General features: G+C 73.8%; 216 protein-coding genes, 5 tRNA genes and 1 pseudogene (1 of these 222 cut by a window edge). 73 read left to right on the top strand and 149 right to left on the bottom strand.

Annotation, left to right across the window (positions count from 1 at the left end; all coding sequences use genetic code 11):
- Positions 1-1092 carry the 3' portion of an EAL domain-containing protein gene (locus BLS70_RS15585; protein ID WP_255362502.1) on the top strand. 759 nt of this gene lie to the left of the window's left edge, so only the last 1092 of its 1851 coding nucleotides appear in the window; its start codon lies beyond the left edge, outside the window; it ends in the stop codon at positions 1090-1092.
- A gap of 6 nt (positions 1093-1098) precedes the next feature.
- On the opposite strand, the gene BLS70_RS15580 is transcribed toward BLS70_RS15585, so the two are convergent.
- On the bottom strand, positions 1099-1401 hold the full coding sequence (locus BLS70_RS15580) for a DUF4873 domain-containing protein (RefSeq protein WP_091769830.1): 303 nt from the start codon (positions 1399-1401) through the stop codon (positions 1099-1101).
- 35 nt (positions 1402-1436) lie between these two features.
- Positions 1437-2108, bottom strand: a complete 672-nt coding sequence (locus BLS70_RS15575; protein ID WP_091769828.1) for a TetR/AcrR family transcriptional regulator — start codon at positions 2106-2108, stop codon at positions 1437-1439.
- A gap of 63 nt (positions 2109-2171) precedes the next feature.
- Here BLS70_RS15575 and BLS70_RS15570 point away from each other — a divergent pair, with 63 nt between their 5' ends.
- Positions 2172-3107, top strand: coding sequence for an AurF N-oxygenase family protein (locus BLS70_RS15570; RefSeq protein WP_091769826.1), 936 nt, complete (start codon positions 2172-2174; stop codon positions 3105-3107).
- 59 nt (positions 3108-3166) lie between these two features.
- Here the strand turns inward: BLS70_RS15570 and BLS70_RS15565 are convergent, their stop codons facing one another.
- The 5 genes from BLS70_RS15565 to BLS70_RS15545 all read right to left on the bottom strand — a co-directional run bounded on the left by BLS70_RS15565 (position 3167) and on the right by BLS70_RS15545 (position 6196).
- Positions 3167-3958 (bottom strand): TrmH family RNA methyltransferase, encoded by a 792-nt coding sequence (locus BLS70_RS15565; protein WP_091769928.1) that lies wholly within the window; start codon positions 3956-3958, stop codon positions 3167-3169.
- Positions 3959-4052: 94 nt separating this feature from the next.
- On the bottom strand, positions 4053-4442 hold the full coding sequence (gene rplT / locus BLS70_RS15560; protein WP_091769824.1) for a 50S ribosomal protein L20: 390 nt from the start codon (positions 4440-4442) through the stop codon (positions 4053-4055).
- Between the two features lie 43 nt (positions 4443-4485).
- Positions 4486-4680, bottom strand: a complete 195-nt coding sequence (rpmI, locus tag BLS70_RS15555; RefSeq protein ID WP_091769822.1) for a 50S ribosomal protein L35 — start codon at positions 4678-4680, stop codon at positions 4486-4488.
- A 91-nt stretch (positions 4681-4771) separates the two neighbouring features.
- Positions 4772-5353, bottom strand: a complete 582-nt coding sequence (infC, locus tag BLS70_RS15550; RefSeq protein ID WP_255362506.1) for a translation initiation factor IF-3 — start codon at positions 5351-5353, stop codon at positions 4772-4774.
- A 333-nt stretch (positions 5354-5686) separates the two neighbouring features.
- The gene (locus BLS70_RS15545; RefSeq protein WP_091769819.1) at positions 5687-6196 is read right to left on the bottom strand and encodes a PH domain-containing protein; all 510 of its coding nucleotides are present in this window, start codon (positions 6194-6196) and stop codon (positions 5687-5689) included.
- A gap of 52 nt (positions 6197-6248) precedes the next feature.
- On the opposite strand from BLS70_RS15545, the gene BLS70_RS15540 reads away from it, so the two are divergent.
- The 4 genes from BLS70_RS15540 to BLS70_RS15525 all read left to right on the top strand — a co-directional run bounded on the left by BLS70_RS15540 (position 6249) and on the right by BLS70_RS15525 (position 10863).
- A complete protein-coding gene (locus BLS70_RS15540) occupies positions 6249-7295 on the top strand; it encodes an MBL fold metallo-hydrolase (RefSeq protein ID WP_091769817.1) in 1047 nt (348 codons plus the stop codon).
- A 168-nt stretch (positions 7296-7463) separates the two neighbouring features.
- A complete protein-coding gene (locus BLS70_RS15535) occupies positions 7464-8204 on the top strand; it encodes a GAF and ANTAR domain-containing protein (RefSeq protein WP_218122447.1) in 741 nt (246 codons plus the stop codon).
- Entirely contained in the window at positions 8201-9643 is a 1443-nt protein-coding gene (locus tag BLS70_RS15530) for a PP2C family protein-serine/threonine phosphatase (protein ID WP_218122446.1), read from the top strand. Before BLS70_RS15535 ends, BLS70_RS15530 begins: the two co-directional genes overlap by 4 nt.
- 95 nt (positions 9644-9738) lie before the next feature.
- Positions 9739-10863: a uroporphyrinogen-III synthase gene (locus tag BLS70_RS15525; RefSeq protein ID WP_091769815.1), complete on the top strand. Its 1125-nt coding sequence runs from the start codon at positions 9739-9741 to the stop codon at positions 10861-10863.
- 9 nt (positions 10864-10872) lie between these two features.
- Here the strand turns inward: BLS70_RS15525 and BLS70_RS15520 are convergent, their stop codons facing one another.
- Positions 10873-11448, bottom strand: coding sequence for a GNAT family N-acetyltransferase (locus BLS70_RS15520; RefSeq protein WP_091769813.1), 576 nt, complete (start codon positions 11446-11448; stop codon positions 10873-10875).
- Positions 11449-11484: 36 nt separating this feature from the next.
- Positions 11485-12864: a nitrate/nitrite transporter gene (locus BLS70_RS15515; RefSeq protein ID WP_091769811.1), complete on the bottom strand. Its 1380-nt coding sequence runs from the start codon at positions 12862-12864 to the stop codon at positions 11485-11487.
- 145 nt (positions 12865-13009) lie between these two features.
- Here BLS70_RS15515 and BLS70_RS15510 point away from each other — a divergent pair, with 145 nt between their 5' ends.
- Both BLS70_RS15510 and BLS70_RS15505 read left to right on the top strand, forming a co-directional pair.
- Positions 13010-13804 (top strand): type 1 periplasmic-binding domain-containing protein, encoded by a 795-nt coding sequence (locus BLS70_RS15510; RefSeq protein ID WP_091769809.1) that lies wholly within the window; start codon positions 13010-13012, stop codon positions 13802-13804.
- Positions 13805-13806: 2 nt separating this feature from the next.
- A complete protein-coding gene (locus tag BLS70_RS15505; protein ID WP_091769807.1) occupies positions 13807-14166 on the top strand; it encodes a hypothetical protein in 360 nt (119 codons plus the stop codon).
- 11 nt (positions 14167-14177) lie between these two features.
- Here the strand turns inward: BLS70_RS15505 and BLS70_RS15500 are convergent, their stop codons facing one another.
- Both BLS70_RS15500 and BLS70_RS15495 read right to left on the bottom strand, forming a co-directional pair.
- Positions 14178-14843, bottom strand: a complete 666-nt coding sequence (locus tag BLS70_RS15500; RefSeq protein ID WP_091769805.1) for a class I SAM-dependent methyltransferase — start codon at positions 14841-14843, stop codon at positions 14178-14180.
- A complete protein-coding gene (locus BLS70_RS15495; RefSeq protein ID WP_091769922.1) occupies positions 14840-15787 on the bottom strand; it encodes an NAD(P)/FAD-dependent oxidoreductase in 948 nt (315 codons plus the stop codon). The genes BLS70_RS15500 and BLS70_RS15495 overlap by 4 nt, the downstream gene beginning before the upstream one ends.
- A gap of 66 nt (positions 15788-15853) precedes the next feature.
- Between BLS70_RS15495 and BLS70_RS15490 the strand changes: the two genes are divergently transcribed.
- Positions 15854-16432, top strand: a complete 579-nt coding sequence (locus tag BLS70_RS15490; protein WP_091769803.1) for a helix-turn-helix domain-containing protein — start codon at positions 15854-15856, stop codon at positions 16430-16432.
- A 72-nt stretch (positions 16433-16504) separates the two neighbouring features.
- On the opposite strand, the gene BLS70_RS15485 is transcribed toward BLS70_RS15490, so the two are convergent.
- Positions 16505-17299 carry an AraC family transcriptional regulator gene (locus BLS70_RS15485; protein WP_218122445.1) on the bottom strand — a complete coding sequence of 265 codons (795 nt, stop codon included), beginning with the start codon at positions 17297-17299 and terminating at the stop codon, positions 16505-16507.
- Positions 17300-17349: 50 nt separating this feature from the next.
- On the opposite strand from BLS70_RS15485, the gene BLS70_RS15480 reads away from it, so the two are divergent.
- Positions 17350-17808 (top strand): DUF2000 domain-containing protein, encoded by a 459-nt coding sequence (locus tag BLS70_RS15480; RefSeq protein WP_255362501.1) that lies wholly within the window; start codon positions 17350-17352, stop codon positions 17806-17808.
- Positions 17809-17868: 60 nt separating this feature from the next.
- Here the strand turns inward: BLS70_RS15480 and BLS70_RS15475 are convergent, their stop codons facing one another.
- Genes BLS70_RS15475 through BLS70_RS15465 form a run of 3 tightly spaced genes read right to left on the bottom strand, consistent with a single transcriptional unit; the run spans position 17869 to position 23383 of the window.
- Positions 17869-18273 carry a Rieske (2Fe-2S) protein gene (locus BLS70_RS15475; RefSeq protein WP_091769799.1) on the bottom strand — a complete coding sequence of 135 codons (405 nt, stop codon included), beginning with the start codon at positions 18271-18273 and terminating at the stop codon, positions 17869-17871.
- A complete protein-coding gene (nirB, locus tag BLS70_RS15470) occupies positions 18270-20795 on the bottom strand; it encodes a nitrite reductase large subunit NirB (RefSeq protein ID WP_091769797.1) in 2526 nt (841 codons plus the stop codon). The genes BLS70_RS15475 and nirB overlap by 4 nt, the downstream gene beginning before the upstream one ends.
- Positions 20795-23383 carry a molybdopterin oxidoreductase family protein gene (locus BLS70_RS15465; protein ID WP_255362500.1) on the bottom strand — a complete coding sequence of 863 codons (2589 nt, stop codon included), beginning with the start codon at positions 23381-23383 and terminating at the stop codon, positions 20795-20797. The genes nirB and BLS70_RS15465 overlap by 1 nt, the downstream gene beginning before the upstream one ends.
- Before the next feature lie 146 nt (positions 23384-23529).
- Between BLS70_RS15465 and BLS70_RS15460 the strand changes: the two genes are divergently transcribed.
- The 5 genes from BLS70_RS15460 to BLS70_RS15440 all read left to right on the top strand — a co-directional run bounded on the left by BLS70_RS15460 (position 23530) and on the right by BLS70_RS15440 (position 27312).
- A complete protein-coding gene (locus tag BLS70_RS15460) occupies positions 23530-24324 on the top strand; it encodes a TetR/AcrR family transcriptional regulator C-terminal domain-containing protein (protein WP_255362499.1) in 795 nt (264 codons plus the stop codon).
- A gap of 135 nt (positions 24325-24459) precedes the next feature.
- Entirely contained in the window at positions 24460-25260 is an 801-nt protein-coding gene (locus tag BLS70_RS15455; RefSeq protein WP_091769794.1) for a DUF2382 domain-containing protein, read from the top strand.
- Positions 25261-25363: 103 nt separating this feature from the next.
- Positions 25364-25984 (top strand): hypothetical protein, encoded by a 621-nt coding sequence (locus BLS70_RS15450; RefSeq protein ID WP_091769792.1) that lies wholly within the window; start codon positions 25364-25366, stop codon positions 25982-25984.
- An 80-nt stretch (positions 25985-26064) separates the two neighbouring features.
- On the top strand, positions 26065-26712 hold the full coding sequence (locus tag BLS70_RS15445) for a GNAT family N-acetyltransferase (RefSeq protein ID WP_091769790.1): 648 nt from the start codon (positions 26065-26067) through the stop codon (positions 26710-26712).
- A gap of 24 nt (positions 26713-26736) precedes the next feature.
- On the top strand, positions 26737-27312 hold the full coding sequence (locus tag BLS70_RS15440; RefSeq protein ID WP_091769788.1) for a peroxidase-related enzyme: 576 nt from the start codon (positions 26737-26739) through the stop codon (positions 27310-27312).
- Positions 27313-27384: 72 nt separating this feature from the next.
- Here BLS70_RS15440 and BLS70_RS15435 read toward each other — a convergent pair whose 3' ends face one another.
- Positions 27385-28320 (bottom strand): DMT family transporter, encoded by a 936-nt coding sequence (locus BLS70_RS15435; RefSeq protein ID WP_091769786.1) that lies wholly within the window; start codon positions 28318-28320, stop codon positions 27385-27387.
- On the opposite strand from BLS70_RS15435, the gene BLS70_RS15430 reads away from it, so the two are divergent.
- From BLS70_RS15430 to BLS70_RS15415, 4 genes are all read left to right on the top strand, one after another.
- On the top strand, positions 28319-29725 hold the full coding sequence (locus BLS70_RS15430) for an aminotransferase-like domain-containing protein (protein ID WP_091769784.1): 1407 nt from the start codon (positions 28319-28321) through the stop codon (positions 29723-29725). The genes BLS70_RS15435 and BLS70_RS15430 overlap by 2 nt on opposite strands.
- A 90-nt stretch (positions 29726-29815) precedes the next feature.
- Complete coding sequence (locus tag BLS70_RS15425) at positions 29816-30154, top strand: YciI family protein (protein ID WP_091769782.1); 339 nt, start codon at positions 29816-29818, stop codon at positions 30152-30154.
- A 3-nt stretch (positions 30155-30157) separates the two neighbouring features.
- The gene (locus BLS70_RS21520; protein WP_091769780.1) at positions 30158-31402 is read left to right on the top strand and encodes an RNA polymerase sigma factor; all 1245 of its coding nucleotides are present in this window, start codon (positions 30158-30160) and stop codon (positions 31400-31402) included.
- Positions 31399-31680, top strand: a complete 282-nt coding sequence (locus BLS70_RS15415; RefSeq protein ID WP_091769778.1) for a DUF1905 domain-containing protein — start codon at positions 31399-31401, stop codon at positions 31678-31680. Before BLS70_RS21520 ends, BLS70_RS15415 begins: the two co-directional genes overlap by 4 nt.
- A 392-nt stretch (positions 31681-32072) precedes the next feature.
- Here the strand turns inward: BLS70_RS15415 and BLS70_RS15410 are convergent, their stop codons facing one another.
- The 4 genes from BLS70_RS15410 to BLS70_RS15395 form a co-directional block, all read right to left on the bottom strand.
- Positions 32073-32705 (bottom strand): GrpB family protein, encoded by a 633-nt coding sequence (locus tag BLS70_RS15410; RefSeq protein WP_218122444.1) that lies wholly within the window; start codon positions 32703-32705, stop codon positions 32073-32075.
- A 161-nt stretch (positions 32706-32866) separates the two neighbouring features.
- Positions 32867-33307: an alternative ribosome rescue aminoacyl-tRNA hydrolase ArfB gene (arfB, locus tag BLS70_RS15405; RefSeq protein ID WP_091769776.1), complete on the bottom strand. Its 441-nt coding sequence runs from the start codon at positions 33305-33307 to the stop codon at positions 32867-32869.
- Positions 33308-33328: 21 nt separating this feature from the next.
- On the bottom strand, positions 33329-33826 hold the full coding sequence (gene yidD / locus BLS70_RS15400) for a membrane protein insertion efficiency factor YidD (RefSeq protein WP_091769774.1): 498 nt from the start codon (positions 33824-33826) through the stop codon (positions 33329-33331).
- A 6-nt stretch (positions 33827-33832) separates the two neighbouring features.
- Positions 33833-34690: an SDR family oxidoreductase gene (locus BLS70_RS15395; RefSeq protein WP_176946442.1), complete on the bottom strand. Its 858-nt coding sequence runs from the start codon at positions 34688-34690 to the stop codon at positions 33833-33835.
- Positions 34691-35090: 400 nt separating this feature from the next.
- Here BLS70_RS15395 and BLS70_RS15390 point away from each other — a divergent pair, with 400 nt between their 5' ends.
- The gene (locus BLS70_RS15390) at positions 35091-37652 is read left to right on the top strand and encodes a DEAD/DEAH box helicase (RefSeq protein WP_091769771.1); all 2562 of its coding nucleotides are present in this window, start codon (positions 35091-35093) and stop codon (positions 37650-37652) included.
- Here BLS70_RS15390 and BLS70_RS15385 read toward each other — a convergent pair.
- Both BLS70_RS15385 and BLS70_RS15380 read right to left on the bottom strand, forming a co-directional pair.
- Positions 37649-38212, bottom strand: a complete 564-nt coding sequence (locus BLS70_RS15385) for a hypothetical protein (protein ID WP_091769769.1) — start codon at positions 38210-38212, stop codon at positions 37649-37651. The two genes, BLS70_RS15390 and BLS70_RS15385, sit on opposite strands and share 4 nt — an antisense overlap.
- A 49-nt stretch (positions 38213-38261) precedes the next feature.
- Positions 38262-38480, bottom strand: a complete 219-nt coding sequence (locus BLS70_RS15380; RefSeq protein ID WP_091769767.1) for a hypothetical protein — start codon at positions 38478-38480, stop codon at positions 38262-38264.
- Positions 38481-38659: 179 nt separating this feature from the next.
- Here BLS70_RS15380 and BLS70_RS15375 point away from each other — a divergent pair, with 179 nt between their 5' ends.
- Positions 38660-39520, top strand: a complete 861-nt coding sequence (locus BLS70_RS15375; RefSeq protein ID WP_091769765.1) for a DUF4349 domain-containing protein — start codon at positions 38660-38662, stop codon at positions 39518-39520.
- Positions 39517-40374 carry a hypothetical protein gene (locus BLS70_RS15370; protein WP_091769763.1) on the top strand — a complete coding sequence of 286 codons (858 nt, stop codon included), beginning with the start codon at positions 39517-39519 and terminating at the stop codon, positions 40372-40374. The genes BLS70_RS15375 and BLS70_RS15370 overlap by 4 nt, the downstream gene beginning before the upstream one ends.
- A gap of 15 nt (positions 40375-40389) precedes the next feature.
- Here BLS70_RS15370 and BLS70_RS15365 read toward each other — a convergent pair whose 3' ends face one another.
- The 9 genes from BLS70_RS15365 to BLS70_RS15325 form a co-directional block, all read right to left on the bottom strand.
- The gene (locus BLS70_RS15365) at positions 40390-41808 is read right to left on the bottom strand and encodes an FAD-binding oxidoreductase (protein WP_091769761.1); all 1419 of its coding nucleotides are present in this window, start codon (positions 41806-41808) and stop codon (positions 40390-40392) included.
- Positions 41805-43307 (bottom strand): malate dehydrogenase (quinone), encoded by a 1503-nt coding sequence (gene mqo / locus BLS70_RS15360; RefSeq protein ID WP_091769759.1) that lies wholly within the window; start codon positions 43305-43307, stop codon positions 41805-41807. The genes BLS70_RS15365 and mqo overlap by 4 nt, the downstream gene beginning before the upstream one ends.
- A gap of 11 nt (positions 43308-43318) precedes the next feature.
- A complete protein-coding gene (locus BLS70_RS15355) occupies positions 43319-44239 on the bottom strand; it encodes an AEC family transporter (RefSeq protein ID WP_091769757.1) in 921 nt (306 codons plus the stop codon).
- Positions 44236-45099, bottom strand: coding sequence for an ATP-grasp domain-containing protein (locus BLS70_RS15350; protein WP_091769755.1), 864 nt, complete (start codon positions 45097-45099; stop codon positions 44236-44238). The genes BLS70_RS15355 and BLS70_RS15350 overlap by 4 nt, the downstream gene beginning before the upstream one ends.
- A complete protein-coding gene (locus tag BLS70_RS15345) occupies positions 45092-46606 on the bottom strand; it encodes an aldehyde dehydrogenase (NADP(+)) (RefSeq protein WP_091769753.1) in 1515 nt (504 codons plus the stop codon). Before BLS70_RS15345 ends, BLS70_RS15350 begins: the two co-directional genes overlap by 8 nt.
- Positions 46607-46629: 23 nt before the next feature.
- Positions 46630-47796, bottom strand: a complete 1167-nt coding sequence (locus BLS70_RS15340; RefSeq protein WP_091769751.1) for an L-talarate/galactarate dehydratase — start codon at positions 47794-47796, stop codon at positions 46630-46632.
- 22 nt (positions 47797-47818) lie between these two features.
- The gene (locus tag BLS70_RS15335; protein ID WP_091769910.1) at positions 47819-49150 is read right to left on the bottom strand and encodes an enolase C-terminal domain-like protein; all 1332 of its coding nucleotides are present in this window, start codon (positions 49148-49150) and stop codon (positions 47819-47821) included.
- A gap of 26 nt (positions 49151-49176) precedes the next feature.
- Complete coding sequence (gene kdgD / locus BLS70_RS15330) at positions 49177-50082, bottom strand: 5-dehydro-4-deoxyglucarate dehydratase (protein WP_176946444.1); 906 nt, start codon at positions 50080-50082, stop codon at positions 49177-49179.
- Positions 50083-50245: 163 nt separating this feature from the next.
- Complete coding sequence (locus BLS70_RS15325; RefSeq protein ID WP_091769747.1) at positions 50246-51139, bottom strand: LysR family transcriptional regulator; 894 nt, start codon at positions 51137-51139, stop codon at positions 50246-50248.
- A gap of 77 nt (positions 51140-51216) precedes the next feature.
- Between BLS70_RS15325 and BLS70_RS15320 the strand changes: the two genes are divergently transcribed.
- The 6 genes from BLS70_RS15320 (at position 51217) to BLS70_RS15295 (ending at position 56463) form a co-directional block, all read left to right on the top strand.
- On the top strand, positions 51217-52272 hold the full coding sequence (locus BLS70_RS15320) for a tripartite tricarboxylate transporter substrate binding protein (protein WP_255362498.1): 1056 nt from the start codon (positions 51217-51219) through the stop codon (positions 52270-52272).
- Positions 52273-52274: 2 nt separating this feature from the next.
- Entirely contained in the window at positions 52275-52898 is a 624-nt protein-coding gene (locus BLS70_RS15315; RefSeq protein ID WP_091769745.1) for a tripartite tricarboxylate transporter TctB family protein, read from the top strand.
- Between the two features lie 10 nt (positions 52899-52908).
- Entirely contained in the window at positions 52909-54444 is a 1536-nt protein-coding gene (locus BLS70_RS15310; RefSeq protein ID WP_091769743.1) for a tripartite tricarboxylate transporter permease, read from the top strand.
- Positions 54441-54830, top strand: a complete 390-nt coding sequence (locus tag BLS70_RS15305; RefSeq protein ID WP_091769741.1) for a universal stress protein — start codon at positions 54441-54443, stop codon at positions 54828-54830. The genes BLS70_RS15310 and BLS70_RS15305 overlap by 4 nt, the downstream gene beginning before the upstream one ends.
- Before the next feature lie 95 nt (positions 54831-54925).
- Complete coding sequence (locus BLS70_RS15300) at positions 54926-55699, top strand: sulfite exporter TauE/SafE family protein (RefSeq protein WP_091769738.1); 774 nt, start codon at positions 54926-54928, stop codon at positions 55697-55699.
- The gene (locus tag BLS70_RS15295; RefSeq protein WP_091769737.1) at positions 55696-56463 is read left to right on the top strand and encodes a sulfite exporter TauE/SafE family protein; all 768 of its coding nucleotides are present in this window, start codon (positions 55696-55698) and stop codon (positions 56461-56463) included. The genes BLS70_RS15300 and BLS70_RS15295 overlap by 4 nt, the downstream gene beginning before the upstream one ends.
- Before the next feature lie 60 nt (positions 56464-56523).
- Here BLS70_RS15295 and BLS70_RS15290 read toward each other — a convergent pair whose 3' ends face one another.
- Positions 56524-57147 (bottom strand): hypothetical protein, encoded by a 624-nt coding sequence (locus tag BLS70_RS15290; protein ID WP_091769735.1) that lies wholly within the window; start codon positions 57145-57147, stop codon positions 56524-56526.
- 117 nt (positions 57148-57264) lie between these two features.
- Between BLS70_RS15290 and BLS70_RS15285 the strand changes: the two genes are divergently transcribed.
- Positions 57265-57744, top strand: a complete 480-nt coding sequence (locus BLS70_RS15285) for a GNAT family N-acetyltransferase (protein WP_091769733.1) — start codon at positions 57265-57267, stop codon at positions 57742-57744.
- Positions 57745-57754: 10 nt separating this feature from the next.
- Here the strand turns inward: BLS70_RS15285 and BLS70_RS15280 are convergent, their stop codons facing one another.
- Positions 57755-59425 carry an alpha-amylase family protein gene (locus BLS70_RS15280; protein WP_091769731.1) on the bottom strand — a complete coding sequence of 557 codons (1671 nt, stop codon included), beginning with the start codon at positions 59423-59425 and terminating at the stop codon, positions 57755-57757.
- Positions 59422-60414: a TIGR03885 family FMN-dependent LLM class oxidoreductase gene (locus tag BLS70_RS15275; RefSeq protein WP_091769729.1), complete on the bottom strand. Its 993-nt coding sequence runs from the start codon at positions 60412-60414 to the stop codon at positions 59422-59424. Before BLS70_RS15275 ends, BLS70_RS15280 begins: the two co-directional genes overlap by 4 nt.
- Positions 60415-60483: 69 nt before the next feature.
- Between BLS70_RS15275 and BLS70_RS21385 the strand changes: the two genes are divergently transcribed.
- On the top strand, positions 60484-61113 hold the full coding sequence (locus BLS70_RS21385; RefSeq protein ID WP_255362497.1) for a DUF2238 domain-containing protein: 630 nt from the start codon (positions 60484-60486) through the stop codon (positions 61111-61113).
- Here BLS70_RS21385 and BLS70_RS15265 read toward each other — a convergent pair.
- Positions 61100-61598 (bottom strand): annotated as a pseudogene (locus BLS70_RS15265) (LysE family translocator). The gene BLS70_RS21385 and the pseudogene BLS70_RS15265 sit on opposite strands and share 14 nt — an antisense overlap.
- Positions 61595-62281: a hypothetical protein gene (locus BLS70_RS15260; RefSeq protein ID WP_091769727.1), complete on the bottom strand. Its 687-nt coding sequence runs from the start codon at positions 62279-62281 to the stop codon at positions 61595-61597. Before BLS70_RS15260 ends, BLS70_RS15265 begins: the two are co-directional and overlap by 4 nt.
- Positions 62282-62318: 37 nt before the next feature.
- On the opposite strand from BLS70_RS15260, the gene hrpB reads away from it, so the two are divergent.
- Both hrpB and malQ read left to right on the top strand, forming a co-directional pair.
- Entirely contained in the window at positions 62319-64799 is a 2481-nt protein-coding gene (gene hrpB, locus BLS70_RS15255; RefSeq protein ID WP_218122442.1) for an ATP-dependent helicase HrpB, read from the top strand.
- A gap of 37 nt (positions 64800-64836) precedes the next feature.
- Positions 64837-66675, top strand: coding sequence for a 4-alpha-glucanotransferase (gene malQ / locus BLS70_RS15250; protein ID WP_091769722.1), 1839 nt, complete (start codon positions 64837-64839; stop codon positions 66673-66675).
- Between the two features lie 76 nt (positions 66676-66751).
- Here the strand turns inward: malQ and BLS70_RS20865 are convergent, their stop codons facing one another.
- Positions 66752-71176 (bottom strand): ExeM/NucH family extracellular endonuclease, encoded by a 4425-nt coding sequence (locus BLS70_RS20865; protein ID WP_176946441.1) that lies wholly within the window; start codon positions 71174-71176, stop codon positions 66752-66754.
- A gap of 524 nt (positions 71177-71700) precedes the next feature.
- Here BLS70_RS20865 and BLS70_RS21380 point away from each other — a divergent pair.
- The 4 genes from BLS70_RS21380 (at position 71701) to BLS70_RS15220 (ending at position 73400) form a co-directional block, all read left to right on the top strand.
- Positions 71701-71865, top strand: coding sequence for a hypothetical protein (locus BLS70_RS21380; protein WP_233488778.1), 165 nt, complete (start codon positions 71701-71703; stop codon positions 71863-71865).
- 76 nt (positions 71866-71941) lie between these two features.
- Complete coding sequence (locus BLS70_RS15230; RefSeq protein WP_091769714.1) at positions 71942-72139, top strand: hypothetical protein; 198 nt, start codon at positions 71942-71944, stop codon at positions 72137-72139.
- Between the two features lie 38 nt (positions 72140-72177).
- Positions 72178-72630: a hypothetical protein gene (locus BLS70_RS15225; protein ID WP_091769712.1), complete on the top strand. Its 453-nt coding sequence runs from the start codon at positions 72178-72180 to the stop codon at positions 72628-72630.
- Positions 72618-73400 carry a DUF998 domain-containing protein gene (locus BLS70_RS15220; RefSeq protein WP_255362496.1) on the top strand — a complete coding sequence of 261 codons (783 nt, stop codon included), beginning with the start codon at positions 72618-72620 and terminating at the stop codon, positions 73398-73400. The genes BLS70_RS15225 and BLS70_RS15220 overlap by 13 nt, the downstream gene beginning before the upstream one ends.
- 16 nt (positions 73401-73416) lie before the next feature.
- Here BLS70_RS15220 and BLS70_RS15215 read toward each other — a convergent pair whose 3' ends face one another.
- From BLS70_RS15215 to BLS70_RS15205, 3 genes are all read right to left on the bottom strand, one after another.
- Positions 73417-74427 (bottom strand): Acg family FMN-binding oxidoreductase, encoded by a 1011-nt coding sequence (locus BLS70_RS15215; protein WP_176946440.1) that lies wholly within the window; start codon positions 74425-74427, stop codon positions 73417-73419.
- Positions 74428-74513: 86 nt separating this feature from the next.
- On the bottom strand, positions 74514-75437 hold the full coding sequence (locus BLS70_RS15210; RefSeq protein WP_091769708.1) for a DMT family transporter: 924 nt from the start codon (positions 75435-75437) through the stop codon (positions 74514-74516).
- A 101-nt stretch (positions 75438-75538) separates the two neighbouring features.
- A complete protein-coding gene (locus tag BLS70_RS15205) occupies positions 75539-76285 on the bottom strand; it encodes an SDR family oxidoreductase (RefSeq protein ID WP_091769706.1) in 747 nt (248 codons plus the stop codon).
- A gap of 84 nt (positions 76286-76369) precedes the next feature.
- Here BLS70_RS15205 and BLS70_RS15200 point away from each other — a divergent pair, with 84 nt between their 5' ends.
- Complete coding sequence (locus BLS70_RS15200) at positions 76370-77914, top strand: helix-turn-helix domain-containing protein (RefSeq protein WP_255362495.1); 1545 nt, start codon at positions 76370-76372, stop codon at positions 77912-77914.
- Between the two features lie 78 nt (positions 77915-77992).
- Here BLS70_RS15200 and BLS70_RS15195 read toward each other — a convergent pair whose 3' ends face one another.
- Complete coding sequence (locus BLS70_RS15195; RefSeq protein WP_091769704.1) at positions 77993-78751, bottom strand: SDR family NAD(P)-dependent oxidoreductase; 759 nt, start codon at positions 78749-78751, stop codon at positions 77993-77995.
- Between the two features lie 95 nt (positions 78752-78846).
- Here BLS70_RS15195 and add point away from each other — a divergent pair, with 95 nt between their 5' ends.
- Entirely contained in the window at positions 78847-79830 is a 984-nt protein-coding gene (add, locus tag BLS70_RS15190) for an adenosine deaminase (protein ID WP_091769702.1), read from the top strand.
- Here the strand turns inward: add and BLS70_RS15185 are convergent.
- Positions 79827-81641: a PucR family transcriptional regulator gene (locus tag BLS70_RS15185; protein ID WP_091769900.1), complete on the bottom strand. Its 1815-nt coding sequence runs from the start codon at positions 81639-81641 to the stop codon at positions 79827-79829. The genes add and BLS70_RS15185 overlap by 4 nt on opposite strands.
- 472 nt (positions 81642-82113) lie before the next feature.
- Between BLS70_RS15185 and BLS70_RS15180 the strand changes: the two genes are divergently transcribed.
- Positions 82114-83019 (top strand): oxamate carbamoyltransferase subunit AllH family protein, encoded by a 906-nt coding sequence (locus tag BLS70_RS15180; RefSeq protein ID WP_255362494.1) that lies wholly within the window; start codon positions 82114-82116, stop codon positions 83017-83019.
- A 7-nt stretch (positions 83020-83026) separates the two neighbouring features.
- Here BLS70_RS15180 and BLS70_RS15175 read toward each other — a convergent pair whose 3' ends face one another.
- A complete protein-coding gene (locus BLS70_RS15175) occupies positions 83027-83488 on the bottom strand; it encodes an SSI family serine proteinase inhibitor (RefSeq protein WP_091769697.1) in 462 nt (153 codons plus the stop codon).
- 94 nt (positions 83489-83582) lie between these two features.
- Between BLS70_RS15175 and BLS70_RS15170 the strand changes: the two genes are divergently transcribed.
- Positions 83583-84113, top strand: coding sequence for a phosphoribosyltransferase (locus BLS70_RS15170; RefSeq protein ID WP_091769695.1), 531 nt, complete (start codon positions 83583-83585; stop codon positions 84111-84113).
- 12 nt (positions 84114-84125) lie between these two features.
- Here the strand turns inward: BLS70_RS15170 and hisG are convergent, their stop codons facing one another.
- The 7 genes from hisG to rpe form a co-directional block, all read right to left on the bottom strand.
- A complete protein-coding gene (gene hisG / locus BLS70_RS15165; protein ID WP_091769693.1) occupies positions 84126-84992 on the bottom strand; it encodes an ATP phosphoribosyltransferase in 867 nt (288 codons plus the stop codon).
- 90 nt (positions 84993-85082) lie between these two features.
- The gene (locus tag BLS70_RS15160; RefSeq protein WP_091769691.1) at positions 85083-85346 is read right to left on the bottom strand and encodes a phosphoribosyl-ATP diphosphatase; all 264 of its coding nucleotides are present in this window, start codon (positions 85344-85346) and stop codon (positions 85083-85085) included.
- Positions 85343-85864: a 6,7-dimethyl-8-ribityllumazine synthase gene (gene ribH / locus BLS70_RS15155; protein ID WP_091769689.1), complete on the bottom strand. Its 522-nt coding sequence runs from the start codon at positions 85862-85864 to the stop codon at positions 85343-85345. Before ribH ends, BLS70_RS15160 begins: the two co-directional genes overlap by 4 nt.
- On the bottom strand, positions 85861-87174 hold the full coding sequence (locus BLS70_RS15150; protein ID WP_176946439.1) for a bifunctional 3,4-dihydroxy-2-butanone-4-phosphate synthase/GTP cyclohydrolase II: 1314 nt from the start codon (positions 87172-87174) through the stop codon (positions 85861-85863). The genes ribH and BLS70_RS15150 overlap by 4 nt, the downstream gene beginning before the upstream one ends.
- Positions 87171-87779 carry a riboflavin synthase gene (locus BLS70_RS15145; protein ID WP_091769687.1) on the bottom strand — a complete coding sequence of 203 codons (609 nt, stop codon included), beginning with the start codon at positions 87777-87779 and terminating at the stop codon, positions 87171-87173. The genes BLS70_RS15150 and BLS70_RS15145 overlap by 4 nt, the downstream gene beginning before the upstream one ends.
- Position 87780: 1 nt before the next feature.
- Entirely contained in the window at positions 87781-88836 is a 1056-nt protein-coding gene (ribD, locus tag BLS70_RS15140; RefSeq protein ID WP_091769685.1) for a bifunctional diaminohydroxyphosphoribosylaminopyrimidine deaminase/5-amino-6-(5-phosphoribosylamino)uracil reductase RibD, read from the bottom strand.
- On the bottom strand, positions 88833-89504 hold the full coding sequence (gene rpe, locus BLS70_RS15135) for a ribulose-phosphate 3-epimerase (RefSeq protein WP_255362493.1): 672 nt from the start codon (positions 89502-89504) through the stop codon (positions 88833-88835). The genes ribD and rpe overlap by 4 nt, the downstream gene beginning before the upstream one ends.
- Before the next feature lie 63 nt (positions 89505-89567).
- On the opposite strand from rpe, the gene BLS70_RS15130 reads away from it, so the two are divergent.
- The 5 genes from BLS70_RS15130 (at position 89568) to BLS70_RS15110 (ending at position 93333) form a co-directional block, all read left to right on the top strand.
- Positions 89568-90116 carry a hypothetical protein gene (locus BLS70_RS15130; protein ID WP_091769683.1) on the top strand — a complete coding sequence of 183 codons (549 nt, stop codon included), beginning with the start codon at positions 89568-89570 and terminating at the stop codon, positions 90114-90116.
- Positions 90117-90168: 52 nt separating this feature from the next.
- A complete protein-coding gene (locus BLS70_RS15125; RefSeq protein ID WP_091769681.1) occupies positions 90169-90720 on the top strand; it encodes a hypothetical protein in 552 nt (183 codons plus the stop codon).
- A gap of 222 nt (positions 90721-90942) precedes the next feature.
- On the top strand, positions 90943-91242 hold the full coding sequence (locus BLS70_RS15120) for a hypothetical protein (RefSeq protein ID WP_143030428.1): 300 nt from the start codon (positions 90943-90945) through the stop codon (positions 91240-91242).
- Between the two features lie 102 nt (positions 91243-91344).
- Entirely contained in the window at positions 91345-91665 is a 321-nt protein-coding gene (locus BLS70_RS15115; protein WP_091769677.1) for a cold shock domain-containing protein, read from the top strand.
- A gap of 90 nt (positions 91666-91755) precedes the next feature.
- A complete protein-coding gene (locus tag BLS70_RS15110; RefSeq protein ID WP_091769675.1) occupies positions 91756-93333 on the top strand; it encodes an HNH endonuclease signature motif containing protein in 1578 nt (525 codons plus the stop codon).
- A gap of 10 nt (positions 93334-93343) precedes the next feature.
- Here BLS70_RS15110 and BLS70_RS15105 read toward each other — a convergent pair whose 3' ends face one another.
- The 17 genes from BLS70_RS15105 to pyrR all read right to left on the bottom strand — a co-directional run bounded on the left by BLS70_RS15105 (position 93344) and on the right by pyrR (position 112874).
- The gene (locus BLS70_RS15105) at positions 93344-94732 is read right to left on the bottom strand and encodes an RsmB/NOP family class I SAM-dependent RNA methyltransferase (protein WP_439645389.1); all 1389 of its coding nucleotides are present in this window, start codon (positions 94730-94732) and stop codon (positions 93344-93346) included.
- 5 nt (positions 94733-94737) lie between these two features.
- Entirely contained in the window at positions 94738-95730 is a 993-nt protein-coding gene (gene fmt, locus BLS70_RS15100; RefSeq protein WP_255362492.1) for a methionyl-tRNA formyltransferase, read from the bottom strand.
- Positions 95667-96212: a peptide deformylase gene (gene def / locus BLS70_RS15095; protein ID WP_091769671.1), complete on the bottom strand. Its 546-nt coding sequence runs from the start codon at positions 96210-96212 to the stop codon at positions 95667-95669. The genes fmt and def overlap by 64 nt, the downstream gene beginning before the upstream one ends.
- Positions 96209-96934 carry an aspartate/glutamate racemase family protein gene (locus tag BLS70_RS15090; RefSeq protein ID WP_091769669.1) on the bottom strand — a complete coding sequence of 242 codons (726 nt, stop codon included), beginning with the start codon at positions 96932-96934 and terminating at the stop codon, positions 96209-96211. Before BLS70_RS15090 ends, def begins: the two co-directional genes overlap by 4 nt.
- Positions 96935-96962: 28 nt before the next feature.
- Positions 96963-98918 (bottom strand): primosomal protein N', encoded by a 1956-nt coding sequence (locus BLS70_RS15085; protein WP_091769667.1) that lies wholly within the window; start codon positions 98916-98918, stop codon positions 96963-96965.
- Between the two features lie 56 nt (positions 98919-98974).
- Positions 98975-100168, bottom strand: a complete 1194-nt coding sequence (gene metK / locus BLS70_RS15080) for a methionine adenosyltransferase (protein ID WP_091769665.1) — start codon at positions 100166-100168, stop codon at positions 98975-98977.
- A gap of 116 nt (positions 100169-100284) precedes the next feature.
- The gene (gene coaBC / locus BLS70_RS15075; protein ID WP_500784404.1) at positions 100285-101526 is read right to left on the bottom strand and encodes a bifunctional phosphopantothenoylcysteine decarboxylase/phosphopantothenate--cysteine ligase CoaBC; all 1242 of its coding nucleotides are present in this window, start codon (positions 101524-101526) and stop codon (positions 100285-100287) included.
- A gap of 117 nt (positions 101527-101643) precedes the next feature.
- Entirely contained in the window at positions 101644-101907 is a 264-nt protein-coding gene (gene rpoZ / locus BLS70_RS15070; protein ID WP_012949163.1) for a DNA-directed RNA polymerase subunit omega, read from the bottom strand.
- A 76-nt stretch (positions 101908-101983) separates the two neighbouring features.
- Positions 101984-102571 carry a guanylate kinase gene (gene gmk / locus BLS70_RS15065; RefSeq protein ID WP_091769661.1) on the bottom strand — a complete coding sequence of 196 codons (588 nt, stop codon included), beginning with the start codon at positions 102569-102571 and terminating at the stop codon, positions 101984-101986.
- A 44-nt stretch (positions 102572-102615) separates the two neighbouring features.
- Positions 102616-102942, bottom strand: coding sequence for an integration host factor, actinobacterial type (gene mihF, locus BLS70_RS15060; protein ID WP_091769659.1), 327 nt, complete (start codon positions 102940-102942; stop codon positions 102616-102618).
- A gap of 315 nt (positions 102943-103257) precedes the next feature.
- Positions 103258-104064 carry an orotidine-5'-phosphate decarboxylase gene (pyrF, locus tag BLS70_RS15055; protein WP_091769657.1) on the bottom strand — a complete coding sequence of 269 codons (807 nt, stop codon included), beginning with the start codon at positions 104062-104064 and terminating at the stop codon, positions 103258-103260.
- The gene (locus BLS70_RS15050; protein ID WP_255362491.1) at positions 104061-105446 is read right to left on the bottom strand and encodes a beta/alpha barrel domain-containing protein; all 1386 of its coding nucleotides are present in this window, start codon (positions 105444-105446) and stop codon (positions 104061-104063) included. Before BLS70_RS15050 ends, pyrF begins: the two co-directional genes overlap by 4 nt.
- Entirely contained in the window at positions 105443-108772 is a 3330-nt protein-coding gene (carB, locus tag BLS70_RS15045; RefSeq protein WP_091769655.1) for a carbamoyl-phosphate synthase large subunit, read from the bottom strand. The genes BLS70_RS15050 and carB overlap by 4 nt, the downstream gene beginning before the upstream one ends.
- A complete protein-coding gene (gene carA, locus BLS70_RS15040; RefSeq protein ID WP_091769653.1) occupies positions 108772-109938 on the bottom strand; it encodes a glutamine-hydrolyzing carbamoyl-phosphate synthase small subunit in 1167 nt (388 codons plus the stop codon). The genes carB and carA overlap by 1 nt, the downstream gene beginning before the upstream one ends.
- A gap of 76 nt (positions 109939-110014) precedes the next feature.
- Positions 110015-111319: a dihydroorotase gene (locus BLS70_RS15035; RefSeq protein WP_091769651.1), complete on the bottom strand. Its 1305-nt coding sequence runs from the start codon at positions 111317-111319 to the stop codon at positions 110015-110017.
- A complete protein-coding gene (locus BLS70_RS15030) occupies positions 111316-112236 on the bottom strand; it encodes an aspartate carbamoyltransferase catalytic subunit (protein ID WP_091769649.1) in 921 nt (306 codons plus the stop codon). Before BLS70_RS15030 ends, BLS70_RS15035 begins: the two co-directional genes overlap by 4 nt.
- Positions 112233-112874, bottom strand: coding sequence for a bifunctional pyr operon transcriptional regulator/uracil phosphoribosyltransferase PyrR (pyrR, locus tag BLS70_RS15025; protein ID WP_091769647.1), 642 nt, complete (start codon positions 112872-112874; stop codon positions 112233-112235). The genes BLS70_RS15030 and pyrR overlap by 4 nt, the downstream gene beginning before the upstream one ends.
- 238 nt (positions 112875-113112) lie before the next feature.
- Here pyrR and bldD point away from each other — a divergent pair, with 238 nt between their 5' ends.
- From bldD to BLS70_RS15010, 3 genes are all read left to right on the top strand, one after another.
- Positions 113113-113667 (top strand): transcriptional regulator BldD, encoded by a 555-nt coding sequence (gene bldD, locus BLS70_RS15020; protein WP_091769645.1) that lies wholly within the window; start codon positions 113113-113115, stop codon positions 113665-113667.
- Positions 113668-113862: 195 nt separating this feature from the next.
- Positions 113863-114816, top strand: a complete 954-nt coding sequence (locus BLS70_RS15015) for an ABC transporter ATP-binding protein (RefSeq protein ID WP_091769642.1) — start codon at positions 113863-113865, stop codon at positions 114814-114816.
- A complete protein-coding gene (locus tag BLS70_RS15010) occupies positions 114813-115877 on the top strand; it encodes an ABC transporter permease subunit (protein WP_091769640.1) in 1065 nt (354 codons plus the stop codon). Before BLS70_RS15015 ends, BLS70_RS15010 begins: the two co-directional genes overlap by 4 nt.
- A gap of 68 nt (positions 115878-115945) precedes the next feature.
- On the opposite strand, the gene nusB is transcribed toward BLS70_RS15010, so the two are convergent.
- From nusB to BLS70_RS14935, 15 genes are all read right to left on the bottom strand, one after another.
- On the bottom strand, positions 115946-116353 hold the full coding sequence (gene nusB / locus BLS70_RS15005; RefSeq protein ID WP_091769638.1) for a transcription antitermination factor NusB: 408 nt from the start codon (positions 116351-116353) through the stop codon (positions 115946-115948).
- Between the two features lie 34 nt (positions 116354-116387).
- The gene (gene efp / locus BLS70_RS15000) at positions 116388-116948 is read right to left on the bottom strand and encodes an elongation factor P (RefSeq protein ID WP_091769636.1); all 561 of its coding nucleotides are present in this window, start codon (positions 116946-116948) and stop codon (positions 116388-116390) included.
- Positions 116948-118069: a M24 family metallopeptidase gene (locus BLS70_RS14995; RefSeq protein ID WP_091769634.1), complete on the bottom strand. Its 1122-nt coding sequence runs from the start codon at positions 118067-118069 to the stop codon at positions 116948-116950. The genes efp and BLS70_RS14995 overlap by 1 nt, the downstream gene beginning before the upstream one ends.
- The gene (gene aroQ / locus BLS70_RS14990; protein ID WP_091769632.1) at positions 118066-118500 is read right to left on the bottom strand and encodes a type II 3-dehydroquinate dehydratase; all 435 of its coding nucleotides are present in this window, start codon (positions 118498-118500) and stop codon (positions 118066-118068) included. The genes BLS70_RS14995 and aroQ overlap by 4 nt, the downstream gene beginning before the upstream one ends.
- On the bottom strand, positions 118497-119555 hold the full coding sequence (gene aroB, locus BLS70_RS14985) for a 3-dehydroquinate synthase (protein WP_091769630.1): 1059 nt from the start codon (positions 119553-119555) through the stop codon (positions 118497-118499). Before aroB ends, aroQ begins: the two co-directional genes overlap by 4 nt.
- On the bottom strand, positions 119552-120085 hold the full coding sequence (locus BLS70_RS14980) for a shikimate kinase (protein WP_091769628.1): 534 nt from the start codon (positions 120083-120085) through the stop codon (positions 119552-119554). Before BLS70_RS14980 ends, aroB begins: the two co-directional genes overlap by 4 nt.
- The gene (aroC, locus tag BLS70_RS14975) at positions 120082-121275 is read right to left on the bottom strand and encodes a chorismate synthase (RefSeq protein WP_091769626.1); all 1194 of its coding nucleotides are present in this window, start codon (positions 121273-121275) and stop codon (positions 120082-120084) included. Before aroC ends, BLS70_RS14980 begins: the two co-directional genes overlap by 4 nt.
- Positions 121276-121315: 40 nt before the next feature.
- Positions 121316-121978, bottom strand: coding sequence for a prepilin peptidase (locus BLS70_RS14970; protein ID WP_091769624.1), 663 nt, complete (start codon positions 121976-121978; stop codon positions 121316-121318).
- A 9-nt stretch (positions 121979-121987) separates the two neighbouring features.
- Entirely contained in the window at positions 121988-122809 is an 822-nt protein-coding gene (locus BLS70_RS14965) for a shikimate dehydrogenase (RefSeq protein ID WP_091769622.1), read from the bottom strand.
- A gap of 7 nt (positions 122810-122816) precedes the next feature.
- Positions 122817-124676 (bottom strand): endolytic transglycosylase MltG, encoded by a 1860-nt coding sequence (mltG, locus tag BLS70_RS14960; RefSeq protein ID WP_091769620.1) that lies wholly within the window; start codon positions 124674-124676, stop codon positions 122817-122819.
- Positions 124673-125236 carry a Holliday junction resolvase RuvX gene (gene ruvX, locus BLS70_RS14955; RefSeq protein ID WP_255362490.1) on the bottom strand — a complete coding sequence of 188 codons (564 nt, stop codon included), beginning with the start codon at positions 125234-125236 and terminating at the stop codon, positions 124673-124675. The genes mltG and ruvX overlap by 4 nt, the downstream gene beginning before the upstream one ends.
- 131 nt (positions 125237-125367) lie before the next feature.
- Positions 125368-128052, bottom strand: a complete 2685-nt coding sequence (gene alaS / locus BLS70_RS14950; RefSeq protein ID WP_091769618.1) for an alanine--tRNA ligase — start codon at positions 128050-128052, stop codon at positions 125368-125370.
- Between the two features lie 57 nt (positions 128053-128109).
- Entirely contained in the window at positions 128110-128397 is a 288-nt protein-coding gene (locus tag BLS70_RS14945) for a hypothetical protein (RefSeq protein ID WP_091769616.1), read from the bottom strand.
- Positions 128397-128822 carry a DUF948 domain-containing protein gene (locus BLS70_RS14940; RefSeq protein WP_091769614.1) on the bottom strand — a complete coding sequence of 142 codons (426 nt, stop codon included), beginning with the start codon at positions 128820-128822 and terminating at the stop codon, positions 128397-128399. The genes BLS70_RS14945 and BLS70_RS14940 overlap by 1 nt, the downstream gene beginning before the upstream one ends.
- 139 nt (positions 128823-128961) lie before the next feature.
- The gene (locus tag BLS70_RS14935) at positions 128962-130299 is read right to left on the bottom strand and encodes a replication-associated recombination protein A (protein WP_091769612.1); all 1338 of its coding nucleotides are present in this window, start codon (positions 130297-130299) and stop codon (positions 128962-128964) included.
- A 35-nt stretch (positions 130300-130334) separates the two neighbouring features.
- On the opposite strand from BLS70_RS14935, the gene BLS70_RS14930 reads away from it, so the two are divergent.
- Together BLS70_RS14930 and BLS70_RS14925 are read left to right on the top strand one after the other, a co-directional pair.
- On the top strand, positions 130335-131195 hold the full coding sequence (locus BLS70_RS14930; RefSeq protein ID WP_091769610.1) for an aldo/keto reductase: 861 nt from the start codon (positions 130335-130337) through the stop codon (positions 131193-131195).
- A 172-nt stretch (positions 131196-131367) separates the two neighbouring features.
- Positions 131368-132240 carry an endonuclease domain-containing protein gene (locus BLS70_RS14925; protein WP_091769889.1) on the top strand — a complete coding sequence of 291 codons (873 nt, stop codon included), beginning with the start codon at positions 131368-131370 and terminating at the stop codon, positions 132238-132240.
- Between the two features lie 76 nt (positions 132241-132316).
- Here BLS70_RS14925 and BLS70_RS14920 read toward each other — a convergent pair whose 3' ends face one another.
- The 5 genes from BLS70_RS14920 to BLS70_RS14900 all read right to left on the bottom strand — a co-directional run bounded on the left by BLS70_RS14920 (position 132317) and on the right by BLS70_RS14900 (position 138199).
- Entirely contained in the window at positions 132317-133405 is a 1089-nt protein-coding gene (locus tag BLS70_RS14920) for a pyridoxal-phosphate-dependent aminotransferase family protein (protein ID WP_091769608.1), read from the bottom strand.
- 12 nt (positions 133406-133417) lie between these two features.
- Positions 133418-135196 carry an aspartate--tRNA ligase gene (aspS, locus tag BLS70_RS14915; protein WP_091769605.1) on the bottom strand — a complete coding sequence of 593 codons (1779 nt, stop codon included), beginning with the start codon at positions 135194-135196 and terminating at the stop codon, positions 133418-133420.
- A 68-nt stretch (positions 135197-135264) separates the two neighbouring features.
- A complete protein-coding gene (locus BLS70_RS14910; protein WP_091769887.1) occupies positions 135265-136245 on the bottom strand; it encodes an aldo/keto reductase in 981 nt (326 codons plus the stop codon).
- 5 nt (positions 136246-136250) lie between these two features.
- Positions 136251-137516 carry a histidine--tRNA ligase gene (gene hisS / locus BLS70_RS14905; RefSeq protein WP_091769603.1) on the bottom strand — a complete coding sequence of 422 codons (1266 nt, stop codon included), beginning with the start codon at positions 137514-137516 and terminating at the stop codon, positions 136251-136253.
- Positions 137516-138199, bottom strand: coding sequence for an MBL fold metallo-hydrolase (locus BLS70_RS14900; protein WP_091769601.1), 684 nt, complete (start codon positions 138197-138199; stop codon positions 137516-137518). Before BLS70_RS14900 ends, hisS begins: the two co-directional genes overlap by 1 nt.
- Positions 138200-138363: 164 nt before the next feature.
- Here BLS70_RS14900 and BLS70_RS14895 point away from each other — a divergent pair, with 164 nt between their 5' ends.
- Positions 138364-139170, top strand: coding sequence for a peptidylprolyl isomerase (locus BLS70_RS14895; RefSeq protein ID WP_091769599.1), 807 nt, complete (start codon positions 138364-138366; stop codon positions 139168-139170).
- Between the two features lie 40 nt (positions 139171-139210).
- Positions 139211-139855, top strand: coding sequence for a class I SAM-dependent methyltransferase (locus BLS70_RS14890; RefSeq protein WP_091769597.1), 645 nt, complete (start codon positions 139211-139213; stop codon positions 139853-139855).
- A 76-nt stretch (positions 139856-139931) separates the two neighbouring features.
- Here BLS70_RS14890 and BLS70_RS14885 read toward each other — a convergent pair whose 3' ends face one another.
- From BLS70_RS14885 to BLS70_RS14790, 20 genes are all read right to left on the bottom strand, one after another.
- On the bottom strand, positions 139932-142415 hold the full coding sequence (locus tag BLS70_RS14885; RefSeq protein ID WP_091769594.1) for a RelA/SpoT family protein: 2484 nt from the start codon (positions 142413-142415) through the stop codon (positions 139932-139934).
- Positions 142416-142508: 93 nt separating this feature from the next.
- On the bottom strand, positions 142509-143105 hold the full coding sequence (locus BLS70_RS14880) for an adenine phosphoribosyltransferase (protein ID WP_091769591.1): 597 nt from the start codon (positions 143103-143105) through the stop codon (positions 142509-142511).
- Positions 143102-144496 (bottom strand): protein translocase subunit SecF, encoded by a 1395-nt coding sequence (gene secF, locus BLS70_RS14875; protein WP_218122440.1) that lies wholly within the window; start codon positions 144494-144496, stop codon positions 143102-143104. Before secF ends, BLS70_RS14880 begins: the two co-directional genes overlap by 4 nt.
- Positions 144493-146148 carry a protein translocase subunit SecD gene (secD, locus tag BLS70_RS14870; protein WP_091769589.1) on the bottom strand — a complete coding sequence of 552 codons (1656 nt, stop codon included), beginning with the start codon at positions 146146-146148 and terminating at the stop codon, positions 144493-144495. Before secD ends, secF begins: the two co-directional genes overlap by 4 nt.
- Positions 146149-146162: 14 nt before the next feature.
- Positions 146163-146486: a preprotein translocase subunit YajC gene (yajC, locus tag BLS70_RS14865; protein WP_091769586.1), complete on the bottom strand. Its 324-nt coding sequence runs from the start codon at positions 146484-146486 to the stop codon at positions 146163-146165.
- 163 nt (positions 146487-146649) lie between these two features.
- Positions 146650-147774: a Holliday junction branch migration DNA helicase RuvB gene (ruvB, locus tag BLS70_RS14860; protein ID WP_091769584.1), complete on the bottom strand. Its 1125-nt coding sequence runs from the start codon at positions 147772-147774 to the stop codon at positions 146650-146652.
- Entirely contained in the window at positions 147771-148409 is a 639-nt protein-coding gene (gene ruvA, locus BLS70_RS14855; protein WP_091769581.1) for a Holliday junction branch migration protein RuvA, read from the bottom strand. The genes ruvB and ruvA overlap by 4 nt, the downstream gene beginning before the upstream one ends.
- Positions 148406-148975, bottom strand: a complete 570-nt coding sequence (ruvC, locus tag BLS70_RS14850; protein ID WP_091769578.1) for a crossover junction endodeoxyribonuclease RuvC — start codon at positions 148973-148975, stop codon at positions 148406-148408. The genes ruvA and ruvC overlap by 4 nt, the downstream gene beginning before the upstream one ends.
- A 137-nt stretch (positions 148976-149112) precedes the next feature.
- Entirely contained in the window at positions 149113-149868 is a 756-nt protein-coding gene (locus tag BLS70_RS14845) for a YebC/PmpR family DNA-binding transcriptional regulator (protein ID WP_091769575.1), read from the bottom strand.
- Positions 149865-150530, bottom strand: a complete 666-nt coding sequence (pdxT, locus tag BLS70_RS14840; protein WP_091769572.1) for a pyridoxal 5'-phosphate synthase glutaminase subunit PdxT — start codon at positions 150528-150530, stop codon at positions 149865-149867. The genes BLS70_RS14845 and pdxT overlap by 4 nt, the downstream gene beginning before the upstream one ends.
- Positions 150527-151423 carry a pyridoxal 5'-phosphate synthase lyase subunit PdxS gene (gene pdxS, locus BLS70_RS14835; RefSeq protein WP_091769568.1) on the bottom strand — a complete coding sequence of 299 codons (897 nt, stop codon included), beginning with the start codon at positions 151421-151423 and terminating at the stop codon, positions 150527-150529. The genes pdxT and pdxS overlap by 4 nt, the downstream gene beginning before the upstream one ends.
- A gap of 39 nt (positions 151424-151462) precedes the next feature.
- Positions 151463-152017 carry a LemA family protein gene (locus BLS70_RS14830; protein ID WP_255362489.1) on the bottom strand — a complete coding sequence of 185 codons (555 nt, stop codon included), beginning with the start codon at positions 152015-152017 and terminating at the stop codon, positions 151463-151465.
- A gap of 11 nt (positions 152018-152028) precedes the next feature.
- Positions 152029-153234: a glycosyltransferase family 4 protein gene (locus BLS70_RS14825; protein WP_091769565.1), complete on the bottom strand. Its 1206-nt coding sequence runs from the start codon at positions 153232-153234 to the stop codon at positions 152029-152031.
- A complete protein-coding gene (locus tag BLS70_RS14820; RefSeq protein ID WP_218122439.1) occupies positions 153234-154193 on the bottom strand; it encodes a phosphatidylinositol mannoside acyltransferase in 960 nt (319 codons plus the stop codon). Before BLS70_RS14820 ends, BLS70_RS14825 begins: the two co-directional genes overlap by 1 nt.
- Complete coding sequence (gene pgsA, locus BLS70_RS14815; RefSeq protein WP_091769561.1) at positions 154190-154822, bottom strand: phosphatidylinositol phosphate synthase; 633 nt, start codon at positions 154820-154822, stop codon at positions 154190-154192. The genes BLS70_RS14820 and pgsA overlap by 4 nt, the downstream gene beginning before the upstream one ends.
- Positions 154822-155418 carry an HIT family protein gene (locus BLS70_RS14810; protein ID WP_091769558.1) on the bottom strand — a complete coding sequence of 199 codons (597 nt, stop codon included), beginning with the start codon at positions 155416-155418 and terminating at the stop codon, positions 154822-154824. Before BLS70_RS14810 ends, pgsA begins: the two co-directional genes overlap by 1 nt.
- On the bottom strand, positions 155415-157484 hold the full coding sequence (thrS, locus tag BLS70_RS14805; protein ID WP_091769556.1) for a threonine--tRNA ligase: 2070 nt from the start codon (positions 157482-157484) through the stop codon (positions 155415-155417). The genes BLS70_RS14810 and thrS overlap by 4 nt, the downstream gene beginning before the upstream one ends.
- Positions 157485-157562: 78 nt before the next feature.
- Positions 157563-158693 (bottom strand): CapA family protein, encoded by a 1131-nt coding sequence (locus BLS70_RS21515; protein ID WP_091769554.1) that lies wholly within the window; start codon positions 158691-158693, stop codon positions 157563-157565.
- A 9-nt stretch (positions 158694-158702) separates the two neighbouring features.
- The gene (locus tag BLS70_RS14795; protein WP_091769551.1) at positions 158703-159254 is read right to left on the bottom strand and encodes an MOSC N-terminal beta barrel domain-containing protein; all 552 of its coding nucleotides are present in this window, start codon (positions 159252-159254) and stop codon (positions 158703-158705) included.
- A 9-nt stretch (positions 159255-159263) separates the two neighbouring features.
- Entirely contained in the window at positions 159264-159668 is a 405-nt protein-coding gene (locus BLS70_RS14790; protein ID WP_091769548.1) for an HNH endonuclease, read from the bottom strand.
- Positions 159669-159878: 210 nt separating this feature from the next.
- Between BLS70_RS14790 and BLS70_RS14785 the strand changes: the two genes are divergently transcribed.
- Positions 159879-160706 carry a hypothetical protein gene (locus tag BLS70_RS14785; protein ID WP_091769546.1) on the top strand — a complete coding sequence of 276 codons (828 nt, stop codon included), beginning with the start codon at positions 159879-159881 and terminating at the stop codon, positions 160704-160706.
- Between the two features lie 13 nt (positions 160707-160719).
- A complete protein-coding gene (locus BLS70_RS14780) occupies positions 160720-162099 on the top strand; it encodes a multicopper oxidase family protein (RefSeq protein ID WP_091769543.1) in 1380 nt (459 codons plus the stop codon).
- Between the two features lie 4 nt (positions 162100-162103).
- On the opposite strand, the gene BLS70_RS14775 is transcribed toward BLS70_RS14780, so the two are convergent.
- From BLS70_RS14775 to BLS70_RS14765, 3 genes are all read right to left on the bottom strand, one after another.
- Positions 162104-162766: a class I SAM-dependent methyltransferase gene (locus BLS70_RS14775; protein ID WP_091769540.1), complete on the bottom strand. Its 663-nt coding sequence runs from the start codon at positions 162764-162766 to the stop codon at positions 162104-162106.
- 76 nt (positions 162767-162842) lie between these two features.
- Positions 162843-162914 (bottom strand) — tRNA-Val (locus BLS70_RS14770).
- A gap of 41 nt (positions 162915-162955) precedes the next feature.
- On the bottom strand, positions 162956-163426 hold the full coding sequence (locus tag BLS70_RS14765; protein WP_255362488.1) for a TIGR02611 family protein: 471 nt from the start codon (positions 163424-163426) through the stop codon (positions 162956-162958).
- Between the two features lie 255 nt (positions 163427-163681).
- Between BLS70_RS14765 and BLS70_RS14760 the strand changes: the two genes are divergently transcribed.
- The 4 genes from BLS70_RS14760 to BLS70_RS14745 all read left to right on the top strand — a co-directional run bounded on the left by BLS70_RS14760 (position 163682) and on the right by BLS70_RS14745 (position 164554).
- The gene (locus BLS70_RS14760) at positions 163682-164146 is read left to right on the top strand and encodes an SsgA family sporulation/cell division regulator (protein WP_091769537.1); all 465 of its coding nucleotides are present in this window, start codon (positions 163682-163684) and stop codon (positions 164144-164146) included.
- Positions 164147-164243: 97 nt separating this feature from the next.
- Positions 164244-164315 (top strand) — tRNA-Gly (locus BLS70_RS14755).
- 41 nt (positions 164316-164356) lie between these two features.
- A tRNA-Cys gene (locus BLS70_RS14750) sits at positions 164357-164427 on the top strand.
- A gap of 55 nt (positions 164428-164482) precedes the next feature.
- A tRNA-Val gene (locus BLS70_RS14745) sits at positions 164483-164554 on the top strand.
- Positions 164555-164624: 70 nt separating this feature from the next.
- On the opposite strand, the gene coaE is transcribed toward BLS70_RS14745, so the two are convergent.
- Complete coding sequence (gene coaE, locus BLS70_RS14740) at positions 164625-165221, bottom strand: dephospho-CoA kinase (RefSeq protein WP_091769534.1); 597 nt, start codon at positions 165219-165221, stop codon at positions 164625-164627.
- 146 nt (positions 165222-165367) lie between these two features.
- On the opposite strand from coaE, the gene BLS70_RS14735 reads away from it, so the two are divergent.
- Positions 165368-165643, top strand: a complete 276-nt coding sequence (locus tag BLS70_RS14735; RefSeq protein ID WP_091769531.1) for a hypothetical protein — start codon at positions 165368-165370, stop codon at positions 165641-165643.
- A gap of 275 nt (positions 165644-165918) precedes the next feature.
- Here the strand turns inward: BLS70_RS14735 and rpsA are convergent, their stop codons facing one another.
- The gene (rpsA, locus tag BLS70_RS14730) at positions 165919-167388 is read right to left on the bottom strand and encodes a 30S ribosomal protein S1 (RefSeq protein ID WP_091769528.1); all 1470 of its coding nucleotides are present in this window, start codon (positions 167386-167388) and stop codon (positions 165919-165921) included.
- Between the two features lie 218 nt (positions 167389-167606).
- Here rpsA and BLS70_RS14725 point away from each other — a divergent pair, with 218 nt between their 5' ends.
- Both BLS70_RS14725 and BLS70_RS14720 read left to right on the top strand, forming a co-directional pair.
- Complete coding sequence (locus tag BLS70_RS14725) at positions 167607-168458, top strand: class I SAM-dependent methyltransferase (RefSeq protein ID WP_091769525.1); 852 nt, start codon at positions 167607-167609, stop codon at positions 168456-168458.
- A 55-nt stretch (positions 168459-168513) separates the two neighbouring features.
- On the top strand, positions 168514-168759 hold the full coding sequence (locus BLS70_RS14720; protein ID WP_091769522.1) for a hypothetical protein: 246 nt from the start codon (positions 168514-168516) through the stop codon (positions 168757-168759).
- A gap of 47 nt (positions 168760-168806) precedes the next feature.
- On the opposite strand, the gene BLS70_RS14715 is transcribed toward BLS70_RS14720, so the two are convergent.
- Positions 168807-170660: an O-antigen ligase family protein gene (locus BLS70_RS14715; RefSeq protein WP_176946438.1), complete on the bottom strand. Its 1854-nt coding sequence runs from the start codon at positions 170658-170660 to the stop codon at positions 168807-168809.
- A gap of 132 nt (positions 170661-170792) precedes the next feature.
- Between BLS70_RS14715 and BLS70_RS14710 the strand changes: the two genes are divergently transcribed.
- Positions 170793-174002 carry an Ig-like domain-containing protein gene (locus tag BLS70_RS14710; protein WP_091769519.1) on the top strand — a complete coding sequence of 1070 codons (3210 nt, stop codon included), beginning with the start codon at positions 170793-170795 and terminating at the stop codon, positions 174000-174002.
- 54 nt (positions 174003-174056) lie between these two features.
- On the opposite strand, the gene BLS70_RS14705 is transcribed toward BLS70_RS14710, so the two are convergent.
- From BLS70_RS14705 to polA, 4 genes are read right to left on the bottom strand one after another with little or no spacing between them, the layout of a single operon-like run.
- Positions 174057-174608: an AAA family ATPase gene (locus BLS70_RS14705; RefSeq protein WP_091769516.1), complete on the bottom strand. Its 552-nt coding sequence runs from the start codon at positions 174606-174608 to the stop codon at positions 174057-174059.
- Positions 174605-175138, bottom strand: coding sequence for a GNAT family N-acetyltransferase (locus BLS70_RS14700; protein WP_091769513.1), 534 nt, complete (start codon positions 175136-175138; stop codon positions 174605-174607). Before BLS70_RS14700 ends, BLS70_RS14705 begins: the two co-directional genes overlap by 4 nt.
- A 4-nt stretch (positions 175139-175142) precedes the next feature.
- Positions 175143-175682, bottom strand: a complete 540-nt coding sequence (locus tag BLS70_RS14695) for a DUF1990 domain-containing protein (protein ID WP_091769510.1) — start codon at positions 175680-175682, stop codon at positions 175143-175145.
- 2 nt (positions 175683-175684) lie between these two features.
- The gene (polA, locus tag BLS70_RS14690) at positions 175685-178432 is read right to left on the bottom strand and encodes a DNA polymerase I (protein WP_091769507.1); all 2748 of its coding nucleotides are present in this window, start codon (positions 178430-178432) and stop codon (positions 175685-175687) included.
- Between the two features lie 65 nt (positions 178433-178497).
- Here polA and BLS70_RS14685 point away from each other — a divergent pair, with 65 nt between their 5' ends.
- Positions 178498-178908 carry a PaaI family thioesterase gene (locus BLS70_RS14685; RefSeq protein ID WP_091769504.1) on the top strand — a complete coding sequence of 137 codons (411 nt, stop codon included), beginning with the start codon at positions 178498-178500 and terminating at the stop codon, positions 178906-178908.
- On the opposite strand, the gene BLS70_RS14680 is transcribed toward BLS70_RS14685, so the two are convergent.
- The 7 genes from BLS70_RS14680 to BLS70_RS14650 form a co-directional block, all read right to left on the bottom strand.
- Entirely contained in the window at positions 178892-179470 is a 579-nt protein-coding gene (locus BLS70_RS14680; protein WP_176946437.1) for a GNAT family N-acetyltransferase, read from the bottom strand. The genes BLS70_RS14685 and BLS70_RS14680 overlap by 17 nt on opposite strands.
- Positions 179471-179717: 247 nt before the next feature.
- Positions 179718-180434 (bottom strand): ABC transporter ATP-binding protein, encoded by a 717-nt coding sequence (locus BLS70_RS14675; RefSeq protein ID WP_176946436.1) that lies wholly within the window; start codon positions 180432-180434, stop codon positions 179718-179720.
- Positions 180434-181279, bottom strand: coding sequence for an ABC transporter ATP-binding protein (locus tag BLS70_RS14670; RefSeq protein ID WP_091769498.1), 846 nt, complete (start codon positions 181277-181279; stop codon positions 180434-180436). Before BLS70_RS14670 ends, BLS70_RS14675 begins: the two co-directional genes overlap by 1 nt.
- Complete coding sequence (locus tag BLS70_RS14665; RefSeq protein WP_218122438.1) at positions 181272-182459, bottom strand: branched-chain amino acid ABC transporter permease; 1188 nt, start codon at positions 182457-182459, stop codon at positions 181272-181274. Before BLS70_RS14665 ends, BLS70_RS14670 begins: the two co-directional genes overlap by 8 nt.
- Positions 182456-183445: a branched-chain amino acid ABC transporter permease gene (locus BLS70_RS14660; protein ID WP_091769495.1), complete on the bottom strand. Its 990-nt coding sequence runs from the start codon at positions 183443-183445 to the stop codon at positions 182456-182458. The genes BLS70_RS14665 and BLS70_RS14660 overlap by 4 nt, the downstream gene beginning before the upstream one ends.
- Positions 183446-183528: 83 nt before the next feature.
- A complete protein-coding gene (locus BLS70_RS14655) occupies positions 183529-184683 on the bottom strand; it encodes a branched-chain amino acid ABC transporter substrate-binding protein (RefSeq protein WP_218122437.1) in 1155 nt (384 codons plus the stop codon).
- A 296-nt stretch (positions 184684-184979) separates the two neighbouring features.
- Positions 184980-185579 carry an ANTAR domain-containing response regulator gene (locus tag BLS70_RS14650; RefSeq protein WP_091769492.1) on the bottom strand — a complete coding sequence of 200 codons (600 nt, stop codon included), beginning with the start codon at positions 185577-185579 and terminating at the stop codon, positions 184980-184982.
- A 73-nt stretch (positions 185580-185652) separates the two neighbouring features.
- On the opposite strand from BLS70_RS14650, the gene BLS70_RS14645 reads away from it, so the two are divergent.
- Positions 185653-185726, top strand: a tRNA-Leu gene (locus BLS70_RS14645).
- Between the two features lie 243 nt (positions 185727-185969).
- Entirely contained in the window at positions 185970-187670 is a 1701-nt protein-coding gene (locus BLS70_RS14640; protein WP_255362487.1) for a pyridoxal phosphate-dependent decarboxylase family protein, read from the top strand.
- A 43-nt stretch (positions 187671-187713) separates the two neighbouring features.
- Here the strand turns inward: BLS70_RS14640 and BLS70_RS14635 are convergent, their stop codons facing one another.
- The 13 genes from BLS70_RS14635 to BLS70_RS14570 all read right to left on the bottom strand — a co-directional run bounded on the left by BLS70_RS14635 (position 187714) and on the right by BLS70_RS14570 (position 206167).
- Complete coding sequence (locus BLS70_RS14635) at positions 187714-188586, bottom strand: acyl-CoA thioesterase (protein ID WP_091769489.1); 873 nt, start codon at positions 188584-188586, stop codon at positions 187714-187716.
- A 73-nt stretch (positions 188587-188659) separates the two neighbouring features.
- Positions 188660-190075, bottom strand: a complete 1416-nt coding sequence (pyk, locus tag BLS70_RS14630; RefSeq protein WP_091769486.1) for a pyruvate kinase — start codon at positions 190073-190075, stop codon at positions 188660-188662.
- 97 nt (positions 190076-190172) lie between these two features.
- Positions 190173-191663: a glutamate synthase subunit beta gene (locus BLS70_RS14625; RefSeq protein ID WP_091769483.1), complete on the bottom strand. Its 1491-nt coding sequence runs from the start codon at positions 191661-191663 to the stop codon at positions 190173-190175.
- Entirely contained in the window at positions 191656-196257 is a 4602-nt protein-coding gene (gene gltB, locus BLS70_RS14620; protein WP_255362486.1) for a glutamate synthase large subunit, read from the bottom strand. The genes BLS70_RS14625 and gltB overlap by 8 nt, the downstream gene beginning before the upstream one ends.
- An 809-nt stretch (positions 196258-197066) precedes the next feature.
- Entirely contained in the window at positions 197067-197996 is a 930-nt protein-coding gene (gene lgt, locus BLS70_RS14610; protein WP_091769474.1) for a prolipoprotein diacylglyceryl transferase, read from the bottom strand.
- Complete coding sequence (trpA, locus tag BLS70_RS14605) at positions 197993-198793, bottom strand: tryptophan synthase subunit alpha (protein WP_091769471.1); 801 nt, start codon at positions 198791-198793, stop codon at positions 197993-197995. Before trpA ends, lgt begins: the two co-directional genes overlap by 4 nt.
- Positions 198790-200181 (bottom strand): tryptophan synthase subunit beta, encoded by a 1392-nt coding sequence (trpB, locus tag BLS70_RS14600; RefSeq protein ID WP_091769468.1) that lies wholly within the window; start codon positions 200179-200181, stop codon positions 198790-198792. Before trpB ends, trpA begins: the two co-directional genes overlap by 4 nt.
- Before the next feature lie 43 nt (positions 200182-200224).
- Entirely contained in the window at positions 200225-201034 is an 810-nt protein-coding gene (gene trpC, locus BLS70_RS14595) for an indole-3-glycerol phosphate synthase TrpC (RefSeq protein ID WP_091769465.1), read from the bottom strand.
- Positions 201035-201189: 155 nt separating this feature from the next.
- Positions 201190-201831, bottom strand: coding sequence for a Trp biosynthesis-associated membrane protein (locus tag BLS70_RS14590; RefSeq protein ID WP_091769462.1), 642 nt, complete (start codon positions 201829-201831; stop codon positions 201190-201192).
- Complete coding sequence (locus BLS70_RS14585) at positions 201828-203351, bottom strand: anthranilate synthase component I (protein WP_091769459.1); 1524 nt, start codon at positions 203349-203351, stop codon at positions 201828-201830. The genes BLS70_RS14590 and BLS70_RS14585 overlap by 4 nt, the downstream gene beginning before the upstream one ends.
- On the bottom strand, positions 203348-203731 hold the full coding sequence (gene hisI, locus BLS70_RS14580; RefSeq protein WP_091769456.1) for a phosphoribosyl-AMP cyclohydrolase: 384 nt from the start codon (positions 203729-203731) through the stop codon (positions 203348-203350). Before hisI ends, BLS70_RS14585 begins: the two co-directional genes overlap by 4 nt.
- A 25-nt stretch (positions 203732-203756) precedes the next feature.
- Positions 203757-204509 (bottom strand): DUF3824 domain-containing protein, encoded by a 753-nt coding sequence (locus BLS70_RS14575; protein WP_091769453.1) that lies wholly within the window; start codon positions 204507-204509, stop codon positions 203757-203759.
- Positions 204506-206167 carry an FAD-binding dehydrogenase gene (locus BLS70_RS14570; protein ID WP_255362485.1) on the bottom strand — a complete coding sequence of 554 codons (1662 nt, stop codon included), beginning with the start codon at positions 206165-206167 and terminating at the stop codon, positions 204506-204508. Before BLS70_RS14570 ends, BLS70_RS14575 begins: the two co-directional genes overlap by 4 nt.
- Positions 206168-206288: 121 nt before the next feature.
- On the opposite strand from BLS70_RS14570, the gene BLS70_RS14565 reads away from it, so the two are divergent.
- A complete protein-coding gene (locus BLS70_RS14565) occupies positions 206289-206711 on the top strand; it encodes a hypothetical protein (protein WP_091769866.1) in 423 nt (140 codons plus the stop codon).
- A gap of 133 nt (positions 206712-206844) precedes the next feature.
- A complete protein-coding gene (locus BLS70_RS14560) occupies positions 206845-208323 on the top strand; it encodes a glutamine synthetase beta-grasp domain-containing protein (RefSeq protein ID WP_091769450.1) in 1479 nt (492 codons plus the stop codon).
- Positions 208324-208333: 10 nt separating this feature from the next.
- Here BLS70_RS14560 and BLS70_RS14555 read toward each other — a convergent pair whose 3' ends face one another.
- The 5 genes from BLS70_RS14555 to BLS70_RS14535 form a co-directional block, all read right to left on the bottom strand.
- The gene (locus BLS70_RS14555) at positions 208334-208837 is read right to left on the bottom strand and encodes a GNAT family N-acetyltransferase (protein ID WP_091769447.1); all 504 of its coding nucleotides are present in this window, start codon (positions 208835-208837) and stop codon (positions 208334-208336) included.
- Positions 208838-208868: 31 nt separating this feature from the next.
- Positions 208869-209960: a YncE family protein gene (locus tag BLS70_RS14550; protein ID WP_176946435.1), complete on the bottom strand. Its 1092-nt coding sequence runs from the start codon at positions 209958-209960 to the stop codon at positions 208869-208871.
- Positions 209961-210349: 389 nt separating this feature from the next.
- Positions 210350-210769 (bottom strand): hypothetical protein, encoded by a 420-nt coding sequence (locus tag BLS70_RS14545; RefSeq protein WP_143030426.1) that lies wholly within the window; start codon positions 210767-210769, stop codon positions 210350-210352.
- Between the two features lie 26 nt (positions 210770-210795).
- Positions 210796-212628 (bottom strand): ABC transporter ATP-binding protein, encoded by a 1833-nt coding sequence (locus BLS70_RS14540; protein WP_091769438.1) that lies wholly within the window; start codon positions 212626-212628, stop codon positions 210796-210798.
- Positions 212625-214379, bottom strand: coding sequence for an ABC transporter ATP-binding protein (locus BLS70_RS14535; RefSeq protein WP_255362484.1), 1755 nt, complete (start codon positions 214377-214379; stop codon positions 212625-212627). Before BLS70_RS14535 ends, BLS70_RS14540 begins: the two co-directional genes overlap by 4 nt.
- Before the next feature lie 139 nt (positions 214380-214518).
- On the opposite strand from BLS70_RS14535, the gene BLS70_RS14530 reads away from it, so the two are divergent.
- Both BLS70_RS14530 and BLS70_RS14525 read left to right on the top strand, forming a co-directional pair.
- The gene (locus BLS70_RS14530; protein WP_255362483.1) at positions 214519-215130 is read left to right on the top strand and encodes a TIGR03085 family metal-binding protein; all 612 of its coding nucleotides are present in this window, start codon (positions 214519-214521) and stop codon (positions 215128-215130) included.
- A gap of 64 nt (positions 215131-215194) precedes the next feature.
- A complete protein-coding gene (locus BLS70_RS14525; protein WP_091769432.1) occupies positions 215195-217543 on the top strand; it encodes an alpha/beta hydrolase-fold protein in 2349 nt (782 codons plus the stop codon).
- A 19-nt stretch (positions 217544-217562) separates the two neighbouring features.
- Here the strand turns inward: BLS70_RS14525 and BLS70_RS14520 are convergent, their stop codons facing one another.
- The 6 genes from BLS70_RS14520 to priA all read right to left on the bottom strand — a co-directional run bounded on the left by BLS70_RS14520 (position 217563) and on the right by priA (position 225386).
- Positions 217563-219158 (bottom strand): DUF3604 domain-containing protein, encoded by a 1596-nt coding sequence (locus BLS70_RS14520; RefSeq protein ID WP_143030425.1) that lies wholly within the window; start codon positions 219156-219158, stop codon positions 217563-217565.
- A gap of 152 nt (positions 219159-219310) precedes the next feature.
- Positions 219311-221920, bottom strand: coding sequence for a polynucleotide kinase-phosphatase (locus tag BLS70_RS14510; protein WP_091769424.1), 2610 nt, complete (start codon positions 221918-221920; stop codon positions 219311-219313).
- Positions 221917-223356, bottom strand: coding sequence for a 3' terminal RNA ribose 2'-O-methyltransferase Hen1 (locus BLS70_RS14505; protein ID WP_091769422.1), 1440 nt, complete (start codon positions 223354-223356; stop codon positions 221917-221919). Before BLS70_RS14505 ends, BLS70_RS14510 begins: the two co-directional genes overlap by 4 nt.
- Positions 223357-223498: 142 nt before the next feature.
- Complete coding sequence (hisF, locus tag BLS70_RS14500; RefSeq protein WP_091769419.1) at positions 223499-224269, bottom strand: imidazole glycerol phosphate synthase subunit HisF; 771 nt, start codon at positions 224267-224269, stop codon at positions 223499-223501.
- Positions 224266-224658 carry a RidA family protein gene (locus BLS70_RS14495; RefSeq protein WP_091769416.1) on the bottom strand — a complete coding sequence of 131 codons (393 nt, stop codon included), beginning with the start codon at positions 224656-224658 and terminating at the stop codon, positions 224266-224268. The genes hisF and BLS70_RS14495 overlap by 4 nt, the downstream gene beginning before the upstream one ends.
- On the bottom strand, positions 224655-225386 hold the full coding sequence (gene priA, locus BLS70_RS14490) for a bifunctional 1-(5-phosphoribosyl)-5-((5-phosphoribosylamino)methylideneamino)imidazole-4-carboxamide isomerase/phosphoribosylanthranilate isomerase PriA (protein ID WP_091769413.1): 732 nt from the start codon (positions 225384-225386) through the stop codon (positions 224655-224657). Before priA ends, BLS70_RS14495 begins: the two co-directional genes overlap by 4 nt.
- 51 nt (positions 225387-225437) lie before the next feature.
- Here priA and BLS70_RS14485 point away from each other — a divergent pair, with 51 nt between their 5' ends.
- The 3 genes from BLS70_RS14485 to BLS70_RS14475 are packed head-to-tail and all read left to right on the top strand — an operon-like array spanning position 225438 to position 227563.
- Positions 225438-226037 (top strand): nitroreductase family protein, encoded by a 600-nt coding sequence (locus tag BLS70_RS14485; RefSeq protein ID WP_091769410.1) that lies wholly within the window; start codon positions 225438-225440, stop codon positions 226035-226037.
- A complete protein-coding gene (locus BLS70_RS14480; protein ID WP_176946433.1) occupies positions 226034-226822 on the top strand; it encodes an N-formylglutamate amidohydrolase in 789 nt (262 codons plus the stop codon). Before BLS70_RS14485 ends, BLS70_RS14480 begins: the two co-directional genes overlap by 4 nt.
- A gap of 36 nt (positions 226823-226858) precedes the next feature.
- Entirely contained in the window at positions 226859-227563 is a 705-nt protein-coding gene (locus tag BLS70_RS14475) for a class I SAM-dependent methyltransferase (protein WP_218122436.1), read from the top strand.
- On the opposite strand, the gene hisH is transcribed toward BLS70_RS14475, so the two are convergent.
- Positions 227564-228202 (bottom strand): imidazole glycerol phosphate synthase subunit HisH, encoded by a 639-nt coding sequence (hisH, locus tag BLS70_RS14470; protein ID WP_218122435.1) that lies wholly within the window; start codon positions 228200-228202, stop codon positions 227564-227566. It abuts the gene before it with no gap.
- Between the two features lie 294 nt (positions 228203-228496).
- Here hisH and BLS70_RS14465 point away from each other — a divergent pair.
- The coding region (locus BLS70_RS14465; protein WP_143030424.1) for a DUF222 domain-containing protein at positions 228497-229012 on the top strand (516 nt) is incomplete at its 3' end.

The raw sequence follows: 229012 nt of genomic DNA, 5'->3' as shown, positions 1-229012 counted from the left end.
CCCTCCCCCGAGCCGGTCGACGTCGACGAGGCCGGCAACGGGTCACCCTTCGGCTGCCTCCCCGAGGGCACCCGGCTGCGGTTCTCCCCGAAGTCGCTGCTGGTCGAGCTGAGCAAGCAGCTCGAGCGGGAGGCGGTGCGCGTCGGCGAGACCTGCGTCGTCGCCGCAACCTTCCAGGAGGCCCGGAACGTCACCCCCGCCACCGAGCGGCGCTACGCCGAGCTCGCCGAGGCCACGGGCTTCGTCTGCGCCGTCGGCGAGGGCCTGGACGCCGAGCCGCTGCCCGGCATCCGGGGCGCCACCCTGTCCCCGACCGACCCGGTGCGCGACGAGTGGGACGTCGTCGTCCTCGGACCGCACTTCTCCGCGGCGCTGCTGGCGCGCGACCTCGGCTCGACCGGCCCCGACATGGACCGGCAGTTCGAGTACGCGCTCACCTACGAGCGCACGACGGTCGTGCAGGCGGCGCGGGCGCTGCTCTCCCGCGTCGCGCCGCGTCCGGCCGCGGTGCTGCCGGCCCCGGTGCTCGCGCCGGTCCTCGCGCACGACCCGGCACCTGCCCCCTTCATCCCGTCGCCGCGCAGGCCGGAGAGCGACCACCGCGTCCACCTGGAGGACCTGCGGGCCACCGACGCGGTCACCGGCCTGCCGGGCCGGCTGCGGACCGAGAGCCTCCTGGAGGTCGCGGCGTGGAACGCGCGGTCGGGCGGCGACGTCCTGGGCGTCCTGACCGTCGACCTGGACGGCGTCGACGCCGTCGCCGACCGCCTCGGGGACGCCGCGGCCGACCACCTCCTGCGCGCCGCCGCCCAGCGGCTCCGCGGGCGGCTGCGCCACGGGGACCTCGTGGGCCGGCTGGGCAGGGCGCGGTTCGCCGCCGCCGTGCCGTGGCTGGCGCCGGCCACCGCGGGCCGGGAGACCGCACGGATCGCCGGTGCCCTGGCCGACGCGATGAGCGGCCCGTTCGTCGTCGCCGGTGAGGAGGTCGTGCTGGGCGTGCGCGTCGGCAGCGCCCTGTGCCCCGCGGACGCCGACGACGTCACGGACCTGCTCGACGTCGCCGCTACCGGGACGGCCGCCGTGCTGCGCTGAGCCGGATCAGGCCTCGGCGGCGCCGTCGAGCAGCTCGACCGGGAAGGGCGGCCGGTCGACGCCGGTGACGCGGGTGTTGCCCCACGGGTCGGACTCCCTGGCCTCGGCCAGCCCACTGCCGTGCGGCGTCGTCACCTGCAGCCGGGTCCGGGCGGGGACGGCCAGGGCGATCCGCCCGGTCCACACCACCGAGCCCGCCAGGGGGTCGAACCGGGCCCCGAGCACCGCGCGGGTGCGGCGGGCCGGCTCGCCCTCGACGAGGACGGTGACCTCGCCGTCGTAGCCCTCGGGTTCCTCGTGCTCGCTCATCGGCTCCTCCGGAGACTGGTCGGGTGCGCGGTTGGTCAGCGGGACGGCGGGAGCAGCGTGGCCAGCCCGCCGTGGGCGAGCTCGGTCAGCTGGTCCACCAGCCGGGTGGCCGGCAGCGTGCGACTCGCCGACCACCAGTGCGCCGCGAGCTGGACCATGCCGACGACGCCGTAGGCCCAGGTCATGGCGGCGTCGGCCGGCCGACCGGCGGCGGTGAGCCGATCGGCCATGAGCACGCCGAGCGCCTCGGCGATCTCCCGCTCGGTCGCGGCCACCAGGTCGGCCCGGCCGGAGCGCCCGGCATGGGCGTAGGCGAACCGGTAGAGGGCCGGCTCGTCCTCGATCAGGGAGACGAAGGCGGCGATGACCGCGTGCAGCTGCTCGCGGTCGTCCCGCCGATCCGCGGCCAGCTCGCCCAGCAGCCGGGGCAGCAGGATCACCTCGGAGATGCGGCCGAGGACGGCGTCGACCAGCTCGTCCTTGTCGCTGAAGTAGCGGTAGATGACCGTCTTGGAGACCCCGGCGCTGCGGGCGACGTCCTCGACCGCGAACTCGGGGCCGGCCAGCCGCACGGCCTCGACCGCCGCGGTGACCAGGTCCTCGCGGCGGGCCCGACGGTGCTCGGTCCAGCGCGCACGCCGGCCGTCGGGCGGTGCGGCGTCCTGCCGCGCGGGCGCCGACGGCTCGGAGAGCGTGGCGGGTTGCATGTGTTTCACCGTAACAGCTACCTTTCGTGGCAAGCCCCACTCGACGTTCGAGGGAGACCGCTCATGACTGCCACACTGCCTTCCGGCACCGCTGCGCACGAATCCGCCACGCGCAAGGCACCGGTCGACCGGCAGGCGCTGTCCGCGCGGCTGCTCGGCTCCGCGGCCAAGAAGTCGTACGACCCGGTGGTCGACATCGACTGGGACGCACCGATCCCCGACCATCTCTACGGCCTGTCGCCGGAGTGGTCCAGCCTCTACGGCACCGAGCTGTGGGAGGGCCTCAGCGAGGAGCAGCGGGTCACGCTCACGGTGCACGAGTACTGCTCGATCTCCGGCGTCGGCATCTGGTTCGAGTGCCTGCTGATGCAGCTCATCCTGCGCGACATCTACGGGGACGACCCGGCGCAGCCGCACGTGCAGTGGGCGCTCACCGAGATCGCCGACGAGTGCCGGCACTCGGTCATGTTCGCCCGCACGGCGCAGACCTTCGGTGCGCCGTCGTACCAGCCGCCGAAGCGGATCCTGCGTCTGGGCAAGGCGTTCGCGGCCAAGGGCGACGGGCCGGCCGCCTACGCCGCGATCCTCGTGGCCGAGGAGATCCTCGACATCTTCCAGCGCGACCTGATGAAGGACGAGCGGGTCCAGCCGCTGACCCGGGCGACCAGCCAGATCCACGTCGTCGAGGAGGCCCGGCACATGCGCTTCGCCCGCGAGGAGGTCGCCCGGCGCACCCCGGAGCTCTCGGCCTGGCAGCTGCGCAAGCACCGCACCGTCGTCGCCGCGGTGGCCGCGATCGTGGCGGAGAACCTCGTGCAGCCCGAGGTCTACGCCTCCGTCGGCCTGGACCCGGAGAAGGCGAAGGCCGCGGCCCGCGCCAACGAGCACTACGCGGCGAAGCTCCGTGACGCCTCGGCCGGGCTGGTGTCGTTCCTGCGCGGCGAAGGCCTCATCGGCGGCCCGTCGGAGCGGCTCTGGAAGCGCGCCCAGCTCATCTGAGGCCCCGCTGCAGGGCCCTGGCTCGAGCTTGCGAGTGCTGTGGGGGCAGCTGGGTCCTTCTACTGGGCCAGCTGGGTCGCGTAGAGGCAGATGGCGGCCGCGGCGGCGAGGTTGAGGCTCTCGGCCCGGCCGCGCATCGGGATCCGCACCCGGTTGTCGGCCAGGGCGGCCAGCTCATTCGGGACGCCGCGGGCCTCGTTGCCGAACAGCCACAGGACCGGCCCGCTCAGCCCGCCATCAGCAGCGAGGCGGTCCAGGGCCACCTCTCCCCCGCCGTCGGCGGCCAGCACCGTGCCTCCTGCGGCCTGCCAGGCCGGGAGGAACGACTCGAGCGGCGCACCACGGACGACGTCCAGGTGGAAGATGCTGCCGGCGCTGGAGCGCACGGCCTTGCCGCCGTAGGGATCGGCCGAGCCGGCGCCGAACACCACCGCACCCGCGCCGCACGCGTCGGCGGTGCGGAGCACCGTTCCGGCGTTGCCCGGGTCGGCCAGCTCGGCGAACGCCACGGCGAGGCCCGGCGGGGCGGCCAGGACGTCGGCGGTGGGGACGTCGCGGAGGGCGCAGACGGCGACGAGCCCCTGGGGGGTGACCGTCTCCGACAGCCCCGCCGCTGCCTTCTCCGTCACCAGCCGGACGGGGACGCCGCTGGTGGCCAGCAGTTCGCGGTGCGCTGCGGCGGCGCTCTCGGTGGCGAAGACCTCGCGGACGCCGGCGGGGTCGGCGAGCGCCTCCACGACCGCCTGCCGCCCCTCGGCCAGGAACAGGCCCGCGGCGTCACGGCCGGTGCGGCGGACCAGCTTGCGCGCCGCGACGATCCGGGCGGAGCGCTCGGTCAGCAGCTCGCTCATGCGCATACTCCAACTCCCGCAGGGACGACGACGCCGCCGGCGCCGACCCCGGAGGGCCGGTCACCGACGGCGTCGGACGTTGCTGCTACGTGCTTCAGGCGGCCTGGGCGCCGGTCGCCTGCGGGTTCGCGGCGAGCGCGGCCCGGGCGGACTCGACCAGCGTCGCGAAGGCGGCCGGCTCGTTGACGGCCAGCTCGGCGAGGACGCGACGGTCCAGCTCGATGCCGGCGAGCTTCAGACCCTGCATGAACCGGTTGTAGGTCATGTCGTTCTGACGCGCGGCGGCGTTGATCCGGGTGATCCACAGCTTGCGGAAGTCGCCCTTGCGGACCTTCCGGTCGCGGTAGTTGTAGGTGGCCGAGTGGAGGATCTGCTCCTTGGCCTTGCGGTACAGCCGCGAGCGCTGCCCGCGGTAGCCGCTGGCCTGCTCGAGGACTGTGCGGCGCTTCTTCTGGGCGTTGACCGCCCGCTTCACGCGTGCCACGTGAGTGCTCCTGTCTTTCTAAAGGTCAGTGGGACTGGGGCGCTCAGAGGCCCAGCAGCTTCTTCATCCGCGGCGCGTCGGCCGGGGACAGCACGCCGATCCCGCTCACGCGGCGCTTGCGGCCCGAGGACTTGACCTCGAACTTGTGCTGGTTGTTCGTGTGCTCGCGCACCAGCTTCCCGGAGCCGGTCACGCGCACGCGCTTGGCCGTGCCCTTGTGGGTCTTCTGCTTCGGCATGTCCCTCGTCCTATTCGTCTGGATGTCGGCGTCGGCGGCAGCACGGAGCTGCCGCACGGCACCGGCCGTCTTCGGTCGTGCGGTCGATCGATCAGGCCTGCGCGGTCTGCTCGTTCGCCGACTCTGACGCCGAGGCCTTCTCCTGCTTCGCGGTGCGTCGCGCGGCGTCGGTGGCGGCCTGGTTCTTGTGCGGGGCGATCACCATGACCATGTTCCGGCCGTCCTGCTTGGGGTTGGACTCGACGACGCCCAGCTCGCTGACGTCGGCGGCCAGCCGCTGGAGCAGCCGGTAGCCCATCTCCGGCCGCGACTGCTCACGCCCGCGGAACATCACGGTGATCTTGACCTTGTCGCCGCCCTTGAGGAAGCGGACGACATGGCCCTTCTTGGTCTCGTAGTCGTGCGGGTCGATCTTGAGGCGCAGACGCATCTCCTTGATGACGGTGAGCGTCTGGTTCCGGCGGGCATCGCGTGCCTTCTGCGCGGCCTCGTACTTGAACTTGCCGTAGTCCATGAGCTTGCAGACCGGCGGCCGGGCCATGGGAGCGACCTCGACGAGATCGAGCTCCGAGTCCTGGGCCAGACGCAGCGCTTCGCCGATCGACACGACGCCGACCTGCTCGCCCTCGGGTCCGACCAGGCGGACCTCGGGGACGCGGATACGGTCGTTGATGCGGGGCTCGGTGATGGCCTCTCCTCTGCTCTTGCCTGTGAGGAGCCGCCCGTCCCGTGCCGGAGAGCAGGAAGGCCCCGCGAGCGTCTGCTCACGGGGCCCACTCTCCGGTGCCGCACGCGTCGCAGGACGCGTGCGGGACGCGACGACCGGCCAGGGCCGGTCCTCGCGATCCGGGGACCTGAGCGCCTGGACGGCGTCAGGTGGGAGCGGGCTCCTCTTGGATCAGCGGCCCGGGGCGGGGCCGCTGGATGGTTCGCGCGCCTCATGTAGCGGGGGGAGGCACGCCCACTCTACAGCGTCCACTCCCCCGTGGTCATTCCCGGGCCTGCCTCAGTTGTCGTAGAGCAGCGGGGGTCGGACCGGGTCGTTCGCGCGGGCCGCGGCGTGCAGGGCGCGGAGCCCCTCGACCGCGCGCGCCGCGTACTCCCCGTCGACCGCCTGCAGGCCCAGCAGCGAGACCTCGTCGCCGTTCTCCAGCGCGAGCGAGCCCCAGGCCGACTTCCGCTCGAAGCGGACCGCGCGCACCGACTGCCACGGCAGCTCGTGGTGGACGAGCAGGTTGCGCACCCGGATGCCGGAGGCGTCCGCGTCCACGCGGGACCGGCCCAGGAGCAGCACGCCCACCGCGAGGAGGATCCCGAGGCCGGCCAGCGCGACCTGGTCGACGACGCCGTAGTCCACGACCGTGTTGGTGGTCGAGGGCAGCGTCAGCACGACGACCGCGGTCACGGCGAGCACGACCGCGGCGAGGAGCGCCAGCAGCAGTTGCAGCCGGCGCGCTACGGCCGTGACGGTGACGGGGACGACGGCGGTGGGAGGAACGGCGCCAGGACCGGACATGCCCCCATGGTGACAGGCGACCGGCCGCACCCGGCTGGCAGAGTGCCGGGGCGTGGAGATCTCCGGCACCGCCCAGCACGAGGCCTGGCAGGCCCGCGCACTGCCCCCGGTCGAGCAGCTGCGGGGCGACCTGTGGTCCATCCCCGTCCCGATCCCGCACAACCCGCTGCGCTACAACAGCATCTACGCCTTCGCCCTCGACGGCGGCGGCCTGGGCCTGATCGACACCGGCTGGGGCAGCGACGACGCCTGGGCCGCGCTCACCGCCGGCCTGACCGCGATCGGCGGGGACGTCACCGACATCCGCGGGGCGCTGGTCACCCACCTGCACTTCGACCACCTGGGTCTGGCCGGCCGGGTCCGCGAGGCCAGCGGCGCCTGGATCGCGATGCACCCCGCCGACGCCACCGCCGTCCGCAGCCTGACCACCTCCGGGGCGCAGCACGCGGTGGACACCGAGGTGGAGTTCCTCGTCGGCCTGGGCGCCGACCGCGACGAGGCGGTGTCCGACGTCGGCGCCGCCGAGAACTTCGGGGCCTGGACCAGCATGGCCGTCCCCGACCGGATGCTCGAGGACGGCGAGCACGCCGACTTCCCCGGCTGGCGGCTGCGCGCGGTCCACACGCCCGGTCACACACCCGGTCACCTGTGCTTCGCGGAGGAGGCCACCGGCCTGTTCTTCTCCGGCGACCACGTGCTCCCCCGCATCAGCCCCAACATCTCGACCAACGCCCGCGGCGGGGATCCGCTGCGCGACTACCTCGACTCGCTGGCCGCCGTCCGTGACCTGGACCCCACCGAGGTGCTCCCCGCGCACGAGTGGCGCTTCCGGGGGCTGGCCGACCGGGTGGACTCGCTCACCGCCCACCACGAGCACCGGCTGGCCGAGCTGCTGGCCGCGATCGCCGCGCACCCCGGCTCCACGCCGTGGCAGCTGGCGGCCCACCTCACCTGGTCGCGGCCGTGGGAGCAGTACGAGCGCCGGATGCGCATCTTCGCGGTGACCGAGACCGACGCGCACCTGCGCCTGCTGGCCAGCCGGGGTCTCGTCGTCGGCAGCGGCGGGCCGGTGCCGACGTGGACGCCGGCCGCCCGCTGACCTTCGGCGGGCTCGCCGGAGAGATGCTGGCCGCCGTCCCCCTGCTGAGGACGACCCGGCTGGACTGAACCGCGGGCACGTTTGCGGCGGGGCCGTTCTGCGCACCGTCAGGGAGTGCACGTCGGTCGAGAAACCGGCCGCGCGCGCTCCGCCGGCGGAAGGCGCCTCGTGAACACGACTCGAGCCCCGGGTCCCTCCATCCCGCTGACCGACGAGCTGGCCGGCGTCTTCGCGCGCATGTCGGGCCTCCTGCTGTCGACCGAGACGGTCGAGACGTCGCTGGCGTTGTTGAGCTCGCTGGCCCACGAGACGATGCCGGGTTCCAGCGGAGCCGGCGTCTCTGTCATCGAGGGCGGCCGGCGGACGTCCGCCGGCTCGACGGACGATCGGGTCCGCAAGGCCGACAGCCTGCAGTACGAGCTCGACGAGGGCCCCTGCCTGGCCGCGACGGCGACCCGCGAGCAGATCCTCATCGACGACCTCGAGGACGAACCACGGTGGCCCCGCTGGGCCGCCGCAGCACGGCCGCTGGGCCTGCGGGCCGCCATGAGCGCCCCGCTGGTCGCCGGCGACGCCACGGTGGGGGCGATCAAGGTGTACGCCGACCACCCGGCCGCCTTCGACGCCCGCAGCATGCATCTGCTCGCGCTCTTCTCCGCCCAGGCCGCGTTGATGGTCGCGAACGTGCAGGTCCACGACCGGGCGAAGCGGCTCAGCGACGGCATGCGCCAGGCGGTGCGCGACCGGGATCTGGTCGGCATGGCCAAGGGCGTGCTGATGGGCCGCCACGGGGTGGACGAGGACGGCGCCTTCCGGATGCTCGTGGGGCGGAGCCAGGAGCAGGGTGCCGGTCTGGCGGACACCGCACGGAAGGTGATCGACTCCGCCGTCGGCCGACGACGGTCGTGACCGAGGAGCTGCAGCAATCGGCGCTCTGGGCCGGCTACGCGCACGCCGATCTCGGCCTCGAGCAGCTGTGGCTGCGCTACTTCGCGCTCGGGGGCACCGCCGACCTCACCGAGGTCGACGCCTACCTCCACGGCCTGGCGCCCATGCCCGACCACCAGCCCGACCTCCTGGCGCACGCGGTGAACGAGCGACTGCAGGAGCTCTTCACCCGCCACCGCGTGCCGTACAGCCGCACCATCCGGCAGCACGTGCCCCCGACGGGCGTGCTGGCCGCGCTCGTCACCGTCTTGGAGCCCGCCGGGTCCGTCCCTCCCGAGCGGCTCCCGGCGCTGGTGTCGGAGGCCGGCCGCTTGCTGGACGTCGACGTGACCGTGCACCGGATCGACCACGAGCAGCGCTGCCTGGTTCGGCTGGGCGCCCCCGGCGGGCCGACCGTTCCCGGCCGACGTCGCCTCGGAGTCGACAGCACGATGGCCGGCCGCGCCTTCCGCACCGTGCAGGTCGTCGCCTCCGACCGGGACGGCCGGCCGTGCCTGTGGGTGCCCTTGCTGGACGGCGCCGACCGGCTGGGCGTCCTGGAGGTCCGCGTCGCGTCCCCGGCCGCCCTGCACGACCCGGCGCTGCGCGAGCAGTGCTGGCTGCTCGCCTCCCTGCTGGGCCACCTCATCGTCTCCATGGAGCCCTACGGGGACGACCTGGAACGACCGCGCCGCACCCGTCCCATGTCGGCCTCGGCCGAGCTCATCTGGCAGCAGCTCCCGCCGCTCACCGCGGCGACGGACACCTTCGAACTCGCCGGCCGGCTCGAGCCCAGCTACGACGTCGGGGGCGACGCCTTCGACTACGCGCTGTCCGAGCGGACGGTCTCCCTCGGCATCTTCGACGCGGTGGGGCACGGCATCCACGCCGCGCTGATGGCCGCAGCGGCGCTCGCCGCCTACCGGAGCGCCAGGAGGGACGGCCGGAGCGTCTTCGACCAGGCCCGCGCGCTCGACGACGTCGTGTCGGAGACCTTCCCCGGCAGCGATTTCGTGACCGGCGTGATCGCCGAGGTCGACCTCGCCTCCGGCCGACTCCGCTACGTCAACGCGGGGCATCCCGCGCCGTTGCTGCTCCGCGACGGCCGGTTGGTCAAGGAGCTGGACGGTGGTCGGCGGGTGCCCTTCGGGCTGGAGACCCGCGGACTCACCGTGGGCGAGGAGGTGCTGCAGCCCGGCGACTGGCTCGCCCTCTACACCGATGGCATCACGGAGGCGCGGGACACGGCCGGCGCCTGGTTCGGCGAGCCGCGACTGGCCGAGTTCCTCGGCCGGGCGATCGCCGGCGGCCAGCCCCCCGCTGAGACGGTCCGCCGGCTCACCTCTGACGTCCTGGACCACCAGGGCGGCCTCCTGCAGGACGACGCGTCGGTGCTGCTCGCCCGGTGGAAGAAGTCGTGAGACGCCTCACTCCGGGCTGCCCGGGGTCGGTGGCGGACACATCCTCGTAACGCCGGGGCCCCACCATGGGCCCGCACCGGCCCTGAGGAGGGAACGTGACCGAGCTCGACCAGGATCCGGCAGCGCCGGGCGAGCTCCCGCTGGCCGGCTACACCGTGGCCGTGACCGCCGCCCGCCGCAAGGAGGAGCTCGGCGCGCTGCTGGACCGGCGCGGCGCCCGGGTCGTCCACGCACCCGCCATCCGCATCGTCCCGCTCTCCGACGACGCGGAGCTCGTCGCCGCGACGCGGCGGGTGCTGGAGTTCCCGGTCGACCTCGTGGTCGCGACCACCGGAGTCGGCTTCCGCGGCTGGCTGGAGGCCGCCGACGCGTGGGACCTGCCGCTTGTCGAGCACCTGCGCGGCGCGCGCGTGCTGGCCCGCGGACCCAAGGCGCGCGGCGCCATCCGCGGTGGCGGGCTGGTCGACGCGTGGTCGCCGGAGTCCGAATCCTCGGCCGAGGTGCTCTCCCACCTGCTGTCCGGTGCCGAGGGGCCGCTCCAGGGGCGCCGGATCGCCGTCCAGCTGCACGGCGACCCGCTGCCCGACCTCGTCGCCGGGCTGCGCGAGAGCGGCGCCGAGGTGCTCACCGTGCCGGTCTACCGGTGGGTGCTGCCCGAGGACGTCGGCCCGGTGCGCCGGCTGGTCGCCGCCGTCGCCGCGGGCGCGGTGGACGCCGTGACCTTCACCAGCGCCCCGGCCGCGGCCAGCCTGCTCGCCGTCGCCGAGGACATGGGCCGGAGGGAGGAACTCGTGGCCGCGCTGCGCGACCGGGTGCTCGCGGTCGCCGTCGGGGCGGTCACGGCGGGGCCGCTGGAGGCCGCGGGCATCCCGACCCGGCAGCCGGAGCGGGCGCGGCTGGGTGCGCTGGCCCGCGAGGTGGTGGCCCGGCTGCCCGAGCGCGATCCGGTGCTGGAGCTGGGCGCGCACACGCTCCAGGTTCGCGGTCACGCCGCCGTCGTCGACGGCCGGCTGGTGGAGCTGGCGCCCGGTCCGATGGGCGTGCTGCGCGCCCTGGCCCGGCGTCCGGGCACGGTCGTCTCCCGGGCCGAGCTGGTCGATTGCCTGCCCGGCGGCGGGGACGAGCACGCGGTGGAGATGGCGGTGGCCCGGCTGCGGGCGGCGCTCGGGGCGCCCCTCGTCGGCACCGTGGTCAAGCGCGGGTACCGGCTCGCCGCCTGACCGGGCCGGCTACCGCAGGTCCAGCCGCATGAGCACGCGCGGGAAACCGTTGAGCACGGACTGCGTGTCGGCCGCCCAGGTGAAGCCGGCCCGCTCGAACAGGCTCCGGGTGCCGACGTAGGCCATCGTCAGGTCGACCTTCGCGCCGTCGTTGTCCACCGGGTACGCCTCCACGGCCGGGGCGCCGTGGTCCCGGGCGAACTCGACGGCGCCGGCGACCAGCCAGTGGGCGATGCTCTGTCCCCGGTGGCCAGGGCGCACCCGTACGCACCACAGCGCCCACACGTCCAGGTCGTCGACGTGCGGGATCCGGCGGTTCTTCGCGAAGCTCGTGTCCGCTCGCGGGTGGACCGCCGCCCAGCCGACCACCTCGTCACCGTCGTAGGCCAGCACCCCGGGCCGGGGTTCCTCCCGCACGAGCTCCCGCACCCGCTCGCCCCGCGCCGGCCCGACCAGCGCCTGGTTCTCCCTGGAGGACATGAGCCGGTAGCTCAGGCACCAGCACGCCTGGGCGTCGGGCCGCCTGGGCCCGACCATCGTCGCGACGTCCTCGAACACGTCCGCCGGCCGGACCTCGATCGCCATGCCCGCATCGTGGCACCGGCCACCGACAATCCGGGATCACACCCGGTGCGCCGCCTGCGGGCGCAGGTAGACGACCCAGGTGACGACGACGCAGACGACGTAGAACGCGATGAACGCGAGGTAGGCGGAGTCGCCGGTGCCCGTGGTCATGAACGACTGCCGGAACGCCAGGTTGACCAGGACACCGCCGAACGCCCCGACGGCGCCGGCGATGCCGATCAGCGCGCCGGACATGCGGAGCGCGTGCCGGTCGGCCGCCTCGGGATCGCCGCCGTCGGCCACGCGCTGCAGCGCCTGCGACCGGAAGATCGCCGGGATCATCTTGTAGGTCGAGCCGTTGCCCAGGCCGCTGAGCACGAAGAGCAGCACGAAGCCGACGACGAACAGCGGCAGCGACTCCGCCTGGCTCGCCGTCCAGACGACGCCGGCCCCCAGCGCCATCGCCACGAAGTTCGCGCACGTGATGCGGGCCCCGCCGTAGCGGTCGGCCAGCGCGCCGCCGACCGGCCGGATGAGCGAGCCGAGCAGCGGGCCCAGCCAGGTGAGCGAGGCCGCGGCCAGCGGGGTGGCGAAGGACTCGGTGAACTGGTTCTGCAGCACCTGCCCGAAGGCGAACCCGAACCCGATGAACGAGCCGAAGGTGCCGATGTAGAGGAAGGACATGATCCAGGTGTGCGGCTCGCGGGTCGCCTCGCGCATGGCCCGGGGCTGGTTGCGCGCCGTCGTCAGGTTGTCCATGACCAGGGCCGCGCCCACGGCCGCGGCGACGATCAGCGGGACGTAGACGAGCAGCACGATCCGCGGGTGGTCGGCGCCGGCCGTGGCCAGCACGAGCAGGCCGATGAGCTGGACGACGGGGACGCCGAGGTTGCCGCCGCCGGCGTTGAGGCCCAGCGCCCAGCCCTTGAGCCGATCGGGGTAGAAGGCGTTGATGTTGGCCATGGAGCTGGCGAAGTTGCCCCCGCCGACGCCGGCCAGGCAGGAGACCAGCAGCAGCGTGCCGAAGGAGACCCCCGGCTCCAGCACGATCGCCGTGGCGATGGTCGGCACCAGCAGCAGGGCCGCGCTCACGATCGTCCAGTTGCGCCCGCCGAACCGGGCGACGGCGAAGGTGTAGGGCAGCCGCACGAACGCGCCCAGCGCCGTGGGCAGGGTGGTGAGCAGGAACTTGCCGGCCGGATCGATGCCGAACACCGGCTCCGGGAGGAACAGCACGAGCACCGACCAGAGGCTCCAGATGGAGAAGCCGATGTGCTCGCTGAAGACGGAGAAGAAGAGGTTGCGACGGGCGACGTCCTTGCCGGTCGACTCCCAGAACTCCGGGTCCTCCGGGCGCCAGTCGTCGATCCACCTCCCGGAGCGCGCGGGGACGTCGGACTGCGGGGGCGTCGCGCGGGACTGGGTGGGAGCGGCCATGCCGGAACGGTGGTCGCTGCCGGTTTCCCCGGCGTCGCCCCGCTGCTGTTCTCGTGTTCCGTTTCGCTCACCGGCGGTGCCCCGCTGTGGTGAGGTCGCGGCCACCGGCGTGCACGACCGCCCTCCGGCCGTAGATGATCACCTGGTGACCGCCCCCGAGGAGACCGCCGAGCTGCCCGGCCGCACGCTGATCGAGCTGGGCGCCCCGGTCGCCGGATCCATGAGCCGGGCGGCGGCCACCGTCGTCTTCGAGCCGTCGGCCGCGAAGGTGACGATCAGCGCCTCCTTCGCCGCGAGCCTGCGCACCGTCGCCACCGAGGCGGCCGCCCTGCAGGTCCCCCGCGAGCAGGTGCGCGCGGGTGCGGCGCTGGCCTTCGCCGTGGAGTACGCCGCCACCCAGCACCGCGCGGGCCGGCCGGCCCGCTCCGACGGCTGGTTCGACGCCCGCCCGGGCGGGCGGCCGGCGGCCGAGGACCTCGCCGAGGCGGTGGTCGCCGCGGCCCGCCGGTCGACCGACGAGCGACGGGTGCGTCACCTCGGCTACCTACTCGCCGAGGCCTCCTGTTCCTCGGACCTGGACGCCGGCCTGGCCGACCGCGCGCTCCGGTCCAGCGAGGAGCTGAGCTGGCGCCAGCTCGCCCTCCTGGCCGGCGCCGGCCGCCGCGAGCGGGTGCCGCTGTCCATGGCGCCGCTGCCCGACGAGCCGCGTCCGTGGTCCGAGTGGGGTGCCCGCGAGGACGTCGCCGACCTGCAGCGCGCCGGCCTGCTCGACCCGCCGCTCACCGCCGCCCGTCCCGGGGCGATCCTGCCCCGGCTGCGCGCGGCCGACCTGCGGCTGACCCGGCGCGGCGTGCTGCTGCACCGGCTCCTGGCGCTGGACCTGCTGCACGAGGACGCCGTCACCGAGGCCCTCGCCGCCCTGGGCCTCCCCCGGTCCTGATCATGCGCGGGCCGTGCGTCACCGTCGGGGCGGCGCTCGTCCTGGCCGTCCTCACCGGCTGCGGGCCGGAGCGGGTGTGCCCGCCGGTCGGCTGGTCGAACACCGTCGTCGTCCAGCTCGGGCCGGAGTGGACGGGCCTCGAGGACGCGTCGGTGCGGGTCGCGGACCGGCCCGCCGTTCCCGTGTCGGACGGGTCCGCGGACGTCTGGCTGGACATGTCGTCGCCCGGCACCGTGGAGGTGACGGTCCTCGACGCACAGGGCGAGGTGCTGGCCGAGCGCGAGGCCGACCTCGACTGGCGTCGCGTGGGCGGCACCGAGGAGTGCGGTGGCCCGGCCGAGGCGACCGTCGTCGTCCCCTGACGGACCGAGCCCTACCGCCGCCGGGCGACCAGGACGGTGTCCGGTACCGGGTTGCCCGTCCGGTGCGCGGCGCCCGGGTCGCGGTCCCGCGTCTCCGTCACCACGTCGGTCCACTGCGCCGGGTCGAGCACCGCCGCGACGTCGTCGGCCGCGTAGAGCGCGCCCGCCTCGTGGGCGTGCGCGTGCCCGTGGCCCCACTCCTCGCCGTGCCGGTGCCCCACCACGAGCAGCGTCCCGCCGGGCGCCACCGCGGCGGCCAGCCGCCGGAACATCGCGTCGCGATCGGTCCACGCCGAGTGCAGGTAGTGGGCCGTGACCAGGTCGAAGGCGGCCTCGGGTGGGGCCCAGGTCTCCAGGTCCTCGTGCCGCCACTCGATGCGCTCGGTCAGGAGCAGCTCGGCCGCCTTGGCCGCACCACGCCCCAGGGCGACCGGGGAGAAGTCGACGGCGGTGACCCGCCAGCCCCGCGAGGCGAGCCAGAGCGCGTCGCCCCCTTCGCCTGCTCCGGCGTCCAACGCCCTGCCCGGCAGCAGGTGGGAGGCCTCGCGCACCAGCTGGCCGTTGGGCCTCCCGGTCCACACCGCCGGTGCGGACCGGTAGAGCTCGTCGTAGGAGTCCCGGGTGATCGCGGGCTGCCGCGGCGATCCGTGCCGGTGCCCGTGCTCGTGCCCGGTCATGCCGCCACGCTCCGCCGCCCGGCCACCGCACGAGCGGTGTCCTCCTCGATCAGGTCCGCGTTGATCATCGCGCCGGCCTTGAGCCCCTGAGCGGCCGCCACGATCACCTGCGCACTGAGGTCACCGGCGTTGCCGGCCACCCAGACGCCGGGGACGTCGGTGCGCCCGGTCGGGTCGGCGGGCAGGTAGGTGCCCATGACCGTGCCGTGCAGCTCCATGGGTACGGGCACGGTTCCGAGGTCGGCGAGCAGCTCGGCATTGGCGACGAAGCGCGGCGTCACGACCACCGCGTCCCGGGTCATCAGCTCGCCGTCGGCCAGCCGGACGTCCGCGCCGCCCTCCAGCCCGGCCACCTCGCCGCGCACGATCCGCACGCCGCGAGCGGTCAGCTTCGCCAGGTCCTCCTCGCCCGGCTCGGCGCCGGTGTGCACGAAGAGGACGACGTCGTCGGTCCACTGCCGCCACAGCAGTGCGGCGTAGGCGCCCAGCGGCCCGGTGCTCACGATGCCGACGGCGCTGTCGCGGGCCTCCCAGCCGTGGCAGTACGGGCAGTGCAGCACCGTGCTCCCCCAGCGCTCGGCCACGCCCGGCAGCTCGGGGAGGTCGTCGGTGAGGCCTGCCGCCAGCAGCACCCGCCGCGCCCGCACGTTCTCTCCGCCGTCCAGGGCCAGGAGGAAGCCGTCGTCCTCCCGGCGCACCGAGACGACCCGGCCGCTCCGGATCGTGCCGCCGTAGGCCTCCACCTCACCTCGGCCGATCGCGTACAGCTCGGCCGGCGGCGTGCCCTCCCGGCCGAGGTAGTTGTGCACGTGCCCGGCCGGTGCGTTGCGGGGAACGCCTGCATCCACCACCAGCACGCTGCGCCGGGCGCGGGACAGGGTGAGCGCTCCGCTCAGGCCTGCCGCACCGCCTCCGATGACCACCACGTCGTATCGCTCGTCCATGCCGCCCACTGTCTTCCGGGTGAGCTGGTATGGCAAGGAAGGTTGCCAGTCTGGCAAAGTGGCGTCATGACCGACGACGGCGTCCTGCAGAACGTGGGCCCACGGCTCCGGGCCCTGCGCACCGAGCACGGGTCGACCCTGGGCGAGATCGCGACGGCCACCGGCATCTCGGTGAGCACCCTGTCCCGGCTGGAGTCCGGTGGGCGCCGTCCGACCCTGGAGCTGCTGCTCCCGCTGGCCCGGGTCTACGGCGTCGCACTCGACGACCTCGTCGACACCCCGGCGCCCGCCGACCCGCGCGTGCAGGGGCGTCCCATCAAGAACGACGGCACGACCCTGATTCCGCTGTCCCGTCAGGCCGGAGGGCCGCAGGCCTACAAGATGGAGTTCCCGCCCCGCTGGCGGGTGGACGACACCGAGCAGAAGACGCACGAGGGCTACGAGTGGCTCTACGTGCTGTCCGGCCGGATCCGGCTGCTGCTCGGCGCGCGTGACTTCGTGCTCGGCCCCGGCGAGGTGGTGGAGTTCGACACCCGGGTGCCGCACGCCTTCTCCAACCCCTTCGCGGAGCCCGCCGAGGGGCTGGTGCTGTTCGGCCCGCAGGGCGAGCGGATGCACGTCCGCGCCCGCCCCGCCGACCGCTGACCCCTGCTTTTCCGCGGAGAAGCGGCCTGCTTTACCGCGGAAAGGCAGGCTGCTTCTCCGCGGAGAAGCGGGTCAGGTGGAGCGGGCGTAGGCGGCGGGCGTCGTCGCGAGCATCCGGCGGAAGTGCCGGGTCAGGTGCGCCTGGTCGTAGAAGCCGGCCGCCGTCGCCACCTCCGCCGCGGGCAGTCCGTCCAGCAGCAGCCGGCGGGCACGGTCGATCCGCCGGCCGGTCAGGTACCGGTGCGGCGGCAGCCCGTGCCGTCGCGTGAAGGCCCGCACCAGGTGCGTCGGGCTGACCCCGAACCGCGCGGCGGCGCCGGCCAGGTCGACGCCCTCGACGACGCCGGCGTCCAGCAGCTCCCGCAGCCCGTCGGCGATCCGGTGGTCGCGCACGGCGGCCACCGGCACGACCACCCGGTCCAGGTGCTGGCCCAGCCGCTCCACCACGAAGGCCAGCCGGCTCTCCGCCTCCAGCACCTCGGGGTGCGGACGGAGGGCGGCGTGCAGTCGGGAGACGCGGTCGCGCAGCACGTCGTCGACGAGCGCGGGGTGGTCCACCGCCGAACCGACCCGATCCGCGCCGAGCAGGTCCGGCTCCAGGTACAGCACCCGCTTGCGGAACCCACCGGGGAACTGCGACCGGCCGTCGTGCGGCACTCCCGGCGGCGACAGCGTCACCGCGGACGGGGAGGCGCCGTGCGCGTGGCGGTCCAGGTCGTACCGGACGGCGCCGTCGTCGACGAGCAGGAGCGTCCAGGCGTCGTGGGTGTGCGCGGGGTAGGCGTGGTCGGTGAACCGGGCGTGCAGCACCTCGGTCAGCCCCGGCACCTGGGGGCGCCAGGCCACCACCTCGGCCGGGCCGGTCACGTCAGGAACGTACAAGACCCGGGGGCGCCGACGGCCGCACGCTGACCGCCGTGACGACCGCGCAGATCATCGCCGAACCCGAGACCACCGAGCCCGGCCCTCCGTGGCCCACGAAGATCGTCGTGCTCCTGCGCGAGGGATTGCTGCCCTGGCAGGAGCTCAACGTCACCGCCTTCCTGTCGAGTGCGGTGGCCGCGGCGATCCCCGAGCTCATCGGCCGCCCGTACGAGGACGCAGACGGCACGCGGTACCTCCCCATGATCCGGCAGCCCGTGCTCGTGATGACCGGATCCGCCGACGTCCTCCGCAGCAGTCGTGACCGGGTCCTGGGCCGGAACCTGCCCATCGCCGTCTTCACCGCCGACCTGTTCGCCACCGGGGGCGACGCCGAGAACCGGGCCGCGGTCCGCGCGGTCGCCGGCGCCGACCTCGACCTGGTCGGCATCGCGGTGCACGGACCGAAGAACGCCGTCGACAAGGTGGTCAAGGGCGCCCGCATGCACCCCTGACCCCGCCCCCATCTGCTTTTCCGCGGAAAAGCGGGCTGCTTCTCCGCGGAAAAGCAGGGGTCAGACGGTGACGAGGAGGGTGCCGTCCTGGTCGCGCACGGGGAAGACACGGATCGGGGCGGCGCCGCTGGTCGCAGCACCGTCGGACCACCGGTAGGCGTAGAGGTGCAGCGGGCAGACCAGCACGTCGACGTCGGTCTGCCCGTCGGCCAACGGCCCGCCGGCGTGCGGGCAGGCCGCCTGGGTGGCGTGCAGGGAGCCGTCGCGCAGCCGGAACACCGCGACCTGCACCCCGCCGGCCACGAAGGCCCGCCCCTCCCCCATCGGGATCTCGTCCAGCCGGCCGACGGCGTGCTGGACACCGGGCCCCGCAGCGACGGTGTCGGCCGGGACCTCGGTCGCCGGCGTGCCTACCGCGGTCCCGGGCGTCGTGGGCCGCGCGGCCTCCAGGTGCGGGGCGCTCATCGGACCGGCACCTTCGGCAGGTCGACCATCGGGAGCGCTGTGCGGAACTGGCCGGGCGTGGCCGGCTCGGCGGCGTCCTGGCCCCACGGGTCGCTGTAGGCGTCGATCGAGCGCTGGATGCCCTCGTCGAGGTCGGCGCAGATGCCCTCGCTGTCCTCGAGCAGCACCGCCTTGACCGTCTCCAGGCCGACACGGGGCACGAAGTCGTAGGTGCGCTCGAGCCAGTTGGCGTTCTCCCGGTAGTACTGCACGAAGCGGCCCGTGAGGGTGAGCACCTCCTCGGGAGACTCCACCGTGGTGAGCAGGTCGCCCTTGCGCACCGAGGCCCCGGCCGCGCCCCCGACGTAGACCTCCCACTTCCCGTTGCCGACGGCGACGACGCCGACGTCCTTCACGTAGGCCTCGGCGCAGTTCCGCGGGCAGCCGACGACGGCCATCTTGATCTTCGCCGGGCTCTCGATGCCCTGGAAGCGGGTCTCCAGGTCGATGCCGAGCTGCGTGGAGTCTCCCAGCCCGAACCGGCAGAAGTCCGAGCCGACGCAGGTCTTCACCGTGCGCATGCTCTTGCCGTAGGCGTAGCCGCTGGGCATGCCGAGGTCCGACCACATGGCCGGCAGGTCCTCCTTGCGGACGCCGAGCAGGTCGATCCGCTGGCCACCGGTCACCTTGACCATCGGCACCTCGTACTTCTCGGCGACGTCGGCGATCTTCCGCAGCTGCGCCGGGGTGGTCACCCCGCCCTTCATCTGCGGGACGACGGAGAACGTCCCGTCGCGCTGGATGTTGGCGTGCACGCGGTCGTTGATGAACTCGCCGTCCTTCTGCGGGACGAAGTCCGCGCCCCACAGCATCTTGAGCAGCGAGGTGAGCCCCATCTTCGACTTGGCGTCCTCCTTGCCGCCGGGGGCGAGGGCGGCGAAGACCGCCGAGACGCTGCGCAGGTCCCGGCCACGGATGGCGGCGACCAGCTCGGGCTTGGCCAGCGCGATGCCCGGCACGTACCAGGACGCCGCCGGGTCCTCGGCGAGGTCGCCATCGGCCGCCCACTCCACGATCTGCTTCACCAGCGACTTGCACGAGCCGCAGCCCTTGCCGGCGCGGGTCCGGTCCATGACCGCGCCGACGCTGCCGCAGCCGTCGGCGACCGCACCGCAGATGTCGCCCTTGGAGACGCCGTTGCAGTTGCAGACCTGCGAGTGGGCGGGCATCTCGGCGACGCCGACCTCCTCGACGCCGTCGGAGAGGTCGACCAGCAGCCGGATCCGCTCCTCGGGCAGCGGGGCGCCGCGGTCGAACGCCTGGGTCAGGAACGCGACCTTGCGCGTGTCGCCGAGCAGAGTCGCGCCGACCAGCCTGTCGTCGCGGATGACCACCGACAGGTGCACGCCGCGCTTGGGCTCGGAGATGACCAGGAACTCGTCGTCGTCCCGCTCCGGCGTGCTCACCCCCATGACGGCGACGTCGACGCCGGCCACCTTGAGCTTGGTGGCGGTGCGGCTGCCGGTGTACTCGGCGTCGGGGTCGGTGCCCGTGAGGACGTCGGCCAGCACCTTCGCGTGCTCCCAGGCCGGCGCCACCAGGCCGTACACCTCGCCGCGGTGCTGGGCGCACTCCCCGATCGCGTAGACGTCCGGGTCCTCGGTGCGGAGCTGGTCGTCGACGACGATCGCCCGCTGCACCTCCAGCCCCGAGCGGACGGCGACGTCGGTGTGCGGGCGCACGCCGGCCGCGACCACCAGCAGGTCGCAGTCCAGCCGCCGGCCGTCCTTGAGCAGCACGCCCTCGACGTGCTCGCTGCCCAGCACCTCGGTCGCGAGGACGTCGAGGTGGACGGAGATGCCGAGGGACCGGACGCTCTTCTCGAGGATGGCTCCCGCCTCGCGGGAGAGCTGCGCGTTCATCAGCCACGGCATCGCGTGGACCAGCTCCACCTGCAGGCCGTGCCCTTGCAGCGCGCGGGCCGCCTCCAGCCCGAGCAGCCCACCGCCCATGACCACGGCCTTCGTGCAGCGGCCGGTGGCCTCGAGCATCGCCCGCGTCTCGTCGATGGTGCGGAAGCCGTAGACCCCGGGCAGCAGCGAGCCGTCCTCGCGGCGCACCCCGGCCATCGGCGGCACGAACGAGTAGCTGCCGGTGGCGAGCACCAGGTGGTCGTAGGGGGTGGCGGTGCCGTCGTCGGCGTGCACCTGCTTGGCGGCGGTGTCGATCCGCTCGACCCGGACGCCGGCGCGCAGCACGATGCCGTTGTCGGCGTACCAGTCGTGGCTGTTGAGGACGATCTCGTCCTCGTGCGACTCCCCCGCCAGCACCGGCGAGAGCATGATCCGGTTGTAGTTGCCGTGCGGCTCGTCGCCGAAGACGGTGACGGCGAACTGCTCGTCCCCGCCGCGCTCCAGCACCTCCTCCACGAAGCGGGCGCCGGCCATGCCGTTGCCGACCACCACCAGGCGGTCGCGCTCCTCCGTCCCGTCGTCCAGGTGCAGCGACGTCACGCCGCCCGGCCGCCCACCGAGGACCCGCATCACACCTCCACCAGCCCGAGGTCGACCACGAGCTCGCCGGTGATCCCCTCGGGCGCCGCCGCGTGCAGCTCGATCACCGAGCCGCCCGGCAGGTCCTCGACCACCCGCAGCGGCACGTGGGTGTCGGCCTTCGCGCCGATCGGGAACCAGCGCATCGGCTCGCCGTCGCGCAGCAGCAGCACGTAGACCAGCTCGGCGGTGGAGTTGCCGGCGCGCAGGTACAGCGCCTGGGCCGAGCACCCCGCGGGCACCGTGTAGCGCAGCGCGGGATCGACCGGGCCGGGCTTGGTGAGCCCCTCCCCGGTGACCGGGTAGACGCCTTGCAGGAAACGGGGTGTGCTCTTCACGGACGTGCTCCTTCTGCTCCGGGCCGGTGGCCGGGGTCGAACGGACGCGGGCGGCTGGTGCGGGCGGGGCTGGGGCTGGTCGGCCTGCTCCGGAGGGCTGATCCGCTCCTCGGGCCCGCCGACGCGGGCGACGGCGACGGCGCAGACCTTGAAGGCGGGCATCTTCGACGTCGGGTCGAGCGCGGGGTCGGTGAGCGCGTTGGCGCTGGAGCCGCCGCCCCAGTGGAACGGCGCGAAGACGACGTCGGGGCGGATCGAGTCGGTGACCTGCGCGTGGAACCGGGCCCGGCCGCGGCGGGTGGCCAGCTCGACGACGTCGTCCTGCGCGATGCCCAGCCGCCGGGCGAGGTCGGGGTGCAGCTCCGCGCGCGGGGTGGGGGCGATCAGCTGCAGGCTGCGCGAGCGCCGGGTCTGCGTGCCGGACTGGTACTGCGCCAGCACGCGGCCGGTCGTGAGCACGAGGGGGTACTCGTCGTCGGTGGGCTCGTGGGCCTCGACGTGCTCCACGCGGACGAAGCGGGCCCGGCCGTCCGGGGTGGCGAACCGCTCGGTGAACAGCCACGGCGTCCCGGGGTGGTCCGGCGCCGGGCACGGCCAGAAGACGCCGTCCTCCGCGTCGATGCGCTCGTAGCTGATGCCCGAGTAGTCCGCCGCTCCCCCGGCGCTGGCCCGGCGGAGCTCCTGGAACACGGTCTCCGGATCGCCGCTGAACCGGTCGCCCGCACCCAGCCGACCGGCCAGCGTGGCCAGCAGTTGCAGGTCGTCGGGCACCCCGGCCGGCGGGTCCAGCGCCCGCCGGCGGCGGATCACGCGGCCCTCGAGGTTGGTCATGGTGCCCGCCTCCTCCGCCCACATGGCACTGGGCAGGACGACGTCGGCCAGCTCTGCGGTCTGGGAGAGGAAGAAGTCGCTGACGACGAGGAAGTCGAGGTCCCGGAGCCGGCTGATGACCCGGCGGGCGTCCGGGGCGCTCACCGCGACGTTCGAGGCGAGCACCAGCAGGGTGCGCACGCCGCCGTCGGTGCCGAGCGCGTCGAGCAGCTCGAAGGCGGACTTCCCGGGCATCGGCAGGTCGGCCGGGTCGACGCCCCAGACCGCGGCCACGTGGGCGCGGGCGGCCGGATCGGCCAGCGAGCGGTAGCCCGGCAGCTGGTCGGCCTTCTGCCCGTGCTCGCGCCCGCCCTGCCCGTTCCCCTGGCCGGTGACCGTGCCCCAGCCGCTCCCGGGCCGGCCGGGCAGCCCGAGCGCCAGCGCCAGGTTGATCCAGGCCGAGGCGGTGTCGGTGCCGCTGCGGTGCTGCTCGGCGCCGCGCGCGGTGAGGACGATCGCCTTCGCCGCCCGCGCCAGGGCGAACACGGTGCGCCGCTGCTGCTCGACGGGCACGCCGGTGATCCGCTCGACGCGGTCGGGCCAGTACGCGGCGACGCCGTCCCGGACCTCGGCGAAGCCGGTCGTGCGTGCCGCGACGTAGTCCTCGTCGACCAGGCCCTCGGCGATCGCGAGGTGCAGCAGCCCGTTGGCCAGCGCCAGGTCGGTTCCGGGCAGCGGCTGCAGATGGAGGGCGGCCGAGCGCGCGGTGGCGGTACGCCGGGGGTCGACCACGATGTGCTGGGCGCCCCGCTCGCGCCCGGCGTCGAACCACCGCATGGCCGGCGGCATGGTGTCGGCGGGGTTGGAGCCGACCAGCACGACGACGTCGGCCCCGGCGATGTCGGAGAGCGGGAACGGCATCCCGCGGTCGAGTCCGAAGGCCCGGTTGGCCGCGCCGGCGGCCGAGCTCATGCAGAACCGGCCGTTGTAGTCGATGGCACTGGTGCGCAGCGCCACCCGGGCGAACTTGCCGAACTGGTAGGCCTGCTCGTTGGTCAGCGATCCCCCGCCGAAGCAGCCGACGGCGTCGCGGCCGTGCGTCCGCTGGGTGCGCTCGATCGCCTCGACCACCCGGTCGAGTGCGTCGTCCCAGGAGGCCTCGACCAGCGGGCTGGTCCGGTCGCCGGGCACGGCCCGCACCAGGGGGCGGGTGAGCCGCTCGGGGTGGTCGAGCAGCTCGGTGGATGACCAGCCCTTCGAGCACAGCCCGCCGCGGTTGGTCGGGAAGTCCAGCGGCACGAGCGTCGCCGGGCGGTCCCCTGCCGTCACCGCCATCCCGCACTGCAGCGAGCAGTAGGGGCAGTGCGTCGCCGTCGTCCGCAGCGCGCCGGCACCGCGTCCGGCGGACTCGGGGACGACGGCGGCGGGCACGGAACGAGACTGGGCGCCGGTCGTTACCCCGTGTGCACGTGGGCGTCAACGCTGGGTGCACAGGAACTCACACCGCCCCGACCGGCGCGGTGAGCGGCTGGTGCATGATCGTTCCGGGGGACCCGGATCGACAGGAGAGGACGGCCGTGGACGAGCCCCGAGCGGACGCCGACCCCGACAGCCCGGAGGGGCGGGGAGGCGCGGCCGCCGTGATGCCTGCCGCGCCGCCGGGATCGGGGCGCGCTGCGCTGGACCGGCGCCGCATCATCGGCGCGGCCGTGGAGTTCATCGACGCCCAGGGGCTCGCCGCCCTCACCATGCGACGGCTGGGCGCCCACCTCGGCGTCGAGGCCATGGCCCTGTACCGCTACGTCCCCAGCCGCGAGAACCTGCTCGACGGCGTGGTCGAGGCCGTCATAGACGAGCTGTACGGCGATCCCGACGTCCACCTGGAGCCCGGGCACGGCTGGCAGGACTACCTGCAGCGCCTGGCGCACGGCGTCCGCCGCATCGCCCTGGCCCACCCCGAGGTGTTCCCGCTGGTCGCCACCCGCCCGCCGGCCGCCCCGTGGGTGCGGCCGCCGCTGCGGAGCCTGCGCTGGGTGGAGTCCTTCCTGGTCGCGCTGATCGACAGCGGGTTCAACCAGGAGGCCGCGGTGTCGGCCTACCGCGCGTACTCGAGTTTCCTGCTCGGACACCTGCTGCTGGAGGTCTCGCAGAAGGGCGTGGCGGTCAACGCCGAGGACCAACCCGAGGGCGTCGAGGAGGCGCAGGAGGCCGCCGACCTCAGCCAGTACCCCACGGTCGTGCGGCTGGAGTCGCTGCTCTCGCTGGACGAGTCGGCCGCGGAGTTCGAGGAGGCGCTGGAGAACCTGCTCGAGCGCCTGGAGGTCGTGCTGCGGGAGGGCCGGGCTCCCCGGCGGGGGGATCACCGGGACTGACCGGCTAAACGTGCGGCGGCCCGTTTACAACGTAAACGGTCGGGCATCTCCGACAACGGCCCTCGGCGGTGAGCACGTACCCCCGAGGCGAGACCGCAATCGGCAATCCCAGCCCTGAACCCGCGAGGAGCGCACGTGATCACCGAACAGCAGCTCAGCACCGTCATCGGTAGCACCGCCCACGGAGCGGACGGGAAGATCGGCACGATCGGCGAGGTCTACCTCGACGACGAGACCGGCCGTCCCGAGTGGGCCACCGTCCGCACCGGCATGTTCGGCACGAAGGAGTCCTTCGTCCCGCTCGCCGAGGCCGACCTGTCCGGCAGCGACCTCCGCCTGCCGTACGACACGGACAAGATCAAGCACGCCCCGAAGATCGACACCGACGGCCACCTCTCCCCCACCGAGGAAGCCGAGCTGTACCGCTACTACGGCATCGGCTCGGGCACCGACACCTCGCACGTGGACACCACGACCACGAACACCACGACCACCGGCACCACCGACCGGACCAACGCCCACGGCACGGTCGGCCACGACACCTCCGGCCCGACCACGGACAACGCGATGACCCGCTCCGAGGAGCAGCTCCGCGTCGGCACCGAGCGCGTCGAGGCCGGTCGCGCCCGGCTGCGCAAGTACGTCGTCAGCGAGAACGTCACGCAGACCGTCCCGGTCTCGCACGAGGAGATCCGCGTCGAGCGCGAGCCGATCACCGACGCCAACGTGGGCAACGCCCTCGACGGGCCGGCCATCTCCGAGGAGGAGCACGAGGTCACCCTCCACGCCGAGCGCCCCGTCGTCGCCAAGGAGGCCGTGCCGGTCGAGCGCGTCCGCCTGGACACCCAGACGGTGACCGAGCAGGAGACCGTCAGCGAGCAGGTCCGCAAGGAGCAGATCGAGTTCGACGACGAGACCACCACCCGTCGCAGCTGATCACCTCGGCGGCGCGGGCTCCGGCCCGCGCCGCCGCTGCACGACCGACCGGCCCCCGACCCCGGCCGCCCGGCGTTCCCAACTCCTCGGAGGATTTCCTCGCATGGCCACTCACGACCCCATCCCCGGCGACGGCCGGACCCCGGGCGCCTCGGCGACCCGCGGCGCGGCTCGCGACGCCGTCGACGCCCAGCACAACCGCTACGGCGGCATCAAGTGGGGAGCCGCCTTCTTCGGCTGGCTGTCCGCGAACGGCCTCGCCGTCCTGCTGATCGCCCTGATCAGCGCCGGTGGCCTCGCCATCGGGCTGACGGAGGGCATCGACAACGCCGATGACGCCGCCGACCAGGCGGACACCATCGGCATCGCCGGCGGCATCGTGATGCTGGTCGTGCTCTTCCTCGCCTACCTGGCCGGTGGCTACGTCGCCGGTCGCATGGCGCGCTTCGACGGCGCCCGCCAGGGCATCGCCGTCTGGCTCATCGGCCTGCTGGTCGTGCTCGCGCTCGCCGTCGCGGGCCTGGTCTTCGGCTCGGAGTACAACGTGCTCCAGCGGCTGGACCTCCCCCGCATCCCGATCGACGAGGGCACCGCGACCACCGGCGGCATCATCGCCCTGGTCGCCGTCCTCCTGGTCACGCTGCTGGGGGCGATCCTGGGCGGCAAGCTCGGCGACCGCTTCCACCGCAAGGTCGACCGCGCCGGCTTCGACGCCGCCGTCTAGGTCACCGCGATCCCCGAGCGGGGGCCGTCCCATCCGGGGCGGCCCCCGCTCGTGCGTCCGGGCCGTGGTCGAATGCCGGGGTGACCCAGGGACCCACCATCCGGCGGATCGACGACCCGGAGGATGAGGGGCCCGACGTCCGGCTGGCCGAGGCCCGGGACGTCCCCCGGATCGCCGCGACGCTCACGATCGCCCTGGCCGACTCCCGGTGGACCCGGTGGGCACTGCCCGACGACGGCCGCATGCAGCGGCTCACCCGCCTGCACGAGCTCGACGCCGGTCACCGCGGGGTCGCCACCGGCAGCACCTGGGTGACCGACGACGTCGACGCGGTCGCCGCCTGGCAGCCACCGGCGGGCGCCGCTCCCCTGCCCGCCGACGTCGCCGAGGCTCTGGCCCGCGAGCTGCCCTACATCGCCGGCAACCGGGCTCGGGTCGTCGCCGAGACCGCGGCGCTGGTCGACGCAGCCCGACCGTCCGCCCCGCACTGGTGGCTGGCGCACCTCGGCGTCCGGCCCTCTGCCCGCCGTCGGGGACTGGCCGCGGCCGTGCTCGCCCCGGTGGTCGTGCGCTGCGACACGTTGCAAGAAGTGGCTGCGGCCGCGGTCTTCTCGTGGGCGAACGTCCGCTTCCTGCGCGGCTTCGGATTCGAGGTGACCGCCGAGCTGCACACCTCCGACGACGAGCTCCCGGTGTGGGTGGTGGCCCGGCAGCCGCTGCCGAGCTGACCTCGGACGCCCTAGGGTCGCGGCATGTTCGAGGTCCCCGCGCGAGACTCGTTGCCCGACGACCTGCGAGCGCGGCTCGAGCAGGTGGAGGAGAAGTCCGGCTTCGTGCCGAACATCTTCCTGAGCCTCGCGCGCCGTCCCGCGGAGTGGCGGGCCTTCTTCGCGTACCACGACGCGCTCATGGACAAGGACACCCCGGGGCTGAGCACGGCCGACCGGGAGCTGGTCGTCGTCGCCACCAGCGCCGAGAACCGCTGTCTCTACTGCGTGGTCGCCCACGGGGCGATCCTCCGCATCCGGGCACGCAATCCGCGGCTCGCCGACCAGGTCGCCACCGACTGGCGCAAGGCCGAGATCGACGACCGGCAGCGCGCCGTCCTCGAGGTGGCCGTCCGGTTCACGCGGGAGCCGTGGACCGTGACACCGGTCGTCCTCGAGTCTCTGCGTGCGCACGGCCTGTCCGAGGACGACATCTGGGACGTCGGCGCCATCAGTGCGTTCTTCGCGATGTCGAACCGGCTCGTGCACCTCACCGGCACCATGCCGAACGAGGAGTTCTACCTGATGGGGCGGGTGCCGAAGCCGAAGGATGTGCGCTGAAGGCCGGTTCCCGGGCCGAGATCCGGCCTTCTGCGCACATCGTTCCGCCAGGGACTGAGGGAGCCGCCGCGCTCACCGGCTCGGCGTCGCGGTCGGAGCCTGGCGGACGCGGACGGCGAGGCCGGCGCACAGGACGACGGCCAGGCCGCCGACCAGCGTGCCGGCGGTGAGCTCCTCGCCGAGCAGCAGGCCGGCCCAGACGAGGCTCAGCACGGGCTGCACGAGCTGCATCTGGCTCACCCTCGCCATCGGGCCGATCGCCAGGCCGCGGTACCAGGCGAAGAAGCCCAGGAACATGCTCACCGCCGCGAGGTAGCCGAACGCCGCCCACTGCCCCGGGGTGCCCGCGGGCGGACTCCCGGCGACGGACACCAGGGTGAGGGCGCCGGTCACCGGTGCGCCGAGGACCAGGGCCCAGGAGATGGTCTGCCAGGCGCCGAGCTCGCGCGCCAGCAGCCCGCCCTCGGCGTAGCCCGCAGCGGCGGCCAGGACGGCGCCGAAGAGCAGCAGGTCCGCGAGGTGCAGGCCGCCGAGACCGCCGGACGCAGCAGCGGCGAAGCCGACAGCGACCAGCGCGCCCGCGCCGGTCGCGAGCCAGAACGCGGTCGGCGGTCGCTCGCCGGCCCGCAGCACGGCGACCACCGCGGTCACAGCCGGCAACAGGGCGATGACGACGGCCCCGTGGCTGGCCGGCGTGCTCTCGAGGGCGAACGACGTCAGCAGCGGGAAGCCCGTGACCACACCGCCGGCGACCACGGCGACGCGCCACCACTGGGCTCCGCGCGGAGGTCGCTGTCGGGTGAGCACCAACGCCGTCGCGGCCAGGCCTGCAGCGACCACCGCGCGGCCCGCGCCGATGAAGAGCGGATCGAGCCCGGCCACGGCGACGCGGGTGAAGGGCACGGTGAAGGAGAAGGCCAGCACCCCGAGCAGTCCCCAGGCGAGCCCGGCTGCCGGTACCGGTAGCGGACGAAGCAGGGGGGCGGTAGCGCTATCGTGTGCCGTCATGCTCGACGATAGCGGTAGCCGGATCGCCCGCGAGCTCCGGGAGTGGATCGCCACGGCCCCGCCGGGCGCTCGGCTGCCGTCGACCCGCGAGCTGGCGGCGCGTCACCAGGCCGGCCCGGTCACCGTGCAGAAGGCGCTGCGCACCCTGACCGCCCAGGGGCTCGTCGAGGCCCGTCCGGGGGTCGGGACATTCGTCCGGGCGGTCCGGGCCGCACGGGCGGCGGACTACGGCTGGCAGACGGCGGCGATGAGCGCCACCACCGCACCGCCTTCTGCCCTTCCCGCCGCGCTGCGCACCGCCCCGAACGACGTCATCGCCTTCCACTCCGGCTTCCCGGACCGCGAACTGCTGCCCGAGCGACTGGTCCGCTCCGCGCTCGCCCGCGTGGCGCGCAGCGACGCCGCGCTGTCAAGGCCGCCGGCGGCCGGTCTGCCGGAGCTGCAGGCGTGGTTCGCCGGCGAACTGCGCGCCGCCACCCCGGCAGACGTCGCCCCACCGACGCCCCGGGACGTCGTCGTGCTGCCGGGCAGCCAGAGTGGTCTGAGCGCGGTGTTCCGGGCGCTCATCGGCCGCGGGCAGCCGGTGCTCATGGAGTCGCCGACCTACTGGGGTGCGATCCAGGCGGCCACCCGTGCCGGCGTGCGGATCGTGCCGGTGCCCAGCGGCGGCCACGGTCCCGACCCCGAGGAGCTGTCCCGCGCCTTCGCCGAGTCGGGCGCGCGGCTGTTCTACGCGCAGCCCAGCTACGCCAACCCGACCGGGGCGCAGTGGTCGCCCGACCACGCGCGGCGGGTGCTCGAGGTGGTGCGCGAGCACGGCGCCTTCCTGCTGGAGGACGACTGGGCCCACGACTTCGGCATCACCACCACGCCCTCGCCCGTGGCCGCTTCGGACGACTCGGGCCACGTGCTCTACCTGCGCTCGCTCACCAAGAGCGTCTCCCCCGCCCTCCGCGTCGCAGGGATCGTCGCGCGGGGGGCGGCGCGCGACCGGCTCCTCGCCGACCGGGCCGCGGAGTCGATGTACGTCAGCGGGCTCCTCCAGGCCGCGGCGCTCGACGTCGTCACCCAGCCGGCGTGGGCCCGCCACCTCCGCGGGCTCCGCCAGCAGCTGCGCGCCCGCCGCGACCTGCTGGTGGGCAGCCTCACCGAGCACGCACCGCAGGTCCACGTCGAGCAGGTGCCGGCCGGGGGCCTGCACCTCTGGGCGCGGCTGCCCGACGACACCGACCTCGCCCGGGTGGTCGGTGAGTGCGAGGCCGCCGGCGTCGTCGTCGCGCCGGGCACGGAGTGGTTCCCGGCCGAGCCGACGGCGCCGTTCCTCCGACTGAGCTTCGCGGGCCCGGACCCCGGCCGCTTCCCCGCCGGCGCCCGCATCCTGGGCGAGGTCCTCTTCCGCGGCTGAGATCTCTCCGCCCGGGGTGTCGATCCCGGCAGGATCGGTTCGTACAGGGGGTGAGCGGCTGGAAGGACCGGCCGCGCCGAGGAGGATCCGATGCCGCAGTACCTGCTCAACATCATCCAGCCGGCCGGTCAGGTGCCCCCACCGGAGGTGCTCGAGCCCGTCATGCGCGACGTCGCCACGCTGAACGAGGAGATGCGCGCGGCCGGGGTCTGGGTCTTCGCCGCCGGCCTGCACCAGCCCGAGGCGTCGACCGTGGTCCGGCCGGACGGGTTGGTCACCGACGGTCCCTACGCGGAGGCCGCGGAGTTCATCGGTGGCTTCGACGTGATCGAGGCCGCCGACCTCGACGAGGCGCTCGCTTGGACGCGCAAGCTGACCGGCGTGCTCGGGCTGCCCGTGGAGCTCCGGCCCGTGGCCACGACCTTCTGAGCCGTGGACGCCCCGGCCACCGCGCTCGTCGAGCGGACGTTCCGCGAGCACTCCCGGCGCGCCGTCGCCGTCCTCACCCGCCTCCTCGGCGACATCGACGCCGCCGAGGAGGCGGTGCAGGACGCCTTCGTGACCGCGCTGGCCCGGTGGCCGGCCGACGGCGTCCCGCCCAGCCCACCCGGCTGGATCATCACCACGGCGAGGAACCGGGCCATCGACCGGCTCCGGCGGGAGGGCACCCGGACCGAGCGGCACGTCCAGGCCGCGCTGCTCCACGACGTCACGTCCCCACCGCAGGAGGAGGGCCCCGTGGTCGACGACCGGCTGCGCATGGTCTTCACCTGCTGCCACCCCGCCCTGTCGGTGCCTGCGCAGGTGGCCCTGACCCTGCGACTGCTCGGCGGCCTGACGACGGCGGAGATCGCCGCCGCGTTCCTGGTGCCCGAGCCGACGATGGCCCAGCGGCTGGTGCGTGCCAAGGCGAAGATCCGCGACGCCCGCATCCCCTACCGGGTGCCGACGGAGGCCGAGCTCCCCGACCGGCTCCCGGCGGTGCTGTCCGTCGTCTACCTGGTCTTCACCGAGGGGTACGCAGCCTCGGCCGGCGAGGAGCTGGTGCGCGGGGAGCTCTGCGCGGAGGCCGTCCGGCTGGGGCGCCTGCTGGCCGAGCTCATGCCCGACGAGCCGGAGGTGGCCGGGCTGCTGGCGCTGATGCTGCTCACCGAGTCCCGCCGCCCGGCACGGACCTCGGCCGGCGGCGACCTCGTGCTGCTCGCGGACCAGGACCGGACGCGCTGGGACACCGAGCTGATCACCGAGGGACAGGAGCTCGTCCGCCGATGCCTGCGCCGCAACCGCCCGGGGCCCTACCAGCTGCAGGCGGCGATCGCTGCGGTGCACAGCGACGCGGCCACCGCCGCGGCGACCGACTGGGGCCAGGTGCTCGCGCTGTACGACCAGCTCATGGCGCTGGCACCGAGTCCGGTCGTCGCGCTGAACCGCGCCGTCGCCGTCGCCGAGGTGGCCGGGCCGGCGGCGGGCCTGGAGTTCGTCGAGCGCCTGGACCTACCGCGCCACCACCTGCTCCCAGCGGTCCGGGCCGACCTGCTGCGCCGGCTGGGGCGCAGGGAAGAGGCGGTCGACGCCTACGACGCGGCCCTCGCCCTCACGGGCAACGAGCGCGAGCGGGCCTTTCTCCGGCGGCGCCGCGATGAGTTGACGGCGGATCCGCAGTCGTTGGAGGCATGAGCACCCCCACGGCCCTGGACCACTCGTTCACCGCGCCGATCGAGAAGGACGGCGCGTTCCCCACCTACCTCGTCGTGCCCAGCTCCGCCGAGCTGCTGGGCACCCGGCGGGCGGTCAAGGTGACCGGCACCGCCGACGGTCACGAGTTCACCGCCACGCTGATGCCCTCGGGCACCGGCCCGCACTGGCTGCCGCTGCGGGCGGCCATCTGCGCGGCCATCGGCAAGAAGGACGCCGGCGAGCAGGTCACGGTGCACCTGCAACAGCGGCTGTCCTAGGACGGCGTTCCCTGGGAACGTCTCCGCACTCCGGCTGTGCGCGTTGTCGCGGTACAGCCGGATGCCCTTCACCACTCCCCTGGAAGACGCCGGCGATCGGCCGAGCCGTCGGTGACCCTCAGCCATCGGAGATGCTTACCTCACCGTCGACGAAGGTGACCCAAACCGGTGCTCCGTTGCCGACCAGGCGTTGCCGCGTGTGAGAGCCGCTGCAGCCCACTCGCAACCGCGTCGGAGCATTCCGCCATCCAACTGGCGAGCGCCCCGGCCTCACCTCACAACGACGGCGGCGACGACACGCAAGTGACGAGCGCCGCCAATCAGTCTCATCTGCAGCAGCACCCCCGAGCTCGGCGCACACTGGACCCGTCCGAACCAGCGGGGACGATCGGTCAGCGCGCCGTCGCAGCGCGGATGAAGGCGCTCTTGCCTCGGGTGTAGTCGTCGTAGTCCGAATCACCGGCGTGCGCGGCAGCCAGCTGACGCTTGAGCTCCTCGTACGCGACGCGCAGGTCCGGCTCGACGCGAAGCCGGTCGCGGAAGGCGACGGTGCGCCTGCCGAAAGGGGATGCCGACAGACGCAGGTGCAGTATTGCCGGCCGCGCCGGGTTGCTGGAGATGAACAGCCGCTTGGCCCAGACCCACTCCGGCTCGGTCTCGCCCGGAGCCGGGATGTCGCGGAAGACGCCCGGAGAGTCCGGCCGGCTGCCTGGGGCTGGAACCCATCCCAGGGGCGCGAGCGCGGCGTCCAGGGCCGCCGGTTCAGGTAACACCGGGGCGCGCACCTGCAGGTCGATCGACGCCTTGGCGGCCAAGCCGGGTACCGCGGTGGAACCGATGTGGTCGAAGGTGCATGCGTCCACGTCCACCAGCAGAGCCAGTGCCCGACGCAGTTCGGTCAGACGCTCAACCGCGAGCGTCGCCCACTGCGGGTCGTGCGGGACCAGGACCGCCGGGCCGCTCGGCACCGGACCGCGCGCACCGCCAGCCGGATCGCCACCACCCCCGCCAGCCGGACCCGTCACGACTCGAGCTTAGGGAGCTGGCGCGCGGCCGCGCTGAACGAGGACCGCCCCGGACGACGTCGACGAGCAAGTTGATGCATAGGTGTCCCTGAGTGGGCCGCTCAGGGACACCGAGGCCGCTGTCCACGTCGCATCGACGGCGATGGTCGGCGGCCGGGGGCTCAGTCCCAGGTGCGGCGCTGCTTCTTGAGTTGACCGCGCTGCTTCTTCGCCTCGATCCGGCGCTCCTTCGACCCGCGGGTGGGCTTGGTGCGGCGGCGGGCCGGAGGCGGCGGCGCGAGCGCGGCACGGAGGACGGCGGCCATCCGCTCGCGCGCGGCCTGCCGGTTGCGGAGCTGCTGACGGTGCTCGCTGGCCGCGATGGTCAGCACGCCGTCGACGAGCCGGTCGCCCAGCCGCTGCGCCAGCCTTGCCCGCTGCGAGTCGGTGAGACCCGGCAGCTCGCCGGGAGCCACCGACAGTTCGACGCGGGAGTCCGCGGTGTTGACGCCCTGTCCGCCCGGGCCCGAGGAGCGGGAGAAGCGCCAGTTCAACGCGGCCGCGGGGACAGCGACGGAGCCGGTGACCGGCAGGTCACCGGAGGCGTCGTCAACGGCAGGCATGCGCCCAGTCTGACCGACGACTCAGGCGGGGACGGGGTCCGCGCCTCCGCGCGCGCCCGGCCGGCACCGGACGAGCCGGCGCACGGTGAGCCAGCTCCCCCGTCGGGCGCCGTGCCGCTCCAGCGCCTCGACGGCGTAGGCCGAGCAGGTCGGCTCGTGGACGCAACTCGGCGGCCGCTTCGGACTGATCTCCCGCTGGTAGACGCCGACGGCGGCCACCAGGCGCTCGGCCAGTCGGCTGCCCCGCTCCCCCGTGCCGGCCCGGGCGACCTCCCGCGCGGTCGACGGTGCCAGCAGGAACGCATCCCCACCGCACCCGATCGCGTTGGCCAGGCAGCAGCCGGTGTTGAGGAAGAGCAGGTCGCGCAGGCACGTGTCGTTGCGCCGTCCGCGGCCGTATCCCGACCCGTAGCCGTAACCCGGCGGCGGTCCGTAGCCACGGCCGTAGCCGGGGCCGCCGTACCCGCGGCGGGGACGGCGGCGACGCGGACCCCAGCCACTGCTCCAGATGAAGACCACGCCGGGCTACAGGATCGGCTTGCCGCCGGTGACCGCGACGCGCGCCCCCGACACGTAGGAGGCCTCGTCACTGGCGAGCAGCACGTAGACCGGCGCCAGCTCGGCCGGCTGGCCGGCGCGGCCCAGCGGTGCCTGCTGCCCGAAGCTCTCCACCTTCTCCTCGGGCATGGTGGCGGGGATCAGCGGCGTCCACACCGGACCGGGCGCGACGCTGTTGGCGCGGATGCCCTTCTCGGCGTACATCTGCGCCAGGCTCGCGGTGAAGTTGGCGATGCCGGCCTTGGTCATGGCGTAGGCGGCCAGGTCGGGGCTGGGCATGTCGGAGTTCACCGACGAGGAGTTGATGATCGACGCGCCCGGCTGCATGTGCGGGATGGCGTCCTTGCAGAGGGTGAACATCGCCGAGAGGTTCAGCGCGACCGTGTGGTCCCACTCCTCGTCGGAGATCTCCTCGATCGTGGGGTGCGACATCTGGAACGCGGCGTTGTTGACCAGGATGTCGACCCGCCCGAACTCCTCGACGGCCTTCGGGATGACGGTCTTCGCGTGCGCGCGGTCGGCGAGGTCTCCCGGCACGAGCACGCACTTCCGGCCGGCCTGCTCGACGTACTTCGCGGTGTCCTGGGCGTCCTCGTGCTCGTCCAGGTACGAGATGAGGACGTCGGCACCCTCGCGGGCGAAGGCGATGGCGACGGCCCGCCCGATGCCGCTGTCGCCGCCGGTGATCACGGCCTTCTTGCCGGTGAGCCGGCCGGAGCCCTGGTAGCTCTCCTCGCCGTGGTCGGGCTTGGGGTCCATCTCGCCGAGCGTTCCCGGCGGGGTCTGCTGCTGGGCGGGCTGGCTGTCGGGGCGGGGCGATGACACGGGGCTCCTCCGGTGCAGGTCGGGCTACGGGCGGTCCTGGCCACTGCCGACCAGGCGTCCTCCCCGCCTGCCTACCCGCGCCGTCGCGGGCGGAACCTGCGTGTCAGGCCGCGCGCGCCAGCGTCGTCGCCGCGGGGGCGGACACGGGGAGCTGCCAACGCATCTCCAGCCGGCGTCGTCCCGACCCGTCCACGACGGGAACCCAACGGCACTCCGGGCATTCGGCGCTGCGCATGATGTGCTACCTCTCGTTCATCTTTTGTTCACCTTGCAGTCTCCCAGTGTCCACCATGGATCGCCGTCAGACGCGCCGTTACCGGATCGTGATCGGAGTGGCGCCGCGAAGCCCCCGGCCGGGTGGCCGGGAAGGGAACCGCCGTGAGGCACGCTGGACCTCCTGATGACCACGACAGTTGCTCCTCCCCTGCTCGTCGACGCCGCCGACCTGACCACGCTCCGCGCCCAGGGCGCCGACCCGGACGAGCTGTTCGCCGACTTCGCCGCCTGGGCCGAGGCCAGCGGCACGACGCTCTACCCGGCGCAGGAGGAGGCGCTGATCGAGCTGGTCAGCGGCGCGAACGTGGTCCTCGCGACGCCGACGGGATCGGGCAAGTCGCTCGTGGCCACCGGCGCGCAGTACGCGGCCCTGGCCGCCGGGCGGCGCAGCTACTACACCGCTCCGATCAAGGCGCTGGTCAGCGAGAAGTTCTTCGCCCTGTGCGGGGTGTTCGGCGCGGCCAACGTCGGCATGCTCACCGGCGACGCGTCGGTCAACGCCGGCGCGCCGATCATCGCGTGCACCGCGGAGATCCTGGCCAACGTCGCACTCCGCGAGGGCGGCGGGAAGGACGGCGTCGGCGACGCGCTCGTCGTCATGGACGAGTTCCACTTCTACGGCGACCCCGACCGCGGCTGGGCGTGGCAGGTGCCCCTGCTGGAGCTGACGCAGGCGCAGTTCCTGCTGATGAGCGCGACGCTGGGCGACGTCACCTCGCTGCGGGAGGACCTCACCCGCCGGACCGGCCGGCCCACCGCGCTGGTCGCCAACGCCGAGCGCCCGGTCCCGCTGCACCACTACTACGCGACGACGCCGATGCACGAGACGATCCAGGAGCTGCTGGACACCAAGCAGGCGCCGGTCTACGTCGTCCACTTCACCCAGGCCTCGGCGCTGGAGCGGGCGCAGGCGCTGATGAGCGTCAACGTGGCCACCAAGGAGGAGAAGGCCGCGATCGCCGACATGATCGGCGGGTTCCGGTTCACCTCCGCCTTCGGGACGACGCTGTCACGGCTGGTCCGGCACGGAATCGGCGTCCACCACGCCGGGATGCTGCCCAAGTACCGGCGGCTGGTGGAGCAGCTGGCGCAGGCCGGCCTGCTGAAGGTCATCTGCGGCACCGACACCCTCGGCGTCGGCATCAACGTGCCCATCCGCACCGTCGTCTTCTCCGCGCTGTCGAAGTACGACGGCGTCCGGACGCGGCTGCTGCAGGTGCGCGAGTTCCACCAGATCGCCGGCCGCGCGGGCCGCGCGGGTTACGACACCGCGGGCACCGTCGTGGTGCAGGCGCCGGAGCACGAGGTGGAGAACCTCAAGCAGTTCGCCAAGGTCGCCGACGACCCGAAGAAGCGCCGCAAGCTGGTGCGCAAGAAGGTGCCCGACGGCATGGTGCCGTGGAGCGAGGCGACCATGACCCGGCTGGTCGAGGGCGAGCCCGAGAAGCTGACCAGCAACATGCGGGTGTCGACGGCGATGATCCTGGACGTCGTCGACCGGCCCGGTGACCCGTTCGCGGCCATGCGCCGGCTGCTCACCGACAACCACGAGCCGCGCAAGAAGCAGCTCAAGCTGATCCGCGAGGCGATCGGCATCGCGCGCTCGCTGCTGCAGGCCGGCGTCCTGGAGCGGCTGCCCGAGCCGGAGCCCGACGGCCGCCGCTACGACCTGACCCTCGACCTCCCGCCGGACTTCGCGCTCAACCAGCCGCTGTCGACCTTCGCGCTCGCCGCCATCGACCTGCTGGACCCGGAGTCCGACACCTACGTGGTGGACGTCGTCAGCGTCATCGAGGCGACGCTCGACGACCCGCGGCAGATCCTCGCCGCGCAGCTGAACAAGGCCAAGGGCGAGGCCGTGGCGCAGATGAAGGCCGAGGGCATCGAGTACGACGAGCGCATGGAGCTGCTCGAGGAGGTGACCTACCCCAAGCCACTGGAGGAGCTGCTCGACGCCGCGTTCGAGGTGTACGTGCGCACCAACCCGTGGGCGGCGGACGCGCAGCTGTCGCCGAAGTCCGTGGTCCGCGAGATGTGGGAGCGGGCGTTCACCTTCCGGGAGTTCGTGAACACCTACGGGCTGACCCGCTCGGAGGGGGCGGTGCTGCGCTACCTGTCCGACGCCTTCAAGGCCCTGCGGTCCGGCGTGCCCGCGGACGCCCGCACCGAGGAGGTCACCGACCTGGTCGAGTGGCTGGGCGAGCTGGTGCGCCAGGTCGACTCGTCCCTGCTCGACGAGTGGGAGGCGCTCACCAACCCCGATGACGACGGCCCGGCGGCCGAGGTCGCCGTCCCGGCCCGTCCCCGCCCGCTCACCGGCAACGAGCGCGCGTTCACCGCGATGGTGCGCAACGCGCTGTTCCGCCGGGTGGAGCTGTGGGCCCGCCGCCGCTGGTACGACCTGGGCGAGCTGGACAAGGGCTCGGGCTGGGACGCCGAGCGCTGGGAGACCGTGGTGCGCGGCTACTTCGAGGAGCACGCCGAGCTGAACACCGGCGGCGACGCCCGGGGCCCGGCGATGCTCATCTGGGACAAGTCCGAGCCCGGTGTCTGGAAGGTGCGGCAGATCGTCGACGACCCCGAGGGCAACCACGACTGGGGCTTCGACGTCGAGGTGGACCTGGAGGCCTCCGACGAGGACGGCTCCGCCGTGATCCGCCTGGTCGACGCCGGCCGCAAGGACTAGGCAGCGCCGCCCTCCGGCTTCGACGCGTCCGGCCCGTGGAGCTTCTTCAGCCGTGACGCCTCGGCTGCCAGGACGGTCACGGCGATCAGGCGCACGAGCGGCCAGAGCGCCAGGCCCCAGAGCGGCGACCGCTTCCGGAGGACGACGGTGGCCGGGAGGACGGCACCGAACGCCGGGAGGTACTCCGCGCCGGAGAGGATCGTCCGGTCGAGCCAGCGCTGGAGCCGGCTCTCGACGGCCTCCTCGTCGGCGGGGCCGTCTTGCGACATCGCCTCGTGGCCGATGGCCGTGGTGTACGCCTGGAACGCGAGGAAGGTGAGCAGGCTGCCCAGCGCGGGTCCGGTCTGGACCCCGCGCTTGCCTGCGAGCGCACGGCCCACCGGCACCGCGATCTCCACCACGGACGACTCGATGAGCAGGCCCATCCCGAGCAGGACCTGGACGGACCACAGCTGCTGGTGCACGGGCATCTCCCGCCACCGTGCGCCGAGGGCGGCGCGGGCCTGGTCGTCGTCCGCCGAGGTCCGCGGAACGGTGGTCGAGGGGCGGCGGACGCGCACCCCGACATCCTGCCCCTGGGTGCTGGGCTGTGCCCGTCGCCGGAGCCCGTCAGCGCAGGTGGTCGCCCGAGACGTCGGTGACGATCGCCTCGAAGGTGCGGGTGTCCACCTCGTCGTCGACGGTGACGCGCACGATGTCGGCGATCTGCTGCTCGGAGGAGGGCTTCGCGGCGCTCACCCGGGCGGCGGCCACGGCGTGCAGGTAGCGGACCCGCTCGGGGACTGCGGAGCGGGGAGCGGAGGAGGGTTCGACGCGTCGGCGGTGCATGCCACGACGGTAGGCCCGTCACCGACGATGTGACGGGAAACACGGCCGTGTGACACGAACCGGTCCGTATCGCATGTCGCACCAGGGCCTGTGAGTCCCATGCGCACCGGCGGCCCGGCTGCGTCACGATCGGGCATCGTTCGTGGTCCACGTCACGGCGACGGCCCTACGGTCCCGCCATGAGGTCCCTTCTGAGCAGGGCGGCCACGCTCGTGGCACTGGTGCTGGTGGTCGGCTGCTCCGGGTCGGACGGCGGCGAGTCGAGCGGCGCGGACGGCGGCGGCGGGGCGGGCGCCGTGGCCGACGAAGGCGGTGCCGTCGGTGAGGGAGGTGCCGCGGCCGACGCCGACCGCCAGGTCGTCACGAACGCCTCCGCGACCCTGGCCGTGGACGACCCGGCCGACGGCGCCCAGCGGGTGAGCCAGCTGGTGGAGTCCGCGGGCGGCCGGGTCGACGAGCGGACCGAGCAGACCGCGACCGGCGACGACGAAGGTGCCTACGCCGACCTCGTGGTCCGGGTGCCGGCGGACGCGCTGACCGACGTCCTCGCCGATCTGGAGGAGCTCGGCGAGGTGGCGAGCGTGTCGGTGTCCCGATCCGACGTGACCGGCCAGACCGTCGACCTGGACGCCCGGATCTCGGCCCTGCAGACCTCGGTCACCCGGCTGCAGACCCTGCTCGACGAGGCCCCCACCACCGAGGCCCTCCTCGCTGCGGAAGGCGCGCTGTCCGGGCGGCAGGAGCAGCTGGAGTCCTTGCAGTCCCAGCGCGCGCTGCTGGCCGACCAGGTGGAGCTGTCCACCCTGCGCGTGCACCTGCAGCCGCCCGGCGTGGCCCCGCCCGGCGGACCGGACGGCTTCGTCGACGCGCTCGGCACCGGGTGGAACGCCCTCGTGTCGACCGCAGGCGCGGCCGTCGTCGCCCTCGGCGTCCTGCTGCCATGGCTCGTGGTCGCGGCCGTGATCGCCGTGGTGGTGCTGGTGCCGCTGCGCCGCGCACGGCGGCGGTCGACGGTGCCTGCGCCGATGGCCGAGGCATGAGCGCCGTCCGGTCCCGGGTGGCCCGGACGCTCCTCGGGGGAACGGTGCTCGTCCTGGCCCTAGGCGGCTGCGCCGACGAGCCGAAGGAGGTCACGCAGACCAGTGGGCCGCTCGCCGAGGGCTTCGAGATCGAGCCGGGATCGGGCCTGGTCGGGGCGGTGTTCCCGCACGGCTCCATCGGCCATCAGGCGGTCCTCCGTGTCGACGGCGACCTGCCGAAGGTCTTCGAGGGATACGTCCGACAGGCGCAGGAACTCGGCTACGAGCTGGAGTCCGGATGGCCCCTTCGCCCGGAAGGGCAGTGGTGCAGCGACCCCGACGACACGTTCGACGACGATCCGCGCGAGGGTCCGTTCGAGGTCGAGTGCACGGCCTCCCGCTTGCAACTGGACGAGTACTCGGTGTCCGTGCGGGGACTCGCCGATACGGACGGCCGTGGCTACATCCACCTGCGGGTCCAGCCGTCCTTCGACACCGTGGAGCTGTCCCCGCTCGCGTCGGACGGCCCGGTGGCGTCGGCCACGGACGACCAGCTGGCTTCCGAGCTGACGCCGTCGACGGACGAACCGCCGCTCCATGTCGTGGAGGGCAGCGAGCTGGTCTCCGTGCCGATCCCGGCCACGTGCATCACCGGCGGCTTCGTCGCGGTGCTCCAGGTGACGGACGAGCTGATGCCGGTGATGCGCGGGTACCTGCAGCAGTTCACCGGCATGACTGCGTTCACGAGCGAGGGACTGGTCGGGAGCGACGACGAGCCGCGCGTGTGGGCCTCCGCGGCCGGCGGGGGCGACCTGACGGCGGTCGGCGTGGCCGGCGATCCCTCGTACGTGCTGATCGAGCGCTGCAACGACTGAGCTCAGGCGGGCCTGCTAGTCCGGCAGCACCTTGCCGGGGTTCATCAGGCCGACGGGATCGAGCAGATCCTTGAGGCCGCGCATGAGGTCCAGCGCCACGGGGTCCTTGTAGTCGGCCATGACGTCCCGCTTGGACTGGCCCAGGCCGTGCTCGGCGCTGATGCTTCCGTCGAAGCTGCTCGTGGAGTCGTAGACGATCCGGGCGAGTTCGTCGGCTCGCGAACGGAACTCCTCGTCGTCGCCGTCGACCGGCTTGCTCAGGTTGTAGTGCAGGTTCCCGTCCCCGATGTGCCCGTAGACCACGATGCGGATGCCCGGGACCGCCTCCTGGAGGGCCCGGTCCGTGCGCTCGACGAGAGCGGCGATGCTGCTCACCGGCACCGTGACGTCGTGCTTCAGGCTCGGGCCCTCGTGGTTCTGCGCCTCGGAGATCCCCTCGCGCAGCGCCCAGAGGGCCGCGACCTGGGCCGAGCCGGAGGCGACCACCGCGTCGAGCGCCAGCCCCCGGTCGAAGGCCTCGGCCAGGCCGGCCTCCAGCAACCCGTCGAGGTCGGCGTCGGTGCGGGTGTCGCCGAGCTCCACCAGCGCGTACCAGTCGTGCGGGGACGTGAACGGGTCGCGAGTGCCGGGGACGTGGCGGAGCACGAAGTCGACGCTCTGCCGGGACATGATCTCGAAGGCGGTCAGCCGGTCCCCGCCCCGTGCCCGGAGGATCTCGATGAGGTCGACGGCGGCCTGCGGCGAGGGCAGCGCGATCCACGCCGTCGCCCGGCCGTGCAGGGCCGGGTACAGCTTCAGCACCGCCGCTGTGATCACCCCGAGCGTGCCCTCCGCGCCGATGAACAGGTGCTTGAGGTCGTAGCCGGTGTTGTCCTTGCGCAGCCCGCGGAGACCGTGCCAGATCCGGCCGTCGGGCAGGACCACCTCCAGGCCCAAGGTGAGGTCGCGCATGGTGCCGTAGCGGAGCACCCCCGTCCCGCCGGCGTTCGTGGACAGGTTGCCGCCGATCGTGCAGCTGCCCTCGGCGCCCAGCGAGAGGGGGAAGAACCGGTCGACGGCTGCTGCGGCCTGCTGGACCTGCTGCAGCACGACGCCGGCCTCCACCGTGATCGTCTGGTTCGCGGGGTCCACCTCGCGGATCCGGCGCAGGCGCGTCAGCGACAGCACGACCTGGTCGCCGGAGGCGTCCGGCACCGCTCCGCCGCACAGCCCCGTGTTGCCGCCCTGCGGCACCAGCGCGACGCCGGCGTCCCGGCAGAGCGAGACCACGGCCGCGACCTCCGCCGTCGTGGCCGGCCGGACGACGACCGCCGCGTTCCCGCGGTACGCGTCGCGCCAGTCGGTCAGGTACCCGGCCAGCTGGTCGGGCTCGGTCACCAGGCCCGCTTCCCCGACCACCTCGCGGAGGCGGGCCGAGAGCTCGGTGGGCGTCATGCGGGGTCCCCTCCCGGCACGCCGTCCGGGACCAGGCCCAGGATCCGGCGCGCCTCGTCCGTGCGGGCGGTCAGGTCGGCGGGGTCGAGGCGATCCCCCGCGCCGGCCGTCGGAGCGATCTCGTGGAGCCGTGCCGCCCAGTCGGACATCCGTGCCGGGAAGCTCGCCGCGAGCACGTCGACCATCGTGGCGGCCGCGGTCGACGCACCCGGCGAGGCACCGAGCAGGGCGGCCAGCGATCCGCCGGCCGAGGTGACGATCTCCGTGCCGAACCCCACCATCGCCCCGCGGCCCCCGGACGTCTTCAACACCTGCACCCGCTGGCCGGCCGGTACGAGCTCCCAGTCCTCGGGGCGCACCGTCGGCAGGAAGGTCCGCAGCGCGGCCGTCCTCGCCGCGGGCGTCTGGGCGAGCTGCCGGACCAGGTAGGCCATCAGCGAGCGGTTGTCCCGGGCCGACGCGGCGAGGACCGGCAGGTTGCCCGGCCGGACCGATCGCAGGAGATCGGTGCGCCGTCCCGTCCGGAGGAAGCGCGGGGAGAACGCGGCGAACGGGCCGAACAGCAGGTACTCCCGCCCGTCGACCGTGCGGTGGTCGAGGTGCGGCACCGAGATGGTGGGCGCTCCCGGCTCCGCGTGGCCGTAGACCTTGGCCCGGTGCGCGGCCACGAGGTCCGGGCGCGCGGTGCGGAGGAACCGGCCGCTGATCGGGAAGGCGCCGTAGCGCCGCACCTCCGGGACCCCGGCGCGTTGCAGCAGGGGCAGCGTCCCGCCTCCGGTGCCCACGAAGACGAAGGGTGCCCGCATGCGGCGGGGAGCTCCCGTGCGCCGGTCGCGCAGCTCGACGTGCCAGATGTCGTTCCGTCGGTGCAGCGACGTCACCTCTTGCTGCAACCGGACGTCCCCGCCGCGTCCCCTGACCACGTCGAGGAGCCGCCGCGTCAGGACGCCGAAGTCGACGTCCGTGCCGCGGGTCGACCGGGTGAGGGCGACGGGCTCGCCCGGCGGCCGGTCGGCGAACATCAGCGGAACCCAGTCGCGCAGCACGGCCGGGTCGTCGCTGAACTCCGTGTCGGCGAAGAGCGGGTGCCCGCCCAGGGCCTCGTGCCGTGCCCGCAGGTGCGCCACCCCCTCGGCGCCGCGACCGAAGCCGAGGTGCGGGACGGGACGCACGAAGTCACCGGGCGGGCCGAGGACGCCGGCGGTCGTGAGACGGGCCCAGAACAGCAGCGAGGCGGCGAACTGCTCACCGATCTCCACCGCCCGCGAGACGTCGACCGTGCCATCGGGACCACGGGGCGTGTAGTTGAACTCGCAGAGCCCCGCGTGCCCGGTCCCGGCGTTGTTCCAGGCGCTCGAGCTCTCGAGCCCGGCCTCGTCCAGCCGCTCGACCACGGCGATGCGCCAGCCGGGCTCGAGCTCGCCCAGCATCGTCGCGAGCGTGGCGCTCATGATCCCACCGCCGACGAGGACGGCGTCGAACTCCTCCGGACCGGCCATGGCAGTTCCTCTCATCCGAGCACGAGGGCGATTCCGACCAGGACCGGTACGGACAGCAGGGTGCTGAGCAGGATCACGTCGCGGGCGAGCACGGTGCCGCGGTCGTAGGACGCGGCGTAGACGAACACGTTCTGTGCCGTCGGCAGCGCCGAGGTGACCGTGACCGCCAGGAGCGCGACCCCGTCGAGGCCCGCGCCCCAGCGGCCGAGCGCGTAGGCGGTGCCCGGCATGGCGACGTTCTTCAGGGCGACGGCCAGCCACACCTGGCCGGCGAGAGCACCGGCGCCCGGTCGGGGGGCTCCGTGCAGGGACATGCCGTAGGCCAGCAGGGCCGCCGGCACCGCCAGCGCCGCGATCAGCTCGATCGGTTCGAGCGCGAGCGAGGGCGGGTCCCAGCCGCTGGCCGCCAGCAGGAGACCGAGCGCGCAGCCGATGACGACCGGCGTGCGCAGCGGCTGGAGCAGCAGCGTGCGGCGGCTCGGCGCGTCCGCTCGCGAGCCGGCGAGCACGGCCAGGCCGACCGGCGCCATGACCAGCACCTGGAACAGCAGGACCGGCGCGACGTAGGAGGCGTCGCCGAGGATGTACACCGACACCGGTATGCCGAGGTTGCCGGCGTTGACGTAGGAGGAGGACAGCGCGCCGGTCGCCAGCTCGGCAGCCGACGGCCGCCACCGCCACCACGCCAGGCCCGCGTACAGCAGGGCGACGAGCACCGCGCTGCCCGCCGTCCCGACGAGCGCGAACGACAGGACGGCGTGGGTGTCGGCCTCGCTCAGCGTGAGGAAGAGCAGGGCCGGCGTGGCCACGAAGAACGACAGCCGGGACAGCATCCCGGGCGCCTCGGCGCCGAGCAGCCCGGTGCGGCCGACCAGCCATCCCACGGCGATCACCGCCGCGAGGGCAGCGAAGCCGCCGAGTACGCCGCTCACCGGGAGAGTTCCGCCTCCACGGCGTGCACGAGCGCCCGCGCGGCACCGGGCGCCTGGGGAAGGAAGAGGCTGGGCTCGGTGAGCTCCAGCTCGAGCACCACCGGCCGGCCCTCGACGTCCCGGACCAGGTCGATGCGGGCGTACAGCGGTGCGGGAACCCCCGGCTGAAGATTTCCGATCGCTTCGAACACCGCCTCGGCGACCTCGCGCTGATCGTCTCCGGGGCGGGCGGCCCGCAGGTCGCCCCGGCTGTCGCGGTCCTGCCGCACGCCCTCGCCTCGACCCAGCAGTGGCCCCTTGCGCACGGCGTGCGAGAAGCGCCCGCCGATGAAGAGCATGGCCGTCTCGCCGTCGTCGTCGACGCTGGCCAGGTAGGGCTGGACCATCGCCGTCCGCCCGGCGCCGGTCAGCTCGGCGGCGTGGGCCAGGGCGTCGGCGGCGTCGCTCCAGCGTGCGGTGTCGCGGGAGCCGGCGGACACCGACGGCTTGACCACCCACTCCGCGGCGTCCGGCAGCGCGGCGGCGGATGTCGGGTTCCACACCGTGGGCACGACGGGCAGGCCGACCCGCTCCAGGTCGCGGAGGTAGGTCTTGTCGGTGTTCCACCGGAGCAGCTCGACGGCGTTGCGCAGCCGCGGGACCGAGCCGGCCCACGCGAGGAACTCCTCCAGCCGCCAGGCGTAGTCCCAGCAGGACCGGACGACGGCGAGGTCCGCGGCCGCCCAGTCCACCGTCTCGTCGTCCCAGCGGACGAGGTCGACGGCGAACCCGGCGGCACGGAGCGCAGCGGACGCGAGCGGCAGGTCGGGATCGACCCGCAGCCCGCGCTCGGAGCTGACGAGGGCGACCCGCTCACTCACCGGTCAGCTGCAGCTTGCCGTCGATCCGGCGCGGGATCCCGGTGTAACCGTCGGTCAGCTCCTCCGGCAGCACGTCGGCCGGCGCTCCCTGCCAGGTGACCGGGCGCACGAAGCGGCGGATGGCAGTGGCGCCCACCGAGGTGTGCTGCGAGTTCGTCGACGGCCAGGGACCGCCGTGGTGCTGGGCCCAGGAGACCGCCACCCCGGTCGGGTAGGCGTCGTAGACCAGGCGGCCGGCCCGGGTGCGGAGCTCCTGGGAGACCGCCAGTGGCAGCTCGGTCTCCCCCGCCGCGCGCAGCACGGTGGCGGTGAGCGACGACGGCATCGCCCCCAGCGCGGCGAGCAGCTCCTTCTCGCCGTCGTACCGGGCCACGACGCTGACCGGGCCGAAGCACTCCTCGGTGACCTCGTGCGGGAGGTCGGCCGCGGTGGTGGTGAGCAGCCGCGGCACCGCGCGGAACCCCTCGCCGGCCGGCTCCTCGCCGCGGGCCACCTCCGCCACCCCCGGCGCGCCGGCCAGGGCGTCGGAGATCCGGCCGTAGGAGGCCGCGATGCCCTCGTTGAGCAGCACCGGCGCCGGCGTCGCGCGCACGGCCTCGGCCATCGCCTCGACGACGCGGTCACCCTCGGCGCCGGCGGGCACGAAGGCCAGACCGGGCTTCGTGCAGAACTGCCCGCCGCCCAGGGTGAAGGACCCGACCAGCTCGCGGCCGATGACCTCGCCCCGCTCGCCGGCCGCCTGCGGCGTCACGATCAGCGGGTTCAGGCTGCTCAGCTCACCGTAGAACGGCACCGGGTCGGGGCGTCGCTCGATGATCTCCAGCAGCGCGCGGCCGCCGTTCACCGAGCCGGTGAAGCCGACGGCCCGGATCGCCGGGTGAGCCACCAGGTCCGCGCCGGCCTGCAGGCCGTGCACGATGCCGAAGGTGCCCTCGGGTGCCCCGGCCTTGCCGGCCGCCTCGACGAGCACGTCGAACACCAGCTGGGACGTCGCCGGGTGCGATCCGTGCGCCTTGACGACCACCGGGCAGCCCGCGGCCAGCGCGGAGGCGGTGTCGCCGCCCGGGACGGAGAACGCCAGCGGGAAGTTGCTCGCGCCGAAGACGGCGACCGGGCCGAGCGGCACCAGCATGCGGCGCAGGTCGGGACGCGGCCCCATCGGCGTGTCGCCGGCGTGGTCGATGGTCGCCTCGAGGTAGCTGCCCTCCTCGGCCACCTCGGCGAAGAGCCGGAGCTGGTAGCAGGTGCGGGTCAGCTCACCGTTGAGGCGGGTCTCCCCGAGTGCGGTCTCCCGGTCGGCCACCGCGACGACGTCCTCTCGGCGGGCCTCCAGGGCATCGGCCAGAGCACGCAGCAGCGCGGCGCGGCCGGCTCGGCCCATGCCGTCCAGCTCGGGCGCGGCCGCGAGGGCGGCGGCGCAGAGGTGGTCGACCTCCTCGGTGGTGGTCTCCTGGGCGACCACCTCGACGGTCTGGCCGGTGCGGGGATCGATGCTGACGACGTCCATGGGTTCCTCCGGGTTGTGCACGGTCAGCGGGTCGCGTCGACGTGGACGCGGTCGACCGTCCAGGCGCGCGCCTGGTCGGTCAAGGTGACGCCGAGGCCGGGCCGGTCGGACAGGTGCATCCGCCCGTCGCGGGTCTCCAGCCGCTCGTTGAACAGCGGGTGCAGCCAGTCGAAGTGCTCGACCCACGGCTCGATCGGGTACGCCGCGGCGAGGTGGACGTGGATCTCCATGGCGAAGTGCGGCGCCAGCCCGAGGTTGCGGTGCTCGGCGAGGGTCGCCAGCTTCAGGAACTGGGTGATGCCGCCGACCCGCGGGGCGTCGGGCTGCAGGATGTCGACGGCGCCCTGGCGGATGAGCTCGTAGTGCTCGGCGACGCTGGTCAGCATCTCACCCGTGGCGATCGCGGTGTCGAGCGAGCGGGCGAGCTGGGCGTGCCCCTCGGCGTCGTAGGCGTCGAGCGGCTCCTCGATCCAGACCAGGTCGAACTCCTCGAGCCGGCGGCTGACCCGCATGGCCGTGGACCGGTCCCACTGCTGGTTGGCGTCCACCATCAGCGGCACGCCGTCGCCGAGGTGCTCGCGGACGGCCCGCACGCGGCGCAGGTCCTCGGCCGAGTCGGGCAGACCGACCTTGATCTTGATGCCGCCGACGCCGCTCTCGAGCGTCCGGGTGGCGTTGTCCTTCACCTGCTCGATCGACTCGTGCAGGAAGCCGCCGGAGGTGTTGTAGCAGCGCACCGAGTTCCGGTGGGCGCCGAGCAGCTTGGCCAGGGGCAGACCGGCCCGCTTGGCCTTGAGGTCCCACAGGGCGACGTCGATGGCCGCGATCGCCTGGGTCGAGGCGCCGCTGCGGCCGACCGACGCGCCTGCCCAGACCAGCTTGGTCCAGAGGCGACCGATGTCGTTCGGGTCCTCCCCGATCAGGTCGGGGGCGACCTCCCGGGCGTGCGCGAACTGGGCAGGCCCGCCGGCGCGCTTGGAGTAGCTGAAGCCGACACCCTCGAAGCCGGCCTCGGTCCGGATCTCGGCGAAGAGGAAGGCGACCTCGGTCATCGGCCGCTGCCGGCCGGTGAAGACCTTGGCGTCGCTGATCGGGTTGGGCAACGGCAGCGTGACCGACGACAGCGTCACGGACTCGATGCGGTCGAGCACCGCCGGTGCCGTCGCGGGCGCCGAGGCGAGGGTGGTCATGCGTCCTCCAGGAGGGGTTCGGTCAGCGGACCAGGCAGGGGCGCTTGGGGTCGAACTGCCACCCCGGCACCAGGTACTGCATCGCGACGGCGTCATCACGGGCGCCGAGACCGTGCTCGAGGTAGAGCTGGTGCGCCTTCTCGAGCGCGTCCCGGTCGAGCTCCACGCCGAGACCGGGTGCCGTCGGCACCGCGATGGCGCCGTCCCGGATCCGTAGCGGCGAGCGGGTCAGCGGCTGCCCGTCCTGCCAGATCCAGTGCGTGTCGAGCGCGGTGATCTCGCCCGGGGCGGCAGCGCCGACCTGGGTGAACATCGCCAGCGAGATGTCGAAGTGGTTGTTGCTGTGCGAGCCCCAGGTCAGCCCGAAGTCCGAGCACAGCTGCGCGACCCGGACCGAGCCGCGCAACGTCCAGAAGTGCGGGTCCGCGAGCGGGATGTCCACGGCGTCGGTGCGCACCGCGTGGGCCATCTGCCGCCAGTCGGTGGCGATCATGTTGGTGGCCGTGGGCAGGCCGGTGGCGCGCTTGAACTCGGCCATGACCTCGCGGCCGGAGAAGCCGCCCTCGGCGCCGCACGGGTCCTCGGCGTAGGCCAGCACGCCGTGCAGGTCGCGGCAGAGCCGTACGGCGTCGGTCAGCAGCCAGCCTCCGTTGGGGTCGAGCGTGATCCGGGCGTCGGGGAAGCGCGCGGCCAGGGCGCGGACCGCGGCCACCTCCTCCTCGCCGGGCAGGACGCCGCCCTTGAGCTTGAAGTCGGTGAAGCCGTAGCGCGCCTGGGCGGCCTCGGCGAGGGCCACGACCGCCTCGGGCGTCATCGCCTCCTCCCGGCGCAGCCGCTCCCAGTCGTCGGCGGGGTCGGCCTCGGCGAGGTAGGGCAGGTCGGTCGCCGTCCGGTCCCCGACGTAGAAGAGGTAGCCGAGCATCGGCACGCTGTCGCGCTGCTGCCCCTCCCCCAGCAGCTCCGCGACCGGCACGCCGAGGTGCTGGCCGAGGAGGTCGAGCAGCGCGGACTCCAGAGCGGTGACCGCATGGATCGTCGTCCGCAGGTCGAAGGTCTGCTGACCGCGCCCGCCGGCGTCACGATCGGCGAAGGTCGCGGCGACCGACCGCAGCAGCCGGCCGTAGTGCGCGACCGGCTGCCCGGTGAGCAGCGCTCCGGCGTCCTCGATCGTGCGCCGGATGGCCTCGCCGCCGGGCACCTCACCGAGCCCGGTCCGCCCGTCGGAGTCGGTCACGATCGCGATGTTCCGGGTGAAGAAGGGCCCGTGCGCGCCGCTGAGGTTCAGCAGCATGCTGTCGTGCCCCGCGACGGGGACCACCTCGACGGTCGCGACGGTGGGGGTCCGGACGGTCATGCGGTCCTCCTGGATCGGCACCGGTGTCAGGAGACCTTGGAGATCAGCGTCGTGAGCTCGGCGAGCTCCTCCTCGGTCAGGTCGGTGAGGGGCGGCCGCACCCGGCCGCCGTCCTTGCCGACCGCGGTCAGTCCGGCCTTGACGATGGACACCGCGTACCCGCGCTGGCGGTCGCGGATGTCGATGTAGGGGATCACGAAGTCGTTGAGCATCGAGTAGACAGCCACCCGGTCCTGTGCCCGCACGGCTGCGTAGAAGCGCAGCGCGAACTCGGGCAGGAAGTTGTACAGCGCCGAGGAGTAGGTGCTGACCCCGAGCTGCAGCAGCGGGAGCGCGAACGTCTCCGCCGTCGGCAGGCCGCCGACGTAGATCAGCCGGTCGCCGACCCTGGCGTAGGTACGGGTCATCTGCTCGATGTCGCCGATGCCGTCCTTGAGCCCGATCAGGGTGGGGTTGCGGTCCGCGACCTCGGCGACCGTCACGTCGGTGAGGACGGCGTTGGCGCGGCTGTAGACGATGACCCCGAGGTCCGAGGCGCGGCACACGGCGCCGATGTGCTCGACGAGGCCGGCCTGGCTGGCCTCGGTCAGGTACGGGGGGAAGAGCAGCAGGCCGGAGGCGCCGGCCTCCTGGGCGGCCTTGGCCTGGGCGACCGCCTGAGCGGTGCTCCCGGTGGCCGGGGCCAGCACCGGGACGCGGTCACCGGCCTCCTCCACCGCGATGCGCAGCACCCGGTCGATCTCCTCGGAGGTGAGGGAGAACCCCTCCCCCGTCCCACCGGCGGCGAACAGGCCGGCCACGTCGAAGCTCGACTGCCAGGCGAGGTGCTCGCGGTAGCGGGCCTCGTCGACGCGGAGGTCGCCGTCGAAGTGCGTGACGGGGAAGGACAGCAGGCCGGACTTCAGACGGTCGGCGAGGGCGTCGGGGGGCATCAGCGTCACGGAGATCAGTCCTCGGGTGCGACGGGTCCGCGCGGCGCCCGACGGAGCTGTCGGCGGCACGAGCGGTGGTCGGCGTCACCGTAGGAACGCGGGACGATGCCTGTCCAAGAGTTGTTGCGCATCGCTCGATGCCGGTTCGGCATCGCTCACCGGCTCAGAAGCTGCCCGTGCTGCGCTCCAGCAGGTCCAGCACGCGGCCGAGCGCGGGGTTGCGCGACTCCCGCACCCAGAGCAGGTGCAGCTCGACCGGCTCCGGGACGGGGGTCTCCAGCCGGATGAACTCGACGCCCTCGATCGGCAGCCGGGCCGCGGACCCGGGCACGAAGGCGATCCCCCGCCCGGCCGCCACCAGCCACAGCATGGTGAGGACCTGGCTCACGGTGTGGACGGCATTCTGGGACGCGGCGGGCACCATGCTCACGACCAGGTCGTAGAAGTACCGCGCCTGCGTCGGTGAGTGCATGACGACCGGCTCCGCCGCCAGGTCGTCGGCGACCGCGTCCCGCCCCAGCCCCGCGAGCCGGTGCCCCGCGGGGACGGCCACCAGCAACGCCTCCCGGTGCAGCAGGCGGGAACCGAAGGTCTCGGCGTCGAAGGGCGGACGCGCGAGCCCGAGGTCGATCTCCTCGTTCACGAGGGCGGCCACCTGCTCGCGGGTCACCATCTCGTGCAAATCCAGGCCGATGTCGGGCAGCGCCCGCTCCACCTCGTCGAGCAGCCGGCCGAGGGTCCCGTAGGTCGAGGCAGCCGTGAATCCGATGCGCACCACTCCGTGCGAGCCCGACGACACCCGGCGGGCCAGTTCGGGCGCGGTGTCGGCCAGGGACAGGAGCCGGCGCGCCTCGCCGAGGAACACCTCGCCGGCGGCGGTCAGGGTCACCCGGCGGTTGTCCCGCTCCAGCAGCTGCGCACCCACGGCCCGTTCCAGCTTCTGGATCTGGCGACTCAACGGCGGCTGCGTCATCTTCAACCGGGTGGCGGCGCGGCCGAAGTGCAGCTCCTCGGCGACGGCGAGGAAACCGCGGAGTTGCTCCAACGTGAACGCCATGCAGGCAAGGTATCAATCAATGCCGCATTGATCTTGGACACGCATGGACTGCCGTCCATACGCTCCGCTGGTCCGGAGTGACGCCACTCACAGACGCCCACCCGCTGACCGAGGAGATCGACATGAACACCACCTACCGAGCGCGCCGCTGGGCGACGACCGGTGCCGGGCTCGCGCTGGCCCTCTCGCTCGCCGCCTGCGGCGGCAACGTGGGCGGCGGGTCGGACGCCGAGGGCGAGGACTTCCCGGGCGGCGACCCGATCACCATCCTCGTGGGGCAGGACCCGGGTGGCAGCACCGACCTCATCGCCCGCGCGGCCGCCGAAGGCCTGTCCGACGACCTCGGCGTCCCGGTGACCGTGGAGAACAAGCCGGGCGCGAACGGCGCCCTGGCCGCCCAGGAGCTTGCCGGCGAGGACCCCGACGGCCACACCCTGATGGTCTACAACGGCAGCCTGGCCTACATCACCCCGCTCGCCGTGGGTGAGGGCGAGGCGCCCGACATCGCCGACTACGACATCGTCACCGGCCTGTCCCTCGACGACTACGTGCTGGTCACCGCGCCCGACTCGGGGTTCGCGACGGTCGAGGACCTCGCCGCCGCGGGTCGCCCGGTCACCTTCGGCACGACCGGCGTCGGCACCGGCAGCCAGCTCTCGCAGGAGCTGCTCTTCGCCCAGGCCGACATCGACGCCACCGCCGTCCCCTTCGACGGCGGCTCGCCCACCCTGACCGCCGTGCTGGGCGGGCAGGTCGACGTCGGATCCATCCAGCTCGGCGAGGCCATCGAGCAGATCGAGGCCGGCGAGCTCACCGCGATCGTCACGTTCGCCGAGGAGCGGCCGAGCTACCTGTCGGACGTCCCGACCGCCGTCGAGGCCGGATACGACGTGCCGGTCCAGCAGGCGCGCGCCGTCTTCGCGCCCAAGGGCCTGCCCGAGGACGTCATGACGGCCCTCCGCGACGGGTTCCAGGCCGCCTTCGAGGAGGAGGCCTACCAGCAGTTCAACGAGGACAACCAGCTCACCGCCTGGGAGGTCGACGGCGACGAGGTGCGCGAGACGTGGACGAGCAACCTCGACGAGTACCGCTCCGTCGTCGAGGAGTTCGGCATCGAGCTCGGCGGCGAGTAGCCATGACCTCTGCGCACGACGGGGCGCACGCCCCGACGGGCCCCGGCGGCAGCACCGCCGCCGGGGCCTCCCCCCTGGGGGCCGACGACGCCGCCCGGTCCACCACCGCGGTGGAGTCCCCCTCGACGCTGCACGACCTCGAGGAGGCCGTGCACCGGCTCGAGGCCGAGGCCGAGCACCGGCCGCCCGCAGCCGGGCCGACCACCAACCTGGTGGTCGCGACGTTGGTGGTGGCGCTGGGCGCGGCGGCCCTCGTCGGCTCCCTGTCGCTGGGCGTCGGTTCGGCGCGCACTCCCGGCTCGGGCACCTGGCCACTGATCCTGAGCCTGCTGATCGTGGTGCTGGGTCTCGGGCTGGCTGTCACCGCGCGCAGCACGACCGACGCGGAGCGCTTCTCCCGGTCGTCCCTGCTCGTCCTCGCCGGCCTGGCGACCATGGTCGTCTTCGTCGCGCTCATCGGGACCATCGGCTTCGAGATCCCCGCGGCGCTGCTGGCCTTCGTCTGGCTGCGCTTCCTCGGCGGCGAGGGCTGGCGCCTGTCGGTGGTCATGAGCCTCGGCCTGGTGGTCGCGTTCTACCTCATCTTCGTGGCGGCCCTCTCGGTCCCCATCCCGCACCTGTTCTGAGGACAGCGCCATGGACACCCTCGCCGTGGACATCGCCCCGGTGCTCGACGGCTTCACCGTCGTGCTGGAACCCACCAACCTGCTCTACTGCCTGATCGGCGTCACCGTCGGCATGCTCGTCGGCGTCCTGCCCGGTCTCGGGCCCGCGGCGACCATCGCGATCCTGCTGCCGATCACCATCGGCATCGAGCCCGTGACGGCGATCATCATGCTGTCCGGCATCTTCTACGGAGCGCAGTACGGCGGCACGATCACGTCAGTCCTGCTCAAGCTGCCCGGCGAGGCGTCATCGGTCGTCACGGTCTTCGACGGTCACGCACTCTCACGGCAGGGCAGGGCGGGCACCGCCCTGGGGATCGCGGCCATCGGCTCCTTCGTCGGCGGCACCGTCTCGATCGTGGCGCTGTCCTTCCTGGCGCCGGTGGTCGCCAGCTTCGCCCTCGACTTCGGCCCGCCCGAGTACACCGCCCTGGCACTGCTGGGCATCCTGCTGGTGTCCACGATCAGCAGCGGCAGCCGGCTCAAAGCGCTCGTCGCGGCCTCCATCGGCCTGCTGCTGGCGACGGTCGGCCGGGACGCCTTCACCGGTGGTGAGCGGTTCACCTTCGGCAACCTCAACCTCGCGGACGGCCTGGACTTCGTGCCGATCGCCATGGGCCTCTTCGGCCTGGGCGAGATCCTCTACAACCTCGAGGAGCGGCACACCGCCGCCCAGGCGCCGATGAAGGTGGCGAACGTCTGGCCTTCCCGTCGGGACCTGCGCCAGTCCTCCGGCGCGATCGGGCGGGGCTCGGTCCTCGGCTTCGTCCTCGGCATCCTGCCCGGCGGTGGGGCGACCCTCGCCTCCCTGGCCGCCTACGCGGTGGAGAAGCGGCGATCGAAGACGCCGGAGCGGTTCGGCAACGGCGCGGTCGAGGGTGTGGCCGGTCCCGAGACGGCGAACAACGCGGCCGCGACGTCGTCGTTCATCCCGCTGCTCACGCTCGGCATCCCCGCGAACGCCACGATGGCCGTCATCTTCGGCGCCCTGCTGGTCATCGGTGTCTCCCCCGGCCCGCAGCTGGTGACCGAGGAGCCGGAACTCTTCTGGGGCGTCATCAACTCCATGTACATCGGCAACATCCTGCTGCTGATCATGAGCATCCCGCTGGTCGGCCTCTTCGTGAAGATCCTCCGGGTGCGGCCGGCGATCCTGGCCCCCATCACCGTCCTGATCACGCTGATCGGCGTCTACACCGTCAACAACAGCGTCTTCGACATCGTGCTGGTGATCGTCTTCGGTGTGCTCGGCTACCTGATGAAGAAGCTCGGCTTCGACCCCGGGCCGCTCCTCCTCGCCTTCGTCCTCGGCGTCCTGCTCGAGGAGTCGCTGCGCCGGTCGTTGCTGATCTTCGACGGGAACGCCGCCGAGTTCTTCACCCGGCCGATCTCCGGCACCCTGCTCGTCGTCTTCCTGCTCGTCGCCCTCCTCCCGCTCATCGGCAAGGCCTTCGCCCGCCGGCGCTCCGCCGAACAGCAGAACGACACGACCAAGGAGCTGGTATGACCGTCCTCGTCGGCTATGTCCCGACCCCCGAGGGCGACGCCGCCTTCTCGGCCGCCCTGCAGGAGGCCCGGCGGCGGAGCGAATCGCTCGTCGTCCTCAACTCCCCGCAGGGCGGCGCGCCGGTCAGCGTCGACGTCGCTCCCGATCCCGCCGTCCGCCGGATGAACGAGCGCGCCGAGGCCGACGGGGTCACGCTCGAGCTCAGGCAGGCGGCGCACTCGGGCGACGCCGCGGACGAGGTGCTGCGGGTGGCGCAGGAGGTCGACGCCTCCGTGATCGTCATCGGGCTGCGCAAGCGCTCCGCCGTGGGGAAGCTGCTCATGGGCAGCGTCGCGCAGCGGATCCTGCTCGACGCCGACCGGCCCGTGCTCGCCGTGAAGCCGTGACGCCGCGCCCCGACCCAGGACGAGCGTGACCGGATAGACACCGCCGCTCCGGGCCGGCGCGCCGGCGGCGTGCCAGGCTCGGCGGCGATGTCCGCATGACCGGCTGGGAGATGCTCGCGGTGGCCGCTGCCGGGTTCGCAGCCGGCGGCATCAACGCCGTGGTGGGCTCGGGCACCCTGGTGAGCTTCCCCGTCCTGCTGGCGGTCGGGCTGCCGCCGGTCTCGGCGACGATCAGCAACTCCCTCGGGCTGGTCGCCGGCAACCTGAGCGGCTCGATCGGGTACCGCCGGGAGCTGCGCGGGCAACGGCGGCTCCTGCTGCGGCTGCTGCCCGCCTCGGTGCTGGGCGCACTCACCGGCGCCTTCCTCCTGCTGCACCTGCCCGCCGCCACGTTCGAGGCGGTCGTGCCCGTGCTGATCGCGCTCGCCGTCCTGCTGGTGGCGCTGCAGCCGGTGGTGCAGCGGAGGCTGGCTGCCGGCACCGACGCCCCCGACGCCCCGGTCCGGGGCGGACGTCTGGCGGCCCTCTTCGCCGGCGCCTACGCGACCGGCACGTACGGCGGCTACTTCGCCGCCAGCCAGGGAGTTCTGCAGATCGGCATCTTCGGCTTCGTGCTGAGGGAGTCGCTGCAACGGCTCAACGCACTGAAGAACGTCCTCACCCTCGCGGTCAACACCGTCGCGGCCGGGGCCTACGTCGTCGTCGCCACCGACCGCATCGACTGGTGGGCGGCGGGGCTGCTCGCCGCCGGATCCCTCGTCGGCGGCGCGGTGAGCTCCCGGTACGGTCGCCGCCTGCCGTCCTGGGCCCTGCGGACGGCGATCGTCGTCCTCGGGATCGTGGCCATCGTGGTGCTGGTGAACCGGTGAACGCCGGGGAGTTCGCCCTCCTCGTGCTGGCCGGCGTCGGCGCCGGGCTCACCGGCAGCATCGCCGGGCTGGCCTCGCTGATCAGCTACCCGGCCCTCCTCGCCGTCGGCCTCCCACCGGTGACGGCCAACGTCACCAACACCGCCGCGCTGGTCCTGACCGGCGTCGGTTCGGTGAGCGCATCGCGGCCGGAGCTGAGGGGTCAGGGCCGCCGACTCCTGCCGCTGGCCGGCGCCGCCGTCCTCGGTGGCACCGCGGGCGCAGCACTCCTGCTGAGCACCCCCACGGAGGCGTTCGAGCGGATCGTGCCCTTCCTCATCGGCGGGGCGTCGCTGGCCATCCTGGTGCAGCGGCCCCCGCGCGAGCTCGCCGCCGCGGTCGCCGAGGACCCCCGCCCGCGCCGCGACCAGTGGTGGTTGCCGGTGGCGGTCTTCGCCATCTCGATCTACGGCGGCTACTTCGGGGCGGCTGCCGGCGTCCTCATGCTGGCGACCTTCCTGCTCACGACCGGGGAGGGACTCCCCCGCAGCAACGCCATGCGCAACGTCATCCTCGGGGTCGCCAACACCGTCGCGGCAGCCGGCTTCGTGCTGTTCGCCTCGATCGCCTGGTCGGCGGCGCTGCCGCTGGCGCTCGGGTTGCTCCTGGGGTCGCTGCTCGGGCCCCGGATCGTGCGGAGGGCACCCCAGGTCGCCCTCCGGCGGGTCATCGCCGTCGCGGGGCTGGGGCTGGCCGTGCACCTGGGCGTGCAGGCCTACTTCTGAGTGGGTGCGCCCGGCGGGGCTCCAGGGTGGAGGGAGCCCCGCCGGGGCGCGGTCGAGCGGTCAGCCGCGGCCGACGTAGGCGGCGAGCACCAGGACGACCACGCTGCCCAGCAGGAGCAGCCGCGCCGGGGTGAGGCCGTTGACCAGACCGGCGGTCGCCTCCACCCACTGCGGGCGGACGACGGCGTCGCGGGCCTGCTGCCGCACGATGCGCACCTCGTCGGCCAGCAGGGTCACGGCGGTGCCCAGCAGGCCGAGCCCGAGGACCATGAACACCACCGACAGCCGCTCGTCGTAGCTCTCCGCCGTGCCGCCCAGGACGGCGGCGACGATCCCGCCGACCACCAGCCCGAGCAGACCCCCGGCGACGGGCGCCCACGGGCCCATGACGGTCAGCGGACCGCGCCGCGGCATGCGCGGGGCAGGGCGCACGCTGACCGGCGCGGTGGGCTGCGCACCCGGGGCCAGCTCCTGGTCGGGGGCCGATCCCGCGGCCGGCTGGGCCGGCGCCTCGGGCACCGGCGCAGGGGGCGGGGTCACGGCCGGGGACACCTTCGTCGCCGGGCCGGACGTCCCGGCCGCCTTCGCCTTGGTCTTGGACGCGGCGACCGCGCCACCGGGACGGACCACCGGGATCTCGGCGGTGCCGGGACCGGTGGACGTGCTTCCGTTGCGTTCACTCATGACTGATCACCTCGCGGGCCACGCTAGGCGCATCCGTCCCACGCGCCGGGGAGGCCACCCCGGTGGCCCGGTGACGCAGCGTGATGCCGCGCCGGAGCGGTCGGGCAGGATGGGACCGTGATCAGCATCCGGACCGCACTCATCGGCGACGGGCCGGACCTGGTCCGGCTCGACCGCGCGACGTGGTCCCCGGAGAACGCCGTCGTGCCGCTGTGGCCGGAGGACACCGACTTCTTCGAGCGACGCAGCCCGGACGACGTCCTGGTGGCCGAACGGGACGGTCGCACCGTCGGGTACACCGCACTCGCCTCCCCCACGCCCCTGGAGTGCAACCGGCACGTGCTGCACATCCAGGGGCTGGCGGTCGACCCGTCCGCGCGCCGGCAGGGCGTGGGCCGCAGGCTGGTCGAGGCCGCCGCGGAGGAGGCCGCCCGGCGGGGTGCCCGCAAGCTCGGTCTCCGGGTCCTCGGCGGCAACGCGAGCGCGCGGGCCCTCTACGCCTCGGCCGGCTTCGTCGTCGAGGGCGTGCTGCGGGACGAGTTCCGGCTCGACGGCCGCTTCGTCGACGACGTCCTGATGGCCCGCCCGCTCCCCTGACCGCGCGGCGTCACACGAGCCGCCGGCTGTCCTGGCCGACCACCCGCAGCCACCGGTAGCCGTAGCCCTCCAGCTGCAGTTCCACGCTCCCGTCGTCGGACAGCGGCGTGCTGCCCGGCTGCAGCAGGTCGACCAGGCGGTGCTCGGAGCCGCAGTCCTCCAGCGTCAGCGGCACGGTCCGGGGCTCCGGTCCCAGGTTGTGCAGGGCCACCAGCGCGCCGTCGTCCCAGGTGGACAGGTGCGCCAGCACCTCCGGGCAGGGGTGCTCGAGCACCTGGAACCCGCCCCAGCCGAGCTCGGGCGACTCGCGGTAGCGGCGGACGAGCAGCTTCATGAACGACAGCAGCGAGTCCGGGTCGTTGCGCTGGTCGGCGACGTTGACGAACTCCGGCGCGAAGCCGCCGTCCACCAGCGGTCCGGGCAGCTTCTCCCGGTCGGCGGGCGAGAAGCCGCCGTTGCGCCCCGAGGTCCACTGCATCGGGGTGCGGACGGCGAGCCGGCCCTCGGCGTCGAGGTCCTCCCCCATGCCGATCTCCTCGCCGTAGAACAGCACCGGGGTGCCGGGCAGCGAGAACAGCAGGCTGTAGACCATGCGCACCCGCCGCGGGTCGCCGTCCAGCATCGGCGGGAGCCGCCGGCGGAGGCCGCGGCCGTAGACCTGCATGCGCTCCTCGGGCCCGAACGCGGCGAACACCTCGGCACGCTCGTCGTCGGAGAGCTTGTCGAGGGTCAGCTCGTCGTGGTTGCGCACGAACGTGCCCCACTGCGAGTCCGGGTGCAGCGTCGGCCGGCCCTCGAGCGCGGTGACGAGCGGCCCGGCGTCGGACCGTGCCATCGCCAGGTAGAGGGCCTGCATGCCGATGAAGTCGAACTGCATGGTCAGCTCGTCGCCGTCCTCACCGCCGAAGAACTGCAGCTGATCCTCGTAGGGCAGGTTCACCTCCCCCAGCAGGACGCCGGTGCCCGAGCGCCGGCCGACGACCGAGCGCAGCGCCCGCAGGTACTGGTGCGGGTCGGGCAGCGCGCCACCGTCGCCGCCCTCGGTCTCGAGAAAGAAGGGGACGGCGTCGACGCGGAACCCGGACAGCCCCAGCTGCAGCCAGAACTCCATGACCTTGGCGACCTCGTCGCGGACCTTGGGGTTCGTGACGTTCAGGTCGGGCTGCTCCTTGTAGAACTTGTGCAGGTACCACTCCCCCGTCTTCTCCGACAGCGTCCAGATGCTGTCCTCCTGGTCGGGGAAGACGACCTGGTCGGAGGTGTCCGGCGGCGGGTCGGAGCGCCACACGTAGAAGTCACGGAACGGCGAGTCCTTCGACTGCTCCGCCGAGCGGAACCACGGGTGCTCGCGCGAGGTGTGGTTGACGACCAGGTCGGCGATCACCCGCATGCCCCGGTCGTTCGCGGTGCGGATCACCTCGACCAGGTCCCCGTGCGTGCCCAGGCGGGGGTCGACGCCGTAGAAGTCGGTGATGTCGTAGCCGTCGTCGCGCTCGGCGGTCGGGTAGAAGGGCATCAGCCACAGGCAGGTGACGCCGAGGTCGGCAAGGTGGTCGATGCGCTGGGCCAGGCCCGCGAAGTCGCCGATGCCGTCCTCGTTCCAGTCCATGTAGGTCTCGACGTCGAGGCAGTAGACGACGGCGTTCTTCCACCACAGGTCGCTGGTGTCGGTGATCCTCATGCCCGCACCGCGACGACGGGGCCGGGCGCGGTGACGCCGAGCTGCGGGAGGACGGTCTCCCCGAAGGCGTCCAGGAAGGCGCGTTGCTCGACCCCGACGTGGTGCAGGTAGATCTCCTCGAAGCCCAGCTCCAGGTACTCCTGCAGCCAGGCCGTGTGCTGGCCCAGATCGGCCGAGACCCGGACCGCGCCGGCGACGTCCTCCGGGGACACGTGCGCGCTGGCCTGCTCGAACGCCTCCGGGCTGTCGAGGTCCCAGCACAGCGGCGGCGGGAAGACGTTGCTCCGCCACTGGTCGTGCGCCATGCCCAGCGCGCGGTCCGGGTCCGGGTCCCAGGACACGTGGACCTGCAGCGCGAGCTTCCCCTGGCCGCCGGCGTCCCGGTAGGCGGCGATCATCTCGCGGAGCTTGTCGTGCGGCTGGTTGATCGTGACCAGGCCGTCGGCCCACGCGGCGCCGTTGCGGGCGGTGGCCACGCTGACCGCGGGGGCGATGAGCGCGGGCCGGACGTCGGGCAGGGTGTAGACCTTCGCCCGGTCGACGGTGACCAGCCCCTCGTGGCTGACCTCCTCCCCGGCGAGCAGCGCGCGGATGATGCCGACGCACTCGATCAGCCGGGCGTCCCGCAGCTCCTTGCGGGGCCACTTGTCGCCGGTGACGTGCTCGTTCATCGCCTCGCCGCTGCCCAGGGCCACCCAGAACCGGCCGGGGAACATGGCGCCGAGGGTGGCGATCGCCTGCGCGACGATCACCGGGTGGTATCGCTGCCCCGGGGCGTTCACCGCACCGAACGGCAGCGACGTCGTCGCCATGGCCGCCCCCAGCCACGACCACGCGAAGCCGGACTCGCCCTGCCGGGGGTTCCAGGGGGTGAGGTGGTCGGAGCACATCGCGGCGGTGAACCCCACCTCCTCGGCGTGCTGCACCGCCTTCAGCAGCTCCGCCGGGTGGACCTGCTCGTGGGAGTTGTGAAATCCGATGACAGGCATGGGCCATGCCTACCGCGCCCGGTGATCGTCCGCAGTCCCGGATACGGGTCCGCCCTAGGGTCGGCGGTCGTGCAGAGCTCCTCGACCACCTTCCGCGTCGTGCTCGCCGCCGACGTCGTCGTCAAGCTGGCCACGACCGCCCTGCTGGTGTTCGCCGCACTGCACCCGGACTGGCCGCAGTTCGCCGGCAAGGCGATGGCAGCCCGTGCGGTCGCCTACCCGCTGGGGTTGCTGGTGCTGCCGGTCGTCTGGTGGGTCGTCCGGCGCCGGTCCGGCCGGCGGTACCCGGCTCTTCCGGACCTGCTGGTCTCGATCCCGTTCCTGGTCGACACCGCAGGCAACGCGCTGGACCTGTACGACGCCGTGAGCTGGTTCGACGCCGCCTGCCACCTGGTCAACTGGGCGCTGCTGCTGGGCGGGCTGGCCGTCTCGCTCCCCCGCTGGCTGCACCCGTGGACGAGGCTGGGGCTGACGGTCGGACTGGGCTCGACGACGGCCCTGCTCTGGGAGGTCGGCGAGTACTACGCCTTCCTGCGGAACAGCCCGGAGCTCGCGACCGCCTACACGGACACGCTGGGCGACATGGTGCTCGGGACGACGGGGTCACTCCTCGCGGGACTCCTGGTGCTGCGGCTGCGGCCGAGCCACGTGCCGACGCGGACCGCGGTCCCGCAGTGGTCCCCGCTCAGCGAGCGGTGAGTGCCAGCCGCATGCCGAAGCCGACGAGGGTCGCACCGGTGACGCCGTCGATCGCCCGGACGGTGCCCGGGCGCCGCAACCAGCGGCTGAGCAGCGCGGCCGCGCCGATCAGCAGGGCGAACCACACCACGGTCAGCCCGGCGTGCACGGCGGCCAGCAGCAGACCCGGCAGCAGCGGGTCGCTGCCGGCGGGCAGGAACTGCGGTAGCAGCGCGACGTAGAAGACGCCGATCCTGGGGTTGAGCAGGTTGGTCAGCGCAGCGCAGCGCGGTGTAGGCGACCTCTGACGCCGTCAGCAGGGCCGAGATGCCGACCGCCGCCGACGCCCCCCACACGAACAGCCCGGTCAGGATGCCGGCGGCGGTGGCCACCGCCTCGCGCCGGCTGCGGGTGAGGGCCGCCCGGAGCACCAGAGCGGAGTCCAGACCCGGCGTGACGGTGAGCGCAGCCGCGACGACGGCGAAGCCCAGCACCTCGGAGGTCATGAGGGCATCGTGGCACCCCCAGCGCCCGCCGGGCCGAGCACAAGGTCGGCCACGCGCCCCGGCAGCACGGCGACGTCGAGGTGACTGCCGCTGCCGTCGCCCACCACCGGCCAACCGCGGCCCCGTGCCTCGGCGGCAGCGCCGTCATACGCCCCCGAGAGGTGGACGTACCGCGCGCCGTCCTCCGGCCAGCCCACCGGCACCGGGACGGCGACGTCGTAGAAGTCGGCCGGGAGCTCGTGCCCCTCGGCGCGGACCGCCGCACGCACCCGCTCGTCGGGCAGGAGCCCGTCCAGGGCGCCGGGGCCCCACCACGTCGTCCAGCCGGGGATGCGGTCGCCGCGCACCAGGCCCGCGACCAGATCGCGGATCTCCTCGTCGGCCTCCGTCGCCCCCCTCCGCGCCGGCACCGGCGCGTCGACCCAGACGACACGTGGGGCGCCGACGGCCAGGGCCACCGCCGGCAGCGTGATGCCCGCGCCGGAGAAGCCCAGGACGGCGTCCGCGGGCCCACCTGCGGCAGCGGCGTCCCGCCAGCGGTCCGGCCACCCGGCGGCCGTGCGCACCGTCGCCCGCAGGTCCGGCATCGCCACGTCGTGGCCACGGGAGTGCAGCTCGTCGGCCAGCGGCCCGAGCACGGCAGGCCCGAGCAGTGGCGGGTGGACGAGCAGCCAGCGGGCCATGCGCCCAGTGTGCGGGGCCGGCACCGACACTGGACCCGTGCTGCCACCGCCCGGGACGCCGGGGACCGACCTGCCGGTCCGCTCCGCGCTACCGGCCCTGGCCGACGCGCTCGCGGCCCGCGGCAGCGCCGTCCTGGTCGCCCCGCCCGGCACCGGCAAGACCACGCTGGTCCCCCTCGCGCTGGCCGGCGCCGTCCCGGGGCGGGTGCTCGTGGCCGAGCCGCGACGGGTCGCCGCCCGGGCCGCGGCCCGCCGCATGGCTGCGCTGCTGGGCGAGCAGGTGGGCGGCCGGGTCGGTTACAGCGTCCGGGGCGACAGCCGACGCAGCGCCGCCACCCGCGTCGAGGTGGTCACCACCGGGCTGCTGGTCCGGCGGCTGCAGGCCGACCCGGAGCTGTCCGGGATCGACGCCGTCGTGCTCGACGAGTGCCACGAGCGACACCTGGACACCGACCTGGCGCTGGCTTTCGGCCTCGACGTCCGCGCCGCCCTGCGCCCGGAGCTGCAGCTGCTCGCGATGTCGGCGACCGCCCAGGCGGAACGACTGGCCGGCCTGCTCGGCGACGACACCCGGCCGGCTCCGGTGGTGGAGGCCTCCGGCGCCCTGCACGACGTCGACGTCGTCTGGGCGCCGCCGGCCGGCCCGGTCGACCCGCCGCACGGGCTGCGGGTCGACCCCCGGCTCCTGGGGCACGTGGCGGCGACGGTCCGCCGGGCGCTGGCCGAACGCGCCGGCGACGTCCTGGTCTTCCTCCCGGGAGCCGGCGAGATCGGCACCGTGGCCCAGCAGCTCGGCGGGCTCGAGGCCGACGTCCTCCCGCTGCACGGGCGGCTGCCGGCGGCGGCCCAGGACGCAGCGCTCCGGACCGGGCCCCGGCGACGCGTCGTCCTGGCCACCGCCCTCGCGGAGAGCAGCCTGACCGTGCCCGGCGTCCGGACCGTCGTCGACGCCGGCCTCGCCCGCGTGCCCCGGGCCGACCTGGCGCGCGGCCTCGGCTCACTGGTCACGGTGCGGGCCTCGCGCGCGGCGGTCACCCAGCGCGCCGGCCGCGCAGGGCGGGAGGGGCCCGGTGCGGTCTACCGCTGCTGGACCCCCGCCGAGCAGGACCGGCTCCCCGCGCACGACGAGCCGGAGGTGGCCGTCGCCGATCTCACCGCCTTCGAGCTGGAGCTGGCGTGCTGGGGAGCGCCCGGCGGTGCCGGCCTCCCGCTGCTCGACCCGCCGCCCGCGGCGGCCCAGCTCGTGGCCGGGCAGACGCTGCGCACCCTCGGCGCGGTCGACGACGAGGGCCGGGCGACCCCCCGCGGGCGCGCGCTCACCGCCGTCGGCGTCCACCCCCGGCTGGCCCGCGCCCTGCTCGACGGCGCGCCGCTCGTGGGCCGCCGCCGGGCCGCCGAGGTGGTGGCGATGCTGTCGGCGGACCTCCCGTCCCGCAGCGACGACCTCGCCGCGACGTGGCGCGCGCTGCGCTCCGGCTCCGACCGCGGGGCCACCGCGCGCTGGCACGACGAGGTGGCCCGCCTCGAGCGGTCGGTGGACGACGTCGCGGCCCCGCGGCTGCCCGACGACATCGCCGCCGGGCTGGTGGTCGGCCTCGCCCACCCCGAACGGCTGGCTCGCCGACGCCCGGACAGCTCGAGCTACCTGATGGCCGCCGGCACCGGCGCGGAGCTGCCGCCGGGCACCGCGCTCTCCGGCGCGACGTGGCTGGCGATCGCCGTGGCCGACCGGTCCCCGGGGCGCCGGGACGCCCGGGTGCGGTCCGCCGTCGCGATCGACGAGGCCACCGCCCTGGAGGCCGGTGCCTCGCTGCACGCCGACGGGGACGAGGTGTCGTGGCGCGACGGCGACGTGCGCGGCGCCCGCGTGGAGCGCCTCGGCGCGATCGTGCTGGCCGAGCGGCCGCTCGCCTCACCCGACCCCGCTGCGCTGACGGCGGCGGTCGGCGAGGGGCTCCGCCGCGAGGGGCTTGGCCTGCTCACCTGGACGACGGCGGCCCGCCGCCTCCGCGAGCGCCTGGCCGCCGCCCATGACGGCCTGGGCGACCCGTGGCCGGCCGTCGACGACGAGGCACTGCTCGCCGCGCTCGACCTCTCCGGCGCCCGACGCCGCGCCGACCTCGCCCGGCTCGACGTCGTCGCCGCCCTGCGCGCCCTGGTGCCCTGGCAGCTGAGCGGGGAGCTCGACGCCGTCGTCCCCGATGCCGTGACCGTCCCGACCGGCTCGCGGATCCGCGTGGACTACGGGGATCCGGCCGTACCCACGCTGTCGGTCCGGGTGCAGGAGGTGTTCGGCTGGGCGCAGGCCCCGCAGGTGGCCGGCCGGTCGCTGCGGCTGCAGCTGCTGTCCCCCGCGCAGCGGGTCGTCGCCACCACCGCCGACCTCGCCGGCTTCTGGACCACCGGTTACCCGGCCGTCCGCAGCGAGCTCCGCGGCCGCTACCCCCGGCATCCCTGGCCCGAGGACCCGGCCGCGGCACCTGCCACGAAGCGAGCTTCCCCACGGTCGCGTCCCTGAGACTGCGGGCTCGGCGCCCCCCGGCGAGGATCGCCTCGTGACAGGGACACCGACCACGGACCACTGGGGCATCGATGCGAGCTGGCTGGACGCGCTCGACGAGGAGCACGAGGTAGCGCAGGAGACCATCGAGAAGCTGCGCGAGATCATCGGGACGCCGCCGGAGGACCTCGAGGGGCGAGCGCCGATCGTCGCCCGCCCCGGCGACTCCCTGGAGGTCGAGGGCGGCGAGGTCATCTGCGAGGACGGCGAGGTCCGCTCGATCGCCGGCTCCCTGCCCGCCGACTTCCCGCTCGGCTACCACTGGCTGCAGTCCGCCGACGGGCGCCGTCGCCGGCTCATCGTGTCCCCGGGCCGGTGCTGGCTGCCCGAGCAGCGGACCTGGGGCTGGGCGGTACAGCTCTACGCCGCCCGGAGCCAGGACAGCTGGGGCATCGGCGACCTCGGCGACCTGCGCAGCATCCGTCGCATGGCCGCCGGGCAGGGCGCCGGCTTCGTGCTCATCAACCCCCTGCACGCCGTCGCCCCCATCGCCGAGCAGGAGGCCAGCCCCTACCTGCCGGCGACGCGGCGCTTCCTCAACCCGATCTACCTGCGCGTTCCGGAGGTGCCCGGCGCCGACGCCGTGGACCTGGAGGAGGACGCCGGGCGGGCGCTGAGCGACGGTGAGCTCATCGACCGCGACGCCGTCTGGGCCCGCAAGCGCGAGGTGCTCATGCGGATCTTCTTCGCCCACGGGGGCGGGGAGGCGTTCGGGCGCTGGCGCGAGGAGCAGGGGCAGACCCTGCAGGACTGGGCCACCTGGGCGGCCATCACCGAGGAGCACGGCGCCGACTGGCACACCTGGCCCGAGGAGCTCCGCCGGCCGGGCAGCAAGGCGCTGGCCGCCTACGTGGAGCGGCACGGCGCGGTCGTCGCCTTCCACGCCTGGCTGCAGTGGGCCCTCGAGCTGCAGTTCGCGGCCGCCACCGACGGCATGACGGTCATCCAGGACCTCCCGATCGGCTTCGCCGGCGGCGGCGCCGACGCCTGGACGTGGCAGGACGTGCTCGCCGACGGCGTGAGCGTCGGCGCCCCGCCGGACGCCTTCAACTCGACCGGGCAGGACTGGGGCTCGCCGCCGCTGATCCCGTGGCGGCTGCGCGACGCCGACTACGAGCCGTTCATCCAGTCCATCCGCGCCACCATCGCCGGCGCCGGCGGCCTGCGGATCGACCACGTCATGGGGCTGTTCCGGCTGTGGTGGGTGCCGCGCGACGGCACCGCGGCCGACGGTGCCTACGTGCGCTACCCGGCCGAGGACCTGCTCGACATCGTCGCCCTGGAGAGCCACCGGGCGCAGGCCCTCGTGGTCGGCGAGGACCTCGGGACCGTGGAGAACGGCGTCCGCGAGGCCATGGCCGAGCACGGCGTGCTCTCCTACCGCCTGCTCTGGTTCGAGGACGACGACCCCGCGGAGTGGCCGGCCGAGGCGATGGCCGCCATCACGACCCACGACCTGCCGACGGTCGCCGGCCTGTGGAGCGGCGCCGACGTCGAGGAGCAGCGCGAGCAGGGCACCGGGACGGACGTGGAGCTCGAGCGCGGCCGCTCGTCCCTGCTCGAGCACCTGCCGGGCCTGGCCGACGACGCCACGCCGGAACAGGCGGTCGAGCAGGCTCACCGGCTGCTGGCCCGGGCGCCGTCGCTGCTGCTGTCGGCCACGCTGGACGACGCGGTCGGCGAGCCCCGTCGCCCCAACATGCCCGGAGCGGACGACCGCCCCAACTGGTCGCTGCCTCTCCCGGTCCTGGTCGAGGACCTGCCGGAGCACCCGCTGCTCCGGCAGGTGGCCCGCACCCTGGCCGAGGGCGTGGCCGGAGCCGCTACCGACTGAGCCGGACGCACGAACGACCGGAGGCCGGCCCCCGTTCTGGGGACCGGCCTCCGGCCGCGTGCTGGGACCTGCGGAATCAGTCCGCGAGGCCCTTCCGGCGCCGGGCCGCGACCACGGTCGCCGCACCGGCGGCGGTCAGGAGGAGCCCCAGGCCGACCAGGCCGGTGACCTCGGCCCCGGTGTAGGCGAGGGAGTCCCCGCCCTTCCCGAAGTCGTCCCCGCTGCCGGCGTCCCAGTTGCCGGAGCCGTTCCCGTTGCCGGAGCCGTTGCCGGAGCCGTTGCCGGAGCCGTTGCCGGGGCCGTTCCCGTTCCCGTTCCCGTTGCCGGAGCCGTTCCCGTTGCCGGAGCCGTTCCCGTTGCCGGAGCCGTTCCCGTCACCGGGCTGCTCCCCGTTCCCGTTCCCGGAGCCGTTGCCGTCACCGTCACCCGGCTGCTCCCCGTCACCGTCACCGTCACCGGGCTGCTCGCCGTCACCGTCACCGTCGCCGGGCGGCGGCGTCGAGCCGTCGGTCAGGGTGACGCGGCCGAGGTAGTCCGCCGGGTCCAGCCCCGGGTTGTCCTCGATGTAGGCCTGGAAGCCCTCGAAGTCGATCAGACCCGTCTCCTCCGACGTGCCCTCGGCGAACGCGGTGAAGTTGTCACCACCCGAGGCCAGGAAGCTGTTGGTCGCCACCCGGTAGGTCGCGCTCAGGTCGATCGGCTCACCGGAGATCCGGATGCTGTCGACGATGATGCGCTCACCGGCCGGCTGCTCCGGGTCGTAGGACCAGGTCAGCTCCTCGGACGTCCCCAGTGCGAGGAACGGACGCGAGCTGCCTTCCGGCTGCCACTGCTGCTCGAGGACCCGCACCAGCTGCTCGCCGGTCAGGCTGACCACGATCAGGTCGTTGGCGAACGGGGTCACCGCGTTGGCCTCGGCCAGGGTGATCTCCCCGGGTGCACCTTCCTCGTCGAAGAGGAGGTCGGCGCGCAGCCCACCGGGGTTGACCAGGCCGAGGTCGGCCGGCGCCCCCGCCGACAGCTCGGTGCCGTAGACGTAGGAGTCGGCGACCAGGCCGCCGATCGCCGAGTACGACCCGCGGTCCTCGGTGCCGTCGGCGGTGAAGGCCCGCGTGATGTCGGCGACCAGCGAGCCGATGACCTCGCTGCCCACCTCGTCGGCGAAGGCCTCGGCCTCGGCGACGGTCCCGGCGACCTCGGCGACCCGCGGGTACGCGGCGACGAGGTCCTCCTCCGACCGCTCGGTGAGCTCCAGGTTCTCGACCTCGAACTCGATCACCTCGTCGGTGGCCTCGTCGAAGGTCAGCGAGATGCGGCCGAGCAGCTCACCGTAGGACCCGCTCTGGATGACCGGCCGGGTCTCCCCGCCGTCGCCCACCGGCGCCTCCCACGCGAAGGTCTGGTGGGTGTGGCCGCTGAAGATCGCGTCCACGTCGGCGTCGACGTCAGCGAGGATGTCGGCGAATGCGGTGTCCGCGGCCCGCTGCTCCTCCAGGTCGTCGCCGGGGGGACCCTCGTGGGCGAGCAGGACGATCACGTCGGCCTCGTCGCCGGCGCCGTCGGTGAGCTCACCGACGACCCGGTTGGCGGCCTCGACCGGGTCCCCGAAGGTGATCCCCTCGATGCCCGCCGGGGAGACCAGGGAGCTGGTCTCCTCGGTGACCACGCCGATGAAGGCGACCGAGACACCGGCAGCGTCCGTGAGGACGTACTCCGGCAGGGCGGGGTCGCCGTTGTCGAAGTAGACGTTGGCACCCAGGTAGGGGAAGTCGGCCAGGCCGCTCTCCCCGTCCACGCCGACCCGGTTGATCAGGTCCTCGAAGCCACGGTCGAACTCGTGGTTGCCCACCGTGGAGACGTCGAGGCCCATCTCGTTGAGCACCTCGAGCGTCGGCGCGTCCTGCTGGACGGAGCTGACGAACGGCGAGGCGCCAATGATGTCACCGCCCGAGACCAGCACGGTGGCGTCGATGTCGTCGCGCTCCCGCTGCTCCTCCACCGTGCCGGCGAGGGCGACGGCCTCGCCCAGCCGGCCGTGGAAGTCGTTGAACCCGAGCAGCTGGAGCTCGGTGAGGCCGTCGTCGATGACGCCGCCGTCCCCGGGCTCGCCCAGGTCCAGGCCCACGATCAGCGGGTCGTGGTCGCTGGAGCGGAACTGGTGCGGGGCGTAGAGCGCCGGGTCGCCGGTGTACTGGTAGGCGAAGGACTCCACCGAGTTGATGTTCCAGTGCGCGGCGTCGGTCACCTTGGCCGTCAGGCCCGCGGTCGACATCGCGTGGTCCAGGGATCCGGACTGGTCGTCGAACACGTAGCTGTAGCGGCCCGGGTCGAAGGCGGTGCCCAGGTCGGTCAGGCCGGCCGCCTCGAGGACCCGGATCGGGTCCTCCTGGGAGTAGGCGTTGAGGTCGCCCAGCACCATCACGTCGTCGTCGCCGGTGCTCGCCTGCAGCTCCTCGACGAAACCGGCGAGCGCCTCGGCCTGGCCGATGCGGTCGGGGTTGGAGGCACCCTGGCCGTCACCCTGGTCGGCGTTGGCCCCCGAGCCGCTGCCCTTGGACTTGAAGTGGTTGGCGACGACGGTGAAGACGTCGCCCTCGGCCTCGAAGGTCTGGGCGATGGGCTCGCGGGCGTTGTCGAAGTTGGTCTCGTCGACCAGCCCGACGGCGTCCCCGACCGGCGTCACGGACGCCGGCTGGTAGATGACCGCGTTGCGGATGACGTCGCGGTCGGTGCCCAGCAGCTCCTCCGGGAAGGCGCTGTAGGCCCACTTGGCGGAGCCGGCGGCCGCGTTCAACCGCCCGACCAGGTCGGCGACCGCCTGGTCCGGGCCGCCGTCCCCGAAGCCGGTGGAAGCGGTGTCCTCGATCTCCATGAGCGCCAGCACGTCGGCGTCCATCGCGTTGATGGCCGTGACGATCTTGGCGGCCTGGCGCTCGAAGGCGGCCTGGCTGCGGGCGCCCCGGGCATCGGAGCCGGTGAAGGTGAGGAAGTAGTTCAGCACGTTGAACGCGCCGACCTGGATGTCGCCGCCGACCGGGTCCGGGGACTCCGGCCGGGTGTCCTGCGGCGCGAACACGCCGTCCGCGGTGCCGTCGGCCGGGAAGAGCCGCCACTGGTCGAAGCCGTAGCCCATGACCAGCGGCTCGGTGAAGTCGACCACGTCACCGACGCGGACGGGGTTCGCCGACGTCAGGTACGGGGCGGTCTCGACGCTGGTGCGGCCACCGACCGCGTCGTCGAGGACGATGCGGCGCAGCTCGTTCTGGACCGCGATCGCCTCGGCAGCCGGCCCCGGGGGCGCGAGCTCGGTCGGCTGCACCAGCAGGCCGCCCTCGGAGAGGGTCAGGTCGCCGAAGCTGGTGAGGTCGTAGACCTCGCTGACGGTGAGGTCGTCCACCGGCTCGACGCGCATGCCCTCGACCCGCTCGCGCGCGTCGTCGTCGGCCGGCAGGTCCAGCGGGGTGGCCGCGGGGAGGTCGGCCGCAGTGCCCTCGGCGCAGACGGTGACGGTGTTGCCGTCGCCGATCTGGGTCTGCCCGAAGTACTCCGCCGCGGGGCCGCTCACGGTGACGGTGTCGCCGAGGTCCACCGCCGCGGGGCTGAAGACGAAGACGCCGTCGGACGTGGCGGGGTTGGCGTCGCCGGCGTCCTGCACGAAGAAGCCGGACATGCCGGGCAGGTCGCCGACGACGACGCCGCGCACGGTGACCGTCTGGCCGTCGAGCGGCGTCGTGTCGCCGGTGCCCTGCACCGTCCCGACCGCGTGGGTCGGCTCGGTCGCACAGGCGTCGCCGGGGGTCTCACCGTCTCCGGGGGTCTCACCGTCTCCGGGGGTCTCACCGTCTCCGGGGGTCTCACCGTCTCCGGGGGTCTCACCGTCACCGGGCGTCTCGCCGCCTGTGGTGGGGTTGACCGCGCCGCGCGTGCTCGCCGCGGGACCGGCCCAGACCAGTGCGTCCGCAGCGGCGTCGTAGGTGCGGGACAGCGACTGGCCGGCCGGCTCGTTGCCTGCCTCCGAGACGCCGATGTCGACGCTGGTCGTACCGGCAGCCAGGCCGTTCGTCGCCGCGAAGGTCCCCTCGTAGGAGAGGAACTCCAGGACGGCGCCGTCACGGATGAGGGCCAGCGCGTCCGGTGCGCCGTTCTGGATGCCGTTGGCCGGACCGTCGACGGCCACGACAGCGGGGGCATCTGCCGGCGCGGTCACCTCGGGGAGAGCGAGCGTGCCGTAGGTGGCGCCGTTGCTCCCGTTGTAGAGAACGACGGACAGTCCCGCGGAGCTGGTCCCGGCAGGCAGGTGGACCTCGACGAACTCGCCGGTGTCCGTGCCGTCGTTGTCGTAGTGGATCTCCGAGATGAAGGGCGCGGTCGGGGGCGCCGCGAGGGCGAGCGCGGGCATGCCGACCACTGCCATGGAGACAGCGGCGGTGCCGATGGCGGCGCGGCGTCCGAGGGCACGTGCAGTGCCTGATCGCCGTGCGGTGCCGAGGATTTCGGGCACGCGTTGATCCTTCCGAGGGACTGGATGCGGTGGAGCTGGGTGACGGCGGCGGACGTTAAGGACCGCTTGCGACCGCCAGGTAACGAATCGGGAACGCGACGCCACGAGACGCGTGTCGGTGCCCGCACCCCGGTAGCGGACATGCAGTCGCCCCTGCACGGAGAGTGGCGACGCCGCCGTCCGACGCAGCCGGCCATAGAACGGGGCCCCGAGATCGGCCACTGGAGATCCAGTGGTGCTGGCCACAGCAAAACGGCACGCAGTGTTCACAATCGGACACGCCACCTTCGGCACCTGTCGAACGGGTGTTCGATCCGTGCGACCCTCTCCAGGTGGCCGGAGGGATGCAGCGGGGCGGGGCGAGGCAGTCGCTCGCCGAGCGGGCGGCGCTCTCCGGGCGGTCCTCGGCCGACCCCGACCCGATGCCTCGGGACGTACCGCCTACCGCCCCCACCCCGCCCCCGGCGCCGGCCGCCTCCGCCGGCGGTGCAGCCGGGCGCGGTGGGGAGGGCAGGCACTGCTGGGTGCACGACCCACCGGACGCGCCGGGAACGTGGCCGGGACTGCTGGTCGAGTGGCGCCAGCGGCACGGCGCCTGGCAGGGCCGGGTCACCTACGCGGTGACCGGCCCGGACGGGCCGGCGCTGATCGAGAACTGGCTGCCGGCGGCGCGCCTCGAGCCGCGGTGAGCCTCGTCCCGGGTTAGGCCGGGCGACTGGTGGCTATGGCCCGAGGGACAGCAATCGCGACGGACGGAGCACCTCGATGACCACCCCCGACCAGCCGGACCTGGACGACGTCCTCCTGCCCGAGGAGAACGTGACCCGGGACCGCACGCAGCACGCCAAGGACCCGCACCCCAGCGACGAGGTGCTCGAGCACCGCACCGAGCTGGAGCGCCAGGCCGTGGGCTCCGACGACGCGGACCCCGCCGGCGCCGAGCGGCACGCCGCCACCGACTGAGGGAGGACACCGTCCCTCTCACCACTCGCAGGCTCACGGTGAGCCTCGGGACGGGGCCGGACGCATGGGCAGCGTGGCTGCTCAAGAGCACTCGGCCACCGACGGAGATCGATCCCGGCTGGGCGCCGGGCGAGGAGCGGGAGCTGACCCGCTGCGTCCGGCGCTCCTACCGGCTCGACCTGATCGCCCCGGGCCAGCCCGTCCTGCTGTGGGTGAGCGGTCGCGTGCTGCCCGGCGTCCACGCCGTCGGCACCGTCACCGGGGCCCTGCGGGAGGACACAGGAGGCGACGACGGCCCGGCCCTCCCGGTGCGGCTGACCCGCCTCCCCGATCCCGTCGAGCGGGGCGAGCTGCTGGCCGATCCCCACTTCCGCACCGCCGAGGTGCTGCGGATGCCTGCCGGGAGCAACCCGTCGTGGCTGTCCGCGGCGCAGCTCGAGGCGGTGCTGGCGCGGGCCGGGCTGCAGCGGCTGGGACGATGGACCCCGTGACTCCCTCCCGACGCCGCTGGGGCGCGCTCGCCTGGCTGGCGACGCTGCAGTTCTTCGTCGTGGAGACGGTGGTGCAGCTCCGCGGGCAGGGCCACTCGCGCGTCGACGACGTCATCAGCGACCTGGGCGAGACGACCTGGCCCGGGCACCAGGCTATGAACGCCTCGTTCGTGGTCCAGGCCGCACTGGTCCTCGGCGGCGCCCTCCTGCTGCTGCCCGTCCTCCGCGGCGGCGCCGGCCGAGCGGCCGCCTACCTGCTGGGGATCGCCTCGGTGGGCACCCTGCTCGTCGGCGTCTTCCCCTCCGACCGCTCCGACACCTGGCACGGCACGGGCGCGGCGCTCTACCTCGTCGGGAGCGCCGTCGGCCTCATCTGCCTGGCGTACGCCCTGCGCCGCCGGTCGGAGGTGCTCGGCACCGTGCTGGTCCTGCTGGGCCTGGTCGGGGCAGCGGCGACGACGTTCTTCGTCGCCGACGTCGAGGTGCTGGCCCGGGGGGCGACCGAGCGGGCGGCCGCCTACGTGCTGCCCGTCGGGCTGGCCCTCACCGCCCTCTTCCTGTGGCGGGCAGGCAGCACCGACTCCGCCGGCGTCCAGGAGGCACGGACGCAACGCGCGGAGCGCGCCCGCGAGCGCGACGAGGCGCTGGAGGCAGCTGCGCGCCGCGCGGAGAGCCGGACCCCCGCGCCCGGGACCACGGGCGCCGGGCCGGTGGACGACACGGACACCGACGCCGAGGACCACTGGGCGCCGGCGCGGCGCAGCGACTGATCGACCGGCGCGGCGCTCAGCCGTCGGATGCGGGCGCCAGCACCTCGTCCACCGGACGACGACCGCTGGCCGCCACCGGAGCGCCCTCCTGCGGGTAGCCCATCCGCAGGAGCATCTGCGGATACCCGACCAGCGAGAGCCGCGTGCGCAGGCGTGCCCGGGTGGCCGGCCAGTCCAGCGCCTGGGTGAGCGACGAGGCGGCGATCCCGGCGGACGTCGCCAGCAGCAGCACGCGCCCCAGGGCACGGCCCGCCTGGAGCCAGTCGTACCGGTCGTCGCCGTCGGTGCCCATGAGCACGACGGTGGGCCGCTCGACCTCGGGCGGCGGGGCGTCGGGGTCGTGGGCGGGACCGCTGGCCGCGTGCGGCCGGGTGCCCACGACGAAGTCGCGGATCGTCCAGTTCGAGGGCCGCTGGTGCGGGTCGCCGCTGGGCACCGCCTCGACCGGCACACCGTCCACGGCCGCGGGGTCGGTGCGCAGCCAGCTCTGCAGCTCGGCGAGGTACGCCGGGTCGCCCTGCTCCATCTCCTCGGCCCGGTCGATGAGGAAGACGGTGGCGACCTCCTCCTCGGAGCGGGTCACCGGCTTGAACCAGGCGCCGAAGGCGCCGGCCTCGGCCTGCAACCGGTCCAGCAGCTGGGCGGGCAGGTCCCGGGGCTGGAACGGGTCGCGCACGGTGTGCCGGTGATCGATCGCGGCCGCCAGCTCGCGGTCCAGGGCCGTGGCCTCGATGGGGCCGATCAGCCGGAGGGTGGCCAGGTGGTCGCCGTCGCCCGCGTCCGGCAGCAGCTCCACCTCGGTCAGCCAGCCCGCGGCCGCGAGGGCGACGACCGCGAACTCCACGGCGACGCCGCAGCTGATCACCTGCTGCCGGCCGGTCGGGTCGAGCACCGGCAGCGCGCGGCCCGGGTCGACGTAGAGGTCGAGCTGGTCGGCCGTGGCGGTGAACCGCCACGGCTGGGTGTTGTGGATCGAGGGCGCCTTCGTGGCGGCACCCACCACCTGCGTCCACTCCTGCTGCTCCACCGTGGTCCTCCCGGTCGTCGTCCCGGGTGCCTGCCTACCCCATGAGGCGGGGGCGCTGCACACGCGGCCCGCGTCCGCCCGGAAGCTCAGGCGCCCGCGGCGAGCGGCGCGGGCTCCGGCGTCGTCGCGCGGCGCTGACCGCCCCGCCGGGAGAGCGCCACGCCCGCCAGGCACACCGCGCCACCGACGACGGCCAGCCCGGGCGGCACCTCGTCGAGGAACAGCCAGCCGAGCAGGATCACCAGGGGCGGCACCAGGTAGGTGGTCACCCCCAGCCGGCCGGCGTCCATCCGGCGCAGCGCGTAGGCCCACGTGCTGAACGCCAGCGCCGTCGGCACCACCCCGAGGTAGACCATGCCGGCCACGGACCCCGCCGGCGCCGTGCGCAGGTCACCGACCAGCACACCGGCCCACGGCAGGCAGCAGACCGCACCGATGGCGCAGGCGAGGAAGGTGACCTGCAGGCCGGGGAGCCGGCGCAGCAGCGGCTTCTGGGCGACTACCCCGATGGCGTAGGTGACGGCGGCGACGACGCACAGCAGCACTCCCACCAGGTCGGCGTCGGCGCCCCGCGTGGCGCTGCCGATCAGCAGCACGCCGGCGAAGGCGACGGCCACACCCACGACCAGCCACCGCGGGAAGCCCTCGCCGAGCAGCAGACCGGCGAGGACCGCGATGAGGATCGGGCCGATGTTGACCAGCATCGCCGTGGTGCCGGCGTCGAGGTGCTGCTCGGCCGCGTTGAGCGCCACGTTGTAGATGCCGAACCAGCCGACGCCGCAGACCGCCAGCAGGGTCCACTCCCGACGGTCGGGGGCAACCCAGCCGCGCCCGACGAGCAGCGCGCCCAGCACCGTGGCGCCGACCAGCAGCCGCCCCAGCGCCAGTGCGCCGGGTGAGAGGTCCTCCCCCACCCCGCGGATGGCGACGAAGGCCGAGGCCCAGGCCAGCACCGTGACGACGACGGCCAGGACGGTGCGCCCGGCGAGGACGGGTGTCGGAGAGCTCACGGCCGCACCCTAGGCACGGGCACCGACAGGTTCCTCGCGGTTTCCGGCCGTCGCAGCCGGTGCGGCGGTCGCGGCGCGCAATCCGGCAGGATCGCCGCGCTTCAGCCCAGGAGGTGCTCCGCGTAGGTGCGCCGTCCACGCGCACCGCCGCCCGGGAGGGCCGCACCGTCCCGCGCGGCCGAGCTCATCCGGCCCGGCACCGGCGTGGCCACCACGTGCACGCCGGGCGCCCGGGCGCCGGCCCACGCGCGCGCCAGCTCGGCCACGGTGAGCGCCTCCGGGCCGCCGAACTCCACCACTGCACCGGCCGGCGGACCGGCGCTGACCTCCACCAGGTGGCCCGCGACCTCCGCCACGTCGACCGGCTGCACCCGCCACCCCATCGGCACGGGCAGGACGGGTCCGCGCCGGGCCGTCGAGAGGAGCTCGTCGACGAAGTCGTGGAACTGGGTCACCCGGACCAGGGTGACCGGCAGGCCCGAGGCGAGCAGCACCTGCTCGGCGGCGAACTTGGCCCGGTAGTAGCCGAAGGGGATCCGGTCGACGCCGACGATCGAGACGTACACGAGGTGGCGCAGCCGGTCCCGGTCCACCGCCTCGACGAGCCGGCGGGTGCCGGCGACGTCGACCTGCCACGGGTCCCCGCGCGGATCGCTGGCGGCGTGGACGACGACGTCGGCGCCGGCCAGCGCCGTCCGCAGGTCGAAGCCGGTGGCGAGGTCACCGCGCACGCCACCCGGCCCGGTGCCGCGCCGCGACATCTGCCGCACCACCGAACCCGCGTCCCGCAGCCGCGGGACGAGGTGCTGCCCGAGGCGGCCGGTGCCGCCGGTGACGAGGACGTCCATGCGCCCATCCTGGACCGGAAACCTTTCGGGTGGCACCGGCACGGCGCAGCCGGGTGTATCTCATACACGAGATAACGTGACCCGGTGACGGTCACCGAACTCTCCCCCGACACCGCGATGCACCGGATCGGCGCGCTGGTCCGCGACGCCCGGCGGCACCGGGGACTCACCCAGCAGCAGCTCGCCGAGCGGCTGGGCACCAGCCAGAGCGCGGTCGCCCGTATCGAGCAGGGGAACCAGAACCTCACGCTCGAGCTGCTGGGCCGGCTGTCCGCGGCCCTGGAGAGCGAGCTGATCCGCGTCGGCCCGGCCGGCCCCACGCACCTGCGGGTCACCGGCGGGCGGCTGCTCAGCGGCAGCGTGGCGGTGAAGTCGTCCAAGAACGCCGCCGTCGCACTGCTGTGCGCGGCACTGCTCAACCGCGGCCGGACGACGCTGCGCAACGTGGCCCGCATCGTCGAGGTGGAGCGGATCCTCGACGTCCTCCGTTCCATCGGCGTCTCCGCCACCTGGGACGAGGCCGGTCACGACCTCACGCTCGTCGTCCCCGAGCAGCTCGACCTGGCCGGCATCGACGCCGACGCCGCCCGGCGCACCCGCAGCATCATCATGTTCCTGGGCCCGCTGCTGCACCGGGCGCCGGAGTTCGAGCTGCCCTACGCCGGTGGCTGCGACCTGGGCACCCGCACCGTGCAGCCGCACATGATCGCGCTGCGCCCCTTCGGGCTGGAGATCGAGGCGCGGGCCGGCGAGTACCACGGCACCGTCACACCGACCGGTGCCACGAGCCGGACGATCGTGCTGACCGAGCGCGGCGACACCGTCACCGAGAACGCGCTGCTCGCCGCTGCCCGCGCCGAGGGCACCACGACCATCCGCAACGCCAGCTCCAACTACATGGTCCAGGACCTGGTCCTGTACCTGCAGCTGCTCGGCGTGCAGATCGAGGGCCTGGGAACGACGACCCTCACCGTCCACGGGCAGCCGGTACTGGACGCCGACGTGGACTACACGATCAGCGAGGACCCGGTCGAGGCGATGAGCCTGCTGACCGCCGGCATCGTCACCGGCTCCGAGCTCACCGTGCGCCGGGCGCCGGTGGAGTTCCTGGAGATCGAGCTCGCGGTGCTGGCCGAGATGGGGCTTCGCTACGAGCTGTCCCCGGAGTACCTGGCCGACAACGGGCACACCCGGCTGGCCGACATCACCATCCACCCCTCGCAGCTGCGGGCGCCGATCGACAAGATCCACCCGATGCCGTTCCCGGGCCTCAACATCGACAACCTGCCGTTCTTCGCGGTCATCGCCGCGCAGGCGGAGGGGGCGACGATGATCCACGACTGGGTCTACGACAACCGGGCGATCCACCTCTCCGACCTGACCCGCCTGGGCGCCGACGTCCGGCTGCTGGACCCGCACCGCGTGCTCGTCGACGGCCCGACGCACTGGTCGAGCGCCGAGGTGGTCTGCCCGCCGGCCCTGCGCCCCGCGGTGTGCATCCTGCTGGCGATGCTGGCGGCGAAGGGCACCTCGGTGCTGCGCAACGTCGACATCATCGCCCGCGGCTACGAGCACCTCTACGAGCGCCTGGTGGAGATCGGCGCCGCCATCGAGGTCTTCCACGACTGAAGAAGGACCCCGTCCCTCTCACCACTCGCACGCTCGCGGCGAGCCTCCGGACGGGGCCGACGGCCGGTTACGCCCTCGTCACCGTTCCTGATCCGTAGGGCGGACGAGCATCTCGTTGACGGCGACGTGCCGGGGCTGGCTGACCATGTAGACCACGGCCCGGGCGATGTCCTCGGACTGCAGCGGCGTGATCATGGTCGCCATCTTCTTCGAGGCGGCCTTGGCCTCGGGCTGGGTGATGTGGTCGGTCAGCTCGGTGGCCACCGCCCCGGGCTCGACCAGCCCGATCCGCACACCGCGGCCGGTGACCTCCTGGCGCAGCGACTCGCTGAACGCGTTCACCGCCCACTTGCTGGCGTTGTAGACACCGGCACCCTTGCGGGCCAGCCGGCCGGCGACGCTGGAGACGTTCACGATGTCGCCGGCCCCCTGCTCGACCATGCCGTCGATCGCGGCGTGGGTCATGTACATGAGCCCCAGGACGTTGGTCGACATCATCCGGCGCCAGTCCTCGGGGTCGGCGCCGACGATCGTCCCCAGCAGCATGACGCCGGCGTTGTTCACCAGGACGTCGAGTCCGCCGAGCTCGGAGCGGGTGCGGGCGACCGCGTCGGCGCAGGCCTGCTCGTCGGTGACGTCGAGGTCCAGCTGCAGCACGGTGGCGCCGTCCCCGCGGAAACGACCGGCCAGCTCGTCGAGCCGGTCGCGCCGGCGGGCGCCGATGGCGACCGCCGCACCAGCCGCGGCGAGCGCCTCCGCCGTCGCCGCCCCGATGCCCGACGAGGCCCCGGTGACCAGGGCGACCTTTCCCTGCAGCGGACGGGCGGGGTCGCTCATGTGGGTCTCCTCCTCCGGGCCGCAGGGTGCGGCACTTCCCCGAACCCTGCCCCGGACCGGCACGGCACGCACACCGGCCCTCGTACGCTGCGCCGGTGCGCGACCTCTCCGCCCTGCCCACGGCGCACCTGCACGTGCACCTGGAGAGCACCGTCCGCCCGTCCACCGCGCGCGACCTCGCGGACGACCACGGGGTCGCGCTCCCGCCGCGGACACCGCGCCATGCCGGCTTCGGCGCCTTCGCCGAGGTGAACGGGGCGGTGCGCGACTGCCTGCGCCGGCCGGAGGACTTCGTCCGCGTGGCCCGGGAGTTCTGCGCCGACCAGCACGCCGACGGCGTGCGCTACGCGGAGGTGACGGTCACCGCGGCCGGCCACGGCGAGCGGCTCGGTGACCCGGAGATGCCGCTGGCGGCCGTGCTCGAGGGGCTGGCCATCGGCCGCGCCGAGACAGGTCTCGAGGTGCAGGTGCTCCTCGACCATCCGCGCCGCCGGTCGGTCGAGCGCTTCCGCCGGACCGTCGAGCTGGCCGCGCGGTACCGCGCGCAGGGCGTGGTGGGTGTCGGCTTCGCCGGTGCCGAGGACCACCCGCTGGCACCGTTCGCCGAGGTCGTGGCCGACGCCGCGGACGCCGGGCTGCACCTCGTCCACCACGCCGGGGAGACGGCCGGTCCGGCCAGCATCCGGGAGGCGATCGGTGTCGGCCGCGCCGAGCGCATCGGCCACGGCATCCGGGCGCTGGAGGACCCCGGCCTCGTGACCGAGCTGCGCGACCGCGGCATCCCGCTGGAGGTGTGCCCCTCCTCCAACGTCGCCCTCGGGCTCGTGCCGGGCCTGGCCGAGCACCCGCTGCCGGCACTCCGCGATGCGGGCCTGGTGGTCACCCTGTCCACCGACGTGCCGGCGGAGACGGGCTGGTCGCTGCCGGCCGAGTACGCGGCGGTGCGCGAGGTGCACGGCTGGGACGACGAGGCACTGGCCGAGCTGGCCCGGACCTCGGTGGACGCGTCCTTCGCCCCCGAGCCGGTGCGGCGTCGGCTGCACGCGGGCATCGACGCCTGGCTGGCCGGTCCCGCCTAGAGCAGTGAGTCCAGCCCCTCGTCGGGCGGCGGCGTCATCCCGGCTTCGAGCGGCGGGCGGTGCGGCTGGTCCAGGCCGCTCATCCGGGCGGCGTGCAGGGCCAGCAGCAGGTTCAGCCGCAGCGTCGGGTCACTGGTGAAGGGCCCGAGCATGCGCTCGAGCTTGCCGATCCGGTAGCGCATCGTGTTGTAGTGGAAGTGCAGCCGGCGAGCGGACTCCGCGACGTTGAGGTTGGTCTCGAGCAGCACCAGCAGCGTTTCGCGCAGGTCGGCGGAGTCGGCGTCCGTGGCGTCGGCCAGCGGGCCGAGCACCTCGTCGACGTAGGACCGCAGCTCGGTGCTGTCCGGGATCAGCGAGAGCAGCCGGAACACCCCGAGCTGGTCGAAGTGGGTGACCGAGGCCCCGCCCTGGATCTCCTGCCCGACGCCGAGTGCGCGCTGCGCCTGGCGGTGCGCCTCGGCGAGCTCGGACAGCGACCCGGCGGGCCGGCCGATGCCGGTCCCCAGCACGCGGCCCAGCCGGCGCAGGCGGCCGTTGACCCGGGAGGCGACGGCGGTCACGAGGGAGGACACCTCGTCGGGGGTGCGGCCGTCCAGCGGCAGGAGCGTGACGATCTCGGTGGCCAGCCCCGCGACGGCCGCGCCGGCCACCTCGGCCTCCAGCGCCGACCGCCAGCCGTCGGCCAGCCGGTCGAGGACGTCGAGCGCGCGGGTGGGGTCACCGCTGGCATCGGCGATGGTCTCGGTCGCGGTGACCAGGACGGCGACCGGCCCGTCGAGCCGCCAGCCGAAGGACCGGGTGTAGGCCAGGGTGCGCTCGGTGTGGCCCACCGAGCCGCCCACCAGCCGGCGCACCAGGTCGCCCTGGAAGCGCAGCTCCACGGAGTGCACCGCCTGGAGGCGGATGACCGAGAGCGCCGCGATGACCGCCGCGCGCTCCAGCACGCCGCCCGCGCCGACCAGCATCGCGCCGGTCCGGTGCACGGCGACCAGCCAACCGTGCCGCTGGTCGCCGGCCATGATCGGTGCGACCGCGTACTCCCCCACCCCGCCGGGCAGCTGGTGGTGGCCGGGCACGAGCAGGATGCCGTCGGCCGGTGAGAGGTCGGCGTCGGCGAGCACGTCGGCCGGGGTGACCACCGTGCGGTCGGCCCGCACGCCGGCCAGCCGCCGCGACGGCGTCAGCTCGGCCAGGGCGTCGTCGGCGGCGGCGTCCAGGAGCCACAGCCAGTCGCTGATCTCGGCGACGTCGTCCCGGGGGCCGGCGCTGGTGACGACCTCGCGGTCGGGTCCCAACCCGAGGACCGCCGCCCCGTCGAGCATCACGGCCAGCCGCTGGGTGACCTCGGCCAGCCCACCCCCGGTGAGTGCGACCTCCATGAACTGGTCGTCCATGCGCGAGTTGAGCGCGAGCGCCTGGCCCTGCTTGGTGACGACCGCGCCCAGGACCTCGGAGACGACCTCGTCCAGGCGCACACCGGCGGGCAGCGCCAGGACCGGCAGCCCACGGCGGTCGGCCTCGGCGAGCACCTCGGCCGGGATCGGCGGCGGACCCTCGGTGCGACGGAAGGCCAGCGCCGCGGTCCCCATCGAGTCCAGCCGCTCGACCAGCGCCCGGCAGTTGGCCGGGTCGGCGGGCGGCAGCCGGGCGCCCAGCACCACGAGCACGTCGATCCCGGCACCGGCGAGCGGGTCGGTCGGCTTGTCGATGACCATGTGCCGGACCGACCGCGCCAGACCGCTCGCCCCTGCGGCGACGGTGGTGCCGGCCAGCCCCGGAAGCTCCAGCGCGTCCTCGACGGTCAGTCCCATGCGCTCCTGCCAGCTCCCGCGCTCGGTCCGGGCGGAGTCGGTGCGCGGCGGCTCTTCGACGGCCCAGGTGCGCCGAAACGGCACGGTTCCGTCACGCTGAGTGGACAACGTCGTCGACGTATCACTCTGCGTCACGTCGCGTCCCCCTTCAGTTGCCGATGAGGCCCTGGCGTACCGGAAGCCTGTCAGGACTCCCTGGACGCCGACACCTATTCTTGGCGACTTCCGCCATAAGAGGGCGTGCGACGCGCCGCATAGGTTCGAAGCCCGCTCATCCCCGCTCGCAGCGATGCTAGGCCGTCACCCCGCACCAGGCGGCACCTGCCCCTCTGCGTCCGGCTCCCGGGCGGGACCTGGGCGGGGGCCGTGGCCCCACTGGCGAGAGGCCGCCATGCGAACGATCGACGAGACGACGGACAGGGACGACCGTCCGGGGGCGACCGCGACGCGCGGCCGAATACCGCGCACCGGGGTGTCCACCATCCCGATCCCCCGCAGGACCGCGGCCGCGGGACCCGCCCTGGGGCAGGTCACCGCCGTGCCGGCCGCGGCCAGCACCGGTGTCGCCGCGCTGCTGCGCGGGCCGGTCCGCCGCGCCCGGGTCATCGCGAGCACGCCGACCGGCGTGTACCTGCACGTGTCCGGCGAGCGGGACGGTGACGTCGTGGGTGTGCTCACCAGCGACGCGGTCCGGCTGCCGCTCGGCTGCGTGCTGCGCCGGCCCAGCACCGGCCGCCCGCTCGTGCCGCCGACCGCGACGGCCGAGGTGGGCGGCGGCCGCGTCGTCGTCGGTGATCTGGTCGTGAGCGCCGCGGCGTGGTGGGACCCGCGCCCCCGGCTGCCCAGCGCCCGCCCCGCCCTGCTCCCCGAGGGCGTCCGCCAGCTGCGCACCACCCTCTACGGCGACGGCGTCCCGCACAGCGCCTTCGGGCTGCCCGGGCTGCCGACCGGCCCCGGCGGACCGCTGGCCGCGCTGCGCGGCGCCGTCCGGCGGGCCGACCTCGACGCCGCCCTCCGCACCGCGACCAGGCTCATCGGCATGGGCCCGGGCCTGACGCCCGCCGGCGACGACGTCATGGCGGGCACCGTGGCCGGCCTCGTGCTCCTCGGCCACCCCGCCGCCCCGCGCTTCGCCGCAGGGGTCAACGCGCTGGCCGCGTGCCGCACCACGGAGCTGTCCCGCGCGGTGCTGCGGCACGCCGCGGCCGGCCGCGTCAGCAGCGAGTACGCCGCGGTCCTGCACGCGCTCGTCGGGGAGCGGCCGCTGGCACCTGCCGTGGACGCGCTGCTGACGTCGGGCTCCACGGGCAGCCGTGCCACCGCCCTCGGGCTGTGCACGGCCATCGACCTGGTCGAGCGCACCACGCGGGTGCGCTGACCCGGACTCAGCCCGCCGGCGCGGGCACCACGGGGACCAGCGCGTCCCACTGCGCGATCCGGCACCCGTCGACACGGGACAGGTCCAGCTCCACCGGCTCCCCGCCCCAGCGGCCGATCACGCGCGCGGTCTCCGGGCCGCCGTACTGCTGGCTGCAGACGACGTCCTCGGGCAGCGGGGCGAACGGGCGCTCCATGCCGGCGAGGTGGTCGCAGGCCGCCTGCGCGTCGGGGTGACTGCCCTCGACGAAGCCCACGCAGGTGAGCGTCCAGGTCTGCGGTGCGCTGCCGTCGCCCAGGTCGACCTCGATCTGCAGGTCGTTGTCGGCCTGGGAGATGCCGCCCGCCGCGGGGTCGCTGCCGGTTCCCTCCGCCGTGCCCTCGGCTGCGGACGAGCGGTCGTCACCGGAACCACAGCCGGCCACCACGAGGACGGCTGCGAGCACGAGGAGCGGCAGGAGTCGGCGCATGCCCGTGTGACGAGTGAGGGCGCCGGAGAGTTTCCCGCTGTGACGGTCGCGCCGGTAGAGTCCGTGGGCAACGACGAGGGGGCACACTCCCCCGGTGACCGCGGCCCGGGACGCCCTGCTCGCCCACTTCCGCTGGAGCGGCGGTCACGCCGACGTCTGGCGCGTCTTCGCCGACGCCGACGCACTGGCGGCCGTCATGACCGGACTCGCGGACTCGTGGCGCGACGAGGGCATCACACGTGTCGTCGGCATCGAGTCGCGCGGCTTCCTGCTCGGCGCCGCCGCTGCCGTGTCCCTCGCGGTGGGCTTCGTGGCGGTGCGCAAGGAGGGCGGGCTGTTCCCCGGACCCAAGGTGACGGTCGAGGCCGCGGAGGACTACCGGGGGCTGCGCCACCGCCTGCGCATGCAGGCCGTGCTGGACCCGCGCGACCCCGTGCTGCTCGTGGACGACTGGGCGGAGCGCGGCAGCCAGGCCGCCGCCGTCCAGCACCTCGTGGAGTCCACCGGCGCCACGTTCGCCGGCGTCTCGCTGCTGGTGGACCAGCTCCGACCGGCGGCCAGGACGGCTCTGGGCCGGGTCACCACCCTTGCCACCGCTGACGAGCTCGGTGACCCCGGCGCCTGAGCGCCGCGGGGCCTAGAGGCGGGAGGCGTGGATGCTGGTGACGAGGATGGCGCGGGCGCCGAGCTCGTAGAGGTCGTCCATCACCTGGTTGGTCTCGCTGCGCCGGACCATGGCCCGCACCGCCGACCAGCCGGAACGCTGCAGCGGGCTGACCGTGGGGCCCTCGATGCCGGGGGTGATCGCCGTGGCCCGCGCCAGGATGTCGTCGGGGCAGTCGTAGTCGAGCATCACGTACTGCCGGGCGACCAGGACGCCCTGGAGCCGACGCCGCAGCTGGGCCACCGCGGGGATCTCCTCGGCACCCTCGCGACCGACCAGGATCGCCTCGCTGGCCAGCACCGGCTCGCCGATGATGTGCAGCCCGGCCGCGCGCAGCGTCGTCCCGGTCTCCACCACGTCGCAGACGGCGTCGGCGACGCCCAGCCGGCACGCGGTCTCCACCGCGCCGTCCAGCTTGACGACGTCGGCCTTGATGCCGGACTCCTCGAGGTGGCGCTGCAGCAGCACGGGGTAGGCGGTGGCGATGCGCCTGCCGGCCAGCTGGTCGACCCGCTCGATCCCCGAGCCGACCGGTGAGGCGAAGCGGAACGAGGACCGCCCGAAGCCCAGTGGCATGACCTCGACCGCGGCCGGCCCCTCGCCGTCGAGCGGCGCGGTCTCCAGCAGCATGTCCCGGCCGGTGATGCCGACGTCCAGCGTGCCGGCGGCGACGTAGACGGCGATGTCCCGGGGCCGTAGGTAGAAGAACTCGGTGTCGTTGTCAGGGTCGAAGACGACGAGGTCCTTGGTGCTGCGCCGCTGGCGGTAGCCGCTCTCGGCGAGCATCTCCGCAGCCGGCTCGCTCAGGACGCCCTTGTTGGGCACGGCGATGCGCAGCACGCGGACACTCCTCAGACGTGAGCTGACAGGGCGGCCCTCCTGCAGGGCCCCGCTGCGAGCTCGCGAGCAGTGGGGGGCAGGAGGGTCCTTCTACAGGTGAGCGTAGACGTCGTCCAGGGTCAGACCCCGGGCGAGCATGAGCACCTGCACCCGATAGAGGAGCTGGCTGATCTCCTCCGCCGTGCGCTCCTCCCCCTCGTGCTCGGCGGCCATCCACGACTCGGCCGCCTCCTCGACGACCTTCTTGCCCGCGGCGTGCACGCCGTCGCGGACCGCGGTGACGGTGCCCGAGGCGGGATCGCCCTCGGCGACCTTGGCCGCGAGCTCGGCGAACAGCGCGTCGAACGTCTTCACGACCGGCCTCCGGCGGGGACGGCGCTGAAGCCGGTGGTGCGCTGCGGGCCGCGCAGGTCGCGGAGGGTCAGGGCGGTGGTCAGCGCGGCGATCGCGGCCTCCCAGCCCTTGTCCTCCTTCGAGCCGGGCAGCCCGGCGCGGTCCCGCGCCTGCTCCTCGGTGTCGCAGGTGAGGACGCCGTTGCCGACCGGCCGGGAGGCGTCGAGCGCGACCCGGGTGAGGCCGGCGGTCACGGCGTCGCACACGTACTCGAAGTGCGGCGTCCCGCCGCGGATGACGACGCCGAGGGCGACCACGGCGTCGTGCCGCTCGGCCAGCGCCTGGGCGACGACCGGCAGCTCCACGGCGCCGGGCGCGCGGACCACGGTCGGCTCCGGCACCCCGCTGGCCCGGGCGGCCTCGAGGGCGCGGGCCAGCAGGCTGTCGGTGAGCTCGGCGTGCCAGGTGGTGACGACGATGCCGAGGGTCAGGCCCGCGGCGTCCACCGGCTCGACGACGGGTGCGCCCGTGCCGCTCACGAGGGCTGCTCGTCGACGCGCAGGGGGACGTTCTCCGGGATCGGGTCGGCGTGCGGAGGCTTTCCCGGGGCCTCGGGCTCCGGCTCGATGATGTCCAGGAGGTGCCCCATCCGGTCCCGCTTGGTGCGCAGGTAACCCAGGTTCTGGCTCGTCACGTGGCTGGGCAGCGACACCCGGCCCAGCACCTTGAGGCCGTACCCCTCCAGGCCGGCGCGCTTGGCCGGGTTGTTGGTGAGGAGCCGCATGGTGTGCACGCCGAGGTCGACCAGGATCTGCGCCCCGGTGCCGTAGTCACGGGCGTCGGCCGGCAGGCCCAGGTCGAGATTGGCGTCGACGGTGTCGGCCCCGAGGTCCTGCAGCTGGTAGGCCTGCAGCTTGTGCAGCAGGCCGATGCCCCGGCCCTCGTGCCCGCGGATGTAGAGCACGATGCCGCGGCCCTCGTCGGCGACGGCCTGCAGCGCCGCCTGCAGCTGGGGCCCGCAGTCGCAGCGCAGCGAGCCGAAGACGTCGCCGGTGAGGCACTCGGAGTGCACGCGCACCAGCACGTCCTCGCCGTCGCCGATGTCGCCGTAGACGAAGGCCACGTGCTCGCGCTCGTCGTAGGAGCTGCGGTAGCCGACGGCGGTGAAGGTGCCCGGGGTCAGCGGGACGATCGCCTCGGCCACCCGCTCGACCAGCTTGTCGAAGCGCTTGCGGTAGGCGATCAGGTCGGCGATGGAAACCATGACGAGGTCGTGCTCGTCGGCGAAGACGCGCAGCTCCTCGCCCCGCGCCATGCCGGTCGGGTCCTTCTCGCTGACGATCTCGCAGAGCGTGCCGGAGGGGCTCAGCCCGGCGAGCACGGCGAGGTCGACGGCGGCCTCGGTGTGGCCGGGCCGGCGCAGCACGCCGCCGTCCTTGGCGCGCAGCGGGACGATGTGCCCCGGCCGGGAGAGGTCGCGCGAGGTCGCGTCTGGGTTCGCGAGCGTCCGGATCGTCGTGGCCCGGTCGGAGGCGGAGATGCCGGTGGTGACGCCTTCGCGGGCGTCGACGGTGACGGTGTAGGCGGTGCCGAGGCGGTCCTGGTTCACCCGGTGCATGGGCGGCAGGTCCAGCCGGTCGGCGTCGGCCTCGGTGACCGCCACGCAGATGTAGCCCGAGGTGTACCGGACCATGAAGGCCACGAGGTCGGGCGTGGCCAGCTCCGAGGCGAAGATGAGGTCGCCCTCGTTCTCGCGGTCCTCGTCGTCGATCACGACGACCGGGCGGCCGTCCTTGATGGCGGCGATCGCCGTCTCGATGCTGTCGAGCCGGGTCAGAGGTGTGGTCACCGACGTGCCTCCAGCAGTCGTTCGACGTACTTGGCGATCACGTCGACCTCCAGGTTGACGGGGTCCCCCGGGGCGCGCGTGCCCAGCGTCGTCTCGCGGAGGGTGGTGGGGATCAGGCTGACCTCGAACCAGGGCTCGGGGTCGGTGGCCGCGCTCACGGCGCTGACGGTCAGCGAGACGCCGTCGACGGCGATGGAGCCCTTCTCGACGACGTACCGGGCCAGCCCCGCCGGCAGCGCGATGCGGAAGACCTCCCAGTGGGTGCTGGGCTCGCGGGTCAGCACGGTCCCGACGCCGTCCACGTGCCCCTGCACCATGTGCCCGCCGAGGCGGGTGTGGGCGGTGACGGCGCGCTCCAGGTTGACCCGGGTGCCCTCGTCCGCCTTGCCGAGGCTGCTGCGGCGCAGCGTCTCGGCCATGACGTCGGTGCTCCAGACGCCGTCGCGGACGTCGGTCACGGTCAGGCAGACGCCGTTGACCGAGATGGAGTCGCCGAGGGCGACGTCCTGGAGCACCTTGTGCGCCCGGATCTCCATCCGGGCGGCGTCGGTCTGCTCCTCGCGGACGACGAGCGTGCCCACCTCTTCGACGATGCCGGTGAACACCTCAGCTCCCTTCCAGGACGGACTGTCGGGCCCCAGTGTGCCGGGTGGGCAGCAGGCGGAGCTGCACGTCCCCACCCATGGGGAGGATCTCGACCGTCTCGAAGGACAGCGCATCGGCGATCGAAGAGATTCCCAGGTCGCCCACCAGGGCAGGGCCGGCGCCCAGGAGCTTCGGTGCGAGGTGCACCACGGCCTCGTCGACCAGCCCGGCGCGGAGGAAGGCGGCGGCCAGGGTCGGGCCGCCCTCGAGCAGCACCCGCCGCACGTCGCGGTCGTAGAGCTCGGCCAGCAACTCGGCCGGGTCGGCAGCCCGGCTGACGAGCGTGGGGGCGGCGTCGTCCAGTACGCGGGCGCCCTCCGGGAGGCGCCCCCGGCGGTCGACGACGACCCGGAGCGGCTGCCGCTCGGCGTCGCGACCGTCGGCGTCGCGCACGGTGAGCTGGGGGTCGTCGGTCACGGCGGTCCCGGAGCCGACGACGACGGCGTCGCAGGTGGCGCGCAGCCGGTGGACGGCGGCGCGCGCCTGCTCGCCGGTGATCCAGCGGCTACTCCCGTCGGCGGCGGCGACCCGGCCGTCGAGGGTGGCGGCGACCTTCCAGACGACCTGCGGGCGGTGCTCCCGCACCCCGGTCAGCCACGGTCCCAGTGCTCCGAGCTCGGCCTCGTCCTGCTCGACACCTACCTCGACGTCGATGCCGGCCGCGCGCAGCCGGTCGGCTCCCCCTGCGGCGAGTTCCGTGGGCTCCGGGACGGCGACGACCACGCGGGCCACCCCGGCGGCGATCAGCGCGTCGGCGCACGGCCCGGTGCGGCCGGTGTGCGCGCACGGCTCGAGCGTCACGACGGCGGTGCCGCCGCGGGCTCGCTCCCCCGCTGCCGCGAGTGCCCACACCTCGGCGTGCGCGCCGCCGGGCGGCTGGGTCGCGCCCTCGCCGGCGACCGTGCCGTCGGCCGCGAGGACGACGGCACCGACGGCGGGGTTCGGGCTCGTGGTGCCGAGGACCGAGGCGCCCAGCCAGCGGGCGCGCGCCATCGCCCGCCGTTCGGGGTCGGTCATCCGGACATCGCCGCGGCGGCCTGCGCGCGCAGCGCTGCGATGGCCTTGGCGGGGTCGTCGGCGCCGTAGACGGCGGAGCCCGCGACGAACATGTCGACGCCGGCCTCCGCGGCCTGCTCGATCGTGTCGGCGTTGATGCCGCCGTCGATCTCGACGAGAAGCGTGAGGTGGCCGGCGTCGACCAGCTCCCGCGCCCTGCGCGCCTTGGGCAGTACGTCGGCGATGAACGACTGCCCGCCGAAGCCCGGCTCGACGCTCATGACCAGCAGGGTGTCGAAGTCGGGCAGGACGTCGAGGTAGTCCTCGAGCGGGGTGCCGGGCTTGATGGCCAGTCCGGCCAGCGCTCCGGCGGCGCGCAGGTCACGGGCGACGGCGCGCGGGTCGGTGCAGGCCTCGGCGTGGACGGTGACGTTGCGGGCGCCCATCTCGGCGTAGCCCGGCGCCCACCGGTCCGGATCCTCGATCATCAGGTGGCAGTCCAGCGGGACCGGACTGACCGCCTGGATCGCCTGGGCCACCGGCAGGCCGAGGGTCAGGTTCGGGACGAAGTGCGCGTCCATGACGTCGACGTGCAGCCAGTCGGCGTCCGCGACGCGGGCGACCTCGTCGGCCAGGTGGGCGAAGTCGGCGGAGAGCAGGCTGGGCGCGATCATGGGCTGCCGGGACACGGACGGAGTCTAGGTGGGGCGGAACCGTGTTCCTGCCGCCTCCGGGTGCCCTAACCTGCGCGCGTGACGGACGGCACACGGGCTCCCACCCGGGAGATCGGCGACGACGCGACGGCGAAGGTCGCCGAGCGTGCCCGACACAACCTGCGCGTGGTCGCGCTGGGCCTGTCCTCCCTCTCCGTCGGGTTCGTCCTCCTCCGGTTCGACCCGGCTCGATGGTCGGCGGAGGGGTGGACGACGGCAGCGGCCTTCGCGGCGCTTCTGGGGGCGATCGTCTGGCTGGCGTTCGGTACCGCAGCGGGACGCCGGCGGGAGAGAAGCCGGCTGATCGCGGAGTACGCCGTCGTGCACCACGTCGACCCGGGGCCGGGGCGCCGCGCGCCCGCTGACCGCCAGGCGCAGCAGATGGCGCGCGAGTGGACGTGGCTCCTGCTGCTCCCGCTGTTCCTCGCGCCGCAGCTGGCGCTCGCCTCCTGGGAGCGCCTCGCCACCGCCGTGCCGGGCGCGGTGCTGGTGTCGATCGGTTGCGTCGTGCTCCTGGCCGACAAGCTGCGCCTGACGCGGGCCGCCCGGCGCTGGCTGGCCGATCCGCCCGGTCCCCCGCGCGACTGACCGCCGGGCGCGGATGGGCTCGTCGGGCCGACGGGTGCCCTAGCCTGCGCGCGTGACCGACGCCACCCGGACGCCCGCCCGCGAGCTGGCCGACGACGCGACGGCGGAGGCGGCCCAGCGCGCCCGGGAGACGCTGGCGACCCAGTGCGGCACCCAGCTGCCGCTCCTGGCCGGCGCCGCGTTGCTGCTCCTCGAACCGGCGTCGCGGACGGCGGCGGCGTGGTTCGGCGTGGCTGCTGTCCTGCTCCTGGTGGCCGGGGCGGCGGTGTGGCAGTTCGGCACCGAGCGCGGTCGGGAGGACCAGGCCGGGGTGCTGCTGGCCGAGTACGCGGTCCTGCGCTCGGTCGATCCCGGCGTCGGCCGACGCGAGGCAGCGGACGCCACCGCGGAGGGCTTCGTCGCCGGCCGCTACATCGCCTGGTCGCTGGCGCTCGCCGCGGTCGGTCTCCTGCTGGCCTTCGGGCAGTGGGACCAGCCGGCATGGGCCGTGCCCGGAGCGGTCCTCGTGGTCGTCGGCGCGGTGGTCCACCTGTACGCCGCCGAGCGCGAGGCCCGCGCCGGGCGACGCTGGCTCGCCGGTCCGCCCGGCCCGCCGCGGGACTGATCGACGTCGGCCGGAGGAGGAACGCTGGCGTGTGGGACAGCGCGTACGTCCGCTGGATCGCCGGCGCCTGGGCGGTGGTCGCGGTCGTCGGCTGGGCGTCCGACGCGCTGATCGGTTGGGAGCAGGGCGGGTGCGTGCCGTTCGTGCTCGCCGTCCTCGTCTGGCGCCGGCTCTGGCACCCCTACGGCACGCGGCTCACCCGCATGGCGACCGCTGCGGCGCTTGCGCAGGCACGAGGACCCCGATCCGGAAGTGCGGGCGGCGACGCAGGACCACGCGCGGGAGTCACTGACCCGCTCGCCGTGGCCGGCGTGGGGGCTGCCCCTCGTTCTGGCGGCCCGGGCCGTCGGCTGCGCACTCGTCGGGTGGCAGCGGGAGGACGGCTGGGACGCCGCTCCTGCCCCGGCTCTGCTCGCCGTCGCGGTCGGCGCCGTGGTCGTCGACCGGATCTCCCGGCAGCGCGCCCGCCGCTGGCTGGACGACCCGCCGTACGCCGAGCGGGCGGTCGACCAGGTCGGCTGACCGCTGTCCCCCCCTCACGGTGGACGTGTGGTCGCTGCTCGATCGGTGGGTTGGCGCGTCGCATCCCGGCACCTGATCAGGCGTCGCCGCGATACTGGGTGCATGACGTCACGAGGCGAGGTCCGCGTGTGGCATGCCGAGGAGGGATGGGGAGTCCTCGACTCCGCGGCCACTCCGGGCGGCTGCTGGATGCATTTCTCAGCCGTCCTCGTCCCCGGGTACAGGGAGCTCGATGCCGGACTGACCGTGGAGTTCACCTTCGAGGCGGCCGAACAAGACGGGTACGCCTTCCGCGCCGTCGAGGTATGGCCTGCTGACCAGGCGCCGGTGCGAAGCAGTGTTGAGGTGTCCGGAGCCTCCCCGGCCTACCACTCCACGCTGACGCTCGCTTTCGACAGCGAGGACGAGACCGGCGGGTCCTGACCCCACGGCGCCTCACGTCGACGGGGCCGGCTGTGGGCTCCGCTGTCGCACCGGCTGGAACTGTCACACCCCGCACCTATCGTCGAACGCATGTTCGACATGGGCGGCGGCTACGGAGTGGCGGTGTCGGTCACGCCGCTGACCACCGTGCCGTGGCCCGAGCAGCCACTGCCGGTGGGCGTGACCGCCCGGCCGGGCCGGCTCAGCGACCTGCTGCCGGTCGCCGCCCGCACCGACGGTGAGATCGCCGCCGAGCTGCAGCGGCTGGTCCAGGTGGAGTCGGCGCTGGCCGCCTACAAGGCTGAGCTGGTCGCCGGGCTGGCCGGGCGCCGCCCCGACAGCGCGGACCGGGTGCTCGGCGAGCCGGGTGCGGCGTCGGAGGGTTGGTCACCGGGGCCGGGGCGGGAGCCGACGGCCGGTGTGAGCGAGTTCTTCGCCGATGAACTGGCTCTGGTCCTGAACTGCTCACGCACGGCCGCCACCGTGCTGGCCGACACCGCCTGGGTGCTGGTGGAGCGGCTGCCGTCGACGTGGGCGGCGCTCGCCGACGGCGAACTGGACTGGCCGCGCGCACGTGCGCTGGCCGTCGAACTTGCCGACGCGGCCCGTGACCTCGAGCCGGTGGTCCTCCAGCGGATCGAGGCGGCTCTGCTGCCGCGCGCGGCCACCGTGTCGGTGTCCCGGCTGCGGGCGCTCGCACGGGCGGAGCTGCTCCGGGTGGACGCCACCGCCGCGGACCGCCGCCGGAAGCGGGCCGAGCGCTGCGCTGACGTCACCCTCACCCCCGTCCGCGACGGGATGGCCGAGCTCCGCGCCTTCCTGCCCCAGCCGCTGGCCGCCGCGATCCGCGAGGCGGTCGACGCTCACGCCCGCCTGGCCTGGGGCGACGGCGATTCCCAGCCGATCGGTCAGCTCCGGGTCGGCGTCCTGGCCGATCTGGTCCTCCGTCCGTGGGACGACTCCCGGCCGCCGGTCACCGCGCACCTGACCGTGTCGGCGGATCTGGGCACGCTCCTGTCCGGGGCCGCGGCACAGGGCGACTGCGCCGCACCCGCCGGGTCGCCGGCCGATCACTGCGCTCCCGCGTCACCGGCGGAGGTCGACGGCGAACCGATCACCGCCGGGCACCTGCGCAAGCTGCTCGAACAGCTGGACGCCCTCTGCCCCGGCGGACTCCAGGCGCCGGCGGGCGGCACGCTGCACCTTGCGCTGACCGACCCGTCGACCGGAGCCCTGCGCGCCGTGGTCACCCGGCATGAACTCGAGCGCCTCGTCCGCCGTGGCTGCCTGTCCCACCGGGACGGTGACTGCCGGTGCGCGCTGCTCGACCGTCCGGCCGCCGTGGACCGCTACCGGCCGAGTCCCGCCCAGCGTCGCTACACGACCACCCGGGACCGCACCTGCCGGCATCCCGGCTGCCGCAACTCCGCGGGCCGGACGGACCTCGACCACGTCCTCCCGCACGAAGACGGCGGGAGGACGACCTGCGAGAACCTGTGCTGCCTGTGCCGTCGGCACCACCGGCTCAAGACCCACGCAGCGGGCTGGCGCTTCACGATGACCGCCGACGGCACGCTCACCGTCCGCACCCCCAGCGGGGTCACCCGGGCCACCCGACCACCCGGCCTCCGCATCCCCGAGCCGGACGACGAGCCGCCGCCCTTCTGAGACGCCGGTATCAGCGGATGCGGCGGAGCAGCGCCATGAACATCGCGTCGGTGCCGTGCCGGTGCGGCCACAGCTGCCCGTAGTCCCCTCGCGCGATGCCCGGCACCTCCGGGAACAGCGGCGCGACCGGCAGCACCTCGACGTCATCGCGGGCGGCCGCCACCTCGACGACGCCGACGGTCTCCTCGGTGTGCGGCGAGCAGGTCACGTAGGCGACCACTCCCCCGACCCGCACCGACGCCAGCGCGCTCGCCAGCAGCTCCACCTGCAGCTCCACCAGCGGGGCGACGTCCTCGGGCGTGCGCCGCCAGCGCACCTCGGGACGACGGCGCAGCGCGCCCAACCCCGTGCACGGCGCGTCGAGCAGCACCCGGTCGAACGACCCGGCCTGCCACGGGGCCTCGCGGCCGTCGGCGGCCAGCACCTCGACGTCGGCCTCGTCCCGCAGCGCCTGGCGGACCAGGTCGGCGCGGTGCGGAGCACGGTCGGCCGCGGTCAGCCGCACGCCCTCGGGCCGGACGGCCGCCAGTAGCCCCGCCTTGCCGCCGGGGCCCGCGCACATGTCCAGCCAGGCGGCGTCCGGGCCCTCCAGCGGCGCCCGGGTCAGCAGCAACCCAGCGAGCTGGCTGCCCTCGTCCTGCACGGCCGCCCGCCCTGAGCGCACCGAGGCCAGCCGTCCCGGATCACCGCCGGGGAGGCGGACGGCGAAGGGCGAGTAGGGGCCAGGTGATCCGCCGGACTCCTCGACCAGCTCCGCCCGTGCCACCCGGCGGGCCACGAGGTGCACCTCCGGCGCGGCGTCGTCGGCCATGAGCGCCGGCTCGAGCTCCTCCTCGCCACCCAGGGCGTCGCGCCACGCGTCGACGATCCAGGCCGGGTGGTCGGTGGCCAGGGCGAGCTGCTGCTCGCGATCGCCACCGAGCGCGTGTAGCCACTGCATGCGGTCACCGCCGGCGGCGACCTTGCGCAGCACCGCGTTGACCAGCCCGGACGCGCCGGTGCCCACGATCGCCCGGGCTAGGTCCACGGTGGTGTCGACAGCGGCGTGCGACGGCACCCGCAGGTCGATCAGCTGGTAGGCGCCCAGCCGGAGGAGGTCGAGCACGCGCGGATCGAGCTCCCCCAGGGGTCGGTCGACCAGCCCGGACAGCACCGCGTCCAGCGTGCCGGCCGCCCGCAGGGTGCCGTAGGCCAGCTGGGTGGCGAAGGCGGCGTCGCGGGTGTCGAGGCCGCGCTCGCGGAGCAGCTGCGGCAGCAGCAGGTTGGCGTACGCGTCACGGGACGTCACGCCGTCGAGCACGTCGTAGGCGGTCAGGCGGGCGCCGTCCAGGGGACGCCGCCGCGTGGCGGGGTGCGGGCGCTTCCCGCGCCGCGGCCCTCCGGCCGGACGCTGGGGCAAGCGGGTCACCCCTCCCCCAGCCGGTCGCCGGCGGACAGGCGGGCGCCGCGCGCCCAGTCGCCCGCCGGGATCATGCGCTTGCCGGCCGGCTGCACCTCGCCCAGCCGCACGCTGCCGTTGCCGGTGCCCACGAGGACGTCGCGGCCCACACCGCCCAGCTCGCCGGCCGCCAGTTCCGGGCCGTCGGCCACGGGCGTCACCGGGCCGAGCCGCAGCCGGTCGCCGCGCCACGTCGTCCAGGCACCGGGCGCGGGTGTGACCCCGCGGATGCGCCGGTCGACCACGTGGGCGGGCAGCGCCCAGTCGACGCGGGCGTCCGCCGGCTCCACCTTCGGCGCGAGGCTGATGCCCTCGGCCGGCTGGGGCTGCGGCTCCAGCGCCCCTGCGGCGATGCCGTCGAGCGTGGCCACGAGCAGCTGGGCGCCGCTCACGGCCAGCCGCCCCAGCAGGTCTCCCGCCGTGTCGCGGGGCCCGATCGCCTCCGTGACGGTGCCGTAGACCGGTCCGGTGTCCAGGCCGGCCTCCAGGCGGAAGGTCGCCGCACCGGTGATCTCGTCGCCGGCCATGATCGCGTGCTGCACGGGTGCGGCGCCCCGCCAGGCGGGCAGCAGCGAGAAGTGCAGGTTCACCCAGCCGTGCGCGGGCAGGTCGAGCGCCGACTGCGGGATCAGCGCCCCATAGGCGACGACCGGCGCGCAGTCGACGGCGAGGTCGGCCAGCTGCGCCAGGAACTCCGGCTCGCGCGGCGACCGCGGCTGCAACACCGGCACCCCGGCGGCATCCGCGCGCTCGGCGACCGGGGACCGGCTGGACTTCCGGCCGCGGCCGGACCGCGCGTCCGGCCGGGTGAGGACGGCCGCCACCTCGTGCTCCGAGGCCAGCAGCGCCTCCAGGGAGGGGACGGCGGGGGCCGGGGTGCCGGCGAACAGGACCTTCAGTGCGGGCTCACTTTCACGATGGGAGCAGGGGCCGGCAGGTAGGCGCCCATGCCGGCCCACTCGGCCGCCTGCAGCTCGGCCAGCGCCTCGGTGCGGGCCACCTCGTCGAGGCGGTCGACGAACAGGACGCCGTCGAGGTGGTCGGTCTCGTGCTGGATGGCGCGGGCCAGCAGCTCCGAGCCCTCCACGCGCACCGGGTCGCCGTGCATGTTCCAGCCTGAGGCCACCACGTGCAGGTGACGCCGGCAGTCGTAGCGCAGCCCCGGGATCGACAGGCAGCCCTCGGGCCCGTCCTGGATCTCCTCGCCCACCGCGGTGACGTCGGGGTTGACCAGGTGGCCGACCTCGCCGTCGACGAACCAGGTGAACACGCGGAGGCCGACGCCGATCTGCGGGGCGGCCAGCCCGGCTCCGCCGGCCGCGTGCATGGTCTCGGTGAGGTCCGCGACCAGCTGCCGCAGTTCGGCGTCGAAGTCGACGACCGGGGCCGCCGGTGTGCGGAGCACGGGGTCGCCGTACAGCCGGATGGGGGTGACGCTCACCCGTCGATCGTAGGCGGCACCGCGGGCGGCTCTCCCGCCAGCGCGGCGCGCACGGCCGCTGCGACGTGCAGCGCCGTCGTCGGGAAGGTCGGGACGTCGACGTCGTCCGGCCCGACCAGCAGCTCGATCTCCGTGCAGCCGAGGATCACGCCCTGCGCGCCGCGGGCGACCAGCCGGTCGACCACCTCCCGGTAGGCCTGCCGGGACTCCTCGCGGACGACCCCGAGCACCAGCTCCTCGTAGATGACCCCGTGCACCAGGTCGCGGTCGGCCTGCTCGGGGACGACGACCTGCAGCCCGGCCGCAGTGAGCCGGTCGGCCAGGAACGGCTGCTCCATCGTGTAGCGGGTGCCCAGCAGCCCGACCCGGGTGAGCCCGGCCGCGGTGATCGCCTCGGCGGTGCTGTCGCCGATGTGCAGAAGCGGGACCTCGAGGCCGGCGGTCACCGCGTCGGCCACCGTGTGCATCGTGTTCGTGCACAGCAGGACGATCTCCGCCCCGGCCGCCTGCAGGGAGCGGGCGTCGGCGGCCAGCAGCTCGCCGGCGCGGTCCCAGTCCCCGGCTTCCTGCAGGCGCGCGATCTCCGCGAAGTCCACCGACAGCAGCACGCACCGGGCGGAGTGCAGTCCACCCAGCTGCTCGCGCACCGCTTCGTTGAGCAGCCGGTAGTACAGCGCGCTGCTCTCCCAGCTCATCCCGCCCAGCAGGCCGATCGTCCGCACGGCCGCATCCTGGCAGGTCCGCGCCGACTCAGACCAGATCGAGCGGGTCCAGCTGCACACGCACGTGCTCGGGCACCTTCTTCGCGCTGCGCACGCCCTGCACCTCGGCCAGCGCGTGCGCGAGCGCCGCACCCGCGGCCCGCGGCACCCGCACCAGGTAGCGCTCCCGCTCCCCCTCCTGACCGGGGCGCGGCCGCTCGGGCACCGGCCCCAGCAGGTCGGCACCATCGGGCAACCGCAGCGCCTCGAGGAACTCGGCCAGCGCCGCCGGCGAGCCGGAGGCCGACGCCATGCGCGTGGCCGGCGGGAAGCCCAGCTCCCGGCGGTCGGCCAGCTCGCGGGCGGCCAGCCAGGCCGGGTCCCACCGCACGAGCGCCTGGACGACGGGGTGCCCGGCGTCCGCGGCCACGACCACGTGCCCACCGGCGGACGCCGGGCGGACCAGCGCCGCGGCGTTCATCCAGCGCCGCAGGGTCTCCTCCCCCGCCCGCAGGTCGGCCCGGCCCAGCAGCGCCCACGAGTCGAGCAGCAGCGCGGCGCCGTACCCGCCCTCGGCCACCGGCTCCGCCCCCGGGGTCGCCACCACGAGCGCCGCGCCACCGGGCACCGACGCCAGCACCCCCGACGTGCTGCCCGACGTCCGCACCGCCGCCCCGGGAAAGGCCCGGGCCAGTTCCTCCGCGGTCCGCGACTCGCCGATCACCGAGGCCCGCAGCTTGGTGCCGTGGCAGTGCGGGCAGTCGAAGGTGGCCGCCGGGCGCGCGCACCAGCGGCAGGCCGGGATCCGCGTGCCGCCCGGACCCGGGCGCGGGGAGATGCCCAGCGGCCCGGCGCAGTGGGCGCAGCGGGCCGGCGCCCGGCACCGCGCGCACGCCAGCGAGGGCACGTAGCCGCGCCTGGGCACCTGGACCAGCACCGGGGTGTCCGCCGCCAGCGCCTTGCGCGCCGCCTCGTGCGCCAGCGACGGCAGCCGGGCCGACCGCGCCGCGGCGTCCCGGGCCAGCTCGAAGTCCTCGCCCAACGCCTGCACCCGCGGCGCGGCGGCACGCAGCACGGTGCGGTCGGCCACCAGCTCGTGCGCCCAGCCGGACTCCACGAGCAGCGCACCCTCGGCGGTCCGCGAGGTGCCCGCGACGACGGCGGCGCAGTCGTCGAGCCACGCACGCTGCACCAGCACGTCGCGCGCGTGCGGATAGGGCGCCCGCTCCTCGGAGTGCAGGTCGTCGCCGTCGTCCCAGACCACCACCAGGCCCAGGTCACGGACCGGCGCGAACATCGCCGCGCGCGTGCCCAGCACCACCTGCGCCGCACCCCGGGACGCCGCCAGGAAGGAGCGGTAGCGCTTCTCCGGCGAGTCGTCGGCCCGCAGCACCGTGAACGAGTGCGCCGGCAGCAGGCCGGCCGCGGCTGCGGCGAGCCGGTCCAGGTCCTTGCCGTCGGGCACGACGACCAGCGCGCCGCGCCGGCCCGACAGCGCGGCACGGCAGAGCTCGACCAGCCGGGCGGGCCAGTCCTCCCCAGGCAGCGCCGTCCAGACCGCCCGCGCGGGTCGGCCCTCCGCGAGCGCGTCGAGCAGTGCCGGCCCGGCCGTGTAGCGGGCGAACCCGGCAGGGTCCGGCGGCTCCGGCAGCGCGTCGGGCGTCGGGCTCTCCCGCTTCTCCGCCGCGGCGCGCCGGGGCGGGAGGGCCAGCCGGAGGACGTCGCTGGCGGTCCCGGCGTAGCGGTCGGCGACCGTGCGCACCAGCCGGGCGACCTGCGGCGTGAGGACCGGCTCTCCGGAGGGGACGTGCGAGAGCGGCTGCAGCGCGCCGGCGAAGTCGGTGGAGTTCCCCAGCTCCCACACCACGCCGTCGACCAGCCGGCCGTGGAAGCGCACCCGTACCCGGCACCCGGCCTGCACGGTGTCCTCGAGCTTCTCCGGGACGGCGTAGTCGAACGGCCGGTCCAGGTGCGCCAGGGGCACGTCGACGACGACCCGGGCCACGCGCGGCAGGCGCGCGGGACCCGGGTCGTCGGTCGGAGCGGGGGTGCCCAGTGGGGTTACTGGCCTACGGCCGCGCGGAGGGCGTCGACGCGGTCGAGGCGCTCCCAGGGCAGGTCGACGTCGGTGCGGCCGAAGTGGCCGTAGGCCGCCGTCGGGGCGTAGATCGGACGCAGCAGGTCGAGGTCGCGCACGATCGCGCCCGGGCGCAGGTCGAACACCGAGGTGATCGCCTTCTCCAGCACGTCGTCGGCGACGGTGCCGGTGCCGAAGGTCTCGACGAACAGGCCGACCGGGTGCGCGGCGCCGATGGCGTAGGCCACCTGCACCTCGCAGCGCTTGGCCAGGCCGGCGGCGACGACGTTCTTGGCCACCCAGCGCATCGCGTAGGCCGCGGAGCGGTCCACCTTCGACGGGTCCTTGCCCGAGAAGGCGCCGCCGCCGTGCCGGGCCATGCCGCCGTAGGTGTCGACGATGATCTTGCGGCCGGTCAGCCCGGCGTCGCCCATGGGGCCGCCGATGACGAACTTGCCGGTCGGGTTCACCAGGAGGCGGTAGCCGTCGGTGGGCAGGCCGAGGGCGGCCAGCTCCGGCTCGACGACGAGCTCCTTGATGTCGGGGGCGAGCAGCTGGTCGATGGAGATGTCCTCGGCGTGCTGCGAGGAGACCACCACGGTGTCGACGGCGACCGGCTTGTCGTCCTCGTAGATCACGGTGACCTGGGTCTTGCCGTCGGGACGCAGGTAGGGCACGGAGCCGTCCTTGCGCACGGCCGACAGGCGGCGGGCCAGGCGGTGGGCCAGCGCGATCGGCAGCGGCATGAGCTCGGGGGTCTCGTCGGTGGCGTAGCCGAACATCAGGCCCTGGTCGCCGGCGCCCTGGCGCTCCAGCTCGTCCTCGGCCGAGCCGGTGCGGGCCTCGTAGGCGGTGTCGACGCCCTGGGCGATGTCGGGCGACTGCGCGCCGATGGAGACGCTGACGCCGCAGGACGCGCCGTCGAAGCCCTTGCGGCTGGAGTCGTAGCCGATGCGCAGCACCGTCTCGCGGACGATGGAGGCGATGTCGACGTAGCCGGCGGTGGTCACCTCGCCGGCGATGTGCACCTGGCCCGTCGTGATCATGGTCTCGACGGCGACGCGGCTCTTCGGGTCCTGGGCGAGCATGGCGTCCAGGATCGAGTCGCTGATCTGGTCGGCGATCTTGTCCGGGTGCCCCTCGGTGACCGACTCGGACGTGAAGAGACGGCGTGACATGGCGGTACTCCTGGGTCGCTGGACACGAGACGGCGAGCCGCTCGCTACCACGACTCGGGGGGCACGTTACCCGCCCGGGACGGGCAGATCGTCGGCGCGGGTGCGCCCGGGGACGGCTATGCCTGGACGGGTGACAGGCGGGACGCCACCACGGTCCAGATGCCGGCGGCCACGGTGTCCTTGGGGCCGCGTGGGATCTCGGTGCTCTCCCCGTCGGCGGCCAGCACCACGACCGCGTTGTCCGACTGCCCGAAGACCAGGTCCCCGGAGACGTCGTTGACCACCAGCAGGTCGCAGCCCTTGCGGGCCAGCTTGGCCCGGGCGTGGGTGAGCACGTCGGCGTCGGCGTCGCCGGTCTCGGCCGCGAAGCCCACCACCAGCTGCCCCGGCGCCCGCTTGGCGACCAGCTCGGCGAGGACGTCGGCGTTGCGGACCAGCGGCACCGAGTCCGGTTCCCCCGCCGAGTCCTTCTTCATCTTGGCGCCGGCGACGCTGGCGGGGCGGAAGTCGGCGACCGCGGCGCTCATGACCACGACGTCGGCATCCGCTGCCTGCGCGTGCATCGCCGACCGCAGCTCCTCGGCGGTGCCCACCGGCACCACCCCCACGCCGAACGGGGCGGGCAGCTCGACGTTGGCCGCGACCAGCACGACCTCGGCACCCCGGGCGGCGGCGACCCGGGCCAGCGCCCAGCCCTGCTTGCCCGACGAGCGGTTGCCCAGGTAGCGGACCGGGTCCAGCGGCTCGCGGGTGCCACCGGCGCTGATGACCACCCGCCGGCCGGTGAGGTCGTGCGCGAGCGCCGCTGCTCCGGATCCCAGCACCACGGTCGCCAGGGCGGCGATGTCGGCGGGCTCTGGCAGCCGGCCCGGCCCGGAGTCGGGGCCGGTGAGCCGGCCCACCGCGGGCGGCAGCACGACGGATCCGCGGCGGCGCAGCGTGGCGACGTTGTCCTGCGTGGCCGGGTGCAGCCACATCTCGGTGTGCATGGCCGGCACGAACACCACCGGGCAGTGCGCGGTGAGCAGCGTGGCGGTGAGCAGGTCGTCGGCCCGGCCGGCCGCGGCGCGGGCCAGCAGGTCGGCGGTGGCCGGCGCGATGACGACGAGGTCGGCCTCCTGGCCGATCCGCACGTGCGCCACCTCGTCGACGTCGGACCAGACGTCGGTCGTGACCGGATGGCCGGACAGCGCCTCGAACGTCGCGGCACCGACGAAGTGCAGCGCCGACGGAGTGGGGACGACGCGGACGTCGTGCCCGGCCTCGGTCAGCGCGCGCAGCAGCAGGGCCGCCTTGTAGGCGGCCACGCCACCGCTGACGCCCAGCACGATCCGACTCATGCGCTCATCCTGCCGCAGACACGACGACGCCCCCGGCCGGAGCCGGGGGCGTCGTCATCACTTCTGGCTACGGCCGCGTCGCAGGGGCCCACGCCGAGCATGCGAGGCGTGGGGGCGACGAGGTCCTTCTGCGGCCTAGTTCTCGCCGGCGGTGTGGGTCAGCAGGCCCTCGTTGATCTCGCGGAGCGCGATCGAGAGCGGCTTCTCCTGGGGAGCGGTGTCCACCAGCGGACCGACGTACTCCAGCAGGCCCTCGGAGAGCTGGCTGTAGTAGGCGTTGATCTGGCGCGCGCGCTTGGCGGCGAAGATGACCAGGCCGTACTTGCTGCTGGTGCGCTCGAGCAGCTCGTCGATCGGCGGGTTGGTGATGCCCTCGGGGGCAGGTGCGACTCCGGACACGGGCGGGCGTGCTCCTCAAACGTTGTCGGCAGGAAGCGTCCGGCGGGGCCGCCGGCGGTGCTCTTCCTCGTGGGCGCTACTCCCCCGGCACGAGTCCGGGCGAGGGCGCAGTCAGCAAGCCTACCAACTCGTCCGCCGCGCGGGCCACGTCGTCGTTGACGACCACCCGGTCGAACTCACCGGCGGCGTCCAGCTCGGCCTGCGCGATGCGCAGCCGCGCCTCCTGGACCGCCGCGGGTTCCGAGCCCCGTCCGGCCAGCCGGCTCTGCAGCTCCGCCCAGGACGGCGGCGCCAGGAAGACCAGCTGGGCCTCGGGCGCCCGCGCCCGGACCTGCCGCGCGCCCTGGAGCTCGATCTCCAGCAGAGCGGGCGCCCCGGCGGCCAGCCGCTCGCGCACCGGGGCCACCGGGGTGCCGTAGCGGTTGCCCGCGTACTCGGCCCACTCCAACAGGCCGTCGGTCTCGATCAGCCGGTCGAACTCGGCGTCGGAGACGAAGTGGTAGTGGACGCCGTGGGTCTCGCCCGGGCGCGGACGACGGGTGGTCGCGGACACCGACACCCACACGTCGGGGTGCCTCCGCCGGACCTCGGCCACCACGGTGCCCTTGCCGACCCCGGAGGGTCCGGAGAGCACGGTGAGCCGTGCCGGTGTGTTCGATGCCACTCGTCGTCCTCGTCCGGGTCGTGCTCCGCGCGCTCCGGGACGGGTCAGACGACCTGGTCGCCGCCGAACTCCGTCTCCAGCGCACGGCGCTGGTTGGCACCCAGCCCCCGCACGCGGCGCGTCGGGGAGATCTCCAGGCGCTCCATGATCTTCGCAGCCCGCGCCTTGCCGACTCCCGGGAGGGACTCCAGGACGGCCGAGACGCGCATCTTGCCGATGACCTCGTCGGTCTCGCCCTGCTTGAGGACGTCGCCGACGGTCGCACCCTTGCTCTTGAGCCGCTCGCGCAGTTCGGCGCGCGCCTTGCGGGCAGCAGCGGCCTTCTCGAGTGCGGCGGCGCGCTGCTCCGGGGACAGGTCGGGAAGGGGCATGGTGCAACCCAATCGTGTCGTCGCCGGCATCGGTGCCCGGCGGGTCTGCTCGCGGATTGGAAGGGGACGTAGGACGTGCGGGAAGAGCCTCGCGACCTGCGCAGTGTCGGGCAAATCCGCAGGTCACGACACCGTGTGTCGAGCGGTCCGCACCACACCCCGGCGCGTTCACCCGCAGTCCACCACCGCGCTCACCCACGGTGATCGGCGCAGGTCACGACCTGATGCGGACGGTGCTGTCTCGCAATTGCCGGGGCCGCACGGCTCGGCCCCCCAGCGCGACACGCCGATGGCGCGACACGCCGCAGAACCGGCCTACCGCGCTAGCGCTGCGGCCCATCGCTGCGCGGCTGCGCGGAGCGCGGCGACGTCCGGCCCAGCAGCGAGGACGTCGCGCGAGACGGTCGGCACCACGAGCGTCCCGGTGCCGAACAGCCGCCTCAGGTCCTCGGGCGAGCCCCCCTGGGCACCCAGGCCCGGCGCGAGGACCGGCCCGCCCAGCCCCGTGAGGTCGACGTCCAGCTCGCTCAGGGTGGCGCCGACGACGACGCCGAAGGAGCCGGCCGGCGTTCCGGCGTTCCAGCCGCGCACGGTGTCCACGACCCGCTGGGCCACCGACGGTTCGCCGACGAGCTGCAGGGTGCCGGCGTCGGGGTTGCTCGTCCGCGCCAGCACGAAGAGCCCTCCGCCGTGCGCGCGGGCGGTGTCGACCGCCGGCTGCAGCGAGCCGGGGCCGAGGTAGGGGCTGACCGTCAACGCGTCCACGGCCAGCGGGTGGTCGGGGCGCAGGTAGTCGGCGTAGGCGTCCATCGTGGAGCCGATGTCGCCGCGCTTGGCGTCCAGCAGCACGAGGGCACCGGCGGCCCGGGCCCCCGCGACGCCGTCCTCCAGTACCGCCAGCCCTCGCGAGCCGTGCCGCTCGTAGAAGGCCAGCTGCGGCTTCAGGACGGCGACCGAGCCGGCCAGGGCGTCGACGACGGCGTCGGTGAACCGCGCAAGGCCGTCGGGGCTGTCGGGCAGCCCCCACTTCTCCAGGAGCGGCGCGTGCGGGTCGATGCCCACGCACAGCGGGCCGCGAGCGGTCACCGCCTCGGCGAGGCGCTGTCCGAACGGCTGGCTCACGGGGCCTCCACGGCTCGGGGCAGGGTGGTCCCCAGCTCGGCGACGCAGGCCGCCGCCAGGAAGGGGTCCGCGAACGCGCCGGCCGCGGACTGCACGGCGTCCGCGCCGAGGCCGAACAACGCCTCGAACGAGGCGGTATCGGTGACCCCACCCATCGCGAGGACGTCGAAGGGCGCCCCTCCCGCGTCGCGCAGTGCGACCAGCCGGCGGGTGAAGTCCAGGGCCGGCTCCCGCACCGCGATGCCGGACAACCCGGCGAGCTCGCGCCCGGGGAAGGTCGGCGTGCCGTCGCGGCGGCGCACCCGGCTCTGCACGGTGTTGATCCCCGCGATGCCGTCGACGAGGGAGGCGAGCTCGGGGACGAGGGCGCTCAGCCGCGGCTCGTCCAGCCAGGAGAGCTTGGCCACCAGCCCGGTGCGGTCGTCCAGCGCCCGGCGCACGGTGTCCACCACGGTCACGGTCGCGCCAGGGTCCAGGCACAGCGGCGGCTTCACCCCGGAAGCGGTCCGGTCGAGCGTGTTCGGGCACGAGAGGTTGAGCTCCACCACCGACGCCCCGGCCTCCTGGGCCATGAGCGCCGTGCGGGCGAAGTCGGCCGCGAGGTCGGCGACCCGGCCGGTGCCGTCGGCGTCCTCCCCCATCACGCTCACCAGCAGCAGCTGCTCGTCACCGACAGCCTGCAGGGCACGCTCCAGATCGGCCATCCACTCCTCCGGCTCCGGCGAGGGGACGCCGAAGGAGTTGACACTGCTGACCTCCGGGCTGCCCGGGGGCACCCAGTCCCACGGATCCGCCACGACGTCGGCGTCCGCCCCCGGGGGCAGGCTCGCGGTCTCCCGCGCCGCGAACACCCAGTTCGGCTGCTCGTTGGGCGGATGGGCGCGGCCGCGGACCGTCTTGTAGGTCAGCACGTTCCAGCCGTTGGCGACGTTGTGCCGCACCCAGGCCTCGCTCCCGTTGAGGACGCAGGCCGGCACGCCGATCGGAAATCCGATCCGGCGTCCCAGCAGCGGCCAGCGCCGGGTCCCCGCCGTGGGCCGCCCGGGCTGCCGAGGACCCAGCGGGCGGGCGAGGTTGTCCCGGAAGCCGCCCAGCAGGTCGTACATGGGGCTGAGAACGCCGTGGACGGCGAGCAGATCGGCCTGCCCGGCGAGGTACAGAACGCGGGTCAGCAGCGGCAGGTCGCCGCCGTGGACCGCCCCGGACGCGAGCCGCCCGGCCAGGCCGTCGACCTCGGCCGCGAGCGCGTCCAGCTCCGCCCGGGGCGGCTGCCCGAACCGGGTGATCCCCGCGAGGAACGCCGCGGGCAGCCCCGCCACCAGCCCGCGGCCCACGACGTCGTCGCGCAGGCGCCGGACGGCGTCCGGCGACGACGTCGTCACTGCCCGGTTCCCGAGAAGGTGCTGGGGCCGCCGTGCGTGCCGCCGGCCAGCGCCGCGTGCACCTCCTGCAGGCTGCGCACCCCGATGCCGCCCAGGCGGAGCGCCTCGATGCCCTGCACCGCGGCGGCCATGCCCTGCACCGTCGTGATGCACGGGATGCCGGCGGACACGGCGGCGGTGCGGATCTCGTAGCCGTCGAGACGCGGACCGCTGTTGCCCGGCGCCCCGAACGGCGTGTTCACGACCATGTCGACGTCGCCGGCCAGGATCGCCTCGACGACGTTGCCCGGGCCCTCGCTGAACTTGCCCACGACCTCCGCGGCCACGCCGTTGCGCCGCAGCACCTGCGCGGTGCCGGCCGTGGCGAGGATGCGGAATCCCAGGTCGGCCAGCCGCTTGACCGGGAAGATCGCCCCCCGCTTGTCGCGGTTGGCCAGCGACACGAAGACGGTGCCCTCGGTCGGCAGCGAGCCGTAGGCGGCCGCCTGCGACTTGGCGAAGGCGGTGCCGAACTCGGTGTCCAGGCCCATGACCTCGCCGGTGGACTTCATCTCCGGCGAGAGCAGGGTGTCGACGCCGTACCCCTCCACGGTCCGGAAGCGGTTGAAGGGCAGGACCGCCTCCTTGACCGCGATCGGTGCGCCCTCGGGGAGGTCGGTGCCGTCGCCGGTCGCCGGCAGCACGCCCGAGGCGCGGAGCTCGGCGATGGTCTCCCCCACCGCGATGCGGGCGGCGGCCTTGGCCAGCTGCACCGCCGTGGCCTTGGAGACGAAGGGCACCGTACGGCTGGCCCGCGGGTTGGCCTCGATGACGTAGAGGATGTCGTCCTTGATCGCGTACTGGACGTTCATCAGGCCACGGACGCCGATGCGCTCGGCCAGCTTCTCGGTGGCCGCCCGGATCTTGAGCAGGTCCGCGGTCCCCAGCGTGATCGGGGGCAGGGCGCACGCCGAGTCGCCGGAGTGGATGCCGGCCTCCTCGATGTGCTCCATGACCCCGCCCAGGTACAGGTCGGTCCCGTCGTAGAGGGCGTCCACGTCGATCTCGACGGCGTCCTCCAGGAACCGGTCCACCAGCACCGGGTGGTCGACGCTGACGTCGGTGGCCTTGGCGATGTAGGCCTCGAGCGTGGCGTCGTCGTAGACGATCTCCATGCCGCGGCCGCCCAGCACGTAGGAGGGCCGGACCAGCACCGGGTAGCCGATGCCGGCCGCGATGGCCCGCGCCTCGGCGTAGGTGGTCGCCATCCCGTGCTTCGGCGCGAGCAGCCCGGTGTCCGACAGCACCCGGCTGAAGGCCCCGCGGTCCTCGGCGTCGTCGATGGCCTCGGGCGAGGTGCCCAGCACCGGCACGCCGGCGTCCTTGAGCCGCTGCGCCAGCGCCAGCGGCGTCTGGCCGCCGAGCGTGCAGATGACCCCGGCGACCGGCCCGGCCGCGCGCTCGGCCTCGACCACCTCGAGGACGTCCTCGAACGTCAGCGGCTCGAAGTACAGGCGGTCGGCGGTGTCGTAGTCGGTGGAGACGGTCTCCGGGTTGCAGTTGACCATCACCGCCTCGTAGCCGGCGTCCTGCAGCGCCATCACCGCGTGCACGCAGGAGTAGTCGAACTCGATGCCCTGCCCGATCCGGTTCGGACCGGAGCCCAGGATCAGCACCGCCGGCTTCTCGCGCGGCTCGACCTCGGTCTCCTCGTCGTAGGAGGAGTAGTGGTACGGCGTGCGGGCGGCGAACTCCCCGGCGCAGGTGTCGACGGTCTTGTAGACCGGCCGGATGCCCTGGCGCCAGCGCAGCGACCGGACACCGTCCTCACCGGCCAGCTCCGGACGGAGCGCGGCGATCTGCCGGTCGGACAGCCCGAACCGCTTCGCCCGGCGCAGCACCTCCGGGGTCAGGGACGGCGCGTCGCGGACCTCGTCGGCCACCTCGCGGACGAGCGCGATCTGGTCGACGAACCATGGGTCGAAGCCACTGGCCTCGGCGACCTGCTCGACCGTCGCCCCGGCGGCGAGCGCCTGCTCGGCGGTGTAGAGCCGGCCGTCGACCGGCGTCCGCAGCGCCTCCAGCAGCTCGTCGGCCGTCCGGGTGTCCTCCGGACCGGTCCAGAAGCCCGCGACCTTGGTCTCCGTGGAGCGCATGGCCTTGCCCAGGGCCTCGGCGAAGTTGCGGCCCATCGACATGACCTCGCCGACGCTCTTCATCGTCGTGGTCAGCCGGGGGTCGGCCCCGGGGAACTTCTCGAAGGCGAACCGCGGGATCTTCACGACGACGTAGTCCAGCGTCGGCTCGAACGCGGCCGGGGTGACCCCGGTGATGTCGTTGGTGATCTCGTCCAGGGTGTAGCCGATGGCCAGTTTGGCGGCGATCTTCGCGATCGGGAACCCGGTGGCCTTCGACGCCAGCGCGCTGGAGCGGGAGACGCGCGGGTTCATCTCGATGACGACCAGCCGGCCGTCGGCGGGGTTGACGGCGAACTGGATGTTGCAGCCGCCGGTGTCCACCCCGACCTCGCGCAGCACGGCGATGCCGACGTCGCGCATCTTCTGGTACTCGACGTCGGTGAGCGTCATCGCCGGGGCAACGGTCACCGAGTCGCCGGTGTGCACGCCCATCGCGTCGATGTTCTCGATCGAGCAGATGACCACCACGTTGTCGCTGCGGTCGCGCATCAGCTCGAGCTCGTACTCCTTCCAGCCCAGCACCGACTCCTCGATGAGGACGGTGTGCACCGGGGAGTCGGCCAGCCCGTGGGAGGCCATCCGGCGGAGCATCGCCTCGTCGGTGGCGAAGCCCGAGCCCAGCCCGCCCATGGTGAAGCTGGGCCGGATGACGACCGGGTAGCCGACCTCGTCGGCGGTGGCCAGCGCCTCCTCGACGGTGGAGCACACCGTCGAGCGGGGGGCGTCGGCGCCGATGGAGCGGACGATGTCCTTGAACAGCTGCCGGTCCTCGCCGCGGTTGATCGCGTCGACGTCGGCACCGATGAGCTGGACGCCGTACTTCTTCAGCACGCCGTTCTCGTAGAGACCGATGGCGATGTTGAGCGCGGTCTGCCCGCCGAGGGTGGCCAGCAGCGCGTCGGGGCGCTCCTTGGCGATGACCTTCTCGACGAACTCCGGGGTCAGCGGCTCGATGTAGGTGGCGTCGGCGACCTCGGGGTCGGTCATGATCGTCGCCGGGTTGCTGTTGACGAGGCTGACCCGCAGCCCCTCGGCGCGCAGCACGCGGCAGGCCTGCGTGCCGGAGTAGTCGAACTCGGCGGCCTGGCCGATGAGGATCGGCCCGGAGCCGATGACCAGGACGTGCTTCAGGTCGGTGCGCTTGGGCATCAGGCCTTCTCCCCCGTGCTGTGCTCCACCACGGGCGCCGGTCCCCCGGCGTGCGCGTCCCCGGTGCGGGCGGACTCCATCAGGTCGACGAAGCGCTGGAACAGCGGCGCCGCGTCGTGCGGCCCGGCGGCCGACTCGGGGTGGAACTGGACGCTGAACGCCGGGGTCTCCAGCAGCCGCAGGCCCTCGACCACGTCGTCGTTGAGGCCGACGTGGCTGACCTCCACCGGCCCGTAGGGCGTGTCGGTGGGCCGGTCCAGCGGGGCGTCGACGGCGAAGCCGTGGTTGTGGCTGGTCACCCGCACCGTGCCGCTGACCCTGTCGAGCACCGGCTGGTTGAGCCCTCGGTGGCCGAAGCGCAGCTTGTAGGTGCCCAGGCCCAGGGCCCGGCCCAGGATCTGGTTGCCGAAGCAGATGCCGAACAGCGGACGGCGCGCGTCGAGCACGCCCTTCACCGCCTCCACCGCGTAGTCGGCGGCGGCCGGGTCGCCCGGGCCGTTGGAGAGGAACACCCCGTCGGGGCCGGCCGCCAGCAGCTCCTCGGCCGTCGCCGTCGAGGGCAGCACGTGCGTCTCGACGCCGAGCGCCGCGAGGTGCCGGGGGGTGGCGGTCTTGATGCCCAGGTCGAGGGCGGCGATGGTGAACCGCTTCTCCCCCACCGCCGGGACGACGTAGGCCTCGCCGGTGCTCACCGTCGGCGCCAGGTCCGCGCCGGTCATGCCCTCGGCGGCCGTGACCCGCGCCAGCAGCTCCTCGGCCCCCAGCTCGGTGCTGATGCCGGCCCGCATCGCCCCGCGGTCGCGCAGGTGGCGGGTCAGCGCGCGGGTGTCGATGCCGCTGATGCCCACGATGCCCTGGGCGACCAGTTGGTCGTCCAGGCTGCCGGTCGACCGCCAGTTCGACGTGCGGCGGGCGGGGTCGCGGACCACGAAGCCGGCCGGCCACATGCGGCGGCTTTCGTCGTCCTCGTCGTTCACCCCCGTGTTGCCGATGTGAGGGGCCGTCATGGCCACGATCTGACCGGCGTAGCTGGGGTCGGTCAGCGTCTCCTGGTAGCCGGTCATGCCGGTGGCGAACACCGCCTCGCCGACCGTCGTCCCGACCGCGCCGTAGGTCTCGCCCCGGAACGTCCGTCCGTCCTCGAGCACGAGGATTGCCTGATTCACTCCGCCCACCGTTCGGCTCCGCGGTCGTTCCGCTCCTCGCTCGCAGACCTCGCTGCGATGCTCACTTCCTGTCGCCTCACCGTGTTGCCTTTCCGTCGAGCACCGTCGCGGTCCCCCGGAGGAACGTCGCGACGATCCGGCCGGGGAGCTCCCGGCCGGCATAGGGACTGTTGCGGCTGCGGCTGGCCAGCGCCGCGGGGTCGACCGTCGCGCGGGCCGCCGGGTCGACCAGGACCAGGTTCGCGGGCTCACCGGGAGCGATCGGGCGGCCCTGCGACCGGATGCCCAGGCCGTCCAGGCGGCCGATCGCCGCGGGGCGCACCGACATGCGGTCGGCGACGCCGGCCCAGTCGAGCCGGCCGGGCTCGACCATGGTCTCGATGACCACCGCGAGCGCCTGCTCCAGCCCGAGCATGCCGGGCCGGGCCTGCGCCCACTCGCTCTCCTTGTCCTCCACCGCGTGGGGGGCGTGGTCGGTGCCGACGGCGTCGATCGTGCCGTCGGCCAGCCCGGCCCGGAGCGCCTCGACGTCGGCGTCGGTGCGCAACGGCGGGTTGACCTTGAAGACCGGGTCGTAGCTCTCGGCGCAGGCGTCGGTGAGCAGCAGGTGGTGCGGGGTGACCTCGGCGGTCACCTGCACGCCGCGGGACTTCGCCCAGCGCAGGATCTCCACCGAGCCCGCCGTCGAGACGTGGCAGACGTGCAGCCGGGCGCCGACGTGCTCGGCCAGCAGCACGTCGCGGGCGATGATCGCCTCCTCCGCGGCGGCCGGCCAGCCGGTGAGGCCGAGCTTCGCGGAACGGTCGCCCTCGTGCATCTGCGCGCCGACGGTGAGCCGCGGCTCCTCGGCGTGCTGGGCGACGACGCCGTCGAAGGCCTTCACGTACTCGAGCGCCCGGCGCATGAGCGCGGGGTCGGCGACGCAGTGCCCGTCGTCGGAGAAGACCCGGACGCGGGCGGCCGAGTCGGCCATGGCGCCGAGCTCGGCCAGCCGCTCGCCCTTCAGGCCGACGGTGACCGCACCCACCGGGACGACGTCGACCAGGCCGGCCTCCTGCCCGAGACGCCAGACCTGCTCGACGACGCCGGCGGTGTCGGCCACCGGGTCGGTGTTGGCCATGGCGTGCACCGCGGTGAACCCGCCGAGCGCCGCGGCCCGGCTGCCGGTCTCCACGGTCTCGGCGTCCTCGCGGCCGGGCTCGCGCAAGTGGGTGTGCAGGTCGACGAGGCCGGGCAGCGCGATCAGGCCGGCGGCCTCGACGACCTCGGCGCCGGTCGCATCGAGGGAGTTCCCGATGGCGGAGATGCGGCCGTCGGTGATGTGGATGTCGACGGGGTCGCCGCCGAGGGGCCGCGCCCCCTTGATCAGGTAGCTCGTCACTGGGGTGCGCCTCCGAGCAGCAGGTAGAGCACGGCCATGCGGGTGGAGACCCCGTTGGCGACCTGCTCGACGATCGTGGAGCGGGCGGAGTCGGCCACCTCGGCGGCGATCTCCATCCCGCGGTTCATGGGGCCGGGGTGCATGACGATCGCGTCGTCGGGCAGCGCCCCCATCCGGCGGGCGTCCAGGCCGTAGCGGCGGCTGTACTCCCGGGCGCTGGGGAAGAACGAGGCGTTCATCCGCTCGGCCTGCACGCGCAGCATCATCACCACGTCGACCTTGGGCAGCACGGCGTCCAGGTCGTAGGAGACCTCGGCCGGCCAGCTCCCGACACCGACGGGCAGCAGGGTGGGCGGGGCGACCAGCGTGACCTCCGCGCCCAGGGTGTGCAGCAGGCCGACGTTCGAGCGGGCCACCCGGCTGTGCAGCACGTCGCCGACGATCGCCACCCGCACGCCCTCGACCCGGCCCAGCCGCTGCCGGATCGTGTAGGCGTCCAGCAGCGCCTGGGTGGGGTGCTCGTGGGTGCCGTCACCGGCGTTGACCACGCTGCCGCGCACCCAGTTCGCCAGCCGGTGTGGCGCCCCCGACGAGGAGTGCCGGACGACGACGGCGTCGGCGCCCATGGCCTCCAGGGTCAGCGCGGTGTCCTTGAGGCTCTCCCCCTTGGAGACGCTGCTGCCCTTGGCCGAGAAGTTGATGACGTCGGCGGAGAGCCGCTTGGCGGCCAGCTCGAAGGAGATGCGCGTGCGGGTGGAGTCCTCGTAGAAGAGGTTCACCACGGTGCGCCCGCGCAGCGTGGGCAGCTTCTTGACCTCGCGGCCGGCGAGGGCCTGGTCGATCTGCGCCGCGGTGTCCAGTACCAGCGTCGCGTCGTCCCGGTCGAGGTCGGCGGCCTCCAGCAGGTGCCGCTTCACGGCTCGTCCACCCGCCCCGCCACCCTTTCCTCGGTGACCAGGACCTCGTCGACACCATCGGTCTCGACCAGCCGGACCGACACCTTCTGGGTGCGCGAGGTCGGCAGGTTCTTGCCCACCAGGTCGGCGCGGATCGGGAGCTCCCGGTGGCCGCGGTCGACGAGCACCGCCAGCTGCACGGCCTTGGGGCGGCCCAGGTCGCGCAGCGCGTCCAGGGCGGCCCGCACCGAGCGGCCGGAGTAGAGGACGTCGTCGACGAGGACGACGAGCCGGTCGTCGATGCCCCCGGCCGGCAGCTCCGTGGGCTCCAGGGCGCGGACGCCGCGGCGGCGGAGGTCGTCCCGGTAGAGCGTGATGTCCACGGTGGCGACGTCGACGGTCACCCCGGAGAACGCCTCGATCCGGGCCGCCAGGCGCCGGGCGAGCGGCGCGCCACGGGTGGGGATGCCGACCAGGACGAGGTTGGCGAGACCGGCGGTGGTGTCGCCGGCGTCGGCGTCGGTCGCGGCGCGCTCGATGAGCTGGTGGGCCATCCGGTCGACCATGCGGGCGACGTCGGCGGCGGAGAGGACCGAACCCGGCGACGGGTCGCCGCTGGAGGGCGCCGCGTTCCGGGCAGGCTGGGCAGAGCTGGCCATCAGGCCTCCTTCCCCGCCTCACTGGACGGGTCGTTAAAGGAGTGGGTGGACCTGCCCCCGACGGTACTGCACGGCGGAAACCGGTCCGGTTCCGGTGCGGAACCCCAGGTCGGTGGCCCGGCGCTTCTCCACCATCGTGGAGCCGGGCGCCCGACCGGGTGTTGCGCGCGGCCGTCGACCAGTACGCTCAGTGACGATCAGGACCTTCCCCAGACGACGCACAGTGAGCAGGAACGCGATGAGCACCGACTACTCACGGGCCCTGGGCGCCCGGCTCCGCGCCATCCGCAACCAGCAGGGTCTGTCCCTGCAGGGGGTGGAGGACAAGTCGCACGGCCGCTGGAAGGCAGTCGTCGTCGGCTCGTACGAGCGCGGCGACCGCGCCGTCACCGTCCAGCGCCTCTCCGAGCTGGCCGTCTTCTACGGCGTGCCGGTCTCCGAGCTGCTGCCCGACCCGCGGCCGAGCTCCGCGGTGACCTCCAGCAGCAAGATCGTGCTGAACCTCGAGTCGCTGGGCTCGCTGCCCGCCGACGAGGCCGGCCCGCTGGCCCGCTACGCCTCGACCATCCAGGCGCAGCGGCACGACTACAACGGCAAGGTCCTCTCCATCCGCGCCGAGGACCTGAAGTCGCTGGCGATCATCTACGACATGAGCCCCGACGAGCTCACCTCGCGGCTGATCGAGTGGGGCGTCATCTCCGCCGGCATGGACAGCGTCGTGGGCTTCGGCGGCCCCGACGACGACGACGAGGAGCTCAACCCCGACTGGGAGCGCCGCCGCGCCCCGCGCTGACGGGAACACCGTCGAGGGGCCCCCGCCGATCCGGCGGGGGCCCTTCGTCGTCATCCGGCCGCCGGCCGGCTCTACGGCGAGGCGGTTGCGGTCCGTAAGCACTCCGACACGCGGCCTGATCGGCGCTCCGATGTGCTCCGCTGTGCCAGTCTGCTGCCACCCGCGGCGCTGGGCCTCGGAGCAGGGAGCCACCCCATGCCGGCCGTACAGCTGACCGCGGTGTCCAAGAGCTACCGACGTCGCGGGCGTCCCCCGCAGAGGGCGCTGGACAACCTGGACCTCCTCGTGGAGTCCGGTGGCGTCCACGGGTTCCTCGGGCCGAACGGCTCGGGCAAGACCACCACGATCCGGGTGCTCCTCGGCCTGGTGTCGGCCGACGCGGGCGGCGGTGAGATCCGCCTGCTCGACCAGCCGGTGCCGTCGGGCCTCCCCGACGTGATCGGCTCGGTCGGCGCACTGGTCGAGACGCCGCTGTTCTTCCCGGGCTTCTCCGGCCGGCTCAACCTGCAGCTGCTCGCCGAGGCCGCCGGAGTGTCGAAGGCCCGCGTCGAGGAGTGCCTCGAGCTGGTCGACCTCCGCAGCCGCGCCGACGACCGCTTCAAGGGCTACTCGCTCGGCATGAAGCAACGGCTCGGCATCGCCGCGGCCCTGCTCAAGGCGCCGCGCCTGCTCATCCTCGACGAGCCCAGCAACGGCCTGGACCCCGCCGGCATCCGCGACGTCCGCGAGCTCATCCGCCGCCTCGGCCGCGACGGCCACACGACCGTCCTGCTCTCCTCGCACCTGCTGGCCGAGATCCAGCAGGTCTGCGACTCGGTGTCCATCCTGGCCCGCGGCCGCTGCGTGGCCTCCGGACCGGTGGACGAGGTGCTCGCCAGCCGCGGCACCGGCGACGTCCTCGTGCAGATCGCCGACCCGGCCGCCGCCGCCGGGGTGCTGCAGGGGGCCGGCTTCTCCGTCTCCCCCGCGGACGGCGCCCTGATGGTCCACTCCGTCGCCACCCCCAGCGACATCACCCGCGTCCTGGCCGGGTCCGGCCTCTACCTCGAGGAGCTGAGACGGGTGACCCCCGACCTGGAGAGCGCCTTCCTCGCCATCACCGGCGACCAGCCGCACGACGGGCCCACCGCGCCCGGGACCGCGGCGTGAGCGCCGTCGTGGAGCAGCCGTCGCCCCGGCCCACCGACCCGGTGACGGCCCGGTCCAGCTTCGGCAGCCTGCTGCGCTCGGAGCTGCACCGCTTCCGGTCCCGCCGGTTCATCCAGGTGGTGCTGATGCTGGCCGTGGTCGGCTGGATCGTCGTCACCGGGATTGCCCTCACCCAGTACGGCAACCCGGGTGCCGACGAGATCGCCCGCGCCGAGCAGCAGATCGACGCCGACGTGGCGATGAGCGAGCAGTACCGGGAGCAGTGCCTGGCGGAGACCGGCGAGGCCGGCACGGGCGGTCCACCCCCTGGGACCTCGGCCGAGGAGTTCTGCGGGCCGGAGCAGACCCGCGAGGACTACGAGCTCGCCTGGTACCTGGACACCGCGCCGTTCGACTTCGCCTCCTCCGGCTTCGACGGGGCCCTCACCTTCGCCGGCATCGGTGCCGTCGTCGCCGCGCTCGTGGGCGCCACCTGGATCGGCGCGGAGTGGTCCTCGCGCTCGCTGGTCGCCCTGCTGTTCTGGGTGCCGCGCCGGATGCAGGTGATCGCCGCCAAGGCGGTGGTCCTCGTCGCGGCGGCGGCCCTCATCGGGGTGGTGGCCCAGGCCGGCTGGCTGGCGATGTCGGGCATCCTGCGCGCCTTCGTCGGTCTCGACGCCGACCTGCCCGACGGGTTCTGGAGCGATCTGCTGCAGACCCAGGCCCGCGGTGTGTTGCTCACCGTCATCGCCGCGCTGCTGGCCTTCGGCCTGACCAACCTCGTGCGCAACACCGGCGCCGCCCTGGGCATCGCGTTCGTCTACCTGGTCATCGGCGAGAACCTGGTCCGGGCCATCCGCCCCCTGTGGCAGCAGTGGCTGCTCAGCAGCAACGCCCTCGGCCTGGTCCAGCAGGGCGGGTACACCATCACGACCTACGGCGACCAGCCCGACGCGTCCGGGATGGTGGAGACGACGGAGTACTACCTCGGCCACCTGCAGGCTGGGGTGTTCCTGGCCGCCGTGACCGTGGTCGTTGTCGCCGTCGGCACCGTCCTGTTCGCCAAGCGCGACCTGCACTGAGCGCCGCGAGTGCGCGCTTCCCCCCGTCTCACGTCACGCGAGAGGTGGGGAAGTGCGCACTCGGCGCGTCAGGCGGTGGGGACCTCGGCGGCGAGGATCGCGCCCAGGACGCCGTTGACGTAGGCCGGCGAGTCGTCGGTGGAGAGCGTCTTGGCCAGCTCCACCGCCTCGTCGATCACCACGGCGTCGGGGACGTCGTCGGCCCAGAGCAGCTCGTAGACCGCCATGCGCAGGATCGCGCGGTCGACGTCGGGCAGCCGGTCGATCGACCAGCCCGAGGCGTGCGTGTCGATCAGCTCGTCGATGCGCCGGGCGTTCTCGTCGAAACCCTCGACCAGGCGGATCGTGTGCTCGGGCACCGGCGGGTTGCCGTCGGCGACGCGCTCGCCGAGCAGCTCCCGTCGGTTGCGGCCGCGGACGTCGGCCTCGTAGAGGACGTCGACGGCGCGCTTGCGTGCCTTGCTACGTGCGGCCATCAGCGGGCGGACCGGGTGTGGACCAACAGCCGGCTCAGTTGGCGCGGCCGAGGTACCGGCCGTCGCGGGTGTCGACCTTGAGCTTCTCGCCGGTGGTGATGAACAGCGGGACCTGGATCTCCGCGCCGGTCTCCAGCGTCGCCGGCTTGGTGCCACCGGTCGAGCGGTCGCCCTGCAGACCTGGGTCGGTGTGCGCGACCACGAGCTCCAGGGTCACGGGGAGCTCGATGTACAGCGGCACGCCCTCGTTCACCGCGACCATGGCCTCGGTGTTCTCCAGCATGTAGTCCGCCGCGCCGCCGACCGTCGCCGCAGGCACGGTGATCTGGTCGAACGTGTCGCCGTCCATGAAGACGAAGTCGGCGCCGTCCTTGTACAGGAAGGTCATGTTCCGCTTGTCGACCGTGGCCGTCTCGACCTTCAGGCCGGCGTTGAACGTCTTGTCGACGACCTTGCCCGAGAGCACGTTCTTCAGCGTGGTGCGCACGAACGCACCGCCCTTGCCGGGCTTCACGTGCTGGAAGTCGGTGACGGTCCAGAGCTGGCCGTCCAGCTTCAGGACGATGCCGTTCTTCAGGTCGTTGGTGGTAGCCATCAGAGAACCAGCAGTTCCTTGCTCGTGAGGGTCAACAGTTCGGGCGCGTCGTCCGTGACGACCAGGGTGTCCTCGATCCGGACACCGCCGTGGCCGGGCAGGTAGACGCCCGGCTCCACGGTGACGGCCATGCCGGCAGCAAGGGTACCCGCGCCCAGCGGCCCGATCCCCGGCGCCTCGTGGATCTCCAGCCCGACACCGTGCCCCAGTCCGTGGGTGAAGTGGCCGCCGTGCCCGGCCTGGGCGATGACGTCGCGGGAGGCGGCGTCCACCGCGACGACGTCGGCACCGACGGCCAGTGCCGCCCGTCCCGCCGCCTGCGACTCGGCGACCAGGGCGTAGATCTCGCGCTGCCAGTCCGCGGCGTGCGTGAGCACGACCGTGCGGGTCATGTCGGAGTGGTACCCGTCGACGGTGGCGCCGAAGTCCAGCTTCAGGAAGTCGCCGTCGCGCAGCACGGTGGCGTCGGGCCGGTGGTGCGGGATGGCCGAGTTCGCGCCGGCGGCGACGATCGTCTCGAACGAGGGCGCCTCGGCGCCCAGCGCGAGCATGCGGGCGTCCAGCTCGCGGCCGACCTCCAGCTCGGTCCGCCCCGGCCGCAGCGCCCCCTCCGCGGCGAGCTCGGCCAGCGCCTGGTCGGCGACCGCGCAGGCGCGACGGAGTGCGTCGATCTCCCCGTCGTCCTTGATCGCGCGCTGCGCCTCGACCGCGCGGCGGACCGACTCCAGCTCCGGCACGGTGCCGCCGGCCACCGCGTCGGCGAGGACCGAGCGCAGCTGCTCCAGCCCGTCGACGGTCAGGTCGTGGGACTCGAAGCCGAGCCGGCCGGTGCCGCTGCGCACGGCGGCGCGCGCCAGTGCCGGCACGGTGCCGCGGTCCACCAGCACCTCGACGTCGGGGACCTGGGCGGCCGCCTGGGTCGTGTAGCGGCCGTCGGTGCCGAACAGGTCCCCGCCACCTGAGGAGCTGCCGTCGGTGCGCACGAGCAGCGCGCCGTTCGAGCCGGTGAACCCGGTGAGGTAGCGGACGTTGAGCAGGTTGGTGACCAGGACGGCGTCCAGTCCGCGCTCGGCGGCTGTGGCCCGCAGCGCGTCCCGGCGTGCCGCGGCGCGTCCGCTCACCGGTGACCCCGCAGCGACATCCACTGCAGCGCGAGCACGTAGCCCTCCACACCCAGGCCCGCGATGACGCCGTCGGCCACGGCGGAGACGTACGAGTGGTGCCGGAACGCCTCGCGCTTGTGGATGTTGCTGATGTGCACCTCGACCAGCGGCGTGTTCAGCGCGGCGAGGGCGTCGTGCAGGGCGACCGAGGTGTGCGACCACGACGCCGGGTTGAGGACGACGGGGTGACCGGCGTCGGTGGCCTCGTGGATCCAGCGCAGCAGCTCGGCCTCGTCGTCGGTCTGGCGGACCACGACGTCCAGCTCGAGCTCCCGCGCGGTCGTCTCGATGACGTCGACCAGCTGGGCGTAGGTCGTCGAGCCGTAGATCTCCGGCTCCCGCGTGCCGAGCCGGCCGAGGTTGGCGCCGTTGAGGACCTGGATCGTCATGCGTTGTCTCCGTTCACGGCGGCCCAGGCGGCGTCGAGCCAGGACTGGTCGGGGTCGGTCAGGATCCGGGGGTTGCCGATCCCGTCGAGGACGACGAAGCGCAGCGTCGCGCCGCGGGCCTTCTTGTCCACGCGCATGACCTGCTGCAGCTGCACCCAGTCCCCGCGGTAGGTCGTCGGCAGGCCCATGGCGGTGATGAGCTCGCGGTGCCGCTCCACCTCCGCGGGGGTGAGCAACCCGGCCTGCCCGGCCAGCTCGGCGGCGAAGACCATGCCGACGGCGACGGCCTCGCCGTGCCGCCAGCCGAAGTCCTCGATCCGCTCGATCGCGTGGCCCAGCGTGTGCCCGTAGTTGAGGAACTCCCGGACGCCGGTGTCGCGCAGGTCCTGTCCCACGGCGTCGGCCTTCACCTGGACGGCGCGCGCGATGAGCTCCTCGGTGTCGCGGCGGCCGGTGGGGTCCTCCCCCAGCAGCCGCAGGATCTCGCCGTCGGCGATGAAGCCGCACTTGACCACCTCGGCCAGCCCCGAGCGGAACTCCGCGTCGGGCAGCCCGGCCAGGGCGTCGGTGTCGGCCAGTACGGCGGCCGGCGGGTGGAAGGCGCCGACGAGGTTCTTGCCCGCCGAGGTGTTGATGCCGGTCTTGCCGCCGACCGCGGCGTCGACCATGCCCAGCAGGCTGGTGGGCACCTGCACCACGCGCACGCCGCGCGCCCAGGTGGCGGCGAGGAAGCCGGCCAGGTCGGTCACCGCTCCCCCGCCCAGGCCGACGACGGCGTCGGTGCGGGTGAGCCCCAGCCGGCCGAACTGCTCCCAGGCGCCGGCCGCGACCTCGGCGGTCTTGGCGGCCTCGCCGTCGGGCACGACGATCGCCTCGGCGGCGACGCCGGCGGTCTGCAGCGTCTCGACCGCGGCACCGGCTGCCGCCTTCAGCGGCGGCGAGTGCACGACGACGGCGCGGGCGGTGCCGTCGAGCACCAGCCCGAGCCGGGCCTGCGCCCCGGCCCCGATGAGCACCTCGTAGGGCCGCTCACCGGCGACCTGGACCTGCCTCATCGGGGGTCCCCTCCCAGGATCAGTGCCAGCACGTCGGCGACCACCTCGTCGGTCGTGCGGTTGCTGGTCGGCACGGTGGCGGTGGCCACCTCGCGGTAGAGCGGCGCGCGGTCCTCGAGCATCGTGCGCAGCATGGCGCGGGGGTTGACCGCCAGCAGCGGCCGGTCGCGGGACAGGCCCACCCGCTTCGCCGCCGAGGGCAGGTCGACGTCCAGCCAGACGACCACGCCGCCACCGCCTCCGTGGGCGACGAGCAACTGCCGCGTGTCGGCGTGCATCACCGCACCGCCGCCCAGCGCCAGCACGCCGTCGTGCTCGGCCAGCGCGAGTGCCACCGCCGCCCGCTCCAGGTCCCGGAAGTGCGGCTCGCCGTGCTCGACGAACAGATCGGCGACACTGCTGCCCGTGGCGTCCTCGACGTCCCGGTCGGTGTCGCGGAACGCCACGCCGAGCGCGGCCGCCACCGCGGTGCCCACCGTCGTCTTGCCCGACGCCGGTGGGCCGACCAGCACCAGCAGCGGGCCGGTCACCGGAGCGGGAGCGAGTCGAGGTAGGCCCGCACGTTGCGGCGGGTCTCGGCGACCGAGTCGCCGCCGAACTTCTCCAGGACGGCGTCGGCGAGGACCAGCGCCACCATCGCCTCCATCACCACGGAGCCCCGGGGCACGGCGCAGGCGTCGCTGCGCTGGTTGATCGCGACGGCGGGCTCCTGCGTGGCGACGTCGACGGTCTGCAGCGCGCGCGGCACGGTGCTGATCGGCTTCATGGCGGCGCGCACGCGCAGCACCTCGCCGTTGGTCATGCCGCCCTCGATGCCGCCGGCGCGGTCGGTCAGGCGCTGCACCCGCTTCGCGCCGTCGGGCCCGTCGGCCAGCACGATCTCGTCGTGGGCCACCGAGCCGCGGCGCCGGGCGGTCTCCAGGCCGTCGCCGACCTCCACCGCCTTGACCGACTGCACGCCCATGAGGGCGCCGGCGAGCCGGGAATCCAGCCGCCGGTCCCAGTGCACGTGGCTGCCCAGGCCGGGCGGCAGCCCGTGCACGACGACCTCGATGACACCGCCGAGGGTGTCGCCACCTCTCCGGACGTCGTCGATCTCGGCCACCATCGCGGCACTCGTGGCCGGGTCCGCACAACGCACCGGGTCCTCGTCGATGGACGGGTTGTCGTCCGGCCCGGGGAGCAGGCCGTCGGGCGCGGTCACCGGGCCGATGGCGACCACGTGGCTCACCACGGAGACACCGAGGGCCTGGCGCAGGAAGGCCTGCGCGATCGCGCCGAGGGCCACACGGGCCGCGGTCTCGCGGGCGCTGGCGCGCTCGAGCACGGGGCGGGCATCGTCGAAGCCGTACTTCTGCATGCCCGCCAGGTCGGCGTGCCCGGGACGCGGGCGGGTCAGCGGCGCGTTGCGCGCCTGGCCCTCGAGCACCTCGGCGTCGACCGGGTCGGCCGACATGACCGTCGACCACTTGGGCCACTCGGTGTTGCCCACCTGGACGGCGATGGGGCCGCCCTGCGTCCGCCCGTGCCGGACGCCGCCGGTGAGGGTCACCTCGTCCTGCTCGAAGGACATCCGCGCGCCGCGACCGTGCCCGAGCCGGCGGCGGGCCAGCTCGCGGTCGAGGTCGGTGGTCTGCACCTCGACGCCGGCGGGCAGGCCCTCCAGGATCGCGGTGAGCTGCTGACCGTGCGATTCCCCTGCGGTCAACCAGCGCAACATGGGCGCGATTGTGCCAGTACGGCCACCGCCGGCCCGCCACTCACCCCGGGGGCACGGCCCCCAGTGCGAGGGCCAGCACCGCGCCGGCCAGCAGCGGGGGGCCGAAGGGGATCGCGGTGCGCCAGCCGACGCGGCGGGTGGCCAGGAGGAGGACCGAGACGAGCGCACCGGCAAGCAGGCCGAGGAAGACCCCGGCCATGAGCACGCCCCAGCCGAACCAGCCGAGCACGAGGCCCAGTAGCCCGAGCAGCTTCACGTCCCCCAGGCCCAGCCCCTGCGGCGAGACGAACCAGCCGAGCCCGCCGACCAGCACCGCGGTGGTGCCGGCGGCCGCGGCGGTGAGCAGCGCGCCCCACGTGCCGTGCACCGCGGCGTCGACGAGCAGCGCGGTCGAGCACACGGCGTAGCTCGGGTAGGTGACCCGGTCGGGCAGGCGGTGCACGGCCAGGTCGGTGGACGCCAGCACGACCGCCGCGCCGGCGGCCCAGGCCAGGCCCGCGGTGGCCGGCCGCAGCCCGGTCAGCTCCCCCGCCCCGGCGAGCAGCGCGGCGAAGGCGGCCGTCATGACCCCGGTGCGCAGCGGGGTGGGCAGCGCCGCGCCGTCGCGGGCGGCCAGCCGGACCGCGACCCGGGCCAGCCACGGCCCCACCGCCACCGCGGTCACCAGCACGGCTCCGGCGAGCACCGGCCGGGAGAGGTCCACGGTGAGGGGTCAGCGCACGGAGAGCGCGGCGTCCAGTGCCCGGCGCATCTCCGCGATCGGCGCCTGCTGCCCGGTCATGAGCTCGACCTGGACGGTGGCCTGCCAGAACAGCACCTCGGCGCCGCCGATCACCGTGCCGCCGGCGGCGGTGACCCGCTCGGCCAGCGGCGTCGGCCACGGGGCGTACAGCACGTCGAGGACGGTCTGACCCGCCCGCCAGGGCAGGGCGCTGACCGCCGGCTGCCCGGCGACGGGCACGGTGCTGACCACGACCGGCGCGTCGACCTCCGCGCCGTCGAGCGCCGACACGGTCACCGGCACCTGCAGGACGTCGAGCACGCGGACGAGGTCGACGGCGCGCGAGGGGTCGCGGACCACCACGTCGACGTGCCGTGCGCCGAGCGACGCCAGCGCGACGGCGGCAGCCGCGGCGGTGCCCCCGGCCCCGAGGACGGCGGCGCGGTCGACCGACTCGATCCCGGCCACCTGCAGGGCGGTGCCGATGCCGGCGACGTCGGTGTTCTCCGCCCGCCACCCGCCGTCGTCCTCGCGGACGAGGGTGTTCGCGGCGTGCAGCAGCCGGGGCAGCGGCTCCACCCGGTCGGCGACGTCGACCGCCGCCTGCTTGCACGGCATGGTCACCGAGAAGCCGCGCCACTCCTCGTCCAGCCCGGCGAGCAGGTCGGGCAGGTCCTCGGCCCCGACGTCCAGCGCGTCGTAGCGCCAGTCGTCGAGGCCGAGTGCGGCATAGGCCGCCCGGTGCACCAGCGGCGAGAGCGAGTGCGAGACCGGTCGCCCGAGGACCGCAGCCCGCCGGGGACCGTGCGCCATCGCTCCGTCAGCCACCGCAGCCGAGGCCGGCCTCGGCGCACCGCTGCCGGGCGGCCTGGAACTCGGCGTAGTCGGCGGTGAAGAAGTGGTTGCCGTCGGCGCTCTCGAGCACGTAGTACAGCAGGTTTCCGGAGCTCGGGGTCAGCGCCGCCTCCAGGCTCGCCTCGCCGGGCGAACTGATCGGTGTCGGCGTCAGACCCGTGCGCTTGCGGGTGTTGAAGGGCCCGTCGGTCTGCAGGTCGGTGACCGTCAGGTCGTTGCCGCTCTTGTTCAGCCCGTAGGCCAGCGTGGCGTCGATGCCGAGCGGGATGTTCTGCGAGAGCCGGTTGTAGATCACCTGCGCGACGTCGGGCCGCTCCTCGTCCAGCCGGGTCTCCGACTGGATCATCGAGGCGACGGTGACGACGTCGGCCGGCGTGCGACCGGCAGCCGCCGCCCGCGCCTCGAGGTCCAGCCCCGCGGCCACGGTGGTGAACTGCTCCACCATCATCTTGAGGATCTGCGGCGCCGTCTGATCGGGCTCCACGTCGTAGGTCGCCGGGAAGAGGTAGCCCTCCAGCTGGCCGCCGGCGTAGGCCGGCAGCTCGAGCGCGGGGAGGTCGGCCGCGGCGGCCTGCAGCTCCTCGATCGGCTTCCCGGTCTCCGAGGCGACGCGCTCCAGGATCTGCGCCACGGTCAGGCCCTCGGGGATGGTGACCCGGGACAGCACCCGGGACCCTTCGCCGAGGAGCATGTCCAGCGCGGCCGCGCCGCTCATCTGCGAGCGCAGGCCGTAGACGCCGGGCTGGATGCCGGTGGCCTCGGGGCGCCCCTCGGCGGCGTCCACGAACGGACGGGTCGAGGCGATCACGTCCTCGTCGACCAGCGTCCGGGCGATGTCGCTGAGCGTGTCGCCCTCCTGGACGCGGATCTGCACGTCGCCGGCGCCCTGACCGGTGTAGTCCTCGGCGGTCATCAGCCCCATCAGCGCCTGGACGCCGAAGACGATGCCGGCCACCAGCCCGCCGAGCACCAGCACGCTGAGCAGCACGGCCCACGGCCGGCGGCGACGACGGCCGCCGCGCCGGTCGTAGGGAGCCACGGGGATCGCGCCCCCGTGGTCGTCCTCGTGCAGGTCGTCGGGGTGCGGCTCGTCGACCTCCCGTGTGGACCGGCGTCCGCGGCGACCGCTGGGGACCTCGTCCTCGACGTGGGCACCGATGACCTCCAGGCCGCCGGTGCGCTCCCAGGAGTCGGTCTCGCCGTCGGCGGGGTGCTCGCCGTGGCGGTCGGCGTCGTGGCGGTCGGCGTGGAGGTCGGCGTGGTGCTGGCCCGGGTCGTGGCGCTCGGGATCGCGGTCCGGGAACGCGTGCGGGCCGGGGGCGACCGGCTGGGCGACGGTCGCGTCGTCGTCGAGCGGGCCGGTGGCACGCGGCTGCAGCCGGTCCCACACACCGGTCGGGAGCGGCGGGAGGGGCGCGGACGGGTGCTGGGTGTCGGGCGTGGGCCGGTCCGCGGGGCGACCGGCGGCGCCGTCGTCGCCACCGGCGTGCCGGGCGCGCGGGTGGTGGGGGTGGTCGGTCGAGCCGTAGGACCACCACGCGGGCTCGGGCAGCGGCCCGGTCTGGTCGTCGTGCCGGTCCAGCACGCCGGAGACCCGGCGGATGCCGCCGGTGGGGGTACCGGCGTCGGCCCACGGCTCGAACCGCGGCCGCGCGGGGACCTCGCCACCGTGCCGGGGACCGAAGCCGATCCCGCCGGCCGACGGAGAGGGAGTGCCCGGGACGGCCGGCGAACCGCCGGCGGTCCAGGGCAGGGACGGGGTGCCGCCGGTGCCGTCGCCGGCGGAGTGTCGTCCCCGCCGGCCCGGACCACCGGGTTCGGTCACGACCGGGCCCGCCGGCTGTCCAGGTACTGCTGCAGGATGACCACGGCCGCGGCCTGGTCGATCACGGAGCGCTGATTGCGGCTGTCGATGCCGCCCTGACGCAGGTGACTTGCTGCGGTCACGGTCGAGAGCCTTTCGTCGATCAGGTACACCGGCACATCCGCTATGCGGTCGGCCAGTGCCTGAGAGTAGGCGGCGGCGTCCTCGGCGGACGCGCCCGACGCACCTGACAGATGCCTCGGCTCCCCCACCACCACCTCGGTCACCTCGTGTTCCACCACGAGCGCGGCGAGGCGGTCGAGATCGGACTCGTCCTTGGCGCGCCGCAGCGTCTCCAGCGGGCTGGCGAGCGTGCCGGTGGGGTCCGACAGCGCCAGTCCGACCCGCACGGTGCCGACGTCCACGCCGAGCACCCGGCCGGTCTGCCGGGCTGGCGCCGGCGGCTTCGGCGGCACCTTGAGGTGCGCCGGCCAGCCACCCGACAGGTCGATCTCGGCCGTCTCGTTCGAGACCGGGGGAAAGCCCTGGCTGAGGTCCAGCTCGGTCGTCGGGTGGTGCACGGGTGCACTCCCGGGAGCCTGCCGGGGCCGCGCCGGCGGAACAGCCGGCAGCTCGCGCCGTCGGCCCCCGACCGGACCGGTGTCCTCGGGGTTGTAGTCGGAACCGTTGTCCTCGGTCGTGGGCACGGTGCTCACCTCCCAGTGGCGGCCGCAACCGCCTGTTCGCCGGCCTGCAGCGCGTCGGGGATCCCCGCCGCGTCGGTGCCGCCACCCTGGGCGACATCGGCCTTTCCGCCACCTCGACCGCCGACGGGACCCGCCGCGGCCTTCAACACGTCGTTGGCCGACAGCCCCTGCGCCAGGGCGGCCGGGTTGAGCGCCGCCACGAGGGCGACCTTGCCACCGGACTCCGAGGCCAGCAGCACGACCGCCGGGCGGTCGCCCAGCCGTCCCCGGACGTCGAGGGCCAGGGTGCGCAGGTCACCCCCGCCGAGTCCGGAAGGCGCGCCGGTGACCACCGCGACCCCGCCGACGTCGCGCGCACCGGCGGCCAGCTCACCGGCGGCGGCCAGGTTCTGCCGGCTGCGCAGCTCGGCCAGCTCGCGGTCGACGTCGCGCAGGCGCGACAGCATCCCCCCGACCCGCTCGACCAGCCCGTCCTGCGGGGTCTTGAGCAGCTCGGCCAGCTGGCGGACCAGGTCGCGCTCGCGGGCGAGGTAGCGGAAGCCCTCCAGGCCCACGACGGCCTCCACGCGGCGCGAGCCCGAGCCGACCGACGACTCCCCGGTCAGCGCCAGCGTCCCGATCTGCGCGCTGCCGCGGACGTGCGTGCCACCGCAGAGCTCGCGCGACCACGGGCCGCCGATCTCCACGACGCGGACCTGCTCGCCGTAGGTCTCGCCGAACAGCGCCAGCGCGCCGAACTCCCGCGCCTCGGGCAGCGTCATCCAGGAGGCGGACACCGCGTGGTCGGCGCGGACGGCGGCGTTCGCGACGTCCTCGATGTCGGTGCGCTGCTGCGCGGTGAGCGCGCCCTGCCAGGCGAAGTCCAGCCGCAGGTAGCCGGGGCGGTTGTACGAACCCGACTGCAGCGCCTGGGGGCCGAGCACCTGGCGCAGCGCGGCGTGCACCACGTGGGTGCCCGAGTGCGCCTGGCAGGCCGACAGCCGCCACTCGCGGTCGACCTCGGCGGTCAGCTCGGCGCCCTCGCGCAGCTCGCCCTCGAGGATGCGCACCTGGTGGGCCACCAGCCCCTTGACCGGGCGCTGGACGTCGATGACCTCGGCGCGGCCGCCGTCCCAGGTCAGGATGCCGGCGTCGGCCACCTGACCACCGGACTCGGCGTAGAAGGGCGTGCGGTCGAGCACGACACGGGTGATCTCGCCCGGGCCGACCGGCCGCGGCGCGGCGTCGTCGTCCCCCTCGGTGACGACGCCGAGGACGCGGGAGTCCGTCCGCAGGGTCTCGTAGGCCTGCCAGTCGGTGGGGCCGTGCTCGGCCAGCAGCCGGCGGTAGGCCAGCACGTCGACCGAGCCGGTGCGCTTGGCGCGGGCGTCGGCGCGGGCCCGGTCGCGCTGCTCGGTCATGAGCGCGCGGAAGCCCTCCTCGTCGACGGTCACGCCCTGCTCGGCGGCCATCTCGAGGGTGACGTCGATCGGGAACCCGTAGGTGTCGTGCAGGGAGAACGCCTGCTCGCCGGAGAGCGCGGGAGTGCCGGCCTTCTTCGCCTGCGCGACCGCGGTGTCGAACAGCGCCGTCCCGGAGGTGAGGGTGCGGCGGAACGCCTCCTCCTCGGCGTAGGCGACGCTCGAGATGCGGTCGAAATCGGTGGCGAGCTCGGGATAGCTGGCGCTCATCGCGTCGCGGGAGACCGGCAGCAGCTCGGGCAGCGCGGCGTCCTCGACCCCGAGGAGCTTCATGGAACGGACGGCGCGGCGCAGCAGCCGGCGCAGGATGTAGCCGCGGCCTTCGTTGCCCGGCGTGATCCCGTCGCCGATGAGCATCAGGCCGCTGCGCACGTGGTCAGCGACGACGCGCAGCCGCACGTCCGCCTCGTGGTCCTTGCCGTAGGCGACCCCGGCGAGCTCGGCGGCGCGGCGCAGCACCGGGGCGACCTCGTCGATCTCGTACATGTTGTCGACGCCCTGCAGCAGGAAGGCCACGCGCTCCAGGCCCATGCCGGTGTCGATGTTCTTGTTGGGCAGCTCACCGACGACGGTGAACTCCTCCTTGCTGCGCACGTCGGTCAGCTCGTACTGCATGAACACCAGGTTCCAGATCTCCAGGAACCGGTCGCCGGCGGTGTCGACCAGCGGGCCGCCCTCGGGCCCGAACTCGGGACCGCGGTCGTAGTAGATCTCCGAGCAGGGGCCGCCGGGGCCGGCCGCCCCGGTGTGCCAGTAGTTGTCCTTCTTGCCCAGCCGCTGGATCCGCTCGACCGGCAGGCCCGCGATGCGGTGCCACGCGTCGGCCGCCTCGTCGTCGTCCAGGTAGACCGTCACCCAGAGCCGCTCCGGGTCGAAGCCCAGGCCACCGTCGGCGACCGACCCGGTGAGCAGCTCCCAGGCGTGCTGGATCGCGCCGTCCTTGAAGTAGTCGCCGAAGGAGAAGTTGCCGTTCATCTGGAAGAACGTGCCGTGGCGGGTGGTCTTGCCGACCTCCTCGATGTCGAGGGTGCGCACGCACTTCTGCACGCTGGTCGCCCGCGGGAACGGAGCCGGCTCCCGGCCGGTCAGGTACGGGATGAACGGGACCATGCCGGCGACGGTGAACAGCAGCGAGGGGTCCGGCGACACCAGCGAGGCGCTGGGGACGACGGTGTGGCCGCGCGTGGCGAAGTGCTCGAGGAAGCGGCGGCGGATCTCGGCGGTCTGCATCAGGTCTTCTCGGTGTCGGCGGACGGGGCCGGGCGGAGGTGCGCCGCCCGGCGGAGGTCAGGATTCGGAGGTGTGCGCCCCGCGGCGACCGGGCAGCTGCACCTGGTCGGTCGCCGGCAGCGGAGCGTCCAGCCCCGTGCCCGCGCGGAGTTCCTGCTCGCGCTCGGCCATGGCATCGCGGACGTCGGCGCCGAAGTCGCCGATGGCGTCGGCCAGGTCGCGCAGCCCCTCGGCGATGCTCGCGCCGATGCCCGCAGGGGTCATCTTCTCCGCCGCGCGGGACAGCTTGCGGACGACGAGCGCGCCGATGGTGATGCCCATGGCCAGCCAGAACAGCCGGCGCATCAGACGGCCCGCCGGGAGGCACGACGAGCGCGGCGCGCCTCCTTGTCACGGCGCGCGGCCTCGGCCAGCGCCTCGCCCTCGCGCTTCTTCTTCGTCGCGCTGCGCACCCCGTAGGAGAAGGCGGCGACCTTGATCAGCGGGCTGCCCAGCGTGGCGGCGACGACGCTGGTGAGCGCGGCGACGTTGCTGGAGACGTTGGCGGCGTTGCCGGTGATGTCGTCGACCCGCTCGAGGTTGCTGTTCACGTGGGTCACCGTGGTGCTGGCCTGGGTCAGGATCGGAGCGCTCTGCTCGCGTACCTGCCGGATCGTCAGCGTCGTCTCGTCGAGCGTGCGACCGAGCTTGAGCAGCGGGACGGCGACCAGCACCACCAGCAGCACCAACGCACCGGCGGCGACCAGCCCGGCGATCTCTCCTGCGGACACACGTGCTCCTCATCTGGGGGTCTCGGCGACCGGCGGCTCGCCCGGCGCTGCCGGGTGAACCGGCCTCCGCCCGGAGTGGCCACAGTAGTCGCGGGGCCGGTCGGTACGTCCCGCGTCCCCGTTCCGCTGACGAGTGGCGTCAGCGCCGGCGCCTGACGATCGCCCGCAGCTTGGCCAGCCGCTCGCCCAGCCGCGCCTCCGCGCCCCTGCCGGTCGGCCGGTAGTAGTCCTTCCCGACCAGCGCGTCCGGCGGGTACTGCTGGGGGACGACGCCGTCGGGGTGGCTGTGCGGGTACACGTAGGTCTGCGCGTGCCCGAGCTTCTTGGCGCCGGCGTAGTGGCCGTCGCGCAGCCCCGGCGGCACCGGTCCGGCCAGCCCCTTGCGGACGTCGCCGACCGACTCCCCCATCGCCTTGGTGACCGCGTCGGACTTCGGCGCGGTGGCCAGGTGCACGACGGCCTGGGCCAGCGGGAAGTGGCCCTCCGGCATGCCGATCATCTGCACTGCCTGCATCGCCGCCACGGCCAGCGGCAGCGCCGTCGGATCGGCCATGCCGATGTCCTCGCTGGCGGAGATGACCAGCCGCCGGGCGATGAAGCGCGGGTCCTCCCCCGCCTCGACCATGCGGGCCAGGTAGTGCATCGCGGCGTCGACGTCGCTGCCCCGGATGCTCTTGATCAGCGCGCTGGCGACGTCGTAGTGCTGGTCGCCCTGACGGTCGTAGCGCACGGCGGCCTGCGCGACGGCGGTCTCCAGCGTGGCCAGGTCGATCTCGGTCGCCCCCACGGCCAGTGCCGCGCCCGCGCCGGACTCCAAGGCGGTGAGCGCCTTGCGGCCGTCTCCCCCCGCGACCCGGACCAGGTGCTCCTCGGCCTCGGCGCTGAGGGTGACCGCGCCGTCGAGCCCGCGGTCGCTGGTGAGCGCGCGGTGCAGCAGCGTGCGGACGTCGTCGTCCTCGAGGGGCTGCAGGGCCAGGACCAGGCTGCGCGAGAGCAGCGGGCTGACCACGGAGAAGAAGGGGTTCTCGGTGGTGGCCGCGATGAGGCTGACGATCCGGTCCTCCACCGCGGACAGCAGGCTGTCCTGCTGGGTCTTGGAGAAGCGGTGGACCTCGTCGATGAACAGGACGGTGCGGCGCCCGGAGAAGGTGAGCTCCCGCTTGGCGCTCTGGATGACCGCGCGCACCTCCTTGACCCCGGAGTCCAGCGCGGACAGCTGCACGAACTGACGCTTGGTGGCCAGCGAGATGACGTGCGCCAGCGTGGTCTTGCCCGTGCCGGGCGGGCCGTAGAGCACCAGCGACATCGGCTCGTCGGACTCCACCAGCCGGCGCAGCGGGGCGCGCGGGCCGAGCAGGTGCTGCTGGCCGACGACCTCGTCCAGCGACCGCGGGCGCATGCGGACGGCCAGCGGGGCGCCCGGATCGACGACCGGTGCGCCGGCCTCGTCCGGAGCCGGGTCGAACAGCGATGTCACGGTTGCGACGCTACCCGCGGGGCACGACACCCTCCGTGCAGCAGCGACGCATCGGAGACCAGCACGTCAGCGCGATCGGGCTGGGGGCCATGCCCCTGTCCACGAAGGAGCCGCGGCCCTCCCGGGAGGAGGCGATCGGCGTCGTCCACGCGGCGCTGGACGCCGGCGTGACGCTGGTCGACACCGCCGACGCCTACTCGCGCGACGAGGCGGAGTTCGGGCACAACGAGACGCTGGTGGCCGAGGCGCTCGCCTCCTACGGCCCGGGTGCCGACGGCGTGCTGGTCGCGACCAAGGGCGGGCACACGCGCGCGGGCACCTCCTGGGGGCTGGACGGCTCACCGGACTACCTGCGCCGGGCGTGCGAGGCCTCGCTGCGCCGGCTGGGCGTGGAGGCGATCGGGCTGTACCAGTACCACCGGCCGGACCCGGCGACGCCGTGGGAGGACTCGATGGGTGCGCTCCGGGAGCTCGCCGACGACGGGCTGGTGCGGACGGTCGGCGTCTCCAACGCCGACATCGCGCAGATCGACGCAGCCCGCGCCATCATCGGCGACGCGTTCGTCAGCGTGCAGAACCAGTTCTCGCCGGGCTGGCGGCACTCCGCCGACGAGCTGGCGCACTGCGCCGCGCACGGGCTGGCCTTCATCCCCTGGAGCCCCTTCGGCGGGGTGGGCGCGGCCGGCTCGCTGGACACGTCCGCGCCCGCGTTCGCCGAGGTGGCCGCGGAGCTCGGCGTCTCGGTGTACCAGGTCACGGTGGCGTGGCACCTCGCGCAGGCCGACGTCGTCGTCCCCATCCCGGGCGCGTCCCGGGCTGCGTCGATCCAGGACTCGGCGGCCGCGGCCGATCTGCGGCTCACCCGCGAGCAGCTGGCTCGCCTCACCACCCCCTGACCAGCCCCGCCCCTTGCGAGTTGATCATCGTCGTCTGGCTTGCCCCACCGGCGTGTCGGCGAGCCATCTGACGATGATCAACTGAGCGAACGCGGGTCCACAGGCCTCCGGTGCGTCCACAGATGGCCGCCGTCGTCCCCTGGTCTGCGAGGTGGCGGCCAGCGTCGGTGGGGTGTCACTCCCACCCGCGTGGACAACCGCCGAGGCGCGGACGGCCGGCTTGTCGCGTGGCCGGCTCCACGGCTCGGCCTTCGTCCGCCTCGCCCACGGATTCACCGCACGGCTGGACGACGCCGTCGACGAGGTGGAACGCCTCCGGCTCCTGACCCGAGTCCTGCCGGACGACGCAGCGTTCAGCCATGCCACCGCGGCGGCTCTCCTGGGAGCACCGGTCGACCCACCGGCGCGGGCGCACGTCGCACTCACGCCGCGCCGCGTCCTCCCGCAGCGTGCACAGTTCGTGGTGCACGCCCGCCGGCTGATCGACGCCGACGTCGTGCCTCACCGGGGACTGCGGCTCACGTCGGGGGCGCAGACCTTCCTCGACCTCGCCGAGACGCTTCCGCCGTCGGAGCTCGTGGCAGTGGGAGACGCCCTCCTGCGAGCCGGACACCTCGACGTCTGCTCGCTGTCCGAGCGCCTGGATCGGGCGGCACGGGTCCGCGGCGTCGCACGGGCCCGGGACTGCGCGCCGCTGCTGTCACCGCTGGCTATGTCGCGCCCGGAGAGCCTGATCCGGTACTGGCTGGCGGTCAGTCACCTGCCGACGCCGGTGGCACAGGTGCCCGTGCACGACGGATGGGGCCGTCCTGTGGCCCACGCCGACCTGGGCTACGAGGAGTGGAAGCTCGCCCTGGAGTACGAGGGGCGCCAGCACGCCGACCACGAACAGTTCGGGCGGGACGTCGACCGCTACTCCCTCATGGCCGCCGACGGCTGGCTGGTCCTGCGCTTCGCGAGCCGCCACCTGCACGGCCCGGCGGTGGTGCTCGAGCGCACCCGCCGAGCGCTGCTCAGCCGAGGTTGGTGGGACCCGCGCGGTTGATCACCGTCATGTGGCTGCTCGACACGCCGGCGGGGCCAGCCAGATGACGATGATCAACTGGAGCGGGAAAGGGGGATCAGCGGGCGAGGACGTCCTCCAGCGCGGCCAGCACCAGGGCGACGCGGTCGGGCGCCGCGTTCGGGCCCATCAGGCCGATCCGCCACACCGACGCCGCGTACGCACCCGCGCCGGCGCCGATCTCCAGGTCGTAACGCTCCAGCAGCTCCTTGCGCACCGCCGCGGAATCCACGCCGTCGGGCACCTGCACCGTCGTGAGCTCCGGCAGGCGGTGCCCCTCGGCGGCGAACAGCTCCAGCCCCAGCTCGGCCAGCCCCGCGTGCAGCAGCCGGCCGGCCTCGGCGTGCCGGGCGTGGACGGCGTCCAGCCCCTCCTCGAGGATCCGGCCCAGCCCCGCGTGCAGCGACACGACCATGCCCGTCGGCGCGGTGTGGTGGTAGGTCCGCCCGCCACCGGCCGCCTCGCCCGCGTAGCCCCCGAGCAGCCCGAGGTCGAGGTACCAGCTCTGCGGCTTCTCGATCCGCCGCTCCCACGCCCGGTCGGAGATGGTGAACGGCGCCAGCCCCGGTGGGACGCCCAGGCACTTCTGCGACCCGGAGTAGGCGAGGTCGACACCCCACTCGTCCAGCCGCACCGGGATGCCGCCGAGCGAGGTCACGCAGTCGGCCAGCAGCAGCGCGTCCCCCTTGCCCGCGGCCAGCGGCTCGAGGTCGGACAGCACGCCGGTGGAGGTCTCCGCGTGGACGGCGGCGATCAGCTTCGGGGACGGGTGCGCCGCCAGCACGCGTTCCGCGTCGACCGGGGTGCCCCACTCGTGCTCGACGGCCATCACCTCGGCGCCGCAGCGCGAGGCCACCTCCACCATCCGCTGCCCGAACAGTCCGTTCACCGCCACGACGACGACGTCGCCCGGGCCCACGGTGTTGACGAAGGCCGCCTCCATGCCCGCCGAGCCGGTCGCCGAGAGCGGCAACGTGCGCCGGTTCGCCGTCCCGAACACCTGCCGGAGCCGGTCGGACGTCTCGTCGAGCACCTGGAGGAACAGCGGGTCCAGGTGCCCGAGCAGCGGGAAGCCGAGGGCGGCCTGCGCCTCCGGGTAGGGGTTCGACGGGCCGGGACCGAGCAGGGTGCGGGCACGCAGCATCATGGGACGGCGCTCCTACGGCTTGCTGGAGTCGGTGGGGCCAGGTGCCCCGGGCTGGCCGGGCAGGGCCGGCTCCTCCGGCTTCGCGTCGATGCCCGCCTCCGTGCGCTGGGCGTCGCTGATCGGCGTCGGCGCGCCGGTCAGCGGGTCGAAGCCGGCACCGGTCTTCGGGAAGGCGATGACCTCGCGGATCGAGTCGACGCCGGTGAGCAGCGCGGTCAGCCGGTCCCAGCCCAGCGCGGCGCCGGCGTGCGGCGGCGGGCCGTAGGCGAAGGCCTCCAGGAAGAAGCCGAACCGCTCGCGGGCCTCCTCGCGGGACATGCCGAGGGTCTCGAACACCCGCTCCTGGAGCACGGCGTCGTGGATACGCACCGAGCCGCTCATCACCTCGTTGCCGTTGATGACCATGTCGTAGGCGTCCGACAGCGCCGCGCCCTTGTCGTCGGCGAACCGGTCACGCCACTCGGGCGTGGGCGAGGTGAAGGGGTGGTGCATGAAGGTCCAGTCGCCGTCCTCGGTCTCCTCGAACATCGGGAAGTCGACGACGAACAGGAACGACCAGCTACCGGGCTCGATGAGCTCCAGCCGCTTGGCGATCTCGTTGCGCGCCGCGCCCAGCAGCTCCTGCGAGGTCCGGCGGGCACCGGCGGCGAAGAAGACGCAGTCGCCCGGCTTCGCGCCCACGGCCGCGAGCAGGCCCTCGCGCTCGGCGTCGGAGATGTTCTTGGCGACCGGCCCGCCCAGCGTGCCGTCCTCGGCGATGGTCACGTAGGCCAGCCCGCGGGCGCCCCGCGACTTCGCCCAGTCCTGCCAGGCGTCGAACGCGCGCCGCGGCTGCGAACCGCCGCCGGGCATCACGACGGCGCCGACGTAGGGCGACTGGAAGACCCGGAACGGGGTCTCTGCGAAGTAGTCGGTGAGCTCGGTCAGCTCGATGCCGAAGCGCAGGTCGGGCTTGTCCGACCCGAAGCGGTCCATCGCCTCGCGGTAGGTCATCCGCGGGATCTCCGGCACGTCGTAGGAGGCCAGCTCGCGCCACAGCGAGCGGACGACGTCCTCGGCGACGGCCAGCACGTCGTCACGCTCGACGAAGCTCATCTCGAAGTCCAGCTGGGTGAACTCCGGCTGCCGGTCGGCGCGGAAGTCCTCGTCCCGGAAGCAGCGGGCGATCTGGTAGTACCGCTCCAGGCCACCGATCATCAGCAGCTGTTTGAACAGCTGCGGCGACTGCGGGAGGGCGTACCACTTGCCCGGCTGCAGCCGGACCGGGACGACGAAGTCGCGCGCGCCCTCGGGCGTCGAGCGGGTGAGGCTCGGCGTCTCCACCTCGGCGAAGCCGTGCCGGTGCATGACGTCGCGGGCCACCCGGCTGACCTCCGACCGCAGGCGCATGGCCCGCGCCGGGCCCTGCCGCCGCAGGTCCAGGTAGCGGTACTTGTAGCGGACGTCGTCGGAGGCGGCCTGGTCGGTCTCGATCGGGAAGGGCAGCGGCGCGGCCGAGGAGAGCACCTCCAGCGAGGTCGTCGCCACCTCGATCTCGCCGGTGGGCAGCTCCGGGTTCTCGTTGCCCTCGGGGCGCCGGCGCACCTCCCCGGTCACGAGCACGCAGTACTCGTTGCGGAGGTGGTGGGCCTCCTCCTCGCGGACGACGACCTGCACGTACCCCGACGCGTCGCGCAGGTCGAGGAAGACCACGCCACCGTGGTCGCGGCGGCGGGCCACCCAGCCGGCGAGGGTGACGGTGGTGCCCGCGTCGGACGCGCGCAGCGTGCCGGCGTCGTGGGTGCGCAACAAGGGAGGTGCCTTTCGATGGGCGGTGGGGCGGGTCAAGGGTGGTGGGGCGGGTCGGAAGAAGGAGAGGGTTACCAGCGGTCGTGCACGTGGGCGCGGATGCGCTCGTCGTACAGCCGCTCGAGGTCGGAGAGCTGGGAATCGGTGAGGGGCGGCAGCGCAGCGGCGGCGACGTTCCCGCGCACCTGCTCGACGTTGCGGGCGCCGGGGATGACGGCGGTGACCCCGGGCTGGTCGATCACCCAGCGCAGCGCGAACGCGCCGGTCGGGGTGTTCCCGGCGATGGCGGCGACCTCGCGGGCGGCGGCGACGCCGGCCTCGAAGGGCACGCCGGCGAAGGTCTCGCCCACGTCGAACGCCTCGCCGCCGCGGTTGAAGTTGCGGTGGTCGTCGGCGGGGAACGTCGTCGACTCGTCGTACTTGCCGGTGAGCAGCCCGCTGGCCAGCGGGACGCGCGCCAGGACGCCGACGCCCGTACGGGCCGCCGCGGGCAGGAGCTCCTCGAGCGGCTTGCGCCGGAAGACGTTCAGGATGACCTGGATCGTCGCCACGCCGGGGTGCTCGAGCGCGGTCAGCCCTTCCGCGACGGTCTCCACCGAGACGCCGTAGGCGGCGATGGCGCCGTCCTCGACGAACGAGTCGAGCGCGTCGTACACCCGCTGGTCGGAGTAGACGGCCGGCGGCGGGCAGTGCAGCTGCACGAGGTCGAGGGTGTCGACGCCGAGGTTGCGGCGCGACCGGTCGATCCAGGCCCCCAGGTTGGCCCGCGTGTACTGCCCGGCCTCGAACGGGTCGGCGCGGCGGCCGGCCTTGGTCGCGACGAACGGCCGGTCCGACCGCGTTACCAGTGCCCGGCGGATCCGCTCCTCGGAGCGACCGTCGCCGTACACGTCGGCGGTGTCGAGCAGGTCGACGCCCGCGTCGAGGGCGGCCTCCAGCACCTCGGCGGCGTCGTCCTCGGAGACGTCGCCCCAGTCGCCGCCCAGCTGCCACGTGCCCAGGCCGACGACGCCGACCTCGGCGCCCGTGCGCCCCAGCGGTCGGCGCTCCATGGACGTCACTCCCCCACCGTCGCACGCTTCAGCGCGTCGAACAGTTCGTCCACCGGCACCGCGGTCTGCTCCCCGGTGGCCATGTCCTTGAGCTGCCCGACGCCCTCGGCCAGGTCGCGCTCGCCGACGACCACGATGTGCGAGGCACCCGACCGGTCGGCGGCCTTCATCGCACCCTTGAGCCCGCGGTCGCCGTACACGGTGTCGGCCGCGACGCCGGCCTGGCGCAGCTGCCCGACCAGCCGGACGGCCAGCCGCTTCGCCTCGGCCCCCAGCGGCACCACGAACGCCTGCACGCCGGCGCTCGCCCCGACGTCGAGCCCCTCCGCCTGCACCGCGAGCAGCGTCCTGTCCACCCCGACGGCGTAGCCGATGCCGGGCAGGTCGGGGCCGCCGAGCGATGCCGAGAGCCCGCCGTAGCCGCCGCCACCACCGATCGCCGACTGCGCGCCCAGCCCGTTGTGCACGAACTCGAACGTCGTCTTCGTGTAGTAGTCCAGCCCGCGCACCAGCCGCGGCGCCTCCGTCCAGGTCACGCCGAGGTCGGTGAGGTGCTGGCGGACGGCGTCGTAGTGGGCCTTCGTGGAGTCCGACAGGTGGTCGACCATCAACGGGGCGTCGTCGAGCTGCGCCTGGACCTCGGGGCGCTTGTCGTCGAGCACCCGCAGCGGGTTGATCTCCGCGCGCCGCCGGGTCTCCTCGTCCAGGTCGAGCTTCTCCAGGTAGCCCACGAGGAGCTCGCGGTACTGCGGCCGGCAGGTGGCGTCGCCCAGCGAGGTGAGCAGCAGCTCGAAGTCGGTGAGCCCCAGGTCGCGGAAGCCCTGCGCGCCGAGCGCCACCACCTCGGCGTCCAGCGCCGGGTCGTCGACGCCGAGCGCCTCCATGTCGACCTGCGTGAAGTGCCGGTAGCGGCCGGCCTGCGGGCGCTCGTAGCGGAACGCCGAGCCGACCGTCCAGAGCTTGACCGGGAGGGCGCCCGAGTACAGGCGGTGCTCGATGAAGGCCCGCATGAGGCCCGCGGTCAGCTCCGGGCGCAGGGTCAGCGAACGGCCACCGCGGTCGGAGAAGGTGTACATCTCCTTGGTGACGACGTCGGTGGACTCGCCCACCCCGCGGGAGAAGACCGACGTCTCCTCGAACACCGGCGTCTCCACGTAGCCGTAGCCCGCGGCGCGCAGCGGTGCGGTGAGCGCGTCGCGGACGGCCAGGAAGCGCGCCGAGTCCGGCGGCAGCGTGTCGAAGGTGCCCTTCGGCGCGGTGAGGTCGCTCATCACAGACCCCGCCCCTTCGGCTCGGCGGCGGCCTCGGCCAGGTACGGGTTCGTGGCCCGCTCGCGTCCGATGGTCGTGGCCGGGCCGTGGCCGGGCAGCACCACCGTCTCGTCGTCGAGCGGGAGGACGACGTCGCGCAGCGAGGTGAGCATCGCGTCCCACGAGCCGCCGGGGAGGTCGACGCGACCCACCGAGCCGGCGAACAGCACGTCGCCGGCGAGCAGCCCGGGCGCCTCACCGAGGTCGAGGGAGAACATGACCGAGCCCTGCGTGTGCCCGGGGGCGTGCCGCACCGTCAGGTCGACGCCGGCCAGCGACAGGACCGCGCCGTCGTCCAGCCGCTTCACGTCGCCCGGGTCCGGCAGCCGCAGGCCGCCGAGCAGCGGCGCGAGCTGCGGGCCGTGCCAGCGCATCGGGTCGCTGAGCATGCCGAAGTCGTCCGGGTGCAGGTAGGCCGGGATGTCGTAGCCCTCGCACACCGGGAGCACGGAGAACGTGTGGTCGAGGTGCCCGTGGGTGAGCACGACGGCGACCGGCTTCAGGCCGTCGTCGGCCAGCATCCGGGCCAGCGGCTCGACGGCGTCCATGCCGGGATCGACCACGACGCACTCCTGCCCCGGTCCGGACGCCACGGCGTAGCAGTTGGTCCCGAAGGCGCCGGCGGGGAAGGAGCGGATGAGCACCCGTGCAGGTTACGCGGGCGCCCGCGCCGGAGCGGGCGTGCCAGGGAACGGCCAGCCGGGCCACCTACACTCCGTCGTCGACCGCGTCGAGCGGCGCCCGGCTGCGGGATGCCCCGCCGCCCCGCCGCCCCGCCGAGCCGCCGCCCGTCCGAGGAGTTCCCACCGTGCCTACGAACAAGCAGCGCCGCGAGGCCGCCCAGCGCCACCTCCAGCGCCAGCTGGAGCGCCGTGCCGAGCAGGCGCAGAAGCGCCGCCGCAACCTGGGCATCGCCCTCGCCGCGCTGGCGCTGGTCGTCGTGGTCGGGGCCGCGCTGCTGATCAGCGGCGTGCTCGGTGGCGACGACGAGACCGACGACACCGCCGGTCTGGCGAGCGAGAACTCCCCCACCGCGCCGGCGGTCGACGGCAGCGACGGGACGTGCGACTTCACCGAAGCCGTCCGCGGGGAGGTCACGGACATCAGTGCTCCGCCGGCCGAGGTGCCGACCGAGGGCACCGCCCAGCTCACCATGACCACGAACTCGGGACCGATCGGACTGACGCTGGACCAGGCCGGCGCTCCCTGCGCGGCGGCCAGCACGGTGCACCTGGCCCAGCAGGGCTTCTTCGACGGAACCCCCTGCCACCGGCTGACCTCGGGCGGGCTGAGCGTGCTGCAGTGCGGCGACCCCAGCGGGACCGGGCGGGGTGGTCCGAGCTACGAGTTCCCCACCCAGGTGACCGGCGAGGAGACCTACCCCCGTGGCACGGTGGCGATGGCCAACGCCGGCCAGGGCACCGACGGCAGCCAGTTCTTCCTGGTCTACGCCGACAGCCAGCTGTCGCCGGACTACACCGTGGTCGGCACCATCGACGAGGCCGGTCTGGCGACGCTGGACGGGATCGCGGCCGCCGGCATCGAGGGCGGCGCCTCCGACGGCGCCCCGGCCCAGCCGGTCACCATCGAGTCGATGACCGTCGCCGCTCCCTGACCGCTCGCGGACCGTCGTCGCCACCACCACACTGACGGGGATGGCTCCCGACCTGTACGCCGGCTTCCCGGAGGGCTTCTTCCGACGAGACGACGAGCGGCCGGACGAGGTCTTCTACGGTTCGCCGCGGCTGGTCACGCACATCGACGACGCCGCCATCACCGCCGTCGGTGACCTCTACGCCGAGCTCGGCATCGACGGCTCAGCGGCCGGCCCGCAACGGGTCCTCGACCTGATGTCCTCGTGGATCTCGCACTTCCGCACGCCACCCGCCGAGCTGGTGGTCCTCGGGATGAACGCCGCGGAGCTGGCGGCCAACACCGCGGCCACCGAGCGCGTGGTGCAGGACCTCAACGCCGATCCGCGGCTGCCGCTCCCCGACGACGACGTCGACGCCGTCGTCTGCTGCGTGTCGATCGACTACCTGACCCGGCCCGTCGAGGTGCTCGCCGAGGCCGGGCGCGTGCTGCGCCCGGACGGGACGCTGGCGGTCACGTTCTCCAACCGCTGCTTCCCCATCAAGGCCGTCCGCGGTTGGCTGCTCACCGACGACGAGCAGCACGGCGCGCTGGTCGCCGAGCTGGTGCGGCGCGCGGGCCGGTTCACCGAGCCCGAGGTCTCGCTGCGCACCCCGCCGGGCCGCGGTGACCCGCTGTACGCCGTGGTCGCCCACCGGCTGCCTTAGGCCGTGCCCATGGCGCGACTCCGCGCCCCGGTCCGCTCCTCGCTCGTTCCTCGCTGCGATGCTCCCGGGGCTGTCGTCACGCGGTCACGCGCTCCACGTCGAAGACGCCGTCGACGTTGCGCACCGTCTGCAGCACCGCGCCCAGGTGCGCGGGGTCGGCCAGCTCGAAGGTGAACCGGCTGATGGCCACCCGGTCGCGGCTGGTCTGCACCGAGGCGGACAGGATGTTGACCCGCTCGTCGGCCAGCGCCTTGGTGACGTCGGAGAGCAGCCGGTGCCGGTCCAGCGCCTCGACCTGGATCGCGACCAGGAACACCGAGCCGGGCGCGCTGGCCCACTCGACCTCGACCAGCCGCTCCGGTTTGCGCTGCAGGTCGCCGGCGTTCGTGCAGTCGGTGCGGTGCACGCTCACCCCGCCGCCACGGGTGACGAAGCCGAGGATCTCGTCGCCGGGCACCGGCGTGCAGCACTTCGCGAGCTTCGCCCACACGTCGGTCATGCCGTGGACGACGATGCCCGGATCACCGGTGGCCGAGCGACGCGGTGTGGGTCGGCTGGTCGGGATCGCGGTCTCGGCGATGTCCTCGACCGCGCCCTCGGTGCCACCGAGCGCCGTCATCAGCTTCTCGACGACCGAGGCGGCGGAGATGTTGTTCTCCCCCACCGCCGCGTACAGCGCCGTGACGTCGGCGTAGCGCAGGTCCTTGGCCAGCGTGCTGAGCGCCTCGCCGCCGAGCAGCCGCTGCAGCGGGAGCCCGGCCTTGCGCATCGCGCGGGTCAGGGCCTCCTTGCCGGCCTCGACCGCGTCCTCGCGGCGCTCCTTGGTGAACCACTGCCGGATCTTGGTGCGGGCCCGGGAGGAGCCGACGAAGGTCAGCCAGTCCTGGGACGGACCGGCGGTCGGCGACTTCGACGTGAAGATCTCGACGACGTCGCCGTTCGAGAGCTTGCTGTCCAGCGAGACGAGGGCGCCGTTCACCCGGGCGCCGATCGTGCGGTAGCCCACCTCGGTGTGCACGGCGAAGGCGAAGTCGACCGGCGTGGACTCCCCGGGCAGGCTGACGACGTCGCCCTTGGGCGTGAAGACGAAGACCTCCTGCGGACCGAGGTCGTAGCGCAGGGTCTCGAGGAACTCGCCGGGCTCCTGCGCTTCGCGCTGCCAGTCCAGCAGCTGGCGCAGCCACAGCATGTCGTCGGGCGAGCCGACCTTGGGCGGCGCACCGAACTCGCCGGCGCTGGGCCGGCCACCGGCCCGCGCGCTCTCCTTGTACTTCCAGTGCGCGGCGATGCCGTAGTCGGCGGTCCGGTGCATGTCGTGCGTGCGGATCTGCAGCTCGACCGGCTTGCCGTGCGGGCCGATCACCGTCGTGTGCAGCGACTGGTACATGTTGAACTTCGGCATCGCGACGAAGTCCTTGAAGCGCCCGGGCAGCGGCTGCCAGTGGGCGTGCATGATGCCCAGTGCGGCGTAGCAGTCGCGCACCGAGTCGACCAGGATCCGGATGCCGACGAGGTCCCAGATGTCGGTGAAGTCGCGGCCGCGCACGATCATCTTCTGGTAGATCGAGTAGTAGTGCTTGGGCCGGCCGGTGACGACGGCCTCGATCTTGGCCGCCTTGAGCTGCTCCTGGACCGTGGTGGTGACCTCGGCGAGGTAGGTGTCCCGCGACGGTGCCCGCTCGGCGACCAGCCGCACGATCTCGTCGTAGCGCTTGGGGTACAGCGTCGCGAACGCGAGGTCCTCGAGCTCCCACTTGATGGTGTTCATGCCCAGGCGGTGGGCCAGTGGGGCGAGGATCTCCAGCGTCTCGCGCGCCTTCTTCTCCTGCTTCTCGGGCGGGAGGAAGCGCAGCGTGCGCATGTTGTGCAGCCGGTCGGCCAGCTTGATGACCAGCACCCGCGGGTCGCGGGCCATGGCGACGATCATCTTGCGGATCGTCTCGGCCTGGGCGGCGTCGCCCAGCTTCACCTTGTCGATCTTGGTGACGCCGTCGACGAGGTGGGCGACCTCGGGGCCGAAGTCGGTGGTGATCGACTCGAGGGTGACGCCGGTGTCCTCGACGGTGTCGTGCAGGAGGGCCGCCACGAGAGTGGTGGTGTCCATGCCCAGGCCGGCCAGGATCGTGGCCACCGCCAGCGGGTGGGTGATGTAGGGGTCGCCGCTCTTGCGCTTCTGCGCGGCGTGCGCGGCCTCGGCGACGTCGTAGGCCCGCTGCAGCAGGGTGAGGTCGGCCTTGGGGTGGCTCTGGCGGTGCAGGGCGGCCAGCGGCTCGAGCACCGGACGGACCACGGGGCTGCGCTGGCCGGCGACGATGCGGCGGGCGAGCCGGTCGCGGACCCTCCGTCGCGGCGTACCGGCGTCACCGTCCCCGGGCTCGGCGCCGACGTCGTCGGGCCGGCGGACCGCGGGCCGCTCGGGCAGCGGCGGACGGCGGACCGGCTCGGTGCCGGCGGCCGGTGCGCCCGTCCCGCCCGGCGGCGACGGGTCGGTCGCGGTGCCGGGGGTCCTGGGTGTCCCGGGGCGCGCGGGAGCGGCGTCGGCGGCTACGTCAGAGGCCACTGCGACTCCCGCTGGTTCGAGGAGAGGGGGACCCTCCCCATGCTAGCGGGGCAGAGCACGGCCCTGCCGCGTGCGGCGGGGCGTCTCCCCCCGTCAGGTGGTCCAGAGCGCGTGCACCGTGTGCGGCGCCATCCGCTCCCGGCCGCCCAGCGCGGCGAGTTCGACGACCACCGACACCGCGGTCACCACCCCGCCCAGCTGCTCCACCAGAGCGACGGCGGCGGCCAGCGTGCCGCCGGTGGCCAGCACGTCGTCGACCACCAGCACCCGCTGCCCCGGCCGGATGGCGTCGGAGTGCAGCTCCAGCGTGGCGGTGCCGTACTCGAGCACGTAGTCGGCCGAGATCCGCTCCCGCGGCAGCTTTCCCGCCTTGCGGACCAGGACGACACCCACACCCGCCGACAGCGCGACGGCGGCGGCCAGCAGGAAGCCGCGCGCCTCCACGCCGACGACGACGTCGAACGTTGGGGTCGCCCGGTCCGCGCCGGCCAGCGCAGCCGCCCGGGGGTCGGAGTCCGCCGGGGCGGAGAGCCCCTCCACCACGCGCGCGAAGGCCCGGCCGTCGGCGAAGACCGGCGTCAGGTCGCGGAACAGCACGCCCGGCTCGGGGTGGTCGGGCACGTCGACGGTGAGCGAGGCGATGAGCTCGTCCAGCGGCTGCTGCACGGTCCCCTCGGCGGGGGCGCTCACCGGCGCTTCTTGCCCGGCGGGCGTCCCTTGCCGGCGGGGCGCTGCGGCCGGGCGCCCGGACGCGGCGCCGCGGTGGCACCGGAGGCCTCCGGTCGCACCGAGGACGGCGACTCGACCACGACGTCGGCAGGCACGGCGTCGGGCAGCTCGGCGACGGCGGTGGCGGCCCCCGCGGCGGGACGACGGGCACGCCGTGCGCTCGCCACGGGACCGGCGACGGTCGCCGCACCCGTCTGCCGGGCCGACGACGAGCGCCGGGCGAGCACGCGCCGGCGCAGTGCCTGCACCTCGGGCTCGCGCTCCTTGAGGTCGGCCACGATGGGCGTGGCCAGGATGATCGAGGAGTACGTGCCCGCGGCCAGGCCGACGAACAGCACCAGTGCCAGGTCCTTGAGCGTGCCCACGCCCAGCAGACCCGCGCCGACGAACAGCAGCCCGGCCACCGGCAGCAGTGCGATCACCGAGGTGTTGATCGAGCGCATCAGGGTCTGGTTGACGGCCAGGTTGGCCGCCTCGCCCCACGTCATCCGGGCCGACTTGTCCAGGTCCTTGACGTTCTCGTCCACCTTGTCGAAGACGACGACGGTGTCGTAGAGCGAGAAGCCCAAGATGGTGAGGAAGCCGATCACCGTCGACGGGCTGACCTCGAAGCCGACCAGCGCGTAGATGCCCGCCGTGACGACGATGTCGTGCACGAGCGCGGCCATCGCGCCGATCGCCATCTTGAGCTGGAAGCGCAACGCCAGGAACAGCACCACGGCGATCAGGAACACGACCAGCGCGACCAGCGCCTGGTCGGTGATGTCCCGCCCCCAGTCGGCGCTCACGGACTCGGGGCTGACCTGGTTCTCGTCCACGCCTGCCGCGTCGGCGATCGCAGCGACGACGGTGCGCTCCGCGTCGCTCTCGAGCGCTCCCGTGCGCAGCAGCACGGTGTCGCCACCGACGATCTGCGCCGAGGCGACGTCGGCGCCGGCGTCCTCGGCGGCCGACCGCACCTGCTCGAGCTGCTGCTCGGAGCCGGGCAGCCGGAAGCTGTTCCCGCCGGCGAAGTCGATGCCGAAGTTGAAGCCGCGGAACACCATCGTGGCGATGCACAGCAGCATGATCACCGCGGTGATCCTGTAGATCAGGCGGCTCCTGCCGACGACGTCCAGCCCGGCCTCGCCGTTGTAGAGCCGGTGCGCCAGCGAGGCGCGCGGCCCCCTGGCAGCCGCCGTGCCGCCCTCGGTGGGCAGCCCGGCGTCGGCGAGGGCGTCGTCGCCCATCGCCGCGGCGGCCTCCTCCCCGGCGTCACCGGCGTCCCGCGCCTCGTCGGCCTCGGTGCCCACGGGGACGACCTCGTCCTCGGGGCCCTGGTCGAGGTCGTCGCTCCGCGCGTCGCGGGTCATGAGCTGCTCCTGTTCTGCGCGCCGGCGGTGGCGCCGACCAGCCCGCGGTCGGGCCGCAGCCTCGGCGCGCGCCCGGACCGGTCGACCTGCCCCAGACCGGAGATCCGGCCACTGCCGAACCACTTGTAGCGGGACAGCACCGCCATCAGCGGGTGGGTGAAGAGGAAGACGACGACCAGGTCGAGGACCGTGGACATGCCGAGGGTGAACGCGAAGCCCTTCACGTCGCCGATGGCGAGCACGTAGAGGATCGCCGCGGCCAGGAAGCTGACCGCGTCGGCCGAGAGGATCGTCCGCCGGGCGCGGACCCAGGCCCGCGGCACGGCCGAGCGCAGGCTGCGGCCCTCGCGGATCTCGTCCTTGAGCCGTTCGAAGTAGACGACGAACGAGTCGGCGGTGATGCCCAGCGACACGATGAACCCGGCGATGCCCGCCAGGCTGAGCGTGAAGCCGATCTCGCGGCCCAGTACCACCAGGACGCCGTAGACGACGACGCCGGACAGCACGAGGCTGGCGATCATCACCAGCCCGAGCGCGCGGTAGTACAGCAGCGAGTAGAGGAAGACCAGGCCGATGCCGATGGCACCGGCGAGCAGGCCCGCCTGCAACTGCTCCTCACCGAGCTCGGTGGAGATCGACTGGGCGGTGGCCTGGGTGAAGCTCAGCGGCAGCGCGCCGTACTTGAGCTGGTTGGCCAGCTCGGTCGCCGACTCCTGGTCGAAGCTGCCGGTGATCTCGGTGGTACCGCCGAGGATGGCGCCCTGCACCGTCGGCGCGGAGATGACCCGGCCGTCCAGGGTGATCGCGACGGAGTTGCCGACGTTGGCGGCGGTGAACTCGCCCCACTTCGCGCCGCCCTCGTTGTTGAAGTCGAGGTTCACGACCCACTCGCCGGTGCCGGCGCGGGTGCCGGCGTTGGCGTCGCTGACCGACGTGCCCTCGACCACGGCGGGCCCGAGGAGGTACTTGAGGGCACCGTCCTCGCTGCAGGCCGCGACGTGGTCGTCGGACCGGGCGACGTCGCCGGTGCCGGTGTCACTGCAGGTCAGCGCATCGAAGGCGGCCTGCGCCTCCTCCTGCGTCACGGCCGGGGCGTCGGGATCGCGGACCGGGGCCTGGTCGGCCTCGCCGTCCGGTGTCTCGTCGGCCGGCGCCTCCGTCGGCTCGGCGCCGGCGGTCGGGGCCGCGGGATCGGTCGGGGTCGCCGGGTCCGTCGGCGCGGCCGGATCGGTCGGCGCGGCCGGATCGGTCGGCTCGGCGCCCTCGGTCGGCTCCTGCGCCGCGTCGGCGACGGTCAGCACGGGGCGGAAGCGCAGCTGCGCCGTCTGCCCCAGCTCGCGCGCCTGGTCGCCGTCGTCCCCCGGGACGGAGATGACGATGTTCGAGTCGCCCTCGGTGACGACCTCCGCCTCGGCGACACCGAGGCCGTTGACGCGCTGCTCGATGATCCGGCGGGCCAGCTCGAGGTCCTCGCGGTCGGGAGCCTCGCCGTCGGGCGTGCGGGCGGTGAGCGTGACGGTCGTTCCGCCCCGCAGGTCCAGCCCGAGCTGGGGCGTCCGGTCGGAGCCGGCGAAGACCAGCCCGTAGAGGGCGGCCACGATGAGGATGAACGCGCCGAAGTACCGGCGCGCCGAGAGGGAGCGGTTGGCCACGGGTCCTCCCCCGCTCAGAGGGTGTCGTCGGCCGGGCGTCCGCCGGCCGTGCCGGGCGCGTCGTCGTCCGAACCCGCGGAGACCGGCTGGCGGATCTCCAGGATCGCCGCGCGGACGAAGGTCACGACGACGCCGGGCGCGAGCTCCAGGTCGACGGTGGTCTCGTCGAGCCGGGCCACTGTCCCGTGGATGCCGCTGGTGGTCATCACCGGCGTGCCGACGGTCAGCGACTCCTGCAGCGCCTGCGCCCGGGCCTGCATGGTCCGGCGCTGGCGTGCGGGGAGCACGAACAGCAGCACGGCCAGCAGGACGAGCATGATCAGAGGGAAGTACTCCACGACAGGTGTGCCTCTCTACCGCGTGTGGTGCTCCACGGTCGGTGCGGCCCTGGGGCCGCTCGGGTGCGTCGGTCGCCTCGGCGAATCTGGTGCACGGCGCGCGGCGACCCGGTGGGGCGCGCACGGCCGCGGCCTCCCAGTTTGCGCGCCAGCGTCCCGGAGTCTAGGCGTCGAAGAGCGGCTCTGACGACGACCCTGCGCCCTGTGGGTCAGCTGTGACCCGCCCGAGAGGAATCCCGCCGCGGGGCACCTCCAGGCCCAGGTGCCGCCAGGCGGCCTCGGTCGCGACCCGGCCACGCGGCGTGCGGGCGAGCAGGCCCGCACGCACGAGGAACGGCTCGCACACCTCCTCGACGGTGTGCGACTCCTCCCCCACGGCCACGGCGAGGGTGGCGACGCCGACCGGGCCGCCGCCGAACTTGGTCACCAGCGCCTCGAGGACGGAGCGGTCGAGCCGGTCCAGCCCGAGGTGGTCGACGTCGTAGAGGGCGAGCGCGGCCTCGGCGACGGCACGGGTGACCCGGCCGTCGGCCTCCACCTCGGCGTAGTCGCGGACCCGGCGCAGCAGCCGGTTGGCGATCCGCGGTGTGCCGCGCGAGCGGCCGGCGATCTCCCGGGACCCCTCGTCGGTCAGCTCCACGCCGAGCAGCTCGGCGCTGCGGGCCAGCACCAGCTGCAGCTCGGCCGGCTCGTAGAACTCCATCTGGCCCACGAAGCCGAAGCGGTCGCGGAGCGGACCGGTGAGCAGGCCCGCACGCGTGGTCGCGCCGACCAGGGTGAACGGGTTGATCTCCAGCGGGATGGCCGTGGCCCCGGGTCCCTTGCCGACGACGACGTCGACCCGGAAGTCCTCCATGGCCATGTACAGCAGCTCTTCGGCCGGCCGGGCGATCCGGTGGATCTCGTCGATGAACAGCACGTCACCGGGCGAGAGGTTGGAGAGCATCGCGGCGAGGTCGCCGGAGCGCTCGATGGCCGGCCCGCTGGTGATCTTCACCGCGGTACCGAGCTCGGAGCCGATGATGAGCGCGAGGCTGGTCTTGCCCAGCCCGGGCGGGCCGGAGAGCAGCACGTGGTCCGGCGGGCGGCCGCGGCGCTTGGCCCCCTCGAGCACCAGGGCGAGCTGGCGGGCCACCTTGGGCTGGCCGATGAAGTCGTGCAGCGAGTGCGGGCGGAGCGCGGACTCGACGACCCGCTCCTCGTCACCGGCCTGCGGCGAGACGGCCCACTCCTGGCCGAGGTCCCCGCTCACCTCGCCGGTCAGCGACCGGTCGAAGGGGGCGCTCATGCCCTACCCAGCAGTTGCAGGGCCTGCCGCAGCAGGACCGCGACCTCGACCGAGCCGGTCCCGACGATCTGCGCGTCGGCGACGGGGGCGAGCTGGGTCAGCGCCGTCTCGGCCTCCTTGCCCGACCAGCCCAGGCCGACCAGCGCGGAGGTGAGCTGGTCGCGCCAGGGCGCGACGGGGGTGACCGCCGGGAGGCCGGCCGGCGCGGGACCGTCCAGCGAGGTGTCGGTGGTGATGGAGCCGAGCCGGTCGCGCAGCTCGAGGATCAGCCGTTCGGCGCCCTTCTTGCCGATGCCGGGCACCTGCATGAGCGCCTTCACGTCCGCCATCGACACCGCCCGGCGCACCTCCCGCGGCGGGTGGATCGCCAGCACGGCCTGCGCCAGCCGGGGGCCGACGCCGTTGGCGGTCTGCAGCAGCTCGAACAGCTGGCGCTCGTCGTCGTCGGCGAACCCGTAGAGGGTCAGCGAGTCCTCGCGCACGATCAGGCTGGTCGACAGGCGCGCGCTCTCTCCGACCTGCAGGCGGGCGATGGTGCCCGGCGTGCACTGCACCGCGAGGCCGATGCCGCCGACCTCCACGACCGCGCCGTCGGGCGAGACCGCGGCCACCCGGCCGCTCACGGAGGCGATCATCGGGCCGCCACCCCCTGCCACCTCGGCAGGGTGCGCTGCACGACGGGCGCGCCGATGCCACCGGCGATCGCGGCCGAGCGCAGCCGCTGCTGGGCGGGCCCGCGCCACACGTGGCAGACGGCCAGCGCGAGGGCGTCGGCGGCGTCCGCCGGCTTCGGCGCCTCGGCGAGGCCCAGCACGCGGGTGACCATGAGGGTGACCTGCTCCTTGTCGGCCCGGCCGTTGCCGGAGATCGCGGCCTTCACCTCGCTGGGCGTGTGCCAGGCGACGGGCCGGTCGGCCTGGGCGGCGGCGAGCGCGGCGACCCCGGCGGCCTGCGCGGTGGCGTGGCCGGTGCCCTTGTTGTTCTGCGTGAAGACCCGCTCCACCGCGACGACGTCGGGCCGGTGCTCGCGGAGCAGGGCCGTCACCGCGGTGTGCAGCTCGAGCAGCCGGAGCTCCAGGTCCAGCTCGGGCAGGGTGCGGATGACGCCGACGCCGATCGCCGTGGGCCGCGCGCCGGGGCGACCGTCGACGACCCCCCACCCGCACCGGGTGAGCCCCGGGTCGATGCCGAGCACCCGCATGGCCACGCTCCTAGCTTCGCACGAACACCTGTTCGATCGGAACGCTAGCTCTCCCCAGCCGCAACGAGCGGACGACACGCCACCAGTGGCGGCCCCGTCGCAGGGGCCCGCGCCAAGCGTGGGGGCGACGGGGTCCTTCAGGCGTCGATGGTCTCCATGACCTCGTCGGACACGTCGTAGTTCGCGTAGACGTTCTGCACGTCGTCGAGGTCCTCGAGCGCGTCGATGAGGCGGAAGACCTTGCCCGCGCCGTCGGCGTCCAGCTCGACCTGCACGCTGGGCAGGAAGCCCATGTCGGCGGAGTCGTAGTCGATGCCGGCGTCCTGCAGGGCGGTGCGCACGGCCACCATGTCGCCGGGCTCGCTGATGACCTCCAGGGTGTCGCCGAGGTCGCGCACCTCCTCGGCGCCGGCGTCCAGCACGGCCATGAGCACGGTGTCCTCGTCGACGCCGTCGGACTTGGGCACCACCACGACGCCCTTGCGGGAGAACAGGTAGGAGACCGAGCCGGGGTCGGCCATGTTCCCGCCGTTGCGGGTCATGGCGGTGCGGACCTCCATGGCCGAACGGTTCTTGTTGTCGGTCAGGCACTCGATGAGGACGGCGACCCCGCCGGGGCCGTAGCCCTCGTAGGTGATGCCCTGGTAGTCGACGCCGCCGGCCTCGGCACCGGAGCCGCGCTTGACCGCGCGGTCGATGTTGTCGTTGGGCACCGAGCTCTTCTTCGCCTTCTGGACGGCGTCGTAGAGCGTCGGGTTGCCGGACAGGTCACCGCCGCCGGTGCGGGCGGCGACCTCGATGTTCTTGATCAGCTTGGCGAAGAGCTTGCCGCGCTTGGCGTCGATGCCGGCCTTCTTGTGCTTCGTCGTCGCCCACTTGGAATGGCCGCTCATGCGTTGCCCCTCTCGTCCCCGGCGTCCGCGCCGGCCCTCGCGGCCGGGTGGGCTGATGCCATGCGAGACCTGACGATCTCGACGAACAGCGCGTGCACCCGGCGGTCCCCGGTCAGTTCCGGGTGGAAGCTCGTGGCCACCAGGTTGCCCTGGCGGACCGCGACGATCCTACCGTCGGCCTCTCCCCCGACGACGCGGCCGAGGACGTCGACCCCCTCGCCGGCCTCCTCCACCCAGGGGGCCCGGATGAAGACCGCGTGCAGCGGCCCGCCGCCCACGCCGTCGAACGCCATCTCGGACTCGAAGCTGTCGGCCTGCCGGCCGAAGGCGTTGCGCCGCACCGTGACGTCGAGGCCGCCGATCGTCTCCTGGTCCGGCGGCGCGTCGAGGAGGCGGTCCGCGAGCAGGATCATCCCCGCGCACGAGCCGTACGCCGGCAGCCCGGCGCGGACGGCGACGCGCAGCGGCGCCATCAGCCCGAACCGCTCGGCGAGCTTCGCGATCGTCGTCGACTCACCACCGGGGAGCACGAGGCCGTCCACGCCGGCCAGTTCCTCCGGCCGCCGCACGGCCACCGCCTCGGCGCCCTGGTCCCGCAGCGCCGCGAGGTGCTCGCGGACGTCGCCCTGCAGGGCCAGAACGCCGATGACGGGGCGGGTCACCAGCCGCGGGTGGCGAAGCGCTGGTCGGCCGGCAGCGTCGAGACGTTGAGCCCGACCATCGCCTCGCCGAGCCCGCGCGACACCTTGGCGATCACGTCGGGGTCGTCGTGGAAGGTCGTGGCCTGGACGATCGCGGCGGCGCGCTGCGCCGGGTCGCCGGACTTGAAGATGCCGGAACCGACGAAGACGCCCTCGGCGCCCAGCTGCATCATCATCGCGGCGTCGGCGGGGGTGGCGATGCCGCCGGCGGTGAAGAGCACGACCGGCAGCTTGCCCTCCTTCGCGACGAGGGCCACGAGCTCGATCGGGGCGCGCAGCTCCTTGGCCGCCACGAACAGCTCGGTGTCGTCGAGCGTGCCGAGCGCCTTGATGCCGGCGCGGATCGACCGCATGTGCCGGGTGGCCTCGACGACGTTGCCGGTGCCGGCCTCGCCCTTGGAGCGGATCATCGCCGCGCCCTCGGAGATCCGCCGCAGCGCCTCGCCCAGGTCGGTGGCGCCGCACACGAACGGGACGGTGAACTGCGACTTGGCGATGTGGTGCGCCTCGTCGGCCGGCGTCAGCACCTCCGACTCGTCGATGTAGTCCACGCCGAGGGACTGCAGCACCTGCGCCTCGACGAAGTGCCCGATGCGCGCCTTGGCCATCACAGGGATGGAGACCGCGCCGATGATGCCCTCGATCATGTCGGGGTCGCTCATCCGCGAGATGCCGCCCTCGGCGCGGATGTCGGCCGGCACCCGTTCGAGCGCCATGACCGCGACGGCGCCGGCGTCCTCGGCAATCTTGGCCTGCTCGGGCGTGACGACGTCCATGATGACGCCGCCCTTCAGCTGCTCGGCCATGCCGCGCTTGACGCGGTCGGTTCCGGTGGAGGGGGTCGGTGCAGACACGGGGGCGGCCTCAGGGCTCGGGGGGACGGGGCCTCCAGCCTACGGCCGCCCGGCCGCTCCACCCCCGGCGCTGCTCGCGGTGGGCGCCTCCAGCCGGTCGTCGATGTCGAAGAAGCGGGGTACCGGCCGGCCCGCGTGCAGCCGGAGGACCCGCGGCAGCCGCCTGCTGCGCAGCGCCTGGGTGTCGCGCACGGCGTCGTTGTAGAAACGCCGGGCCAGGGCCACCCGCGTGCTGGTGCCGGACAGGTCGGCCTGCACCGAGGCCGGGACGCCGGGGAGGTCGGCGGGCAGGTCGCGCAGCTCACGGCCGAGGGCGTTCTCGGCCGCCTCCCGGTCCCCGCGCGGGATCGACCGGGCCTCGGCCGCCGCCTCCGCCAGGGCGCGGGCACGCAGCGGGCCCAGCGCGGCCGGGTACTCGCGGGCCAGCTCCTCGGCCAGCCCGGCGCGGCGCCGCAGCTGGGCCTCCAGCGTCTCGCGAGCGCGGCTCACGCGGGTCTCCAGGCGCCGCAGGCGCACGAGGGTCCAGGCGGTCCACGCCAGCAGCAGGACGACGACGACCGCGACGGCCGTCCACATCCACGCCTGGGCACCCACGGAGCGGAAGGCTAGCGGGCGCTCCCCCGCCAGCGGGAGCTCCGCGGCGCGACAGCCGTCGGTGGCACGCCCGGGACGTCGTCGTCCTCCCGGGCCGTGACCCCACCGCCGCCGGGCAGCACGACGGTCTCGTAGACGGCGAGGATGCGCCGGGCGAGCACCGTCCAGTCGAAACTGCGCGCCACCTCCGCGCCGCGCGCCGCGAGCTCGGCCCGGCGGCCAGGGTCGGCGAGCAGGTCGCCCAGCGCCGCGCCGAGCGCCGCCGAGTCCCCCCGCGGCACCAGCACGCCCGCCCGGCCGCCGTCCAGCACCCGGGCGAAGGCGTCCAGGTCGCTGGCCACGGTCGGGGCGCCGGCGGACATCGCCTCGATCAGCACGACCCCGAAGGACTCCCCCAGCAGGTTGGGGGCGCAGTAGACGTCGACCGAGCGGAGGAACGCCGCCTTGTCGGCCTCGGAGACCTCGCCCAGGAGCACCACGTGCGGGCGCAGCTCCTCCCCCACCAGTCGGTGCAGCTGGTCGGCGTCGCCCCGGCCCGCGACGAGCAGCCGGGCGGACGGGTGCCGACGGACGACGGTGCGCATCGCCTCCAGCAGCGTGGGCAGGCCCTTGCGCGGCTCGTCGTAGCGGCCCAGGAAGCCGATCGTGGGTGCGTCGCGGGGCACGGAGGGCAGCGGGGGCCCGTCGGCGAAGGCGTCGACGTGCACCCCGTTCGGGATGATCACCGCGTCTCCACCGAGGTGCTCCACCTGGACCCGCCGGGCGAAGTCGGACACCGCGATGCGGCCGCTGATCTTCTCCAGCCACGGCCGGACCACCGGGCCGAAGGCGGCCAGCACCTTCGACCGGGTGGTGGCCGCGTGGTAGGTGGCGACGATCGGCCCGGTCGCGATCATGCACACCAGCAGGGACACCGACGGCGCCGCGGGCTCGTGCACGTGGACGACGTCGAAGCGCCCGTCGCGCAGCCACCGACGCACGCGGGCCGCCGACACCGGGCCGAACTGCACGCCGGCCATCGAGCCGTTGTACGGGACGGGCACGGTGCGGCCGGCGAAGGTGATCCAGGGGTCGGTGAGCGACTCCTCGTGCTCCGCCGGGGTCAGCACCTCGACGTGGTGCCCCATCCCGCGCAGGGTCCCGGCCAGGTCGCGCACGTGGTACTGCACGCCACCGGGGACGTCCCAGCGGTAGGGGCAGACCAGGCCGATGCGCATCAGCGCACCCGCCCCGCGGGAGCCGCCCGCCGGGGTGGGTCGGGCGGCACGTCGGCCCAGATCCGGCCGAGCATGTGCCAGTCCTCGGGCTGCTGGCCGATGCCCTCGGTGAACCTGTCGGCGACCGCCTGCATCGCGGTACCGACCCGCGCGGCCAGCCGCCCCTCACCGGTGACCGGCACCTCGGGGTGCACCTGGATGCGCCACCCAGCGCCGTCGAAGCGCGGCACGGCCGGGAGCAGTGCGGCCCCGGTCCGGGCGGCCAGCAGCGCGGCGCCGCTCGGCATCAAGGTCGGCCGGCCGAAGAAGTCGACCGGCACACCGCCGCTGCCGAAGTTGCGGTCGACCAGCAGGCAGCTGACCCCGCCGTCGTTCAGCCACTCCCGGAGCACCTCCGAGCCCGGCTTCTCACCCCCGGTGAGCGGGGTGACCCTCATGCCCAGCGACTCCCGGTAGGCCAGGAAGCGGCGGTAGAGCGACTCCGGCTTGAGGCGCTCGGCGATGGTCAGGAACGGCTCGCCCAACCAGTCGGCCAGCCAGGCGCCCGCAGCGTCCCAGTTGCCGCTGTGCGGCAGCGCCAGGATGACGCCGCGGCCCTCGCTCCGTGCCCGGGTGATGTGCTCGCGGCCGGGCACCTCGGTGTCCCGCCGGATCCGGTCGATGCCCAGCGTCGGCAGCCGGAAGGCCTCCTGCCAGTAGCGCGCGTAGGACGCCATCGCCCGCCCGGTCAGCTCGTCGAGCTCCGCTTCGGAGAGCTTCCCGTAGGTGGCGACCCGCAGGTTCGCCCGCAGCTGGCGCACGCCGGCGCCGTCCCGGCCGGCGGCGAAGCGGCCGCCGCGGTCGAACCCGGCCCGGGCGACCGGCTCGGGCAGCATGCGCACCGCCCGCCACCCCGCCGCGTACCCCGCGTCGGTCAGCCGGCCGGTGATCCGGCTGCGCAGGCCCGGAGCCTCCGTCACGGCGCCGAAGGGGACTGCGGCAGGCGAGCGCCGGCGGCACCCCTGCGGACGGCGACCATGCGCTGGGCGACGGTGATCGCGCTGCCGGCGACCAGGATCACGAGCGCGACGTGCAGCGAGTACGGGATGCCCAGGCCGGTGAAGCCGGTGCCCACGAGGACGATGATCAGCCGCTCGGTGCGCTCGACGATGCCGACGTCGCAGGACAGCCCGACGCCCTCGGCCCGCGCCTTGATGTAGCTGGTCAGGACGCCCAGCACGAGGCAGATGAGGGACAGCAGCACGAACAGCCGGTTGTCGCCGCCGCCGGAGAACCACCAGGCGAGAGCGCCGAAGATGGCGGCGTCCGCGGCCCGGTCGCCGACGGAGTCCAGGACCGCGCCGAACACCGAGCCGCCGCCGCGGGCGCGGGCCAGCGCGCCGTCGAGCATGTCCAGCATCACGAACATCCATACGGCGAAGGCGCCCCAGAACAGGTGCCCCGAACCGATGAGGAACACCGCGGAGACGACGGCGCCGACGGTGCCGGTGATCGTGATCATGTCCGGCGTGACCCCGGCCCGCACCAGCGCCGGCACGATCGGGGCGACCACCTTGGCGACGGCGGGACGCGCGTTGACGCCGAGCATCAGCCCTGCCCGCCCGGCTCGACGGGAGCCTGCCGCTGCCACGCCTCGGCCAGCAGTGCCCGGGTCTCGCGCAGGACCTGCGGCAGCACGCGGGTGAGGCCGACGACCGGCATGAAATTGGTGTCGCCGCCCCACCGCGGGACGGCGTGCTGGTGGAGGTGGTCGGCGATCCCGGCGCCGGCGACGGCGCCCTGGTTCATGCCGATGTTGAAGCCGTGCGCGCCGGAGACCGCGCGCACCACGCGCATGGCCGTCTGCGTCAGCGCCCCGAGCTCGGTGACCTCCTCGGCGGTGAGGTCGGTGTAGTCGGGCACGTGCCGGTACGGCACGACCATCAGGTGGCCGGCGTTGTACGGGTAGAGGTTGAGGACGGCGTACACGGTCGCCCCGCGGGCGACGATCAGCCCGTCCTCGTCGCTGAGGGTCGGGATGACGCAGAACGGGCAGTCGTGGGCACCGGTGGGCTTGCCCTCCCCGCGGATGTAGGCCATCCGGTAGGGGGTCCACAGGTGCTCGAACACCGAACTCGGCCCGTCCTCGTCGGCGGAGACGGCCACCCGGTAGGGGGTCCCCTCCCCCGCAGCCGCCTCGGTCATCCGGCCACCACGGTCTCGGCCTGCTCGTCGGCCGCCGACGGGTCGACGTTGGACCGGGAGGCGACCCAGTCGACGACCTGCTGCACCGCCTCGTCGACCGGGACCCCGTTGCGCTGGGAGCCGTCGCGGTAGCGGAAGGACACCGCGCCCGCCTCGGCGTCGGTGGCACCGGCGATGAGGACGAACGGGATCTTCTGCTTGCTCGCGGTGCGGATCTTCTTCTGCATCCGGTCGTCGGAGTCGTCGATCTCGACCCGCACGCCGTGCCGCTTCAGTTTCGCGGCCACGTCGTCCAGGTAGGGCACCTGCTCGTCGGTGATCGGGATGCCGACGACCTGCACCGGGGCCAGCCACGCCGGGAAGGCGCCGGCGTAGTGCTCGGTGAGGACGCCGAAGAAGCGCTCGATCGAGCCGAAGAGCGCGCGGTGCAGCATCACGGGCCGCTGCCGGGAGCCGTCGGCGGCGGTGTACTCCAGGCCGAAGCGCTCGGGCAGGTTGAAGTCGACCTGGATGGTCGACATCTGCCAGGTGCGCCCGATCGCGTCCTTGGCCTGGACGGAGATCTTGGGGCCGTAGAAGGCGGCGCCGCCCGGGTCGGGGAACAGCTCGAGCCCGGAGTCCATCGCAGCCTGCCGGAGCGCCTGGGTGGCGCGCTCCCAGCCCTCGTCGGTGCCCACGGACTTGTCCGGGTTCCGGGTCGAGAGCTCCAGGTAGAAGTCGCTGAGCCCGTAGTCGGCCAGCAGGCCCAGGACGAAGTCGAGCAGACCGCGCAGCTCCCCGGCCATCTGCTCCGGGGTGCAGTAGATGTGGGCGTCGTCCTGGGTGAAGCCACGGGCCCGGGTCAGGCCGTGCACGACGCCGGACTTCTCGTAGCGGTAGACGGTGCCGAACTCGAACAGCCGCAGCGGCAGCTCGCGGTAGGAGCGCCCGCGGGAGTCGAAGACCAGGTTGTGCATCGGGCAGTTCATCGGCTTGAGGTAGTAGTCCTGCCCCTGCCGGCGGACGTTGCCCTCGCTGTCGCGCTCCTCGTCCAGCTGCATCGCCGGGTACATGCCCTCGGCGTACCAGTCCAGGTGACCGGAGACCTCGAACAGGTGCCCCTTGGTGATGTGCGGGGTGTTGACGAAGGAGTAGCCCGCCTCCTCGTGACGGCGCTGGCTGTACTTCTCCAACTCCCGCCGGATGATCCCGCCCTTGGGGTGGAACACCGCGAGCCCCGAGCCGACCTCGTCGGGGAAGCTGAACAGGTCCAGCTCCGCGCCCAGGCGCCGGTGGTCGCGACGCTCGGCCTCGGCGACCTGCTCCAGGTAGGCCTTGTGCGCGTCCTTGCTCTCCCAGGCGGTGCCGTAGATGCGCTGCAGCTGGGGGTTCTTCTCGCTGCCGCGCCAGTAGGCGGCCGCACTACGGGTGAGGCTGAACGCCGGGATGGCGCTGGTGCGCGGCAGGTGCGGCCCGCGGCACAGGTCGGTCCAGATCCGGTCGCCGCTGCGCGGGTCGAGGTTGTCGTACATGGTCAGCTGCGCGCCGCCGACCTCCACGTCGGCGCCCTCGGTGTCAGCAGCACCGCCCTTGAGGCCGATGAGCTCGAGCTTGTACGGCTCGTGCGCGAGCTCGGCCTGCGCGTCGGCGTCGCTGATCTCCCGCCGGGAGAAGTACTGCCCGGCGCGGACGATCTCGGTCATCTTCTTCTCTAGGGCGGTGAGGTCCTCGGGGGTGAAGGGCCGCTCCGGGTCGAAGTCGTAGTAGAAGCCGTTCTCCACCGGCGGGCCGATGCCCAGGCGGGTGCCGGGGAACAGCTCCTGCACCGCCTGCGCCAGCACGTGGGCGGCCGAGTGGCGGATGACCGCGCGCCCGTCGGCGCTGGCGGCCGCGACCGGCTCGACCTCGGCGTCGGCATCCGGGGTCCAGGCGAGGTCCTTGAGCTCGCCGCCGGCCACCTCCCGGACGACGACGGCGCCGTCGGGACCCTTGAGCGGGACGCCGACCTCCTTGAGCGCCTGCATCGCCGTCGTCCCGGCCGGCACCCGGACGGGTCCGACGGCGGTGGGCGAGGGCGGGGTCGACACGAGGGCGCTCCAAGGGTGGTGGGCTGGGACGAGGAGATGGGGTGGTCGGGCGCATCCGAGCCTAGTGCGCGGCCCGCCTCACTCCGGCACGACTTCCAGTCCGGCGGCCACCGCGCCCCGGCTGTCGAGGACACCCGCGATGCGGGCGGAGCTCTGCGGGTCGGCCGGCACGATGCGGACGGCGTCGGCGCCGATCTCGATCCGGAGGGGCACGGCCTGGGCCTGCGACACCGTGAACCGCCCGTCGGCGCCCCGCGTGAAGGTGAACCGGGCGGCGACGGAGTCCTCGGTCGGGTGGCCCCGGGTGGCGTGCTCGGCCAGGTGGTTGCCGAGGCCGTAGGCCGCCCACTCGTCGCCGATGCGCTCGAAGGGCTGCACGACGTGCGCGTGGTGGCCCAGGACCAGGTCGACGTCCGGCGAGGCCAGCAGGGCGCGTACGGCCGCCACCTGCGTCGGCGTCGGGTCGTCGTCGTACTCGAGGCAGCAGTGCAGGCTCGCCACGACGACGTCGGCACCCGCGGCGCGAGCCCGGGCGGCCGCGGCCAGCACGCCCGCGACGTCCGGGAGGTCGGCGACGTCCACCGACCACTCCCGTCCGGCGGGCAGCGGCACCCCGTTGAGGCTGAACGTGGCGGCGACGTGCCCCACCCGCACGCCGTCGAGGTCGACGATCGTCGGCTCCCGGCTCGCCTCCTCGGTGCGGTGCGTGCCGGTCGTGCGGATCCCGGCCGCCTCCAGGGTGTCGAGGGTCCGGGTGAGCCCGTCGAAGCCGTCGTCGAGGGAGTGGTTGGAGGCGGTGGAGCAGAGGTCGTAGCCGGCGCCGGCGAGGGCGTCCACGATCTCGGGCTGGACGGCGAAGCTCGGATAGCCGCGGTAGGGCCCGCCGGCCTCGGCGACCGGCGTCTCCAGGTGGCAGACCGCCAGGTCGGCCGCGCCGATCAGCCCGGCGACCGGCGCGAAGACGTCCGCGAAGTCGTAGGAGCCGTCCGGGCGCCGGGCGCCCTCGGTGAGTGCGCGCCCCTGGTGCACGAGCACGTCGCCGGTGGCCACGAGGGTGAAGCTGTCCGGCGGTGGCGGTGGCGCGGTCGACGACGGAGCCGGGCTCCCCGCCGTGGTCGACCCGGTCGCGTCGGGCTGCTCGCCGCCGCCGGAACAGCCGGCCAGCACCAGGACGACGACGGCAAGTGCTCCGGATCGGCTGCGCGGCACGGCCGCAGGCTAGAGCAGGACGGCGTCCCCGACGCCGATCTCGCCGGGCTGTCGCACCTCGGCGTAGACGCCCAGGCAGTGCCTGGGCGTCCGGGTCACGACGAGTTCGGCCGCGCCGATGCGCAGCGTCCGCCCGACCCAGGTGCGCTCGTCCTCCCCGTCGGCCAAATCGAGCAGCAGGTTGGCGCGGGGATCGTCGGCGGAGCAGCCGTCGGGGACGTCCCCGGCCGCGGCCCGCTCGATCGCCTGCCGGGACACGAGGTGCACCGCCGCCACGTCGGCGCCCGACCCGTCCGGGTTCGCGCGCAGCCGCACCGCCCGGCCGATCGCCTCCGAGACGGCCCGCGCGTCGGCGTCCGGGTCGCCGCTGGGCCGCAGCCCGGCCATGGCCGGCGCGTGCTTGGCGCGCACGACCTCGTCGCTCGCGCCGTCGACCACCGTCCACGCCCGGTCGCCCTCGGGGCCGCGCGCGTCGAGTCGCACGCGGTCGCGGGCCGTTCCGCCCAGCGACTTCACCGGGTAGATCCAGATGCGCGTCACCCGGCCGGCCGTGGTCGTCACGGCTCGACCCTAGGCGGGCATCGCTCGGCCACCGCTGCGGCGGTGGAGCCGGCGCAGCTGGGCGTCCAGGTAGGGCCGGGCCCGGCGCTGCCCGCCCTCGCGCTCGATGACCTCGGCCAGTACGGCCAGCGACCGGCCCAGCCGCGCCTCGTCGGGGTCCCAGCCCCGGCGCAGGCACTCCTCGAGCCACTCGACCGGCCCCCGGTGCCCCCGCTGGGCGTTGCAGCGGCGGCACGCCGCGACCTCGTTCTCCAGCCGCGAGGGGCCGCCCTTGACCCGCGGCACCACGTGCTCGGTGGTGGGTCCGATGAGGGCGGCGAAGCCGCGACCGCACCAGATGCAGGTGGGTCCGTCGCGCTCGAGGACGGCGAGCAGCCGCACGGCGCGGGCAGGCTGCGCGGGGCTCCGGGACATCGGCCCCATGGTCCTCCCGGCCGTGCCGGTGCGCTGCGGAACCCGCTGTGAGCAGCCCCGCACAGGAGGTCCCGGATCGCTGCCGGCGTTCCGGGCCGAAGGTCCCAGTCGTGCTCGCGAGCACCCGAGGGAGCCGGCGCCGGGTGGACCCTCCCCGGTCATGGCGGCCGGCAGCCCGTCGATCGCCCCGGTGAAAGGCGAGGAGCAGACATGACAGGACGGACACGGCTGCGCCGCTGGTCCACGGGCAGCGCCGCAGTCCTGCTGGCCGCCGGACTGGCCGCCTGCGGATCCGACGACGACGGCGGCGGGGACACCGCGGCCGGAGGGACGAGCGCAGCGGAGTCGGGCGCCGACCCCGCCGAGTTCTGCGAGGCGGCGGTGGATCTGGAGGCCGGGTTCTCCTCCGGTCCCGGGCCCGACGAGAGCGCTCCACCGGAGGAGCAGCAGGCCGCGCTCGAGGAGTTCTCCGCGACGATGGAGCCCCTGCTGGCCGAGGTCGAGGAGACCGCCCCCGAGGACATCTCCGAGGACGTCGAGACCGCGGCGGGGCTGGTGCGCGAGGGCATCTCCGGGAACGACCCGTCCGTGCTGGAGAGCGCGGAGTTCCAGGAGGCCGACGACGCCATCGACGAATACATGCTCGGCGAGTGCGGCTACGAGCAGATCGAGGCCACCGGCGTCGACTACGAGTACGAGGGCCTGCCGGACACCGTGCCGGCCGGCGTCGTCGCGGTGACCTTCACCAACGAGGGCGAGGAGGTGCACGAGATCGGCATCGCGCGGGTCAACGACGACGTCACCGAGCCGGTCGAGCAGCTGCTCACCCTCCCCGAGGAGGAGGTGTTCTCGAAGCTCCAGGTCATGGGCGTCACGTTCGCCTCGCCCGGCGAGTCCGAGACCACGTTCCTGCGCATGGACGAGGGCCGGTACGGCGCGGCCTGCTTCATCCCCGAGGGCACGACGCACATGGAGGCGATGGGGTCCGGCGCTCCGCACTTCACCCTCGGCATGTTCGCCGAGTTCACCGCCGAGTGACCGGGGTTCCCCGATGCCGGCGACACGGCGGCAGTTCCTGGGGCTGGGCGCCGCGGCCGGGCTCTCCCTGGTCGCCGGCTGCTCCGGGGACGGCCGGCCGGCCGCGGCTCCCTCGTCCCCGGGGGGACCGCGGCTGACCGCCGTCCCGATGCGGATGGATCTCGCGGGCCGGGAGATCCCCACCTGGGGCTACGGCACCGTGCCGGGCCCCGAGATCCGCCTGCGCGCCGGAGACGTGCTCCGGGTGCGCCTGGACAACGGGCTCCCCGAGGGCACCACCGTCCACTGGCACGGCCTGGCGCCCCCCAACGGGATGGACGGGGTCCCCGGGGTCACCCAGGCCCCGGTCGCCCCGGGCGCCGGCTTCACCTACGAGTTCGAGACCCCGGTGGCCGGCTCGTTCATGTACCACGCCCACGTCGGCATGCAGCTCGACCGCGGGCTCTACGGGCCCCTGGTCGTGGAGCCGCGGACCGAGGAGCTCGCCTACGACCACGAGTACACGCTCATGCTCGACGACTGGCGGGACGGCCTCGAGGGCCACGCCGACCACGGCTCGTCCCCGCCCGGTGGCGACCCCGATCCGGTGGACGCCGTGTCCTTCGGCGGCCGGGCCTACCCCCTGCTGCTGGTGAACGGGCGCCCGCCGGACGATCCGCCGGTTCTCCGGGCCCGCCCCGGTGACCGGCTGCGCCTCCGGGTCATGAACGTCGCGGCCGACACCGGTTTCCGCTTCGCCGTCGCCGGCCACCGCCTGACCGTCACGCACACGGACGGGATGCCGGTCGAGCCGGTGACCGTCGATGCGCTGCGCCTCGGCATGGGCGAGCGGTACGACGTCCTGGTCGAGGCGGCCCACCCGGGCGGCGTGTGGCAGGTGGGCGTGCAGGCCGAGGGCCGGGGCGGCTGGGGGCGCGCGGTGCTGCGCTACACCGGCAGCGAGACGTCGTCGGCGCCCGCCGTGGCCGAGCGGCCCGCGGAGCTGGACGGCCGGCTGGTGACCTACCCCGATCTCGTCAGCCGCGAGCCGCTGGCGGTCCCCACGGGGACGCCCGACCGCGAGTACGACCTCGAGCTGTCCGGCACCCAGATCGGCGGACAGAGCCACCCCGACGCCGATCCGCTGCCGGTCGTGGAGGGCGAGTGGGTGCGCGTGACGATGCGCAACACCAGCGCGAAGTGGCACCCGATGCACCTGCACGGGCACCACTTCCAGGTTCGCACGCCGTCGGGGCGCGGGCCGGTCAAGGACACGGTGGCCGTGCCGTCGCGGGGCGGGGTCGTCAGCTTCGACTTCCTCGCCGGCAACCCCGGCGACTGGCTGTTCCACTGCCACAACCACCACCACATGGAGGACGGCATGGTGCGGGTCGTGCGCTACGGGCCCGCCTGACCTGCTACGCCGCCTTCCGCGCCATCAGGAAGCCCTGCGGGATCCGCGCCGCCACGCTGCCCGGATCGGGTGCGCGCACGAGGCGGGCGGTCACGTCGAACCCCGCGCCCTCCAGCAGCGCGGCGACGTCGTCGGGCAGCAGCCGGTGGAAGTCGAGCCGGACCGGCCGGCCGAACGCCTCGTCCAGGTACAGGGTGTCCTCCCCCACCTGGAAGGCGAGCAGGACGTGGCCGCCGGGGCGGAGGACCCGGCCGAACTCGCGGAGCACGTCCTGTCGTCGGCCGGCAGGCACGTGGATGAGCGAGTACCAGGCGACGAGCCCGGCCACGCTGCTGTCGGCGAGGGCGAGCGCCCCCATCTCACCCACGTCGAAGACGATCCCGGGATGCGCCCGGCGCGCGTGCTCCACCATGGCCGGTGACAGGTCGACGCCCCGCGCGGGCACTCCGAGCCGACGGGCGAGATGGCCGGCGATCGTGCCCGGGCCGCAGCCGGCGTCGAGGACCACGGGGTCGGGGTGGTCCGCGAGCACCGACTCGGCGAAGGCACCCAGCAGCGCCCGGTCCAGCGGAGCGGCGTCGAGGGAGGCCCGGGAGAGGTCCCCGTACTGCTCCGCCAGGGCGTCGTAGCCGGCCCGCGTCGCGGTGAGATCCGCGGGCTCGGTCACGGGAACCTCCTGGGACGGCGGTGAACGACGAAGGGCCAGGTCCGCCCTCTCGGGTGGACCTGGCCCTGCGTGCCGGTGGGCGATACTGGGTTCGAACCAGTGACCTCTTCGGTGTGAACGAAGCGCTCTACCACTGAGCCAATCGCCCGGTGCGGCCGCTCACGACCGCGGTGCCATTCTGCCAGACGCTCAGCGCCAGAGCGGTACCCACCCCGGCACCCAGTCCGGGACGCCGAGGACGTGCAGCGTCAGCACCACGACGCCGTAGACGAAGGCGGCGGTCGCCAGCCCGATGAGCACGCGCACCCACACCGACTGGGCGCCGACCCAGTCGGTCCAGCGGGTCACCTGCTTCTTGGTGAACTCCAGCAGCTGCTCGGCCCAGGTGAACTCGCTGGCCAGGACGAAGAGCCCCGCGAACACGATCAGCCAGCCCGGACCGGGCAGCGGGATGGCGGCCAGCCCCAGCGCGACGATCAGCCCGCCGACGAGGCCGACGCCGACCCGGTAGGCGTGGTTCGTGCTGCGGCGGGCCGCGAGGCGCCGTCGCCACTTCGTGTCGGCGACCCGCTCGCGGAGGCTGGTCACGTCGTCGGTGTCGTAGCGGGCCCGCCGGTCGCCTCGCGATTCGCGCTCCGGGCGTCGGTCCGGTGGGGCCACGGTCTCCTGTCCGCTCAGCTCGTCACCTCCCCGCTCGTGGGCGCTCCGTCGTAGGAACGACGCCCGGAGCCTACGTCCGGACCGGACCCACGAACGAGGTCTGCAACCTCATTGGTCACGCCTGCACCAAAACCGTTTCCGAACCCTTCTCGGCGGACACACAAGCAGTCATGACCGACATGCGAGGCTGGTGGGACGGATGTGACTGGAGTGACGAGTCGCGTCACTCCCGCAGCGGAACGTCGTTGACCTGACATGACCAACCGCTGGAACCCCGGTCACACCGCGCCCGTCACGCTGCAGCTCATCGGCCCGCAGTCGTGGACAGAGGTGCCGGCACTGCTGTGCTACGACGCGACGGACCCGTTCGCGGTCCGCATCGCCTTCGGCGACATCGGTGACGACAGCGGCGTCGTCGACACCGACGACGGCATCGCCTGGCTGGTCAGCCGCGAGCTGCTGCAGGACGGCCTCGACCACCCCTCGGGCGACGGCGACGTCCGCGTCTGGCCGAGCGCCTCGGCCAGCGACGTGCTCTTCCTCCACCTGCGGGCACCGTCGGGTGAGGCGCTGTTCGAGCTGTCGCGCGCCGTCGTCGCCGGCTTCCTGCGCCAGACGGAGGCCCTGGTCCCGTCCGGATCCGAGAGCGGCCTGCTGCACCTCGACGACGAGCTGCACGTCCTGCTCTCCAACGGCGGCGCGGACCCCTCGGGGCGCTGACCTGCAGGAACGCTGCCCGAGCGCGACGCGCCGGACCGTGAGGGGGACCCCCCTCGTTGGACGCCGGAAGGCCGTCAGGTAACGTTTCTCCTGCAACGCGGATGTGGCTCAGTGGTAGAGCATCACCTTGCCAAGGTGAGGGTCGCGGGTTCGAATCCCGTCATCCGCTCGGAACCTCGGGCGCTGATCGCGAGATCAGCGCCCGCGTGCGGTGGAGTGGCCGAGAGGCGAGGCAACGGCCTGCAAAGCCGTCTACACGGGTTCAAATCCCGTCTCCACCTCGTTCTCCTCTGCGGAGCACGAGCGCGGAGGAGGGACCGGTCGCGAGACCGGGCCGGGCGATTGGCGCAGCGGTAGCGCGCTTCCCTGACACGGAAGAGGTCACTGGTTCGATCCCAGTATCGCCCACCGAAGGACCCCAGGACGCCGGCGGCGCCTGGGGTTCTGTCGTTCAGGCGGTGCGGCGCCCACTGCCGCGCTAGCCACGCGCCGGCTCGACCCGCTCCTCCCAGAAGCGCGCCACCTGATCGGCCAACTGCTCGCGGGTGCCGCTGTTGTCGAGCACCACGTCGGCCACGGCCCGGCGCTGCTCGTCCGTCGCCTGCGACGCGATACGGGCGCGCGCGTCCTCCTCGGTCAGCCCGCGCTCCACCAGGCGGGTCAGCCGCGTGCCGAGGTCGGCTTCGACGACCAGGACCAGGTCGTAGGTGCCCGCCTGACCGGTCTCCACCAGCAGGGGGACGTCGTTGACCAGGACGGCGTCCGACGGCGCCCCGGCGATGAGCTCGAGGGACCGCTCGCGGACCAGCGGGTGGACGATCGCGTCCAGCCGCGCGCGGGCCTCGGCGTCGGTGAACACGATGGCCGCGAGGGCGGGTCGGTCCAGTGATCCGTCGGCGGTCAGCACGCCCTCGCCGAAGGCCTCGGCCACGGCGGCCAGTCCCGGCGTCCCCGGCTCCACGACCTCGCGGGCGATCCGGTCGGCGTCGACGACCACCGCGCCGCGGGCGGCGAGCAGACCCGCGACAGTGCTCTTCCCCGAGCCGATCCCACCGGTGAGTCCGATCCGCAGCATGTGCGCAGAGTAGCGACCCGGCCGCTCCGACATCACGGAGAGGTAACACCCGGGCGAGACGCCCGGCGCGTCGCACCAGTCACACCAGTCACAGGACATAACTTCGGCCCCGGCGATCTTCCCCCGCCGAGAGAGGCAGACCCATCATGTCCCGTCACCGGCCCGCCGCCGACTCCCCGTCCGTCCGCGCCGTCTCCAGCGGCACCGGCCGGCACCGCCCGGGTGCCGCCACCGGCATCCGCTGCGCCGACATCCCCGCCGTCCGCGAGCGCATGGCCTTCCAGCGCCCCGTGCCCGGACCGCGCAACGCCTTCCTGCGCTGGCTGGTGCAGACGCCGCCCGCCGGCCGGCACACCTGGAGCTTCCTCGCCGGCAACGGCGGCCGCCCCCGCACTGCCTTCGCCATCATCCTCAGCCTCTAGACCTTTCCCCGCCGGAACGTCCCCGCCCGCGCACCGCAGCGCGCCGGCGCAGCGGACGGCCGGCGCGACGGCGCGCTGCGGTGCGTCGGCCCAGGGGGGATCTGGGCCGCCGTCCGGCACACGCGGACAGGCCCCGTGGACCAACGGTCCACGGGGCCTGTCGTCGTCTCCGCACGTCGGGCCGCGCGTCGGGCCCCGGACGTGCCGGAGGCCCAGGACCGCGTGGGTCCTGGGCCTCCGGGTCAGCGCCGAGTCATCAGCGCCGCACTAGCGGATCACTCGCCGCCGGCGAGCTTGGCCCGCAGCGCGGCCAGGGCCTCGTCGCTGGCCAGCGTGCCACCGGTGCTGGCCGGGGCGTCCGGACCAGCGGCGTCCTCGCTGGAGTAGCTGCCACCGGCCGCAGCCTCGGCGTCGGCCTCCTTGGCCGCCGCGATCTGCTTGCGGTGCGCCTCGAACCGGGCCTGGGCCTCGGCGTACTGCCGCTCCCACGCCTCGCGGGCCTCGTCGAAGCCCTCGAGCCACTCGCCCGTCTCCGGGTCGAAGCCCTCGGGGTAGATGTAGTTGCCCTGCTCGTCGTAAGACGCGGACATGCCGTAGGCGGCCGGGTCGAACTGCTCCTCGTCGCCGACGACGCCCTCGTTGGCCTGCTTGAGCGAGAGCGAGATGCGGCGGCGGTCCAGGTCGATGTCGATGACCTTGACCAGGAGCTCGTCGCCGACCTGCACGACCTGCTCCGGGATCTCCACGTGGCGCTCGGCCAGCTCGGAGATGTGCACCAGGCCCTCGATGCCCTCGTCGACGCGCACGAACGCACCGAAGGGAACCAGCTTGGTGACCTTGCCGGGGACGACCTGCCCGATCTGGTGCGTGCGGGCGAACTGGCGCCACGGGTCCTCCTGCGTCGCCTTCAGCGACAGGGAGACCCGCTCGCGGTCGAGGTCGACGTCGAGAACCTCGACGGTGACCTCCTGACCGACCTCGACGACCTCGGACGGGTGGTCGATGTGCTTCCAGGACAGCTCGGAGACGTGCACCAGGCCGTCGACGCCGCCCAGGTCCACGAACGCACCGAAGTTGACGATCGAGGAGACGACACCCGTGCGGACCTGGCCCTTGGCGAGCTTGTTGAGGAACTCGCTGCGCACCTCGGACTGGGTCTGCTCCAGCCACTGGCGACGGGAGAGGACGACGTTGTTGCGGTTCTTGTCGAGCTCGATGATCTTGGCCTCGAGCTCGCGGCCCACGTAGGGCTGCAGGTCGCGGACGCGGCGCATCTCGACCAGCGAGGCCGGGAGGAATCCGCGGAGACCGATGTCGAGGATGAGGCCGCCCTTGACGACCTCGATGACGGTGCCGGTGACGACCTCGTCGGCTTCCTTCTTGGCCTCGATCGTGCCCCAGGCGCGCTCGTACTGTGCGCGCTTCTTGGAGAGGATCAGCCGCCCTTCCTTGTCCTCCTTCTGGAGGACCAGGGCTTCCACCTCGTCGCCGACCTTGACGACCTCGTTCGGGTCGACGTCGTGCTTGATGGAGAGCTCGCGCGAGGGGATGACGCCCTCGGTCTTGTAGCCGATGTCCAGCAGCACCTCGTCCCGGTCGACCTTGACGATGACGCCCTCGACGATGTCGCCATCGTTGAAGTACTTGATCGTCGCATCGATGGCGGCGAGGAAGTCCTCGGCGCTGCCGATGTCGTTGACGGCGACCTGGGGGGTGCTGGAAGGACGGACCTGAGTGGAGGTCATGTGGTTGGTTGCTCCGGACGGTTTATGCGTAGGGACAGGACGTCCCGCGGCCGGGAGGCCTCGGGATGATCAGCGGGGAGAGCCGGCTCTGGCGTTCCGTGTGGGGAAAACCACGACAGACCTCTGGCGCATTCCTCATCGTACGGAAGTCGGGACGCCGGGGTCCACCTGGGTCCGGGCCCTCGTCGGCCGCTGCGGCGTGTCACGATCGGCGTGTCATGAGCCTCATCCCTCCGCCGGACGCCGGGCTGCCACTGGGCAGTGACGGCTACCCGGCAGCAGGTGGCGTCGCCCGCCGCCCGGCCGGTCAGAACGAGTCTGCGCGCGCCAACCGCCGCTGGTGGGACGCCGCAGCTCCGGCCTACCTCGCCGAGCACGGCGCCGACCTCGGCGACGCGGACTTCCTCTGGTGTCCCGAAGGTCTTCGCGAGGCCGACGCCCGACTGCTGGGGGACGTCGAGGGCCGCCGCGTGGTGGAGATCGGGTGCGGGTCCGCGCCGTGTGCCCGCTGGCTGGCCCGGCAGGGTGCCGACGTCGTTGCGCTGGACCTCTCCGGCGGCATGCTCGCCCGCGCCGCGGAGCTCAACCGGGCCACCGGCATCGCGGTGCCGCTGCTGCAGGCCGACGCCGGTGCCCTGCCCCTGGCCGGCGCATCGGCCGACGTCGTGTGCTCGGCGTACGGCGGCCTGCCCTTCGTCGCCGACGCCGGTGCCGTGCTGGCCGAGGTGGCGCGGGTGCTGCGGCCCGGCGGGCGCTTCGTGGCGTCGGTGAACCACCCGATGCGCTGGCCCTTCCCCGACTCGCCCGACCCCGACGACCTGCAGATCACGTCCTCCTACTTCGACCGGCAGCCCTACGTGGAGACCGACGGGTCGGGTCGCACGGTCTACGTCGAGCACCACCGCACGGTCGGCGATTGGGTGCGGGCCGTCGTCGGTGCGGGGCTGGTCCTGGAGGACCTGGTCGAGCCGGAGTGGACGCCGGGCCGGACGCAGACCTGGGGGCAGTGGTCCCCCGAGCGCGGCGCCCTGGTCCCGGGCACGCTGATCCTGGTCTGCCGGCGCCCCTGACGCGCGGGCGCCCGGATGGCTGTCCCGGCACCCACCGCCGCAGTTCACTGCCGCCGTGCAGGTCTGCTTCGTCACCCATGCCGAGGTCGCGGTCGACCCCTCCGTGCCGGCGACCGGTTGGGGCCTGTCCGCCGCCGGACCGAGCCGGCTGGCCCACCTGGTGGCGCAGCCCTGGGTGGGAGAGCTGAGCGGGGTGGTCTGCAGCACCGAGCGGAAGGCTGTCGAGACGGCGGAGGTGCTCGCCGGCGCCGCGTACGTGCCCCGCACGGAGGCCGGGAACGGCACGACCCTCCACCTCTAGTCGACGGTGACAGTCGCCTGAGGTAGGTGACCGGTCGTCGGGGTCGGTCAACCGTCCAGGGCCTCCGCCCGATCCCGCGCGATCCGCGCAGCCGCCGGCCTGCCGGCCAGTTCGTGCACGCGCGCGAGGTTCGCCCATGGCGCGGCGCTCTCCGGCGCCGAGCGGCCCGCAGCCAGCAGGTGGCGTTCCGCGCCGTCCCAGTCGCCCTGCCGCGCGGCCACGACGCCACGCAGGAGCAGCGCGTCGGGGTTCGCCGGGTCCTGGCGCAGTGCCCGGTCCAGCGCAGCGGCCGCTCCCGGGAGGTCGCCCTGCGCCTCCCGTACCGCGCCCAGGTCGAGGTGGACGTCCGCGCCCGCGCGCTGCTCCGCCAGCGGGACCAGCCAGCGATCGGCGCGCTGCAGCGCGTCGGGATCCCCGGTCCCGGTGCCCACCACGGCGAACGCGTGGCCGGCCACCCGGCCCACGGAGGGATCCCACCAGCGGAGCGCCGCCGCTGCGCCGAACGCGTCGTCCGACCCCGCCAGGTCCCCCTCGCCCACCGCGACGACGCCGTGCCGCAGCGGGATCTCGGCGACCGCGCCCGACGCCGCCAGCGCGACGAACGCCCACGCGCCGACAGCCACGACTCGATCGGCCGTCGCACGCGCCGAGCGTTCCGCCGGCCCGGCCAGCAGCGCCCCCGCGAACAGCGCCGCCAGCGGCGTGTGGCCGGGTCCGGTGAAGTGCACGAGCAGCACGACCGCGTAACCGGCGAGGCCGGCGCCCAGCCCCACGGCCGCCCCCACCGACCGGGCGGGGTCGCCCCGGGCGCCCCTCCAGGCCTGCCGCGCCACCAGCACCCCCAGCACGCCGACCAGGAGCACGAGCAGCGGCCCACCCACCAACAGCGCCTGCAGAGGCCAGGCGTGCGGGCTGTCCGGAGGGTTCTCCGTGCCGAGCGCGGCGTACCAGCCGGCCTCGTGGACGCTCCGGACCGCGTCTCCGAAGCCGCCCGGGCCGGTACCCAGCACCGGCCGGTCGGTGTACAGCTCCAGCGCCTCCTGCCACAGCGTGGCGCGCCCGCTCGCCGTGTCGTCGGCGAGACCGGCTCCGAGCACCCGTCGGCGCACGCCCGGCACGAGGAACGCCGCGGCGACGATCCCCACGAACGAGCCGGCCAGCCAGAGCCGCACGCGCCGGCCGGGGAGCGCGACCAGCAGGACGACCAGGACGACGACCGCGCCGAGCAGCGCTCCGCGGGAGCCGGACAGCACCACGGCGAGCGCTGCCGCCACGGCGCCGACCCGGGCGTGGGCGTGCCTCGACCGCACCGCGGCCGCCAGCAGCGGCCCCAGCGCGAGGACCGCCCACGCGCCCTGGTCGCTGGCGTTCCCGAGCAGTGAGCCCGGCCGGTCGACATCGCTCACCAGCGGTCGGATGCCGAACGTCTCGAGCACCGCGAGCGCCGCGACGGCGACCGCACCCACCGCCAGGAAGCGGAGCAGGAGGCTCTCGACGCCGGCGGACCGGGCCGGGCCCAGCAGCCTCGCCCCGCTGACTGCAGCCCCCAGGTAGAGCAGCCCGACGGCCAGGCCCTCGTACCGGGGGGCGGCGCCCACCAGGCCGGCGACCGGATCGGCGCCGACGAGAGCAGCGGCGACGGCGACCAGGCCCGCGGCCCCCGACAGCAGGAGGACCGCACGGGGCAGGCGGCCGCGGGACGGCGCCCGGAACGCCAGGGCCACCCCCGCCGCGGTGACCGCCAGCTTGGGCAGGACGAAGCGGTTGAGCGCACCCGGCAGCACCGCCAGGCCACCGAGGACGAGCAGGCCCAGCGCCCATCCCTCGAGGCTCGACGGGCCGGGAGCGCTCCGACGACCCCGGGTGGCGGGCCGCGCTCGCGTGGCTCCGACCACCTGCACCCCCACTCCCGCGTCGCTGCTGTCGGCGATGCGGCGCGAGTCTGCCAGCAGGCACGTGACCTGCGAACTCGCGACACGAGCGTTCCGAGACCGCTTGCGCCCCCATCCCGCGGGTCTACCCCTACGGTGCGCATGCGGTCGATCACGCCGCGTACCGCCTACCTCCTGGAGCACGTGTTGCGCAGCCGTACCCGGATCAGCCTGCTCGCCATCGTGGCGACCGGCGCGAGCGTGCTGGGCGCCGCCCCCGCGCTGGCTGCCGCACCTGAGCCGCTTCCCCTCATGGAGGCGGGCCCCACCACGACGCCCGCCGTCCTCACCCCTGTGATCCGGACCGCGGGAGGCGTGATCTACCGCAGTGACGAGGACCCGTACTCGGTCGTGCGCATCCAAGCGACCGGCGGGGCGCTCGAGAAGGAGTCCCGCTTCCCGTACGCCAAGGTGACCGGGGAGCTGCTGTCCTACTACGACTACGCCGCCCGGGCCTTCACGTGGCGCACGATCGGTGACTCCACCCTGCAGACGGTCGCCGTCCCCGACGACCTGACCTACCTCTCGAGCACGCCGCATGGTTACGTCGCGCGGCGCCTGGTCCCGTCCGGCGGCATGCCGCCGTCACCGGACCCGACCGACCTGGTGGCGGTCGACGTGCTCGACGGCGGCACGCAGACGGTCATGGGCACGGTCGACGGCACGGGCCCCGGCACATTCGTGGAGCCCGGTCCGCTGGGCGCCGTCGTCCAGAGCTGGTCCGGCATGACCAGCAGCCAGGTGTACCTGCCCTACGACGGCTCCGGCGCCACGGATCCGCTCGTCGTGCCGAGCGGCGGCTCGTGTCGGATCGCTGACACGGCCCTCTGGTGCTCCAACTCCTCCGCGACCCCTCCGACGCTGACGCGGGTCCCCCTGGACGGATCAGAGCCCGAGAGCCTGACGGGCGCTCCGGTGGAGTGGGTCGTGCCGACCGACGACGGTGTGGCCTTCTTCGTCCGGACCGCCGAGGGGAATGCCCTCATGACCTGGGACGGGTCCTCGCCGACAGCCGAGCCCCTGCTCGAACCCTCGTGGGGGGCTGACGCCGCCGGCCCGTCCGCGGACGGCTCGGGCACCCTGCTGGTCTCCCGCACCGGAGCGCTCGGCACCGCGGGCATCTGGTCCGTGCCGCTGTCCGGCGCCTCCCCCGCCCCGCTGGTGACCGCTCCGGCCAAGCCGCGCAAGGCCCGCGCGGTCGCCATCGCCCCGGGCCGGGTGGCCTGGACGGACAACTCCAGCCCCGACGACAGCCTGTGGGTCCGCGACATCAGCTCCGGGAGCGGCGGCACCTCGGCCGCGCCGGAACAGCTCGTCGCCCGCAACGCCACCGCCGTCGCGCTCAGTCTCTCCGGGGACCGGATCTCGTACAGCGACAACACCTTCCCCAGCCCGGGCAGGCTGCGGGACGGCGACACGACGCAGCAGCTGAACGCGGACGCCGGGCGGACCACGCTCTCCGGTGACCGAATCCTCCTCGAAGGATCGTCCTCCGAAGACGCCCCCGTCACCTGGGCCCTCCGCAACCTGCGCACGGGAGAGGTTGCGGCCCTGCCGGACGCCAGGGACTACGACCTCTGGGGCGAGCGGCTCGTCCGCCTCGGCCGCGACGGAGCGGTCTGGCTGAGCGACCTGCGCACGGGCGCCGATCCGGTCCAGCTGCGCGAGGCGACTCCCGGGGAGGACATGTTCGGCGACGTCGTCATCGCCGGCGACGTCGTCAGCTGGGACTTCACCTGGCGCGCCGGCGGTATCGGTGGCAGCTACCAGAGCGACCGGAAGATCCTCGACGTCACGCAGCTGGACGAGCCGGCCACGGACGTGACGAGCCTCGGTCTGGACACCGTCGAGGACCTCTCGACCGGGTACGCGGTCGGGCTCGACTGCGTGATGAACGACTGCTACCCCACCGCGGTCTCCCTCGCGGACGGCGGTATCCAGCAGTTCGACTCCCCGACGCACGCCATGGCGGTCGACGGCAACCTGCTGGCGTTCGTCTCGGAGGGGGGTCTGCCGTCGGTCCTCACGCTGCCGGAGTACGCGGACGCGCCGCGGCTGCTGGCCGCCCCCACCACCGTCACGAAGCTGACCGGCGGCAGCACCTGGACCGCGCGGGTCGTCACGTCCCGGGTCCTCACCGACTGCGAGGTGGAGATCCGCAACGCGGCCGGCACCGTCGTCCGCACCCTCCCGTGCCTCGCCCCGTACGGCGCCGCCACCGTCGCCTGGGACGGCAAGGACGGGATGGGCGGTGCGCTCCCGACAGGCAGCTACACGTGGCAGCTCGCTGGCGCGACGGGTGACGACGAGCTCGTCGACTACGACGGCGGGACGGCTGCGCTGTCCGGCACGATCGCGGTCGGGGCCGGCGACACCACCGCCCCGGTGCTCGCCAAGCGGTCGCACGCATCCGGCGCCACCGCCGTGCCGGTCGGCGGCAGCGTGTCCGTCACCTTCAGCGAACCGGTGCAGGGCGTGAGCGGCTCGACGTTCGTGCTCAAGGACAAGGCCGGGAAGATCGTGCCCGCGACGATCGGCTACAACGCGGTCACCCGCGCGGCCACGCTCGACCCGACCGCCGCCCTCGCCGCGGACGCGCGGTACACCGTCGCCCTCACCTCGGGCGTCCGGGACACCGCGGGGAACGCGCTCGTCCCGGTCAGCTGGACGTTCACCACCGGCCCGGCCCCGACCCTCACGACGGCCCGGCCGGCCACGAACGCCACGTCCGTCGCCGTGACCGGCAAGGTGACGGCGACCTTCAGCGAGCCGGTCACCGGCGTGAGCGGGACGACGTTCGTGCTGAAGGACCGGAACGGCAAGGCACTCCGGGCGACGGTGGGCTACAACGCCACCACTCGGGTCGCGACCCTCGACCCCGTCTCGACGCTGGCGGCGAACAGCCGGTACACGGCCACCCTCACCACGGGGATCCGCGACAGGGCCGGCAACCCGATGGTCACGCGCAGCTGGGCGTTCACCACCGGCGCCGCGCCCGCCGTCACGGCGCGCACGCCCGCGGTCAACGCCACGGGCGTGGCCCGCAACGCCAACGTGACCGCCACGTTCAGCGAGCCCGTCACCGGGATCAGCACCCGCACGGCGGTGCTGCGCAGTTCGTCCGGCGCCACGGTCACCGCCAAGGTGACCTACAACGCCACGCGCCGCACCGTCACGATCGATCCCCATGCGACGCTGGCCGCCCGGACGAAGTACGGCGTCACCCTCACCGGCGGGGGGACGGCCATCCGCGACGCGGTGGGTGATCCGCTGAGCACCACCCGCTGGAGCTTCACCACCGGCACCCGGTGACCTGACGTGGGGCCGGGCCGCACAGCGCGGCCCGGCTCCACGCGCCGGCCCGGCTCACCCTTGGGCGGCGAGCCAGCGGTCGGCCTGACGGGAACCCCGCAGGCGGACGACGACGACGCCGCGCGCCGCGGCTGCGGCCAGCTCCGCCTCGGTACGCCGGCGCTTCGCACTGAACTCCGGGCTGAACACGATTCGCAGCGGGTGGGACGGACGCAGCCACATCGCGAAGCTCTCGCGGTTGCCGTTCCAGTAGGCCCGCCGCGTGACCGCCCGGACCAGCGACCGGCGCAGCAACCGTCCGGCGACCAACCAGAACGGGTGGTCGAGCCACACCACGGCCTCCGCCCGAGTCAGGAGCCGGTCCTTCACCGGCCGGTACTGGTACTCCGTCACCCAGCGACCGGTCGTCAGCATCGCCTCGACGTCCTGCTCGAACTCCGGCCTCGGCACCCAACCGGGTCCGTGCCACAGCGAGTCCAGCTCGGTGTGCGGCACGCCCAGGCGCTCGGCCAGCGCCCTGGCCATCGTCGTCTTGCCGGCGCCCGAGCTGCCGACGACGAGGATGCGGGCGACGCCGGGCGGGAGGTCCACGGCCGGGCCGTTCACCAGACGTCGCCGTCGCGCCAGTCGCAGGTGAGCTCGCCACGCCGGTCCAGCGGCACGGAGCCGGGCAGCACATGCACCGACCCGTCGTCCTCCGGGGTCCGGCGGGTGCCCTCGGCCGTGAGCACCGAGGTCGGCCCTTCCCAGAGCAGCCACCCACGCGCGGCGTACAGGCCGGCGCCGTCCTCCGACGCGCTGAGGGCGCCGAGGTCGTGGTCAGCGCGGATGACCGCCTCGAGCGCGTCCATCACCGCCGTCGCGACGCCCTGTCGGCGACGGTCCGGCGCGACCGCGACCGCCTCAACGTAGCCGGCCCGCAGGCGCTGCCCCCCGTGCAGCAGCTGCCGCCGGACCACCGAGCCGTGGCCGACGAGCCGACCCTCGACGTGCACGAGAGCGTGCGTCCCGCCCAGGGCGTGCTGCCAGTCGTGGTCGGCGAAGTCGCCGTCGAACGCCTGGTCCAGCAGGCCTCGGATCCCCGACAGCGTGGCGTCGTCGAGGTCCGCGGTGCGCCGGAGGGCTGTCGTCGGCACCGCGTCAGCCCGCGGCCAGGGCCCGCGCGTACCGGCGGCGGTACCAGCGCTGGGCGACCAGGACCTCGGGGAACGCCAGGCGCCACCGACCGGCCCCGGGGGCGGTCACTGAGCGGAGCGTCAGCCGGACGACCCCGTCGCCGTCGCGGTGCAGCACGAACGCCTCCTCGCCTGAGACCGGATGCCCCTCCAGCGTGCCGTAGGAGAACCCGCACCGGTCCGGCCGGTCGACGACGCCGACCACGCGGGCCGGCTCCCGGATCCGGAGCGGGCCGACAGCGGCCACGAGCCAGTAGTCGGCACCGTCCCGCACGCCGGGGTCCGACCCGGACGCCGGCTCGATCGCGAAGCCGCTGCGGGTCTTGACCCCCCAGCAGAGAAACGCCGCCCGTGCCTGGGCCCAGGTCTCGTCGCCGTGGCCCACGCGGACGCAGCGCTCGTACGCGCGGCGACCGGCGGGCGCCGTCCACACCGCGTCCCCCGGCGCCGTCACCCCGGCCTCGCCATAGCTCAACGCCCGGTCCGCGAGGCCGACGGACGCCATCCTCAGTGTGCGGCGTCGTTCCAGGTGCGGCCGAAGCCGACCGACACCTCCAGGGGCACCGACAGCTCGGCGGCGCCGGCCATCTCGCGGCGGACCAGCGTCTCCAGGGCGTCCTTCTCCCCCGGCGCCACCTCGAGCACGAGTTCGTCGTGCACCTGCAGCAGCATCCGGGACTCGAGACCCTCGGCGGCGATCGCCTTCTCGACGTTGAGCATCGCGACCTTGATGACGTCGGCCGCCGAGCCCTGGATGGGCGCGTTGAGGGCCATGCGCTCGGCCATCTGCCGCCGCTGCCCGTTGTCGCTGGTCAGGTCGGGCAGGTAGCGCCGCCGGCCCAGCGTGGTCTCGGTGTAGCCGGTCTGCCGGGCATCGTCGACCACGCCGTCGAGGTAGTCGCGGATGCCGCCGAAGCGCTCGAAGTAGGCGTGCATCTGCTCGCGGGCCTCCTCGACCGAGATGCGCAGCTGCCCCGACAGCCCGTAGGCGCTCAGCCCGTAGGCCAGCCCGTAGCTCATCGCCTTGATCCGGCGCCGCATCTCCGGGTCGACCTCGGAGATCGGGATGTCGAAGGCACGGGAGGCGACGAAGGAGTGCAGGTCCTCCCCCGACATGAAGGCCTCGATCAGGCCCTCGTCACCGGACAGGTGCGCCATGATCCGCATCTCGATCTGGCTGTAGTCCGCCGTCATCAGCGACTCGTAGCCCTGGCCCACGACGAACGCCTGTCGGATCCGGCGGCCCTCGGCGGTGCGGATCGGGATGTTCTGCAGGTTCGGGTCGGTCGAGGAGAGCCGGCCGGTCGCCGCGATCGTCTGCTGGAACGTGGTGTGGATCCGCGAGACGTCGTCGACCATCGGGATGAGCCCGTCGATGACGGTCCGGAGCCGGGTGACGTCGCGGTGGCGCAGCAGGTGCTCGAGGAACGGGTGGCCGGTCGAGGCGAGCAGCGAGGTCAGCGCATCGGCGTCGGTCGTGTACCCGGTCTTGTTCTTCTTCGTCTTCGGCAGGCCCAGCTCGTCGAAGAGGACCGCCTGCAGCTGCTTGGGCGAGCCGAGGTTCACCTCGCGGCCGATCACGGCGTAGCACTCGGCGGCGGCCGCGGCGACGCCGTCGGCGAACTCCTTCTGCAGGTCGTGCAGGAAGTCCAGGTCGACGGCGATCCCGCGGTACTCCATGGCGGCCAGCACCCGGGTCAGCGGCAGCTCGATGCCGCCCAGCAGCGCGTCGCCACCCTTCGAGCCGAGCACCGTCTCCAGGGCGTCGGAGAGGTCGTTGACGGCCACGGCCTTCAGCGCGTCGGCGTGCGCGGCCTCGCGGGCGACGTCGTCCTCCGTCGGGCCGAGGCCGTCCAGGGTCAGCTGGCCCTCGGGCTCGGCGGTGTCCTTGAGCTCGCGTCGCAGGTAGCGGACGGCGAGGTCGCCGAGGTCGAAGGACCGCTGCCCGGGCAGCGCGAGGTAGGCGGCCAGCGCGGTGTCGCTGACCATCCCCGCCAGCTCCCAGCCGCGCGCCCAGATCGCCAGCAGCGGGCCCTTGACCTCGTGCACGACCTTCGGCCGGTCGGGGTCGGCCAGCCAGGCGGCCAGCGCCTGCTCGTCGGCGACGTCGAGGCCGGGGCCGAGGTCGACGAAGGTGGCGTGGTCGTCACCACCGGCCAGCGCGATGCCGGTCAGCTCGCCGGTGCCCCGCCCCCAAATGCCACGGAAGATGACGCCGGTGCGGCCGCGTGCGTGGGTGTCCAGCCACTCCCCCAGCTCGCCGCGCGCCAGCTCGTCGAGGTCGACCTCGAACCCGCCCTCGACCTCGGGCTCGGCGCTGGTGAGCGTGGCGAAGAGCCGGTCGCGCAGCACGCGGAACTGCAGGTTGTCGAAGAGGGTGTGCACCTCGTTGCGGTCCCACGCCTGCACCGCGAGGTCCTCCGGGCCGATCTCCAGCGGAACGGCGCGGTCGAGCTCGGTGAGCCGGCGGTTCTGCATCACCGACGACAGGTGCTCGCGCAGCTTCTCGCCGACCTTGCCCTTGACGGTGTCGACCTGGTCGACCAGCGCGTCGAGGGACCCGTACTCGCGGACCCACTTGGCCGCGGTCTTCTCGCCGACGCTCGGGATGCTGGGCAGGTTGTCGCTCGGGTCGCCCCGCAGCGCAGCGAAGTCCGGGTACTGCGTCGGGGTCAGGCCGTACTTCTCCTGGACGGCCTCCGGGGTGAACCGGGTCATGTCCGAGACGCCCTTGCGGGGGTAGAGCACGGTGACGTGCTCGTTGACCAGTTGCAGGGCGTCCCGGTCGCCGGTGGCGATCAGCACGTCCATGCCCTGCTCGACCGCCTGCACCGTCAGGGTGGCGATGACGTCGTCGGCCTCGTAGCCCTCGGCGGTGATCACCGGGACGCGCAGCGCGCCCAGCACCTCCTGCACGAGGCTGACCTGCCCGCGGAAGTCCGTCGGGCTCTCGGCGCGATTGGCCTTGTACTCGGCGAAGATCTCGCTGCGGAACGTCTTGCGGCCGACGTCGAACGCCACGGCGAGGTGGGTGGGCTGCTCGTCGCGCAGGATGTTGATCAGCATCGACGTGAAGCCGTAGACGGCGTTGGTGGGCTGGCCGGTCGTCGTGGAGAAGTTCTCCACCGGCAGCGCGAAGAAGGCCCGGTAGGCCAGCGAGTGCCCGTCGAGGAGCAGGAGGCGCGGACGGGGGGCGGGCGGGTGGGCCGTAGCCGAGGGGGCGGCGGGCGCGGAGGTGGAGACCGGAGCGGACATCGCCTCCGACTCTAGTTGCGGGCACCGACACCCGGGGTCGGCCGTCTGCTGGCTACGGTGCGGGGGTGACCACTGCACCCCCCGAATGGCTGTCCGGCAGCATGCGGAGCCCGCTGGACGACAAGCTCGGCATCGAGGTCGTCGACTTCGACCCCGACCGGCTGGTCGCGACCATGCCTGTCGCCGGCAACGAGCAGCCCTTCGGCCTGCTGCACGGAGGGGCGACCTGCGCCCTGGTGGAGACCATCGGCTCGGTGGCGGCTGCCGTCGGCGCCGGACCCGGCAAGCAGGTCGTCGGCATCGAGCTGAACGCCAGCTACCTGCGGGCGGCGACCTCCGGCACGGTGACGGCGGTCTGCACGCCGGTGCGCCGCGGCCGCACGCTGTCGACCTTCCTCATCGAGGTCACCGACGACGCCGGCCGGACGACCGCGACCGCCCGGCTCACCTGCATGACCCTCAGCGACCGGCAGTAGCCGACGGCAGCGGCGGCACGCGTCGGCGGCCGACGCCGGTCACCCGGCGCGACAGCGGGATGATCCCCAGCCGCCGCCGCTGCCACGCCGCGAGGGAGCGGCCCAGCGTGTGCACCGACGCGATGCGCCGCGTGGTCAGCGGCGCGAAGCCCATGCGGGCGAAGAAGCGCTGGCGGTCGGCCTCCTGGGTCACCGCGGCGACGACGTAGGAGGCCCCGTTCTCGGCCGCGTAGGCCAGTGCCGCCGCCAGCAGCGCCGCTCCCACACCGGACCTCCGGTGCTCGCGGTGCACCACGAAGGTGTCCACCGTGACCTGCGGCGTCCCGAGCACGAGGGACAGCGGGTCCAGGCCGAGCACCGAGAGGCCCACACCGATCTCGCCGTCGTCGGTGGGCAGGACGGCCAGCACGACGCGGTGGCCCGGGTCGTCGAGCAACCGGCGGAAGCCGGCACCGGCCGCGTGCACCGGCGGGTGCCCGGTCAGCACCTCCTCGATGTGCGACTCGACCCGGTGCTGGCGGACCAGTTCCAGGACGACGGGCAGGTCCACGGGACGAGCCACCCGCGTGACGACCTTGGACCGCGCTGCAGACCCGGGCACAGCTTCCTCCCCCTACGAGTTGAGCGCAGGGTGCACCGTTGTGCACAACCGGTAGCGACGACGCGCCGCCCGCTGTGACGGACGGGACGCGCGGTGCGAGATGCGACCGCACGGTGAGCAACCGGCTCCGGGGCGCCCGGCCGGACGCACCGGGGCCCGGGTGTCGTGATCGACGCCCGGGCCCCGGTGGAGGTGCTGCGTCAGCCGGTCAGACGTCGCCGCCGAGGTAGGCAGCCCGCACGCTGTCGTCCGCGGCCAGCTCCCGGCCGGTGCCGGTGCGGACCACCTCGCCGGTCTCCAGGATGTAGGCCCTGTCGGCGATCTTCAGCGCCTGCGCGGCGTTCTGCTCGACCAGCAGGACGGTGGTGCCCTGCTCCCGGATGTCGATGATGATCGAGAAGATCTGCTGGATCAGCTTCGGAGCCAGCCCCATCGACGGCTCGTCGAGCAGCAGCAGCGTCGGCCGGGACATCAGCGCGCGCCCGATGGCCAGCATCTGCTGCTCGCCGCCGGACATCGTCCCGGCCAGCTGGTCCCGCCGCTCGTGCAGCCGCGGGAACAGCCCGAAGACCCTCTCCAGGTCCGCCGTCCGCGTCTTGGCCCGGTCGGCCCGCGAGTAGGCGCCCATGTCGAGGTTCTCGACCACGCTCATGCCCGGGAAGATGCGCCGCCCCTCGGGCGACTGGCTGATGCCCAGGGGCACCCGCTCGTGCGAGGCCATGTGGGTGATGTCCTTGCCCTGGAACCGGACGGCGCCGGCCCGGACCTTGCGCAGGCCCGAGAGGGTCTTCAGCGTCGTCGTCTTGCCCGCGCCGTTCGCGCCGATGAGGGTGACCATCGACCCCTGCTCGACGCTGAACGTGATGTCGCGGATCGCCTCGATGCGCCCGTAGTTGACGCACAGGCCCTCGACCTCGAGCAGCATCAGAGATCCCCCTCCTGGTCGAATTCGCCGGCGTCGTCGGCCTCGGTGCCGAGATAGGCGGCGATGACCGCCGGGTCGTTGCGGACGTCGACGGGTGCCCCCTCGGCGATCTTGCGGCCGAACTCCAGCACGGCCACCCGGTCGCTGACGCCCATGACCAGACCCATGTCGTGCTCGATGAGGAGCACGGTGAGCCCGCGAACGTCGCGGATCCGCCGGATCAGGTCCATGAGCTGGGCCTTCTCCGCGGGGTTGAAGCCGGCGGCCGGCTCGTCCAGGCACAGCAGCCGCGGCTTGGTCGCCATGGCCCGGGCGATCTCCAGCCGGCGCTGCTCGCCGTAGGAGAGGTTGCGGGCGAGCTCGTCGGCCCGCCGCTCCAGACCGAGGAACTTCATGACCTCGCGGGCGGTCTCCTCGCCCTCGCGCTCCTCGCGGCGGTGCCGGGGCGACCGGACCAGCGCGTCGATGACGTTGGTGCGGTGGTGCGCGTCGGCGCCGACGAGCACGTTCTCCAGCGCCGTCATGTTGCCGAACAGCCGGATGTTCTGGAACGTGCGCGCGATCCCCAACCGGGTGATGGCGAAGCGCTTGCGCCGACCCAGCGGCTCCCCTGCGAAGCGGACCTCACCGGAGGTGGGCTGGTAGACGCCGGTCATCACGTTGAAGCAGGTCGTCTTGCCGGCGCCGTTGGGTCCGATGAGCCCGAGGATCTCGCCCTCGCGCACGTCGAAGCTCACCCCGTCCAGCGCCTTGAGGCCACCGAACTGGATGCTGACGTCGTCGAGCGACAGCAGCGCCGCCCCGTTGCGGGTGACGGGCTGCTCCGAGACGGAGGTGCTAGGCACGGGCGGTTCCCTCCTCGAGGGCCTCGAGTTGCTCGTCGACGGCCTGCGCGCGCTTGGCGCGCCTCGGCGGGATCAGGCCCTGCGGGCGGAAGTTGGCCAGCAGCAGCAGCGCGAGGCCGAAGACCAGCAAGCGCCACTCCTCGAACCCGCGGAACCGCTCGGGCAGGTAGGCCACGACGACCGCGCCCAGGATCACGCCCCAGCGGTTGCCGGCACCGCCGACGACGACGGCGGCGACGAACAGGATGCTCAGCAGCAGCAGGAAGGACTCGGGGTTGATGAACCCCTGGCGCGAGGCGAACAGGGCGCCCGAGAGCCCGCCGATGAACGCGCCGCAGGCGAAGGCCAGCAGCTTGAACTTGAACGTCGGGACGCCCATGAGCTCGGCGGCGTCCTCGTCCTCCCGCGTCGCCTCCCAGCCGCGACCGATCCGGGACAGCCGCAGCATCCGGTCGGCCCCGAGCACGAGGAAGATGACCGTGAGCGTCAGCCAGTAGTACGGCGTCTGGTCGGCCACGCCGAAGAACAGGAACCTCGTCGTGTCGTCGAGGTCGACGACCGCCGTGGCGCCCTCCCACTTGAGGTGCGGAACCTCGAACAGCTCGACGCTCGGCGGGCGCGGCACGCCGGTGATCCCCTTCGCCGCACCGAGCCACTCGGTGTTCAGCGCCGTCAGACGGATGATCTCGCCGAACCCGAGCGTCACGATCGCGAGGTAGTCCCCGCGCACGCGCAGGGTCGGCGCACCCAGCAGGATGCCGGAGATCGTCGTCAGGACGACCGCCAGCGGGATGAGCAGCCACCAGGACAGCTGCGCCTGCAGCGATCCCAGCACCGCGACCGTGTAGGCGCCGATGGCGTAGAAGCCGACGTAGCCGAGGTCGAGCAGGCCGGCGTACCCGAGGACGATGTTGAGCCCCAGGGCCACCAGCACGTAGCTGGCCACCGTGAACAGCACTCCACCGAAGTCCGTGTCGGGGGTGCTGACGATCGGGATCTCCAGCAGCGGCAGCGCGTAGAGCAGCACCACCACCAGCCCGATCAGGGCCCACTTCACCGGCCTGGGCAGTGCCGTCACGCGGCGCGCCAGCGCACCGCGGTCCCAGCCGAGCCGCGGGCCCCACGCCATGGAGCGCGCCGAGGCGGGTTCGGTGTCGGGGGAAGCCTTTCCCTCGGTCATGCGCGCGCCCTCCCCAGGCTCTCGCCGAGCAGGCCGGTGGGCCGGAACAGCAGGATGACGACCAGCAGCAGGAACGCGACGACGTCGCGCCACTCCGATCCGATCAGTGCCGAACCGTAGTTCTCCGCCAGGCCGAGGATGAACCCGCCCAGCAGCGCGCCGCGCACGTTGCCGATACCTCCGAGGACGGCAGCGGTGAACGCCTTCACGCCGAGCAGGAACCCGGCGTTCCAGCGGGTGACGCCGAAGCGCATCAGGTACAGCAGCGCCGCGGCGCCGGCCATGATGCCGCCGACGAGGAACGTCGCGCGGATGATCCGGTTGCGGTTGACGCCCATGAGCGCCGCGGCCTCGGAGTCCTGCGCGACCGCGCGGATGCCCCGGCCGGTACGGGTGCGGCGGATGAACTGGTCGAGCGCCACCATCATCAGGATGGCGCTGACGATGATGATGATGTCGACGTTGCTGACGGTGTAGCCGCCCACCGTGAACACGCCCTCGGTCTCGAGGGGGTTCTGGAAGCGGGTGTTGTCGCGCGCCGAGCGGACGTAGGGGTCGAGGGTGTCGCGCAGTCCGAACCAGCCGGCCACGCGGTCGCGCAGGCCCATGATCTCGGCCAGCGCGAAGCTGGCGCCGATGGCGCTGATGAGCGCGACGAGCTTGGGGGCGTCCAGGCGGATGAGCCGGCGGTAGGCCACGCGCTCCAGGAGGAGGGCGACGCCACCGCTGACGGTCATGGCGGCCAGGAGCGCCAGCAGCAGGACGCCGATGACGACCGGCAGCGCGCTGCCGGGGGCGACGCCGAGGGCCACGGTCACCCAGACCGCGGCGAAGCTGCCGAACATCCAGACTTCGGAGTGGGCGAAGTTGATCAGCTGGAGCACGCCGTAGACCAGCGTGTAGCCGAGGGCCACGAGGCCGTAGACGGCGCCGAGCACGAGACCGGTGACGGTCAGCTCGACGAAGTTGTCGATCAGGAAGGACACGAGGTCTCCGGGTTGCAGGTGGCGACGCGGCCGGGTCCCCTCAGCGAGGGGGCCCGGCCGCGCCCTGGTGGGTCAGACGGAGATCAGTCGGTCTCGATCTCCTGGTCGGCGACGATCTCGCCGTTCACCACCTTGTAGGCCCAGACGGAGATGTTCTCGACCTCGCCCGTCTCGTCGAACTTCACGGTCTTGGTGGTCTGCTCACCCTCGTAGTCGTTGACCCACTCGAGCAGCGACTCGCGGTCGGTGTTGCCCTCGAGGATGCCCTCGAGGAACACGTTGGCGGCGTCGTAGGCCTCGGCCGAGTAGGTGGCCGGAGCGGTGTCGTAGGCCTCCTGGTAGGCGTCGAAGAACTCCTGGCTCTCCTCCGGGGGGAGGCAGGGGCAGGTGATGATCGTGCCCTCGGCGGCGTCACCGGCGGCCTCGATGAAGCCGGGGTCCTTCACGCCGTCCGCGACGACGAACGTCGCCTCGACGCCGCCAGCGCGCATCTGCTGCACCAGCAGACCGGCCTCGGCGTAGTACCCGCCGAAGAAGACGGCCTCGGCGTTGGAGCTGCGGATCGCCGTCACGGTCGCGGAGAAGTCCGTCTGACCGGTCTGGATGGTGTCGTCGCCCACGACGACGTCACCGAGCTCCTCGTTGACGATGTCCGCGAGGCCCTTGCCGTAGGCCGAGGCGTCGTCGACGACGAAGACGCTCTGGCTCTGCAGCACGTCGCTGATGTACGACGCGGCCGCCGGGCCCTGGCTGGCGTCGTTGCCGAGGATGCGCTGGAAGGTGTCCCAGCCGTTCTCGGCGAGGGTGGGGTTGGTGGCCGACGCGGTGATGGTGGGCAGGCCCTCCTCCGCGAAGATCGGGCCGGCGGTCTCGGACTCACCCGAGAACGCGGGGCCGACGATGCCGATGACCGTCTCGTCGCCGATGGCCTGCGTGGCCAGGCCGGTGGCCTGGTCGGGCGAACCCTGGGAGTCGTACTCCTCCAGGCCCACCTGGCAGTCGGCGTTCTCCTCGTTGAACTGGTCCACAGCGAGCTCGACGCCGTTGCGGATGTTGATGCCCAGGTTGGCCGCGGAGCCGGTCAGGGCCCCGAAGTAGCCGAGGGAGACGTCCTCGCAGGTGCCGGCCTCGCCGCCGCCGCCCGAGGCCTCCTCGTCGTCGCCGCCCGAGGTGCCGCAGGCGGTGAGCGCCAGCGCCATGGCGAGCAGGGGCGCGCCCGTCTTGACCGAGAAACGCACATGTCCTCCAGAGCCAGATCGACGGGCCGGGATTCGGCCTCGTCGGTGGTCGTTGTGCCGTCCCGGTGGGAGCGGCTGGCAAACAGTAGGGCGCGACCGGTCCCACTTCGGTCGGCGTCGGTGGTTTCGTGACCGTCTCGTGATCGCCCGGTGGAGCGCCGGTGGACGGGCGATTCCGGCCTGTGTCACACGGCTGGGAACCCCGACCGTAGCTTCGAAGGCAGAGCGCCTCCGAGACCGAAGATCGGCAAGGTTAGGCGTGGATGGAGTGGCTCTACCGAAGGTCGCCGACGTGCTCAGGCGGGTCCGGGCACCGGAGGCGTCTCGCCGGCCAGGATCCGCTCCGCGAGGGCCTTCATCGACGTCCGCTCGTCCATGGCGGTGCGCTGCAGCCAGCGGAAGGCGTCCGGCTCGGTCATGCCACGCTCGGCCATGAGCCGCCCCTTGGCCTTCTCGACCACCTGCCGGGCGGCCAGCCGCTCCTGCAGCGTCCGGACCTCCCCGTCCAGCGCCGCCATCTCCGCGAACCGGCCGCGCGCCACCTCGATGGCCGGCACGAGGTCGTTCTTCGAGAACGGCTTCACCAGGTAGGCCATGGCACCGGCGTCCCGGGCACGCTCGACCAGCTCCCGCTGGCTGAACGCGGTCAGCACGATCACCGGGGCGATGCGCGCCGAGGCGATCTGCTCGGCGGCCGACAGCCCGTCGAGCACCGGCATCTGGATGTCCAGGATCACCAGGTCCGGCGCCAGCTCCGCCGCGCGGTCCACGGCCTGCTGCCCGTCCCCCACCTCGGCGACGACCTCGTACCCCTCCTCCTCGAGCATCTCCTTGAGGTCGAGACGGATGAGTGCTTCGTCCTCGGCGATGAGGACCCGGGCCGGCGCGCTGCTCACGGGTGCGAGCCTAGCGACGTCGGCGCCCCCCGGGCCCCCGCTAGGCTGATCCGGCTGCCGGCCGGACCGGCACGCCCCCGTACCCCAATCGGCAGAGGGAGCGGATTCAAAACCCGCGCAGTGTGCGTTCGAGTCGCACCGGGGGCACTCTGCTCGATCGTCGTCCTCCGGACGACACCGCCACCACGAGCCGTTCCCCGGCTGCTCTGAGCGTGTCCGTCGCGGCTGCGCGGGACCCTCCGGGCCCCACTCGCCACGACCAGACCAACTCCGCTCAGGTCCCAGCGTCTTCGTCTTTCGTCCCGTCGAGCCTCGGGAGACCCTCCGGGCCCCCGCTCGGCACGACACCTCCTGCGGAGGTGCGGGGGGATCACTCCATAGGCTGACGCGGTGACCGAGCCCGCTCCGCACATGACTCCCGAGCAGTTCCGGCAGCACGGCCACGAGGTCGTCGACTGGATCGCCGACTACTGGACGCGGATCGGCTCCCTCCCCGTGCGGTCGACCGTCGCGCCGGGCGACGTGCGCGCCGCGCTGCCCACCGCTCCCCCGGAGCAGGGCGAGCCCTTCGCCGACGTCCTCGGCGACCTCGACCGCGTCGTCGTCCCCGGGCTCACGCACTGGCAGCACCCCGGCTTCTTCGGCTACTTCCCCGCCAACACGTCCGGGCCCTCGGTCCTCGGCGACCTCGTCTCCGCCGGGCTCGGCGTCCAGGGCATGTCCTGGGTGACCAGCCCCGCCGCCACCGAGCTCGAGCAGCACGTCCTGGACTGGTTCGCCGACCTGCTGGGACTGCCCGCGTCCTTCCGCTCCACCTCCACCGGCGGCGGCGTCGTCCAGGACTCGAGCTCCGGGGGCAACCTCGTCGCCCTGCTCGCCGCCCTGCACCGCAGCAGCGGCGGGGGCACGGTCCGCCGCGGCGTGGAGCCGGACCGGGCCACGGTCTACGTCTCCGCGGAGACCCACTCCTCCATGGAGAAGGCGGTGCGCATCGCGGGTCTGGGCAGCGACGCCGTCCGCATCGTCGAGGTCGACGGCGACCTCGCCATGAACCCCGGCGCGCTCGCGGCCCGCATGGAACGCGACGTGGCCCGCGGCTACACACCCGTGCTGGTCTGCGCCACGGTCGGCACCACGTCGACCACCGCCGTCGACCCGCTGGCCGCGATCGGCCCGATCTGCCAGAAGCACGGCGCCTGGCTGCACGTCGACGCCGCCTACGCCGGCGTCAGCGCCGTCGTCCCCGAGCTGCGCGGCCTCCAGGACGGCGTGGAGTGGGCCGACAGCTACACCACCGACGCGCACAAGTGGCTGCTCACCGGCTTCGACGCCACCCTGTTCTGGGTCGCCGACCGCGCCGCCCTGACCGGGGCCCTGGCGATCCTCCCCGAGTACCTGCGCAACGCCGCCACCGATGCCGGCGCCGTCGTCGACTACCGCGACTGGCAGGTCCCGCTGGGCCGCCGGTTCCGCGCCCTCAAGCTCTGGTTCGTCCTGCGCTGGTACGGCGCGGAGGGCCTGCGTGCCCACATCCGCGGTTCGGTGGCGCTCGCCCAGGAGCTGGCCGGCTGGGCGGAGGCCGACGACCGGTTCGACGTGCTCACCCCGCACCCGCTGTCCCTGGTGTGCCTGACACCGCGCTGGCCGGCGGGCGTGGACGCCGACGTGGCCACCATGACCCTGCTCGAGCGGCTCAACGACGGCGGCGAGGTCTTCCTGACCCACAGCACCGTCCGCGGGTCCGTGGTGCTGCGCGTGGCCGTCGGCGCACCCACCACCACCCGGGCGCACGTCGAACGGCTGTGGGCGCTGCTCCGCGAGAACCACGACTGGCTCGCCGCCGACTTCGCCGAGCAGGCAGCCGAGCGTGCCCGCGAGGCCGCCGCGCGCGCCGAGGAGCAGTCCCGGATCGCCGCCGAGCGGGCCGCGGCCGAAGCCGCCGCGGCGCAGCAGCCGGCGAGCGACGCGGAGCCGGCGGCGGAGGCCCCCGCGACCGTGTCCGCCGAGATCGGCGTCCCCGTCGAGGCGCCGGCCACCCAGGACGAGACGGCGGCACAGGCCGCCGCCCAGGAGCAGCTGCCCCCGGCGTGATCGGCGGCGCCCCGTACCGGCGCGCGCCCGCCCCGGGGCGGGCTCAGCGCTCCAGCGGCCGGATGAGGCCCTGCTGCGTGACGGTCGCGATGTGGGTGCCGTCGACGGCCCAGATCTGGCCGAAGCACAGCGCCCGCCCGTGGGACGCCGCCGGGCTGTCGGTCTCGTAGAGGAACCACTCGTCGGCGCGCACCGGCTGGTGGAACCACACCGCGTGGTCCAGGCTCGACCCGGCGGTCCTCCCCCAGCCGCCGCCCATGCGCGCCGTGCCGGCGCCCAGCAGGCTCAGGTCGCTGGCGAACGTCAGCGCCGCGGCGTGCACCGCCTGGTCGTCGGGCAGCTCCCCGGCGACCTTCATCCACGTCCAGGACTTCGTGTCCGGGTAGCTCTTGGGCGGGCGGTCGAAGGGGTGCTCGAGCATCCGCTGCTCCACCGCCATGCCGATGCTCATCGCCATGCGCGCCTCGTCCCCGCGGGCGGCCAGCAGCTCGAGGAACGTGGGCAGGCTCTCGGGGGCCGGCACGTCCGGCATGGGGAGCGAGTGCTCGGCGTACGGGGCCTCCCCCGCCGAGGCGTCGGCCGTGAGCGCGAAGATCGCGACGTCCTTCTCGCCCCGGCGCTGCCAGGCCACCACGCGCCGGGTGCTGAAGGTGCGGCCGTCGCGCATGCGCTCGACGGCGTAGCGGATCTCCTCGTTCGGGTCACCCGGGCGCAGGAAGTAGGAGTGCAGCGAGTGCACCGCGCGCCCCTCGGGGAGGGTCGAGGCTGCGGCCATGAGTGCCTGGCCGGCCACCTGCCCGCCGAAGATCCGCTGCATCGTCGTCCCCGGCGTCTTGCCGACGAAGAGGTCCGGCTCCCGCTCCTCGAGGGCCAGGACCGACAGCAGCGCAGCCGCCTGCGTGTTCTCGGCGCTCACGAGTCCTCCTCGCTGGCGCTCGTCATCCCCGTGAGCGGGGCTGCTGTGCACATCGGTTCGCTCGCAAGCTCGCTCACGAGTCGGTCCCGACCTCGTGCACGCGCATCAGGTTCGTCGAGCCCACGGTGTTCGGCGGACTGCCCGCCACGACCACGACCCGGTCGCCGACCTTGAGCCGGCCGATGGACAGCAGCGAGAAGTCGACCTGGGCGACCATGTCGTCGGTGTGCGCGACCTCCGGGACCAGGAAGGTCTCCACGCCCCAGGACAGGGCCAGCTGGCTGCGCACCCGTGCGTCGACGGTGAAGGCCAGCAGCGGCTGGTGGGGGTGCAGCGCGGAGAGCCGCCGGGCGGTCTCGCCGGTCTGGGTGAAGGTGGCGAGCGCCTTGACCTCGAGCGCCTCGCCGACGTCCTTGGCCGCCCGCACGATCGCACCCGAGCGCGACCTGGAGCGACGGGCGATCTCCGGGACGGGCATGTGGTCGCTCTCGACCGCGTCGATGATCCGCTCCATGGTGCGCACCGCGGCGATCGGGTGCGCGCCCACCGAGGTCTCCCCCGACAGCATCACCGCGTCCGCCCCGTCCAGCACCGCGTTGGCGACGTCGGAGGCCTCGGCGCGCGTCGGCCGGGAGTTCACGATCATCGACTCGAGCATCTGGGTGGCGACGATGACCGGCTTGTTGCGCTCGCGCGCCGCCTGGATCGCCCGCTTCTGCACCAGCGGCACCCGCTCCAGCGGCAGCTCCACGCCGAGGTCGCCGCGGGCGACCATGATGCCGTCGAAGGCCTCGACGATCTCGTCCAGCCGCTCCACCGCCTCGGGCTTCTCCAGCTTGGCGATGATCGGGACCTCGATGTCCTCCTGTCGCATGATCTCGCGGACCAGCTCCGCGTCGGCCGCCGAGCGGACGAAGGACAGCGCGATGAAGTCCACGCCCAGCCGCAGCGCGAAGCGCAGGTCGAGCTCGTCCTTGTCCGACAGCGCGGGCACGCTCACGGCCACGCCGGGCAGCGACAGGCCCTTGTTGTTCGACACCGGCCCGCCCTCGATGACCAGGCAGACGACGTCGGGGCCCTTGACCGACAGCACCGTCAGGGCGAGCTTGCCGTCGTCGACCAGCAGGCGGTCGCCCACCTGGACGTCGTTCGCGAGGTCCTTGTAGGTGGTGGAGACGCGCGCGGCAGTGCCCTCGACGTCGTCCACGGTGATCACGACCTGGCTGCCGGTCGGCCACTCGACCGGGCCGTCGGCGAACGTGCCCAGCCGGATCTTGGGTCCCTGGAGGTCGGCCAGGACCGCGACGGCGTGCCCGGTGCGGTCGGAGGCCTCCCGCACCCGCTCGTAGGCGGTGGCGTGATGGGCGTGTGCGCCGTGGCTGAAGTTGAGCCGGGCGACGTCCATGCCGGACTCGACGAGGGCGGTCACCTGCTCCAGGGAGCTGGTGGCCGGACCCAGGGTGCAGACGATCTTGGCGCGGCGGGACATGCCGCCAACGCTAGTGCCCGGACCGCTGCGCGACAGCGCCGACCCGAGGGGCGGCGGCCACCGGAGGCGCGGGTCACATCCCGCGCCTCCGGTGGCGTCAGCGCAGGGCGACCGCGGTGGGCTCGACGGGCCGGGGCAGCATCGAGGCGCCGGTGAGCCAGGTGTCCGCCGCACCCGCGGCGGCCCGGCCCTCGGCGATCGCCCACACGATGAGCGACTGCCCGCGCCCCATGTCGCCGGCCACGAACACGCCGGGGACCGTGGACATGAACTCGCTGTCGCGGACGACGTTGTCGCGCTGGTCCATCTCCACGCCCAGGGCGTCGAGCAGTCCCTCGCGCTGGGCGCCGGTGAAGCCCATGGCCAGGAAGACCAGGTCGGCCGGCAGCTCGCGCTCGGTGCCCTCGACCTTCTGGAACCGGCCCTCGACCCGCTCCACCTCGTGCAGGAGCAGCGCCCGCACGTTGCCCGAGTCGTCGCCGAGGAACCGCTCGGTGTTCACCGAGTAGAGCCGCTCGCCGCCCTCCTCGTGCGCGCTGGAGACCCGCATGATCATCGGGTAGGTCGGCCACGGGTTGGCACCGGGGTCCCGTCGGTCCGGCGGCGCCGGCATGATCTCCAGCTGGGTGACCGAGGCCGCGCCCTGGCGGTGCGCGGTGCCCAGGCAGTCGGCACCGGTGTCGCCGCCGCCGACGATCACCACGTGCTTGCCGGCCGCGTCGATGGGCGGGTCGTCCAGCTCGCCGAGCGCCTGCCGGTTGCCGTAGGGCAGGTACTCCATGGCCAGGTGGATGCCGGCGAGCTCGCGGCCGGGAGCGGGCAGGTCGCGCCCGACCGTGGCGCCACCGGCGAGCACGACGGCGTCGTACTGCGACCGCAGCTGCTCGGTGGACAGGTCGTCCTCGCCCGACCCACCGACCTCGACACCGGTGACGAAGCGGGTGCCCTCGGCGCGCATCTGGTCCAGCCGCCGGTCCAGGACGGACTTCTCCATCTTGAACTCGGGGATGCCGTAGCGGAGCAGCCCGCCGACGCGGTCGGCGCGCTCGTAGACGGTGACGTCGTGCCCGGCCCGGGTGAGCTGCTGGGCGGCGGCCAGGCCCGCGGGGCCAGAGCCGATGACGGCGACCTTCTTGCCGGTCCGCTCGGTGGGTGCCTGCGGCTCGACCCAGCCCTCGTCCCAGGCCCGGTCGATGATCTCCCACTCGATCTGCTTGATCGTGACGGGCGACTCCTGCAGGTTCAGCACGCAGGAGCCCTCGCACGGCGCCGGGCAGAGCTTCCCGGTGAACTCCGGAAAGTTGTTCGTCGCGTGCAGCCGCTCGATCGCGTCGTGCCAGTCGTCGCGCCGGGCCAGGTCGTTCCACTCGGGGATCAGGTTGGCCACCGGGCACGCGTGGTGGCAGAACGGGATGCCGCAGTCCATGCAGCGCGCCGCCTGCTTGCGCACCTCGGCCGTCGGGAACAGCGGGTCCTCGCCGTTCTCGCGGGCGACGTAGACGTCCTTCCAGTCGCGGATGCGGACCTCGACGGGCCGTCGCGGCGGCATGGCGCGGTCGAACTTCAGGAATCCGGTGGTGTCAGCCACGAGCTGCCTCCATAACGGCCAGGTCGACGTCGGTCCCGTTGGCCTCGGCCATGCGCTGGGCGTCCAGCGCCCGCTTGTAGTCCCGAGGCATGATCACGCTGAACTGCGCCGACCAGCGGCCCCAGTCCGCAAGCAGCGCGGTGGCCACCGGGGATTCGGTCTCCCCGGCGTAGCGCACCAGCACGTCGCGCAGCCACTGCGCCGACTCGCCGTCCAGCGGCTCGATGTCGACCATCTCGCTGTTGACCCGGTGGCGGGCGAGGTCGAGCACGTAGCCGATGCCCCCGGACATGCCGGCCGCGATGTTGCGACCGGTGGCGCCCAGGATCACCGCGCGGCCGCCGGTCATGTACTCCAGCGCGTGGTCGCCCACGCCCTCGACGACGGCGAGCGCGCCGGAGTTGCGCACGCAGAAGCGCTCGCCCACCCGGCCGCGCAGGAAGATCTCGCCGCCGGTCGCCCCGTAGCCGATGACGTTGCCGGCGATGACGTTGTCCTCGGCGGCGAAGGAGGCCTCCCGCGAGGGGCGCACGATGATGCGCCCGCCGGACAGGCCCTTGCCCACGTAGTCGTTGGCGTCGCCGTACAGCCGCATGGTGATGCCGCGCGGCACGAAGGCGCCGAAGGACTGCCCGGCCGACCCGCCGAAGGTGAGGTCGATGGTGCCGTCGGGCAGGCCCTCGCCACCGAAGCGGCGGGTCACCATCGAGCCCAGCATCGTGCCGACGGTGCGGTTGACGTTGCGCACCGGCAGCTCGAGGGTCACCGGCCGCGCGTCGAGCAGGGCACCCTCGCAGAGCTGGATCAGCGTCTGGTCCAGCGCGCTCTCCAGGCCGTGGTCCTGCGTGCGGACCCGGCGCAGCGGCGTCCCCTCGGGGAGCTCCGGGACGACCAGCAGGGGGCTGAGGTCCAGGCCGGCGGCCTTCCAGTGGTCGACCGCCTGGCGGGTGTCGAGCATCTCGGCGTGGCCGACGGCCTCGTCCAGCGTGCGGAACCCGAGCTCGGCGAGGTACTCGCGCACCTGCTCGGCCAGGAACTCGAAGAAGGTGACGACGAACTCCGGGCGGCCGGTGAACCGCTTGCGCAGCTCCGGGTTCTGCGTGGCCACGCCCACCGGGCAGGTGTCGAGGTGGCAGACCCGCATCATCACGCAGCCGGAGACGACCAGCGGAGCGGTGGCGAAGCCGTACTCCTCGGCGCCCAGCAGCGCGGCGATGATGACGTCGCGGCCGGTCTTCATCTGCCCGTCGGCCTGGACGGTGATCCGGTCGCGCAGGCCGTTGGCCAGCAGGGTCTGCTGCGTCTCGGCCAGCCCCAGCTCCCACGGGGAGCCGGCGTGCTTGAGCGAGGTCAGCGGGGCCGCGCCCGTGCCGCCGTCGTGACCGGAGATCAGCACCAGGTCCGCGTGGGCCTTGCTCACCCCGGCCGCGACGGTGCCGACGCCGACCTCGGCGACCAGCTTGACGTTGATCCGCGCCTGGTCGTTCGCGTTCTTCAGGTCGTGGATGAGCTGCTTGAGGTCCTCGATCGAGTAGATGTCGTGGTGCGGCGGCGGGCTGATCAGGCCCACGCCCGGCGTCGAGTGCCGGGTGCGCGCCACCCACGGGTAGACCTTGCCGCCGGGCAGCTGCCCGCCCTCGCCGGGCTTGGCGCCCTGCGCCATCTTGATCTGGATGTCGTCGGCGTTCACCAGGTACTCGCTGGTCACGCCGAACCGGCCGCTGGCCACCTGCTTGATCGCCGAGCGGCGCAGGTCACCGTTCGGGTCGGGGGTGAAGCGCGCCGGGTCCTCGCCGCCCTCACCGGTGTTGGACTTGCCGCCCAGCCGGTTCATGGCGATGGCCAGGGTCTCGTGCGACTCCTGCGAGATCGAGCCGTAGCTCATCGCGCCGGTCTGGAACCGCTTGACGATCTCGCTGACCGGCTCGACCTCGTCGATCGGCACGGGCGGGCGGACACCGGTCTTCAGCGCGAAGAGGCCGCGCAGCGTGCCGGCGTCCTCCGAGAGCTTGTCGACGGCCTCGGTGTACTTCTGGAAGACGTCGTACTGCCGCGACCGGGTGGCGTGCTGGAGCAGGAACACCGTCTCGGGGTTGAACAGGTGGATCTCGCCCTCGCGGCGCCACTGGTACTCCCCGCCCACCTCGAGACGGCGGTGCGCGCGCTCGGTGGGGTTCTCCGGGTAGGCGCGGCGGTGGCGCATGGCCACCTCCTCGGCCAGCACGTCGATGCCGACGCCGCCCAGGGGCGCGGAGGTGCCGGTGAAGTACTCGTCGACGAGGTCCTGGGACAGACCCACGGCCTCGAAGATCTGCGCCATCGTGTACGAGCCGACGGTGCTGATGCCCATCTTGCTCATGACCTTGAGGACGCCCTTGCCCAGCGCCTTGACCATGTTGCGCACGGCCTGCGCGGGCTCCACGCCGGTGAGCGCACCGTCGCGGATGAGGTCCTCGATCGACTCGAAGGCCAGGTAGGGGTTGACCGCGGCCGCGCCGTAGCCGAGCAGCAGCGCGACGTGGTGCACCTCGCGGGCGTCGCCGGACTCGACGACCAGCCCGACCTCCATGCGGGTCTTCTGCCGCACCAGGTGGTGGTGCACCGCGGCGGTCATGAGCAGCGACGGGATGGGCGCCCGCTTCTCGTCGCAGTCCCGGTCGGACAGCACGATGATGCGGGCGCCGGCCGCGATCGCCTTGGAGACCTTGGTGCGCAGGTCCTCGACGGCCTGGGCCAGCGCGGGGCCGCCACCGTTGACGTCGAAGTGGCCGGTGATCCGGACGGCGGCGTACCCGGGCAGGTCGCCGTCGTCGTCGATGTGCAGGATCTTGGCCAGCTCGTCGTTGTCGATGACCGGGAACGGCAGGAACACCTGCCGCGCCGAGGCCGGGGTCGCCTTCAGCAGGTTCTGCTCGGGACCGAAGGTGCGGCCCAGGCTGGTGACGAGCTCCTCGCGGATGGCGTCCAGCGGCGGGTTGGTCACCTGGGCGAACAGCTGCCCGAAGTAGTCGTAGAGCAGCCGCGAGCGGTCCGACAGCGCCGCGATGGGGGTGTCGGTGCCCATGGAGCCGATCGGCTCCGCACCGGAGGCCGCCATCGGCTGGACGAGGATGCGCAGCTCCTCCTCCGTGTAGCCGAACAGCGCCTGCCGGCGGACGACGGACTCGTGGCTGGGCCGCGAGCGGCGCCGCTCGGGCAGCGTGGGCAGATGCACGAGACCGGCGTGCAGCCAGTCCTCGTAGGGGTTCTCGGCGGCCAGCGCGCCCTTGACCTCCTCGTCGGAGACGATCCGGCCGGAGGCGGTGTCGACGAGGAACATCCGGCCCGGCTGCAGCCGGCCCTTGGCCACGACGTCGGCGGCCGGGATGTCCAGCACGCCGACCTCGCTGGCCAGGACGACGAGGTCGTCCTTGGTGTGCCACCAGCGGCCGGGGCGCAGACCGTTGCGGTCGAGGACGGCGCCGATGAGCGTGCCGTCGGTGAAGCAGACCGCGGCCGGCCCGTCCCAGGGCTCCATGATCGAGGAGTGGAACCGGTAGAAGGCCCGGCGGGCCGGGTCCATCTCGTCGTGGTTCTCCCACGCCTCCGGGATCATCATCAGGACGGCGTGCGGCAGCGAGCGGCCCGACAGGTGCAGCAGCTCGAGCACCTCGTCGAAGGTGGCCGAGTCGCTGAAGTCGCTGGCCGTGACCGGGAAGATCCGCTCCAGGCCGAGCTCGGACGCGGGGCCGGCCGGGCCGTCGAAGAACTCGGTCGCCAGCTTCGCCTCGCGGGCCCGCATGCGGTTGCGGTTGCCCTTGATGGTGTTGATCTCGCCGTTGTGCGCGATGAAGCGGAACGGGTGAGCCAGCGGCCAGCTCGGAAAGGTGTTGGTGGAGAACCGGCTGTGCACCAGCGCGATCGCCGACTCGTAGCGGTCGTCGCGCAGGTCGGGGAAGAACAGCGGCAGCTGGTCGGTGGTCAGCATGCCCTTGTAGGTGATCGTCCGCGACGACAGCGAGGCGATGTACAGCGAACTGCCCGCGTCCACGGCGGCGCGCTCGGCCCGCTTGCGCAGCACGAAGGAGCGCCGCTCGAGCCGGGTGACGCCGTGGCATTCCACGTTGCCGCCGAAGGCGCGCTCGTCGGCCCGGGCGCCCATGGTCTCGGCCACGAACAGCTGGGCGAAGTGCGGCATGACCGCGCGCGCAGTGGGGCCGAGGTCGGCGCCCTCGGGGTCGATCGGCACGTCACGCCAGCCCAGGACGGTCAGCCCTTCCTCGTCGGCGAGGCGGGCGACCTCCTCGACGCGGGCGGCGCGCTCGGCGTCATCGGCGGGCATGAAGGCGATGCCGACGGCGTACTCGCCGGCCGGTGGCAGGTCGAAGTCCACGCAGGCGCGCAGCAGCGCGTCGGGCACCTGGGTCAGGATCCCGGCGCCGTCGCCCGAGTTGGGCTCGGCACCGGCGGCGCCGCGGTGGTCGAGGTTGTGCAGGGCGGTGAGGCCCTTGGCGACGATGTCGCGCGACCGGCGGCCGCGGGCGTCGGCCACGAAGGCGACGCCGCAGGCGTCCTTGTCGTTGGCCGGGTCGTACAGGCCGGAAGCAGCGGGCACCGCGGAAAACGGAACGGCTGACTTACGGGCGGCGGGGGCGGTGAGGTCGGGCATGTCACTCCCGTCGTCGGCGGCGCACGCGTCCCCGGAGGGAGGCGGGCGGGGCTGAGGGCCCGGGCCGGTGGTCAAGGGTCGGCGGACGGCACTGGTTCTGCGGACGGCACTGCGGAGAGCCGGCAGCCCGGGTGGGACGTCGGTCCCGGTGCGGCAGGCTGGAGCCCACCGGTGATCCGACGGGCTGTCGTCCGCGGGGCGACGCTGGCCCGGTCCGACGGTCGGGCCCGGCCGGGATCGCCGACGGGCCCGCTGCGAAGCGTACACAGCCGTAACACGGGGCTCATACGCGAAATCCGCAGGATGCGGCGCGTCGGCAGCAACACGGCGTTCGTTGGCCGGATCGGCCGCGCCGCAGGCGAACCGGTCGGTGATCATCCTCACGCAGCCGGGACCGCTCCGCATCCCCGGGCGCGCGATCGGGTCAGGAATCGAGAAGCCCGCCGCTCGCCCGTCCCGCTAGCGTCCCGCCGCGTCAGCACCGACGACCGGGAGGACAGCTGTGACGGCGAAGAAGGGCACCACCGCGACGGAGGGCTTCTCCGCGGAGGAGCGCGCGACGGCAAGGTGCTCTGCTTCTTCCGCAGCGGCCTGGCGGACAAGACCCGGTACTCGGTCTTCGGGTTCGACGAGGCCGCGTCCCTCGACGAGGACAGCGGCATGTGGCCCACTCCTGGGCACTGACGAGCCTCGGCCCGGCGGGCGAGGCGGCGCTGACCGAGCTCGTCGGGCAGGCGGTGCGCTGAGGCGGCCGCTCAGGTCGGTTCGGCGGGGCGATGGTCGTCCGCGCGGACGACCTCCGGCTCGCCGGCCGGCGCACCCTCCGGGTCCGCCGCCGTCGACGCGCGCTCCGCGGCGGCGAACTCCTCGCCGCGGGTGACGACCTCACGGGGCCGGCCGCGCTGCCACACGAAGTAGGCGACTGCGAGCAGGCCGACGACGACGGCGGTGAACACGTTGATCCGGACGCCGAGGAACCGGTTGGCGTCGTCGATGCGCAGCAGCTCGATCCACAGCCGACCCGTGCAGTAGAGCGCGACGTACAGCGCGAAGGCGCGGCCGTGCGAGAGCCGGAACCGACGGTCGGCCCAGATCACGACCGCGGCGGCCGCCAGGTTCCACAGCAGCTCGTACAGGAACGCCGGGTGGAAGGTGGCCACGTCGAGGTACTCCGAGGGCCGGTGCACCGGGTCGATCTCCAGCGCCCAGGGCAGATCGGTCGGGCGGCCGAAGAGCTCCTGGTTGAACCAGTTGCCGAGGCGGCCGATGGCCTGGGCGACCAGGAGGCCGGGCGCGACGGCGTCGGCGAAGGCCGGCAGCGGGATGCCCCGGCGCCGGCAGGCGATCCAGGCGCCGACCCCGCCGAAGAAGATGGCACCCCAGATGCCGAGGCCGCCCTCCCAGATCGCGAAGGCGCGCAACGGGTCGCCGCCCTCGCCGAAGTAGGCCTGCGGGCTGGTGATCACGTGGTAGATACGGCCGCCGATGATGCCGAAAGGCACGGCCCACGTGGCGATGTCCAGCACGTCGCCGGGCGCCCCGCCCCGGGCGATCCAGCGCTTGTCGGTCAGCCAGGCGGCGGCGACGATGCCGGCGATGATGGCGAAGGCGTAGGCGCGCAGCGGGAACGGGCCGAGCTCCCAGACGCCCTGCGCGGGGCTCGGGATCGAGGCGAGCAGGGTCATGCCGGCACCCCCGCCCGGCGGACGCCCGCGGCCAGGTCGGCGGTGAGGGCGCGGACGCCGTCGGCTCCCCGCCCCTCGAGCATCTCCCGCACGTAGGCCGAGCCGACGATGACGCCGTCGGCGAACGCGGCGAGCTCCGCGGCCTGGGCGCCGTTCGAGACACCGAGTCCCACGCAGAGCGCGATGTCCGGCCGCGCCTCGCGGGTGCGGTCCACGAGCGTCCGGGCCGCGTCGCTCACGGTGTCCCGCGCGCCGGTCACGCCCATGGTCGAGGCGACGTACACGAATCCGCGGCTCGCCGCGGTCGTCGAGCGCAGCCGGGCGTCGGTCGACGACGGCGCCACCAGGAAGACCCGGTCGAGGCCGGCCCGGTCGCTGGCGGCGATCCACTCGCCGGCCTCGTCGGGGATGAGGTCGGGGGTGATGGCGCCCGCCCCCCCGGCCGCGGCCAGGTCGGTGGCGAACCGCTCGACGCCGTAGCGCTCGATCGGGTTCCAGTAGCTCATCACCACGGCCACCGCCCCGGCGCCGGACACCGCCTCGACGGCCTTCAGGACGTCGCGCATCCCGACCCCGGCACGGACGGCAACGTCGACGGCCTCCTGGATGACCGGCCCGTCGATGCCCGGATCGCTGTAGGGGACGCCGATCTCGATGGCGTCGGCGCCGGCCTCGACCATGGCCACCATGGCCTCGATCGAGGCATCGACGTCGGGGTAGCCGACGGGCAGGTAGCCGATGAGCGCGGCCCGCCCCTCGGCCTTCGCCGCGGCGATCCGCTCCGCGAGCCCGCTCATGCCGTCTCCCCCGCCTCGGGACCGGCGACGGCCCCGTCGTTGCTGACCGCGCCCTCGGTGGGCTGCTGGTCGGTGTCCAGGCCGGGGCCCGGGTCGGCTCCGCGCCCCACCTCGACAGCACGGTCGTCCTCGTCGGTCGGCGCCGCCTCCTCGCCGAGCTCGAACCATGCCGACGCCGTCTCGACGTCCTTGTCGCCGCGGCCGGACAGGTTCACCAGCAGCAGCGCACCCGGCCCGACCTCCCGGCCGAGCTTCATCGCCCCGGCCAGGGCGTGCGCGGACTCGATCGCCGGGATGATGCCCTCGGTGCGGCAGAGCAGCGCGAACGCCTCCATCGCCTCCGCGTCGGTGATCGGGCGGTACTCGGCACGGCCGATGTCGTTCAGGTAGGAGTGCTCGGGGCCCACGCCCGGGTAGTCCAGACCGGCGCTGATCGAGTGCGACTCGATGGTCTGCCCGTTGTCGTCCTGCAGCAGGTAGGACCGCGCGCCGTGCAGCACGCCCGGCGTCCCCCCGGTGATCGTGGCGGCATGGCGGCCCGTCTCGACGCCGTCGCCCCCGGCCTCGAAGCCGATGAGCCGGACGCCGTCGTCGGGGACGAACGCGGTGAAGATCCCGATGGCGTTGGACCCGCCACCGACGCAGGCCAGGACGGCGTCGGGCAGCCGCCCCTCGCGCTCGAGCACCTGCACGCGCGCCTCGTCGCCGATCACCCGCTGGAAGTCCCGCACCATGGCCGGGAAGGGGTGCGGGCCGGCGACGGTGCCGAACACGTAGTTCGTCGTCTCCACGTTGGTGACCCAGTCGCGGAACGCCTCGTTGATCGCGTCCTTGAGGGTGCGGGAGCCAGTGGTCACCGGGATGACCTCGGCGCCGAGCAGCCGCATGCGGGCGACGTTGAGCGCCTGCCGGCGGGTGTCCTCCTCGCCCATGTACACGGTGCACGACAGGCCCATGAGGGCGGCGGCCGTCGCGGTCGCGACGCCGTGCTGCCCGGCCCCGGTCTCGGCGATGACCCGGCTCTTGCCGATCCGCTTGGTCAGCAGCGCCTGGCCGAGCACGTTGTTGATCTTGTGTGAGCCGGTGTGGTTCAGGTCCTCGCGCTTGAGCAGCACCCGGGCGCCACCGCAGTGCTCGGCGAACTTGGGCACCTCGGTGACGGGGCTGGGCCGTCCGGTGTAGTCGCGCTGCAGCCGGGCGAACTCCTCGAGGAAGGCGGGGTCGACGCGCATGGCCTCGTAGGCCTCGGTCAGCTCGTCGAGCGCGGCGATGAGCGCCTCGGGCACGAAGCGGCCGCCGAAGATGCCGAAGTGCCCCGTCTCGTCCGGCCAGCCCGGGCGCGCCGGCAGAGAGAGTTCTCCGGGCTGCGGCGGGCTGGTCGTCGTCATGCCCCCAGTGTCGCGCGTGACAGCGGACAGCAGGCGCAGGGGGTTAGCGGCTGGTACGCGGCGTGGCGGGGTGGGCTCCCGCCGTCACCAGGTCGGCCACGGCCTGGCGGGCGTCGCCGGCGGTGACCAGCCCCTCCCCCACGAGCACCGCGTCGGCGCCGGCGGCGGCGTAGCCGATGAGGTCGTGCGGCCCGCGGACGCCGGACTCGGCGATCTTGACCACCTCCGAGGGCAGCCCGGGGGCGATCTTCTCGAAGGTGGAGCGGTCGACCTCGAGCGTGGTGAGGTCGCGGGCGTTGACGCCGATGACGGCGGCACCGGCGGACAGCGCGCGGTCGGCCTCGGCCTCGGTGTGCACCTCGACCAGCGCCGTCATGCCCAGGGACTCCACCCGCTCGAGCAGGCCGGTGAGCACGTTCTGCTCCAGTGCAGCGACGATCAGCAGGACGACGTCGGCCCCGTGGGCGCGGGCCTCGTGCACCTGGTAGCTGCTGACCACGAAGTCCTTGCACAGGATCGGCACGTCGACGACGGCGCGCACGGCGTCCAGGTCGGCCTGCGAGCCCCCGAAGCGGCGGCGCTCGGTGAGCACGGAGATGACCCTGGCCCCGCCGGCGGCGTACTGGCGGGCGAGCTCCGCGGGGTCGGGGATGTCGGCCAGCTCGCCCTTGGAGGGGCTGCGGCGCTTGACCTCGGCGATGACCCCGACGCCGGGAGCCCGGAGCGCGGCGAGGGCGTTCAGCGCCGGCCGGGCGTCGAGGGCGGCCGCCTTGACCTCGGCCAGCGGGACGAGCGCCTCGCGGGCGGCGAGGTCCTCGCGGACGCCGGCGACGATCTGGTCGAGGACGCTCACGGGGTCGTCCCAGCCGGGGCGGATGCCTGTCCGCCGCTCGTCTCCACTGCCTGTCGCACGTCGTCCCCTCACCAGCCGGATCGGTGGCCTCACTCTAGGACCGCTGCCGATCCGGCCCGGTCAGGGGGCGGTGCGGCCGGTCCACTGCGGTTCCGCTATACGTCGCGACCGGGGGTCCCCGTGGGGTCCTCGGTGGGGTCCTCACCCCGGTCGAGCGCCTTCCACGCGTCGACGGCGCGGTCCTCGTCGGTCCTCGGGCGGGCCGGTGCAGCGACCGTCGCGGGAGCCGCCGCGTCGGTGCGCTCGTAGCGGCGGCCCATGGCCGGCCAGGTGCGCCCGCGGAGCACGACGAGCGCGCCGGTGGCGACGGCGACGAGCCCGGCCAGGACCGCGAGCAGCGGCCAGGTCGCCGACACGTCGGCCGAGGTGTCGCTGACCGTGGCCCCGGCGAGGCCCGGCAGGTCGCCGCCGGCGTCGTCCAGACCGCCGGCCAGCGCCCGCGCCCCGGACCAGGCGAGCGCGCCGCCGGCCGCCACCGCGAGCAGCCCCACCGCCGCCCGGCCGGTCCCGCGGACCGCCAGCAGGGCGACGGCCGCGGCCAGCAGCACCAGGCCGGCGGCCGGCACGAGCGGGGCGGCCTCGGCGCCGGACAGCTCGGCCGACACCGGCGGCAGCGGAGCCCGGCGCTGCGCGGTCACGGTCGCCCACGCCTGCCCGCCGGCGATGAGCGCCAGCGCGCCGGCGACCACCGCGCCGAGGACCGCGGTGGTGAGCTCCCTGCGGCCCTGTCCGGTCACCGCACCTCCCGCAGGCCCTCCGCGGCGGCGATCGCCGAGAGCACCGCCCGGGCCTTGTGCCGGGTCTCGGCCTCCTCGGTGGCGGCGTCACTGTCGGCGACGACGCCCGCGCCGGCCTGCACGTAGGCCCGGCCGTCGTGCAGCACGGCGGTGCGGATGGCGATGGCCATGTCCATGTCGCCGCTGGCGTCGACGTACCCGACGGTGCCGGCGTACAGCGCGCGCCGGGTGGGCTCCAGCGACTCGATGATCTCCATCGCCCGGGGCTTCGGCGCCCCGGAGACGGTGCCGGCCGGGAACGTGGCGTCGAAGACGTCGAGCGCGTCGTGCTCGGGCGCGACCTCCCCGGCGACGGTCGAGACCAGGTGCATTACGTGGCTGTAGTGCTCGACGCGCATGAAGTCGGGCACATCGACCGAGCCCGGCACGCAGACCCGGCCCAGGTCGTTGCGCGCCAGGTCGACCAGCATGACGTGCTCGGCGCGCTCCTTGGGGTCGGCGAGCAGGCCCTCGGCCAGCCGGACGTCCTCCTCCGGGGTGGCCCCGCGCGGCCGGGTGCCGGCCGGCGGGTGCACGACGGCCGAGGAACCGGTCACCGTCACCAGCGCCTCCGGTGAGGAGCCGACGACGTCGAACGGGGTCTCCCGGCCCTCGAAGCGCAGCAGGTACATGTACGGCGAGGGGTTGGTGGCCCGCAGCACCCGGTAGAGGTCCAGCGCGTCCGCCGTCGTCGCGGTCTCGAAGCGCTGGGCCAGGACCACCTGGAAGGCGTCACCGGCGCGGATGTGCTCGCGCACCCGCTCCACGCCCGCCTCGTAGATCCCCGGCGCCATGTTGCTGGTCACCTCGGGCACGCGGGGTTCCCCCAGCACGGCGACCGCCGGCGGGACGGCACGGGTCAGGTCCGCCTCCATGGCGTCGAGCCGGGCCACCGCGTCGTCGTAGAGGGCCTCGCCACTACGACGTCCCCCGCCCTCACCACCCCCGCAGACCACGTTGGCGATGAGCAGCACCGTGCCGTCGGCGTGGTCGAGGACCGCCAGGTCGGTCACCAGCATCATCGCCAGCTCCGGCATGCCGAGGTCGTCGGTGCTGGTCTCGGGCAGCCGCTCCAGCCGTCGGACGACGTCGTAACCCAGGTAGCCGACCAGGCCGCCGGTCAGCGGCGGCAGGCCGGGCGTGCGCGCCGAGCGCAGCCGGCGGGCCAGGGTGCGGACGGCGGCGAGCGGGTCGGTCGGCAGGTCGTCGGTGAGGCCGGGGATCTCCTCCCCCAGCCACAGCGCGGCACCTCCGCGCTCGGTGAGCACGCCGGCGCTGCGGGCACCCACGAAGCTGTAGCGCGCCCAGCGCCGGCCCTGCTCGGCGGACTCCAGGAGCACCGTCCCCGGACGGTTGCCGGCGAGCTTGCGGTAGATGCCGACGGCGGTCTCGCTGTCGGCGAGCAGCCGGCGCACCACGGGGACCATCGGCCGGTCGAGGGAGAACTCCTCGCGCGACGGGATCTCGACGCCGAACCTCATGCGCCGGCCGTCCGGTCCGCGGTGACCGACGGCAGCACGCGGTAGAAGCAGCTGCGCTCGCCGGTGTGGCAGGCCGCGCCCTCCTGGTCGACGAGGAGCAGCAGGGTGTCGCCGTCGCAGTCCACGCGCACCTCCTGCACCCACTGCCGGTTGCCCGAGGTCTCGCCCTTGATCCAGTACTCCTGCCGGCTGCGCGACCAGTAGGTGGCCCGGCCGGTGGTCAGCGTGCGGCGCAGCGCCTCGTCGTCCATCCACGCCACCATGAGCACCTCGCGGGTGTCGTGCTGCTGGACGACCGCGGTCACCAGGCCGAGGGGGTCGCGGCGCAGCAGCGCGGCGACCTCGGGGTCGAGAGCGGGCTCGGAGGTGGCGGCGGACATGCGGCCAGTCTGCCGTGCCCCCGGGTCAGGCCGGTGGGGTGGCGGTGAACCAGCGCCGCGCCGCCCCGCTGAGCAGCAGGCCGAGGGAGACCACCGGGCCGACTACGAAGAAGAGCGAGAAGGCGGCGAGCGAGCCCTCGCCCTCGGCCCCGGGCACGTCGCCGAGGACGTCGAGCAGCCGGCCCGCCCAGTACAGCGCGAGCACCACCTGGACGACGTGCGCCCCGGCGAGCAGCCGGTAGGCCAGCGGCGTCCGGCGGTTCAGGGCGAGGATCCCGGCGGTGACCAGCAGTGCGACCGAGAACAGCTGGACGACGGCCAGGACCGTGCCCTCGGTCGCCAGCTGTCTCGCGGTCTCGGAGGTGTAGACGTCCGGCCGGCCGCTGGAGGCGATGTCGGCGATCGAGGCGAAGAACCACACGTAGAGCGAGGCGATGAGCACGACGAGGGCCTGCACGAACCCCAGGACCGCCGCGGTGATGACTTGGGCGGGGGTCCGCTGGACCGGTGGGCGGCCCCACGGCGGGCCGTAGGGACCGGGCCCCCACTGCGGCTGACCCCACTGCGGCTGACCCCACGGCTGCGGTGCGCCGTAGGGCTGCTGGCCGTACGGCGGCTGCTGCCCGTACGGGGGCTGCTGCCCGTGCGGGGGCTGGCCGTACCCCGGCTGCTGGCCGTAGGGAGGAGGCTGCCCGTAGGAGGGCTGGTGCGGAGCGGTCTGCGGTGGGCCGGGGTACGGCTCCGCCGGCGTGGTGGGGTCGGACCAGGGACTGCTCACAGCGCCGCCGCCACGGCCCGGCCAGCTGTCCGGCCGGAGAACAGGCAGCCCCCGAGGAAGGTGCCCTCCAGGGATCGGTAGCCGTGCATGCCGCCGCCACCGAAGCCGGCGACCTCGCCCGCGGCGTACAGACCGGGGAAGACCTCGCCGCCGGGGCGCAGCACCCGCCCGGAGAGGTCGGTCTCCAGTCCGCCGAGGGTCTTGCGCGTGATGATGTTCAGCCGGACGGCGATGAGCGGGCCCGCCTCGGGGTCGAGGATGCGGTGCGGCTGCGCCACCCGGATGAGCTTGTCGCCGAGGTAGCTGCGGGCGCCCCGGATCGCGGTGATCTGCAGGTCCTTGGTGAACGGGTGGGCGATCTCGCGGTCGCGGGCGACGATCTCCCGCTCGAGGTCGGCCAGGTCGAGCTCCGGCGTCCCCCCGGTGATCCGGTTCATGCCGGCGACCAGCTCGGGCAGCGTCCCGGCGACGACGAAGTCCTCGCCCTCGTCCAGGAACTTCTGGACCGGCGCGGCGATCCCCGCGCGCGCCCGGTTCACCAGCAGCCGCACGTCCTTTCCGGTGAGATCGGGGTTCTGCTCGGAGCCGGAGAGGGCGAACTCCTTCTCCACGATCTTCTTGGTGGTCACGAACCAGGTGTGCTCGTGGCCGGTCGTGCCGATGTGCGCCAGCGTGCCGAGGGTGTCGAAGCCCGGGAACAACGGCACCGGCAGCCGGCGGCCGAGCGCGTCGAACCACATCGACGAGGGCCCGGGCAGGATCCGGATGCCGTGCTCGTGCCACACCGGCGAGTGGTTGGCGATGCCCTCGGTGTAGTGCCACATCCGGTCGTTGTTGACCACGCTGGCGCCGGCGTCGGCCGTGGCCTCGAGCATGTGCCCGTCCACGTGGGCGGGCACGCCGGAGAGCAGCCGCTTCGGCGCGGGACCCAGCCGGGCCGGCCAGTTGCGCCGCACCATGTCGTGGTTCCCGCCGATGCCGCCGGAGGTCACGACGACGGCCTGCGCGCTGATCTCGAAGTCCCCGACCTCGGTGCGCGAGCTGACCTCCCCGCGCGCGACGTCGCTGGGCTCGAGGACGGCCCCGCGGACACCGGTCACGGCACCGTCGGTGACGACGAGCCCGGCGACGCGGTGCCGGAAACGCAGCTCGACCGTCCCCGCCTCGACGCCGGCGCGGACCCGGCGGGCGAACGGCTCGACGATGCCGGGGCCGGTGCCCCAGACGATGTGGAAGCGCGGCACCGAGTTGCCGTGGCCGGTGGCGGTGTAGCCGCCCCGCTCGGCCCAGCCGACGACGGGGAACAGGCCGATGCCCTGCTCCTTGAGCCAGGAGCGCTTCTCGCCGGCGGCGAACTGGAGGTAGGCCTCGGCCCACTGGCGCGGCCAGTGGTCCTCGGTGCGGTCGAAGGCAGCCGTGCCGAACCAGTCCTGGCGGGCCAGCTCGAGGGAGTCGTGCACCCGCAGCCGGCGCTGCTCGGGCGAGTCGACGAGGAAGAGCCCGCCGAAGGACCAGAAGGCCTGTCCGCCGAGGCTCGCCTCGGGCTCCTGGTCGACCAGGACGACCCGCTTGCCGGCGTCGGCGAGCTCGGCGGTGGCTACGAGCCCGGCGAGCCCGGCGCCCACGACGACGACGTCTGCCTCGGTGATGTTCTGCACGGTCGCGACGCTAGCCGCCCGCGGCGCTCCCGTGCCGCCGGACCGCGCCCGACCCACCCAGCAGGGTGCCGCCGGGCTGGATGCTTGACGTCAAGGCAGCTTGACGAGGAACGTGGGCTCCATGGTCAGTCCCGACGAACTGGACACCCAGGTCACGCTGCGGACGGCAGTGGCGCGCTATGAGCAGTTGCGCGCCCTCGACTCCCTGGCCGAGGCCCCACTGGAGGTTGACGAAGCCTTGGCCGCTCCCAGCGGGGCCCTGAGCCAGGGGCAGGCATTGGAGCTGCTGGCTCTCAGCGAAGTCATCTTCCGCAAGGCCGCCTACGGTCGCCAGCTCACCGTGCGCGCCGCACGTCGGGCAGGGGCGTCCTGGTCTGCCATCGGACAGGCCTTGGGCACGACCAAGCAGGCTGCGTGGGAGGCGCACACCCGCTGGATCGACGACCAGTCCGAACAGCACGAGGACACCGGTCACGCGGGCCTGAGCGAACTCGAGGTGGCCCGCGCCCGGCGGTTCGCCGGGCGGCCGGAGGACCGCAGCTGAGCGGCGTGCTCCGCCTGGACCACCCTGGGCGTCAGCGCGTCCCGGCCCCTGGCCTGCGGCGGCCGGCTCTTCCGTAGCCATCGCCCCACGCCGTCGGCGGAACCTGGTCTGCCCGGCACTCGTGGAACCGGGTATGCCCATCGACACGTTCGAGCCCCACCCGATCGTCCGGACGCTCGGGAAGTCGGCGGCCGACTTCACCGCGGGCGACCTCGTGCGTGCGGCGGAGCAGCTGGAGCTGCGGCAGGTGAACCTGCGCTACGTCGGCGGCGACGGGCGGTTGAAGACCCTGGCCTTTCCCATCAACTCGCGCGACCACCTCACCGAGGTGCTGACCCGGGGCGAGCGGGTGGACGGGTCCAGCGTCTTCGCGGGCACCGACGCGAACGCCAGCGACGTGTACGTGGTCCCGCGCCACCGCACCGCCTTCGTCAACCCGTTCGGCGAGCGGCCATCCCTCGACGTCCTCTGCTCGTTCTACGACGAGGACGGCGCGCCGCTCCCCTACGCCCGTGAGCAGGTCGTCCGCAGGGCCGCCGAGGCGCTGCAGGCGGGAACGGGCATGACGCTGGAGGCCTTCGGCGAGCTCGAGTACTACCTCGTCGACACGCCGGACCCCATCTACCCCGTCGAGGAGGAGCGCGGCTACCAGGAGTCCGGCCCCTTCTCGAAGGGCGAGCGGATCCGCGAGCAGGTGCTGGGCCACCTCACCGCCATGGGCGTGCCGCTGAAGTACGCCCACGGCGAGGTCGGCAACATCCTCGAGGACGAACGGCAGCTGGTGCAGCACGAGATCGAGCTCCAGCCGGTGCCCGTGGAGCGGGCGGCGGACAACCTCGTCCTGGCGAAGTGGGTGGTGCGCGAGGTGGCCGCCGCGCACGGCCTGGAAGCCACGTTCGCGCCCTCGGTGAGCAGCGAGGGCGCCGGCAACGGCCTGCACGTCCACAGCCGGCTGGTCCGCAACGGCGCGAGCACCATGGTGGAGAAGGACGGGATCAACGACACCGGGCGCCGGCTGGTCGCCGGCTACCTGTCGGCGGCACGCGCGCTGACCGCGTTCGGCAACACGGTGCCGACGTCCTACCTGCGGTTCACCGACGGCGACGAGTCACCCGAGGGCATCTGCTGGGGCGAGAAGGACCGCACCGGGCTGGTCCGCGTGCCGCTGGCGTGGGGCGGGGACGTGCTGCCCGGCATGGTCGCGCACGCCAACCCCGGGAGCACCGAGCCCGTCCCCGAGCCGGCCACGCACCCGCAGACCGTCGAGCTCCGGCTCGGCGACGGCTCGGCCGACGTCCACCTGCTCCTGGCCGGCATGGCCGTGGCCGCGAAGCGCGGGCTCACCGACGACGGGAGCCTCGAGCTGGCCGAGCGGCTCAGCGCCGCCGACCACGACGACTTCGAGCAGCTGCCGACGTCGTGCGGGGAGTCCGCCGACGCCCTGGAGGCCGAGCGGGCGCTGTTCGAGGCCGACGGCGTGTTCCCCACCGAACTGGTCGACGTCGTGATCGCGGGTCTGCGGGACGCCGACGACGCCACGCCGGTCGGTGACCTCGCCGCCGACGACGACGCCCGCGAGGAGCTGGTCCGCCGCTACTGGCACGTCGGGTGAGGCCGACCGGCTAGGCAGGAGCCAGCACGAGGCGGCGCAGCTCGTGCAGACCGGCCGGGCGCGCCAGGTAGCGCTCGTGCCGGAAGCCGAGCCGTCGCATGACCGCGAGCGACGCCGCGTTCGTCACGAGGGCGAAGGCCACGACCTCGCCCAGGCCGATGACGTCCCGGGCGTGCTCCAGAGCGCCCGCCGACCCCTCGGTCGCATATCCGACCCCCCAGCACTCCGGGAGCACGGCATAGCCCAGCTCGACCTCCGTCCGCCCGTCGATCTCGCAGTGCGCCAGCTTCACCGTGCCGACAGGGCCATGGTCGTCGTACAACAGCCATCGGCCGAAGCCCCACCTGCGCCAGTGCGACTCCGCCTCGACCAGGGCCTGCTGCACCTGGGCGCGATCACGCACACCACCCAGGGTCCGGCCGACCCGCTCGTCGGCCCAGAGCCGTTCGAACAGCGGCACGTCGTCCACCGTGACCGGCCGCGCCCGCAGCCGAGCAGTGGTGAACGTCGACACGAGCCGGACCGTACGGGCCTCGACCCGGCGGTCAACCGGCGACGGAGGTGTCGATCAGTCGCACCGTGCCGTCATCGAAGTTCGTGACGAGCGCCTGCCGTCCATCGGGCAGCAGAGCCACGCTCGTCGGGCTGACACCGGTGGGAATCCGGGCGGTCACCGTCCCGGTGGCGGCATCCACGACGGACACCGTTCCGTCCTCCACGTTCGCGGTGTAGAAATGCCGGCCGTCAGGGGCATAGGTGACGTCCTGCGGCCCGGCTCCCACCCCCGGCACGGTGCGGACCACCTGGTTGGTCGCCGTATCGATGACCGACACGTCGTCGCTGATGTAGTTGACGACCGCGACGCGGGAGCCGTCGGGTGACAGGGCGACGCTGTGCGGACCCTGGCCCACCCGGATCGTGGACCGCACCGAGTTGCTGCGGAGGTCGATGACGGTCACCACGTCGGAGAAGTGATTGGTGACGTAGCCGACCAAGCCGTCCCGGGACATCGTGATCCAGTGCGGGCTGGGCGCGGTCGTGATGCGGGTGACCAGTTGGCCGGTGGCGGTGTCGAGCACGTCGAGGTGGTCCTCGTCGTAGAAGGGCAGGTACAGGAGACCCCCGTCGACCGTCGTCGACGCGGCGTAGGGCCCCTTTCCGGCCGGCACGGCCCAGAGCACGCTGTCGGTCCGCGTGTCGAGGGCCACGACGTGGTTCTCCGTGAAGGTGGTGCCGTAACCGGTGCTCCCGCTCGTGTAGACCGAGACGTAGACCCGCGATCCGTCGGGCGCGAGCGTCACCATCTGCGGCTGCCCCTGCGGGACCGGGATGGTGGTCGTGGGCTTGCCCGCAGCCGTGTCGAACCGGATGACGGCGCGGGCGACGGGGTCGGCGATGTAGGCGTACCTGCCGTCGGGGGCGATGACGACGTGGTGCGGCGCCTGCCCGACGGCCACCGCCGTGCCGGCTGTGGGCTGAGGTCCGCTCGCCGCGGGCGTCGGCGTGCCCGTCTCCGTCGTGCCACCGTGCTCGTGCGTCTCCTTCCGCCGGTCACCCGCGGCGCCGGCGGGGGACCCGCTGCCGCTGTCGGCGTCGGAGCCCGTGTCCTCGGCGGAGGTCGCGTCCGGGGAGGTCACGTCCGCCGCATCCCGCGACACCATCGCGAAGGCCGCCGAAGCGACGAGCACGGCGAGTAGGAGGACGGGGAGCAGGAACCGACGGCGACTCCTGGTCCGCCGGTGCTTGCCATGTGGGGTCGCGTGGCTGTGATCCATGGACTATCTCCCCCGAACGCTCGCGGGATGAGTTGGTCACGTGCACGACACCGGTGCGCAGGGGCAGTGATGTGGGCCGCCTCGGCGAGTCCGATGACCCGGGGTGGTGAGGCCCGGTCGCACTCGTCCCCCACCACGGCCCGTCGTCCCCGAGCCGATGCCCTGCATCTGCGTCATCCACGCATTGCCCGGCCGTGTCTTCCAGAACTGCCTGCTACCGGGGCCCGGCCGGCGCGGTGGAGGTCGAGGCGCTAGCTCGGAGTTCGCCGGGCCGCGACCCACTGGCGCACGGTCGGGAGCGAGGCCAGCAGCGCGGCGGCCGCTGGGAACAAGCCGACGGAGAGACCGAAACCCAGCGCGCCGTCGGCCCAGCCCCCGAAGAGGGTGCCGCCGATGACGAGCAGCCCCAGCACCGCGCCCGCCACGGTCACCACCTGCCACGAACGGCCGCGCACGAGCAGCGCCGCTCCGATCAGCAGGCCGAGCGAGAGGGCCAGCGGCACGAGCAGCAGCATCCACTCCAGCCCGGACAGGTTGCCGCCGGAGAAGCCGAGGGCGACCAGGACGAAGAAGCCCGGCGCGAACGCGCTGAGCACAGCCAGCGATGCGGCGGCGATCGCGGCCACGGGCGGCACCCAGGTCGTGGCGCGGTCCGGGGCAGGGAGGGGCACGTGGCGCAGCCTAGGGGCGGCCGGGCTCAGGCGACGGGTTCCGGCTCGCCGGCCGAGGACCGGCGCCACGACCGGTGCAGGCGGGCGTAGGTGCCCTCGACGCCCACCAGCTCGGCGTGGGTGCCGCGCTGGACGACGTGCCCGGCGTCGACCACGAGGATCTCGTCGGCCCGCTCCGCGGTGGACAGGCGGTGTGCGATGGTCAGCGTCGTCCGCCCGGCGGTGAGGGTGTCCAGCGCCCGGGTCAGCCGCTGCTCGGTGGCCGGGTCGACCGCGCTGGTCGCCTCGTCGAGCACCAGCAGGTCGGGGTCGGCCACGTAGGCGCGGGCGACGGCGACCAGCTGCCGCTCCCCCGCCGACAGCGACTCACCGCGTTGCCCGACCTGGCTGGCGACGCCTTGGGGCAGGCCCGCGACCCAGTCGGAGAGCCCGAGGTCGTCGAAGGCCTTGGCGACGTCGGCGTCGCTGATCCCGGGCCGGCCGTAGCGCACGTTGTCCGCGACCGTGGCGTCGAAGAGGAAGCCGTCCTGGGGCACCATCACGACCCGCGCGCGCAGCGACCCGAAGGCGACGCCGGACAGCGGCACCCAGCCGGAGTCGTCCGACCCCAGCAGCACCCGTCCCTCGACCGGGTCCATGAGGCGGGTGACCAGCTTGGCGAAGGTGGTCTTGCCGGAGCCGGTCTCACCGACGATCGCCACCCGGCGGCGGGGCTCGATGACGAGGTCTACGTCCTCGAGAGCGGCCCGCGCGCCCGGCGCGTACCGGAAGGTGACCTGGTCGAAGCGGACGCCCAGCACGCCGTCGGGCAGGTGCAGGGTGCTCTCCGGCGCGGCCGTTGCCGGGTCCCGCACGTCGGGCTCGGTGTCGAGGATGTCCAGGACCCGCCTGAACCCGGCCAGCGCGTTCTGCGCCTCGTTGATCACCTCGCTGGCCGTCTGGACCGGCGCGACGAAGAGGGTGACCAGGAAGAGGAAGGCCACCAGCGTTCCCGCCGAGATGTCACCGGCCAGACCCAGGTAGACGCCGGCGACGACCAGCGCGGCATTGGCGAGCGCGGCGGCGAACTCACCGCTGACGAACACCCCCACGGCCACCCGCTGCGCGTCGACAGCTGCCCGGTAGTGCCGGTCGATCGCCGCGTCGATGCGCTCAGCGGTGCGCTCCCGCACGCCGTAGGCGCGCACGGTCGACGCGCCCACCACGGACTCGGAGACGGCGGCCAGCAGGTCGCCGATCCGCTCGCGGACCACGCCGTAGACCACGGCCAGCTTGGCGGCGAACCAGCGGACCGCGATCCCCAGCGGCACGAAGCAGACCAGGACGACCAGCGTCAGCTGCCACGAGTAGACGAACATCACCACCGTGGCCACGAGGAGCTGGCCGAAGCTGATCAGGCCGAGCACGCCGCCCCACTGCATGAACTGCGACAGCTGGTCGACGTCGCTCGTCACCCGCGACACGAGCGCGCCGCGCTTGTCGCCCTGCTGGTGCACCGCGGACAGGTCGTGCACGTGGCGGAAGGCCCGCACACGCAGGCCGGCCAGCGCGGTCTCGGTGGTGCGGAACAGCCGCAGGTTCATCCGGTAGACCGCCACGGCGGTCAGCACGACGATCACGGCGCAACCGAGCACGACCCAGGTGACGAAGTCCAGGTCCGGCCCACCCTCCGCGCCGATCCCGCGGTCGAGGACCTGCTGGACGGCGATGGGGACGACGACCCGCCCGGCGGTGGCCAGCACGGCGAGCAGGACGGTCAGCGGGAGCCCGCGCCGGAACTCGGGCATCATCCGCAGGCCCCGGCGCAGCGTCCGGATGCCTCCCTCGTGCCGGTCCTCGTCGGGCAGGGTCACGGTCATGCCGGCACCCCGTCGGCCTGGGAGTAGGCGCGCACCAGGTCGGCGTAGCCCGGCACCTCGCCGAGCAGGTACCCGTGGCTGCCGCGCGCGACCGCACGGCCGTGCTCGAACCAGACGACCTCGTCGGCGAGCGCGATGGTCGCCTGGCGGTAGGCGACGACCACCACGGTCGCCGGGGCGTCGCTGGCCCGCAGCGCGTCGAGGATGCGGGCCTCGACGGCGGGGTCGACCGCGCTGGTGGCGTCGTCGAGCACGAGCAGCCGCGGCCGGCGGACGATGGCCCGGGCCAGAGCCAGGCGCTGCCGCTGACCGCCCGACAGGGAGGCGCCTCGCTCGCCGACGTGGGTGTCGAGGCCGTCGGGCAGGGCGGTCACGAAGTCGTCGGCGGCTGCCACCCGCAGCGCCGCCCAGACGTCCTCGTCGGTGTACGGGCCACCGAGGGTGACGTTGCCGCGCACCGTGTCGTCGAAGAGGAACGCCTGCTGGGCGACGAAGGCGGCGTGGTCGCTGACCTGCCCCTCCCGCAGGCGGCGGATGTCCAACCCGTCCAGCAGGACCGTCCCGTCGACGGGGTCGACGAGCCGGACCAGCAGCCCGGCGAGGGTGGACTTGCCCGAGCCCGTGGGCCCGACCACCGCGACGGTCCCGCCCGCGGGGACGTCGAAGGTGACGTCGCGGACGGCCGGGCGCTCGACGCCGGCGAAGGTGTAGCCGATCCCCTGCAGTCCCAGTGCCGCACCGCCGGCCGTCGTGGCGACGTCCTCCGGCCCGTACGGAGTCTCGCCGGTCGCCTCGAGGACCGGAGTGATCCGGTCGTAGCCGGCCAGCGCGCGCGGCAGCTCGGCCAGCACCCACCCGATCGCCCGGATGGGCAGGGCCAGGAGCGTGAACAGGTAGGCGATGGACACCAGCTCGCCCACGTCGATCGCGCCGTCGGCGACCCGGTGCGCACCGACCAGCAGGACCGCCAGCGTGCCGAGGTTGGGCAGCGACTCGATCAGCGGGTCGAACAGTCCACGGACCCGGCCGACGGCGACGAGCCCGTCCCGCAGCTCACCGGCGCGAGCGTCGAACCGCTCGGTCTCGGACTCCTCGCGGCCCAGGGTCTTGACGACGAGTGCGGCGTCGAAGCTCTCGTGGGCGATCTCGCTGACCTCGGCGCGCAGCTGCTGGGCCCGCTGCTGGCGCGGGCTCATCACCTGCGAGTAGAGCGCGTTGATCACGAACACCAGGGGGAAGACGACGAGGCCGATCAGGGCCAGCAGCGGATCGGTCACGACCATCGCCCCGCCGGTGATCAGGATGATGACGACCGCGCCCAGCCCGAAGGCCAGCGGCGCGACGAAGAACCAGGCCGCCTCGACGTCGGAGTTGGCGTTGGAGAGCAGCTGACCTGTGGGGTGCTGCTGGTGCCAGGACAGGGGGAGCCGCAGGTACTGCCCGGTCACCTCGCGGCGCATCTGCGCCTGCAGGCGGTACTGCATGATCCCCGACAGCAGGCGGCGCCCGATGATGCCGACGATCCGGAGCAGGGCCACCGCGAGGATCGCGACCACGGCGAGAGCCAGTGCGGAGGTCGAGGCGCTGCCTTCGTCGAAGGAGGGCAGGACGACGCGGTCGGTGATCTCGCCGATCACATAGGCGCTGGCCACCGTCATGACCGCGAACAGGGCGCTGCCCGTCAACGCTGCGGCGAAGATCCTGGGCTGCAGCGCGATGGCTCGTCCGACGTGCCGGATCCCTCGCCGCACGACGGCATCTCGACGGCGGCGCGGCACAGGTCTCCTCGGGGTCGTTCAGTTCCGGCTCTGCGATGTTACGTGGATCTCACCGGGCAACCGAACGGTATTCGGATTATTCCGTGCGTCCGGGATGGGTAGCGTCGGGCCGGTGACCTCTCCCGCCGCCGGCTCGCTCGCCGTCCACGAACGCCGCGCGCTGGCCGACCTGCTCGCCGAGCTGGGGCCGGACGCCCCCACCTGCTGCGAGGGGTGGACCACCGCACACCTGGCCGCGCACCTCGTCGTCCGCGACCGGCGGCCCGACGCCATGCCGGGCTACGCGCTGGAGATGGTCCCGAGGCTGGCGCGCCTGGGCGGCTGGGCGCACCGCGTCGAGGACGCCGCCCGCACCCGCCGCTCGTACGCCGACCTCGTCGAGCAGGTCCGGTCCGGCGCACCGCGGTGGTCGCCGCTGGCGTGGCCCGGGCTCGAGCAGCTCAACGTGCCCGAGTTCGCCATCCACCACGAGGACGTGCGCCGCGCGCAGCCGGGGTGGGCGCCGCGGGAGCTGCCTGCCACCGTGCAGGACCGGCTGTGGGTGCCGGCCACGCTGTACGCCCGGCGGGGTGCCGGACGGCGCGGCGTGGTGCTGCGCCGCTCGGACCGGCCCGGCGTCGAGGCCCGCATCGGGGCGGGCGCCCGCACGGTCGAGGGCGAGCCGCTGGAGCTGCTGCTGTGGGCCGCAGGCCGCCGCGACGTCGCCCGGGTCTCGGTCGGCTGAACCGGACGGGGAACGGCGTGAGGGCGGATCGTCACCAGGCGCGTCGTGGGTCGTTGCAGGCTGCATGAGCAGAGCGCCCCTGGCCCTCACCGCCACCGTCCTCCTCTCCCTGGCCGCGACGGCGGCCGGTGACGGGGTCGCCGTCGCCACCGACGGCGACCCGGCACGGCAGGCCGCAGCACGCGCGGCGGCGACCCTGCCCGCCGTCCCCAGCGGTGCGCGCCCGGGCCCGGACGTCCTGTACGCGGCTGCCCCGGCGGCGCCGCAGCTGGAGAACCGCGATCGGCGGTTCCGCGCGCAGCCGCTGCTGGTGAGCGGTCAGGAGGCCTACGTCCGGGGCGAGTACCTCTACCAGGACCACCTCTTCGACGACTACGGCTCCGACACCGACGGGCAGGGCGGCTCCTCGCTGTCCGAGCGGGCCGGGGACATCACCTATCCCACCGACGCGGCGCGGTACGGCGGCAACGCGGCCGACCTCCTGGAGTTCCGGATCGTGCCGGAGCGCGACCGGGTGTCCTACCGGTTCACGCTGAACACCCTGCTGCAGGAGGACTCGACGATCCTCACCGTCGCCTTCGACACCGACCGGAACGCCGGGACCGGCACGGCGACCCTCCCCCGCGACCCCGGCGCCCGCTTCCCCGGCACCGACGAGGTGCTGACGGTCTGGGGCACCGGCGCCGAGCACGCGTCGTTCGCGCCCGGCGGCGAGGTGCGGAGGACCACGAACGTCGACGTCCGCACCGACCTGGAGGCCAACCAGCTCACCGTCACCGTCCCGCGCGGCGTCAGCAACCCGACCCGGACCTGGCGCGCCACTCTGGCCACCGGCCTGTTCGACCGGGCGACGGGCGGCTGGCTGCGCCCGCAGGCGGTGGCCGACGCCGACACACCGGGCGGCGCCGGTCCGGTCGACCTCGCGCCCAACGGGATCCTCAACCTCGGGTTCCGGCTCGACGAGCCGGTCACCGGGGCCAACACCCCGCCGGACACGGCCCAGGCCCCGGTGCTCACCCGTGACGAGCCGACCCGGTACGCCCGGGACATCGACTTCGCGGCGCTCGCCGCCCGGCGCGACCGCACGACCGTGCCGACGACCGGCACGACGATCCGGATCTTCCCGAGCCGGCTGCAGCTGGGCGAGGGGCGCGACTTGGACGGCGGCTTCCCGCAGTACCGCGGACAGCTGCAGCCCTACAGCCTCTACGTGCCGTCGGGCTACCGGCCCGGAAAGCGGGCCGGCTTCACCCTCGCCCTGCACTCGCTCGGCCAGCAGCACTGGCAGTACAACGGGTCGGCCGGCATCCAGCAGATCGGCGAGGCCCGCGGGAACGTCGTCGCCACCTCGCTGTCCCGCGGACCGGACGGCTGGTACCAGCACGAGGCCGAGTACGACGTCTTCGAGATGTGGAACGACGTCGCGCGGCACTTCTCGCTCGATCCGGACCGGACGGCGATCAGCGGCTACTCCATGGGCGGGTACGCCACCTACCGGCTCGGCACGCTCTACCCCGACCTCTTCGGGCGCGCCTTCTCCACCGTCGGCCCGCCCGGGGACGGCATCTGGGTCCCGCCGGCCCCGCCGACCGGGGGCATCGAGACGCTGTCCAACCTGTGGCTGGAGAACGCCCGCAACCTGCCCTACCTGAACGTGGCGGCCGGCCTGGACGAACTCGTGCCGATCGTCGGCCCGCGGGCGCAGAACCTCGGCGCCCCGGAGGTCGGGATCCGCGGCTTCGAGCAGCTGGGCTACCGCTACCGCTTCGCCGTGGTCCCGGCGGCCGAGCACTTCACCCTCGCGCTGCGGAGCTACGACGTGCCGATGGCGACGCAGTTCCTCGGTGAGTCACGGGTGGACCGGAACCCGCACCACGTCTCGTTCGGCTACGTGCCGGCCGCCGACGACGCCGCGCTGGGACTGGTGCACGACCACGCCTACTGGGTGTCCGGCGTCCGGCCCGCCTCCCTCGCGGCCGGCGCCGGCTCCGGTGGCACGGCGCCGGCCAAGGCGCTGGTCGACGCCTTCAGCCACGGCTTCGGGCGCGGGGACGCGCCGAGTGCTCCCGGCGTCGGCGGCGGGGTCGTCGGGGGCGTGCTGCCCTACACCGAGGTGAACCGCTCGTGGGGTCCCGAGCCGCGCATGCCGGTGGCCAACCGGCTGGACCTGAGGCTGACCAACGTCGGGAGCGCATCGATCGACCTCGCGCGTGCCCGGCTCGCCCCGGAGCGGCAGTTGACCATCGCCACGAGCGCGGACCGGGACGGCACCGTGCGGCTGGCCGGGCACTTCCCCGGCGGTACCCGGGTGCTGCGCGACGGCCGCCCGGTGACCGTCACCGTGGACCGCGCCGGGCTCGTGCTCCCGGTCGCGGCCGGCGAGCACATCTACACCGTGCAGCGGGGCCGCTGACCGGAGGCACGGTCGGACGTCAGTGCCCGTGCCGCAGGATCCGGCCGACGTCGGGGCGGCCCTGCCCAGGCCGCTGCCGCGGGACCTCGTGCCGCACCGGCCGCCTGCCCTCCTCGAAGTAGAAGGGGCTGGCGTAGGCCAGGGCCAGGTTGTTGCACGGGTGCCCGTCCGGCCCCGGGGACGCGTTGGGGCGGGCCGGGTCCGCGATGCGCAGCACGGCCCACCGCGCGGTCGCGCGGTCGATCGGCACCCGGAAGCGGATCGGTCGCCGCTCGCGGGGCGAGGGCGTCCGGACCGACTCGACGTGGACGACGGTCGGCACCTCCTCACCGGACGTCAGCACCTGGATCTCGACTGGGTCGCCGGCGTGCTCGGGACCGCGGTCGAGGTCCACCTCGAAGGTCACCGTCCGCGACCGGTCGGGGACGGGGCGGCCCATGGGCGTGCCCTGCGCCGTCGCGTCCAGGCGCAGGCCGCGCACGTTGGTCGCGTAGAAGTCGCGCGCGGTCAGCGCGGCGCGCACGGAACGGCGGGTGAGGTCGGCGACGTAGAGCCCGGCGCGACCCTTGCCGTCGGGCTCCCCCCAGTCCGTGCCGTGCTCGTCGGTCACCCCCAGGAGGCCCACCCGCCAGCCGGCGTCGAGGCAGGCGACCAGCGGGGACGGGAACCCGGCGGCGAAGCCCTCGAACAGGTAGTCGTCCCGCCGGTTCATGATCTCCATGGAGACGATGCGCTCCCGGAGGCGCGGGTCGAACGCGAACGCGTCGAACACCCCGGGCTCGCGGTTGGGGTGGTTGAAGCCGGCGATCCCGTCCGCGCCGCCTCCCAGCAACGCGTTCGGCGAGCGGACGAGCCACTCGTAGAACAACGCCATCCCCGCCGGTTCCGAGCGGCGGATCAGGTCCAGGATCCGCTCCCCCGCGACCCCGAGAGGCGCCAGCGAGCCCGCGATCTGCGCCTCGGTCAGGCCCAGCTGCAGCAGGCTGGAGAGGCTGAACCCCGCGGTGCTGAGCGGGTCGGTCCAGTCCTGGCTGAACCACACGTTCATGTGCCCCAGCAGCGGGCTGGACCACTCGAACCCGCGCAGGGCGGTGAAGCGTCCGGGCCGGTCGGCGCCGTCCGCGTAGCGCCGGGTGTCCTCCCACGCCTTCTGGCTCATGCCGGCCAGCGAGCGGCACGCGTCCTCGCTCCCCGGCTCCGGCTCCGGGAAGGCGGCGCAGGCGTCCACCGGCCCCAGCGGGCGGGAGATCGTCGTGTGATCGGTGAGGGCCGCGACGTCCAGTCCGGCGTCCCGCATGGAGGCGTGGGCCAGAGCGGGGTCGCCCGCACCGTCGGACTGCAGGCTGTGGTTGTGCAGGTCGGCGTGGACCAGGCGGGTGCGCCGGCCCAGCCGGGACTCGCGGCTGGTCGACGGCGCGCCCGGGCGTCCGGGCGGACCCAGAGGTCCGGCCAGCGCGCCCGTCGGCCGGAAGAGCATGGCCGCCGCCGCACCGGCCGCACCGGCGCCCAGCATGCCCCGCCGACTCAGTCCGTGTTCACGGGCATCCTGGCGGTGGTCCCCGCCCCCGCGCTCGTGGTCGTGGCCGTGGTCGTGGTCCCGCAGCTCGTCGCTCATGCCTGCTCCCCCGTGGTCGTCGCAACCACGCTGCCGGGCAATGGTGACGAGGGGCCGACGTGCATGCCAACACCTGGCCACGAGCTGTCGAGGCGGGGGTGAGCCGGCCCCGACGCTCCGCGGGCGCCACGACCGACGCCCGGCCGCGCGGGTCAGAGACGAGGGTCGACGGGCTCCGACTCCAGCGCCAGCACTGCGAAGACGCACTCGTGGACCCGCCACAGCGGCTCACCACGCGCGACCCGCTCCAGCGCCTCCACCCCGAGCGCGTACTCGCGCAACGCGAGCCCGCGCTTGCGCCCGAGGTTGCGGTCACGGAGCCGGTCGAGGTTCTCGGGGCGCGTGTAGTCGGGGCCGTAGATGATCCGCAGGTACTCCCGACCGCGGACCTTGAGGCCAGGCTGTACGACTCCCTTCACCCCTCGGGTCAGGTTCGCCGCGGGCTTCACGACCATCCCCTCGCCTCCGAGCGCGGTCAGCTCGGTCCACCAGTCCGTCGCAACCGACTCGCTGGCGGGATCGGCGAGATCCACGTAGCGATGGGCTGTACCGCGCACGAGGCCGGGTGCGGCGACCGCCAGCCGATCGGCCACCTCGAGGTGCCAGGCGTGCTCCCGATCGGCGAAGGTCGTCCCTTCCGCGGCCAGCGCCTGGAACGGTGCCACGGAGATACCGTCGAGCCCGTCCGTCGGCCAGCAGTAGCGACGGTAGGCGGCAGTGAAGGCGCCGGCGTCCGTGGACCGCTGCCGCTGCCGGTCCAGGAGTTCACCGACGTCCAGCCCCCGAGCCGCGGCCTGCTCCAGCTGCCTGACCGCCGCGGGAACAGCCGCTCGGGCTGCCGCTCCCACTGCGGCGTACTGCGCACGGATGAGCTCGCCGGCCTTGGCCGACCAGGGCAGCACCTCGGTGTCCAGCAGCACCCAGTCGCTGGCGAGCTCGTCGAAGAGGCCGGCTGCTTCCACCGCCCCGGCGAGGCGGGTCAGGAGGGCGGCGGTCAGGTCCCCGCCGAAGAAGGAACGGCCGGTGCGTGTGTACACGGCCCCACGGCGCTCGACAGGTCGGTCGGCGCTGCCGTTCAGGTCGTCCCGGCGCACCAACGCGAGCCCGCGCGAGCCCATGTGCTTCTCCTCGCACACGACCAGGGCCACCCCTGCCTCGCGGTAGTAGGCGAATGCCTCTGCGGGGTGTTCCAAGAGGCCGGGCTGCCGGGAGGTCGCTACCGGACTCATGGTCGGGGGCAGGTGCAGCAGCTGCTCGGGAGCGAGCGCGAACCTGCTCATCACCTCGATCGCGGCCGCCGCGTTCTCCGCTCGCACCGTCACCCGCCCGGCCAGCCGCGTCTCGACGACCCTCTTGCCGAGGACGTCGTCGATGTCGAGCACGTCCGGCTCGCGTTCCCCCGGCGGCAGGGCACCGTCGACCAGGAAGGGTCGCGCGGGTTCGTAGTACGTGCGGGCCGCGTCGACCGCCACGAGCTGGCGCTCCGGGTAGCGGAGCGCGGTGAGCCTGCCGCCGAAGACGCAGCCGGTGTCCAGGCACATCGTGTTGTTGACCCACTCCGGCTCGGGCACCGGGGTGTGGCCGTAGAGCACCATCGCGCGGCCCCGGTAGTCCGAGGCCCAGGGATAGCGCACCGGCAGCCCGAACTCGTCCGTCTCGCCCGTGGTGTCCCCGTAGAGCGCGAACGAGCGCACCCGGCCGCTGGAGCGGCCCTGCAGCTTCTCCGGCAGCCCCGCGTGGGCCACGACGAGCGCTCCGCCGTCGAGCACGTAATGGCTGACCAGTCCGTAGCAGAACTCCTCGACGGCCTGCCGGAAGTCCTCGGGCTCGTGCGCGAGCTGATCGAGCGTCTCCTGCAGGCCGTGACTGAGCTGGACGTTGCGGCCTCGCAGCGCCCTGACGAGCTTGTTCTCGTGGTTGCCGGGGACGCAGAGCGCATCCCCGGCGGCGACCATGCCCATGACCAGCCGCAGGACGCCGGGCGAGTCCGGACCGCGGTCGACGAGGTCGCCCACGAACACGGCCCGGCGCCCCTCGGGGTGGGCCGCGCCGGTGGGACGGCCGCGGTCGTCGTGCGTGAGCACGTAGCCGAGACGCACGAGCAGCTCCTCCAGCTCGGCACGGCATCCGTGGACGTCCCCGATGACGTCGAAGGGGCCGGTGTCCTCCCGCCGGTCGTTGTACTGCTTCTCGTAGGTGAGCGCGGCGGTGTCGACGTCCTCCGGTGACCGGAGCAGCAGCACCTTGCGGAAACCTTCGCGCCCCAGACCGCGCAGCCCGCGGCGGAGTTCCGACCGCTGACGGCGGACCACGCCGGCGGGCAGGTCCCGATCGCTGCGGGCGGCGTTGCGCTCCAGGCAGACCTCCTCCGGCATATCGAGGACGATGGCGACGGGCAGCACGTCGTGCTCGCGGGCGAGCGCCACCAAGGAGGCGCGGTCCTCCCGCCGGACATTGGTCGCGTCCACGACCGTCAACCGCCCGGCACGCAGCCGGGTCGCTGCGGCGTAATGGAGGACGTCGAAGGCGTCCGGTGTCGAGGCCTGGTCGTTCTCGTCGTCGGCGACGAGGCCGCGGAAGAAGTCGCTGGAGAGCACCTGCGTCGGGAGGAAGTGGCGACGGGCGAACGTGGACTTCCCCGAGCCCGAGGCGCCGATGAGCACGACGAGCGCGAGCTCCGGGATCGCCAGGCCGCGGCGCGGCCGATCGGCGTGGTCGTCGCTGTGATCGTCGTCGGTGCGTCGGACGTCGTCGTCGCTCATGCCGCCACCTCGCTCACGCTTCCGACACGGCGCGTGAACACGGCCATCTGCGTGGGGGGACCGAACTCCGGATCATCCGTGCCGATCCCGTCGATCCGGACGACGTACCCGTGTCGGCCCGCGACACCGGTCGCCCACTGGGCGAACTCGGACCTTGTCCACTCGAAGCGGTGGTCCCGGTGCCGCAGGCCGCCGGGCAGGAGTGCCGGGTAGCGCACGTTGTGCTCCACGTTCGGCGTCGTGACGATGACGGTGCCGGGAGCGGCGTCGGCGAAGACCGTGCGCTCGAGGGCAGGCAACCGATCGGGGTCGAGGTGCTCGACCACCTCCATGAGGACCGCCGCGTCGTAGCCGCGCAGCCGTCCGTCGGCGCACGTGAGCGATCCCTGCAGGAGGGACAGGCGGGCGCGCTGGCGCTCGGGCATCCGGTCCAGGTGCAGCCGACGGGCGGCGACCTCCAGCGCCCGGGCGCTCACGTCGACGCCGACGATCTCGATGAGCGCGCTCTCCTCGAGGAGGGTCTGCACCAGGGCGCCGTTCCCGCAGCCCAGGTCCAGCACCCGCGTGGCTCCGGACGCGCGCAGCTCTGCGACGACCGCGCCATGGCGCTGCACGACCAACGGCACCGGTGGCTGCTCCCGCTCGTCGGCGCCGCCCGTCGGCGCCACGGCGTCGTCCAGGGTGTCCGGGTCCAGGTCGTCCACTTCGGCCAGGCGGGCCATCGCCTGCCGGGCGAAGGAGACCCGGTGCGCCAGGTACCGGCGGGTGATCATGTCGCGGTCAGGATGCGTGCCCAGCCAGCCCTCCCCTGCGCGCAACAGCTTGTCGATCTCGTCGCTGCTGACCCAGTAGTGCTTGGCGTCGTCGAGCACAGGGAGCCCGACGTAGAGATGATTGATGGCATCGGCCAGGCGCTGCGTCCCGGTGAGCCGGAGCTCGATGTAGCGGGAGTCGCCCCACTCGGGAAATGTCTCGTCGAGGGGCACCGGACGGGCCTCGACCGTCCACCCCAACGGGGCGAAGAACCGCTCGGCCATGCCGGCGCCGCCGCGGCAGGACAGGGCGGGCAGACGGATCTCGAGCGGCAGCGCCACCCCCACGAGATCGGGCCGTTCCTTGCTGGTCCCGCGCCGGGCGCTGGCGAAGACCTTGCCGAGCGCGACCGCGAGCAGGCTGGACGCGGCGTAGGGACGGTCGTTGACGTGCTGGCCGAGGCTGAACCCGTCCGCCGACGTACCCCGCGCGCCGCGGACGAGGGCGATCGGGTCGACCTCGAGCAGCAGCGCGACCGTGCACCGCTCGTCGCTCGCCTCTGGGTAGAACACGTGCACCCGGCCTGAGGAGACGTCGACCGCCTGAGGTCGATCGGGGTTTTTGTGCAGGAGGAAGCCGAGGTCGGTGGCGGGCCGATGGGTGGTCGACAGGGTCAGGAGCACGGCTCAGTGTCCGGATCCGGCGGCACGACGTCCAGCGGGTTCACCGGCGCGCCGCCTGCTCCCGCACGAGCCTGATCCGCTGCAGGTGCACGGTGGGCTCCAGTGCTCGGGGCGCCCACCCCTCTCCCCGGCCGACCGACCCCTAGCGGACCGGGATGCCGGCGCGGTCCAGCTCGGCCTTGACGTCGCCGACCCGCAGCTTGCCGAAGTGGAAGACGCTGGCGGCGAGGACGGCGTCGGCGCCGGCCTCCACCGCGGGCGGGAAGTCCTCGACGCGGCCCGCTCCCCCGCTGGCGATCACCGGGACGGTCACCTCGCGACGCACGGCGCGGATGAGCTCGGTGTCGAACCCCGCCTGGGTGCCGTCGGCGTCCATGGAGTTGAGCAGCACCTCCCCAACGCCCAGCGCGGCCGCCTGGACGACCCACTCGACGGCGTCCCGGCCGGTGCCACGGCGTCCGCCGTGCGTGGTGATCTCGAAGCCCGAGTCGGTGACCGCGCCGTCGCGGACCCGCCGGGCGTCGACGGAGAGCACCAGCACCTGGCTGCCGAAGCGGTGGGCGATCTCTGCGATGAGCTCGGGCCGCGCCACCGCCGCCGTGTTCACGCCGACCTTGTCCGCGCCGGCACGCAGCAGCTTGTCGACGTCCTCGACCGCGCGCACACCGCCGCCGACGGTGAGCGGGATGAAGACGCTCTCCGCGGTCCGGCGCACGACGTCGTAGGTGGTCTCGCGGTTACCGGAGCTGGCGCTGATGTCGAGGAAGGTCAGCTCGTCGGCACCCTCGGCGTCGTAGACCCGGGCCATCTCCACGGGGTCACCGGCGTCGCGCAGGTCGACGAAGTTGACGCCCTTGACCACCCGGCCCTGGTCGACGTCCAGGCACGGGATGACGCGCACGGAGAGGCTCATGCCGGCACCCCCCGGACCGCGTCGGCCTCGATCTCCACCAGCATCGCCGGGTCGATGAGCGCGGCCACCTGCACCATCGTCGTCGCCGGCCGGATGTCGCCGAACACCTCGCCGTGGGCCCGGCCGACCTCCTCCCAGCGGGAGATGTCGGTGACGAACATGCGGGTGCGGACGACGTCGTTCAGGGTGAACCCCGCCCGTTCCAGGGACTGCTCGATGGTCGCGAGGCACTGGCGGGTCTGCGCGGCGGCGTCCCCGGGGTGCACGACCGCGCCGTCGACGACGGCCGTCGTGCCGCTGACCCATGCGGCCTCACCGCGGACGACGACCCGGCTGTAACCGACGACCGCCTCCCAGGGCGCCCCCGACCCGATCCGGATGACGCTCATCCGAGCTCCTCCGTGATCCGCAGCGCCTCCGGCAGCGTGAAGGCGCCCGCGTACAGGGCCTTGCCGACGATGGCGCCCTCGACACCGACCGTGCTGAGGCCGGCGAGCGCGCGGATGTCGTCCAGCGAGCTCACGCCGCCGGAGGCGACGACCGGCCGCGGCGTCGCGGCGCACACCTCGCGCAGCAGCTCCAGGTTCGGACCCTTGAGCGTGCCGTCCTTGGTGATGTCGGTGACGACGTAGCGGGCGCACCCCTCGGCGTCCAGGCGGGCGAGCGTCTCGTAGAGCTCGCCGCCCTCCTGCGTCCAGCCGCGGGCGGCCAGGCGCGTGCCCCGCACGTCGAGGCCGACGGCGATCCGGTCGCCGTGCTCGGCGATGGCGCGGGCGCACCACTCGGGGGACTCCAGCGCGGCGGTGCCGAGGTTGACCCTCCGGCACCCGGTGGCCAGCGCGGCGGCCAGCGACTCGTCGTCCCGGATGCCGCCGGAGAGCTCGACGTCGACGTCCAGCTCGCCCACGACGCGGGCGAGCAGCTCGCGGTTGGAGCCGCGGCCGAAGGCGGCGTCGAGATCGACGAGGTGCACCCACTCGGCGCCGTCCCGCTGCCACTGGAGGGCGGCCTCGAGGGGGTCGCCGTAGGAGGTCTCGCTGCCGGCCTCCCCCTGCACGAGGCGGACGGCCTGTCCGTCGGCGACGTCGACGGCGGGGAGGAGCTGCAGCTTCGGCACGGCGCCCAGCCTAGGAGCGGCGGCGTCGCAGCACTGCGGCAGGCTGTCCGCGTGGAGTTCGCAGAGGTGGTCCGCCGCCGTCGCATGGTGCGCGACTACGACCCCGATCGGCCGGTGCCCGCCGACGTGCGGGAGCGACTGCTGGCGCACGCCATCCGGGCGCCGTCGGCCGGCTTCAGCCAGGGCTGGGCCTTCCTGGTGCTGGAGACCGCCGAGGAGCGCGATCGCTTCTGGTCGGCCACCACGGACGCGGGCGCCCCCGACGGCTGGCTCACGCGGATGCGCCGGGCTCCCCTGCTGGTCGTGCCGTTCTCGAACAAGCAGGCCTATCTGGACCGCTACGCCGAGCCGGACAAGGGCTGGGCCGACCGGGACGAGTCGCGGTGGCCGGTGCCGTACTGGGACGTCGACGCCGGGATGGCGTCGCTCCTGATGCTCCTGACCGCCGTCGACGAGGGTCTCGGTGCCTGCTTCTTCGGGGTCCCCGGGGACAAGGTGGCAGCGCTCCGGGCATCGTTCGGCGTGCCCGGGGAGTACCGCCCGGTCGGCTGCCTGTCGATCGGCTACCCCGGGGACGGCGACCGCCGCTCCCCCTCGTTGCGCCGTGGCCGGCGCGGCGTCGACGAGGTCGTGCACCGCGGGCGCTGGTGACCGCCCTCTCCGACGTCCCAGCCGTCGCGACGTCCCACCTGGACGCGGCTGCCGCGGTCGTCCTGTCGGTGCCGCACGGTGGCACCCGGCTGCCCGGGTCCTGCGCCGAGGGGTTGCGCGTCCCCGCGGCCGACCTCTGGTCCGACTGGCACAGCGCCGAGCTCTACGACCTGACCGGGGAGCTCGCCGTCCCCACGGTGATCGCCCGGCTGAGCCGCTTCGTCGCCGACCCGAACCGGGCGCCGGTCGAGCCCCTGCACGGCGACTTCTGGTCCACCGCCGTCCCTGCGCAGGACCCGGCCGGGGTGCCGCTCTACGACCGGGTCCTCACCGCCCGGGAACTGCAGGAGCGGCTCGAGCTGGCGCACGCTCCGTACCACCGGGCTCTGGACCGTGCCGTCGCCGCCGCGTTGCGCCGGCACCCGCGCGTGCTGCTGCTGGACCTGCACAGCTTCGGTGTCCCGCTGGGTGTCGACGTGGTTCTCGGTGACGGCCACGGGTCGACCGCCGGCGCCGCTGCGACCGACCGCGTGGAGCAGGCCCTGCTCCGCGAGGGGTTCACCGTCGCCCGCAACCTCCGCTTCACCGGGGGCCACATCGTCCGGCGCTGGGCCGGCGATGACCGCGTCGACGCCGTCCAGCTCGAGCTGGACCAACGCCGCTACCTGCGGAGCTCCGACGTCGAGGCCCACCGCCCACGGCCCCGGCGGGACCCCGCGGGATGGACCGCCACGCGGCTGGGGATCGCGGCGGCCGTCCGTTCCCTGGCCTCCGGCGAGCGCTGACCTCCTCCACCATCCCCGTCGGACTACGGTCGCCCGGTGGCTGACGAGCTGTGGCGCCCGTACGACCGCATGGCCGACGAGTTCCTCGCCCACGCGGAGGACGGCGCCTACAACGCCCACTACGACCGGCCGGCGGTGCTCGAGCTGCTCGGCGACGTCGCCGGTCTCCGGGTGCTCGACGCCGGGTGCGGCCCCGGGCTCTACGCGGAGGAGCTGCTGGCCCGGGGCGCCGAGGTGGTCGGGTTCGACGCGAGCACCGCGATGGTCGACCTCGCGCGGGCCCGGGTCGGGGACCGCGCCGAGATCCGCGTCGCCCGGCTGGACGCGCCGCTCCCCTATCCGGAGGACTCCGTCGACGTCGTGCTGTGCGCCCTCGCCATCCACTACGTCGCGGACCGGCACGCCACCTTCGCCGAGTTCCACCGCGTGGTGCGGCCGGGCGGCGCGGCCGTGGTCTCCACGCAGCACCCGACGACGGACTGGGTCCGCAAGGGCGGCTCCTACTTCGACCGCGCGCTGGAGACCGATACCTGGGCGCTGCCAACTGGTCGGCACGAGGTGCGCTACTGGCGCGAACCGCTGTCGGACCTGTGCGCGGCGGCCACCGACTCGGGCTTCGTGATCCAGCGCCTCGTCGAGCCCCGGGCGCCCGAGATCATGCGCGACCGCTGGCCGGAGGAGTACGACAAGCTCGCGCAGCGCCCCGGGTTCCTGGCGCTCCGGCTGCTCTCCCGGCCCTGATCAGTCGAGCGTGTTGAGCCAGTTCGTGAGCAGCTGGGCGCCGGCGTCACCGCTCTTCTCGGGGTGGAACTGCGTCGCCGACAGCGCCGTGTTCTCGACCCCGGCGACGAACCGGTCGCCGTGCTCGGCCCAGGTCACCTTCGGCTTCGGCAGCGGCGAGGGCCCGCCGCCCTGCCCGAGCACGAAGTCGCGCACGCCGTAGGAGTGCACGAAGTAGAAGCGCTCGTTCTCGATGCCGTCGAACAGCACGCTGCCTGGGGCGACGTCGACCTGGTTCCAGCCCATGTGCGGCAGGACGGGGGCCTGCAACTGCTCCACGACGCCCGGCCACTCGCCGCAGCCCTCTGCGTCGTGGCCGTGCTCGACGCCGCGGTCGAAGAGGATCTGCATGCCGACGCAGATGCCGAGCACCGGCCGGCCGCCGGCGAGGCGGCGGCCGATGATCCGGGGGCCGTCGACGGCCTTGAGGCCCTCCATGCACGCGGCGAAGGCGCCGACCCCGGGGACGACGAGACCGTCGGCGTCCAGGGCGGTCTGCGCGTCGGAGGTCACCGTGACGTCGGCGCCCACCCGTGCCAGCGCGCGCTCTGCCGAGCGCAGATTGCCCGACCCGTAGTCGAGGACCGCCACCTTCTTCACGCCTGCCACGCTACCGACCAGCGCAGCGACCTCTTCCGTCATTCCCGCGACGTGAGCTGGGCGGCGCCACCCCGCGCCGCCTCGTCACCCCTACCCGCTCGCCGGTCAGGCGTTGCTCGCGCTCCTGAGGTACTGCAGGACCCGAGGAGCATGAGCAGCACCGCACAAGCGCCGCGCACACCCTCGAACGGCGCGTCGGGACACCGGTCAACACCGTTGTGCGAACTGTGGACGGTCTTCTGACCTGCAGGTTCTTGCTGCGACCGACCCACGGAACCGGTAGACTTCGAACACGTGATCGAACCGCTGGGAGGTGTCGTGGACGAGCTGACCGAGGCTCTGGACGCGCTCGCCGGTGAGCGGATCGAGGGGTTGTTCGGTCCGGCGCTGCTGGAACGGCTCGGGCCGTTGCTGACGGCGGCGAACCGGCTGGCGGCCGAGGTCGCGCGCACGGTGCGGCAGTGCGAGCTGGCCGGGGCGGCGGACCACGACGGCAAGGCGTCGATGTCGGCGTGGCTGCGCGGGCACCACCGGCTGTCCCCGGGCGAGGCGAGCAGGTTGGTGCGCAACGGCCGTGCCCTGGAGCAGCTGCCGTCGCTGGCCGCGGCGGCTGCTGCCGGTGCGGTGACCGCGGAGGCGGTGTCGACGATCGCGCCGGTCGCCTCGGCCGAGAACCTGGCCTCAGCGGAGGCGCAGGACGTGGACGTCGCCGCCATCGACGCGGCGCTGGCCCGGGTCGCCGCGACCCGTCCGCACACCGAGCTGCGGCAGGTCGTCGGGCACTACCTCGCCCGCCTCGATCCTGACGGC

The organism is Blastococcus aurantiacus (assembly GCF_900102425.1).
Taxonomy (GTDB): Bacteria; Actinomycetota; Actinomycetes; order Mycobacteriales; family Geodermatophilaceae; genus Blastococcus; species Blastococcus aurantiacus.
Note: the sequence above shows the minus strand (reverse complement) of the source record. Positions and strands in the feature narration are given on the sequence as shown.

Bases quoted from the DNA above. Each gene is read 5' to 3' on its own strand.
- BLS70_RS15580 (WP_091769830.1), bottom strand. From the start codon at position 1,401: ATGAGCGAGCACGAGGAACCCGAGGGCTACGACGGCGAGGTCACCGTC.
- BLS70_RS15575 (WP_091769828.1), bottom strand. From the start codon at position 2,108: ATGCAACCCGCCACGCTCTCCGAGCCGTCGGCGCCCGCGCGGCAGGAC.
- BLS70_RS15570 (WP_091769826.1), top strand. From the start codon at position 2,172: ATGACTGCCACACTGCCTTCCGGCACCGCTGCGCACGAATCCGCCACG.
- BLS70_RS15565 (WP_091769928.1), bottom strand. From the start codon at position 3,958: ATGAGCGAGCTGCTGACCGAGCGCTCCGCCCGGATCGTCGCGGCGCGC.
- rpmI (WP_091769822.1), bottom strand. From the start codon at position 4,680: ATGCCGAAGCAGAAGACCCACAAGGGCACGGCCAAGCGCGTGCGCGTG.
- BLS70_RS15545 (WP_091769819.1), bottom strand. From the start codon at position 6,196: ATGTCCGGTCCTGGCGCCGTTCCTCCCACCGCCGTCGTCCCCGTCACC.
- BLS70_RS15520 (WP_091769813.1), bottom strand. From the start codon at position 11,448: ATGGCGATCGAGGTCCGGCCGGCGGACGTGTTCGAGGACGTCGCGACG.
- BLS70_RS15515 (WP_091769811.1), bottom strand. From the start codon at position 12,864: ATGGCCGCTCCCACCCAGTCCCGCGCGACGCCCCCGCAGTCCGACGTC.
- BLS70_RS15505 (WP_091769807.1), top strand. From the start codon at position 13,807: ATGCGCGGGCCGTGCGTCACCGTCGGGGCGGCGCTCGTCCTGGCCGTC.
- BLS70_RS15500 (WP_091769805.1), bottom strand. From the start codon at position 14,843: ATGACCGGGCACGAGCACGGGCACCGGCACGGATCGCCGCGGCAGCCC.
- BLS70_RS15495 (WP_091769922.1), bottom strand. From the start codon at position 15,787: ATGGACGAGCGATACGACGTGGTGGTCATCGGAGGCGGTGCGGCAGGC.
- BLS70_RS15490 (WP_091769803.1), top strand. From the start codon at position 15,854: ATGACCGACGACGGCGTCCTGCAGAACGTGGGCCCACGGCTCCGGGCC.
- BLS70_RS15475 (WP_091769799.1), bottom strand. From the start codon at position 18,273: ATGAGCGCCCCGCACCTGGAGGCCGCGCGGCCCACGACGCCCGGGACC.
- nirB (WP_091769797.1), bottom strand. From the start codon at position 20,795: ATGCGGGTCCTCGGTGGGCGGCCGGGCGGCGTGACGTCGCTGCACCTG.
- BLS70_RS15450 (WP_091769792.1), top strand. From the start codon at position 25,364: ATGGCCACTCACGACCCCATCCCCGGCGACGGCCGGACCCCGGGCGCC.
- BLS70_RS15440 (WP_091769788.1), top strand. From the start codon at position 26,737: ATGTTCGAGGTCCCCGCGCGAGACTCGTTGCCCGACGACCTGCGAGCG.
- BLS70_RS15430 (WP_091769784.1), top strand. From the start codon at position 28,319: ATGCTCGACGATAGCGGTAGCCGGATCGCCCGCGAGCTCCGGGAGTGG.
- BLS70_RS15435 (WP_091769786.1), bottom strand. From the start codon at position 28,320: ATGACGGCACACGATAGCGCTACCGCCCCCCTGCTTCGTCCGCTACCG.
- BLS70_RS15425 (WP_091769782.1), top strand. From the start codon at position 29,816: ATGCCGCAGTACCTGCTCAACATCATCCAGCCGGCCGGTCAGGTGCCC.
- BLS70_RS15415 (WP_091769778.1), top strand. From the start codon at position 31,399: ATGAGCACCCCCACGGCCCTGGACCACTCGTTCACCGCGCCGATCGAG.
- arfB (WP_091769776.1), bottom strand. From the start codon at position 33,307: ATGCCTGCCGTTGACGACGCCTCCGGTGACCTGCCGGTCACCGGCTCC.
- BLS70_RS15390 (WP_091769771.1), top strand. From the start codon at position 35,091: ATGACCACGACAGTTGCTCCTCCCCTGCTCGTCGACGCCGCCGACCTG.
- BLS70_RS15380 (WP_091769767.1), bottom strand. From the start codon at position 38,480: ATGCACCGCCGACGCGTCGAACCCTCCTCCGCTCCCCGCTCCGCAGTC.
- BLS70_RS15375 (WP_091769765.1), top strand. From the start codon at position 38,660: ATGAGGTCCCTTCTGAGCAGGGCGGCCACGCTCGTGGCACTGGTGCTG.
- BLS70_RS15370 (WP_091769763.1), top strand. From the start codon at position 39,517: ATGAGCGCCGTCCGGTCCCGGGTGGCCCGGACGCTCCTCGGGGGAACG.
- BLS70_RS15365 (WP_091769761.1), bottom strand. From the start codon at position 41,808: ATGACGCCCACCGAGCTCTCGGCCCGCCTCCGCGAGGTGGTCGGGGAA.
- mqo (WP_091769759.1), bottom strand. From the start codon at position 43,307: ATGGCCGGTCCGGAGGAGTTCGACGCCGTCCTCGTCGGCGGTGGGATC.
- BLS70_RS15345 (WP_091769753.1), bottom strand. From the start codon at position 46,606: ATGGACGTCGTCAGCATCGATCCCCGCACCGGCCAGACCGTCGAGGTG.
- BLS70_RS15340 (WP_091769751.1), bottom strand. From the start codon at position 47,796: ATGACCACCCTCGCCTCGGCGCCCGCGACGGCACCGGCGGTGCTCGAC.
- BLS70_RS15335 (WP_091769910.1), bottom strand. From the start codon at position 49,150: ATGACCGTCCGGACCCCCACCGTCGCGACCGTCGAGGTGGTCCCCGTC.
- kdgD (WP_176946444.1), bottom strand. From the start codon at position 50,082: ATGCCCCCCGACGCCCTCGCCGACCGTCTGAAGTCCGGCCTGCTGTCC.
- BLS70_RS15325 (WP_091769747.1), bottom strand. From the start codon at position 51,139: ATGGCGTTCACGTTGGAGCAACTCCGCGGTTTCCTCGCCGTCGCCGAG.
- BLS70_RS15315 (WP_091769745.1), top strand. From the start codon at position 52,275: ATGACCTCTGCGCACGACGGGGCGCACGCCCCGACGGGCCCCGGCGGC.
- BLS70_RS15310 (WP_091769743.1), top strand. From the start codon at position 52,909: ATGGACACCCTCGCCGTGGACATCGCCCCGGTGCTCGACGGCTTCACC.
- BLS70_RS15305 (WP_091769741.1), top strand. From the start codon at position 54,441: ATGACCGTCCTCGTCGGCTATGTCCCGACCCCCGAGGGCGACGCCGCC.
- BLS70_RS15300 (WP_091769738.1), top strand. From the start codon at position 54,926: ATGACCGGCTGGGAGATGCTCGCGGTGGCCGCTGCCGGGTTCGCAGCC.
- BLS70_RS15290 (WP_091769735.1), bottom strand. From the start codon at position 57,147: ATGAGTGAACGCAACGGAAGCACGTCCACCGGTCCCGGCACCGCCGAG.
- BLS70_RS15280 (WP_091769731.1), bottom strand. From the start codon at position 59,425: ATGAGGATCACCGACACCAGCGACCTGTGGTGGAAGAACGCCGTCGTC.
- BLS70_RS15275 (WP_091769729.1), bottom strand. From the start codon at position 60,414: ATGCCTGTCATCGGATTTCACAACTCCCACGAGCAGGTCCACCCGGCG.
- BLS70_RS15260 (WP_091769727.1), bottom strand. From the start codon at position 62,281: ATGGCCCGCTGGCTGCTCGTCCACCCGCCACTGCTCGGGCCTGCCGTG.
- BLS70_RS15230 (WP_091769714.1), top strand. From the start codon at position 71,942: ATGACCACCCCCGACCAGCCGGACCTGGACGACGTCCTCCTGCCCGAG.
- BLS70_RS15220 (WP_255362496.1), top strand. From the start codon at position 72,618: ATGGACCCCGTGACTCCCTCCCGACGCCGCTGGGGCGCGCTCGCCTGG.
- BLS70_RS15205 (WP_091769706.1), bottom strand. From the start codon at position 76,285: ATGGACGTCCTCGTCACCGGCGGCACCGGCCGCCTCGGGCAGCACCTC.
- BLS70_RS15195 (WP_091769704.1), bottom strand. From the start codon at position 78,751: ATGAGCGACCCCGCCCGTCCGCTGCAGGGAAAGGTCGCCCTGGTCACC.
- BLS70_RS15185 (WP_091769900.1), bottom strand. From the start codon at position 81,641: ATGGGACTGACCGTCGAGGACGCGCTGGAGCTTCCGGGGCTGGCCGGC.
- BLS70_RS15175 (WP_091769697.1), bottom strand. From the start codon at position 83,488: ATGCGCCGACTCCTGCCGCTCCTCGTGCTCGCAGCCGTCCTCGTGGTG.
- ribD (WP_091769685.1), bottom strand. From the start codon at position 88,836: ATGACCGACCCCGAACGGCGGGCGATGGCGCGCGCCCGCTGGCTGGGC.
- BLS70_RS15115 (WP_091769677.1), top strand. From the start codon at position 91,345: ATGACGTCACGAGGCGAGGTCCGCGTGTGGCATGCCGAGGAGGGATGG.
- BLS70_RS15110 (WP_091769675.1), top strand. From the start codon at position 91,756: ATGTTCGACATGGGCGGCGGCTACGGAGTGGCGGTGTCGGTCACGCCG.
- metK (WP_091769665.1), bottom strand. From the start codon at position 100,168: ATGTCACGCCGTCTCTTCACGTCCGAGTCGGTCACCGAGGGGCACCCG.
- mihF (WP_091769659.1), bottom strand. From the start codon at position 102,942: ATGCCCCTTCCCGACCTGTCCCCGGAGCAGCGCGCCGCCGCACTCGAG.
- carB (WP_091769655.1), bottom strand. From the start codon at position 108,772: ATGCCCAAGCGCACCGACCTGAAGCACGTCCTGGTCATCGGCTCCGGG.
- pyrR (WP_091769647.1), bottom strand. From the start codon at position 112,874: ATGGCCAGCTCTGCCCAGCCTGCCCGGAACGCGGCGCCCTCCAGCGGC.
- bldD (WP_091769645.1), top strand. From the start codon at position 113,113: ATGAGCACCGACTACTCACGGGCCCTGGGCGCCCGGCTCCGCGCCATC.
- BLS70_RS15015 (WP_091769642.1), top strand. From the start codon at position 113,863: ATGCCGGCCGTACAGCTGACCGCGGTGTCCAAGAGCTACCGACGTCGC.
- nusB (WP_091769638.1), bottom strand. From the start codon at position 116,353: ATGGCCGCACGTAGCAAGGCACGCAAGCGCGCCGTCGACGTCCTCTAC.
- efp (WP_091769636.1), bottom strand. From the start codon at position 116,948: ATGGCTACCACCAACGACCTGAAGAACGGCATCGTCCTGAAGCTGGAC.
- aroQ (WP_091769632.1), bottom strand. From the start codon at position 118,500: ATGACGATCCAGGTCCTCAACGGCGCCAACCTCGGCCGGCTCGGCACG.
- aroB (WP_091769630.1), bottom strand. From the start codon at position 119,555: ATGAGGCAGGTCCAGGTCGCCGGTGAGCGGCCCTACGAGGTGCTCATC.
- aroC (WP_091769626.1), bottom strand. From the start codon at position 121,275: ATGTTGCGCTGGTTGACCGCAGGGGAATCGCACGGTCAGCAGCTCACC.
- BLS70_RS14965 (WP_091769622.1), bottom strand. From the start codon at position 122,809: ATGGCGCACGGTCCCCGGCGGGCTGCGGTCCTCGGGCGACCGGTCTCG.
- alaS (WP_091769618.1), bottom strand. From the start codon at position 128,052: ATGCAGACCGCCGAGATCCGCCGCCGCTTCCTCGAGCACTTCGCCACG.
- BLS70_RS14945 (WP_091769616.1), bottom strand. From the start codon at position 128,397: ATGCGCCGGCTGTTCTGGCTGGCCATGGGCATCACCATCGGCGCGCTC.
- BLS70_RS14920 (WP_091769608.1), bottom strand. From the start codon at position 133,405: ATGATGCTGCGTGCCCGCACCCTGCTCGGTCCCGGCCCGTCGAACCCC.
- BLS70_RS14910 (WP_091769887.1), bottom strand. From the start codon at position 136,245: ATGGAGCGCCGACCGCTGGGGCGCACGGGCGCCGAGGTCGGCGTCGTC.
- hisS (WP_091769603.1), bottom strand. From the start codon at position 137,516: ATGAGCGACCTCACCGCGCCGAAGGGCACCTTCGACACGCTGCCGCCG.
- BLS70_RS14890 (WP_091769597.1), top strand. From the start codon at position 139,211: ATGGCTCCCGACCTGTACGCCGGCTTCCCGGAGGGCTTCTTCCGACGA.
- secF (WP_218122440.1), bottom strand. From the start codon at position 144,496: ATGACCCGCGACGCGCGGAGCGACGACCTCGACCAGGGCCCCGAGGAC.
- ruvB (WP_091769584.1), bottom strand. From the start codon at position 147,774: ATGAGCGCCCCCTTCGACCGGTCGCTGACCGGCGAGGTGAGCGGGGAC.
- ruvA (WP_091769581.1), bottom strand. From the start codon at position 148,409: ATGATCGCCTCCGTGAGCGGCCGGGTGGCCGCGGTCTCGCCCGACGGC.
- ruvC (WP_091769578.1), bottom strand. From the start codon at position 148,975: ATGCGGGTGCTCGGCATCGACCCGGGGCTCACCCGGTGCGGGTGGGGG.
- BLS70_RS14845 (WP_091769575.1), bottom strand. From the start codon at position 149,868: ATGAGCGGCCATTCCAAGTGGGCGACGACGAAGCACAAGAAGGCCGGC.
- BLS70_RS14825 (WP_091769565.1), bottom strand. From the start codon at position 153,234: ATGCGCATCGGCCTGGTCTGCCCCTACCGCTGGGACGTCCCCGGTGGC.
- pgsA (WP_091769561.1), bottom strand. From the start codon at position 154,822: ATGCTCGGCGTCAACGCGCGTCCCGCCGTCGCCAAGGTGGTCGCCCCG.
- BLS70_RS14810 (WP_091769558.1), bottom strand. From the start codon at position 155,418: ATGACCGAGGCGGCTGCGGGGGAGGGGACCCCCTACCGGGTGGCCGTC.
- BLS70_RS14790 (WP_091769548.1), bottom strand. From the start codon at position 159,668: ATGTCCCGGAGCCCCGCGCAGCCTGCCCGCGCCGTGCGGCTGCTCGCC.
- BLS70_RS14785 (WP_091769546.1), top strand. From the start codon at position 159,879: ATGACAGGACGGACACGGCTGCGCCGCTGGTCCACGGGCAGCGCCGCA.
- BLS70_RS14780 (WP_091769543.1), top strand. From the start codon at position 160,720: ATGCCGGCGACACGGCGGCAGTTCCTGGGGCTGGGCGCCGCGGCCGGG.
- BLS70_RS14760 (WP_091769537.1), top strand. From the start codon at position 163,682: ATGACCAACCGCTGGAACCCCGGTCACACCGCGCCCGTCACGCTGCAG.
- coaE (WP_091769534.1), bottom strand. From the start codon at position 165,221: ATGCTGCGGATCGGACTCACCGGTGGGATCGGCTCGGGGAAGAGCACT.
- BLS70_RS14735 (WP_091769531.1), top strand. From the start codon at position 165,368: ATGTCCCGTCACCGGCCCGCCGCCGACTCCCCGTCCGTCCGCGCCGTC.
- rpsA (WP_091769528.1), bottom strand. From the start codon at position 167,388: ATGACCTCCACTCAGGTCCGTCCTTCCAGCACCCCCCAGGTCGCCGTC.
- BLS70_RS14725 (WP_091769525.1), top strand. From the start codon at position 167,607: ATGAGCCTCATCCCTCCGCCGGACGCCGGGCTGCCACTGGGCAGTGAC.
- BLS70_RS14710 (WP_091769519.1), top strand. From the start codon at position 170,793: ATGCGGTCGATCACGCCGCGTACCGCCTACCTCCTGGAGCACGTGTTG.
- BLS70_RS14695 (WP_091769510.1), bottom strand. From the start codon at position 175,682: ATGGCGTCCGTCGGCCTCGCGGACCGGGCGTTGAGCTATGGCGAGGCC.
- polA (WP_091769507.1), bottom strand. From the start codon at position 178,432: ATGTCCGCTCCGGTCTCCACCTCCGCGCCCGCCGCCCCCTCGGCTACG.
- BLS70_RS14675 (WP_176946436.1), bottom strand. From the start codon at position 180,434: ATGCTGCTCGAGGTCGAGGGCCTGTGCGTCAACTACGGGCGCATCGAG.
- BLS70_RS14665 (WP_218122438.1), bottom strand. From the start codon at position 182,459: ATGACCGAGGGAAAGGCTTCCCCCGACACCGAACCCGCCTCGGCGCGC.
- pyk (WP_091769486.1), bottom strand. From the start codon at position 190,075: ATGTCCCGCCGCGCCAAGATCGTCTGCACCCTGGGTCCGGCCACCAGC.
- lgt (WP_091769474.1), bottom strand. From the start codon at position 197,996: ATGACCCTGCTCGCCTCGATCCCGAGCCCCGCGCAGGGCGTCTGGGAG.
- trpA (WP_091769471.1), bottom strand. From the start codon at position 198,793: ATGAGCGGGCTCGCGGAGCGGATCGCCGCGGCGAAGGCCGAGGGGCGG.
- trpB (WP_091769468.1), bottom strand. From the start codon at position 200,181: ATGACGACGACCAGCCCGCCGCAGCCCGGAGAACTCTCTCTGCCGGCG.
- BLS70_RS14585 (WP_091769459.1), bottom strand. From the start codon at position 203,351: ATGAGGTTCGGCGTCGAGATCCCGTCGCGCGAGGAGTTCTCCCTCGAC.
- hisI (WP_091769456.1), bottom strand. From the start codon at position 203,731: ATGTCCGCCGCCACCTCCGAGCCCGCTCTCGACCCCGAGGTCGCCGCG.
- BLS70_RS14565 (WP_091769866.1), top strand. From the start codon at position 206,289: ATGGTCAGTCCCGACGAACTGGACACCCAGGTCACGCTGCGGACGGCA.
- BLS70_RS14560 (WP_091769450.1), top strand. From the start codon at position 206,845: ATGCCCATCGACACGTTCGAGCCCCACCCGATCGTCCGGACGCTCGGG.
- BLS70_RS14540 (WP_091769438.1), bottom strand. From the start codon at position 212,628: ATGACCGTGACCCTGCCCGACGAGGACCGGCACGAGGGAGGCATCCGG.
- BLS70_RS14525 (WP_091769432.1), top strand. From the start codon at position 215,195: ATGAGCAGAGCGCCCCTGGCCCTCACCGCCACCGTCCTCCTCTCCCTG.
- BLS70_RS14520 (WP_143030425.1), bottom strand. From the start codon at position 219,158: ATGAGCGACGAGCTGCGGGACCACGACCACGGCCACGACCACGAGCGC.
- BLS70_RS14510 (WP_091769424.1), bottom strand. From the start codon at position 221,920: ATGAGCGACGACGACGTCCGACGCACCGACGACGATCACAGCGACGAC.
- hisF (WP_091769419.1), bottom strand. From the start codon at position 224,269: ATGAGCCTCTCCGTGCGCGTCATCCCGTGCCTGGACGTCGACCAGGGC.
- BLS70_RS14495 (WP_091769416.1), bottom strand. From the start codon at position 224,658: ATGAGCGTCATCCGGATCGGGTCGGGGGCGCCCTGGGAGGCGGTCGTC.